We start from the raw sequence: 228744 nt of genomic DNA on the forward strand, positions 1-228744 counted from the left end.
CAAGTGGTTCTACGACGCCCGCGGCAGCGAGCTGTTCGAGGAGATCACCCGGCTGCCCGAGTACTACCCGACCCGTGCCGAGCGGGAGATCCTGATCGACCGGGCGGACGAGATCGCCGCCGCTTGTGGCGCCCGGACCCTGGTGGAACTGGGCTCGGGGTCCTCGGAGAAGACCCGGCATCTGCTGGACGCCCTGCCGGAGCTGCACACCTATGTGCCGGTCGACGTGAGCGAGAGCGCGCTGCGCGGGGCGGCCGAGGCGCTGCTGAGGGAGCGGCCCGGCCTGTCCGTGCACGCGCTCATCGCCGACTTCACCGGCGCACTGTCGCTGCCCGGGACCCCGGGGCCGCGGCTGGTCGCGTTCCTGGGCGGCACCATCGGCAATCTGCTGCCGCAGGAGCGGGCCGCCTTCCTGGCGTCGGTGCGGTCACTGCTCTCCCCCGGTGACAGCCTGCTGCTCGGCACGGATCTGGTGAAGGACGAGGAGGTGCTGGTGGCGGCGTACGACGACGCCGCGGGAGTGACGGCGGCGTTCAACCGGAACGTGCTGTCGGTCGTCGACCGGGAGCTGGGTGCGGACTTCGAGCCCGCCGACTTCGAGCACGTGGCCCGGTGGAATCCCGGGCGCGAGTGGATCGAGATGCGGCTACGGGCCCGCCGGGCGCTCACCGTGAAGATTCCGGAACTGGACCTGGTGGTGCCGTTCGAGGCCGGTGAGGAGCTGCGGACCGAGGTGTCCGCGAAGTTCCGCAAGGACGGTGTGCGGGACGAACTGGCCCGGGCCGGAATGCGGCTGACTCAGTGGTGGACCGATTCGGCGGGCAGGTTCGCGCTGTCGCTCGCTACGGTGGACTGAGCCAGCCGGGCCAGCGCACGGCGCCCGGACAGACCGTCCGCCGGGATCTGCGGCAGAACGCGGATCTCGGCGGTCAGCCCGGCCGCCGTCACCACCCGCCACAGCGAGGCCGTCAGCGGATCGTCGCCGACGAACGCGGCGGCGCCCGCCGGTCCACGGTTCTCCGGGGGGCCGCCGCGGTAGCGGATGCGCAGCGGCTGGACCGTGGCCCCGGCATCGATCGCGGCCTGGAACGCGGCGGGCCTGAACCTGCCGCCCGGACCGCGACCGCACCAGGTGCTGCCCTCCGGGAAGACCACCACCCGCGACCCGCTCCGCAGCGCCGAGGCGACGGCGCCCACGGTGGCGGGCAGCGCGCGCAGCCGCTCGCGCTCGACGAACAGGGTGCCGCCGAGGGCGGCCAGCGGGCCGAGCAGCGGCCAGTGCCGGATGTCGCTCTTGGCCAGCATCCGGCCCGGGCACACGGTCGCGACCAGCGGGATGTCCAGCCACGAGACATGGTTCGCGACGACGAGCACGCCCTGCGCGCCGCCGTCCCCGCCCCCGGGACGGCCGGGCGCACCCGGCACAGCACCCGGCACGGCCGGGAGCCCGTCACGGGCGGCCGGCGGGCCGACGACCCGGACCCGCACCCCGAAGGCCCGCACCACCGCGTACGCCCAGCACCGGATCAGCCGCTCCCGTAGGCCTCTGCCGGGCAGCACCAGCACCAGCGGGGCGAACAGCGCTCCGGTGAGGGTCAGGAAGCATCCGGCCAGCAGCAGGGCCGCTGCCGGGACCGGGTGCCGGGCCGGGCCCCCGGTCCCGGCGCAGCCGGCCGGGGTGCAGGAGGAGGTGGGCAGCCAGTGGCTCATTGCTGCGGGGCGAGCGAGAGGAAGTGGCGCAGATAGCGCGGGTCGGTGCCGCGCAGTGACAGCAGGACGTACAGATCGGCGACGTTGAAGTCGGGGTCGTGGGCGGGTGCCCCGCAGATCCGGGCACCGAGGCGCAGATAGCCGCGCAGCAGGGGCGGGAGGGCAAAGAGCCCGCCGGGGCCGCCCGGGAGCGCTGTCGGGGGCTGCCAGAGGCGGTGCGGGGAGACCCAGTAGTCCTCGGGTGCCAGGTGCTTGTTCCGTACGGTCTCCCAGGCGCGGGCCGCTGCCGCGCCGCCGTCGGAGAGGGGGATCGAGCAGCAGCCGGCCAGCCAGTTGTGTCCGCTGCGCTCCATGTAGCGGGCCAGACCGGCCCAGATCAGGGCGATGACCGCGCCGTCGCGGTGGGCCGGGTGGACGCAGGAGCGGCCGACCTCGACCAGGTCGTCGCGGATGGGGGCGAGCCGGGCGAGGTCGAACTCGCCCTCGGCGTAGAGGCGTCCGGCGATCCGGGCCCGGTCGGGCGGCAGAAGGCGGTAGGTGGCGACGATGTCGCCGGTGGCCACCTCCCGGACCAGGAGGTGGTCGCAGTACGCGTCGAACGCGTCGCTGTCCAGCCCTGGTTCGGGACCCTCCAGGCGGGCGCCGAACTCGGCGGCGAAGACCTGGTGGCGCAGGCGCTGGGCGGCGCGCACCTCGGCCTGGTCCACGGCGAGGGAGACCCGGTAGCGCGGCGGGGCGGCGGACCGTGCCGTCTGTTGCGCCGGAACGGGTGGGGCGGCTGCGAGGGGGACGGCGGGGGAGGCGGTGGGCAGCGCATGCATGACGGTCTCCGGGGACGGGTCGGCAAGGGCGGCTGCCGGGCCGCCGCAGCAGTGCGGCGGCCCGGCTCCTTACTTCTTCCGTGACCGGCTGGATTCGACGTGACCGCCATGGAGAGCCGGGATGTGCGACGGCTGAATCCCACGGTGCGCACCGGCCCGCGGCCCACCGGCCGGCCGCGCGGTCAGCTGCCCGCGAGCGCTGCCGTGATCTTCTCCGAGGCGGTCCTCGCCTCCTTCGCCGGGTCACCACCCTGCAGGACTGCCGTCATGTACAGCTTGATCGGGTTGTCGGCCTCCACCGCCGCCCACTGCGGCGAGTTGGGGGTGGCATGGCCCTCGGCGGCACCCTCGGCCATCGCGGCGGTGCTCTCCTCGCCCTCGATGACATGGGCCAGGGTGCTCTTGTTGGGCACGTAGCTCATGGTCTTGGCCAGCACCTCCTGCCACTTGGCGCCGGCCAGTTCCTTGATCACGTCGATACCGGTGCTCCGCTGGTGCGCCTTCTCCGGAACGATCAGATCGGATCCGCCGGTGAATACGGAACCGGGAGACTTCGCAGTCTTTCCCGGGATCGGGAAGTAGCCGAGTTTCCCCTTGAGTTCGGGATTCGCCTTCTCGATCAGCGTCGCGGTGCTGGGGGTGGAAATGATCTGTGCGACATTCCCCTCGGCGAACACATTGCCCTGCGGGGGCTTTTCCTCGTCCGCGTCCTTGGGCCCGTCGCCGAGCGCCTGGAGTTCCCGGTAGAACTCCATGCCCCTGAGGGCCGCGGAGGAGTTCAGGGCGCCCTGCCAGTCGCCGCCCTTCTCGTTCGCGAGTTCACCGCCCTCGTCCCAGATGAACCCGGCGAGTACGTACCAGTTCTGGCCCGGCAGATACATGCCCTGATTGCCGTCGTGGTTCAGCTTCTTGCTGTCGGCGATCCACTGCGCGCGCGTCTTGGGCGGGGAGGTGATACCCGCCTGCTCGAAGAGGTCCTTGTTGTAGATCACCACGCGGTTGGCCGCGTACCAGGGGATTCCGTACTGGACGCCTCCGATACTGCCCGGTTCGGCGAGACCGGGCAGCCAGTCCTCGCTGCCGAGGTCACGCATCGACTCCAGGGTGAGATCGCGCAGCCCACCGCTCTGCGCGTACTGGGCGACCTGGGTGTTCCCGACCTCGATGACGTCCGGGGTGTCCTTGCCACCCAGGGCGTCGATGACCTTCGGCCCGATGCCACTCCAGCTCTGGATCTTGAACTCCAGTTCGACCGACGAGTGCGCCTCTTCGTACGACTTCTTGAAACGGTCCAGGAAGTCGGGGCTCACACTGTCCTTCATCAGCCAGATGGTGACTTTCTTGCCGCCCGAGTCATCCGAACCGGTGATCACACCGCACCCACCCAGCGCGGCAACGGATATCAGGGCAACAGCTCCAACGAGCATGCGGTTCTTCACGGGGGTCACCTTCTGCGAAACGGCACGACAAAATCAGGACCCGGTGTGGGGGACTGCGGGCTGCGCTCGCACGGGCGTGGCTGGATTTTGGTATGGACCAATAGTTTGGTCAAGACCGGTTCCGGACAGGGGGCCGCCCCGCGAACTCTCGCGAACCCCGTCAAGGTGGGGCACCTTGGTAGAGGCGAGAGGAGACATAACATGTCAAACCATACGTATCGCGTCACAGAGATCGTAGGAACCTCCCATGAGGGCATCGATGCGGCAATCCGCAACGGGGTCGCAAAGGCTTCGGAAACGTTGCACAATCTCGACTGGTTCGAGATCACTCAGGTGCGCGGCCAGATCAAGGATGGCCAGATCGAGCACTACCAGGTCGGTCTGAAAGTCGGCTTCCGGCTCGACGACAAGGACTGACGGGGGGAACCTGCGACACGGACCGCGCGGTTTCCGGCCGAGTCAGGTCCGCCCTTCGCGTTGCTGCGCGTCCTTGAGCGCGGGCGACACCTGCGTCCAGCGGGCGCGCACCACGGTGAATCCGGCCAGCTCGGCCGCATCGCAGACGAGTTCGTCGTCGTCAACCAGCATCCGCACCTCACGCTCCCGGCCCAGCCGCTCAAGGATCTCCAGTTTGGTCCGGCGGGCCGGCCGGCGGTCGTCGTTGCGCCGCATGCGCAAGCGCCCCTCGGGCAGGCCGTGCCGGGCCAGCCAGGCCACGGTGTCCCTGCGGCAGCGTTCGGGCCGGCCGGTGAGGTAGGTGACCTCGCACTCCTCGGCGCTGCTCAGTGCCAGCCGTACGCCCTCGGCGAGCGGTGGATCGTCCACGGCGGCGGAGAAGAAGCCGGCCCAGTCGCGCCGCGGCCCCTCCAGGAAGTGCTGACGGTGGGCGGTGTCCGCGAGTGTGCCGTCCAGGTCGAATACGGCCAGCGGCCGGGCGTGGTCTCTCATGGGCCCAGCAAACCAAGCCGGCGCGGCCTTCGGCGCCCCGGCTCGGCACGGACCGCTGAGCCGATCGGCCTCGGAGCGCCCCGTCGGCTCACCGCCGCCTAGAATCGAACTGTTTGTCCCGGCCGGCCCGCCCCGAACCGTATGGAGTCCCCGCCCCATGCCCACCCCCCACGATCCGTACGTCAGGGTCCGCGGCGCCCGCGAGCACAACCTCAGGGACGTCCGGGTCGACATCCCGCGCGACACCCTCACCGTCTTCACCGGTGTCTCCGGCTCCGGAAAGTCCTCGCTGGCCTTCGGGACGATCTACGCGGAGGCCCAGCGCCGCTATTTCGAGTCCGTCGCCCCGTACGCCCGGCGGCTGATCCATCAGGTCGGCGCACCCGCGGTGGGTGAGATCACCGGGCTGCCGCCGGCCGTCTCGCTGGAGCAGCGCAGGTCGGCGCCGGGCGCCCGGTCGTCCGTGGGGACGGTGACCACGCTGTCCAACTCCCTGCGGATGCTGTTCTCCCGGGCCGGGACGTATCCGGAGGGCGCCGAGCGCCTGGACTCCGACGCGTTCTCGCCGAACACCGCCGCGGGCGCCTGTCCGCGGTGCCACGGGCTCGGCCGGGTCCACCGCACCACCGAGGAGTTGCTGGTCCCCGATCCCTCGCTGTCGATCCGGGACGGCGCGATCGCCGCCTGGCCGGGGGCGTGGCAGGGCAAGAACCTGCGGGATGTGCTGGACGCCCTGGGCCACGACGTCGACCGGCCGTGGCGTGAGCTCGACCGGGCCGACCGGGAGTGGATCCTGTTCACCGACGAGCAGCCGGTGGTGACCGTCCATCCCGTGCGCGATGCGGGCCGGATCCAACGGCCTTACCAGGGTACGTACATGAGTGCGCGTCGCTATGTGATGCACACGTTCGCCGACTCCAGGAGCCGCGCCCTGCGGGCGAAGGCCGAGCGCTTTTTGACCAGTGAGCCGTGCCCGGTCTGCGACGGCGGTCGGCTGCGGCCGGAGGCGATGGCCGTCACCTTCGCCGGCCGTACGATCGCGGAACTGGCGGGACTCCCGCTGACCGGGCTCGCCGAGGTGCTGGCGGCGGCCGGCGGCGACGACACCGCCCGGGTGCTGACGGCCGATCTGCTGGCCCGGATCGAGCCGGTCACCGAACTGGGTCTCGGCTACCTCAGCCTGGACCGCACGGCTCCGACGCTCTCCTCCGGCGAGCTGCAACGGCTGCGGCTGGCAACGCAGTTGCGTTCGGGGCTGTTCGGCGTCGTCTACGTCCTGGACGAGCCGTCCGCCGGTCTGCACCCGGCGGACACCGAGTCGCTGCTCGCGGTGCTCGGCCGGCTGAAGGAGGCCGGGAACACGGTCTTCGTCGTGGAGCACCAGATGGATGTGGTGCGGCAGGCCGACTGGCTGGTCGATGTGGGGCCGCTGGCCGGTGAGCACGGCGGGCGGGTGCTGCACAGCGGTCCGCCGGCCGGGCTCGCCGAGGTCGAGGAGTCGGCGACGCGGCGCTTCCTCTTCGACGACGCGCCCGTTCCGGTGCGCGAGGTGCGCACACCCTCCGGGTGGCTGCGGCTGCACGGTGTGGAGCGGCACAACGTGCGAGGCGTGGACGCCGCCTTCCCGCTCGGGGTGTTCACCGCCGTCACGGGGGTCTCGGGCTCGGGCAAGTCGACGCTGGTGGGGCAGGTCCTGGCGGACGCCCTGGCCGACCGGCGGGCCCCGGCCGAGGCGGAGCAGCCGCAGGAGCGGCCCGCGGCCGGGTGCGCCCGGGCCGAGGGGCTGGAGGCGGTGGACCGCCTCGTGCAGGTCGACCAGAAGCCCATCGGCCGCACTCCGCGTTCCAACCTGGCCACGTACACCGGGCTCTTCGACGTCGTGCGCAAGCTGTTCGCCGCTACCGGTACGGCAGTTGAGCGCGGCTACCGGGCCGGGCGGTTCTCCTTCAACGTGGCGGGCGGCCGGTGCGAGACCTGCCAGGGTGAGGGGTTCGTCTCCGTGGAGCTGCTCTTCCTGCCCAGTACGTACGCGCCCTGCCCGGACTGCCACGGCGCGCGGTACAACCCGGAGACACTCGAAGTCACCCTGAACGGGCTGAACATCGCCCAGGTGCTGGATCTCACCGTGGAGTCGGCGGCCGGCTTTTTCGCCGGCACGGCCACCGCCGAACGCAGTCTGCGGACCCTGCTCGACGTCGGGCTCGGCTATCTGCGGCTCGGGCAGCCGGCGACGGAGCTGTCCGGCGGTGAGGCACAGCGGATCAAGCTGGCCGCGGAGCTCCAGCGCGCCCGCCGGGGGCACACCCTCTATCTGCTCGACGAGCCGACGACGGGACTGCATCCGGCCGATGTCGAAGTGCTGATGCGGCAGTTTCAAGGGCTGGTCGACGCGGGCAGCAGCGTGGTGGTCGTCGAGCACGACATGGCCGTGGTCGCGGGCGCCGACTGGGTGATCGACCTCGGGCCGGGCGGCGGCGACCTGGGCGGCCGGATCGTGGCGACGGGACCGCCGGCGGAGGTGGCTCGGGCGGAGGGCAGCCGGACGGCGGCGTACCTCCGGGCCTCGCTCCACCTCGGCTGACCGTTCTTTTCTACCCAACTCCCCTATTTGCCCTGGCGGTTGCCGGTTCGGGCAAGCGAAGGGAAATGAAACAGTAAAGAACGTTGACAGTTACCTGGTCCAGACCAATTATGGGCATGCCTCACGGCCGCTCCTCGCCGTGCGGTACGTGACCCCCGGCCGGGAATCACAGGAACGGACCACGCCCTCGACGGGCGTGGCAGAGCCGTGCGATCCGCCCGTTGTCTCACTCCGCTGGGAGCTACCCCATGAGACGTCCAAGAACAGTCGCCGCCGTCCTGAGCGCTCTGGCCACAACCATCGCGTCCGCAGGCCTGGTCCTCGGATCAGGCGTCGGCGCACAGGCCGCCGCGACCGCCGCCACTCCCCTGCCCGCACATGTCTTCGCCCCGTACTTCGAGGCGTACAACGGAGACAGCCCGGCCGCTCTCTCGCAGGCGTCCGGTGCCAAGTACCTGACCATGGCCTTCGTCCAGACCGAGGCCAAGGGTTCCTGCACCCCGTACTGGAACGGCGATTCGAGCACCCCGATCGCCCAGTCCGAGTTCGGCGCCGACTTCACGACCATCCGGTCGCGCGGCGGCGATGTGATTCCGTCGTTCGGCGGGTACGCGGCCGACAACGGCGGCACCGAGATCGCCGACAGCTGTACGAGCGTCGACTCCATCGCCGCCGCGTACGAGAAGGTCATCACGACCTACGATGTGTCCCGCCTCGACATGGACATCGAGGACAACTCGCTCACCAACAAGGCCGGGATCGACCGCCGGAACCAGGCGATCAAGAAGGTCCAGGACTGGGCCGCCGCCAACGGCCGCTCGGTGCAGATCTCGTACACCCTGCCCACCACGACCAGCGGGCTGGCCGCCAGCGGGCTCGCCGTGCTGAAGAGCGCGGTGGCCAACGGGGCCCAGGTCGACGTCGTGAACCTCATGACGTTCGACTACTACGACGGCGCCTCGCACAACATGGCCCAGGACACCCAGACGGCCATCACCGGCCTGAAGGGCCAGCTGGCCAAGCTCTACCCGTCGAAGACCGACGCGCAGCTGTGGGGCATGACCGGCATCATCGAGATGCCGGGCATCGACGACTACGGCCCGGCCGAGACCTTCACCACGGCCGACGCCACCGCCGTCTACAACTGGGCCGTCTCCAAGGGCGTCAGCACCCTGTCGTTCTGGGCTCTGCAGCGCGACAACGGCGGCTGCCCCGGCACCGGGGGCAGCGACACCTGCTCCGGGATCGCGCAGGACACCTGGTACTTCAGCCACACCTTCGCGCCCTTCACCACCGGCGGCACCGGCCCGGTGACGGACGACTACTCGGTGGCCGTGGCACCCGGTTCGGCGACGGTCGCCCCCGGCGGGTCGGCCACGGCGACCGTGAGCACCGCGGTCACCTCCGGCAGCGCCAAGACCATCGCGCTGACGACGAGCGGGGCGCCGGCCGGTGTGACGGCCACGCTCAGCCCGACGTCGGTCACCGCGGGCGGGACGTCGGCGCTGAAGGTCACCGCCTCGGCGTCGGCGGCGCCCGGCACGTACAAGGTCAATGTGACCGGTGCGGCGGGCACGCTCAGCCACGCGGCGACCTTCACGCTGACCGTCTCCGGTCCCGGGGGCGGCACCGGATCGCTGGTGAACGGCGACTTCGAGACGGGCTCGCTCGGCCCCTGGACCTGTGAGCCCGGTGGCTCGGTCGTCTCCACCCCGGTGCACGGCGGCACGCACGCGCTTGCCGCCGCGGCCACCGCGTCGCAGACGGGCGAGTGCACGCAGACGCTCACCCTGTCCCCCAACACCAAGTACACGCTCAGCGGTTGGGTGCAGGGCAGCTACGGCTACCTCGGTGTCCGGGGCGGTGCCTCGGCGAACACCTGGGGCTCGTCCAGCGGTTACGCCAAGCAGTCGGTGGCCTTCACCACCGGGTCCAGCGGTGCGGTGACGGTCTATCTGCACGGCTGGTACGGACAGGGCACGGTCTACGGTGACGATCTCTCCGTAACGTCCTGACCCGCCGGTACAGCTGAGTCCCGGGACCCGGAGGCGGGCGGCCTCCGGGTCCCGGGACTCTCCGGCCGGCTCAGCGGTGGACCTTGCGGGTCGCCCGCAGCCACTCCTTGTTCATCGCGGAGATCGACGGCAGCGGGATGCCCTTCGGGCAGGCCGTGGCGCACTCCCCCGTGAGGGTGCAGCCGCCGAAGCCCTCACTGTCCATCTGCCCGACCATGTCCAGGACTCTGGTCTCGCGCTCGGGGGCGCCCTGCGGCAGGACGTTCAGGTGGTTGACCTTCGCCGAGGTGAACAGCATCGCCGAGCCGTTGGGGCAGGCCGCCACGCAGGCACCGCAGCCGATGCACTCAGCGTGCTCGAACGCGAAGTCGGCATCGGGCTTGGGCACGGGGGTGGCGTGCGCGTCCGGCGCCGTGCCGGTCGGGGCGGAGATGTAGCCGCCGGCCTGGATGATCCGGTCGAAGGCGGAGCGGTCCACGACCAGGTCCTTGACGACCGGGAAGGCCGAGGCCCGCCAGGGCTCGATGTCGATGGTGTCGCCGTCCTCGAAGGACCGCATGTGGAGCTGGCACGTGGTGGTGCGCTCCGGGCCGTGGGCGTCGCCGTTGATGACCAGGCTGCACGCACCGCAGATGCCCTCGCGGCAGTCGTGGTCGAAGGCGACGGGGTCGTCGCCGGCGAGGATGAGCTCCTCGTTGAGGGTGTCGAGCATCTCCAGGAACGACATGTCCTGCGAGATGCCCTCCACCCGGTAGGTGGACATGGCGCCGGGGGCGTCGGCGTTCTTCTGGCGCCAGACGCGCAGGGTGAGCTTCATGCGTAGCTCCGCTGAGTGGGGTGGACGTACTCGAAGACGAGGTCTTCCTTGTGCAGGACGGGAGCGTCGCCGGTGGCGCTGAACTCCCAGGCCGCGGCGTAGGAGAACTCCTCGTCGCGCCGGGCGGCCTCGCCGTCCGGGGTCTGCGACTCCTCGCGGAAGTGGCCCCCGCAGGACTCCGCCCGGTGCAGGGCGTCGAGACACATCAGCTCGGCGAGCTCCAGGTAGTCGACGATGCGGTTGGCCTTCTCCAGCGACTGGTTGAACTCCTCTCCGGTGCCGGGGACCTTGATGCGGCGCCAGAACTCCTCACGGATCTGCGGGAGCCGGTCGAGCGCCTTGCGCAGCCCCTCCTCGGTGCGGGCCATGCCGCAGTACTCCCACATGAGTTCGCCGATCTCCCGGTGGAAGGAGTCGGGAGTCCGGTCGCCGTCGACGGCCAGCAGCAGATTCAGCCGGTCCTCGGTCTCGGCGACGGCCTCCTGCACCTCGGGGTGCGAGGCGTCGACCGCCTCGTGGTGCGGGTTGCGGGCCAGGTAGTCGTTGATCGTCGACGGCAGGACGAAGTAGCCGTCGGCGAGTCCCTGCATCAGCGCGGAGGCGCCGAGCCGGTTGGCCCCGTGGTCGGAGAAGTTGGCCTCGCCGATCGCGAACAGGCCGGGGATCGTGGTCTGGAGGTCGTAGTCGACCCAGAGTCCGCCCATCGTGTAGTGCACAGCGGGGTAGATCCGCATCGGTGTCTCGTACGGGTTCTCCGCGGTGATCTGCGCGTACATGTCGAAGAGGTTGCCGTACTTCTCCTCGACCTTCGCGCGGCCCATCCGCTGGATGGCCTCGGCGAAGTCGAGGTAGACGCCCTGCCCGCCGGGACCGACACCGCGGCCCTCGTCGCAGACGTTCTTCGCGGCGCGGGAGGCGATGTCGCGGGGCACCAGGTTTCCGAACGCGGGATAGATGCGTTCCAGGTAGTAGTCGCGCTCGTCCTCGGGGATCTCGTTCGCGGGGCGGGTGTCCCCCTGGGCCTTCGGCACCCAGATGCGGCCGTCGTTGCGCAGCGACTCGCTCATCAGCGTCAGCTTGGACTGGTGCTCGCCGGTGCGCGGGATGCAGGTGGGGTGGATCTGGGTGAAGCAGGGGTTGGCGAAGTACGCGCCGCGCCGGTGGGCGCGCCAGATGGCGGTGGCGTTGGAGTTCATGGCGTTGGTCGACAGGTAGAAGACGTTGCCGTAGCCGCCGCTGGCCAGCACGACCGCGTCGGCGAAGTAGGTGTCGATCCGCCCCGTGACCAGGTCGCGGGCGACGATGCCGCGGGCCTTTCCGTCGACGATGACCAGGTCGAGCATCTCGGTACGGGGGTGCAGTTCGACGTTGCCCGCGGCGATCTGCCGGGACAGCGCCTGGTAGGCGCCCAGGAGCAGCTGCTGCCCCGTCTGACCGCGGGCGTAGAAGGTCCGGGAGACCTGGACGCCGCCGAAGGAGCGGTTGTCGAGGAGGCCGCCGTACTCGCGGGCGAAGGGGACGCCCTGGGCCACGCACTGGTCGATGATCTCCACGGAGATCTGGGCGAGCCGGTGCACGTTGGACTCGCGGGCGCGGAAGTCGCCGCCCTTGACGGTGTCGTAGAAGAGCCGGTGGACCGAGTCCCCGTCGTTGCGGTAGTTCTTCGCCGCGTTGATGCCGCCCTGGGCGGCGACCGAGTGGGCCCGGCGGGGCGAGTCCTGGAAGCAGAACTGGACGACGTGGTAGCCCTGTTCGGCCAGCGTGGCGCCGGCCGAGCCGCCGGCCAGGCCGGTGCCGACGACGATGACGGTGTGTTTGCGACGGTTGGCCGGGTTGACCAGTTTGGCCTCGAAGCGGCGGGTGTCCCAGCGTTCGGCGACGGGCCCCCCGGGAGCACGGGTGTCGGCGAGGGGCTCGCCGGTCACGTAGTGCGTGTAGTCGTTCATGTCAGCTCACCACTCCGGTCATGACGGCGACGGGTACGGAGATGAAGCCCACCGTCAGCACAGCCGCGAGCACATTGGCGATGGTCTTCAGGGCACGCTCGCGGGTCGCGCGGCCGGCGCCGAGGGTCTGCGCCGCGCTCCAGAACCCGTGCTGGACGTGCAGCCCCATGGCGAGCATGGCGACGATGTAGATGACGTTGCCGTACCAGGTCGAGAAGGTGTCGATGACGTTCTGGTACGGGTGTCCGGACTGGAAGCCACCGGAGTGCACGGTGCCGGTCGTCAGGTCCAGGATGTGCCAGACGATGAACAGCGCGAGGATGATGCCGCCGTAGCGCATGGTGTTGGTGGCATAACTGGCGCGCGGCTTCCTGTGCACGTACTTGCTGGGCCGTGCCCTGAGGTCGCGGCGGCTGAGCTGGTACGCGGAGACGGCGTGCAGCGCCACGGCGGCGACGAGCACCAGCCGGACGATCCACAGCGCCCACTCGTGGTGCAGGAACGGCTCGCCCATCACGCGCAGCCAGTGCGCGTAGCCGTTGAACTCGCCCGGCCCGAAGAAGATCTTCAGGTTGCCGACCATGTGGACGACCAGGTAGAGGAGCATGATCAGGCCGCTCACGGCCATGATCGTCTTCTTGCCGACGGACGAGTCCCAGAGCGTACGCGTCATGGACGGCCGTCGGTCCGTCCGTGTTGCCAATGCCATGGACACGACGCTAGAGCCGAAGGCCCCGATCAGTCCAAGACATGGAGCGGCTGATATCCATAGGCATCGACTATCGGACGAGCTACGGTGAGTGTATGCAGTTCCAGCAGCTCATGTATTTCGTGGCCGTCGCCGAGGCCCGGCACTTCACCCGCGCCGCGGAGAACGTACATGTGTCACAGCCCTCCCTCTCGCAGCAGATCAGGGCACTGGAGACCGAGCTGGGAGCCGAGCTGTTCAGCCGCGCCCGCGGGAACATCGCACTGACCGACGCGGGCGAGGCGCTGCTGCCGCTGGCCCGGCGCATCCTGGCCGATGCGGACACCGCCCGGCACGAGGTCCAGGAGCTGGCCCAGCTGCGCCGGGGCCGGGTCCGGCTCGGTGCGACGCCCAGCGTCTGCACGGGGCTGCTGCCCGACGTGCTGCGCGCCTTCCACGATCTGCACCCCGGCATCCAGCTGCTGCTGGAGGAGGGCGGTTCGCACGACCTGGTACGGGAGCTGGCGCGCGGCGCCCTGGATCTGGCCCTGGTGGTGCTTCCGCTTCCCGCGGCCTCCCCGGCCCTGACCACGGTCGAGCTGCTCCAGGAGGACCTGGTGGTGGTCTCGTCGGCGGCCGGGCCCCGGCCCGGCCGGGGCGGCAGCGTGCGGATCGCGGATCTGCAGGGCGAGCCGCTGGTGATGTTCCGGCACGGCTACGACCTGCGGGAGCTGACGGTGGCCGCCTGCCGGGCCGAGGGCTTCGAACCCTCGTTCACCGTGGAGGGGGGCGAGATGGACGCGGTGCTCGGCTTCGTACGGGCCGGTCTCGGCATCGCCGTGGTGCCGAGCATGGTGGCCACCCGGGCGGGCCACGACCTGCGAACGACGCCGCTGGCCAAGCCGGGGCTCCGTCGCACCATCGCGCTGGCGCACCGCAGCGACGTGGCTCCGCCGCGGGCGGCACGCGAATTGCAGCGAGTGCTGCTGGCGAGCCGGGCGGACGCCGGACGGGCGGAGAGATCAAGCCCGTCCGGCGCCTGAGGACAGGCTCACACCGCGTCGGCCAGCAGCAGCGAGTGGATCCGGTCCGGGGCCCCCGGCCGCGCGTAGTACCAGCCCTGGGCCGTGTCGCAGCCCAGCTCCCGCAGCTGCTCCGCCTGGGCCCCCGTCTCCACGCCCTCCACCGTCACCGCCAGGTCGAGGCTGTGCGCGAGCGACACGATCCCCTCGACGATCTTCAGGTCCACCGGATCGGCCGGATGGTGCTGCATCCCCTGGGTGAAGGAACGGTCCAGCTTCAGCACGCTCACCGGCAGCCGTCGGAGATTCGCCAGGTTCGAGTACCCCGTGCCGAAGTCGTCGAGCGCTATGCCGACGCCCATGTCGGCCAGTTGGCGCAGCGGCTTCAGCAGATCGTCATCGGCGCCGATGAGCGCCGACTCGGTGACCTCAAGACACAGTGCCGCCGGCTCCAGCCCCGACCGCTCCAGCACATCGACGGTCTCGCTGACCAGGCGCGGATGGTGCAGCTGGGCGGGCGAAAGGTTGACGTTGATCCGCAGCGGGCCCCCGTCGGTGTGCCGTTCCTGCCAGTAGTTGGCCTGCCGTACCGACTCCTCCAGCACCCAGCGGCCGAGCGGCACGATCAGCCCGGTGTGCTCGGCGAGCGCGATGAACCGGTCGGGACCCAGCACTCCGTGCTGCGGGTGACACCAGCGCACCAGCGCCTCCGCCCCGTGCACCGAGCCGTCCCCGAGGTGCACCAGCGGCTGGTACTCGATGAAGAACTCGCCACGCTCCAGCGCGGCCGGCAGCGCCGTGGTCAGGCCGTGCCGGGTGATGGCACGGGCGTCCGCCTCGGCGTCGGCCAGCTCGAAGCGGTTGCCGCCGGCGGACTTGGCCCGGTACATCGTGATGTCGGCGCTGCGCAGCACCTCGGCGGCGCTGCGTTCACCGGCCGGGCCCTCGACGACCCCGATGGACCCGCGGACGGTCAGCTCACGCCCGTCCAGCCGGATCGGAGTGGCGAGCACCCCGAGAATCCGGCAGGCGAGCTCGTCGACCTCCGACGCCGTGTCGGGCCCGGTGGTCAGGGCCACGAACTCGTCGCCGCCCAGCCGCGCCACCATCTCGCCCGGCGCGGTCGCACAGCTCTGCAGCCGGTCCGCGACCTCGACGAGCAGCCGGTCGCCCGAGGCATGGCCCAGGCTGTCGTTGATCGCCTTGAAGCCGTCCAGATCCAGATAGCAGAGGCCGAAACGGCTGCCGTCACCGCCCGAGAGCGCTTTCTCGAGACGCTCGAAAAACAGTGTCCGGTTCGGCAGGCCGGTGAGCGCGTCGTGCGTGGCCTCGTACCGCAGGCGCAGATTGAGCAGCCTGCGTTCGGTGGTGTCCTCCAACAACGCCAGCTGGTACTCCGGCCGGCCCTCGGAGTCGCGCAGCAGCGACACCGTCAGATTGGTCCACAGGACAGTTCCGTCGTTGCGGTAGAACGCCTTCTCGACCCGGTAGTGCTCGCGCTCTCCGCTCACCAGCTCGTTGTAGTACGTCCAGACTTTCGGGGAGTCCTCGGGGTGGACCCACTCGTTGACGCGGTGGCTGCGCACATGGTGTTCGAGCCCGCCGAACATCCGGGTGAGGGTGTCGTTGACCTCCAGCACATTGCCGTCGAGGTCGGCGATCCCGATGCCGATGGCGGCGTCCTTGAAGACGGCCCGGAACCGCGCCTCGGTCGCGTGCAGCGCCTGTTCGGCGTGGGAGCGCGCGGAGAGCGCCGAACGGGCGATGGCCTCCTGCTCGGCGAGGGTCCGCTCGCGCAGCGCCTGGGAGAACCCGCCCGCGACGGCGTGCTGGATCCGGGCACAGCGCGAGCGGCTGTCCTCGGTCGCCAGTGCCACCGGTCCGTTGCTTCCGCAGTAGAGGACGAGGTAGGAGTCGACGACGCCGAGCGTGGAGCTGAGCGCGTCCGGGTCCGTGCAGTGCGCCGCGACGAGCGCGGCGCCCACTCCGGTCGCCGATGCGGCGTCGAAGGGGCGGGCGTGCAGGGTGTCGCTGAGCATGCGGGCCAGCGGGAGCAGATGCTGTTCGAACTCCGGCCGGGTCAAGGAGGTGGCCGTCGACGGGAAGATGGCCCGGCTCCAGATCGTGGCGAATCGCCGGAGCCGGTCCTCGGGGCCGTCGGGCTCCGCATCCGGTGCTCCGGACGACTGGGCGGGAATGCTCACGCCTTGCGTCCCACTCCTGCGAAGCCCGAAAAGGCATATGGGTCTTCGTTGGCCTGCACGACCGGGGTGTCGGGGTGCCAGTGGGGCATGGGCACCAGGCCGGGCTCGACCATCTCGTACCCGTCGAAGAACCGGCCGACCTCATCGCGCGCGCGCATGACCAGCGGGTTTCGGATGTTCTTGTACACCCCGACCGCGCCGCCCGCCTCATCCTGCGTCAGCGGGACGCCCTCGTACGAGGCGTGGGTGATGATGATGAGGCTGCCGGGGGCCAGAATGTCGCGCAGTTCCGCGACAGCCATGTGCGGGTCGTCGGAGTCCTCGATGAAATGGAGTACGGCGACGAGCAGCAGTGCCACCGGCCGGTCGAAGTCGAGGAGTTTGGAGATTTCCGGATTGTCCCGGATCTCCTGCGGCCGGCGCAGATCGGCGGTGGCGATCACCGCTCCGGAATTGCCCTCGAGTACGGCCTGGCTGTGTGCGACCGCGACGGGATCGTGGTCGACGTACGCCACCCGGGCCTCCGGGTCGATCCCCTGAGCGACCTCGTGGACATTTCCGAAGGTCGGTATCCCGGAACCGATGTCCAGGAACTGGGAGATCCCCTCACCGAGTGCGTAGCGCACCGCCCGGCGCATAAAGGCGCGGTTCGCCTGCATGATCTTGGGAAGTCCCGGCATGAACTCCATGGCCTTGCGGGCCGCTTCCCGGTCCACCTCGAAATTGTGCGAGCCGCCCAGATAGAAGTCATACATTCGGGACACGCTCGGCACCGAAATGTCTATGCCTTGCGGTGCCCAGGCGGGACGCTCCATCGATGTCTCCAACAAGTCGCCACGGCGATCCGGCCATGTTCATGGTCAGTGTTGACCAGAGGCTACTGATCGGCCGCCAGGAGAGCGAGCCGAAACGGAAATTAGCGGTCCGTTATTGGTCACACCCGTGGCAACTGCAACCGTCTCGTCGCTGCGTGTGACATTCGGACGGCGGGAGGGCGGGAGAAGGTTCGCGATAGAACTATTTTGACGTATCAACCGACTCGGCATTGAGGGACACCGCGCGCCATGTCCCCCCGGCCGCCGTGCCGTTGGTGTTCCGGGCCTTGCGCACCGAGAGCCCGGCAGGAGCCGCGGGTTCAACTCCGGACGGGCCATCCGGCCTTCACCGCCGCCTTCCTGCCGGCCCGGCACTGCCGCGAACCGGCTTCCGCCCACGCCCTGTCCCCGGTCGCCGCTGGGCTCGGCGCCCTTGGCTTACCGGCACATCGGCCTTCCGCCAGGCTTGAGTTGCCGGCTGCCGTTACGGGGCGGGCGATCCTGCCGACGCGTGCGGCGTCGGCGCCCGGCGCGACCGTGACATCGCCGACGGGCACCGATGGCCGGGCTTTCGTGCGTCGCCTTCGCAATTCGGCCTCGGCGGGCTCGCGGCGTCCATGCCGAAGCGGTTGAGCGTGATCCACTGCTGCCGGTCAGCACCCAAGGGCTGCCCGTACTCCCTGGCGGGCGCGCGCCGCCGTCAGCGCCAACAGGGCCGGCGCAGCCGTGCGAGCGAGGCGTCCCCGCCAGATGTTCATGTCAACTCCCTTGGCTGTAACGCTGGTTGTGACGCGGCCCGTGCCGCTCATGACCGTGGGGACGTCCGCCGGGGTCCGCTTTGTTCAATGCGTTCGCAGAATTTCCCCCAGCCGTAAACGCCCAGTGCTTCAGGTCCCCACCATCAGGGGAATCCGGCAGGTGTGCGGCGTGCCGCCGCGCGGCCCGGAACATGCTCCCCGTCGTGTACGGATCACTCATCGGCCGGCTCACCGCAGCCGTCGCACTCATCTGGCTGTTGACCGCCCCGGCGCCCGCAGTGGCCGACAACTGTGGCTACGCCTCGATCGGCGACGACGGGGGCGGTTCGGCGGTCGCCAGCAGTGGTGACGGGAGCTGTCACGCGGGGCCGAGGCCCCAGCCCTCCCCACCACCCGCGCCGCCGCCCCCTGCTCCGCCCCCTCCTCCGCCGCCACCGCCACCACCTCCGCCTCCGCCGCCCCCTCCCCCACCACCCTCGCCCGCGCCGCCCGAACCCGAGCCGGCTCTTCCGCCCCCTCCCCCTCCGCCGCCTCCTCCCCCGTCCCCTTCTCCTTCTCCTTCGCCCTCCCCGTCCGTGCGCCCCACGCCCCGGCCGGTGGCTCTTCCCGCCTACCGCAGGCCGGTGCGAAAGGCCCTGGAACGCCATACCTCCCTGGTCACGCTCACCTTGATGATCACAGCCCCCGCGGTGTTCGCCGTCGCCGTGCTGCGGCCCCGTTCCCGATGACCTCCGGAGACCCACATGTCGGAATGGCTTGTTCTCACCTTCGCCATGGTCGCGGCCAGCGCCGTGGTGCTGACCATCGCCGTACTCAACAACCGCCGGCTCCCCGAGGACGACGACCCGTCCGAAACCCCTGACGTCATCGAGTACATGACGATGATGATCGGCGTGGTCTACGCGATCGTGCTGGGCCTCGCCATCGCGGGTGTCTGGGAGGGCCGCGGCGCCGCTCAGGAGTACGTACGCCAGGAGGCCCAGGCGCTCCACGAGGTCGACGCGCGCTCGTCCGTCTACCCGGCCGAGGTGCGCACCCGCATCCGTGCCGATGTCGACGCCTACGTCAGCTATGTGGTGCACGACGAGTGGCAGACCATGATCGACCACGGCACACTCGGTGACCGCGGTGCGGAGCTCCTGGACCGGGTGCGCGCGGATGTCACGGACTACAAGCCGAAGACGGACCACGAGGGGCAGGCGTATCAGCCACTGGTCGACCAGGTCGCCGCGGCCGACGACGCCCGCAGCGCGCGCGGGCAGAGCGCCGGAGCCACCATGCCGGGCGTCGTCTGGTTCGGGCTGATCATCGGCGCGCTGGTGACCGTGGGGCTGATCTTCACGCTGCAGATCCGCCGCACCTTCCGCGAACTCCTGCTGGCCGGCCTCTTCAGTGTCCTGATCGCCTTTCTCCTCTTTCTGATCTGGGACTTCGACTCACCCTTCGGCCGGGGCCTCTCGGCCACCGCCTCGCCGTTCCTCGATCTGTTCCCCCGCGCGTCGGGCGGTTAGGACCGGTCAGAATCCGGGGCGTGCGCCGCTCGGGGGACAACGGTGCCCCATTGGACGGATCCCGATCGCGGGCGAAATGCACCACTTCTAGCGTTGACGGCATCGAGGTGTATTTCTGACATTTTGTGGAAATCCGTTCCACAACTGATCCTCGGGGACCCGGAGGAATCACGATGCGCGCAATAGGTGTCGCTCCCGTCGCATTGCTCGGCGCCGCAGCACTCGCCCTGACCGCCCCGGCCGTGACCGCGTATGCCGCAGTGCCGGGCGGACCTTACAACAACGGGAGCCGGTACACCGTCACGCCGTCGGTGATCGCGCCGGGCGGCCAGGTGACGCTGGCCGCCAAGGGATGCTCGACGACGGCCACGGCGTCCTCCGGGGTGTTCGACACCGTCACCATCCCCAGGGACGGCACCGCCAGGGCGACGGTCGACTGGGATGCCAAGCCCGGCGCCGCCTACGAGGTGACGTTCACCTGCAACACATCGCCGAGCTTCACGGCCAAGGTGAATCTCACGGCCGGCGCGGCAACGAGCACGCCCGCCACCAGCTCCACGAGCACCACGGGTTCGACGGCCTCCCCGACCGGCTTGCAGGGTGGTCTGGGCGGCAGCATCGACAGCCCGAACACCGCGATGATCGTGGGCTGCACCGCGCTGGCGGTGGCCGCCGCGACCAGCACCGTCTTCGTGGCGCGGCGGCGCAAGGAGAACCGTTTGCACTGACCGGCAGCGCCGGCAGAAACGAAAGTCGCCCCGGGTCCTGCCCAAGGACTCGGGGCGACGTGATTCTCGGGCCGACGGGTATGCCTGCGAGGTCAGACCGCCCCACCGCTCATCCTCCGGCGGCGCATGACGTACACGTCGCCGCGTTGGCGGCCGTTCCCGTTGCCGTTGCCGTTGCCCGGGATGGATCGACGAGAGCGCCTCCACATGACGAACCCTCACCAGATCCTTGATCCACCTCATTTCGGCACTGCTCCACCCCGGTGATCCGACGCACCGTGTGCGCATCCGTGAAATTGACGGATTCACAGGTCACAGAGCGTCAGAACTTCAATCTGATCACTGATCCGATATGCCGCCGCCCACCTGAGCACCACCCGTTCGCCCTTCCCTGATCGCCGCCCGGCCGCGCCGCGCCTAGCGTTCCCCTCGTCGCGACGAAGGGAGAACCATGGGCCGGGACAACTGGCACCCCGAACGGATCAGGCACTCGCCCTGGGGCGCGCTCGCCCTGGTGATGCTCACCGGTCTCGCACTGATGCGGAACGGCGCGGACCTCTCGCCCGGACCGCCGCAGCCGGTCGCCGCCACCTCGGTCGACCATCAGAAGGACGCTCCCGCGACACCGGTGTCGGGGCCGATGGTGAAGCCGCTGGCGTACGCCCCCGTCGCCCGCGTCGCCATCCCATCGATCAAGGCCGACGCACCGGTCGTCGATGTGAACCTGGACCCGGACGGCTGGATCGAGGCACCGCCTCCGCAGGACCCCAATCTCGCGGGCTGGTACCGGAACGGCATCGCGCCGGGGCAGCTGGGCACCTCGGTCGTCGTCGGCCACGTGGACAACCTGGCGGGCCCGGCCGTCTTCCACAGCCTGGGTTCGCTCAAGAAGGGCGATCGAATCGAGATCTCCCGCAGCGACGACCGGGTCGCCGTGTTCGAGGTCTACCGTGTCCAGGTGTTCGCGAAGAACGACTTCCCCGGCGCCCGGGTGTACGGCGACACCGGCAAGGCGGAACTGCGGGTCATCACCTGCGGAGGCGGATCCACGAAGGCCAACGGCCACGACGGCAACGTCGTGGTCTTCGCCCGGCTGGTCGGTACACGCTGACAGCTGCTGCCGGGGGCGGGCCGGCCTGTCCCCCGGCAGCGTCCGCCGCCGGCTCAAAGCCGCTGCGGCACCGTGAGCCGGTACCCGTCGTCCAGCAGCTCCGGCAGATAGCGCCCCAGCGCGGCCACGCTCTGCGAGCGGTTGCCGCCCGCGTCGTGCGACAGCACCACGACGCCGGGTGCCGCGCCCTCCCTGACCCGGTCGACGATGCTGTCGGTGCCGGGAACCGTCCAGTCCAGCGTGTCCACCGTCCAGGCCATCGGCTCCATGCCCATCGCCGCGCCGATCTCGAAGGAGTTGCGGTTCCACGCCCCGTAGGGCGCCCGGTACCAGAGCGGCGGAGCACCGGTGATCTTCTCGATCACCTCGCTGGTACGGCCCAGTTCGTCGGTGATGCCCGCCCGGGAGAGCTTGGTGACCAGCGGGTGCGTCCACGAGTGGTTGCCCACCGTGTGTCCCTCGTCGGAGATCCTGCGCACCAGGTCCTGATTGTCGTTGGCCATCTCCCCGCAGAGGAAGAACATCGCCCGTACGTCGTGCTTGTACAGCGTGTCCAGGACGTGCGGGGTGTAGAGCGGGTCCGGGCCGTCGTCAAAGGTCAGCACCATCGCCCGCCCGATGTCGGGCAGGTGCTCGAACGGCCGGGTACGGACGGGGGGCGCCGCGGGACGGTAGCGAGGCGGAGTGTTCGCTGTCATGGGCCTCAGACGATAGGACAGCGGCTTGGTCCGGAGAGCCGCCTGCGGCCCAGCCGCGACGGTGGAGGGCGCCGCGGGGCGCCGGAAGGGAGTGCCTGCGGTGTCCGCGGCGATCAGGCGCACGACGGAGGCCGCGCCCAACCCGGCGGCCAGCCTCAGCAGCGTCCTGCGCATCGGCAGCCTCTGATCGTTTTTCATGACCAACTGCTCGCACGCCCACGCCCTCACCCCCCTCAACGACACCGGTTGCGCGGGGTTTTGCACCCAATGGGGGGAGCCCGTACGCGGCAACCGGCGTCTTCCCTCCGGGGCGGCCGGAAGCCCGGACGGGCGGCCCCCGCAGGAGCGGATAGCCTCACTGCCGTGACAGACCAGCAGCCTCACCAGTTCGAACGTGGCACAGACGGCCCCAAAGTGATCGTCGCGGGCCTCGACGGTTCGGGATCCTCCATGCGCGCCGCGGCCTACGCCGCCGGCCTCGCCCGTCGGCAGAGGGCCATGCTCGCCCTCGTCTATGTACAGCCCGTGCTGCCCGCGGGTGCCGCGCTCGGTGCGCCGGTCGGCGATACGACCGGAGAGGTCGCGGAGGGTCTGGTGAATGAGATCCGGGAGTCGACCGAGCGGATGAAGGACATATGGGATGTGCGCTGGGAGTTCCACACCTTCCGCGGTGATCCGTACAACGGGTTGGTGACAGCGGCGGACGAACTCAAGGCGGACGCCGTGGTGGTGGGTGCGTCGGAGTCGGCGGGGCACCGTTTCATCGGCTCGGTGGCCGTCCGTCTGGTCAAGGCGGGCCGCTGGCCCGTCACCGTCGTCCCCTAGCCCGGCTCTCCCCCGCCCCGCCCCCACGCTCACCGCCCGACCGCTCACCGCACCATTCGCCGCCCCGTGCGACCGCTCGTCGCACGGGGCGGCGTTTGTCCTGTTGCCCGGGGCCCGAATGCGTTCGTATACGCCAGTCAGCAGCGAGGCGGCAGGGACCTCCGCGGGGAAGGGCGTTCACCATGACCACGACGACGACCGATGAGCGGGCCCTCGCGGATCTGCAGCGTGAGCACGGCCCGGCCCTGTTCCACTTCCTGCTCGGCCTGACCTTCGGCGACCGGCAGCGGGCCGAGGATCTGGTCCAGGAGACCCTGGTGCGGGCGTGGCAGCACCCGGAGGCCTTCGACGGCCCGTACGAGTCGATGCGGCCCTGGCTGTTCACCGTGGGACGCCGACTGGCGATCGACGCCCGCAGGTCACGGCTGGCCCGGCCGGCCGAGGTGGGCGACGCGGTGCTGGAGAGCGCCCCGTGCGGGGAGGACACCGCCGAGTCCGCTGTCGCCGCGCTCGATGTGCGCGAGGCGGTGCGCACCCTGAGCCCGGAGCACCGGGCGGTGCTGGTGCAGATCTACTTCCGCGGGCTGAGTGTGGGCGAGACGGCTCAGGTGCTCGGGATTCCGGCCGGGACCGTCAAGTCCCGTTCCTACTACGCGCTGCGGCTGCTCTCCCGCAACCTGCCGGGCTACTCGAGCAGGTCCTCCTCGCTGAGCAGCGGCAGCAGGGCCGCGGCCTCCGCCACCGCCACGTAGTCGGCGGCGCAGCGGTCGCAGCTCTGCAGATGGCGGGAGACCTCCAGCGCCTCCGGAGCCGGGAGTGCGTCCAGCACGTAGGCGCCGAGCAGTTGCCTCATGTGCGGTCCCTCCCCGGGGTCGGCGGTCATCGCAACCTCATGTCTGTGACGGATCCGGTCCGACGGATCCTGTCCTTCTGGCCACGCGGGGCGCGCTCCCCCGGTTCAATGCTGCGTGTGGGGGCGTGCCGAGAACGGAATGAGGCGAGACGCGATGCGTCCGGAACGTCATGACGGATCCAGTGGCGGCGGGCTGCTGATCCCGATGGCCTGGATGTACGCGGAGTACATCGCCGACGAACTGCTGCGGACCGGCGAGTTGATGGAGCCCGCGACGCTGGAGTACCGGGCGGGGCGCGATGCGCTCGCCCTGACCGTCTTCCTCTCCGACGGTGCGGTGGCCGAGGCCCTCCCCGCCACCCGGGTGGACGAACTGCGGCTGCTGACGGCGTACGGGACCCCGTGGCGCGGCTGGGTCTGCGCACGGCTCGACGCGCTGGAGGCGGCGCCCGGTGACCCCGCCCCGGACCTCGCGCTGGCCCGGGCGGCCTGGCGGTGGCTGGAGGACACCGAACTGCTGGCGGCCGACCTCGACGCGATCGGCCCGCTCCCCTGGGAACCGGCCGACGGACCCCAGGACCCGGAGGCGGAGGGGGCGGCGGCCCAGGTGTGGACGCCGGCCTGGCAGCTGGGGCTGCCGCTGGGCCACCTCTCGATCCATCTGTACTGAGGGCCTGGTCACTGAGTGCCCGTGTATGGGGTGACTGTCCGCCGCGTCAGGAACCGTGCACTCCGGCGCGGTACTTCGGCAGCCGCACCGTGATGCGCATTCCGGCGCCGATGCCCGTCTCGATGACGAGCCCGTAGTCGTCCCCGTACACCTGGCGCAGTCGTTCGTCCACGTTGAGCAGGCCGACCCCGGTGGACTTGCCGCCCTCGCCGCGCAGGATGTGGCGCAGCCGTTCCGGGTCCATGCCGATGCCGTCGTCCTCGATGACGACCTCGGCCTCGGAGCCGGCGTCCAGGGCGCTGATGGTGATGCGGCTGGAGGTGACCGCTCCTTCGAGTCCGTGTTTGACGGCGTTCTCGACGAGGGGCTGGAGGCAGAGGAACGGCAGGGCGACGGGCAGCACCTCGGGGGCGACCTGGAGGGTGACGGAGAGCCGTTCGCCGAAGCGGGCCCGGACCAGGGCGAGGTACTGGTCGATGGAGTGCAGTTCGTCGGCGAGGGTGGTGAAGTCGCCGTGGCTGCGGAACGAGTAGCGGGTGAAGTCAGCAAATTCCAGGAGGAGTTCGCGGGCCTGCTCGGGGTCGGTGCGGACGAACGAGGCGATGGCGGCCAGTGAGTTGAAGATGAAGTGCGGGGAGATCTGCGCGCGCAGGGCCCTGATCTCGGCCTCGATGAGCTGGGTGCGGGAGCGGTCGAGCTCGGCGAGTTCCAGTTGTACGCAGACCCAGCGGGCGACCTCGCCGGCGGCCCTCGCCAGGACCGCCGACTCCCGCGGGGCATAGGCGATCAGGGCTCCGAGGACCCGGTGGTCGACGGTGAGCGGCACGGCGACGGCCCACCGCAGCGGGCAGTCCAGATCGTCGCAGTCGCTGCGGAAGGCGGTGTCGCGGCCGCTGGCGAGCAGGTCCGCCACCTGTTCCATGACGTGTTCGCCGTGGTGGCCGCCCTCGCCGTCCCAGACCAGGACCCGCTCACGGTCGGTGAGGCACAGCGCATCGGTACCGAGCAGTGAGCGCAGCCGGCGGGCGGACTTGCGGGCGCTGTCCTCGGTGAGTCCGGCGCGCAGCGGGGGCGCGGCCAGAGAGGCGGTGTGCAGGGTCTCGAAGGTGGCGTGCTCCACGGGGGTGCCGACGTCGCTGGTGCGCACGGGCCGGGCGGTGCGACGTCCGGCCAGCAGTCCGGCGCCGAACAACAGGACGCCGAGAAGCACGATGACCGCGTATCCGGCCCCGGTCACCGGTGCCTGCCCGAGCTGAGTGCTTCGGGCAGGTGGAAGCGGGTCATGGCGGCGTTGGTGCCGGCCGGTATCCGGTTCTGTGTGGCGAGCGAGACCAGGATCATGGCGAGGAAGCCGACGGGGACGGTCCAGACGGCGGGCCAGGCGAGCAGGGCGTGCGGCCAGCCGGGCGGGCGCACCGCGCCGCTGACGGTGATCGCGACGGAGAGCAGCGCGGAGCCGCCGCCGAGGAGGAGTCCGGCGACGGCACCGGGCGGGGTGAGCCGGCGCCACCAGATCCCGAGGACCAGCAGCGGGCAGAAGGAGGACGCCGACACCGCGAACGCCATCCCCACCGAGTCGGCGACCGGCACCCGGCTGACCAGCAGTGAACCGGCCAGCGGGACGGAGATGGCGAGGACCGTGGCCAGCCGGAAGTGCCGTACACCGCGCGAGGGCAGGACGTCCTGGGTGATGACTCCGGCGACGGCCATGGTCAGTCCGGAGGCGGTGGACAGGAACGCGGCGAAGGCCCCGCCCGCGATGAGCGCGCCGAGCAGGTCGCCGCCGAGCCCGCCGATGACCCGGCCGGGCAGCAGCAGCACGGCGGCGTCCGCGTCACCGCCCCGGATCAGCTCGGGGGCGTACAGCCTGCCGAGGGCTCCGTAGACGGGCGGCAGCAGATAGAAGACGCCGATCAGCGCGAGGACGGCGACGGTGGTGCGGCGGGCGTCGCGGCCGTTGGGGCTGGTGTAGAAGCGGACGACGACGTGCGGCAGACCCATGGTTCCGAGGAAGGTGGCGACGATGAGCCCGTAGGTGGCGTACAGCGGGTGGTCGGCGCGGAAGACGGAGAGCTGCTCGTCGAAGGTGACGCGGGGCCGCCCGTCGCCCTGCCAGGCCAGGACCAGGAAGATGGCGGGGACCAGCAGGGCGGTCAGTTTCAGCCAGTACTGGAAGACCTGGACGAAGGTGATGGAGCGCATCCCGCCCGCGGCGACGGCCAGGACGACCACGGAGGCGACGAGGACATCGCCGAGCCAGCCGGGCGCCCCGGTGAGGATCTTCAGGGTGAGCCCGGCGCCCTGGAGTTGCGGCACGAGGTAGAGCCACCCCGCTCCAACGACGAGCACGCTGACGAGCCGGCGCACCTGCCGGGATTCGAGCCGTCCCTCGGCGAAGTCGGGCAGCGTGTACGCCCCCGAGCGGCGCAGCGGCGCGGCGACGAAGACCAGCAGCACCAGATAGCCGGCGGTGTAGCCCACCGGGTACCAGAGCATGTCGGGCCCGTGCACGAGCACCAGTCCCGCGATGCCGAGGAAGGAGGCGGCGGAGAGGTACTCGCCGCTGATCGCGGCCGCGTTGAGGCGTGGCCGTACGGTGCGGGAGGCGACGTAGAAGTCGGAGGTGGTGCGGGAGATACGCAGCCCGAACCCACCGACGAGGACGGTGGCGGAGACGACCGCGGCGACCGCCACGACCGCGTACGTGCGGCTCACTGTGCGGGGCGGCCTTCCACGAGCCGGGCGAAGTCGTGCTCGTTGCGCTCGGCCCGGCGCACGTACCACCAGGCGATCAGGGTGAGCGGCGGATAGGCGGCGAAGCCGAGGACGGCCCAGACGACGGCGTCGCTGTGCAGCGCCGCGAAGACCAGCGGCAGGGTGCCCGCGACGACGGCGAGCACGGTGAAGGCGGTGAGCCCCGCGCGCAGTTGGCTGCGCATCAACGAGCGTACGTAGGCACCGCCCAGCGCGGTCTGTTCGTCGATCTCCGACTGGGTGCGGTAGCGCGGCAGCGGACGGACCCGCCGGGGCTCCCCCGTCACCACTTCACGCCGGGGCGTTGACTCTGCGGACATGGGGCCGGAGTGTACGCAGCACCCGGCCCCGCTGGGAAGGGATTCGAACGCGGGTAGCGGCTGGTCAGCGGCCGCCCTGCCGCATCAGCAGATCGCGCAGGGCGCGGGTGTGGCGACGGCTGACGGCGAGTTCCGCGGTGCCGATGCGCACGCTCATGCTGCCCGCGTCGAGCCGCAGTTCGTCGATCCGGCCGAGCGCCACGAGGTGGCGGCGGTGGATGCGTACGAAACCGCGGGTCCGCCAGCGTTCCTCCAGGGTGGTCAGGGGGACGCGGACCAGGTGGCTGCCGGTGGCGGTGTGCAGCCGCGCGTAGTCGCCCTGGGCCTCGGCGTACGCGATGTCGTCGATCGGGATGAAGCGGATGACGCCGCCCAGTTCGACCGGGATCTGGTCCTGCGCGGTGTCGTGGACGGGTGCGGAGCGGTCGCCGACCTGTTCGGCGACGCGGCGCACGGCTTCGGCGAGGCGCTCCCGGCGTACCGGTTTCAGGACGTAGTCGACGGCCTTGAGGTCGAAGGCCTGCACGGCGAAGTCCTCGTGGGCGGTGACGAAGACGATGAGCGGGGGCGCGGCGAACCCGGCCAGCAGCTGGGCGACGTCGAGCCCGGTGAGCCCGGCCATGTGGATGTCGAGGAAGACGACGTCGATGGCGGCGGCGTCCTCGGGCCCCGCCTCGACGGCGCCACCGATGCGGCGCAGCGCCTCGGTGGCCCCGGTGGCTCCTTCGGCGCTGCGGATGCGGGGATCGGCGCGCAGGAGGTAGAGGAGCTCCTCCAGGGCGGGTTCTTCGTCGTCGACGGCGAGTACGCGCAGCATGAGGCCGGAGTGTAGACCGGTCGGCCGGTGTGGACGGTGCGGGAGCTCAGTGGCCGGGCGGGCTACTTGAGCAGTTTGGAGAGCCTGCGGTCGGCCAGTGGTTTCCCGCCGGTCTGGCAGGTCGGGCAGTACTGGAGCGAGGAGTCGCTGAAGGAGACCTCGCGGACGGTGTCCCCGCAGACCGGGCAGGCCTCCCCGGTCCGTCCGTGGACCCGCATCCCGCTGCGCTTCTCGGCCTTGAGCTTTCCGGCCGCGAGTCCGCTGGAGCGGGCGACGGCGTCGTCCAGCGTGGTGCGCAGGGCCGTGTGCAGCCGGGTGATCTCGTCGTCGGTGAGATGCGCGGTGAGTTTGAAGGGGGACATCTTCGCGACGTGCAGGATCTCGTCGCTGTAGGCGTTGCCGATGCCGGCGATGAGCGACTGGTCGCGCAGTGCCCCCTTGATCTGACGGCGTTCCCCGTCGAGCAGGGCGGCGAAGGTGTCACGGTCGAAGGAGGGGTCCAGCGGGTCGGGCCCGAGGCGGGCCACGCCGGGCACCTCGGCCGGGTCGTGCACGAGGTGGACGGCGAGGCGTTTGGTGGTGCCGGCCTCCGTGAGGTCGAAGCCGTCGCCGCCGGTGAGTACGGTGCGCAGCGCCAGGGGCCCCTTGCCGGGGCGCGGAGGGGTGGCGGGGAAGGCGTCCTTCCACTGGAGCCAGCCGGCCCGTGCGAGATGGGTGACCAGGTGCAGGGGGCCGACGGCGATGTCCAGGAACTTGCCGTGCCGCCGGACGCCGGTGACCGTGCCGCCGTGCAGGACGGTGAGCGGCGGGTCGTACGTCTTCAGGACGCTGATGGCGAGCGGCAGTACGCGGTCGATCTCCCTGCCGACCAGGTGGTCGTCGAGGAAGATCCGCAGGGCTTCGACTTCCGGCAGTTCTGGCATGGCTCCCAGCCTGCCGCAGCCGCCGCCCCGGTGCCTACCGGAGGCCGTACACGCGCTCGGCGGTGGTGGCGAGGACGGCGTTGCGATCGTCGGGCCCGAGGCCGTCGACGAGGGTGCGGGCGGCCTCGACGACCTCGGTGTACGTGGCGGCGAGCCGGCACACCGGCCAGTCCGAGCCGAACATCAGCCGGGACGGCCCGAAGGCGTCGATGACGGTGTCGGCGTACGGGCGCAGGCCGGCGACGGTCCACGCACGCACATCGGCCTCGGTGACCAGGCCGGAGAGTTTGCACACCGTGTTGGGGAGGGCGGCGAGTGCCCGCAGATCGTCGGCCCAGGGGTGCAGTTCCCCGGTGGCGACCGGCGGTTTGCCCGCGTGGTCGAGCACGAAGGTGAGGCCGGGCAGCAGCGCGGCCGCCCTGACGGCGGCGGGCAGCTGGTGCGGCTGGACCACCAGGTCGTAGACGAGCCCGGCGTCGGCCACCGCGGCCAGGCCGCGCAGGACGTCGGCCCGCAGCAGCCATTCGGGGTCGGGTTCGCTCTGCACCTGGTGGCGCAGCGAGACGAGCCGGTCGCCGCCGGGCAGCTCGCGGAGGGCGGCCAGCGTGTCGGCGATGTCCGGCGCGGTGAGGTCGCTCCAGCCCACGACTCCGGCGACCAGATCGCTGCCGTCGGCGAGTGCGAGGAACTCGGGGGTCTCCTCCGCGACCGTGACGGTCTGTACGAGCACGGTGGCGCACACTCCGTTGGCACGGGCCTCCGGCTCCAGGTCGGCGAGGGTGAAGTCGCGGCGCAGGGGCGCCAGTTCCTCGCCGGTAATCCACTCCTGGTCGCGTACCGCGAGATCCCAGACGTGGTGGTGGGCGTCGACGATCCGTGGGCCGCCGGTCATCTCACAGCTCCCAGGCGACGGGGAGTCCGGCCTCGGCGCCGTCCGAGGAGTAGTCGTGCGTGACGTCGAGGAGTTCGTCCATCCTGGCCTGCCAGGCGACGTTGACGGGGAGCTCCTCCAGTTCGGCGAGGAGCCGGGCGTAGTCGTCGCACTCGATGACGTGGAACAGCTCGGTTCCGCTGCGCCAGATCGTCCAGGAGGTGGCGCCCGCCGCGCGGATCGCGCGGGTCAGCTCGGCCGGGACCTCGCGGTGCGCGGCCTCGTACTGAGCTATGCGGTCCGCGCGGACCTTGGTGTGCAGGGCGATACGCATGTCAGTTTCCGTTCTCGGTCAGCAGGCCCTCGTCGCGCAGCTCGTCCCAGAGGTCGTCGGGGACCGGCTTGCGCAGCAGCGCGGCGGCGTCACGCACCTCGTCCGGGGAGCGGGTGCCGACGAGCACGCCGGCGACGGCGGGGTGGGTGAGCGGGTAGTGCAGTGCGGCGGCGCGCAGCGGCACGCCGTGGCCCTCGGCGACCGCCTTCAGACGCAGGGCCCGGTCCAGGAGCTTCAGGGGCGCGGCGGCGTAGTCGTACGTCGCGCCGGGGCGCGGGTCGGCGAGGAGGCCGGAGTTGAAGACCCCGCCGACGACGACGCTGCGGCCGCGAGCCGCGGCGGCGGGCAGCAGATCGGTCAGGGCGGACTGGTCGAGGAGGGTGTAGCGGCCGGCACAGAGCACCACGTCGGCGTCGGTGTCGCGGACGAAGCGGGTGAGCATCGCGGTCTGGTTCATGCCGGCCCCGATGGCGCCGATCACGCCCTCCGCGCGCAGCTTCTCCAGTTCCGGATAGGCCTCGTGGAAGGCGGCTTCCGCGTGGTCGTCCGGGTCGTGCAGATAGGCGATGTCGATGCGGTCGAGGCCGAGCCGCTGCAGGCTGTCCTCGATGCTGCGACGGACACCGGCGGCGCTGAAGTCCCAGCGGCGGCGGTGGGTGGCCCGTACGGCGAAGCCCTCGGAGAGCCCCTCGGACTGCTCGGGACCGCCGTCGGGCAGCGGGTCGAGCACCCGGCCGACCTTGGTGGACAGGACGTACGAGTCGCGGGGGCGGGCCCGCAGCGCCTCGCCGAGCCGTCGCTCGGAGAGGCCTAGCCCGTAGTGCGGGGCGGTGTCGAAGTAGCGGATGCCCTCGTCCCAGGCGGCGTCGACGGCGGCCGCGGCCCGCTCCGGTTCGACGGCGCTGAAGAGATTGCCGATGGCGGCCGCCCCGAAGGACAGCTCGGTGACCTCGACCGCGCTGTTTCCCAGCCTGTTGCGCCGCATGCTTCTGCCGCCCTCCCCGATGATCGCTTCGTGCACTGAGCAATATTCATCGGATCACTTGGGCACGTCAACACCCAGGAGGCCATCAACTACGGCGATTGCTCGGGAATCTGTCCGATCTATGGCGCCGCTCCCCAGGTCCGGCAGCCAAATCCCGGACCGGGCCGGTCAGCCGGCGGGCAGAGTTGCGAGCAGCTCCGCCACCTCGTCCTCGGCGCAGCGCCCCAGCCGTTCCAGATCGGGCAGCGCCTTGCCGTCGGCCACCAGTCCGACCTGCACCTTGCCGCCGTACGTCGTGAGCGCCACGGCCAGCGATTGACCGCGGGCCAGTGGCGCCATCGGATACAGCGCGCGCAGCGGGCAGCCGCCGAGCGAAAGCGCCGAGCGCGGCAGCGGCACGCTGGTGACCAGGACGTCGAAGAGCATCCTGGCCGCACTCCCGGCGAGCGGGGCGCCGAAGCGGTGCGCCAGCGAAGGAAGTTGATCGGCGAGTACGGCGACCGCGCCGGCCCCGCGCAGCGGCCCGGCGGACTTGTTGCGGTCCATGGCTTCGCGCACCGCCCGCAGCCGTTCCCAGGGGTCGGGTTCGCAGACGGGGAGGCCGAGCAGGTAGGCGGACAGCCGGTTTCCGGTGGCAGCCCCACCCGGCCGGCGCCGGGAGACGGGGACCAGGGCACGCGGATCGGCGCCGGGCAGCGGCTCGCCGCGTTCCAGCATCCAGCGGCGCAGCGCTCCGGCGACGACCGCGAGCAGGACGTCATTGGCCGTGCCGCCCGCGGCCCGCCGGACGCGCTGCACGGCGTCGAGGTCCAGATCGGCGGTGGCCAGCCGCCGGGTGCCGCTGGAGCTGGCGCTGAGCGCCGTCGCGCCGCGCAGATCGAGACGGCTGGCCCGTACCAGCGAGGCACCGACGCCGAAGGCCCGGCCGAGGTCCTCGATCCGCCCGCGCGCGAGCCCGGCGACCTGGCGCGGGCCGGGCATCCAGGAGCGCGGGGGTACCGGCCGGGCCCGGCCGGACGCAGCTCCGGGGTGTCCGCGGCCCGCGAAGGAGGCGATCTCGTCGAAGATCCCGGCCCCGATGGCGACGGCGCGCATCCCGTCGGCGAGCGCGTGATGGAGCTTGACCAGGACGGCGAAGGGGCCGTCGGCGCCGCCGCCGATGACGTACATCTGCCAGGGCGGCAGGCCCCTTCGCAGCGGCTGCTCCATCAGCTCACCGGCGAGCCGGGTGGCCGCCGCCATGAAGGCGCCCTCCTCGCCCACCTCCGCCCCGGGCAGTTCCACGCGCTTGACGTGCCGGTGGACGTCGAAGTCCTTGTCCACCGACCAGGCCGCACCGCCGACCGGCAGCAGCACGTCCCGTACCCGCATCCGCAGCCGGGGGATCGCGGCGGCCCGGGTGCCGAGCAGCTCCAGCAGCGCGTCCGGGCCGGGAGACCGGCCCCCGTCCGGGGAGAAGACGGCCAGCGCACCGAGGTGCATGGGGTGGGCATCGGACTCGAGGTGCCAGAAAGCCAGATCGAGAGGTGCCAGTAGCTCAGTGCCCAACGGGTCCTCATGTCATCGAAGACAAAGACTGACGGAACCGCAGTCAATCTCTCTCGGTCGGTTACGGTCAAGTACAGTCATATTACGTACTGTTACTTTCCGATACCACGCATTGCCGCCGTTCGGCACCGTTCGTTCGGCAGGTCAGTCGCGTGGCGGAATGCTGAATTCGCACCAGACGCACTTGCCCGTGCCCCGGGACTCGACGCCCCAGGCGTCCGCCAGCTGGTCCACGAGCATCAGCCCCCGGCCCGACACCCCCGATTCACCGGCGTCCCGGCGGCGCGGCAGCGCGCTCGACCGGTCCTCCACATCGACCCGGAGCCACCGCCCGGTGCCGGTGAGCACCCGGATGGTGACGATCGCTCCGCCGTCGGTGTGCATCAGAGCGTTGGTGGTCAGCTCGTCGGCGGCCAGCTCGACCTCGTCGGCCCGGTCCTTCGCGCCCCAGGCCCGCACCGCCGCACGGATCATGTGGCGCGCCGAGCTCAGCGCCTCGGGGTCGTTCTGCGCCACGTGCTGCTGGAGCCGGCCGCCGGGCTGCGGGGCGTGGGCGGCCTTGCGCCGCAGCAGCAGCACCGCGACATCGTCCTCGCCACCGCGCTCGTCGACCGACTCGCAGAGCTGGTCGGCCAGTTGCTGGAGATCCTGCGGGCCGTTCCTGACCCTGTCGGCCAGCAGCTGCATCCCCTCGTCCAGGTCCGCGCCGGGCAGCTCCACCAGGCCGTCGGTGAACAGCACCATGGCCTGGCCGGAATCCAGCTCGACCGTGCTGACCGGGTATTCCAGCCGCCCGAACTCGGCGGAGAGCCCCAGCGGCAGCCCGCCCTCGACCGGCACCTTGCGACAGCTGCCGTCGACATCCCGCATCAGCGGGTCCACATGACCGGCCCGGACCATCTGCACGACTCCGGTGGTCAGGTCGGTCTCGGCATAGGTACAGGTCGCGAAGCGGTCGGTGTCGAGCTCGTGCAGGAAGACGGAGGCCCGGGCCATCACCGTCGCGGGGCTGTGGCCCTCGGCCGCGTAGGCCCGCAGCACGATGCGCAGCTGGCCCATGACGGCCGCGGCATGGATGTCGTGCCCCTGTACGTCACCGATGACGGCGCCCACCCGGCCGCCGGGCAGCGGGATGACGTCGTACCAGTCGCCGCCGATGTCGCGGCCCATCCGGGCCGGGCGGTACCGGACGGCGATCTGCGCACCGGGCACCTCGGGAATCCGACGCGGCAGCATGGCCTGCTGGAGCCCCTCGGCGAGGTCGTGCTCCTGCTCGTAGAGCATGGCGCGCTGCAGGCTCTGGGCGATGGAGCTGCCGAGGGCGACCAGGAGATTGCGTTCGTCACCGGTGAACCCGTCCTTGTCGCTGTAGAGCAGCCCGAGCGCGCCGATGGGGCGGGCCTGGGCGATCAGCGGCAGATAGGCCGCCGAGGTGATGCCGAGATGGCTGATGTGGGCCCACAGGATCGGGTACGAGGTGGCGAAGTCCTCGGCGGACTCGATGAAGCGCGGGGTGAGCGTGCGTACGACCTCGCTCATCGGGTACGGCTCGTCCGTCCGGGTGTAGCGGGTGCCCGGCACGAAGGAACCCTCGGGCCCGTCCGCCACCAGATGGATGCGCCCGGCCTCTATCAGCCCCATGACCAGGCTCGTCGCGCCCAGGAGCGCCAGCCCCTGGGAGTTCTTGAGCACGGCTGTGACGTCCCTGACGGTACGGGCGTGGGCCAGCGCGGCCGTGGTGCCCTCCACCAGGCTGGTCCGGCGCCGGCGCTCCCCGTCCAGCTCGCGGCGGGCGGTGAAGTCGGCCAGCTCCTGGGTGGCGTCCCGGACGATGCCGATGATCCGGCGGGGCCGCCCGGTCGCGTCGCGCCGGACGCAGCCCTGGGTGTGCGTCCAGCGCAGGGTCCCGTTGCGGCGCAGGGTGCGGAAGTACGCCCCGTAGTTGCTCCGCCCGCTCTTGAGCGCCTGCGCGACGAGGGCGTCCAGGCGGACGCGCTCGTCCGGCGGCACCCGCTTCGCGAGCGTCTCCGGCCGGTCGTCGTACTCGTCGGCCCGCAGGTCGAACACGTCGAGGGCGGGCTGGTCCATGTGCATGAGGCCGCTGTCGAGGTCCCAGTCGAAGCTGCCCATACGGTTCAGGGCGAGACTGAGGTCCGGGTGGGCGGGCCACTCGTCCGGGAGTGGCGGGGCACCCACTACCCGATCATCCATGTGGGTCACTCTGCCATCATTTGTCCGATTCTTCGAGTGAGCTGTCCACCAGGTGAACGTGTGATGGAACACACCGCGCGAGCCGGCCGGCGGGGCCGTATCCCAAGGGATCAGCGAAAGGCGCCCCGGCCAGGAGCGCCGGATACCGCCCCAGAACGCCGACCCGCCCCGAAACCGGACGGAGGCAGCGGCTACCGTGTGCGGAGGGCGAACTAAGTCAAGCCTTACCAAGTCCCGCCCTGTCCGTGTTCGTCCGTTCTAAGGAACAGCCCTCCATGACACGCCCCGTCCGCGTAGCCATCGTCGGAGCCGGTCCCGCCGGAATCTACGCAGCGGACGCGCTGCTCAAATCCGAGGCCGCCTCCGACCCGGGCGTGTCCATCGACCTGTTCGAGCGGATGCCCGCGCCCTTCGGTCTGATCCGTTACGGCGTGGCCCCGGACCACCCCCGGATCAAGGGCATCGTGCAGGCGCTGCACCAGGTCCTGGACAAGCCGCAGCTGCGGCTCTTCGGCAATGTCGACTACCCGAACGACATCGGCCTCGACGAGCTGCGGACGTTCTACGACGCCGTGATCTTCTCCACCGGCGCCGACGCGGACCGAGCTCTGGACATACCGGGCAGCGACCTGGACGGCTCGCACGGAGCCGCCGACTTCGTCTCCTGGTACGACGGCCACCCGGACGTGGCGCGCACCTGGCCCCTGGAGGCCGAGAAGGTCGCCGTCCTCGGTGTCGGCAACGTGGCCCTCGACGTGGCCCGGATGCTCGCCAAGACCGGCGACGAGCTGCTGTCGACGGAGATCCCCGCCAACGTCCACGAGGGCCTCAAGGCCAACAAGGCACTGGAGGTGCACGTCTTCGGGCGGCGCGGTCCGGCCCAGGCCAAGTTCAGCCCGATGGAGCTCCGCGAGCTGGACCACTCGCCGAACATCGAGGTCATCGTCAACCCCGAGGACATCGACTACGACCAGGGCTCGATCGACACCCGGCGCGGGAACAAGCAGGCCAACATGGTCGCCTCCACGCTGGAGAACTGGGCGATCCGCGATGTCGGCGACCGGCCGCACAAGCTCTTCCTGCACTTCTTCGAGTCCCCGGTCGAGATCCTCGGCGAGGACGGCCGGGTCGTCGGGCTGCGCACCGAGCGCACCGAGCTGGACGGCACCGGCAACGTGCGGGGCACCGGCCGCTTCAACGACTGGGACGTGCAGAGCGTCTACCGCGCGGTCGGCTACTACTCGCAGGAGCTGCCCAAGCTCCCCTTCGACGTCGCCTCCGGCACCGTTCCGCACGCCGCCGGACGGGTCCTCGCCGGTGAGGAGCCGATGGACTCGGTGTACGTCACCGGCTGGATCAAGCGCGGTCCGATCGGCCTGATCGGCCACACCAAGGGCGACGCCAACGAGACCGTCGCCTGCCTGCTGGAGGACCACACCGCCGGCCGGCTGCCCGCTCCGGCGCAGCCCGAGCGGGAGGCCGTCACCGAGTTCCTCCGGGCCCGCGGCGTCCGCTACACCACCCGCGAGGGCTGGTACCGCCTGGACGCTCACGAGCGCGCCCTCGGCGAGGAGCAGGGGCGCGAGCGGGTCAAGGTCGTGGAGCGCGACGCCATGCTGGACGCCTCGGAACCCGGCAACTGACACCACGGCCGACGGCCCCGGAAGGTCTCCGCGCAGGAGCCCTCCCGGGGCCGCCGGCCGTTGCCGGACCGGGCGGTCAGCCCCCTGCAGCCCCTTGATGTTGTGTCAAGGTTCCGTGTCCAGCGGTCCGGCCCCGATCTCACGCGACCTGGTCCGATTCGCTCGTCGTCTCAGTCGCTCTGGTCCGTGTGATGTGAGGGTGTTCCGTCCCGGCGGAGTTGACAGGGGCTCGTTGAACGGGCAGACCCGCGGATTCAGGCTCGGCACGGTTGGGGGTGAGGATTCAGGTGGTCTTGATCTGGCCGCCGTCAATGACGAACTCTGCGCCGGTGATGTTGGCGGCGCGCGGAGAGGCAAGGAAGGCGGAGAGTTCAGCTACTTCCTGGGGTTCGGTGATCCGTCCGGTGGAGATGCCCATCTGCTGGGGCACGACCTCGTCGAGGGTCTCCTTGGCGCTTTTGCCGGTGCCGGCTGCCGCGACGTCGGCGAAGCCGCCGGGGGCAGTCCAGAACGGGGTGCGGACCGGCCCGGGGGCGATGGCATTGACGCGTACGCCCTGTGGGGCGAACTCCTCCGACAGGGCTTTGGTGAGGTTGCTCAGCGCAGCCTTGGCCGCTGAGTAGTCGACCACCATGGGGAAGGGCAGGCGGGCGTTGACGGAGCTGATGTTGACGATTGCTCCGCCGTTGTCGGCGAGCAGATGGGGCAGCGCGGCACGGCTGGTACGGACCGCGCTGAAGAAGGTCAGATCGAAAACGCGCTGCCACTCGGCGTCGTCGACGTCCAGGAAGCTGGAGCGGGGACGGGTGACTCCGAGATTGTTGACCAGCACGTCCATCCGGCCGTGGCGCTCGGCAGCGGCATGAATCAGCAGGCCGGGGCCGCCGGCGTCACCTAGGACGTGTTTGAGATGTGGTCACAGCGTCTGCCGTATGAGGGTGAGCTGAACGGTCGACTCGTAGCGGACAGCGAGCTTGTCGTATCTGGTCGCGACGCCTCTCGCCTGCTTCAGAAGGCCGATCCGGCACTCGACTTTGTGCCTGCGTTTGTACATTTCGCGGTCGAAGCCGGGAGGACGGCCGCCGGCAGAACCGCGGCGGAGCCGGTGTCCGGCCTGGTCCCGCTTCTCCGGGATGGTGTGCGCGATCCCGCGTTTGCGCAGGTAGGAGCGAATCTGACGGGAGGAGTACGCCCGGTCGGCAAGCACATGTTCCGGCCGGGTGCGGGGGCGTCCACCGCTGACCCGGGGAACACGGATTCGCTCCATCACCTGCACGAAGGCGGGCGCGTCGCCCCGTTGGCCAGCAGTGATGACGGCTGCGAGGACGTGGAAAGAGGCATCGACGGCGAGGTGAATCTTGGTAGTCAGTCCGCCGCGCGAGCGTCCCAGGCCGTGGTCGTCCGGCTCGGCCGCGAGGCCATTCGGACGCGTCCGGCCTGGATCGTCAGCCCCCTTTTGCGGGCCCCGGCGGCGTGCTGGTGGGCCCGGCAGACGGTGGAGTCGACCGAGACTTCCCACTCGATGATCCCGTCTGCGTCTGCCTTGACCTGCAACTTCTTTAGGACGCGGGCCCATGTTTCGTCGATCTGCCATCGCCGGAACACCGCATACGCCGTCTCCCAGGGGCCGTATCGCTCGGGCAGGTCCCGCCAAGGCGAGCCGGTCCGGGCCCGCCACCAGATCCCGTCGAAGACCTGCCGCCGATCCCTCGGAGGTCGGCCCATCTTCGGTATCAGCGGCAACACCGCTTCCAGCCGCTCCCACTGTGCATCCGTCAGGTCGCCACGAGACATCTGAAGATCGTTTCACGACCTTGATCGACATCTCAAACACGTCCTAGATCGACGGGAACGAAAGCGACGTCGTACTTGTCGCACAGTGCAGCGAGCTCAGGGGTTTGGGTACGACTGCCGGCGACGAGGCGGGCGCCTTCGCGGCCGAGGGTCTCGACGATGGCCAAGCCGATGCCCTTGCTGGCACCGGTGACGACAGCGACCTTGTCGGTGAGCCCGAGGTTCATCAGCATGCACTCCCGTAACGCGAGTCGAGACCGAAAAATCCCCCCAGAAGTGCTCAGATCGACTTCAGTATCACGCACGGAAACCCCCACTGGGCCCATAGCCACGAGCCTGGTTCGGAGAATTCCCCCACCTACCCGCCCCGCCGCGGTAACTCGCGCTCCGCCCTGGGGCGCGGCGCGCGAGACTCTGGCGAGCTCGGGCCTGCCCCACCATCGGTCATGGCAGGAATCGCATCGAGAGGGTGAGCGTGGGGTGCTTCGATCAGATACGACGGGTGGCAGCCGACTTGTTTCTTGCCGAGGCCGAGCATCTCGATGCGGTGGCCGAGGTCATCGACCGGCACTCCGACCAGGACGCGTCCGGCAACGGGGCGGCTGCGGATGACGTGGTAGCCGCTGGGCGCTCTGCACGCCCGTTGACTCCGGCGTTCATTGCGATGGCCCACGTTGTGACCCGGTTGGAGTGCGTGGCCGCGCCTGCCGGTGCGGATGCGTGAACACTTGCTGTAACAGCGATCTCACGGAAGCGAGAACGGCATGGCAGCATTCGCGGTCCCCGGTTCACGGCGCCGAATACGTCGCGTACACATCATGGCGGCAGGGGCCGCCATGGCCCTGTGCACGGCCCTGGCGGCCCCTGCCGCCGCGGCGGACGGCACGACCACGACCAAACCCACCATCGTGCTGGTGCACGGGGCGTTCGCGGACGCTTCCAGCTGGAACGGGGTCGTCGAACGGCTCGAACGTCGTGGATACACCGTCATCGCCCCCGCCAATCCGCTGCGCGGGCTGTACAGCGATTCCACGTACATCGCCTCCCTGCTGGACAGCATCAAGGGCCCGATCGTGCTCGCGGGTCACTCATACGGCGGCGCCCTGATCAGCTCGGCTGCCGAGAGCAACCCCCGGGTGAAGTCGCTGGTGTACATATCGGCACTGATGCTCGACGTGGGCGAGAGCGGAATGTCCCTGGGCGCCAAGTTCCCCAGCGAACTCGACACTGCCACGAAGTCCGTTCCGTACCGGGTCGGCGGTGGCATCAGCGGGACCGACCTGTACCTCAAGCCCGACAAGCTTCATCAGGTCTTCGCCGCGGACCTGCCGGAGAGCACCACAAGGGTCATGGCGGTCACCCAACGACCTGCGGCAACAACCGCGTTCTCCGAGAAGGCCAAGGTGGCCGCCTGGAAGCACATTCCGTCGTGGTTCCTCGTCGCGAAGCAGGACAAGACCATCAACCCCGACCAGGAACGTTTCGAGGCGAAGCGCGCGGGTTCACACACGGTGGAGATCAACTCCTCCCACGTGGCCATGATCGCCCACCCCGAAGCGGTCACCGACCTCGTCCTGCAAGCCGCCACGGCGGCAGGTTCCGCCCGGCCTGCGCTGGCCACCTCCGGGTCCACCCACGACGCCCGGGCCGAGACCGCACTCACCGGCATCGCCGCCGCCTCGGTGATCGCAGGCGCGGGAGCCGTTCTCCTGGGCCGCCGCCTGAGGCGCCCCGCGCCCTGACGGCGCGCTCCGGGACGGCGTACCTTTCTGTGCGCCCGGCGCAGCACCCTGCACACCAGCAATTCGACCTCGTCCTGTTGCTCACGGACCAGGGGAATGCTCGTTCACGCCGCGAGTGAGCTTTTCCAACCAGGCTCGTGACGTACTGAGTTGGTGTGGGCGCCGGGTACGGGAAGGCGAGCACGGTCTGGATGTCGTCGCGGCGAACTTCGAGCGGCAGATGCCCTCGTGGCGGGCGATGCGGTTGCGGAACTTATGCAGCCGCTTGACCGGGTCTTCCACCGTGGCCAGGGCACGGTGGGGAGCGTGCGGAAAGGCGCCTGCCAGGTCAGGCCAGAGGCCTGGACGACGTCATCGCGGGCCTTGCCACGGAGCGGGACCGCCGTGTCGGCGTACCACTCCGTGGTCTCGAAGAACGCTACGGCGAGATCGCTGTTCCACCAGTACAGCGCGAGCGCGGCGCCGGCATCACCGCCTCACACGCCCAGGTAGGAGTTCTGAATCGCCCCGGCCCAGGACGGCCATCCGGTCGCAAGAACACCTGGCCCACACCACGCTACGACGTGCACACAGTCGGCAAACCGGGCCCCGCAGCTCGACGGACGAAGAAGCCAGCAACCCCGCGTCCACGCCGCACAGGTTAAAGATCAAGCTAAGGCTTGTCCCGCAACGCTCATGCGGGTGCCACGGGGAGCAAGAGTCCGAGGCTCTGACAGTGCTCGCTCGGCCCATTTCCTCGACGAGGCGTGCTACGAGCGGAATGTGAAGCATCAGGATTCGGGTTCGCCAACTATGCTGCTGTGTAGCGCTTTTGGGAGTCAGCGGTCAGTCGCTCACTTCTTCGCTCGACGGTGCGGTTCTCGGCATTCCGTACGGAGGGGGAGGGCATGCGGGGTGCATTGCTCGCGGGGCGCTACCGCCTGGGTAAACCCATCGGTTCCGGCGGCATGGGCACCGTGTGGCGTGCCACGGACACCTACCGCCAGCGCGGTGTCGCGGTGAAGATGGTGACTGGCCTGGCCGAGGGCATGACCTCGGAGACCGCCGGCAGGTTCCACCGCGAGGTCCAGGTCGCCTCCCGGCTGCACCACCCGCACATCGTGGAGATGCACGACGCCGGCGAGGCGGTCGTGGACGGGCGTCCGGTGCTGTACCTGGTCATGGAGGAGATTCCCGGAGAGCCACTGAGCCGGGTGCTCGACGTGCGAAGACCCTCGCTGGCCGAGATCGCCCGATGGGGTGGTGAGATCTGCGACGCGCTCGCTGCCATGCACGGCGAGGGAGTCGTGCACCGGGACCTGAAGCCGGCGAACGTGATGATCGGCCCCGACGGGCATGTGACCGTGCTGGACTTCGGCATCGCGCGGCTCGACGCCACCGGCATTGACCTGACGACACTCACCCGCACTGGCAGTGTCCTCGGCACCGTCGCCTTCATGTCTCCGGAACAGGCGGGGGGCGGGGGTGAGGTCGGCGCGCCCAGCGACCTCTACTCCCTGGGGTGCCTCCTGTACGCCACACTGGTAGGCGGGCCGCCGTTCTCCGAAGGGCCCTGGCAGCGCATTCTGCTGCAGCATCTCGACGAGGTCCCCGCCGCCCCTGGCCTGCGCCGCAGTGGGCTTCCGCCCGAGTGGGACACCCTGGTGCTGGAGCTCCTCGCCAAGCAGCCGGAGCACCGGCCGCCGACTGCGCTGGCGGTACGGGAGCGGCTGGCGGCCCTGCCCTTCCCACAGGCCGCGCCTGCCGAGGTTCTGTCGCGCATCTCCGTCCCGCCCGAGGCCGCATCCGTGACGGCTCCGGGTTCCGGTGCGACCCTTGTCGATCCCGACGGGGTGGCGACCGCTTCGGTGACGCCGGACGGGTCCGCTCCGCAGGGACCTGCGCCGGGCGCGGCGGCCGAGACGTCCGATGTGAGGGCCGCGGACACGGTGACGCACAACGAGGGGTCCGTGTCCGCGGTTCACCCGCCCACCGAGGTCTGGTCCGGCGCCCCGGAGCCGATCTCCTCGAATTCGGGGGACGTGATCTCCCGCAGCCTGACCTGGGGGCAGCTCCTGGCCTTCTTCGCTGGTGTCGTGGTGCTTCTTGTCGGGTTGGTGGCGGTCATCCTGATCATGTCGGGACGCGGGGCAGGACAGTCAGTGGGTACCTCCGGCCTGATCGTCGTAGGTGGCTTCGTCGCCTTCGTCCTGTTCGGTATCCTGCACGCCGTGTACATCGACGTCTGGCGACCGCGGCGGATCAAGCGGCAGGTCGGCAGGTGGTCGTGGTCGAACGAGCGGGTTGAAGCGTTCGCCGCCGTCGACCGGGCGATGCGAAAGGGCCGCCGGATCGAGGTCGTCTTCGAGCCCGAGGGGGGTGGGTGCGTGACCTACGTCATCTTTCCGAGCCGCTTCGTCGAGGCCGGGCTCGTGGGCTGGACGGAGTCGGGCGAGGAGGTCCTCTTCCCCGATGACCAACTGCTCACGGTCATGGCCGTCCAGGACGACGGCGGCGGCTGAAGAGCGGGCCTCGACTTCGTGTCGGCGCCTATCCGGGGCCGTCGGGGGAGGTTACCAACTCGTACGCATGCAGCTCCGCAAGAAGAACCCGATGCAGCCGGTCGAAGACCCCTGCCTTCTGCCACCGGTCCAGACGACGCCAACAGGCCTGCCCCGAACCGAACCCCAGCCCCAGCCCCAACGGCAGGAGTTGCCAGGCTATGTCGTTGTAGAGGACAAACAGGATCCCCTGAGGACAGAGCCGGTCGGACACTGGCCTCGGCCCCGGCGACCGCTCCGGCCACGGAGGCGGCAGCGGCTCGATCAGTGCCCACAAGTCGTCGTCCACGATCCACGGTCGAGTGCTCACACCCTCACGAACGGCCGAATCATCACACCGGTCACGGCCAACCAGGCTGTTTCAGCAAGATCGTGTTACGGGCTCTGGAGAAGCTGTTTGACGTTGTCACCGAAGGTCCAGCTCTTGGACCCGTCCCAGTTCAGCGACCAGTCCATCAGGCCCTTCAGGCTGCCGCCGTAGTGGTTCCAGGCCTGGGACACCAGCCCCGGCGCCATGTAGCCGCCACCCGCGCCCGACTGGGCGGGCAGCCCCGGGACCTGCTTTTCGTAGGGCACCTTGACCGTGGTGCCCTGGATGACGAGCCCCTTGGCCAGACAGTCCGTCTGCGCGGTGAAGCCCTTGACGGTGCCCGCGGAGTACGAGTCGCCCGAGCAGCCGTACATGCTGCCGTTGTAGTACTGCATGTTCAGCCACCAGAGCCGGCCATTGTCCGCGTACTTCTTCACGATGGGCAGGTACGCGCCCCAGATCGAGCCGTAGGTGATGCTGCCTCCGGTGACATAGGCCGTCTCCGGAGCCATCGTCAGGCCGAAGTTCGACGGCATCCCGGCGAGCACCCCGTCGATGATGCGGATGAGGTTGGCCTGCGAGGCCGACAACTGTTTGATGTTGCCGCTGCCGCTCAGGCCGGTCTCGATGTCGATGTCGATGCCGTCGAAGTTGTACTTCTTGAGGATCGGCACCACCGTGTCGACGAAGCGGTCGGCCACCGCGCGGGAGCTGAGGTCGATACCGGCCGCCGCGCCGCCGATCGACATCAGGGTGGTGAGCCCGGACGCCTTCGCCTGGCACATCTCGGCCGGGGTCGGGACCTTGACGGTCGAGTCCATCCCGTCCTCCCACAGGACGGTGCCGTCGGAGAGGATCACCGGGAAGGCCGCGTTGATCACGTTGTAGCCGTGCTGTGTGATGCGGCTGTCGGTGATGGGGATCCAGCCCAGCGGCGGGTGCACACCGTTGGACGCGCCGTCCCAGTTCTCCCAGTAGCCCTGGAGCACCTTGCCCGCGGGCTTCGACTTGACCGCGCAGGTGTCATCCTGCGCGGAGCTCGGCGTCGCCGCGACCAGCATCTGTACGACGCATGCCGCCGCGATGCCGGCCCCCAGCAGACGTGATGTCCGACCGAACATGCCCGGTTCCCTTCGTGGGGTGGAGACCAGAGAAGCCGAAAATGCCATGATCCTGACAAGTCAGAGGTCCCGGCAGCCCGGCCGTCACAACGCGGCACACGCTAAAGTGGTCCAGACCTTCCGTCAATAGGTCTGGACCATACGCACGGTGGCGCCGCCCCCCTCCCGCCCGCGGCGGCGACGGGGCGAAACACGAAGGCAACACCCCCGCCCCGCCGTCCGGCCTTCGCCGGGCTCACCCGGTGACGGACTCGGGAGCACCCCCGGTACCGTCCGGCCACGGCAGCTCGATGGCGGTCTGCGGCTCCTGCGTCATGGACGGCACCAGGTCCCCGGGAGGCTCGTCCGGCTCCGCCGGGGTACCGGTCGGCTCGCCGGGCGGAATCCCCGACGGCTCGTCGGTGGCGCCGTCCGAGGGCAGGCCCGTCGGACAGTCCGGGGGCGCGGCCAGGCCGCCGTCGGGGGCGCCCGGCGGATCGCCCGAAGGGGTCGCGGCGGCCTCCTCCCCGGGCGGCGTCGGGACGCCCGGTGTCGGGCAGTCGGTGGGCGCGGTGGTCCGCGAAGGGGTCGGTTCACCAGGCGGCACCCCGGGCAGCGGTCCGGTGATGTCGGTGCCCGGGCCGTACGGCGGCGGCACCTCGGGGGCGCGGTCCCGGGCGCCCTCGTCCCCGGCCGTCCGCTCGATCCAGGCGCTGTGCACGACGTCGACGATCACCAGGTCCGTGAGCTCGCGCGCGGTGGGCTCGACGACGACGACGCGCGCCGGGTCGTAGCCCTTCCACTTCTCCCCCCGGTCGGCCGACTCGCGCGCGCCGTTCGGCGCGGTCAGCGGGTTTCCGCAGGCACAGCGCACTCGTGGCATCCCGTGGCTGTCGACCATCACCGCGGTGCCGGCCTGGAGCACGGACTGGAACGTGGTCGCGGATCCCCCGCTGAAGCCGTGACCGGCCACCCGGGTGTCGGCGCGCAGCAGGACCGGGGTCAGCCCGCGCAGGAAGCCGGCGGCCCCGGCCGGGGCGATGCCCGCGGCATGCGCGAAGGCCTCCCTCCTGGCACGGTCGGCGGCCAGGAAGCGGATCTGCTTCCCGACATCGCAGGAGGCCACGGAGCGGGTGCCGCCGTAGAGGCCCGGGGTGGAGCCGGCGAGCCGGTGGACGGCCCGGCCGCCGGGGGCCGGGGTCTCACGGGGGCCGGTGCGCGACGGGGCCGGCGCCGCACCGGACGGCCTCACCGTCGAGCCGGTGAAGGGGTCGGGCCCCCGCGCCGCGGCAGACTGCAGGAGGACCTCCTGGGCGTCGGCCGTCCCCTTGGTGCCGTTGCCGCCGAGGGGGGCGTCCCGCGCGCAGCCCGCGGCGAGCAGGATCCCGGCGGACAGCGTGGCGCCCGCGGCGCGGCGCAGGCGTATGGGTGAGCGCACGAACGGTCTCCTGCCGGTTCACCGGTCCCGAGTGGTCCCCCTATGTCTGCCGCAGTTGACCCTTCCCCGCAAGCCGAGGGCACACGACGGGCGCGGGAGGCCGGACGGGGTCGGCAGCAACACCTTGAACACGTTCAAGAAAGGCCCTAGAGTCAGCACCGATATCACTTGAACATGTTCAAGACGGGGGTGGGCCATGTCGGTCCTGGTCGGTCTGACCGTGATGCTCGGCATGCTGGTGATCGTGCCGGCCGGGCTGCTGCTGACGGACGTACCGGAGCTCGGCCGGATACGGCGGCTGTGGCCGGCCTTCGCCGTACCGGGAGCCGTCTCCCTCTGGCTGCCGCGCGGCCTGCCCGCCACCCTCCTCGCCCTCTGCTACGCCCTCGGGGCCGCTCTCCTCGCACTGCACGCCCTGCACCGGCTCGCCCGCCACCCCGCGGCACTGCGCTCCTCGCGGACCGCGCCCGCCGAGGTCGCGCTGCTCACCGCCCTGGTGACCCCCTCGATCGCCGCGGCCGCACTGGTCGCCGAGCGCTCGGGGCACTCGCTGTTCGGCTTCGGCCTCGGCATCCTGGCGCTGACCGTGCCGCACTTCCACTTCGCCGGATTCGCCGCCGCCCTGGTCTCCGGACTGGTCTGCCGGCTCGTCGACAGCACCGCGGGCAGGTTCGCGGCGCTGAGCGTTCCGCTGGGTACCCTGCTCGTCCTGATCGGCTATTTCGTCGGCGACCGGACCGAGTTGGCCGGGGCGGTCGTACTGACGGCGGGGATGTGGACCGTCGCCCTGCTGACCTGGCGGACGGTCCGGCCGGCCGGTCGCGACCGGGCCACCCGGCTGCTGCTCGCCACCTCGGCCGCAGCGCTCGCGGTGACCATGGTGCTCGCGCTGAGCTGGGCGCTGGGCGAGGCCACCGGACTGCCCCATCCCACCCTGACCTGGATGGCCGCCACCCACGGCGTCGGCAACGCGCTGGGCTTCGCGCTCTGCTCGGTGCTCGCCTGGAGGCGGCTCCGCGAACCCGCCGACCACGAAGGACGCACCGAATGAGCACCCTGACGTACCCGGAAGTGGGCGCCACCCGTCTCGGCCCGCTCCCCGACGGCTACCACCACCTGCACCACCGCAACCGGATCGGCCACGGCCGCGCGGACTTCGAGGCCGCCGGCGCCGCGGTCACCGAATTCCGTATGCACCGCGTCGCCGGAGCCCGGGTCGTCGCGTCGGCGCGACGCGCCGAGCCCGGAGCGGCCGTTCGGGTGGCACTGGGGGCGGGCCCGTTCCGGTTCACCGCGCCCTGCCGGGTCATCTGGACCGAGTACGCCGCGCAGCGCATCGGATTCGGCTACGGAACGCTGACCCGGCACCCCGAGTGCGGCGAGGAGTCCTTCGTGGTCGACCTGGCCGACGACGGGACGGTGTCGTTCACCGTCATGGCGTTCAGCCGGCCCGCCCGCTGGTACGCCCGGCTCGCCGGTCCGCTCGTACCGGTGGCCCAGCTCTGGTACGCGCGCAGGCTCGGCAGCACCCTGCGCCGGATCGTCACGGAGGCGCGCCAGAAGCGGAACTGAGGCGCCGGGAGGCGCCGCGGGGCCGATAATGGAGGCAATGGAATGGTTCACCGCAGACGGGTACTGGCTCAGCCGGCTGATCTTTCAGCGAGCGCTCGCTGCCATCTATCTGACCGCCTTCCTCACCGCCGCGCTCCAGTTCCGGGCGCTGATCGGTGAACGCGGCATGCTGCCCGCTCCCGGACTCCTGCGGCGCACGGACTGGCGCACCGCTCCCGGGCTCTTCCGCCTCCACTACTCCGACCGCTTCTTCGCCCTGGTCGCGTGGACCGGCTGTGCGCTCTCCGTCGCGCTGATCGCCGGCCTGGACAGTCATCTGCCCCTGTGGGCGGCGATGCTGCTGTGGGCCCTGCCCTGGGCGCTGTACCTGTCGATCGTCCAGGTCGGCGACACCTGGTACGGCTTCGGCTGGGAGTCGCTGCTGCTGGAGACCGGATTCCTCGCCGTCTTCCTCGGCAACGCGGGCACCGCCCCGCCGGTGCTGGTGCTGTGGCTGCTGCGCTGGGTGCTGTTCCGGGTGGAGTTCGGCGCCGGGCTGATCAAGATCCGCGGCGACGCGTGCTGGCGCAGGCTGACGTGTTTGTACTTCCACCACGAGACCCAGCCGATGCCCGGCCCGCTGAGCTGGTTCTTCCACCGGCTGCCCCGGCCCCTGCACCGGGCCGAGGTGGCGGCCAACCATGTGACCCAGCTCCTGGTCCCGGTGCTGCTCTTCACCCCGCAGCCGGTGGCGGGCGCGGCGGCGGCCCTGATGGTCCTGACCCAGCTGTGGCTGGTGCTGTCGGGGAACTTCGCGTGGCTCAACTGGCTGACGATCGCGCTCGCCCTGTCGGCCGTCGACTGGTCCCCGGTCGCCGAGCCGCCCGCGCAGTCCGCCGCGCCCCTCTGGTACGAGGTGGTGGTCATCGCCGTCACCGCCCTGGTGCTGGCTCTGAGCTACCGCCCGGCCCGCAATCTGGTCTCGCGCCGCCAGGTGATGAACCGCTCGTTCGACCCTCTGCACCTGGTCAATACGTACGGCGCGTTCGGCAGCATCAGCCGGGTCCGGCTGGAGGTGGTGGTCGAGGGCACGGATGAGCGGGTCGTGCATCCGGGCACGGTCTGGCGGGAGTACGGGTTCCGCGGGAAGCCGGGAGATCCGCGGCGGCTGCCGCGCCAGTTCGCCCCGTACCACCTGCGGCTCGACTGGATGATGTGGTTCGCCGCTCTCTCACCCGCCTATGCCCGCCCCTGGTTCGGCCCGTTCGTGCAGCGGCTGCTGGAGAACGACCGGGACACGCTGCGGCTGCTGCGGCACAACCCGTTCCCCGGCGCCCCGCCCGCGCACGTCCGCGCCAGGGTGTACCGCTACCGGTACACGACCTGGCGCGAACTGCGGGCCACCGGGCGCTGGTGGCACCGCACCTACGTGCGGGACTTCATGCGGCCGGTGCCGCCGGGTCCCGCACCGGTCAGCCCGACCAGGCGATCTTGAACACCCAGGCGTGCTCGCCGGTCCTGCGGGCCGCCGCCGGTACGTCGACCACCAGCGAGTCGCCGGTGGTGCGCCAGCTCAGCGGCCGGTCGTACCCGAGCAGCGTGATCCGGTCGCCGCCGCGGACCGGCACCGGGGCCCCGACCGTCAGGGTCGCGCCGGGCCGGGCCAGCGAGTGGATGTAGAACGCCTTGTCCGGCCGGACGGTGAACCGCAGATCCTCGCCCAGCTGCGGCATCCGCGACCAGTACGTGGTGTCGTAGATCGCCTCTCCGTTGGTCTTCAGCCACTGCCCCGTCTCGCGCAGCCTGCGCTGCATGATGTCGGGGATCGTGCCGTCGGCCTTCGGTCCGATGTCGAGCAGGAAGTTCCCGTTCTTGGAGACGATGTCGACGAGCGAGTGCACGATCTCCTCGGCCGTCATGTACTTCTCGTCCGGGGTCTGCGCGTTGTAGCCGTAGCTGTAGGGGTCGAGGCCCCGGCTGGACTCCCATTTGGCGGTGACGATCTGGTCGTACGTCGTGTACTCGGGCGTCGTGAAGTCGTGCGACCCGATTCCCGAGCGGTCGTTGACCGTGACGTCCACCGGACGGGCCCGGTTCTTGGCCTGGTTGAAGTACTCGGCGAGCACCCGGTGGCTGTCGTTGTCGCCACCGATGTCACACCAGATGATCTCGGGGTCGTACCCCTCGATCAGCTCCAGCATCTGCGGGCCCTGGAACTCGGTGACGTAGTCCTTGCCCGCCGAGTGGCCGGTGTACGGGACGGGCTCCAGGGTGTACGGATTGCGCGGGGCGTGGCCCATCCACGGGTGGTCCGGGTTGAACCACTCGGGCATCGAGAAGTACAAGCCGCGGTGGAGTTCGGGGGCGTAGCGCCGTGAGGCGTCGAAGAGTTCCCTGATCACATCGCGCTTGGGGCCCATCTTCACGGAGTTGCGGTCGGAGAGTTTGGTGTCCCAGAGTGCGAAGCCCTCGTGGTGCTTCGAGGTGAGCACGTGGTACTGCGCGCCGGCGTCCCGGAACAGCTCGACCCAGGAGCGGGGGTCGAAGTGTTCGGCGCGGAACCGCGGGATGAAGTCGTCGTAGGCGAACGACTCGCCGTAGGTGTCGCGGTGATGGGCGTAGGTGGGGTTGTTCGGGTCCTGCATCTGGTTCCAGTACCACTCGGCGTACTGCGTGCCGACCGGCGCCCAGGCCGGGACCGAGTAGACGCCCCAGTGGATGAAGATCCCGAACTTCGCGTCCTGGAACCAGTACGGCGCCTGGTGGGTGGAGAGGGACGCGTCCGTGGGGGTGTAGTCGGGGACCCCGAGGGTGAGCGAGCGCCGGACCGTTGCCGCCTGCTGTCCCCGGCCGCGAGCCACCACGCCGCCGTCCCGGGCGGTGCCGGGCGCGGTACCCGGTCTGTTGCGGATGCCGATGCGCACGCGGGCCTGGTCGCCGGGGGCGAGCCGGGTGACGCGGGCGGGTGCGACGGTACGCGCCCCGGGTACGTCCACCGAGAGGGTGAGGCCGTCGGCGGCGAGGATGCCGACCGTGCCCGCGTTGACGACCGTGGCCTCGACGCTCTGTGCTCCGTGTTCCAGCAGCGAGGTGGTGGAGCGGGCGTCGCGTACGGCCAGGGCCCGTCCCTCGGCCGCCGGTTGCAGGGAGAGCGCGAAGATGTGCAGGGCGGACTTGTCGGCCTCGGCGGGCTGGGTGGTGGGAAGGGTCAGCGCGACGGCCTGCCTTGTCGGGTCGAGCGGGATCTCGGACACGGCGATGGAGACCGGGTGCGGGTCCTTCGTCCCGTCGGGGGCGTAGCGGTAGGCGGAGGTCAGGTCGCCGCTGCCGGAGTACCAGTCGGGTCCGGCGAGGGCCGGGGCCGATGTGGTGCCGTCGGCGTAGTGCACCGTGGCCTTGCCCGACGCGGCTCCGTAGCTGCACGCGGTGAGGAGGAGGCCGGACAGGTAGCGGCCCGGCGGGAGGTCGATGCGCTGGCCGAGGGCGACGATGTTGTTCTTCGCCCCCGCCCCGGCGGCCGGGAAGCGGAAGGTGGTACCGGCTATCTCCCGCTCCCCTGCGGGGAGTTCCTCGCCGGGGAAGGTGTAGCCGGAGCCGTCGAAACTGCCGCCGCGGGCCTCGGCGGTGTCGATGCCGTCGTTGTCGAACCAGTCGTCGAGGGGGACGGGGACGGCCGGGGGCACGGTCCCCCAGTCACCGCCGTGAACGGTCTCGGGCGCGGTCCCGGTTCGCGGGGCCGCTTCGGCGGTGGCGGGGGTGAGCAGGGCGGCGCCGACTGCCGCCCCTGCCGTCATTCCGAGTACATGGCGCCTGGGAAGTTCGGTCATGACGTCCGATGATTGGAGCACGACGTGAACCTGTCAATGCAATCTTCCAGACAGAACGAAACTTCTCCCCCACATCCATCGGATGACTCGGGGGAGAAAGCGGGGTGGGCCGGGCATGTGACGACCGGCCCACCCCCCGTCGGCTACTTCTCGTGCTCGCGGGCCCGCAGCAGGGTGCTGATCTGCTTGACGAGTTCGTCGTCGCTGGTCACGGGCTTGCCGGAGACCAGCGCACCGAGGCGCTCGGCGGTCTGGAAGTCGTACGCCCGCTCTGCCTCCGCGCCGGGAACGCTGTCGTACTCCTCCTTGGCACGGAACCCGACGGTCAGCTCCACGGCCTTGGCGATGAGCCAGGTCAGGATGAACGAGAAGGCGATCACGGCGACGATGGCGACAAGCTGCTTGCCCAGCAGCCCCCAGCCGCCTCCGTAGAACAGTCCCTTCTTGCCGCTGATGCGTGCGGTGGCGAACAGGCCGACCATGATCAGGCCGATCAGCCCGCCGACACCGTGCACGCCCACCACGTCGAGGGTGTCGTCCACGTTGAAACGGAACTTCAGCGTGATCGCGAAGGCGCAGACCGCGCCGACGACGAGGCCGGTGATGACCGCGCCGAGCGTGTTGATCTCGCCGCAGGCCGGGGTGATGGCGACCATGCCCGCGACGGCGGACGAGACGACCCCCATCGTGGTGACTCTGCCGGTGCGCCACTTCTCCACCAGCGGCCAGGTGACCATCGCGCCCGCGGCCCCGAGCTGAGTGTTGATGAAGGCCGCGGCTGCGGTGCCCTGGTCGCTCAGTGCCGAACCGGAGTTGAAGCCGAACCAGCCGAACCAGAGCAGCCCGACCCCGATGACCACAAGGGGAATGTTGTTGGGGCGCTCCTCACGGCGGGCGAAGTCGCGCGGTGCCCGCAGGACGAGCGCGACGGCGAGGCCCGCGACACCGGAGTTGAGCTCCACCGGGAGACCGCCGGCGAAGTCGAGGGCGCCGAGGTGCCTGACGATCCAGCCGTCCGAGTCGAACACCCAGTGCGCGAGGGGGATGTAGACGATGAGCAGCCACAGCACGACGAAGACGAGCCAGCCCTTCATCGTGGCGCGGTCGGCGATCGAACCGCTGATCAGCGCCACCGTGATAATGGCGAAGCCCATCTGGAAGGTGCTGTAGACGTAGGTGGGGATCGATCCGGTCAGCGTGGTCAGGTCGATGCCGCGCATGAACACATGGTTGAGATTGCCGATGACTCCGGCTCCTCCGACATCCGGTCCGAACGCGAGCGTGTATCCGATGACCCACCAGACGAGGGTGCCGAACGCGAGCGCGGCGAAGCTCATCTTGATCATCATCAACACGTGTTTGGTGCGCACCATGCCGCCGTAGAAGAACGCGAGACCGGGCGTCATCAGCAGCACCATGGCGGTGGAGGCGAGCAGCCAGGCGGTGTCACCGGAGTCGTACGCGGGCGGCATCGGCGCGGGAGCGGTGTTCATCGGCGGGCACCTCGTTGGTTCGTGGGGGCGGAGGGGCTACGGCTTGCGCAGATCGGGGGCGGGATGGCCGGTGAGCAGCCGGCGCACGGACTGCCAGGCCGCCTGATGGGCCGCGGCGACCCGGATCGGGCTGTCGTCCAGCAGCCGCATCCAGGCGCCGCAGTCCCGGGGCAGGACGCTCACGCCGTACAGGACGCCGAGTGGGGCCAGCGCCTCGTGCAGGGTGTCGGCGAGTTCGGCGGCCGGGGTGCGGTCGGTCACGACGAAGAGCGAGGCGACATGGTCGTGCCCGGCGAACACACCGGGTCCCAGGTCTCCCCCGCCGTCCGGCCCCGGGGCGAGGCGCAGGGTGTCGACGGCAAGCAGGGTGCCGTCGGGCCTGCGGATACACAGGTCGGTGGCGAGCACCCGGTAGGCGTGGCGTTCACCGCGGGCGAGCCGTCCGGCCGTGAGGGTGTCGCCGACGACGACGGTGGCGCCGCTTGCGACCGTGACCTCGGTGCGCTGGTAGAAACGCGCGTCCTTGAACGGGATCAGCGGGTCCGGCAGGTACTCGACGTAGCTCCCGGCCTCCGCCGTCAGGTGCACCCGCTGGCTCGCGTAGTCGTGCTCCATGCGGAAGATCTTGGTGGCGGCCTGGGTGGTCAGATGGACCTGGGTGTCCGGTCCGCAGCGGAAGTCCATCCGGTAGCGGTCGGCCTGGGCGACGCCGCCGCCGGTCGCCATCAGGTAGACGTAGCTCATGCCGGGCAGCGCGGGGTCGATCCACAGCGGCCGCATGATCTGCAGCGGTGTCTTCTGGTAGCGCTCGACGAGTTCGGTACGCCCGCCCCGCACGGCGAAGGCCAGGTCGAGGATGCCGACCTTGGCCGGGGACCCGGGCGCGAGCGTGTCGGGCACGGAGGCCAGGGCCGCCACGTCCGGGGGGACCCGGACCGCCGTGTAGTACTCCTCGGCGAGCCGGTCGGCCGGGGGCCGGTGCGGGGCGAGCGTCATCTCAGATCAGCACCTTGCGGCGCGATTCGAGGTAGACCGCGATCTCGTCGATGCCGACGCCGGTCAGGCAGTCGGTGAGGACGACGGGGCGGTTGTCCCGGACCCGGTGGGCGTCGGACTCCATGACGTTGATGTCCGTGCGGACGTACTGCGCGATATCGATCTTGTTGATGACGAGGAGATCGGACTCGGTGATGCCGGGGCCGCGCTTGCGGGGCATCTTCTCGCCCTCCGCGGTGTCCAGCACGAAGAGGAAGAGGTCCACGAGGGCCGGGCTGAAGGTCAGGGTGAGGTTGTCGCCACCGGACTCGTAGAGCAGTGTGTCCGTGTCCGGGAAGCGCTCCAGCATCTCGGCGCCGGCCGCCAGGTTCATCGTGGGGTCGTCGCGTACGGCGGTGTGCGGGCAGGCGCCTGTCTCGACCCCGACTACGCGCTCCGGTTCGAGGACTCCGGCCAGGGTGCGGCGGATGTGCTGGGCGTCCTCCTGGGTGTAGATGTCGTTGGTGATGACGGAGGGGCGGTGTCCGCGCTCGATCAGAATCGGCACCAGCGCCTCGATGAGCGCGGTCTTGCCGGATCCGACCGGTCCGCCGACGCCGACCCGCAGTACGTTGTCGTCCATGGTGCTCCCTGAAGTGTGACGGGGTGGATTTCAGCTGGCGAAGAGCCGGGCCTCGGCGCGTTCATGACGGCCCGACATGATGTCCGAGGCGAAGACGGTGGCGCCGACGTCATCGAGTTCGCGCCGCAGCGCCGCCTCGACGGCCTCTTCGATGACGGGTGCGGCACCCCGCAGGAGAGTCTGCGCCGAGCGGTGGTCGGTCAGCCGGAGCCGCAGGGCCGCACCCGCGAAGCTGACGCAGAAGGCGAACAGGTCCGAGGCGACGGCCTGCCGGAGCGGGACCCCGGTCGCGGCGTAGATGACACCTGCGGCCACCGCCTGGGTACCGGGGGCCTCCCGGCGTACCACGCGGTCGAAGTAGTCGCCGATCTCCGGGCGGTCGAAGACCTCGTGGCCCAGGTCGAGCAGCTGCCGGCCGGTCCGGGTGGCGGCCTGGCGCATCTCGCGGCCCAGCTTGGTCGCGAAGAGGTGCTCGTCGATCCGGACGACGGCCGCCGGGTCGCCCGCCGCGGTCGCGCGGTGGGCGAGGGCGAGCGCCGTGGCATCGGCGGGACCGACGCCGTGCAGCAGCAGGTCCCGGAGCAGCAGCGGCACGGCGGCGGGGCCGACGGCCCCGGCCTGGGCGAAGCCCTCCAGGCTGTGCGACAGCGTGTAGAAGCCGCTCGGGAACGCGGAGTCGGTCAGCTGGAGGCTGACCAGCAGCGGTCCCAGATCCGTGCCGGCCGCGGTCATGGCCGGCACGGACTCGCCCGCGGTGTCGCCCTCGTTGCGGTACACCGGCCTAGACCAGGAAGTACAGGTGATTGAGGGGCAGCTTCTCGGCCGGGTCGATGGTGGCGACCTTGCCGTTGAGCGTGACCTTGAACGTCTCCGGGTCGACCTGGATGTCCGGCAGGGCGTCGTTGCGGACCATGTTGTGCTTGCCGATGGTGCGGGTGCGGCTCACCGGCAGGATCATGCGGTCCAGGCCCAGCTCGGCCGGGACCCCGGCAGCGATGCCGGCCTGGGACATGAAGGTGGCATGCGTCGTCGGCAGGGCCTTGCCGTACTGCCCGAACATCGGGCGGTAGGTGACGGGCTGCGGGGTCGGCAGTGAGGCGTTGGGGTCGCCCATCTGCGCCCACGAGATGATGCCGCCCTTGATCACCATCTTCGGCTTGGCACCGAAGGAGTGGATCGGCCAGAGCACGATGTCGGCGAGCTTCCCCTTCTCGATCGAACCCACGTGATCCGAGATACCGGTGGCGATGGCGGGGTTGATGGTGACCTTCGCCAGGTAGCGCAGCACCCGCTGGTTGTCGTTGCGAGCGGAGTCGCCCTCCATCGTGCCGAGCTTGTCCTTGCAGTGGTGGGCGATCTGGAAGGTCCGGGTGACGGACTCCCCGACCCGGCCCATCGCCTGGGAGTCGGAGGAGATCATGCTGATCACACCGAGGTCGTGCAGGACCGACTCGGCGGCGATCGTCTCGGCCCGGACCCGGCTGTCGGCGAAGGAGACGTCCTCGGGGATGTCGTGGCTGAGGTGGTGACAGACCATGACCATGTCGAGCAGCTCGTCCACCGAGTTCTTGGTGTAAGGCAGCGTCGGGTTGGTGGAGGACGGCAGCACGTTCGGCTCGCCGGCCACCCGCATGATGTCAGGGGCGTGCCCGCCGCCCGCGCCCTCGCTGTGGAAGGTGTGGATGGTGCGGCCGTCGAACGCGGAGCGGGTGTCTTCGAAGTAGCCGCTCTCGTTGAGGCTGTCGGTGTGGATGGCCACCTGGACGTCGTACTGGTCGGCTACGTTCAACGCGTTGTCGATCACGGCGGGGGTGGCGCCCCAGTCCTCGTGGACCTTCAGGGCGCAGGCACCGGCGACGATCTGCTCGTTGAGCGCCTCGGGCAGGCTGCCGTTGCCCTTGCCCATGATGCCGAGGTTGACCGGGAAGGCCTCGGCCGCCTGCAGGAACCGGGCGATGTTGTACGGTCCCGGCGTGCAGGTGGTGCCGTTCGTGCCGTCGCTCGGCCCGGTACCACCGCCGATGAGCGTGGTGATGCCGTTGGTGAGTGCCTGCTCGGCCTGTTGCGGTGCGATCAGGTGGACGTGGCTGTCGATCGCTCCCGCGGTGGCGATGAGGTGTTCACCGGCGATGGCCTCGGTGCCCGCCCCGATGACCAGGTTCGGGTGCACGTTGTTCTGGGTCTGTGGATTGCCCGACTTGCCGATGCCGGCGATGAAGCCGTCCTTGATGCCGATGTCGCACTTGACGACACCGACGATGGGGTCGATGAGCACGACGTTGGTGATGACGGTGTCGAGAGCGCCCTGGGCGGCGGTGACCTGCGGATCGGAGCCCATGCCGTCACGCATGGTCTTGCCGCCGCCGTAGAGGATCTCGTCCCCGTACTGGCCCTCGCTGAAGTCCTTCTCGACCTCGACGACGAGGTTGGTGTCGGCGAGGTGGAAGCGGTCGCCGACCGTCGGGCCGAACATGTCGGTGTACTGCTTGCGGGGCAGGATGGGCATCAGCGCGAACCCTTCTTCTTTTCCTTGGTGGCGGGCTTGGTGGGCTTGGCGGCGGGCTTGGCTGCCTTGGCGGCAGGCTTGGTGGCCTTGGCACTCTTGGCGGCGGGGGTGTTCTGCGCGCCCTGGAAGCCCTGCTCAATGGCCTTGCGGACGGCTTCGACGCGTGCGGGGTGGGAGGCGAGGCTGCCGTTGAGCAGCCCGCTGAAGCCGACCAGCCGACCGGTTCCGCCGTACGCGCACAGTTCGACCTCGCGCGAGCCGCCGGGCTCGAAGCGCACGGAGGTGCCAGCGGCGATGTTGAGGTGCATGCCGAGCGTCTCCTGGCGGTCGAACAGCAGCGCCGAGTTGACCTCGAAGAAGTGGTAGTGGGAGCCGATCTGTACCGCACGGTCGCCGGTGTTGCTCACGGTGACCTTCAGCGTGCGGCGGCCCGCGTTGATCTCGATGGGGTCCTTGCCGTAAATGTACTTCTGACGGAACGTCATGCGATGCTCCTGATGACTTGGCCCGCTCCATCGGCGGACGGGTGCTGATGCGGGTGCGTATGGCCTGGGCCGTGCTCGTGCTGGTGGCCAGGACCGTGGCCGTGGTCGTGGCCCTCGCCCGGTGGGTGGGCGTGGGAGTAGCCGTGGTTCTCGGCCGCGGTCAGCCCGGGCGCGATGCCGTCGTCGCCGTGCTCGCGGCGGCGCCGCCGGGCGTCGGCCACCCTCTCGGCCAGCACCCGTCGCAGCGCGGACGCGGACACGAGCGGACCCGCGCGGTCCACCGGAAGCCCGGCCGCACCGCCCACCTCGGGCGCCTCCGGCGGCGCGAACCCGGCCGACAGCAGCGTCACGCGCTCCGCGCCGAGCAGCCGGCAGCGCCGGACGCCCTCGGCCGGGTCCGGGTCCCCGCCGGTGAACGCGACCTCGACCAGGGCGTGCCGCCCGTAGCGGCGCACGAGTGCGGCGATCCGGTACAGCTCCGCGTCCTCGAACGGGTCGCCGGACGGGGCCGTGACCAGCAGGGCGGACGCCTCCGGCACGCGTCCCGCCGCCGCGCGCAGCCAGCCGACGAGGTGCTGGGCGGTGCCGAACGGCTCGGCGAGCACGGTCGCCGCCCGTTCGCCGCCGGGAACGGCACGCAGGGTCCGGGCGGTGTCCGCGACGAGTCCGGGGTCCCGGCCGAGCGTCATCGGGACGACCACGGTCTCCTCGCCCCGGCGCAGGTTCGCGCAGACGCTCCGGAACAGCTCGCGCCCGCTCGGCACGACGCTCACCCCGGGGTCCACGAGTCCCTCCAGCGCACGCCCGTACGCCGCTTCGTGGCCGCACACGGCGATGACCGCGCAGCGCTCGGCCACCGGGGTCAGCCCCCGATCGGGTCGTGGCAGGACACCAGCTTCGTACCGTCCACGAAGGACGCCTCGACCTGGAGCAGGCCGAGCATCTCCCGTACGCCGGGCATGGTGTCCGGCTCGCCCACGACTTGGCGGCCCAGTTCCATGCAGTCCGCGACGCTCTTGCCGTCGCGCGCGGCTTCGAGGATCGCCTCGGTGATCAGCGCGACCGACTCGCTGTAGTTGAGCTTGAGGCCGCGTCCCTGGCGTTTGCGGGCCAGGTCGGCCACCACGTACACCAGCAGCTTGTCGATCTCGCGGGGGGCGAGGTTCATCGTCTGTACCTTCCTCGGGTTGTACGGGCAGAGGGCAAGGGAGCCCGGGGGCCGGGGCGGTCAGCCGCTCCGGCGAAGGCGGGGCAGCAGCGGCACGGCGGCCATCAGCGCCCAGGTGGTGAGAATGAAGGGCCAGGTGAAGGTGTGGCCGCCGAAGGGCTTGAAGAAGGACGTCAGCGACGCCGTCAGTCCGGTGCTGGCCGCGGCGCCGAACAGCGCGTACACACCGGTCCACACCGTGTTCGCCATGAAGACCGCGCCGATGGCGATGGCCACGAGCACCGCGTTGTATCCGTAGATGCCGTTGGCGATCAGCGCCGTCGGTGCGCCCAGCAGCCACGCGGCGACGATGCCGATCACGCTGCCGGCCGCCGCGTAGAGCACGACGCGCAGACCGGCCAGGGCGAGGCCGACGAGCATGATCAGTCCGACGTACCAGCTGTCGATCAGGAAGACCTGCGAGACGTTGTTGAAGAACGCGTGCCACAGCACGCTCCAGGACATCGCGGTATCGCCGGTGGTGGTGCTGGCCACGGAGGCCGGGGCGCCGTGCCAGACCCGCTCGAACGAGGGGGCGCCCACCACCATCACTCCGGAGACCAGACAGAAGGGCGCGGTCAGCGGGGTGAGCCCGTAGGGGGTGAGGAAGGTGCCCAGGGCGGCCATCAGGAGGGTGCACATGATGGCGCCGACGACGGTCAGCACATAGGTGGCGAGATGGTTCCCCAGCGAGGAGACGAGGGCGATGCCCGTCAGGCAGCCCGCATATCCCTGGAGGCCGAGCGCGATCCCCGACCGGTCGACGGCGAGGGCGTAGGCGGTCGCGGTGGCGAGCAGGGTGCCGAGCGTGGCGAAGAGGCCGTTCTGCCAGCCCGACACCCACAGCGCGACGAGGATCGCCACTCCGGTCAGCAGGCCGGCCTGGAGGTCGACCTGTCCGAACCCCCGCAGGGAGGCCAGAACGTACGCGGACGGCTGACGGCGCTCCATCCGCCGGACGATTTCCGGCTCGGCGATGGGCAAGGCTCACTCCAGCGGCTCGACGGCGGAGGCTCCCGGTCCACAGGCCGGAAGAGCGCATATCTACACATGCCATCAAGACACAAAGTGATCAGATAATCGCGCTGCGTGGATTCCGGCTAGCCCAACCGGGTACGGGATCCGGCAGGCCAGCGCGCTCGGCCCCGGCCGCCCCGGCCCACTCCCTAGATTCGCGGAATGTCCCCCAGGATGCGCCTGAACCTCCATAGCCACCCCGACCATCACCCCGGGGTGCAGCTGTCGGTCGTGGGCGCCGTCGCGGTCGGCGGCGCCGCCGGAGCCGTCGCCCGGTACGGCGCCGAACGCCTCTGGCCGACCGGCGCCACCGCTTTCCCGTGGACGGTTCTGCTGATCAACACGGTGGGCTGTTTCCTGATGGGCGTCCTGATGGTCACCGTGAAGCTGCGCTTCCCCGGTGCTCCCCGGCTGATCAGTCCGCTGCTCGGCACCGGTGTGCTCGGCGGATTCACCACGTTCTCGCACTACACGGACGACGTCCGGCAGCTGTTCGAGAACCACCAGCCGGGGTACGCGGTCGGCTGCCTGGTACTGACCGTGGTGGCCGCGCTGACCGCCGTGACGGCGGGTGCCTTCGTCACCCACTTCGCCTTCGGGCGTTCCTACGTCACGGAGAACGGCGCGTCATGACCGACTGGCTGCTCGTCATCGCCGGCGGACTCGTGGGCGCACCGCTGCGCTACTGCCTCGGGGTCGACGCGAAGTTCCGCCTGCACAGCGTCTTCCCGTGGGGCACGTTCGCCGCCAACGCCGGCGCGGCCCTGTTCCTCGGCTTCATCACCGAGGCGGTGACCGACGGCGACCTGGGGGCCAAGCTCAATCTGCTGCTCGCCACCGGGTTCTGCGGCGCCCTGTCCACCTGGTCGACGTTCTCCTACGAACTGCTGACCCTGAACTCCGCCCGTCGGCTGACCCTGGCGGCGGGCTATCTGCTGCTCACCGTGTGCGCGGGGGTCGGTCTCTCGTTCGCCGGGGCTGCCGTGGCCAGCGCGGCCTTCTGAGCGGGGTCACCCGCCGCACGGCCGAGCTCCGGCCCCCGCCCCTGTTCGGGGTGCGGACCGGAGCTCGGTGGTGAAGCACTCAGTCGATGCCGGGCAGGATGTGCGGCTCGGCGAGGTCGTCCTCGTAGCCGGCCAGCCGGATCGGTGCGGACCTGGCCCAGACCTCGATGTTCCGGAGCTTCTCGGGCCTGCGGGCCCGCTCTCCGTGCTGTTCGGCCGGTCGCTTCTCGTACTTCGTCAGTTCCGGTGTCGTCACCGCGCACTCCTTTGTGTCGCGTAACCCCGGGCGTCGCCGACGCTCCGGCTTCAATACCGGCACATCGACCGCCCGTGAGGGCAGGGGCAGGATCAGCTTCGGTCGCGGTGGCGCCGGGTACGGGGCGGGACGGCGGCCTGGTTGACAGGCCTGTCCCAGGACGGCCGAGGAACCTTCGTGGATCCCTTGGTGGCGTCCGTTCCCCTCAGAGTAACCAAATGAGCGCGTCCACGCTCGATGGAACGTGTGCTCTGGGTCACTTTCAGCCACAGAATACGAGAAAGACCCGGCCAGGAGAGTTCCCGGGCCGGGTCCGCGACTGCGTGGAGGGGTGCTTTTCCGGACTGCTACCAGTTCGCGGGGGCGTAGTCCTTGAGGAAGCAGCCGTACATCGTCTCGCCCGCTTCACCGCGGACGATCGGGTCGTAGACGCGGGCGGCCCCGTCGACCAGGTCGAGCGGGGCGTGGAAGCCCTCCTCGGCCAGCCGGATCTTGTCGGGGTGCGGCCGCTCGTCGGTGATCCAGCCGGTGTCGACGGCGGTCATCAGGATGCCGTCCTTCTCGAACATCTCCTGGGCGCTGGTGCGCGTCAGCATGTTCAGCGCGGCCTTGGCCATGTTGGTGTGCGGGTGGCCTGCGCCCTTGTAGCCGCGGCCGAACACGCCCTCCATCGCGGAGACGTTGACCACGTAGGAGTGCTTGGCGGCCGTCGCCGCCATCGCCGGGCGGAGCCGGCTGATCAGGATGAACGGCGCGGTCGAGTTGCACAGCTGGACTTCCAGCAGCTCGATCGGCTCGACCTCGTCGACTGTCTGGATCCAGCTGTTGGTGTGGTGCAGGTCGGGGACGAGCCCGCCCGCGTCGATGGCAGTGCCGGCAGCGATGCGCTCCAGCGACGCGGATCCGGTGACCAGCGCGAGTTCGGTGACGTCCTGCGCGCTCAGCCCTTCCTTGCGGGCGGCGGGCAGCGCGGCGACGCGGTCGACGGTGCCGCTGCCGAAGGTGCCGATCACCTCGGCGGCGGGCAGTTCGCCCGCGGGCAGCGGGGCGGACTCGGCACCGAGCAGCTCGCTGTAGGCCTGCGGCGAGCGGCGCACCGTCTGCGCGGCGTTGTTGATCAGGATGTCCAGCGGCCCCTCGGCGGCGACCGAGTCGGCGAGCGCGACGACCTGGGCGGGGTCGCGCAGATCGATGCCGACGATCTTCAGCCGGTGGATCCACTCGTCGCTGTCCGGCATCGCCTTGAAGCGGCGGATCGCGTCATTGGGGAAACGGGTGGTGATCGTGGTGTGCGCACCGTCACGCAGCAGCCGCAGCGCGATATACATACCGATCTTGGCGCGGCCGCCGGTGAGCAGCGCCCGGCGCCCGGTCAGGTCGGTGCGCGCGTCACGGCGGGAGCGGTTCTGCCGGGCGCACGACTGGCAGAGCTGGTGGTAGAACGCGTCCACCTCGACGTACCGCGTCTTGCAGATGTAGCAGGACCGGGGGCGCTGGAGAACGCCCGCGATCTCCGCGGCGGCGGAGGAGGACGGCAGGACGCCCTGCGTCTCGTCGTCGATGCGCTCGGCCGAACCGGTCGCGGTGGCCTCGGTGACGGCCTTGTCGTGCGCGGTCTTGGCGGCCCGGCGCTCCTGGCGGCGGCGCTGCTTCACGGTCCGGTAGACACCGGCGGTGGCGCGGCGCACCGCGATGGCGTCCGGGTGGTCGACCTCGATGGCGTCGAGCTCGTCGAGCACACTCAGGCAGACGGCCAGCCGCTGCGGGTCGATACCGGGACCGAACTCCTCGATACCGGGCGCGAGCTCCGGGCTGTCCTCTGTCACCGTCATTGCCGTTCCTCTGTTGCTTGTGCCGCCGGATTCTCTCGGCGGACCGTGGCACGCCGCCGAGCCGGACTCACGAGGACTCGCATCCACGGGACTGAAGGTCCGGCCGCGGGCTTCTGCGCAAAGCCGCCGCACTGCGGGCCGAACGCCCCCGTCAAGTTTGCCATGCTCCGGCAGCTGCTCCATTCGAGTGCCCCGGGCGGTCCGCGCGGGGCGGCGGAGACCGGTGGCGCGCGGTGATCCGGGCCACTGAAAAAGATTTCATCGATTCGGCATGACCTCGGAATTGCGGGGCACACGAGGCCTGACGCACTTGGCAAGCAGGAGGGGCGAGAACATGGCGGCCACGACGGAGCAGACCGGCGGAGCCCTTGGCGCAGCGCGCTCGCTTTCGGAGCAGTCCGGCACCTACACGGATGCCGGCACTTCGGAGCTGCCGTGGATCGAGGACACCGGAAAGGTGGCTCCGAAGGACGCCCGCGCCCTGTCGAAGCTGTTCCTCGACCGGCTCCAGGTCCTCGAGGAAGGCACCCGCGAGTACCAGTACGCGCGCAACACCCTCATCGAGATGAACCTCTCGCTGGTGCGGTACGCCGCCTCGCGGTTCCGCAACCGCGGTGGCGACGACACCGAGGACATCATCCAGGTGGGCACCATCGGGCTGATCAAGGCGATCGACCGGTTCGACCTCTCGCGTGAGGTCGAGTTCGCCACCTTCGCGGTCCCGTACATCGTCGGGGAGATCAAGCGCTTCTTCCGGGACACGACGTGGGCGGTGCACGTGCCGCGGCGGCTCCAGGAACTGCGTGTCGATCTGGCGAAGGCGAAGGAGCAGCTGTCGGCGAAGCTCGACCGCGACCCGACCGTCAAGGAGCTCGCCGAACTCATCGACCTGCCCGAGGAAGAGATCATCGAGGGGCTCGTCGCGGCCAACGGCTATTCGGCGGGGTCCCTGGACTCCCCCTCGGCCGAGACCGATTCCGGGAGCGACCAGCGGTCGTTCGCCGAGACGATCGGCGAGGCCGATCCGGGGATGGAGACCGTCGAGAACCTCCACACCCTGGCGCCGCTGCTGGAACAGCTCGACGACCGCGAGCGCAGGATCGTGCAGATGCGCTTCGGCCAGGAGATGACGCAGTCCCAGATCGGTGCCGAGCTCGGCGTCTCGCAGATGCACGTCTCCCGGCTGCTCGCCCGCATCGTCAAGCAGTTGCGCGCCGGGATGTCCGTCGAGGCGTGACCTCCGCCACATGAGAGCATCCCGCCCATGGATCTCTCTCCCCTGGAACTGGCCGTACACCGGCGGCGGGACGCCGACGCCGCGGCCGACGCCGCCCGCGCGGACGTAGAACTGGAAGCGGTTCTCGCCGTACGCGCGGGCGCGGACGTCGACGCGGTGTCGGGTCTCTCCGGCATCACCCCGCATGATCTGCTCAGGCTGGAGAAATTCACCGGCGAAATCCGCCCGAGTTGAACCAGCGGGGCCCGTATCGCTTCCGAGCGGCACAATGACGTCTGCCCGCACAGGGGCGGGCGTCATTCACATATGCTGCGTGGCGACGGCGGGCGGCCCGCTCGATCGAAACGAGAGGGTGAGGCGTGGCTGAGATGCGTACTGACTCCCACGCTCAGCATCCGCTCAGCACAGCTCTCCCGGTACAGGCCGGGTCGCAGTCGCCGGACGGCCGGCCCTCCGTGTGGGACGTCAACGCCTCCATCCTCCTGGTCGAGGACGACGCGGGCGACGCCCTCCTCGTCGAGGAGATGCTCGCCGACGGCGAGCTGGACTCCGCTCTCACCTGGTGCAAGACCCTGACCGAGGCCCTGACTTTTCTGCGCGGGCACCGGACACCCGTCTGTGTCCTGCTGGACCTGCACCTTCCCGATGTGCACGGGCTGAGTGCCGTCACCCAGATCGTGGAGACCACCCCGGACGCCGCCATCGTGGTGCTGACCGGCCTCTCCGAGGCCGAGGCCGGGCTCGACGCGGTGGCCACCGGCGCGCAGGACTACCTGGTCAAGGGACGGCTCGACCCGCAGGCGCTGTCCCGTGCCGTCCGCTACGCCCTCCAGCGCAAGCAGGTCGAACGGGCTGCGGCGGCCCTGCGCGCCAACCAGCAGATGGCCCAGGAGAACGCCCGCCTCGAACGGGGGCTGCTGCCCGTACCACTCCTGAACGACGACAGTTTCGAGGCGGTCGCCCGCTACGAGCCCGGCCGCGCCCACGGCCTGCTCAGCGGTGACTTCTACGATGTGGTCCAGACCGCCGACGGCACGGTTCACGCCGTGATCGGCGATGTGTCGGGGCACGGTGCGGCGGAGGCCGCGCTGGGGGTGTGCCTGCGGGTGGCCTGGCGCACGGCGGTGCTGTGCCGCACCGACCAGTTGGAACAGCTCGCGCTGCTCGAGGAGATCCTCGTCGCCGAGCGGTCCGACCCGCATGTCTTCGCGACCGTCACCTCACTCGTCTTTCCGCCCGGCGGGGACCACGTCCGGATCGTGCGGGCGGGGCACCCGGGGCTCCTGCTGCGCCACGGCACGGGCATCGAGTGGGTGGAACCCGAGGGTGGCATCGCTCTCGGCCTGCTGCCCGGTCACGGCCAGTGGATCTCCACCGACCTGACGCTGGCGCCCGGCGCCGGTCTCGTACTCTTCAGCGACGGCCTGTTCGAGGGGCGCACCGGACCGGACACCCGGCTGGGTGAGGACGGGCTGCTCGCCATGGCCCGGAGCCGGGCCGGTCTGCCCGCCCGGCCGTTCATCGACGCACTGGTCGCCGGCGCCTCCGACGCGGCCGCTCCCCACGGCGGCCTCGCTGACGACGTCGCCGTGCTGCACCTCGCCTGGAACAGGACACCTCATGACCAGTGACTCACCGGCAGACCCCCCGATGCGGCCGGGGCGGCTGGCACGGCTGTCGGTCCAGAACTGGGTCCATCTGATCCTGGCCTGTTTCGTCCTGGTCGTGTGCGGCTGCCTGGTCGTCGGCGGACTCGTGCTGGCCCGGATATCCGACCGGACCACCGAACTGGTGGACCGCATCCAGCCCGCCCGCTCCGCCTCCTTCCAGCTGCAGAACGCGCTGCTCGACCAGGAGACCGGGGTCCGTGGCTACGCCCTCAGCGGCGACCCCTCCTTCCTCCAGCCCTACGCGACGGGCAAGCGCGACGAACAGCTGCGGCTGGCGCGGGTCCGCTCGGCGATGGGCGACGCCGAACCGTACGCCCGCGATCTGGACCGGATCGCCGCGGCCTCCGCGCAGTGGCGCGCGGAGCATGCCGAACCGTTGATCGCCGCTGTCCGCCGCGACGGCCAAGAGAGCCGGTTGTCCGCCAGGATCGCCGGGAGCAAGACCGCCTTCGACGCTCTGCGGCGGCTCTACAGCACACAGCAGTCCCATCTCGACACCGCCCGGGACCACGCGCGCGCCCAGCTCAACGACGCACGTGTCACACGCGACCGGACGCTGATCGCGCTCGTGGCCTGCTTCGTGGTGTGTGTGATCGCCCTCAGCCTGCTGCTGCACCGGGTGGTGGGACGGCCGCTCCACGCGCTGGCCGAGGCCTCCCGCGAGGTGCAGTCCGGCGCCTTCCGCCGCCGGATCGAGGTGCACGGGCCGTCCGACGTACGGGCGGTGGCCGGCGCCGTCGAGGACATGCGGTGCCGGCTGGTCGAGGAGCTCGACGCCTCCCAGGAGCGGGAGGACCTGCTGGCCCAGCAGACGGAGGAGCTCCGCCGCTCCAACTCCGAGCTGGAGCAGTTCGCGTATGTCGCCTCGCACGACCTCCAGGAGCCGCTGCGGAAGGTCGCGTCCTTCTGCCAGCTCCTGGAGAAGCGCTACGGGACGGAGCTGGACGCGCGCGGCAAGCAGTACATCGACTTCGCGGTCGACGGTGCCAAGCGCATGCAGGTGCTCATCAACGACCTGCTCACCTTCTCCCGGGTGGGCCGGGTCCACGACAGCTGGAGCACCGTCGACCTCGACCGCTCGCTGGACCGGGCGCTGGCCAATCTGGCACTGGTCATCGAGGAGTCCGGCACCACGGTCGTGCGCGAGGACACGCTGCCCGAGGTGAACGGCGACGGAACGACCCTGGCCATGATCTGGCAGAACCTGATCGGGAACGCGGTGAAGTTCCGCCGCGCGGACGAGCCGTGCGTGATCACGGTCGGCTGCGTACGGGAGGACGACGTCTGGCACTTCACCGTGACGGACAACGGGATCGGGATCGCCCCCGAGTTCGCCGAGAAGGTCTTCGTCATCTTCCAGCGTCTGCACGCCCGCGACGAGTACGACGGCACGGGAATCGGACTCGCTCTCTGCCGCAAGATCATCGAGTTCCACGGCGGCCGGATCTGGCTGGATCCCGAACCCCGCCAGGGCGCCCGTATCCACTTCAGCCTGCCCGCCGAGGACGGCGGGTCCCCGGCCGGGGACCCGGCCGAACCCGCCCGACCCGCCGAGATCTCCGGAGATACCGCGTGACCCATCCCGCACAGCCCATCGAGGTCCTTCTCGTCGAGGACGACCCCGGTGACGAGCTGATGACGCGTGAGGCGTTCGAGGACAACAAGATCCGCAACACCCTCCATGTGGTCCGCGACGGACAGGAGGCGCTCGACTTCCTCTACCGCCGCGGCGAGCACGGCGAGGCCCCGCGCCCCGACCTGATCCTGCTCGACCTGAACCTGCCCAAGTACGACGGGCGTCAGGTGCTGGAGCAGATCAAGCAGGACCCGGAACTCTCCCTCATTCCCGTGGTCGTGCTGACGACGTCCTCCGCCGAGGAGGACATCCTGCGCAGCTACAAACTGCACGCCAACGCCTACGTCACGAAGCCGGTCGACCTCGATCAGTTCATCGCGGCGGTGCGCCAGATCGACGAGTTCTTCGTGACCGTGGTCCGGCTTCCCGGACGTGCGTAAGATCTGCTGACACAGGCCGGGAGTGGGATCTCCCGGCGCGGGTACACGAGCAGCGAGAAGAGAGGCCCATGGCCTCCCCCCGTTGCGCCCTGGCTGGAGCACATGAACGAACAGGCCGTCTCCCGGCCGGACGACTCCCCGAGGATCTGTCCGCCCACGGAGATACTGCACGCCGCCGAGGTGTTCGACGGCGAGCCGGGGTGCATCTCCCAGGCGCGGGGCCTGGCCGACCGCTTTCTCGCGCGGCTCGTCTCCGAGTGGATGGCCGTGCTCGGCACCCACACCCGCAATGATCTGATGCTGGCCGTGAGCGAGTTGGTCACCAATGCCGACCGTTACAGTCACGGCCCCTATCTGCTGGAGCTGGAGGGCACGGCGGAGCGGATCAGCGTCACCGTGTACGACAGCAGCAGCGCGCTCCCGGTCTTCTACTCCCCCGACCCGAGCCGGCTGGGCGGTCACGGCATGGAGATCGTGGTGGCCCTGTGCGACCGGCTGACGGCCGAGCGGGTTCCCGTCGGCAAGCGCATCCGCGCCGAGTTCATGCTCAGCAGCTGACCCGGGCCGCCCCCGGCGGTGTCGGGCTCCGCGGCGGTCAGCCGGCGCTCCCCTGTCTGCCGAACCAGTCGATGCAGACGACCAGCGCGTCGTCGAGCGGGTCCGCGTCGCGGTAGTCCGCCAGTTCACGCAGGACGGCGCCCGGCACCGAAGCCGCGGGCAGCAGCCGCGTCGCGAGGACCGCCCTGGCGAGGCCCCGCTCCACATAGGCCTCGCCGAGTGGCGAGACGGTGTCGTACACCCCGTCGCTGACGAGCAGCAGCCGGTCGCCGGGGATCAGCTGGAGGCACTGGACGTCGTACTGCGACTCCTCGAACATGCCGAGCGGCAGCTGCGCGTCCAGCTCGACGCGGGCGACCGTTCTGCCGCGCAGCCGCCACAGCTGCGGGGAGCCGGCGTCCACCGCGCCGACCGTTCCCGTGGCGAGGTCGAAGCGGAGCAGCAGCGTCGACACATGGACGCTGCCGCGGTGCTGGTCGTAGAGCGCCTGGTCGGCGAGTGCGGCCTGGTCCGCGATACCGATCCCGGCCCTTCGGGCGTTGCGCAGCGCGTTCACGGCGAGGTTGGTGAGCAGAGAGGCCTGGATGCCCTCGCCCATGCCGTTGGTCACGGAGACGGTCAGCTGGTCGCCGTCCGCGGCCCAGTCGAAGTTGTCGCCGTGGATGGCGTACGCCGGTTCCAGCTGGGCACCGATGGCGTACTCGGCCGCGGTGAACGCCCGGGCCGGGAGCAGTTGCCACTGCATCTCGGCGGCGAGGGTGAGCCGGGCGATGCGGCGGGCCCCCTGGTACAGATCGGTGTCCCGTTCGGCGACGACGATCTCGTGGCCCAGCAGGTCGGCCACATCGGACAGCTCGTTCACGGTCTGCGCGGTGGAGCCTCCGGCCGGGAGGCGGACGGTGAGGATGCCGAGGCGCTCGCCGCGTACGGTCACGGGAAGGTGATGGTCTACGGCTCCGTCCCGTCCGGCCGGCTCCTCGTACGGGCGCTGGCTGCCGAACGCCCGGCCCTGCGGGCTGTTGTGCATCGACAGGGCGCGTTCGCGCCCCGGAGCCGAGCCGACCGGGTTGAGCACGGTCATTCCGTAGTCCGCCAGCAGCAGCTCCACGGACCGGGCGTCGTACGCGGCGGCAAGTGCGCCGCGCACCGCCTCCACCAGGGCGTACGGTGCGGCCGCACGTACGGCTCTTTCGATTTCGGGACGGGCGTTCACGGTCTTCCGCTCATTCTTCGTCGGGTCACGGGGCCGGGGCCGGGCTGACAGGAGGACGTTCCGGATGACAGAGTGGACGGATGCGCCACCGCACCGATCTTCCTCATGGCCGCCTTGAGCGGGTCTCCGAGGACGTCTGTGCCGCATCGGAGCTGCTGGAAGTGCTGTGGGGCCGCGGCCAGGAGGCCGCGCCTCCGGGCACGGTGTCGCCCTCGCAGCTGCGGGCCCTGCTCGTCATCGAGAAGCAGGAGGGCAGCAACCTCCGCTCGCTCGGTGAGGCGCTCGGCTCGCGGGCTCCGTCGGTGAGCCGGCTCTGCGACCGGATGGAGGCCATGGGCCTCGTCCAGCGGGACCCCAGCCCGACGAGCCGCCGCGAGGTCGAGCTGCGGCTGACCGGGCGGGGCCACGCCCTGCTGGAGGAGTACCGGGCGATCCGCACGCGTGAGCTCTCCGCCGTGCTGGAGCGGATGCAGCCATCCGACGTGGCGGCGCTCACCGAAGGGCTGGCCGCTTTCCGTTCGGCCGCGTCGCAGCGGCTCACCGCCGGCCGGCTCCGTGACGACATCGCGGACAGCGCCTAGCTTCATCGAGCCCCTGCTTCCGCATTTCTGAGGCACTCCCCGAGGGGATGCGTCCATTGATCGTTCGGGTACAGATTGTTGCCCCATGGAGAATGTTGTCAAATGGCAACTATTGCTTCTATCGTGGCCTTCACCCGCCGCGAGCAGGGACGGACTCGCACCGGACCGTCCGCATCAACCGGCGTTCTCCCCCGCCATCCAGTGCATCATGAGGTGACCGTGCTCCCATCCCCCAGCGCCGGCAGAGCCATGAGAATCGTCCCACGCCAGGAGCGGGGAGCGCTGGTGCTCGCCGTGACCGGTGACCTCGACATTGACAACGTCACCCCGCTCGGCGCAGCGCTGGAGAGCGCGGCCGCGGACGGTGACGGCCCCGTCGTCGTCAACCTCTCGGACGTGAGCTTCGCGGACTCGACGACGGTGAACGTGCTTCTTCAGGGGCAGACCCTGCTGGGTCCCCGGCTGCGGCTCGCCGAGCCGTCCCCCTTCGTGGAGCGGCTCATCGGTGTGCTGGGCCTCGACAGCGTGCTGCCGGTCTTCCCGACCGTCACCGAGGCGATCGCCGCCCCGCTCCGCCGCTGAGCCCCGAACACCGCGTGCCCTTCCCCCGCACGGCGGGGAAAGGGCACGCGGTGTGTCGTGGATCGCCCGGTCAGCCGAGCGCAGGCGGAGCGTCCTCGGGCGCGGTGCCCCAGGCCGACGGCTCGCTGCCCACCGTGAAGGAGAGCGAGCGGGCCGAACGGACGTCGTCCGTGGTGAGGTAGGTGCGCGACTGCTGCGCACCGTCGAGCCGGGCCGACTGGATGTAGCGGTCGGTGTCCGATGCCCCGGGAGCGCTCACCGTGAGCGAGCCGCGCGGGTAGTACCGGCGGTCGAGCTTGATGTCGACGCGCTCGAACGCGGGCGTGGAGAGTCCCCAGGTGTCGGTGCCCGGCTGGACCGGGAAGACGCCGATCGAGGAAAGCACCATCCAGGCGGACATGGTGCCCAGGTCGTCATTGCCCGTCATCCCGGTCGGGCCGTTGGTGAAGAGCGTCAGGGCCGCATGGACCACATCGGTCGTCTTCCACGGCTGGCCGGTGGAGAGATAGGTGTACGGGGCGATGAGGTCGGGCTCGTTCTGCGGGTTGTACTTGTCGGCGTTGTAGTACGCGTACGGGCCGTTGACCCAGACCTCTCGGGCGGTCTTCGCGGGGTCGGCCAGCAGCTTGTCGTACGCGAAGAAGGAGTCGAGCCGCTGGTTGGCGGCGTCCTTGCCGCCGATCAGGTCGACCATGCCGGGGATGTCCTGCGGCACCATCCACTGGTACTGCCAGGACGTGCCCTCGTGGAAGCCCTCGCTCTCGGCCGGGTCGGCGGGGCCGGTGAAGGCGCCGGAGGCGTCGCGGGCGCGGAAGAAGCCGGTCGAGGGGTCGAAGATCTTCCGGTAGTTCTGGGCGCGGGCGTCGTAGCGTGCGGCGTCGGCGTCGTGGCCGAGGTCGCGGGCCATCTCGGCGAGCATTCCGTCGGAGAGGGCGTACTCCAGGGTGGCGGAGGCGCCGTGGTCGTAGTCCGAGTCACCGGGCTTGGCGTGCTGACGGTCCTTGATGTACGGGGCGAAGCCGTCCTTCAGGTACTCGACGTTGGCTTCCCGGCCGACCGGGGCCGAGTCCGCGGCCGGCACACCGTCCGCGTTCTTCCTGAGGGCGCGGTACGCCTGCTCCTCGTACCCCTTCAGCAGGCCCTGCTGGTAGGCGTTGGTGAGGAAGGGGGTGACCGGGTCGCCGGTCATGATGTTCGTCTCGACCGTGCCGTAGCCCCACTTGGGCAGCCAGCCGCTCTCGGCGTCGATCCGCAGGACGGATATCGCCATGTCGCGGGACTCGCGCGGGGCGAGCAGCGAGAGGAGCTGGGCCTGGGTGCGGTAGGTGTCCCAGAGCGACCAGTTCTGGTAGTACGTGAAGTTCTTGGCGCGGTGCTTCTTCTGGTCCCAGCCGGTGTAGCGGCCGTCCACGTCGCTGCCGACGTTGGGCGCGAGGAAGGACCGGTAGAGGGAGGAGTAGAAGGTACGGCGGAGTTCGTCACTGCCGCCCTGGGCCTTCACGCCTTCGAGGCGGTCCTCCCAGCTGCGCTGCGCGGCACGCTCGACACGGTCGAAGCTGCGGCCGCCCTCGGCGCGGAGGTTGAGCGCGGCGCCCTTGGCGTCGACGTAGCTCAGTGCCGTGGTGGCCTCGACGGTCCGGTCCTTTCTGGTGTCGAAGCGCAGCCAGGCGCCGTTGCGGGCGTCGGTGGCCGAGGACTTCCTGGACCCCTCCGTGACGGTGGCGCCCTTCCAGGTGCCGGAGGTGGTGAACGGCCGGTCGAAGTGGGTGACCGTGTAGACCGTGTACGGCTTGGTGTCCTGGCAGAAGCCGCTGCCGGTGATCGCGGTCCGCACGGTGCGGCTGTCCAGGATCTCGACCTCGGAGGAGAGCGTCTTGTGCAGCGACTGACCCGCGTTGAGCAGGACGTTGGCCTTGTCGGTGGCCGGGAAGGTGTAGCGCTGCACACCGGTGCGCTGCGTCGCGGTCAGCTCCGCGCCGATGCCGGTCTTGAGCCCGACCTTGTAGGAGCCGGGGCTCGCCTTCTCGTCGTCGTGGCTGAACTCGGCCGCGTACTTCGCGTAGTCGGTCTCGGTGACGTCGCCGGTGGTGGGCAGGGTCGGCAGGTCGCCGCCCAGACCGCAGCCGACGCCTGAGAGATGGACCGCGGAGAAGCCGCGGATGTGGTTCTCGCCGTAGTCGTAGCCGGTGTTGTGACCGGTGTCCGGGGAGAGCTGCACCATGCCGAAGGGCACGGAGGCGCCGGGGTAGGTGTTGCCCTCGTTCTGGGTGCCGATGAACGGGTTGACCAGATCGGTCAGCCGGCCGTCGGTCCGGGGCGTGGCCTGGGCCGTGGCCCCGGGGTAAAGGACACCGCCCAGGAGCGCGGCGGCGGCGAGTGCGGCCGCCGGGCCGCGCAGTCGCGGCCGTGGGGTCCGGTGCATGGGGATACTCCTTCGGACAACGTTGTCAGAGCGCGATCATTCTTGATTCCCCGTTGACCCGCGTCAAGGGGTCGGGCGGTGCCGCTCCGGCCCGCCCGCACACGGGACGGGCCGGAGCGGCACCAGCGATCAGGCCGCGGGGCAGCCCGCGACGACCGGCTGCGACGCGTCGCGGATCAGCGCCTTCTGGGCGTCGTGGACCCTCTTCACATCGGGTTTGACGACCCTGCGGTCGTAGGTGAGCAGTCCGTTCAACTCGCCCTCCACGTCTGATATCTGCGTGTACACCGCGCCGTTGCCTCCCTTGCAGGCGAGTGCGTGCACCTCGTCGAGCTTGGCGAGGTAGTCGTCCGTGTAGGTGGCCGGGTCGACCGCGATGTACGACTGCTGCACGGCCCAGGCGTGGCCCGGTACCGCGAGACCCAGTCCGCCGTACTCACCGCTGATCAGGGCCCGTCGACCGTCCGGCTTGGGCAGGGCGGGACTCGGGTAGCCGTGCTCGTCGATGATGTCCCCGGTGCCTCCGTCGACGCCGAGGTTGATCCCGGACATGCTGTTGACCAGGCGTGTCGGGTCCCAGGACTTGGCCTGGTCGGCGATGCGGACCTCGTCGTACTGGCCCCAGCCCTCGTTGAAGGTGACCCACATGACGACGGACGGGTGGCTGGAGTGTTCGTCGATCATCTCCTTCATCTCGTGCTCGTACTGCGCGCGGGCGGCGGCCGACGGGTTGACGGTGTTCATCGCCGGCATGTCCTGCCAGACCATCAGGCCGAGCTTGTCCGCCCAGTAGAACCAGCGGTCGGGTTCGACCTTGATGTGCTTGCGGACCGAGTTGAAGCCCATCGCCTTGTGCATCTTCAGGTCGTACGCGAGTGCCTCGTCGGTGGGCGCGGTGTGCAGCCCGTCCGGCCAGAACCCCTGGTCGAGGGTGGCCATCAGGAAGACCGGCTTGCCGTTGAGGACGGTACGGGGGGTGCCGTTCACCTTCTCGACGGCGATGGACCGCATCCCGAAGTAGCTGCCGACCCGGTCGGCTCCGACGGTGACCTCCAGCTGGTAGAGATGCGGATCGTCCGCGGCCCACAGGTGCGGGTGCGGGACGGGTACCTTCAGCGCCGATCCGGTCCGGCCGGTGGCGGTGCCCACCTTGCGCTTGCCGTCGTACGCGGTCGCCGTGACCGGGACCCCGTCCCGCACACCGCGCGCCTCGACGGTGACGCTCGCCCCCGGGACGTCCGGGGTGAGCTTCAGCGAGTCCGCGTGGTCGGCGGCGACCGGTTCCATCCACACCGTCTGCCAGATGCCGGAGGACGGGGTGTACCAGATGCCGCTCGGGTCGAGGCGCTGCTTGCCCATCGGCGGGTTCTCGCCGTCCCTGGCGTCGGTCGGGTCGTAGACGCCGACGATCAGCTCCTGGGTGCGGCCGGGCACCAGCGCGTCGGTGACATCCGCGCTGAACTTGTCGTAGCCGCCCTTGTGTTCGGCGACGCGCTTGCCGTTGACGTACACCTCGGCCTGCCAGTCCACGGCACCGAAGTTCAGCTGGAGCCGTTTGCCCGAGCCGACCTTCCAGTTCTTGGGGACGGTGAACGTGCGGCGGTACCACATGCGGTCCTCGTGCCGTTCGATCCCGGAGAGCTGGGACTCGACCGGGTACGGGACGAGGATCTTCTCGCCGAGCTTCCTGCCAACCGGGGGCTGCTCCCCCGCCTTCGCCGCGGCGAACTCCCAGGAGCCGTTGAGGTTCTGCCAGTTGTCGCGGGTGAGCTGGGGGCGCGGGTACTCGGGGAGCGCGTTCTTCGGCCCCACCTCGTCGGCCCACTTCGTGCTCAGCTCGTGGGTGGAGTGGTTCGGCCCGCTGGACCAGAAGGCGCCGACCGGCTTGCCGTCCTGGCCGGCCAGTGCGCCGTCGCCGTCGTAACGGATGTCGGCCAGGCCGGTGGCGTTCCCGGCCTTGTTCCCGACGACCGGTTCCTTGAGGGCGACGGTCAGACTGCGCGGGTCCTTCGGGTCGGCCTTGACCGCGCCGAGCGGCCACTCGGCCCCGCCGATCACGGCGTCGAGGTGGTTCACCAGGCCGGCCGGCAGCCGCCCGAGCTTCTGTGCGAAGTCCAGCTTGAGGGTGCGTCCGTCGGCGAGCACGGTGGCGGCGATGGCCCCGTCGTACGCGAAGTCGTCGGGCAGCCGGAAGGCGGACTGCGGCACCGGGACCTTCGTGCCGCCGGGTTCGGTCCACCTGAGGTGGAGGTTGGAACCGCCCTCGTGCTCGAAGTACTCGACCTTGAAGTCGTAGGCGGTCCCCGCGGTCAGCTCGACCGGCTGGGAGGTCTGCTCCTTCTCCCAGTCGTCGACCCAGTGGTCGATGACCGGCTTCCCGTCGATCCAGAGGCGGAAGCCGTTGTCCCCGATCATGGAGAAGGTGTGGGCGCCGGACTTCTCCGGCACGATCTTTCCGGTCCACCGGATGCTGGCGTCGTCGGACTGCCCGGTGGCCGAGGCCAGCCGCGACTCCAGGGTCGGGAAGTCGATGCCCGGGTCGAATCCGGTGGCCTTGAGCTCCCCGAAGTCGAAGGCGCCCGGGGCGGACTGGGTGTAGTACTCCCCCTTCAGCCCGTGCACGTCGGCCGAGCCCCCGGGGTCGTGATCGGCCGCCGAAGCGGCGGGAACGGCGGACAGTCCCGCGGCGCCGACGACGGCGGCGAGGAGCAGGACCAACTTCTTTCTGATGCGCACGGATCCTCCTTGTGAGGAAGGGTGGCGGCTCGTTGCAACAGGATGTACAACGTTGGAAGGAATGGCAGTTGGCATGACAGCACGACGGATGCGGCGCTGTCCAGGTGCATGACAATCCCCCGTTCGGAGGAAGCAACACCCGGAGAACCCGAGGCACAGCGGCGTGGAACGGGGTACGGCGCGACCCCGCCGCGCCGCGCTTCAACACGCCCTCGACAGGCCCGCCGTAAGCCCAGGAGCACCCTCGCGGCGCTGGTCTCAGGCCCTGCCGGGGAGATCGACGTCCTGGGCGCTCGCCGGCGTTCCGGGCGCGCTGTCGAAGACGCAGTCACCGCACAGGCCGCCGCCCGGACCGCGGTAGTAGAGGCAGCAGGTGCGCCGGCGGAAACCCGGGCCGTGCGGGGCGCCGGTGTCGCGCAGACCGGGGTGGTCGAAGAGTTCGGCCGCCAGGGCGCGGGCGCGCGCGGCGACGTCCGGCCGGCCGTGGGCGCGCGCCCAGCCGATCAGCTGGCGTACGGCTCCGGCCAGCGCGGATCCGGCGTTGCCCCACAGGAGCCGGGCCGAGACGGCCGTGTCGCGGCGGACCGCCGCGACGAGCGGTTCGAGATGGCCGTACTGGACGACGTCCCTGATCCGGTCGGCGGTGCCCGGCAGCAGCCCGGCGGACTCCGTCCACAGGTCGTCGGGCGCCTGCTGACGGGGGTCCCAGTGCAGGTTCTCCGCCCGCAGGTCGGGGAAGCGGCCCGAGAGCGCCGCCGGCCCCAGCGCGGTGGCCCACAGCCGCGCGGCCAGCCCCAGCTGCGCGACAGAGGCGGCGACCCGGCGCTCGGACGTGCCGAGCCGCTCGGCGACGGTGTCGATCCGGAAGGTGAGCGATGCGGCGTCGCCCTCGTAGACCCGGGCCAGCGCCCGGTGCCCGTCGTCCGGCGGCGGGGTCGCCCGCAGCGTGAAGAACGCGCCCACCGAGGCCGCTTCCGGCTCGTCCATCGTGCTGCCGCCTTTGCTCCCCGGCCACCTGTCGTGACGCCGCGGACACCAGGGGTGCCACGGCTCGCGGTTCACCGTATCCGTACGGGATGATCGTTCTGACGTCGGCGGCAGGGGGGACTACCGTCAGGAGGAGGACACCGTAACCACTGCCGTACTACCAAAGCAGTACGCCGGATCGCCGCCTCAAGGACGACGACGCGGCGGCTTTGAAGGGCCATCGTGGTGTACATGAGTTCCCTCGCGCTGTCCGTGCTGCTGTCGCTGGTCTCCGCGGTCGCCTATGCGGCCGGCGCGATCGTCCAGGAGCGCGTCGCCACGGCCTCCGACGGTCGCTCACTCGCTCCGCTGCGCGACCGTGTCTGGTGGGCCGCGGTGGCGCTGAACGGCGTGGGAGCGCTTCTGCACGTGGTGGCGCTGGCCTACGGTCCGCTCAGCCTCGTGCAGCCGCTGGGCGCCCTGACCATCGTCTTCGCCCTGCCGATGGCTGCTCTCTTCGTCCGCCGCAGGGCCGGGGCGACGGCCTGGCGCGGCGCGATCATGGCGGCCGTGGGCCTGGCCGGTCTGCTCGCCCTCACCGGAAGCTCCGACGCGCACACCCTGGGCGGCCCGCAGCAGCTGATGCTCGGCACGGTGACGTGCGGCGCGGTGGCGGCGCTCATCCTGATCTCCAAGGCGATGCGCCGGCCGGTGATGCGCAGCGTGGTCCTGGCCGGGGGCGCCGGTGTGGCGTTCGGTATCGCCTCCGTGTTCACCAAGACCGTGGCCATGGAGTGGACCTCTGGCTCGCTGGGTACCGGGCTGCCGACCCTGCTGGTGATCGCGGCCCTCGCCGCCACCGGCCTGCTGCTGTCCCAGGCCGCGTACCGGGGCGCGGGTCTGACCGCCCCGCTCGCCACGGTGACCGTGGTGAACCCGGTGGTCGCTGCGGTCGTCGGCATCACGCTGTTCGGTGAGACGTTCCGGCACGGCACCGCGGGCACGCTGCTCGCCCTGGCCTGCGGGGTCGTCGCGGCCGGCGGGCTGATCCTGCTCACCACGGAACGGATGGGCGCGGAGCGCCGGCAGACGCAGGAGGTGGCGGGCGGCACGGAGCGGCAGACCGGGGAGAGCGAGGACGCGGGGCCCGGGACCTCCGTCCCAGCTGCCCCGCCCGTGTCCGGTGCCTTTCCGGTCCCCGGCGCGGAGGCCGGGGATTTCGGCGGGCCCGCCGGCTCGCCGGACCCGGTGGGCGCTCGGCGGCAGCCGGCAGGGGCGGCATCGGCCGTGGTGGCGTTTCCCGAGCCCGCGGGGCCGGAGCCCTCAGCACCGGAAACGTTTCCCGGCCCGCTGTCGCTGCCTGTACGGCCAGCGCCGGAGCGCCGGTTGGGGCAGGTCGGGTTCGGCCCGGCCCCGCGGCCGCACACTCGCACCGCACGACGCGGCGGATTGCCCGGCGGGTCCACCGCCTTGCCCGCCGCTGCCGACGCGACAGCCGTGCCGGCCGATGACACCGGGCAGGGCGGGACTCTTCAGACCTTGACGCCACCCGCCCTGAGGTAGGCCAGCGGGTCGACGTCGGAGCCGTACTCGGGGCCGGTGCGGACCTCGAAGTGCAGATGCGGACCCGTCACATTTCCGGTAGCGCCGGAGCGGGCGATGCGCTGGCCTGCGCCGACATGCTGTCCGGCGCGCACGTGGAGGGCCGACAGGTGGGCGTACTGGCTGTACTTGCCGTCGCTGTGCCGGATGACGATCTGGTATCCGTACGCCCCGCCCCAGCCGGCCGTGACGACCGTGCCCGAGGCCATCGCCTTGACCGAGGTGCCGGTGGGAACCGGGAAGTCGACGCCGGTGTGGTAACCGCTCGACCAGGAGCCGGGCTGACGGTACTGGGTGCCGGTGCGGGCCTCGATCGGGGCGGTGATCCCGGTGTGCTTCGCGGTGTGCCCGGCCTTGTGGGTCTCCGCCTTCTTCGGCTTGGCCTGCTGCTTCGGCTGAGCCGCCTGCTTCGGGTGCGCCGGCCGCTTCGGCTCGGGCTGCGCTGCCCGCTTCGGCGCGGCCTGCCGGGCCGCGGGCTTCGGGTCCGCCTTCGGGGCGGTCTTGGTGCTCGCCCTCGAGGTCCCGGCCAGGTCGAGGCTCAGCCGCTGGCCGGGGAAGATCAGATCCGGGTCGTCACCGACGACCTTGCGGTTCGCCGAGTAGAGCCGCTGCCAGCCGCCGAGGTCGCGGTCGGCCGCGATCCCGGAGAGCGAGTCGCCGCTCGCCACGGTGTACGAGTCGCGCTTGCCCGGCACCGTCGTCGGTGTGGTGGCTGCCGGGGTCTGCCTCGCCTGGACCTTCCTGGGCGCCGGGGTCCTGCCATCGGCGGCCGCCCGCTTCGGCGTCGCGGGACTGGTCGTCCGCCCGGTCTGCGGGCTGATGTCGGGAGAGTCGCCGCCCCGCGCCAGTCCGGCCCGCGCGGAGCAGACCGGCCAGGCGCCCGGCCCCTGCCCCTTCAGGACCTTCTCCGCGATGGCGATCTGCTGGTCCCTGCTGGCCAGGTCAGCGCGTGGCGCGTAGTCCGCGCCGCCGTACGCCGCCCAGGTGGACCGGGTGAACTGCAGCCCGCCGAAGTAGCCGTTGCCTGAATTTATGTGCCAGTTGCCGGTGGACTCGCACGCGGCCACCTTCTCCCACACACTTCCTGACGCGGCACCCGCCGATGCGGCGGTGATCAGCGGGAGGGCTAGTCCCGCACCACCCGCAGTGACCAGCATCGAGGCACGGTTGATGCGGCTCGGCTGGTATCTGCGGTGCCGTCCGTTCGCGGCCATGACTTGGCTCCCCCACTGACAGTAGGACACGTCGCAAGCGGTCAACTTATGTGCTGACAACGGGTGATGACAAGAGCGCGCGCGGTTGCCCGCATCAACGCCCGTGCAACCGTTCCCCATTGACACGACCCAGTCGGCCAGCGACGCTGAGCCGGGCACGTTGGGAGAGCGCTCTCCGGGCGGAGGGCGCTGGGTTGAAGGGGCATGGCCGTCATGACGGACGAAGAGATCGATCCGCTGCTGGAGAAGCTCGACGCGGCGCAGAAGGTACGCCTGCTGACCGGCGGGAGCACCTGGCGCACGTACTCCGAACCGGCTGTCGGACTGCGCCCCCTCACCCTCTCCGACGGACCGGCCGGGGTGCGCGGCGAGACGTGGGACGAGCGCGAGACCTCGCTCGTGCTCCCCTCCCCGACCGCACTGGCGGCCTCCTGGGACGAGCGGCTGCTCACGGATCTCGGCGCGCTGCTCGCCGCCGAGGCCCGCCGCAAGGGCGTGGACGTGCTCCTCGCGCCGACCCTGAATCTGCACCGTTCGCCGCTGGGCGGGCGGCACTTCGAGTGCTTCTCCGAGGACCCGCTGCTCACCGGGCGGACCGGGGCGGCACTCATCAGGGGCATCCAGTCCGGCGGGGTCGCGGCCACCGCCAAGCACTTCGTCGCCAACGACGCCGAGACGGACCGGCTGAGCGTCGATGTCCGCATGGACGAGCAGACCCTCCACGAGGTCTACCTCGCCCCCTTCGAGGCCGCGGTGGAGGCCGGGGTCTGGGCCGTCATGTCCGCGTACAACAAGGTCGGCGGCGCCACCATGTCCGCCTCCCCCCTGCTGGAGAGCCCGCTCAAGAGCGACTGGGGGTTCGACGGAACCGTCGTCTCGGACTGGGGAGGTGTGCGCACCCTCCTGGACACCGCGCGCTCCGCACAGGACCTGGCGATGCCCGGCCCCGAGGGCCCCTGGTCGACGGGCCTGCTCGCCGCTCTGGAGCAGGGACTGGTCTCCGCCGAGGTGGTCGACGACAAGGTGCGGCGGCTGCTGCGGCTGGCGCGGCGGGTGGGTGCGCTCGGCTCGCCCCGGCCGGTGTGGCGGCCCTCGGTGGCCTCCGCCGCCCAGCGGGCGCTGCTGCGCCGCGCCGTCGCCGCCGGTTCGGTACTGCTCCGCAACGACGGGCAGCTCCTCCCGCTCGATCCGGCGGGGCTGCGTTCGGTCGCGGTCATCGGCCCGCACGCCACTGCGGTACGCATTCAGGGCGGCGGCAGCGCGGAGGTCTTTCCCGACTCGGTGGTGACTCCGCTGGCAGGGATCCAGGGGGCGCTGGGCGGGGGCGCGAGGGTGACCTACCGGCCGGGACTGCCGTTGCCGTCCCGGCCCCGCCCCCTCGGCCGGGACTGGTCGCGCGATCCCCGGTCCGGGGAACCGGGCGTGCTCGTACGGCTGCTCGACGCGAGCGGGGCCGAACTCCACGCCGAGCACCGGCTGTCCGGCCGGATCGTGGAGCCCTCCGTCGCGGTCGACGGTGCCGCGTCCGTGGAAATCCGGGCCCTGGTCCGGCCACCCGTCGGCGGGGTGTGGACCTGGGCGGTGGGCGGCTGGGGCGCGATCTCGCTGTCCGTCGGCGGCCGTGAGGTGCTGGCCGGGACCTTCCCGCTGGACAGCGACGATCCGACCCGGGTCCACGTCGCTCCGCCCGAGCACTGCGCGCGGGCCGAACTCGCCGCGGGCGACGAGGTGGAGGTGGTGGCACGGCGCTCGCTCGCGCCGGGTTCCGGAGTCGCGACGATCCTCGCCGCCGCCCCACCCGCCGGGGACGCCTCCGCCGCACTCGCCGAGGCCGTGGCCGCCGCGCGGGCAGCGGAAGTCGCGGTGGTGGTCGTGGGCACGACCGAGCAGAGCGAGTCGGAGGGGCACGACCGCGAGAGCCTCGACCTGCCGGAGGGGCAGGACGCGCTCGTCCGGGCCGTGGTGCGGGCCAATCCGCGCACGGTGGTCGTGGTGAACGCCGGCGGCCCGGTCGCCCTGCCCTGGCACACCCGGGTGCCGGCGCTGCTGCTCGCCTGGTTCCCCGGGCAGGAGGCCGGGGACGGGCTGGCGGACGTGCTGTTCGGCCGGGCCGAGGCGGGCGGCCGGCTGCCGACCACCTGGGGCGCCGCCCAGGAGGACGTACCGGTGCTCGACACCCTGCCCGCCCCCAACGGGCGGCTCCACTACGAGGAGGGCCCGCACATCGGCTATCGCGCCTGGCTGCGCTCCGGGTCCGTGCCCGCCTACTGGTTCGGCCACGGGCTGGGCTACACGGACTGGGAGTACGAGGAGCTGACGGCCCCGGCGAGCGTACGGGCCGGGGAACCCTTCGACGTACGGGTACGGGTGCGCAACTCGGGGCGGCGGCACGGCCGCGAGGTGGTCCAGGTCTATCTGGCCAGGAGCGGGTCGGCGGTCGAGCGGCCGGTGCGCAGGCTGATCGGATACGCGGCTGTCGAGGCGGGGCCCAGGGAGAGCGTGGTCGCGGTGGTGCGGGTGTCCGGGCGGGCCCTGGCGCACTGGTCGGCCGAGCGGCACGGCTGGGAGACGGAGGCCGGCGGGTTCACGCTGCTGGGCGGCCGCTCGGCGGGCGAACTGCCGCTCACCGCGGCGCTGACGGCGGCCGGGGCGCCGCCTTTGGCCGGTCCCGGCGTTCCGGAGGTGGCAGATCGCGATGGAGAGCGCTCTCCGTCGGTGCTATAAATGCGCTCATGACGGATGATCTGCGCTCGGCCGGTACACCCACCCTGGAGGACGTGGCGAGGGCGGCCGGGGTCTCCCGCGCCACCGTCTCCCGGGTGATCAACGGAGTACGCAATGTCGATCCGGTGATCCAGGAGGCCGTGCGCCGGGCGGTCGCCCGCACCGGATACGCGCCCAACCGCGCGGCACGCTCCCTGGTGACCCGGCGCACCGACGCCATCGCACTGGTGGTCTCGGGCGCCGGGGTCGAGTCCGGGCCCGCGGACAGCGCACGGGCCCCCGGAGCCGAGCCCGCGGAGGCGGGCGAGCCCGACAGCGGCTCCGCCTTCACCGCGCAGGTCTTCGCCGACCCGTTCTTCGGCCGGGTGGTGACCGGGGTGGTCAACTACCTGCGGCCGCGCGGAATGCACCCGGTGCTGATGTTCGCCGAGACGTCACGGGCCCGGGAGGACGTGGTCTCGTTCCTCCGCCAGGGCAGTGCCGACGGCGCCCTCGTCGTCTCGACGCACGCGGAGGACCCGCTGCCCGGTCTGCTGACGGACGCGGGACTGCCCGCGGTGCTGTACGCACGGCCCGCGCGCCCGGTCCGGATCAGCTATGTCGACCTCGCCCACCAGGACGGTGCGCGGCTGGCGGCCGAGCATCTGCTGGCGCGGGGCTGCCGCCGCATCGCGACCATCAGCGGGCCGCTCGACGTACCGGCCGGGCAGGAGCGACTGGCCGGTTTCCGCGACACGATGACGCGGCTCGGGCATCCGTACATCCCGATCGCCGAGGGACAGTTCACCCAGGAGAGCGGCGAGGCCGCGATGGAACGGCTGCTGGTCGAACATCCCGACCTGGACGCGGTGTTCGCGGCCAACGACCTGATGGCGGTGGGCGCCTGCCACGTCCTGCGGGAACACGGGAAACGAGTGCCCGAGGACGTCGCGGTGATCGGGTTCGACGACAGCAGCGCGGCGTCCGCCTGCCGTCCGCCGCTGACCACGATCCGTCAGCCGGTCGAGGCGATGGCCGCGGAGATGGCCCGGCTGCTGATCGAACGGCTGGCGAAGCCGGACGGGGCCGCGACCTCCGTGATCTTCGAACCGGCTCTGGTGGTGCGGGACTCGGCGTAGACCGGCGCAGAGCCTGGGCCGTGTCCGCGAAGTCCCGTTGGGGTTGCACCGCACCGGCTGCGGAAAGGATCGGGTGGTCGCCGCGCTACCTGATCGGGGTTCCCCTGTGAGTCTGACCGACCGGATACTTCCCCTCGCGGGTGTCGCTCTCGGGGCGCTCATGTCGTACGTGATGAGCACCCTGAACGAGCGGACGAGGTGGCGCAGGCAGCAGGCCGTGCGGTGGGACGAACACCGGCTGACGGCCTATGCCGAGTACGCGCACGCCGTCAAGGAGCTGGCGGCCCGCTACCGGACGCTCGCCGTCGCCCGCGGTCTGACGTCGGGGCCGATGTCTCCGGAGACCACGCCCGAGGTGCTCGCGGAGCTCGGCCGGCTGGAGTCCCGGCGGTCGGCGCTGTCCGAGACGCTCGCGCTGCTCGGCGACACCGAGGCGAACACCGCCTCCAAGACGCTGGACCACTGCGTGTGGCGGCTGGAGTGCCTGGCCCGCGGTATCCCCACCGAGGCCGAACAGGACTGGGACCAGGCGTACCTGGAGTTCCGTCAGGCACGGGACCGCTACGTCACGCGTGCGCGGGCCGACCTCGGCGTCCCGGGGGCCGTCGCCCGGGACGTGGCCTGGCCGCCCGCGTGGCGCCCCGCGAGCCGGTCCTCGCCCTCGCCGTGAGATGTGTGTGGCGCCCGCCCGTACGCCTGCGGAACGGCACGCCCCACCCCGTCCAGCGCCGCCTCAGCCCGGCGCGTCCGAGGCAGTCCGCGGGCGCTCCCTCTTCCGCACGGCGTCCGCGGCGGTCCGGAACCCCGGCGCCGGGTTGCTGGGCGGGGGCTCGGGGGCCGGGCGGCTGCCGCCCCTGGCGAGGAAGTCGGCCAGCGGGAGCGTCGCGGCGCCGACCGTGACCGCGTCGGGGCCCAGCCGGCCCATCTCGATGGTGGTACGGGCCGCGGCGTGCCGGAGCGCGTACTCCTGCGCGTAGCGGCGGATGTCGGGCAGCAGGTGCGGTCCGATCAGCAGGCCCGCCCAACCCCCGAGCAGAATGCGTTCGGGCAGGAAGAGGTTGATCAGGTCGCCGAGGGCCGCGCCCAGGCATTCGGCCGTCTCGTCGAGCAGCGAGACCGCCAGTGGGTCGGGCTCACCGCCGGGACCGGGGTAGGCCGCGGCCAGCAGCGCGGCGAGCGCGGTCTCGTCGTCGGCGTCGGCGTCGAGCGGGCCTCCCGCCTCGTGCCAGCGCTCGCGCATCGCCTCGGCGCCCGCGTACGCCTCCAGGCAGCCGATCGAGCCGCACCGGCAGCGGCGTCCGCGCAGCTGGACAGTGGTGTGGCCCCATTCGAGGGCCATGCTGCTGCGGTCCTCGTCGAGCAGGTCGCCGTGGTTCACACAGGCGCCGACGCCGGAGCCGATGAGCGCGATGGCCGAGGCTCCCGCGCCGCGGCCGCCGCCGAACCACATCTCGGCCTGGCCGAGCGTCTTGGCACCGTTGTCGATGAAGAACGGCACCTCGGGCGGGACCCGGACGGCGTCGCGGAGCAGCTGCTCGAAGGGGACGGCGCTCCAGTCGATCGTCTGGCCGTGGACGACGGAGCCCACGTCGCCGATGGCGCCGTCCGGGGCGTCCCGCTCGATGATCCCCGGAACGCCGATCCCGATGCCGAGCAGCCGGCGCGGGTCGGCCCCGGCGTCCCGCAGCACATCGGCGACCCCGCTGCGGACATGGCCGACGATACGGCTGACGTCGTAGCCGTGCTGGGCCAGCAGCCTTTCGGTGCGGGCGAGTTCGGTGAGGGAGAGGTCGAAGAGCTCCACCCTGATCCTGGTCTCGCCGATGTCGATGCCGATGAGGAGCCCGCCCCCGGGCGCGACGCGCAGCAGCGTACGGGGACGGCCGCCGTCGGAGTCGACGACACCGGCCTCCTCCAGGAGGCTCTCGGCGGCGAGTTCCGCGACGACGTTGCTGATGGAACCTGAACTCAGCCCCGTGGCGGGACCGAGCTCCTGGCGGCTCAGCGGGCCGTCGAAATACAACCGTTGCAATACCCTCGCCCGGTTGCCCCGTCGCAGGTCACGCACGGTCCGTCTGTTGCGCTCAGCCATGTGGCTCCTTCCCTTCCCGCAACATACCGTGACCGCGGGACTTGACGCGACCTTCTCTCACCTCTTAAATCACGTCATAAATTAAGGCCTGAAGACCGTTCGGTTCCCGAACACGGCCTTCCTCCCCGGAAAGGGGCCACCCAGCATGCGCACCATCAGAGCCGCAGCAGCCGTCACCCTCGCGATCTCCATCGCCGCCGGCGTCACCGGCTGCGGAGGCGGTTCGTCCGCCAAGGGCGGCAGCAACGATTCGCCGAAGACCCTCACCTACTGGGCGTCCAACCAGGGCCCCAGCATCGAGGCCGACAAGAAGATCCTCACCCCCGAGCTGAAGAAGTTCGAGGAGCAGACCGGCATCAAGGTCAAGCTGGAGGTCGTGCCCTGGGCCGACCTGCTCAACCGGATCCTCGCCGCCACCACGTCCGGCCAGGGCCCGGACGTGCTGAACATCGGCAACACCTGGTCGGCATCGCTTCAGGCGACGGGCGCGCTGCTCCCCTGGAACAAGGCCAACTTCGACGCGATCGGCGGCCGGGACCGCTTCGTCGACTCGGCGGTCGCCTCAGCCGGCGCGGAGGGCAAGGACCCCTCCGCGGTGCCGCTGTACTCGCTCGCGTACGCCCTGTACTACAACAAGAAGAGCTTCGCCGAGGCAGGCATCAGCAAGCCGCCGGCCACCTGGGACGAGCTGGTCGCGGACGGCAAGAAGCTCTCCAAGGACGGCAAGTGGGGGCTGGGTGCCGAGGGCTCCAACCTCTCCAACAACATCCACCAGACCTTCGTCCTGGGCCAGCAGCACGGTGCGGACTTCTTCGACGCCGACGGCAAGGCGACCTTCACCTCCGACGGCGCCGTGGCGGCGGTGAAGCAGTACATCGACTTCATGGCCAAGGACAAGATCATCGCTCCGGGCAACGCGGAGTACGCCCAGAACCAGTCCCTGACGGACTTCGCCAAGGGCAAGACCGCGATGGTGCTCTGGCAGGCCGCGGCCTCCACCTTCGCCTCCCAGGGCATGAAGCCCGAGGACTGGGGAGCGGCCCCGGTCCCCGTCGGGTCCGGCACCCCGGGCACCGGCAAGAGCACCAACTCCATGGTCGCCGGCATCAACATGGCGGTGTTCAAGAACACCAAGAACATCGACGGCGCCAAGAAGTTCGTGAAGTTCATGACCAGCGACGCCGAGCAGAAGCTGCTCAACAAGACCTACGGATCGATCCCGCCGGTCAAGACCGCCCAGGCCGACGAGGCGTTCTCCGCCCCCGACCTGAAGGTCCTGCGCGACACCCTGTCCACCAGCGCCGCCCCGCTGCCGCAGGTGCCGAACGAGTCGCAGTTCGAGACGGCCGTGGGTACGGCGGTCAAGGAGCTGTGGGCCGATGCCGCAGCCGGACACCCCGTGACCACCGAATCCGTCAAGGCGCGCCTCGAAAAGGCCCAGCAGACGATGCAGCAGTAAGGCTCCCTCATGACCGCCACCGTGACCACCGACAGCCGGACGGAACAGTCGGACAGGGTGACGAGCCGGGGCACCGGGGGTGCGCGCAGGAGACTGCCGCGCATCCCCGACCGGATCCGCCAGGGCGGACTGCCCTATCTCCTGCTCCTGCCGGCCGTCCTGCTCGAACTCCTCGTCCACGTGATTCCGATGATCATCGGAATCGTGATGAGCTTCCGCGAGCTCACGCAGTTCTACATCAACAACTGGGGCGGAGCGCCCTGGAGCGGCTTCGACAACTACAAGATCGCCGTTGACGTCAACGCCCCGATCGGTGAAGCGCTGCTCCACTCGTTCTTCGTCACCTGTGTCTTCACGTTCTTCGCCGTCGGCCTGGCCTGGCTGTTCGGGGTCGCGGCGGCGATCATGCTGCAGGAGAACTTCCGCGGCCGGGGCTTCCTCCGGGCGATCTTCCTCGTCCCGTACGCCCTGCCGGTTTACGCGGCCGTCATCACCTGGGCGTTCATGTTCCAGCGGGACAACGGCCTGGTCAACCACGTGCTCCACGACCAGCTCGGGCTGACCGACCAGCCGTCCTTCTGGCTGATCGGTGACAACAGCATCTACGCGCTGATCGTCGTCTCGGTCTGGAAGGGCTGGCCGTTCGCCTTCCTCATCGTGATGGCGGGGCTGCAGAACATCCCGCGCGAGCTGTACGAGGCCTCCGCGATCGACGGGGCCGGCATCTGGCAGCAGATCCGCAAGATCACCCTGCCGGCGCTCCGCCCGGTCAACCAGGTCCTGGTGCTCGTCCTGTTCCTGTGGACGTTCAACGACTTCAACACCCCGTACGTCCTCTTCGGGAAGGCGGCACCTTCGAGCGCGGACCTGATCTCGATCCACATCTACCAGTCGTCGTTCGTCACCTGGAACTTCGGCACCGGATCCGCCATGTCCGTACTGCTGCTGCTCTTCCTGCTGGTCGTGACGGCCGTCTACCTGCTCATCACCTCACGCGGAAGGAAGGGCTCCGATGCCTAGCCATGCCCAGCCGGCCGCGCTGCCGGGAGCGCCGAGGTCCCGGGCCCGGAGGCGGTCCCCGATGGCCGCGCCGCAGTCCTTCCTCTGGACCCGCCGCGTCATCCTGACCTTCCTGGCCGCCTTCGCCCTGCTCCCCGTCTATGTGATGGTCAGCAGCTCGCTCAAACCGCTCCAGGACGTGTCGGGGAAGTTCCACTGGATACCGTCCGGGCTGACCGTCCAGCCGTACTTCGACATCTGGAAGACCGTCCCGCTCGCCCGGTACTTCGTCAACTCGCTGGTCGTGGCGGGTTCGGCGACGGTCCTCTCGGTGATCATCGCGGTGTTCTCCGCGTACGCCGTGAGCCGCTACAAGTTCCGCGGCAAGCGCGTCTTCACCGTCACGGTGCTCTCCACCCAGATGTTCCCCGGCATCCTCTTCCTGCTCCCGCTGTTCCTGATCTTCGTCAACATCGGGAACAGCACCGGCATCGCGCTGTACGGCTCGCGCGGCGGACTGATCCTCACGTATCTGACGTTCTCGCTGCCGTTCTCCATCTGGATGCTCATCGGCTACTTCGACTCGATCCCGAAAGATCTGGACGAGGCCGCCCTGGTGGACGGCTGCGGACCGCTCGGCGCCCTGTTCCGGGTCGTCGTGCCGGCCGCCGTGCCGGGCATCGTCGCCGTCGCCGTGTACGCGTTCATGACGGCCTGGGGCGAGGTGCTCTTCGCCTCCGTCATGACCAACGACACCACCCGCACCCTGGCCGTCGGCCTCCAGGGTTACGCCACCCAGAACGACGTGTACTGGAACCAGGTGATGGCCGCCTCGCTCGTCGTCAGTGTCCCGATCGTCGCCGGGTTTCTGCTGCTTCAGCGCTACCTCGTCGCGGGCCTCACCGCGGGAGCCGTCAAGTGACCACTTCGGAAAGGAAGTCCGTGAACGACCTCAGCGCCCTACCGGCCGACTTCGCCTGGGGCGTCGCCACCGCCGCGTACCAGATCGAGGGGGCCGTGGCGCAGGACGGCCGGGCCCCGTCGATCTGGGACACGTTCTCCCACATCCCCGGCAACGTGGCCGGCAACGACACCGGCGACGTGGCCTGCGACCACTACCACCGGGTTCCCGAGGACATCGCCCTGATCAAGGAGGTGGGGGCGGGCGCCTACCGCTTCTCACTCGCCTGGCCGCGGATCGTCCCGGGCGGCGACGGCCCGGTCAACAAGGCCGGGCTCGACTTCTACGACCGGCTGGTCGACGGCCTCCTCGACGCCGGGATCACCCCGTTCGCCACGCTCTACCACTGGGACCTCCCGCAGGCGCTCCAGGACCGCGGCGGCTGGACGGTCCGGGAGACGGCCGAGCACTTCGCCGCGTACACCTCGGTCGTCGTGGAGCGCCTCGGTGACCGGGTGAAGGACTGGGCGACCCTCAACGAACCGCTCTGCTCGGCCTGGATCGGCCATCTGGAGGGCACGATGGCACCGGGTCTCACCGACCTGACCGCCGCCGTCCGGGCCTCGTACCACCTGCACCTCGGGCACGGTCTCGCCGTGCAGGCGATCCGGGCCGCGTCCCCGGACGCCCGCGTCGGCATCGTCAACAACCTCAGCCCGGTGGAGGCCGCCACCGACCGCGAGGCGGACCGGGCCGCGGCGGTGCGCGGCGACGGCCACACCAACCGCTGGTGGCTCGACCCGATCCTCGGGCGCGGCTACCCGCAGGACATGGTCGACCTGTACGGGGTCGAACTTCCGGTGCGGCCCGGCGACATGGAGATCATCGCGGCGCCACTCGACTGGCTGGGCGTGAACTACTACTTCCGCCAGGTCGTCACCGCCGACGCGACCGGTCCCGTCCCGCACGCCAAGCAGGTCTACCTGCCGGGCTCCCGCCACACCCACATGGACTGGGAGGTGCACGCCGAGGGCCTGGAGCAGCTGCTGCTGCGCCTGACCGAGGAGTACGGCGTGCAGCGCATCTACGTCACCGAGAACGGCTCGGCGTACCAGGACGTCGTCCTGGCCGACGGTTCGGTGCACGACCCGGAGCGCACCCGGTACCTGGAGGAGCATCTCGCCGCCTGCGCGCGGGCCGTCCGCAAGGGTGCGCCGCTCGCCGGGTACTTCGCCTGGTCGCTGCTGGACAACTTCGAGTGGGCGTACGGCTACGACAAGCGGTTCGGCCTGGTCCACGTCGACTACCCGACACAGCGCCGCACCGTCAAGAGCAGCGGCCGCCGCTACGCCGAGCTGATCCGTGAGGCAGCGGAGGGCCGCTCGGGCAAGGCCGCCTGAACCACCGGACCGGCCCCTGAGGGCCGGCCTTCCTCCGGCCGCGGCGGACGACCGCCGCGGCCGGAGGTTTCGTGTTTCCGCGGGCCGTCGCCCGCCGCGTCCGTCCCGGCCTGCCGGGCACCGGGGGCGTTCACGGCGCCCGGCCCCTCACGCGACGAGTCCGCGGTGGTCACGGATTTCCGTGACCACCGCGGACTTCCGCAGCGCACCGACAGCGGGGATGGGACGGTGCGGGCGGTCCTACGGGATCAGCAGCCCGGAACGGGCGCCGGACTCGATTGAGAGAGCGCTCTCCGAACCATGGTCAGTGTTGCGCCGCCGCTCGGGAAGTGTCAAGAGTCGGCGAACAGCGCCCCCGTTCGGGCCGGTTGGCGTTCATACCGCGAGGGCGAGGCGCAGGCCGGCACGCTCACGAGCTCCGGGCGGTGCAGCGGCAGCGGCCTGAGGGCCGGCGCCGGCCTTGATCGCGCGGGGCGCGGGACAGCGGGCCGCGCTCGCGACAGGGTAGCGGCGCGCACCCGGCTCCGCCGCTGAACAGGCCGTCCCCCGGTCCCCTATCCATACTGGACATCGCGGCATCTCAACGTCCCGGCGTCCCGGCGTCCCCCAACAGATTGCAGGAGCACCCAGATGAGCGACACTGCGCAGATCGGCGTCACCGGACTCGCGGTGATGGGCCGCAACCTGGCCCGCAACTTCGCCCGCAACGGCTTCACGGTCGCGGTGCACAACCGTACGACCGCGAAGACCGATGCCCTGGTCAAGGAGTTCGGCGACGAGGGGGCCTTCATCGCCGCTCACACACCGCAGGAGTTCGTCGCGGCGCTGGAGCGGCCCCGCCGCCTCGTCGTCATGGTGAAGGCGGGCGAGCCGACGGACGCGGTGATCCAGGAGTTCGCGCCCCTGCTGGACGAGGGCGATGTCGTCATCGACGGCGGCAACGCCCACTTCGAGGACACCCGGCGCCGGGAGAAGGAACTGCGCGAGCGCGGTATCCATTTCGTCGGCGCCGGCATCTCGGGCGGCGAGGAGGGCGCGCTGAACGGGCCGAGCATCATGCCGGGCGGTTCGGCCGAATCGTACGAATCGCTGGGGCCGATGCTGGAGAAGATCTCCGCGAAGGCCAAGGACGGGGCTCCGTGTGTCACGCATGTCGGCCCCGACGGTGCCGGACATTTCGTGAAGATGACGCACAACGGCATCGAGTACGCGGACATGCAGCTCATCGGCGAGGCCTACCAGCTGCTCCGCGACGTCGCGGGATACTCCGCCACACAGATCGCGGACATCTTCCGCACCTGGAACACCGGCCGTCTGGACTCCTACCTCATCGAGATCACCGCGGAGGTGCTCTCCCAGGTCGACGCGGCGACCGGCAAGCCCTTCGTGGACGTGGTGCTCGACCAGGCGGAGCAGAAGGGCACCGGCCGCTGGACCGTGCAGATCGCTCTCGACCTGGGCGTTCCCGTCTCCGGCATCGCCGAGGCCGTCTTCGCCCGCTCCGTCTCCGGCCACGCCGCGCTCCGCGAAGCCTCACGCCACCTCGTCGGACCGACCGCCCGCACGCTCGGCGCGGACGAGGCGGCAGCATTCGCCGACCAGGTCGAGCAGGCGCTGTACGCGTCGAAGATCGTCTCCTACACCCAGGGCTTCCACGAGATTGCGGCCGGCAGCGAAAAGTACGACTGGAACATCGACCTCGGCAAGGTCGCCGCGATCTGGCGCGGCGGTTGCATCATCCGGGCCGCGTTCCTCGACAGGATCACCAGCGCCTACGAAGCCCGGGCTCAGCTGCCGAGCCTCCTGGCCGACAAGAGCTTCGCCGAAGAGATCGCCGCCGCACAGGACGACTGGCGCGCCGTCGCAGCCACCGCCATCACCCAGGGCGTTCCGACTCCCGCCTTCACGTCCACGCTCGCCTACTACGACTCCCTGCGCGCCGAACGCCTCCCGGCCGCTCTCACTCAGGGCCAGCGCGACTACTTCGGCGCACACACCTACCGCCGCGTCGACCGCGACGGCGTCTTCCACACCCTCTGGGGTGGCGACAAGACCGAAGTCGAAAGCTGACCGGCTCAGTTGCCGGCTTGTGAAGCGCCCAAGGACCGGGCGAAGTCAGTCTTCCAGTGAACTCCGTCGGGGCGCTCCCGGAACAAGCCATCACCGAAGTCGACGAACGGCAGTTCGGGAAGGCCGAGCACCGGGGCGATCCACCGGTTGGCATCGGCCATCCAGGTGGTGGCCCAGCACAGCTCGTAGTCGAGTCGGAGCAGGTCTCGTCCGTGCTCCGGGCTGAGCCAGACCCGCAGGGGCCGCCGACGGAGCAAGCGTTCGCTGTTTTCCTCCGGCGCCCCGCCTCCACGGGGACCCCTGAGCGTGGTGTAGCCCTCGGGACGCCTCTCACGCTTCGCCGCATATGGGTTGAGGGGACCGTCCACGTCGAGGAACAGCAGCGGTCGGCCCGGCATCGATCCGCACGGTCCGTGCCGCAGAAGAACCGTGTCGGGGCACGTGCCGGAAATTCCGGCCGGAGGAACTGTTATCCGAGCCGCCTGCGGCGGTCTCCCAGTCATCGGGCATCATCAGCGGCCTACAGGACAGGGATCTACTTACATGAGCACTCAGCACACGGTGGACCCGGTGCCACTGGTGATCGCCGCGCGCAACGGGGACGCGGGGGCGCAGGACGCACTGGCGAGTGCGTACCTTCCGCTCGTCTACAACATCGTGGGCCGGGCGCTGAACGGTTCGGCGGACGTGGACGACGTGGTGCAGGACACCATGCTCCGTGCGCTGGACGGCCTCGGCGGTCTGCGGACCCCGGAGAGTTTCCGCTCCTGGCTGGTGGCGATCGCGATGAACCAGGTCCGCGCGCACTGGCGGGACCGCAATATCGCGCCCGGCACGTTGGAGGAGGCCGGGGAGATCGCCGATCCCGGGGCCGACTTCGTCGATCTGACGATGATGCGCCTGCAGCTGTCCGGACAGCGTCAGGAGACGGCGCGCGCGACGCGGTGGCTGGAGCCGGACGACCGGGGTCTGCTGTCGCTGTGGTGGCTGGAGTGCGCGGGGGAGCTCACCCGGGCCGAGGTCGCCGAGGCACTGGAGCTCTCGCCGCAGTACGCGGCGGTCCGGGTGCAGCGGATGAAGGCGCAACTGGAGACGGCTCGCGTCGTCGTGCGGGCACTCGGCGCGCAGCCGCCGTGCGAGGAACTCCGCGGCGTCCTCACCGCATGGGACGGCCGCCCCTCGGCGTTGTGGCGCAAGCGCATAGCCCGGCACGCCCGTGACTGCCTCCGGTGTGCCGGACTGTGGAGCGGCCTGATGCCCGCCGAGGGCCTGCTGGCGGGGCTGGCGCTGATCCCCGTGCCTGCGGCGCTCCTCGTACTGTGGCCCGCCCGGGACGGGATGGCACCCGTCGCGGTCGCACACGCGCTCGACGCGGCGGCGGGCGACGGCGGGATGGCCACCCGGCCCGGTCGGCACCGTTCCCCGGGCGGGCGGAACGCGGACGGCCGAGCCACCTCCCGCGCCGCCGCGCGCCGACGCCGGCGGTTCCAGCGCCGGGCGGTCGGCGGCGCGGTGGTGGCGGCGTGCATGGCCGGTGGGGGCCTGTGGTACGTGTCCCTCGGGCCCGGAACCGGAGCCGAGGGCGACAGCGCGTCGCGCACGTCGGCGGCGCCCATCGCCGATCTCGCGGCGCCCGAAACCCCGGCCACCACCTCATCGCCTCCCGCGGCGTCCGCGTCGCCCTCGCCGTCCGCGAAGAAGAGCGCCTCCCCGGCCCCGAGCCGGAAACCGCAGAAGAGCGTCACCCCGGCGCCGAAGAAGACGGCCGTACCGCGTGCGTCGAGCACCCCGGCCCCGCAACCCGCACCTGTGGGGAACACGGCCCAGGTCGTCGCTCTGGCCAACAAGGAGCGGGCGGCAGCCGGATGCGGGCCGCTCAAGGAGGACGCGCAGCTCACGGACGCGGCGCAGCGCCACTCCGACGACATGTCGGCCCGTGACTTCTTCGAGCACACCAACCCCGACGGCGCCGACCCCGGACGGCGCATCACCGACGCCGGGTACCGATGGTCGACGTACGGCGAGAACATAGCCCGGGGGCAGCAGACCCCCGAATCGGTGATGGAGTCCTGGATGAACAGCCCGGGCCACCGCGCCAACATCCTCAACTGCTCCTTCAAGGACCTCGGCATCGGCATCCACAAGGGTCCCGGCGGACCGTGGTGGACGCAGGACTTCGGCGCGAAGCAGTGAGCCCGGCCGGCATACCGGCCTGACCCCAACACCCCACCCGCATCAACAGGCTCGGCCTTCCACCGGAACGGAAGGAACAGGCCCACGAGGCAGGCGCTCACCCGTCGGGTCAGGGAAGCGGGCCCGGCATTGGGTCGAGTGCGGCGCCAACCGGCTGAAGCGCAACCGGGCGGTGGCCACCAGATTCGGCCATCTCGCCGTTCACTTCGCGGCGACCGTCCGCGTCGCGGCGATCAACGAGTGGCAGCGACCGGCTGAAGGCGTCGGCTCCTGATGCCGTGCTGATGGTGGTCGGGTCCGCAGGGTGAAGGGCAGTCAGGGATGCCGGGGCGGCACGCTACCGCGCCGACAGCGTGGAACCCGGCGCCGACGTGGGGCGGGCAGCGAGACCGTGAAGTCGTGCCGCCCGGCGGGATCCCGCGGGAGATACTGAGCGCGAAGAACGCGTCCGGCAGGACTTCTTCAGGTCACAGACAGACCAACCGGCGGGTCGACCGCGACGGCTCCTCCACATCCTCCGGGGCGGGGACCGGTCGGCAGCCGACGCGGGCTGGCCCGACGGCTCAGGCGAGTTTCTTGAGCAGCTCGCCCGCGAGCGGGGCGGCGGAGGCCGGGTTCTGGCCGGTGACCAGATTGCGGTCGACGACCACGTACGGGGCCCACGGCTCGCCCTCCTGGAAGTCGGTGCCGATCTCCACAAGGCGGTCCTGGAGCAGCCACTTGGCCTTGTCGGCGAAGCCGGCCTGGCTCTCCTCCGTGTTGGTGAAGCCGGTGAGCCGGTAGCCGGCGAAGGCGTTGGTGCCGTCGTCCTTCGTGGCCGCCAGCAGGGCGGCCGGGGCGTGGCAGACGATGCCGAGGGGCAGGCCCGACTCCAGGGCCCGGGTGAGCAGCCTCCCGGAGTCGGCGTTCACCGCCAGGTCCTCCATCGGGCCGTGGCCGCCGGGGTAGAACACCGCCGCGTAGTCCGCCAGGGCAACGTCCGCCAGCTTCAGCGGTTGCTGGAGTTCGGTCATCGAGGCGAGGACGTTCGCCACCCGGTCGGCGTTCTCCTGACCGTCGTTGAACTCCGGCGCCAGGCTCCCCCGGTCCACGGTCGGCACCACGCCGCCGGGGGTGGCGACGACGATCTCGTACCCGGCGGCCTTGAACCTCTCGTACGGCGCGACGGCCTCCTCCGCCCAGAAGCCGGTCGGGTGCACGGTCCCGTCGGCGAGGGTCCAGTGGTCGGAGCCGGTCATCACGAAAAGGATCTTTGCCATGTCACATCTTCCGCAGGGCCCTGGCGTCATCCGCCCGGGACGCTTTCGCGCGATGTCGCCCCGGATCCGGCCGGAGGGGCATCGCGCCTACGAGCCCGACCGTACGGCTGTGCACCCGCCCGGGCCCGGCAGGGGCGCCGCGGTGAGGTGCAGGAAAGCCAATGGGATGACGTGAGTGAAGCAGACGGCGGGCGTCCCCCGGCCCGCCGGAGCGACCGCCACCCGCACTCGGCCGGATCAGGCCGGGGTGCGGGCCCGAAGAGCGCGGCCGGACCAGTCCAGGGCGGAGGCTGACGGAGCCGGGACCGGCCGGCCGTTGATCACGGCGAGCAATTGGCGGTAGCGCTCCCTGCGGGGGTCCTTCGCGCTGTCGACACGGGCCGGCAGCCGCTGGCGGAGGCCATCATCATCCGCACCGCCGGAGAGGCGCGCGCAGTGTGCCGTCACCCGGAGCTGCACCGCGAGCGCCTCGGCGTGCGCGGCCGCGACCTCGGGCAGCGGGGTCTTGCGTTCCACCACTTCGCGGAACGCGGACAGCCCGGTTCCGAGCTCACGCAGTGTCCGCACGCGTTGGAGCCTGGCCACGGCCTCGGGGCCTCAGCGGCGGAATCCCGGACTCGACGGCGTCGGCGGTGCCCAGGGCCGTACGAGGGCGGCCGGTACGGTGGGCATCGCGCCGCCGCAACCGTCGCATCGCCCGGCACGGCGGAGCCACGGCGCTTCCCTTCCGGGGGCCGGCTGCCCGGAAGGTCCAAGGGCATCGGAGGCTTTGTGGCAATCGACATCAGCGAACCGTTCGGCCAGAACTGGACGCACGCGGCGCAGTTCGGCATCGCATTCGGTCTCTCCTGTGCGATCGGGATCGAACGCGAGATCCGCCAGAAGGCGGCCGGCCTGCGCACGTACACGATCGTCGGGCTCGGGGCCGCCCTCTTCACCCTGGTCAGCAAGTTCGGCTTCTCGGACGTGCTGGTCACCGGGCAGGTCGAGCTGGACCCGTCCCGGGTGGCGGCGCAGATCGTCTCCGGCCTCGGGTTCATCGGCGGTGGCGTCATCTTCGTCCACCGCGGTTCGGTCAAGGGGCTGACCACGGCCGCGTCGATCTGGCTGACCGCAGCGGTCGGCTGCGCGGCCGGAGCGGGTCTGCCCGTCCTGGCCACGCTCGCCACTCTCGCCTACTTCCTGGTGTCGTACGGCGTCCGCCCGCTGGCCCACCGGCTCCCGGCGCTGCGCAACGCCTCGATCGGCTACCGGATCACCTACACCGAGGGCGTGGGCGCGCTGCGGGAGCTGGTCAGACACTGCACGGAGGCCGGGTTCGCGATCTCCGAGCTGACCACCCTCGCCGACGACGGCGAGGGGATGTTCCGGCGCCGTCGCCGGTCGGAGACCGTGCCCCCGCCCGAGCGGACCGTCGAGATCGCGCTCAACGTGCTGGGCAGGGGCGATCCGGACGCGCTGATGGCCCGGCTGTCGAGCACCACGGGGGTGCTGGCGTGCAGCCGGAGTGATCTCGCGGACGAGTGAGTGCAGCACCCTGCGGGTGGGCCGGGCATCGCCGGCAGCGTGGGCGCAGGACCGGGTAGGCGTCGCCCGGTCGGATGCCCCGGGGTGCGGCAGCCCTCCGGGTGTGGGTAAGTGGCAGCGGGCCCGCTGCTCCGACGTACGCGGGTTCCGCCGTGCCGCCTTGTCGCCCAAGCCACTTCATGGAGCCGCCGCATGCCCGAGAGCACCGAGGAAGTGGCCGCGGCGCAGCCCGTCGTCGCGCCGCTGACCAGCGCGGCCCTGATCCTGGTCGCCACGATCGAGCCCGGTGGTGAGCCCGCTGTGCGTGAGGTGCTGCCGGATCTGGCGGCCATCGCCCGCTCCATCGGGTTCCGCTTTCCCGGCACCGGTCTGGTCTGCGTGACCGGGTTCGGTTCCGATGCCTGGAGCCGGCTGTTCGCGGGTCCGCGGCCTGCCTCGCTCCATCCCTTCCAGGAACTGCACGGGGCCCGCCACCATGCCCCCGCCACCCCGGGCGATCTGCTGTTCCACATCCGGGCCGAGCGGATGGACGTGTGCTACGAGTGGGCCTCCCAGCTGCTCGACCGGCTCGGCGGTGCGGTGAAGGTCGTCGACGAGACGCACGGGTTCCGCTACTTCGACCACCGGGATCTGCTGGGCTTCGTCGACGGCACCGAGAACCCCGTGGGTGAGGACGCGCGGTCGGCGGCGCTGGTCGGTCCCGAGGACCCGGATTTCGCGGGCGGCAGCTACGTCGTGGTGCAGAAGTACCTGCACGATCTGGCGTCGTGGAACACGTTGAGCACCGAGGAGCAGGAGCGGGTGATCGGGCGGACGAAGTTCACGGACATCGAGTTCGCCGACGACGTGAAGCCCGCCGACTCCCATGTCGCGCTGAACACCATCACGGACCCGGACGGCACGGAGCGCGACATCCTGCGTGCGAACATGCCGTTCGGCAGCTTCGCGCAGGGCGAGTTCGGTACGTACTTCATCGGATACGCGGCCGATCCCGGCGTCACCGAGGAGATGCTCCGCAACATGTTCCTCGGCAGCCCTCCCGGCACCCACGACCGCATCCTCGACTTCTCGACCGCGGTCACCGGCACGCTCTTCCACGCCCCGAGCGCCGACTTCCTCGACGCCCCGCCGCCGTCACCCGCATCCGCCGGGGCCGGGACACTGCCGGAACCGGCGCCCGCGCCGACGGCGCAGGCCCTGATCCCGGCGGATGCCCGTGACGGTTCGCTGCACATCGGCAGCCTGCAAGAAAGCGCCCAGTGATGAACAACCTCCACCGCGCACTCGCCCCTGTCACCCAAGCCGCCTGGGACCAGATCGAAGAGGAGGCCCGGCGCACCTTCAGCCGTCATCTGGCGGGCCGCCGTGTCGTCGACGTCCGAGGGCCCGAGGGCCCGCAGCTGGCGGCCATCGGCGACGGCCACCTGCGGGAGATCGATCCGCCCACCCCCGACGTCCTGGCCCGCGCCCGCACATCGGTGCCGGTCATCGAGTGGCGGGTGCCGTTCACGGTGACCCGGGCGGCGCTGGACGACGTCGAGCGCGGCTCCGACGACAGTGACTGGCAGCCCGTCAAGGACGCCGCCCGGACCTGCGCGTTCGCCGAGGACATGGCACTCATCGACGGGTACGCGGCGGCCGGGATCACCGGTCTGCGGGACGGTTCCTCGCACACCGCGCTGCCGCTTCCGGCGGATGCCCGGGACTATCCGGCCACGGTCAGCCAGGCGCTGACCCAGCTGCGGCTGGCCGGTGTCGACGGACCGTACCGGCTGCTGCTGGGCGCGGACGCGTTCACGGAGGCGACCGAGACGTCCGACCACGGATACCCGGTCTCCACCCATCTGGCCCGGCTGCTGGACGACCCGATCCTCTGGGCGCCCGCGGTGGCGGGCGGGGTGCTGCTGTCCACCCGCGGCGGCGACTTCGAACTGTGTCTCGGCGAGGATCTGTCGATCGGCTATCAGGAGCACGACGCGACGACCGTCACTCTGTACTTCCACCAGTCCTTCACTTTCCGGATGCTGACGCCGGAGGCCGTGGTCCCGATCATCGCCTGAATTCGACGCCTCATCCCGGCGCCTCGTTCCGGCGCCTCGTTCCGGTGCAACAGACCGTACGGCCGCGTCGTCGCCCGATACGAGCGGCAGTCCCTCGGCCGGCCGGGAGACTGCCGCTCGTATGCTCGGCTCCCATGACGAGCCGTACGCCCATCCCACCGGAGCCTGCGGTCGCGCTGCGCGAGATCCTGGCCTTCGACGACAGCGGGACGCTGCGGCTGCTGCTGGCCCCGGGCGGCCAGGACGTCGGCGTGCGGGCCGTGGCGGTCGGGGACGAGGGGCCCGCGCAGCCGCTCGACGGGTGCCTGGTGCTGGTGGTGGGTGTGCCCGCCGCATCGGCCGGGGCGGCGGGGCCGGTGCGCGAGGCCGCCCGGCGCGGCGCTTGCGGCGTGGTGCTGCGCGACGCGGAGGGAACAGCCGCCGCACCGGAGGTACTGGCCGCCGCAGAGGAGTCGGGCATCGCCCTGCTCACCCGGGCGGAGTGGGCCGACTGGACGGACACCGCGGCTCTGCTGCGCTCCGCACTGGCCTGTGCGCGGGCGGGCCGGGGCGAGGAGGAAGCCGCGGTACCGGACGGCGGCGCGGAGAGTCTGGCCGCCCTCGCCGCGGCCATCGCCGAGTACACCGGGGGCTCGATCACCATCGAGGACACCCGGTTCCGGGTCCTGGCCCACTCCGCGACCGGGCCGGAGGCCGACGGGCTGCGCCGGTCCACCATCCTGGGCGGCCGGGTGCCCGACTGGCGCGTGGCGGAACTGCGCCGCAGCGGGATGCTGCGCGCCCTGTGGACGTCCCGGGACGTGATCCACCGAGCCGCGGACGCCGACGGTCCGGAGCGCCTGGTCGTCGCGGTCCGCAGCGGCCCCGAGGTCCTCGGCTCCATCTGGGCGGCGGCGGACGGGCGCGGTCTGTCCCCGCGGGCGGCGGACGCGCTGCGCCGGGGCGCCGAGGCCGCCGCACCCCATCTGGTGCGGCACCGGCTGCGCGAGAGCGGAGCCGCGGGCCGCAGTGAACTCGCGCTGCGGGGGCTGCTGTACGGGGAGGGGGACGCCCGTACGCATGCCTGGTCACTGGGTCTTTCGCCCGACGCCGCCTGTGCGGTCGTGGTGGCCGAACGCGACTTCGGGGCACCTGCGGGCGACCGCACGCTCGATGTCCTCGCGCTCCAGGCCGTGTCGTACCGCCCGTCGGTGCGGGTGCTGCGCGACGGCGACCGGCTGCTGGTGCTGCTGCCGGTGGACACCGGCCAGGAACGTGACGTGCTGGGGCTGGCCCGGGAGCTGGCCGCTCTGGCCCTGTCCCTGCCGACCGGGGTTCCGGTCCGGGCAGGCGCGGGCCCGGTGGCAGCCACAGCGCTGCGGGCCCGGTCCTCCTGCGAGGAGGCCGCGCTGATCGTGCGGGTCCTGCGCGAACGTGCGGACCGGGGCGGCGAGACGGGCGGGGACGGCGAAGCGCGCCGGGGCGGCGAGACGGACCGGCACGGCCGGGCGGACAGGGCGCGGTACGCGGACGCCGCGGGCGTCGGCCCCTCGCTCGACGTCGTACGGGTCCTGGATGCCGTACGGCCGGTGTGGGAGTCGGGCAGCGGGCCGGTGCACGACCTCGTGCGGGCCGATCTCGCGGCCGGCGGCGAACTGGTCCGCTCGCTTGCCGCGTATCTGGAAGCGTCGGGCGACGTCGCCCGCGCGGCGGCCCGGCTCATGGTTCACCCGAACACACTCCGGTACCGGCTGCGACGCGCCCGGGAGCGGTTCGGCGTGGACCTGGACGACCCCGACACCAGGCTGCTCATCACCCTCGCCGTCCGTCTCACCGGATAGGTTTGCCCCTGTTCGTACGGTCGTTGGCCGCCCGGCCAAGGACCTGTGCCGATGTTGTCCTGCTCGACAGAGATCTGCGGGGCCCCCATCACCGACTCTCGCTCCATGAGCCTTCCCTCCACGCCCGCCCCCTCCGCGCGTGTCGCGGCCGCGGTCCGGCACGCCGTAGCCACCGGTCTGCTCGGCGAGTCCTGCCCGGTCGCCGGTTTCGTCGACACGGACGGGGTACGCGATACGGTCGCCGCCCTCCACGACGCGTTCTCCGGCCTGGCCGGAGCACCGGGAGCGCCCGGAGCGCCCCGGGTGCTGCACACCTTCGCCGCCAAGGCAGCGTCGCTCGTGCCCGTGCTGCGGCTGCTCGCCGAGTGCGGCATGGGCTGCGAGGTCGCGAGCCCCGGTGAGCTGCGGATCGCGCTCGACGCCGGCTTCGCGCCCTCGAAGATCGTCCTGGACTCCCCCGCCAAGACGCGGGAGGAGATCCGCCGGGCCCTCGCGCTCGGTGTGGCGCTCAACGCCGACAGCCTCGACGAGGTGGACCGCATCGCCGCGCTGCGGCCCGCCAATTCGGTGTCCGCCATCGGGCTCCGGGTCAACCCCCAGGTCGGCGGCGGATCCATCGGGGCGATGAGCACGGCCACCGCGACCTCCAAATTCGGCGTGGCACTGCGCGACCCCGGCGCGCGCGAGCGGATCGTGGCGGCCTTCGCCGCGCACCCCTGGCTGACCCGGCTGCACGCCCATGTCGGTTCGCAGGGCTGCCCGCTGGAGCTGATCGCGGACGGGATCGCGCAGACGTACCGGCTGGCCGAGGAGATCAACGACCTGCTCGGCACCCGGCAGGTCACCGGTCTCGACATCGGCGGCGGCCTGCCGGTCAACTTCGCCGACGACTCGGTACGGCCCACCTTCGCCGCGTACGTGGCGGCGCTGCGCGAGGCGGTTCCCGGGCTCTTCGACGGCCGGTATGCGCTGATCACCGAGTTCGGCCGGTCCCTGATGGCCAAGAACGGCTTCATCGGCGCGCTGGTCGAGTACACGAAGGATGCCGGCGGCCGCCGTATCGCGCTCACCCACGCAGGCGCCCAGACCGCCACCCGGACCGTCTTCATGCCGGACGCCTGGCCGCTGCGGGTCGGCGCGTTCGATGCCGAGGGCCGCCCGAAGGACGGGCCGTCGCTCGTCCAGGACATCGCGGGACCGTGCTGCTTCGCCGGTGACGTCGTCGCCCATGCCCGGGAGCTGCCGGAGCTGCGGGCGGGCGACTACGTGGTGCTGTACGACACCGGTGCGTACTACTTCTCCACCCCGTGGTCCTACAACAGCCTGCCGCGGCCGGCGGTATACGGATTCGGGACGTCCGGGGAAACCGGGCAGGACGGCCGCGCGGTCCGCTTCGCAGCGGTGCGCGACGCCCAGTCACTGGAGTCGATCTCGGCGGAGAGCGGCCTGGCGCACGCCGACGCCCTGCTGGACCTGCACCCCTGAGCCCCTCGACACTGCTGGCATCCCTGCTGGATGCGGCAGTTGGGACTGCGGCCGAGCCGGCGCGGGCTCGCGGACCACACCGGGCTCGAACCCCTCTGCATGTCGAAACCGGCACGCGGTCTGGAGGCCGCCGGGCTCGTCGGGCGCGCCGGCGACCCCTCGGACACCAGGGCGGTCCAGCTGTCGCTGACGGACGAGGGACACCCGGTGACGGGCCGGGCGGTCGAGGTGGTGCACCGGCTCGTCAACGGGACGCTCGCACCGCTGGGTGCCCTGGACGGCCCGGACGCGGAGGCGTTCACCCAGATGCTGACGGCGCTGCTCGACGTACCGGTCCCCGCGGTGACCGAACCTTCCATGAAGGAGTAGCCATGTCCGCCGGACCGACCGTCAACGGCCAGGTCATCGGCCAGGCCCACTACGCCACGCGCGCCGTCCTGGAACGGCTGCCGGCAGGTGTCGGCACCGCTGAGATCACCGCCCGGCCGCACGCGGACCTACCGGCCGAGGACCTGGCCGCGGCGGGCCGGGTGCCGGCCGTGTCACCGCGCGGGCCGGCGCCGTACTGGCCGGGGGCTGAGGCGGGAGCGGCGGCCGGTCAGCCGACCGGCGAGGGCTCCGGCTCCGGCGGCGGCACCGGCTCGGGATTCGGCGCGGGCGGCTGCGGGATCGGATCGGGCGAGGGGCCCGGCGGGGTGGGAACGGGCGGTGTCGGCCCCGGACCCGGCGGCACGGGCGTCGGCTCCGGCAGCGGCCGGGGCGGCCCCGGAACCGGCCCCGGGGTGGGCGCGGGCGGAACGGGGTCGGGGAACGGATGGGTCATCTCGGGCCTCCGAACGGTCGGGGTGGATCTCCTCCACCGTCTCCCGGAGCGGCTGCCCGCGCCCGGCGAGTCCATACGTACGGGCTACGAAAGATCCGCCCGGCCTGCCGAACCGGCCGCGGCCGCCGCGGCGGCCAGCCCCGGACGCGGGCTGGACAGGACCGGGATCCGGGTGGCCGTGCGAGTGACGGCATCGGCCATCGAGGCCTGGGCCAGCACGATCACGTCGGCGTCCGTCACCGCGTCGGCCGCGGCGGCCACCAGATCCAGATACCCCTCACGCTCGCCCGCCTCGAACCGCTCCCAGGCGCCCTCGACCAGGACGGTGCGCACCTTGGCCGGACGCCCGCCCGCCCTGTCCGCCTCCTCGGCGAGCAGCGCGAGGGTCGGCGGCAGGGTGGCGGCGAGTGCCGCGATGACGGTCACCCGCTCCGCACGGGCGGCGTCCGCCGCCATCGGGCGGTCGACCCGCAGCACCGGGACGCCGAGCGCCACCCCGACCGACTCGGCGACCCCACCGATCGTCGAGCAGGTACAGAGCACAGCGGTGGCTCCCCCGGCGACCGCATCGGAAAGCAGCGCCTGGATCTCGCCCGTCACCGCTTCCGGCCCCATCGCTCCGGCCCGGTCTAGCAGTTCCTTGTGCACGAGGTGGCGCAGGACGAGCCCGGGATGGCCGGCGTCGCGCAGGGCGTCGAAGACCGGGACATGGACCGGAGAGGTGTGCAGCAGAGCGAGGGTCACGGGCGAAACGCTACCGGCCCCGCCGGCCGGCACCAGGAGTCAGTACAGCTCGGGACGGGACCTGAGCTGCTCCTTCGCCCGCTCCACCAGACCACCCGGAGCCTCCGGCGCCTCGTCGGGGTGGCGCGACGCCCACTTCGCGGCGTACGGGCAGAGCGGGACTACAGGCACTCCCCCGCGACCCGCCATGGCGTAGAACTCCCTGACCAGGGAGCCTGCGATGCCCTTGCCCTCGTGCCCCGGCTCGACGACCGTGTGCACGGCGACGAGCGCGGCGGGCGCTCCCTCCATGACGAAGTACACGACGACCCCGGCAGCCGCGCCGTTCTCGTACGCGAGCAGCTTGCCGGCTGCCCGGTCGTCACGGATGTCGAGCCCGGTCCGTCCGGTCTGGTCCGCCATGGCGGGTGCCCCCTCGGTGGGTCGGTCGCTTCAGCGCGCCGCGGGCACGGCGTGCGGGCCGCGCGCGGTGTCGGTGCCCGGGACAGGCGCTGAGGCATCGGCGCCGAGCGCGACGATCCGGTTTCCCGCGTCGACATGGACGATACGCGGAACCAGGCGGCGCGCCTCGGCGTCGTCGACCTGCGCGTAGCTGATCAGGATGACCAGGTCGCCAGGGTGCACGAGGTGGGCGGCCGCGCCGTTGATTCCGATGACCCCGGAGCCACGTTCGCCCTCGATCACGTACGTCTCCAGCCGGGCACCGTTGTCGATGTCCACGATGTGCACGAGCTCGCCGGGCAGCAGATCCGCGGCCTCCATCAGCTCGGCGTCGACGGTGACGGAACCGACGTAGTGCAGGTCGGCCTGGGTCACGGTGGCCCGGTGGATTTTCGACTTGAACATCGTGCGCAGCATTGAGGTACTCCTGAATCTAGGCTCCCTGCCTGCGTTTTTGCAGGTCAAGGGCAGTTCCTCAACCCTACAACGAGGCGCATGTCCGGGCAGCTTTCCCCAGGTTTTTCAGGACTCCCGCTGACCACTTGCTGACTTCCCTGACCATCGACGCACCCTGCACGTCGGCTGCCGCTGGTGCGACCGCCCACCGACGCGCACGGCGGGGCAGCGGATGCAGGCTTCTCCGAACTTCGGAGCCGTGCCCTCCCGAAGCCTCCGATCTACAGCTCTCGGAGACCGAACTGGTGACGGCGGAGGGAACAGCGAGATGTTCCGGGGGGCGAGAGCCGCTCCACCTGCCGCCTCGGTACTGTGACTTCGTATGACCGACACCGAGATCGAGATCACCGCAGACCTGGTCCGCGACCTGCTGCAGGAGCAACATCCAGACCTTGCGGGGCTGGCCATCCGTGAGGTGGCGGGCGGCTGGGGCAACCAAATGTGGCGTCTCGGGGACGAGTTGGCCGTGCGAATGCAGCGCATGGACCCCACCCCGGAGCTCCAGCTCAATGAGCGGCGATGGCTACCTGTGCTGGCCCCGCTTCTGCCACTCCCGGTGCCGACCCCGGTGCGGTTCGGCGAACCGTCCGAGCGCTTCCCCAAGCACTGGACCGTGATGACGTGGGTTCCCGGCGAGCCGCTTGACCACGGCTCGATCAGCCGCGGTGCCCACGCCGCCGACACTCTGGCGGGTTTCCTCCAGGCGCTCCATGTGGAGGCGCCCGCCGAGGCGCCGATCGCTACGGGCCGCGGTGCCCATCCCAGGAACTGTACGGACGCCTTCGAGAACTTCTTCCAGGCCGTTGCCCCCGACGACATCGCTGCCGACGTCCGGGCCGTCTGGGACGACGCCGTTGCGGCCCAGGCGTGGGAGGGCCCGCCGGTGTGGGTGCACGGCGACCTCCATCCCGCGAACGTCGTCGTCTCGGACGGAACACTCTCGGGCATCGTCGACTTCGGTGACATGTTCGCCGGCGATCCAGCGTGGGACCTCGCCGCCGCATGGGTGCTGCTACCCGCGGGCACGGCCTCACGGTTCTTCGACATGTACGCGCATGCGGACGAGGCGGCGATCCGGCGCGCCCGCGGGCTGGCCGCTATGAAGAGCCTCTTCCTGATGCTCATGGGGCAGAACGGAGATCGGGGTCTTCCCGGCGGCAAGCCTCACTGGGGACCTGCAGGTCGGGCGGCACTTGATCGTGTTCTGAAGGGTGTTTGAAGCACGCTTCGTCGGACCTGTTGTCGATCTTGTTTGAGGGCCACGCGGCAGCCCACGTTCGCGGGTTCATCGATCACCACGCGTGGTGGGGATGCCACGGTCCACGGCCGCACGCTGCCCGTGGCCCCGATCGAGCCGGCGGAGTTCCTCCTCAGCGCCGGCCAGGCTGACCTTCAGGCCTTCGGCCTCGCCGAGCCAGCCTTCGCGCTCGGCCTCAGCGATCCACCGCGCTGTGGACCTGGGCGTCACCTTGATCGGTACCGCCGAGAACTACGGCCCTTACCATCTGCGTCCCGCACCGCCGGCTCCCCGACCAAGGTCGTCAGCCGGGGGTCGTCCGGGTATTTTGCCGCCGCCATCCGCAATTGCGCGACGGCGGTACGCGCGACATTTTCCCGGTCGGCGCAGAGGGTGCGCATCGCCGGATCGGTGAAAAGACCTCACACGTAATTGCGGTGCTTTTCCGGGACGGCGGAGAAGTCAGTGATCAGTGCTGCCGCGAGCGGCTTCCAGGCGATGACGTCCATTCGGAGGCCCCTCACGATCGCCGGGGTGGAGGTGAGGTCGTCAAGGACCCGGCGCAGCTGAGGCTGCACCTTCTGCGGGGCCCGGCGCCGCGGTTTCGCGGACTCCTTCCCCGCCAGACCGAGCAGGTGGCGCCGCTGGTCGTCATCCAGGTGGGGCGCCTGCGCGACCGTCTCCAGGGCAGGGGCTGACGCGGGCATGCGGCCCTGCTCCAGCCGGGTGCAGTAGTCCGTGGAGATCACCGCGCGCCGGGCGGCCTCCTCCCTGCGCAGGCCGGTCACCCGACGCGGCCCCCCGCCGTCGGGCAGCCCCACGGCGCGCGGGCTCAGCCCGGCCCGGCGGGCCTTCAGGAACTCGCCGAGCTCATCGAGATGCGGTGTCGGACTCATGCCTCCCAGCGTGACAGCGAGCGCCCCTTGTGTGAGGGGGAGGAGTCTCTCCCGGGAGTTTCCCTCCCAGGAGGAAACTCTCCTCTTTGCGGCCCACTCACCCCGTGCCAACCTGGGAGATGGCAGATGAAGAAACGAAAACCCAACCGGCCAACCATTTCCCTGGCACGAGAGAGGAACAGCGCGACATGGAATTCGTCAAGCAGCAGGCGACCGGCAAGGGCCCGGAGAACTGGTTCAGTGGGGACGTGTGGTTCGACGCCCTTTACGCCGGCACCGAGCCCTCCCGCATGCGGGCCAACATGGTCCGCTTCGCACCCGGTGCCCGCACCGCCTGGCACCACCACGCCGTCGGCCAGACACTCCACGTCGTCGCCGGCATCGCCCTGATCGGGACCCGCGACGGCACGGTCTGCGCCGCCCACCCCGGCGAGACGGTCACCTGCCCGCCCGGCGAGGAGCACTGGCACGGCGCCACCGAGGACCGCTTCATGCAGCACCTCGCCCTCTGGGAAGCCCCTGCCCCCGAGGACGGCCGGCCCGAGACCACCTGGCTGGAACACATCACCGACGCGCAGTACAGCGGGCCGCGCACCCGCAGCAGCTGACCCAACTGACGCGCAAAGGAGGGCATTTCATGTCCGCGATCATGGCCGCTCCGTTCCGCGGCCACGGCCCCGACCGGACACCCCTCTCCTGCCGCCGCCTGCGCCTGCGCGGAGTGTCCTGTGGCTTCACCCGGCCCGCGGAGCTCGGCAGCGTGATCGCCACAGCCGGCCAGGTGCTGCTGCCCGCGGTCGCAGACGGCCGGGTGCGACCCCTGATCGACACCCCCTGGCCTTCGATACCGCCGCCCGGGCCGCCGAGCGGCTCCGCTTGCACCGGGCCCAAGGAAAGACCGTCCTCACCGTTTCCTGACTCCCGGCGCCGCCCGGCGCCCGGCGCTGCTGAGCCGCTCCGGCCATGGCGGCCAGGTATCAAATCCCACGCGATGAGAAAGCGAGTTGTCCCCATGCGGGCCACCTTCCTGTACGAAGCCGGCGACGTCCGTGTCCAGGACGCCCCCGACCCGGTCATCGAGCAGTCCACCGACGCGGTCGTGCGCGTCCTGCGCTCCTGCGTGTGCGGCAGCGACCTGCACCCGTACCACACGTTGACGGCCGCCGATGGGCCCGTGCCCATGGGCCACGAGTTCCTCGGCACCATCGAGGAGACCGGCTCCGACGTATCGGGCCTCAGGCGTGGCGACCTGGTCGTGGCACCGTTCGCGTTCGCCGACAACACCTGCGAGTTCTGCCGCGAGGGCCTGCACACCTCCTGCCCCAACGGTGGCTTCTTCGCCGCCGGTGTCGGCGGCGCCCAGGCCCAGGCAGTCCGTGTCCCGCAGGCCCGGGGCACCCTCGTCAAGCTGCCGACGGACGTCGACCCGGAGCTGCTGCCCTCCCTCCTCACCCTCGCCGACGTCTACGGCACCGGCTACCACGCCGCCCACCAGGCCCGGGTACGTCCCGGCGACTCGGTCACCGTCATCGGCGACGGCGCCGTCGGACTCCTCGCCGTCCTCTCCGCCAAGCAGCTCGGGGCCGAACGCATCATCCTCATGGGCCGCCACAAGGACCGCACCGACCTCGGACGCTTCTTCGGCGCCACCGACGTCATCGCCGAACGCGGCGAGGAAGGCATCGCCAAGGTCCGCGAACTGACCGGCGGCCACGGCACCCGCGCCGTCCTCGAAGCCGTCGGCCACATGCCCGCCTACGAAATGGCTGTCGGAGCCGTCCGTCCCGGCGGTGTCATCAGCCGCGTCGGCGTCCCCCAGTACGAAGACGCCCCCGTCGGCTTCGGCAGCCTCTTCGGCCCCAACGTCACCCTCACCGGCGGCCCGGCCCCCGTGCGCGCCTACATCGAGGGGCTCCTCCCCGCCGTCCTGGACGGAACCGTCGACCCCGGACGTGTCTTCGACCGCACTCTGCCCCTGGAAGACACCGCGGAGGGCTACCGCGCCATGGACCGGCGCGAGGCCCTCAAGGTCCTCATCACTCCCTGAGCGAAGACGAGGCTCAGGCACTTCTCCGCCCCCGGACTACTCCGCCCGCCGGCTGGGTGTCGGCTCGGGGCAATCACAGCCGGGCTCAGTGCCGGTCGTTCACGGTGGGTTCGGTCGGCGTGAACCGGACCGGGGCCTGGAAGCGGGCGCGTCGCGCCGCGCGGCGGAACGTCGTCAGTACCGCGGGGCCGGCCAGCACGATGCAGACGAAGTTGGTGACTGCGCGGCCGGTGTCCCAGCCGAGGGAGGTGGCGAGGTCGAAGGCGAGGTAGCGGTGCCACTGCTCCGTGAACGGCAGACCGGGAAGGTAGGCGATGGAGCTGTTGGGGTCGAGTGAGAACGGCCAGAAGGAGAGGTTGAGAAGAAAGCCGAAGAGGTAGCCGGAGACCGATCCGTAGGCGGCGAGCATCAGAACCTCACGGCGGCCGGTCGCGCGGGGCAGGAATCCGGCGAGCATGCCGACGAAGGCGCAGCCGAACATCTGGTACGGCATCCAGGGACCGACCCCGCCTGTGATGAGCGCGGAGGTGAACAGTGAGGTGCAGCCGAGGGTGAATCCGAAGCCGGGGCCGTAGACGCGTCCGGCGAGCACCAGGATGAAGAAGACGGTCTCGATGCCCGCCGTGCCGGCGCCCAGCGGGCGCAGGGCGGCGTTGACGGCGGACAGGACGCCGAGCATCGCCAGCGCCTTGGAGCTGATCCCGCCTTCGGCTATCTCGGAGAGCACCACACAGAGCACGAGGACGAGCAGAACCCCGAAGATCAGTGGCGGAGCGTAGTTCGAGCCGAACTTTCCCGGGGCGACGACGAAGGGCCAGAAGAACGCCACGATGCCGAGGAATGCCGCCAGGGCGATGACGAGGGAGACACGAGGGGTGAGCCGGATGGCTGTCGCGTTGTTCATGCGCCGTTCTCGCCGTCCTGGGTCGGGATGCTGCTCCCGGTGAGCGCCGAGGCCACCTGGTCGACAGTGAGGAAGGGCAGCGGGGCGAGGATCTTGGCGCTCTGGGGTGCGAATACCGGTGAGGCGACGATGACTTCGGTCGTGGGTCCGTCGGCGACGATGTCGCCTTCCGCCATGACGACGACGCGGTCTGCGGTACGTGCGACGAATTCGACATCGTGCGTGGAGATGACGACGGCGCGCCCCTCGTCGGCGAGTGCGGCCACGATCCGGGTCAGTTCCGCCTTGGCCCGGTAGTCGAGCCCGCGTGTCGGTTCGTCCAGGAGCAGGACCCGGGGTGTGGCGGTCAGCTGGACTGCCAGGACGAGGGCCAGTTTCTGTCCCTCGGACAGGTCCCGGGGGTGGGTGGCGTCGTCGATTCCCGGAGCGAGGCGGTCAAGGATCGTACGGGCGCTGTCTCCCCCGCTTTGCGCCGCGGACTCGCTGTCGGCCTGGTCCAGCTCCTGCTTGACGCTTTCGAGATAGAGGAGGTCGGCGGGCGTCTGGGGGACCAGCCCGACGGCACGGCGCGCGTCGGTGGCTGCCATGGTGTGCGGGTCCCCCGGCTGCCCTGTCCGTGGGTCGGTGGTGTGCACGCTCCCGGCGCTGCGCGGACCGGAGCCCTGGAGGGCCCAGAGCAGGGAGGACTTTCCGGAGCCGTTGCGGCCCATGAGCGCCGTGATCTCGCCGCTGCGCAGGTCCAGGTCGACGTCGCGGACCGCGGGAACCCGGTGATAGCTGACAGTGATACCGCGGGCGGTCAGCAGCGCGGGGCGGCCTGCCACCGGGGCCGGGCGTACCGGCACCGGCTCGGCACCGGCCAGCTGGGCGCGGAGCGGGGCGGCGGCGCGGCGGGCATCGCGGACGGACAGCGGCAGCGGGCGCCAGTCGGCCGCACGGGCCAGTTCCACGATCGGCGGGGCTATGGAGGACGTGCGGAGGATGTCGGCGGGGGCGCCGTGGACCACGCGTCCGCTGCCCGGCAGGTGGACCACGCGGTCGGCGTACTGAACGACTCTCTCCAGCCGGTGCTCGGCCATCAGTACGGTCACGCCGAGGTCGTGGACGAGCCGGGTGACGGCTGCGAGCACCTCGTCGGCGGCGGTCGGATCGAGTGCGGAGGTGGGTTCGTCGAGTACGAGGACGCGGGGGTGGGCGGTGAGGACGGAGCCGATGGCAACGCGCTGCTGTTGGCCGCCGGACAGTTCGTGGAGCGCGCGGTGGCGCAGGTCGGCGAGGCCCAGCAGGTCGAGGGTCTCCTCGACCCGCTTGCGCATGACATGCGGAGGGATGGCCAACTGCTCCATCACGTAGGCGAGTTCTTCCTCGACCGTGTCGGTGACGAAGCCGTCGAGCGGGTCCTGTCCGACCACCCCGACCACATCCGCGAGTTCACGGGGCGGGTGGGTGGCGGTGTCCCGGCCGTCGACGGTGACGCGGCCGTAGAGGGTGCCGCCGGTGAAGTGGGGAACGAGCCCGTTGACGGCGCCCAGCAGGGTGGACTTGCCGACGCCGGTGTGGCCGACGACGAGGCAGAGTTCGCCCTCCTCGACGGTGAGGTCCACCTCGCGCAGGGCGGGTTCGGCGGCGTCGTCGTAGTGGACGGTGACCTGGTCGAAGGTGATCACGTGGCTTCGGCTTTCTCGGTGCGCTGCGTGGGGAGGACCAGGTGCGGTGGGGCAACCGGCGGTGCGAGGAACCCGGCGGTCCCGGCGAGCAGGATCGCGAAGGTCGGCACCAGCGGCAGAGTGGGCCAGCTGAGCGGGTAGATGGACGGGTTGAGTTCGGCGGCGTCGAAACCGGCGTTGCTGAAGAGCAGGACCGCGGAGAGTACGCCCGCTGCGGCGACGGCCCACTCGGGCGGGCGCCAGGGGTCGGGCCGGTAGGTGGTGCGCGTGACCCGGCGTCCGCCCAGTCGCAACCCCGCGACGCACAGCACGGCTCCCGCTGCCATGGCCGGCAGGCCGAGCAGGGTGGGTGCGGTGGCGTCGAGGAGTCCGTAGGCCCCGGCACACAGACCGCACATCCCGAGGAGCATGAGTGCCCCGGTGGCGCGGCGGGAGCGGCGGGTGGCTGTGCCGGAGCGTCCGTAGCCGCGCGAGTCCATGGCGGCGGCGAGCCGCAGACTGCGTTCGAGGGCGTCCTCCAGGACGGGTACGACGATGCCGCGAAGTGCTTTGAGTCCCTTGCTGCGTCCTGCCCGGAGGCGGCGGGCGCGGGCGACCCGCTGCACGCTCTGGACGAGTTGAGGGGCGACGCTGATGGCGACGGTGACGGCGACGCCGAGTTCGTGGAGGGCGCCGGGCAGGACGCGAAGGGCGCGTTTGGGGTTGGCGAGGGTGTTGGCGGCGCCGATGCAGCACAGCATGCAGGCCAGACGGAGTCCGTCGGTGGCGGCCGAGAGCAGGGCCTCCAGGGAGACGGGGCCGCCGAGCTGGATGCCGGCGTACCAGTCGGGGGTGGGGATGTGCGGGAGGGAGAAGAGGAAGTGGTCGTGGGGGGTGATTCCGGTGGCGAAGACGGCGCGGAAGGTCACGCGGATCGCGACGACGGTGAGGGCGAGGCAGAGGTAGTACTTGAAGCCGCGTGCCCAGGGTGCTTCGGTGCGGCGCGCGGTGACGACGTAGCCGAGTACCGCGAGCACGAGGAAGAGCAGGAGCGGGTTGTTGGTGCGGCTCACGGCGGTGGCGAGGGCGAGTGCCCAGATCCACCAGGCCACCGGATGAAGTGTTCTGGGCAGCCGACGGCCGCCGGTGTCCGGCGTGCGGCCGGACACCGGCGTCATCGATGAGGGCAGGGTGCGCGACACGCGGCTACTCCGTGCGGCGTCGGCGTTTGGCGACGAACACCGCAGCCCCGCCGACGAGCACGATCAGCGAGCCACCGATCACCGCAGGCAGGAGGGAACCGGCGTCATGTTTCGCATCGGCGGCTGGGGCGGCGTCGAGCACCGGGGGCTGAGCGGCCGCCTTCTCGTCCTTCGGCGTGCCGCTGGGGCTCGCGGACGGGCTGGATGACGCGGACTCCGACGGACTGGGCGACGCCGGGCGGGACGGCTTCGCCGCGGCGGAACGAGACTTCGACGGCGTGGGTCTAGGCGTCTCCGGGGCAGGGCCGGTGTCGGTCCCGGGCGGGAGCGCGGGCGCCCGCTCGGTCGACGCGGGCTTCCCGGGGTTCCCCGTCGCCTTGGTGTTGTGAGCGCGCAGTTGGTCGGGCGTGAACTGCGGGAGCCCCTTCGTTCCGCCGATGTCCGTACCGCCGAAGATCCACAGGTCGACGCTGCCGGGCTTCGGCTTGTAGAGCATGGCGCCGAGCTGGCTGTACTCCCAGGTGTTCGCGCCCGGGTCGGCGTGCCAGTACGACCAGTAGGCGGACGCGGGAGGTGTCAGCACGCAGTCGTCCTGCTGCGGCGTCGGGTACTGCTTGCCGCCCTGCTGACCGCTGTAGCCGATCCGGCAGATGAAGGCGGGCCCGTCATGGCCGGTACCGGTGGTGCGCCAGCCGCCCTGGTTGAGCAGCTCGTAACCGGTGGTGGGAGTGGAGCCGCAGGAGCGGTAGACCGGACCGCCCCAATGGCTGAAGTCGACCGCGAGTACGACTCCGGACGTGGTGGTGCACCGGCCCATCGGCTGCGGGGCCGCCGCAGCCGACGGTGCGGTCACGGTCAGCGCCGCCGTCGACAGCACGAGGGCGGCCGCCGCCTGTACGGCTCTGCGCCACACGGAGGTGCTCATATGCGGCCCCCTGCGGCGGCCCTGCGCCGGGCGACAACGACTGTGCGCCGGCCGGCGGCGACGAGCAGGGCGGCGGACCCGACGAGGGCGCCGATCTGCGCGCCGGTCGAGGCGAGCGCTCCCCCACCGGAACCATCGGTAGCGGTGTCAATGACGCCGCCGGTGTTGCCGCCGGGGGTGACGATCAGCGGAGAGGAAGCGCTGGGCGTGGGCTGGGGGCTCGTGCCGGTCAGGCTGCGCTCCAGGGTGCCGAACGAAACGCCGGTCGCCCCACTCACGGCCTGGGTGGAGGCACGCAGATCGGAGCCGCTCTGTCCTTCCTTCGCGACCCTGAAGCCGCCGTCGGTGTTCTGCTGGGAAGCCAGGAACTTACGGGCCTTGGCGATCTCGGTGCGGTACTCCTTGGAGTCCAGCGACAGCCCCTGGACCGCCAGCGCTGCCGAGTTGACGGAGTTGCCGGCCGCGCCGGGGAAGCCCCCGTCGGCCAACTGCCTGCCCGCAAGCCACTTCAGCGCCTTGTCGACGGCCTTGTCTGCCTTCTCGCCACCCGCCAGGTCGAGCGTCATGGCCGCCATGGCGGTGGAGTCGACCTCCGAGTCGCCCGTGGCCGGGATCAGGCTGGGCCAGGCACCGGTGTCGTGCTGAAGGCTTTCGAGATAGGCGATCGGTTCCTGCGCCGCTTCCTTCTCGTCCGCCCGCAGCTGGGCCATGACCGCCAGGGACTGGGAGAACACGGAAGGGGCGTTGGTGTAGGAGCCCTTGGCGGCGCAGCTGCGGTCCGGAGCTGCGCTCGGCCCGGTGCACACCGCCTTGTCCAACGCGGCGATGAGGTCATGGCCGCCGAAGGAGCGCGGATCGCGCCCGACGGCCTCGGCCAGCAGTGCCGCCTTGCCGATGGACCCGCCGAGCGCGTACTTCGTCCCGGTCAGGGTCCAGTCCTGAAGGGTCCGTCCGTCGCCGTCCTTACCGCCCTTGTCGAGGAAGTCGATGATGCCGCGCAGCTTGTCGTTGTCCAGGCCGGTGGCCGCGAGTGCGTACGCCCCGTCGATGGTGAGGCCGAAATCCGCGCGAGGTGATGCGGCGCCGGAGACGTAGTACTGGCCCTGCTTGAGGTTGGACGAACGGGTGAGGTAGGCGACCCCCTTCTTCAGGTCCGGGCCTTCGCCGGCCGGGAGCGTCGGGTCGCTCGTGGGCGGCTGTGTGGTGGGCGGCTCTGTCGTCGGCGGGTCGGTGGGCTCCGTCTTCTTCGTCGTCAGCTGGAAGAGATCGGTGCCCGCGCCGGCCAGCATCGCGGGCGCGGTCGGGTAGAGGGCCGCGTCCGTGGCCCCCTCTTCGAACCCGAAGCCGCCACCGTCCAGTTGCTGACGGGAGAGCCAGGAGACGGCGGCGTCGGCCTGCACGGTGTCATCGAGGCTGCGAAGGGCCTGCGCCGCGTAGCCCGTGGCGTAGATGCTGCCGGTCGTGGCGCCGGTGTAGCCGGGGAACGAACCGTCCTCGCGCTGTGCCTTCTTCAGGTAGACGCGGGCGTTGCCCACCGCGGTGTCCCGGCCACCCGCCTGCTGCAGGGCGAGGGCAACGAGGCCGGTCGTGGCGGGGTCCCCGTCGCAGTTTTCGCCGGGCCTGATCAGGATGCTGGTGATCCCGCCGTCGTCGCACTGGAGTTGGGTCAGCCGCTCGACGGTCGCGGCCGGGGGTACGGCGCCGGCGCGCAGCACGGCGAGTACGGCGAGGGCCTGGCCGTCGGCGTACGCGGCGTTACGGAAGTCGCCCTTGGCGGTGCAGCCGGGCGTGGGGCTGCCCGAGTCGGGGCCCGCGGCGCAGACGTTGTCGACGAGGTCGGCGATCAGGTCGTGGCCGCCGAAGTGGTGCGGGTCGGCCTCCGTGGCCTCGGCCAGCAGGGCTAGGCGGGCGGCAGCCGTCGCGTCGGGAGCCTGGTCCTTGCCCGCCGGATACGCGTAGTCGTCGGTGTGGGCGGCGAGAAACGCGGTGACCTTGTCGAGCGTGACGCTGTCGCTGTCCGCGGCGGCCAAGGCGTAGGCGGCCTCGGTGGTCAGCAGGTAGTTGGCGGTGTCGGCGCCGTCGTCCACGACGCGTTCACCGTCTGTGAGTGCGCCCTCGACCCAGGCCGCTGCGGCGGGCACGTTGATCTCGCCTGCCGGGACCGTCGGTGTGCCGCCGGGGTCGGGGCTCTCGGTGCCGCCGCCTCCGGCGCGTACCTCGTCGGGGGTGAAGGCCGGCTTGCCGGTGGTGCCCCCGATGTCCGTGCCGCCGTACACCCAGGCGTCGACGTCGCCGTCCTTGGGCTTGCGGTCCATGGCCCCGTACTGGCTGTAGGTCCACTTGTTCTGGCCCGGCGAGGCGAGCCAGTACGACCAGTAGGCCGTGGCCGGCGGGGTCAGCACGCAGGACTCGGTGTCCGTGGTCGGGTACTGGGTGCCCGAGCCGAGACCGATACGGCAGATGAAGGCCGGGCCGTCGTGCTGGGTGCCCTCCGTGGTGAAACCCGCCTCGTGCAGGAGTTCGTACCCTGTGGTGGGTGTCGCGTCGCAGCCACGCTCGACCCCGCCCCCGAACGGGCCGAAGTCGACAGCGACGATCGCGCCCTTGGAAGGCGTGCAGGCGTCGAGGGGATCAGCCTGCGCCGGGGTCACCGCGACAAACGTCATAGACATGGCAAGCAACAGGAACGCTACGGACATCAAGGACAGAAGCGTTCTGGCCCCCGCCTGCCGCTCTCTTCGCTGTGCGGTCTTCACCACGGCCCCCTCGTTCGGTGTCCGAAGGGACAGGAACGTGGCTGTGGAGCCGTCACCGCGCACGACGTACCGTGGGGCGGCAGGCTGGTCGACCACGCCGTAGTCCGCGACGGCGTTTCTCGCTGAAGATCAAGCTCCAGGCATTCCGGCTCGCCCGGCAGTGCCGGGCCTACGGTTGCGGGTCAGCGCCGGAATCAGACCGGCTTCCCCTGGAACTCAGTGCGTATCAGCCGGATTGCAGCACGCATGTACACGACCCGTCAAGACATGGCCACGGGTGAAGAAGAGCGCTTCACGGGGTGTCTGGCGGGAGCAGACCGACTGGGGTAGCGTCCTGGGCTGCCAGATGGGGGAACCCGGTGAGACTCCGGGGCTGACGCGCAGCGGTAATGGAACGGCTGAGGGCCGTTCCGAGCCCGAATGCCCATACGGCGATGCACCACAGGAAGCCGGTCCACGCGTTCGGGCGGCGGCCCTGCCCGCTGCTGCCCGCCGACCGGTCGGGGCGTGGGTACGGTCTGCGCGCCCCTCATCCCAGGAGCAGGCCATGTCCCGTCACTTGATCCCACGCCGCCTCGCGTTCACGGCGGCCGCCTCCATCGGGGCCTTCTGCCTCAGCGTGCTGCCCGCGGCGGCAACGGCCACGCCCGCGCAGATCGCCACCTCGAAGACCAACGGCGTCACCTACCTCAAGTCCCTCCAGGCCGCCGACGGTTCCTACGCGGGAGCCGGGCTGTCGAACGAGTGGGCGTTCAGCGCGCTCGCCGCCGCGGGCACCGCTGTCGTCGATGTCACACCGGGAGGCGATGCCACGAAGAACGCGAGATCCGTGTACCGCACCCTTCTCTCCACAACGAGTTGGCCTTCCACGACACCCGTGGTCACGGACTACGAGCGGGCGGCTCTCAACGCCTACGCGGCCGGCATCGACCCCTCCCGGGTCTCCGCGTCCCGCAACCTCATCGGTGACATCTACAGCTATTGGCAGACATCCGAGCCGGGCTACTTCGGACCCTCGGCCAACTTCAACGGCACCGTGTTCGCCGCACTCGCCCTCGGCGGCGCCAAGACACAGGCAGGGGCCCAGCGCATACCCCAGGCCCTGCGCGATTCCCTGATCACGCGCGTCCGCGCCAACCAGCACAACGACGGCGGCTGGAACTACAGCAAGGCGGAAGGCGACCCGAGTCAGCTCGGCGCGACCAGCGACATCGACATGACCGGGGCCGCCATGGCCGCGCTCTGCGTCTCCGGGGTACCGAACACCGACACGGACATCGCCCAGGCCAAGGCGTTCCTCAAGAGCAAGCTGGTGCCCGGCAGCGGTGCGTTCAATGCCATGTTCGGCGTCAACACCGATTCCAACGGCTGGGCCGTCTCGGGCCTCAACGCCTGCGGCATCAACGCGCAGACCGGCGACTTCCTCACCTCCGCGGGCAAGACGCCGGTGGACTTTCTCATCGCCCAGCAGTTCAACCCCGGCGGCGGCTTCAAGTACCTGCCCAGCGACACAGCCCCCGCGGCCTATGCATCGATCGACGGCCTGCGCGCTGTCGCCGGCGGCGGCTTCACCTCCACTCCCCCGGTGCCGACGACCAGCGGCGCCACACAGTGGGTAGCGCAGGGAACGCTCACCTCGGGCACGGCCACGAAGCTCGCCCTGACCGTGGACGACGGCGCGGGGAACCTGAAGGTCTGCTCCGTCGCCCTCACACCCACGGGAACCACGACCACCCTCGGGACAGTCCTGGACGCGGCCACCGGCGCGGCCACCCCGTCCGGCTGCGTGACCGCCGTGACCCCGTCGTCGGGCACCGGCACGATCACCACTGTCAACGGCAAGGCCAACAGCGGGTCCAACACCTGGAAGGCCAGCGTCGACGGCTCCGCGTTCGCCTCCGCCAGCCGGAGCAAGGTGATCAACGCGGGCGACACCATCGCCCTGCGCTGGGGCGCCTGAGCCTCCGGCGCGACGGCGACCTGAGCTACCTGCAGTTCACCGACGAGGGACGCGAACTGCTGGCGAAGGTGCTCCCCGGCCATGTCGCGGTCGTCCAGAAGGGCATGTTCGACGCACTGGACGAGCCCCGGACCGAGGCGCTGGCCGATGCCCTCGGCGCCGTCCGTGACCGGCTCCGCACGCTGACGCCGTCCTCCGCCGAACGCCGCCGCAGCCGCGGCTGAACCACCCGCCCGCGGGCGCCACCGTGTCCGCCCCCGCCGGCCGCCGCCCCTGGGCGCCGGGCGGGTGCAAGGCCGTCAGGCGTCGGCGTGCGGCAGCCAACGGCCATCGGTCGTCAGGCGTTCGGCCTGTTCGGGGCCGCTGCCGCCCGGTTCGTACGGCAGAGGAGCCGTGCCGGGGTCGAGGATGTCGCCGACGATGCGCCAGCTCTCCTCGACGAGGTCCATCCGGGTGAAACGGCGGGGATCCCCGGCGAGGGCGTCGGCGAGGACGTACTCGTAGGCGGTCACGTTGTCGCCGCTCAGGCCGGTGAAGTCCACGGCCGCGGTGACCGGCTCCACCTGGGAGGGGTCGCCGGGGCGCTGGACGAACAGGTGGAAGGAGGCGCCGGGGCGGGGGCTGATCCTCAGGCGTACCAGGTCGGGAGTCGCGTCCTGGGTGCAGGCCGTGTGGTAGTAGCGCGGGGTCGGCCGGTGGAACTCGACAACGATCTCGGTCGCCGTCCTGGCAAGGGCCTTGCCCGTCCGGATGGTGAACGGAACGCCGGCCCAGCGGTCCGTGTCGACCCAGGTCCGCAACGCGGCATAGGTCTCGGTCCGCGACTGCGGCCGCACCCCCGGCACGTCCAGGTATCCCGCGTACTGGCCGAGTACGCAGTCCTCGGGGAGCACGGTGCGCACGGCCTTCAGCGCCCGTACCCGCTCGTTGAGGATGTCCTGGGCGGAGCCCGTGCGCGGTGCCTCCATCACGAAGTACGCCAGCATCTGCAGCAGATGGTTCTGCACGACGTCGCGCAGGGCGCCGGTGCTGTCGTAGAAGCCGCCGCGGTCCTCGACGCCGAAGTCCTCGGCCAGGGTGATCTGCACACTGCGCATCAGCGGACGCTGGAGTACCCCGCTGAGCATCGTGTTGGCGAAGCGGAACGCGAGCAGGTTCTCCACCGCGTCCTTCCCCAGGAAGTGGTCGACCCGCAGCAGCCGCTCGTCGGGAAAGTGCCGGGTCAGGTCCGCCTGAAGGGCGCGTGCGGAGGCCAGGTCCTGACCGAAGGGCTTCTCCACAGCCAGCCGTGCTTCACCGTTCAGTCCCGCCTGGGCCAGGCGTTCGGCAGCACGCGCGTACAGGTTGGGCGGGATGGCCAGGTAGTGGACCAGGATGCGGCAGCCGTCGGCCTGTTCCGCGATGGACCGGAAGCTCCCGGGGTCGTCGTAGTCGATGGTGGCAAGCCGCAGCGCACCGGCGAAGCGGGCGAAGTCGCCCTCGTCGAAGGGACCGTGGTCGGCGACGCTGTCGTGGGCGTGCGCGCGCAGTCGCTCCAGCGTCCAGCCGCCGTGGGTGACACCGACGACCCGCTCGGGGAGGAAGCCCCGGAGCGAGAGCCGGAAGAGGGCGGGCAGCAGCATCTTCTTGGCCAGGTCGCCGGTGATCCCGAACAGGACCAGTGCGTCACCGCGTCCCGGTGTGGTGCTGGTCATGGCGTGTTGCCTCCGCGTTCCGGGGGGCCTCGCCTGCCGCAATCCGCCCGCGCGGCGGCAGGCCCCGGCTGGCTGTCCCGGCTCCCAGTGTGGTCAAGGGGGAAGGGACTGTCGCGCGGTGCGCGTCGGCGTTGCGCCATCCGTGACGCGTGGGCCCTCAGTGCGAGGGGCGGCCGTCTGCCGCTCGACAGTGGTTCCGCCCGCCTCGCGGGGCCGCGTTCATCGACACGCCGGACTGTAATCTGTTGCAGACTGGAAACATATTGCCTTGGCCCAGCGCAGGGCGCGGACGCCAAGGTGCGCGAGGAGTTCGGCGAGGTGGCCGCAGGCGGCGGGGCTGCTCAGGGTCTTCTTGTCGCTGGGCCACGGGTCGAGCGGGAGGGCGTCCAGGTCGCCCGACGGCGCGACTGCGTGCGGCGCGTACGGGGCCGCCGGTGTCACGTTCGATGACGTACGGGCCGGTCGACAGTCTGAGAGTCTCCGACCGGTGCGGCTGCAGCCCGAACGCCTGCCAGATCCGTGACCCCGACGACTGCGACAGGCCTCGCCTCCTTCGCCATCACCCAGGTCGATCAGTGTGTGTTGCACTCGCCGGGGTGGGCTCCAACGTCTTCGTGACCGCCGGGGCGACTTGCTCGTCCGTCACCGTCCCCGGCCCACCAGGACGCGGCATGTCGCCCAGGCCGGCAATCCGGCACTGGACGAACCGAGACCGGCAACGGCCCACCGCCTGAGGTGTGGAACCGAGCCGGGCCGCCACATCCTTGTTCGAGGCGCCCTCGGTACAAGCCAGGATGATCCGGCATCACAAACCCCACGCCTGCATCGTGGAACGACGCCGCACCCACCCCTACAGCGCAGCCCGTTCCGCATCCGACGGTCTTGACTCGGCCTTCGGCCGACCGGGCGGCGCCATGGGGCCAGCCCGTACGTCTGAACAGAACCCCTGGCTCACAACGAGACGCGAGCCCGCGCACGGGCAAGCAGAGCGGCCGGGTCCGGGTCCGCCTGCAGGGACTTCAGTATCAGCAGCCACCACTGGTCCAACTGCTCCCTCCAGCCCCGCCCGCCCGGCAGATCATCGGTCAGCACACAGAGACCGAAGAACGCGCACACGAGCGTCACAGCCGCGGCCGACGGCTCGACCCCTGCCGCGAGTTCACCTCTCATGCGGGCCTGAGTCAGGAGCCTGGTGGCAGCCGACGCCCAGGTATTGAACGGCGTGGGCAGGGCGGCCTCGATGCCGTGGCGTTCCGCCCACAGCCGCGCGCCCGCGCGGGCCACGACGTCCTCACTGAGGGACCGTGCGACACCGAAGCTGAGGACGACCAGTTTCTCAAGCGGAGGAATACCGGGCGTGGCATAGAGGGCGGCGAGTTGCGGCCAGGTGGCGAACTGCTCGCGCACCACCGCCAGCGCAAGCTTCTCCTTGCTGTAGTAATGGAAATAGATGGCCCCACTGGTCTTTCCCGAGTGATCACTTATGTCATTGACACTCGTTCCCGCATATCCCCGTTCGACAAATAGATGTGCTGCTGATTCCAGCAGCACTCTGCGGGTCGCACGCGCCCTTTCCTGCACTTCAGTTCCACCTTCGCTCAAATGTACTAGCGCCACGACAGGAGAGTTCAAACCCTCCCCACGGAGGGCACAGTCGCATCGCGCGAAGATCTTATTATTCGTCGCCTGCGCGCGGGCGGGGGAATATTCACACAATCCATCACCCCGCAGAGCGGGATCGTTCGCCAGGGCGTGGCAAATCCGCCCCGAACAACACTGCCGCAGCACCTCCTGCCAGGCATGTTGATGGCCTCACGGGTGCTACGGCCTCACTCGTCACCCCGCACGCGGACGCCGGTCACCTTCGGCCGGGACGCTTCCGTCCACTCGAATTGGTGATTGCGGAAATCAGCAAGGCCGAATTAACGTAACGGCCACGATGTTTTCGGCTTCAGCCGAAAGCGACGACGCGCGTCCTCCATAGCGCGCCCGGTCATAGCCCCACGGCCGCAACAGCCGTGCGACATCGCCCGTTCCCTCTCATTTCATCGAGTGGACCACGCATCATCCCGGCACCCTCGTGTGTCCTGCCTGCGCCCGCGCAACGAACCGGCCGGTGCAGCCTCCGAGATCGGCAATGACATGACAGCTCGAAACATCCTTTTGTGGTCGCCGTCCGCCATCGTCTTCGACTGCGACGGAACCCTGATGGACACGGAACAGCACTGGCAGGAGGCCCGGAACATCACCTTCCGGCTGTTCGGCCTCAAACCGCCGACCGGGTTCGCCGACCGCGCCAAGGGCGTGCACTACAGCGAGTGCGGCGCGCTCATGGCCGAGGAGACCGGAAAGCCCAACCTCGGCGACGACCTGGCCGACACACTCCTCACCACCTTCACCGCACTGGTCGACCAGAACCCCGTGACCATGCCGGGCGCCGCCGCGCTGGTCCGGCTGACCGCTCGCCACCTCCCCCTCGCGGTAGCGAGCAACTGCCCTCGGGAGATGGTGGAATCGTGCCTCCACCGGGCCGGACTCCTCAGCTCCTTCAGCCATGTCGTGGTGGCCGGCGAAGACATCCGGCCGAAGCCCGAGCCCGACGTGTACAGAGTCGCCGCCCGCCTCTGCGGTGTACCGCCCGAGGAGGCTCTGGCCGTGGAGGACTCGTTCACCGGCATGGAATCGGCCCGCCGGGCGGGCCTGCGGGTCATCGGCATCGGGCCGCGCCCAGAGGCGCCGGAGGCGAAGCACGCCGATCTGTGGGTCCCGAGCCTTGCCGACCAAGAGCTGGTGAGGTGGGCCGGTAGCTGGATCGACGCGTAGACCTGCCATGGGCGGGCGCAATGTCAGCCGGATGTCAGATGGGGTTCCAGGCCGTGTACGGCCCCGGCGGCGGCAAAGGCATTTTGTATCCGGTCCCCGCGTTGCTGTGCGCGGCCGTCTCGGCGGTGCTGACCGGGGCCCGCTCCTTGATCGCGATCAGCGAGTGGATCACGGATGCCCCGCAGCATGTGCGGGGCATCCGTGGCTTCGCTGCCGATCCTCTTACCGGTCTGCGGCCGGTGCCGCACGCCGCAACCGCACGCCGCCTGCCGCAGCGTGTGGACGGCGATGCGCTGGACGCGGGGTGTCGGCTCACCCAACGGTCATCGCCCTGATGTCCTTCCACCCGGGCTCCACGACGGCTTCGGGTGATCTCCACCAAGCGTTCGGCGCGGTTTCACGGGGAACGGACCCAGGGGCCCTACGGTCAGGATCGCGATTCGCGGGAGTCCGTCCGGCTACCGGCCACTCCCCCTGACGAGGCGGACCGGGCCGCAGCGGGACGATGGGACGGTATGGAAGCAACGTTTTCGCTGATCCTGCTGGCACTGTTCTTGTGGGGCCTGTGTTCGCAGCGGGTGGCAAAGGCAGAGCTCACAGCGCCAGTCGTCTTCGTACTGCTCGGCCTGGTGATGCACGAGGGAATCGGTTCGGTGAACCTGACGCCCGCCCCGCAGACCGTCAAGGCACTGGCTGAGATCACGCTCACCTGGGTGCTCTTCACCGACGCAGCGCGCCTGTCAATCCCTTCGGTGCAGGCAGACCTGCGTCTGTACGCCCGTCTGCTGGCGGTCGGCCTGCCGCTGTGCATCGGCCTTGGGATGTTGACGGCCGACATCCTGCTCCCGGGCGTCTCCGGTTGGGCCGCACTCTACGTCGGCGCCGCGCTGGCGCCGACGGACGCGGCGCTGGGCGCCTCGATGATGTCGAATCCGGTGGTACCAGGGCGGATTCGCAGGGCGATCAACGTGGAGAGCGGCCTCAACGACGGCATCGCCACCCCCATCGTGGTGCTGTCCCTTGCCGGCATCGCCGCCGCGGAGGGCGGAGGCGGCCATGGAGGGGCGGGCGGCGCGCTGGTGGAACTGCTGATCGGCCTGGCGTACGGCGGCGCCCTGGGGCTGGTCGCGGGTCGACTGCTGAACTGGGCGCTGCACCGGGGCTGGGCGGCCGAGGACTTCGCCGGTGCGGCCGTGCTCGCGCTGGCCCTGCTCAGCTATACGTCGGCTATCGAGTTCGGCGGAAACGGATTCGTGGCCGCGTTCGTCAGCGGCCTGGCGTTCGGAGCGGCGTACAGGCAGGGGGCGCCGCAATGGCAGCTTGCCTTCGCCGAACAGTCCGCTTCCGTGCTGTCGCTGCTGGTGTGGCTCTTGTTCGGTGCTGTCGTGCTGCCCGAGGCCTTCCACCTTTTGTCCTGGCAGGTGTGGCTGTACGCGGTGGTGAGCCTGACAGTGGTCAGGATGGTGCCGGTGGCCCTGGCCCTGACGGGCAGCGGCCTGGATCGCTCCACCGTGCTGTTTGTCGGCTGGTTCGGTCCCCGAGGGCTGGCCTCGGTCATCTTCGCCCTGCTGGCAGTCGAGGAACTGGCCCCGCCCGTCGCTCGCGGGGTCGTGCCCGTCGTGGTCTGCACGGTGCTGCTCAGTGTCGTGGCGCACGGCGTCAGTTCCGCCCCTCTCGCGCAGCGCTACGGGCGGTGCTCGCAAGGAGAGAAGCATCAGGAACAGGGGTACGAGTTCGGGGACCTGCCCGTCAGAGGGCTGACGTCAAAAGGGGCCCTGCCGAAACAGGTCGGCGGCCCTGCCGCACCTGACGACAAGTAGTGGACAGAGTGCGTGATATCCGGGACTCACTGCGCATCGGGTGCCACCCCAGAACATTCCCCTCAACTCCTGCGATGCCCCTCTCTCGGGAGCGGGGGCGGGGGCGGGACCGCACCCGGACAGGGTGATTCCCGGACAGCGCCGGCCTGACGTCTCCCCGAATGGCTTCGGGATCCGGCGGGATCAAGACTGTGGCCGTACCCGGCACAGCCGCTGACCGGCGGGGCTACCGCGCCGGGGATGCCGAAGACGTCTGCCTGGGTGAATCTGATCCCACAGGCGCCGTGCCCACCGGCCGGCCGAGGAGATGGGGACGGGAACGATGGAGCAGCAGGCCTCGGAGCCCACCGAGACACGCGAACTCAGCCAAGTGCTGCGGGATTCGGGATATCGAAAGCTGCTGGTGCTGGCGACGCTGTTGGGGGTGCCTCTGTCGCTGCTGGCGTTCGGCTTCCTGACGTTGGAACACGCCGCACAGAACGGGTTGTGGGAGCACCTGCCGCACCAGCTGGGTTATGCCGACCCTCCCTGGTGGTGGCCGCTCCCGCTGCTGGCTGTCGCCGGGCCGGCGGTGGCCTGGGTGGTTACCCGTCTGCCGGGCAACGGGGGCCACATCCCCGCGCAGGGCATGGTGGCTGGACCGCCTGCTCCCTTGGCAGTGCCGGGGATCATCGTGGCCGGTCTGGCCAGCTTGGCGCTGGGCGCGGTCCTGGGCCCGGAGGCTCCGCTCACGGCGATGGGGGCCGGACTCGCGCTCATGACCGTCCGCTCCGCCCGGCGGGCTGATTCCCCGCAACTGGTCGCCGTGCTCGCTGCCACCGGTTCGGCAGCAGCGGTTGCCACTGTCTTCGGTAGCCCAATCGTCGCCGCCGTTCTGATCATCGAACTGGCCGGGCTCGGCGGACCCAGCCTCTTCGCGCTGATCCTGCCGTGCCTACTGGCCGCCGGCGTCGGCGCCCTGGTCTTCACAGGTTTCGGGGCCCTGACCGGCCTGGAAACGGGCGGACTGGCGCTGCCCTCGGTACCGCCGAGCGAGACGCCAGGGGTGGGGGACTTCCTGTGGGGGGTGCCCCTGGCCGCGGTGATCGCCTGCGTCGTGGTCGCCGCCATGACGTTCGGAAGCAAACTGGCCGACTGGGTCATGCGCCGTACGGCGATGCGGATTGTCCTCTGCGCAGTCGTGGTGGGAGTGCTGCTGGCCTCGTACGGGCTGGTGACGGGCCGCAGTCCGGGAGAGGCCGCTCTGTCGGGTCAGGCCACGCTGGCCGAGCTGGCCGCCGATCCGCACGCGTGGCCTGTTTCGGCGCTGATCTGGCTGTTCCTCTTCAAGGGACTGGCCTGGGCGGTCTCACTGGCGGCGCTGCGTGGCGGTGCGGTATTCCCGGCCCTGCTGCTGGGCTCGGCACTGGCCACAGCCTGTTCCGGCTTCCCAGGTTTCGGCGTGACGTCGGGGCTGGCAGTCGGGCTCGCCGCCGCAACCGCAGCGGTGATGCGGCTTCCCGTCACAGGGACGATTCTGGCGGTCCTGCTGCTGGGCACGGAGGCCCCTGGTCAAGTCGCGCTGATCATCGTCAGTTCCGTGGTGTCCTTCATCGTCGGAGAACTGGTGCGCTCCGGATGGAGTGCCGCGGCGTCAGAATCTGCGGAGCCGCCGACCCACCCGACCCCGGCAACCGCCTGAAGCCCTTCCGCTCGACGCGTCCCACGCCGGCTGGTTCGTGCTGGGTTTCGTCGTGTTCGCGGCGGTGGCCGGATGGCAGGTGTACGCGATCACTCGCTCGGCCCACTCGCGTCCGCGGGCGATCGAGGCCTTCGGCATCAACCGCACGTTCCCACACGCGGACTCGCGACGGGAGCCCTGAATCCGCAGTACCGCACATCTCGATCGAGCGTGCCGCAAGCCCTGCTTGGCGAGTGCTGCAGCGCCTCACTCTGCCTGGGCACTTACCCGGCCCGCCCTGACCGAGTCGAGCAATGCCTGGTGGTCGCGTTCGTTCTGGTCGGCGTAGCTCTCGGCGAACCGCGCCACAGCTTGGTCGAAGACATCGGCGCGACCGAGGTAGGCGGCGATGGCGATCCGGTCACCGGACCGGGCATGAGCCCTGGCGAGCGTCGCACCGCAAACCTCGCCGAATGCCTCCATCGTGCGCGGCCCCTGGCGCGAGGGGTCGGCGATGCCCTTCCAGTCACGCAGCTGCCGGACGTAGAAGTCCCGTTCCTGACCGTCGGGTGCATGGAGATGCTCCCAACCGAGAAAGATGTCACTGGCCGCTTGCATCAGCCGCTGTCCCGCGACGACCCGCTGCCCCTGGGTGGGGTATTCGCTCGCGCCGGCGTACGCGGCAAGTACCGACTCATCGGCCTCTTTGGCCTGCAGGAACAGCGGATCCTCGCCGTCCCGACCGAGCAGCAGGATGATCCAGCAGCGTGTGCCGACACTCCCGACACCGACCACTTTGCGTGCCATGTCGACCATGGTGAACTGCCGCAGCAAATGCTCCCGGTCGGCAGAAAGGCTTCTCCCGTACCGGTCCACCAGATCGCGGAACATGTCCTCCATCTGGGTTCGTTCGAGATCAGGCAGCAGGTCGGCGGCCCGCTCGACGGTGGGTGGTGAGGAGGCGATCCGCCGTTTCCCGTCGACGACCTCGGTCAGCTTCTCGAACGCCTGGAGGTTGTCGCGTGTGCGCGCCTTGGCCATGGCGGCGGACACCCGCTTGCTTTCCCGCCGCGGCAGGCGGTCGGATGCCAGGGCCCGCAGTTGTTCAAAATCGACCTTCGCGTACCACACGTCGAGGTTGTGCATGCCGGCGAGGCCGCGCATCCGCTCACGGTAGGACCGCACGGCGGACCGGACGATCGTTGTGCGCTCGGCGTCGGTGAAGCCGTTCTCCCGTCCGGCGATGGCCAGGCTGGTGGCCAGCCGCTTGAGGTCCCACTCCCAAGGTCCGGGCAGGGTTTCGTCGAAGTCGTTGATGTCGAAGAGCAGGCTGCGTTCGGGTGATGCCAGCAGCCGGAAGTTGAGCATGTGCGCGTCGCCGCACAGTTGGACCCGCAGGCCCGCATCCGGAGTGGTGGCCAGGTCACCGGCCATGATCGCGGCGGCACCGCGGTAGAAGCGGAACGGAGACTCTGACATCCGTCCGTAGCGGATCGGAACCAGTTCCTTGAGCCGGGTGGCCGACTGCTTCTCGATGGTGTCCACCGGGTTTGCTCGCAGCTCGGACGGCGCGTAGTCACCGTGGCTGGAGCGTGGTGTGCGGGTCCGCGCCGCCTTGCCGCGGGCGGCGCGTTCTTGTGGGGACAGTTGCTGCTCCGGTGTGCTCGCTGTACGCCCGGTCATGGCACAACCTCCTCACAAGCCGCCCGGGCCCTGCCCGGCGGCATACCATCGATCATCACAGCCGCCGGAACCGTACGCATCTCACGCACGGGGTGACTCCTGGCGCTGGTGGCTCGGGCATCCGCCTGGTGCGCGCCCCCGCTCAGCGGCGATTCACCGGAGGGGGGCCCGTGCATGGCACAGCCGGCGGTCCGCCTCGTTCCGGCCCGTGTGAAGAAATTCGCGGAATGGTGAGCCGGCAGGACGACGGCAGCGACGGCAAGGATCAGCGCACCCCATCACAGGGACGGACGGCTTCTGCCTGGCACCGTTCCAGATCTTCGACCTGCAGCCGCTGTTCCTCCAGTTCACGCTCCGCGTCGCAATGGGCGCAGATCGGGGCTGTCGGTTTCACCGGCCATGCTGCGCTTCACTGCGTGGCTGGAAGCCGCCGAACGAATCCGTCCGCTTCCAGCGGGGCGCCGTTCGTTCTGCCCAGATCGGCTGACCCAAACGAGTGAAGCAGGGGAGGGCACAGGCCTTGGTTCGGCCGGGTCATCTGCCGGTCGATGACTGTTCCGGGCGGGCCGCATAAGCAGCGGCGGCAGGAGCAGGGCCGGGGTCACAGTCGAACCCGATCCCCATGCGGTTCATGAAGGCTGCCTCCCTGCTCGCGAGAACCCAGCGAAGTCCGCGCGCGTCCTCGTAGAGCGTGGACGCGCGGTCCCCGACGGAGTCGTCATGCTCGTGTCCTGTCATGCCTGACCAACGATCGGCCGCAGCCGGCCGAACTGCGCCAGATGGACGAACCGCGGACACCGTCGTGGGTACCGAGCCGGCCAGCTAGTCCAGGCCAGCCAATCATGCCTCTGACCTGCACATATGACCAAGCATTAGGCCTTCGGCCTGAACCTGGTGCGCATCGTTGGAGCACTCCCGGATCCAACGGCCGTCTCGCAATCCCGGGCGGGTGGCAGTGCTTGCTCGGGAGCGTCCCTGGTGGCAGTGTCCGTTCCCGTGCTGGTCGTGGCAGCCCAGGCCGATTCGGGTTACCGGGGCTGTGAGTCCTGCGGAGCGGAGGAGTGACATCGACATGCCGGATCCGGTCTCCAGGCCGACGGCTGCCACGTCGGCTGATGTGGCGCGAGCTCGGGCCGAGATTGCGCTGAGCCTGCCGGCTCCGCTGGTCGCGCTGTGGAACGTGACGGACGGCCTGCTGACTGATGCCGGTGTGAGCGTCTACTCGGCCGGGTGCATCGGCGAGCGCAACACCACCTACGAAGTCGCGCAGTACGCACCGGGTTTCGTCCTCATCGGCGACAACAGTGGGGGCCGCGGTTTTCTCCTGCGCGCAGACGATCCGGGCTCCGCCGTGCTCTCCTCGGACCTGGGCGATCTGGGTCCTGAAAGCTTCGAAGTCGAGTCCGAGGACTTCGCGTCCTGGATCGAATCACTCTGACCCTCACGCCGACACCTCGGTTGACCCACAGGCCGAGGTGGCAACATCCGTGGCTGTTGGACGCGCCACCATCCCGCGGGTGCTGGACCGCAAGGTCTCGGCGGCAGAAGTCGCAGCGGTCCACGCCGATGCCCCCTCCCCCGCACAGGTCCACGCGCGGGTGAAGCTCAACGAACTCATCGACGACGAAGACTTCCACCGGCCGTGCACGACGCGGCACGCAAGTACTCCCTCGACCTCAACCTCAACCTCATTGTGTGGGAAGGCTTGCCCGACGGCGAAAACGTGCGCGACTACTTGGAGGACAACAGACTGGCCTTCCTCGACACGGCCCGCACGGTCATGGGACAGCCGCTGTGAGTGTCGAAGGCCATGTGCGCGACAGCCCTTGCGGCAGCGGGCACACCTTCGCACCGTGGCTCGGACCGGCGTGGACGGCGGACTGCGGCGCGTGAACAAGCCGGGGCAGTGACCCGTTCTGACTCCGCACGCCCTGCCGGTGACCACGGCCCGCGGCCATGATGAGCGGACGGCAAGTGATCCAAGCGGCTCCGCCCGCCTGCCCCTCAGCAGGCGGGCCTGCGGTGGAAGGAATCCACATTGTTGCTTCTCATCTCCCCGGACGGCGTCGAGGAGGCCCTCGACTGCGCGAAGGCGGCGGAGCACCTCGACATCGTCGATGTAAAGAAGCCCGATGAGGGATCACTCGGCGCGAACTTCCCGTGGGTCATCCGGGAGATCCGCGACGCGGTGCCGGCGGACAAACCGGTGTCCGCCACCGTGGGCGACGTACCGTACAAGCCCGGCACGGTGGCCCAGGCGGCACTCGGTGCGGCTGTCTCCGGAGCCACGTACATCAAGGTCGGCCTCTACGGATGCACGACACCCGAGCAGGCAGTGGACGTCATGCGAGGGGTCGTCCGGGCGGTGAAGGACTATCGGCCGGACGCGTTCGTCGTCGCCTCCGGGTATGCCGACGCCCACCGGGTCGGCTGCGTCAACCCGCTCGCGCTGCCCGACATCGCCCGCCGCTCCGGCTCCGACGCGGCCATGCTCGACACCGCGGTCAAGGACGGGACACGGCTGTTCGACCACCTTCCGCCAGACGTCTGCGCGGAGTTCGTCCGGCTGGCCCACGAGGCCGGTCTGCTCGCCGCCCTCGCGGGCAGCGTCAAGGCGGTGGACCTCGGCGCGCTGACCCGTATCGGCACCGACATCGTGGGGGTGCGCGGGGCGGTCTGCGAGGGAGGCGACCGCAACACCGGAAGGATTCGGCCGCAGCTGGTGGCCGCCTTCCGGGCAGAGATGGACCGCCATGCCCGGGAGCCCGCCGCTGCCACGACGACGAGCTGACCGCCGGGATGCCGAATTGTCAGCCCCGTCGCGCGCCCGGTATCCGCGGCGGGCGCTTCGCCGTCGTCGATCCGGCAACGGGCGAGGCGTTCGACGACTCCCCCGACCAGCAGCCGGACGAGTTGGACGGCGTCGTCGGACGAGCCCACGAGGCCTGGCGAAGCTGGCGGGCCGACCCCGTCGCGCGCGCCACCGCACTGCTCGCGGCAGCCGACGCCGTGGAGGCCGCCGGGGCCGGAATCGCTCCGCTGCTCACCCGTGAACAGGGCAAGCCCCTGGCCGAGTCGTACGCGGAGATCGCCCGCACGGCGGCCCGTCTGCGCTACTTCGCCGAGCCGGCCCCCGGGCCCCGGCCGATCACGGACGGCCGGCCGGTACGCAGCGAGATCCGCTGGCGTCCCCTCGGGCCGGTCGCCGCTATCGTCCCGTGGAACTTTCCCCTCCAACTCGCGTCGGCGAAGTTCGCGCCCGCGCTCGCCGCAGGCAACACGGTGGTGCTCAAGCCGTCCCCGTTCACGCCCCTCGCCACCCGGCTGCTGGCATCCGTCGTCTCCAGCGCCCTCCCCGAGGGCGTACTGACCATCGTCACCGGTCGCGAACCCCTCGGCGCCCGCCTCGCGTCCCATCCGGGAATCCGCCATGTGACCTTCACGGGTTCGATTCCCACTGGGCGGGCCGTCGCCGAGGGCGCGGCGGCCTCGCTCGCCCGGGTCACGCTGGAACTGGGCGGCAACGACGCCGCGATCCTGCTGGACGACGTGGATGTGGAACGGATCGCGGAACGGCTGTTCTGGGCGGCGTTCCGCAACTGCGGGCAGGTCTGCATGGCGGTCAAGCGCGTCTACGCCCCGGCCCGGCTCTACTCCCGCGTGGTCGAGGCCCTCGCGCAGCACGCGAAGACCGTCGTCGTGGGGGCCGGACTCGCCCCGGACACACAGCTGGGACCGGTCAACAACGCCCCCCAACTGGCCCGGGTCGAGCGCTGCACGGCCCAGGCCCTGGCGGACGGCGGCCGAGCCGTCTCCGGCGGCCACCGGCTGGACCGGCCCGGCTACTTCTTCGCCCCGACGGTCCTGTCCGATGTCCCGCCCGACAGCCCGGTGGTGACGGAGGAGCAGTTCGGTCCGGTCCTGCCGGTGCTCCCGTACACAAGCCTCGACGAAGCCGTCGAGGCGGCCAACGACACCGGGTTCGGGCTGGGCGGGTCGGTATGGGGGACCGACCTCGACCGGGCCGAGGCGGTGGCCGACCGGCTGGAGTGCGGGACGGCGTGGATCAACCACCACGCCGAACTGTCCCTCGCCCAGCCCTTCGCGGGCATCAAGGAGAGCGGGGTCGGCGTCGCGGGCGGGCCGTGGGGGCTCTACGGAAACCTCAGGCCGTTCGTCGTGCATCGTCCGCAGGAGGCGTGACGATGCGGTTCGACGCGGCGGTACTGCGCTCGTACGAGAGCCCGTTCGCAGTCGAGGAGGTGATCCTGAACGCCGGCCCGGCCGAGGGCGAGATCCTGGTCAGGATCGCGGGCTGCGGAATGTGCCGGACCGATCTCGCGGTCCGGCACTCAGCGGGTCGCTCACCGCTGCCGGCGGTGCTCGGCCACGAGGGTGCCGGGGTGGTGGTGGAGACGGGCGGCCCTGACACCGGCCTGAGCATCGGCGACCATGTCGTGCTGGGCTTCGACTCCTGCGGACACTGCCGGACCTGCATGGGTGCGGCCCCCGCCTACTGCGACTCATTCGCCTCGCTCAACCTCTTCGGAGGGCGTACGGAGCACGCGGCGCGGTTCAGGGACGCGGCCGGGGGCGAACTGGCCCCGCGGTGGTTCGGCCAGTCGTCGTTCGCCGAGTACGCGATGGTCGCGGCCCGCAATGCCGTACGGGTCGACCCCTCGCTGCCCCTCGAACTGCTCGGACCACTCGGCTGCGGCTTCCTCACCGGCGCCGGAGCAGTCCTCAACTCCTTCGGTGTCGGTCCCGGCGACACCCTCGCGGTCTTCGGTGCGGGAGCGGTGGGTCTGGCCGCGGTGATGGCGGCCACCGCCGCCGGGGCGGTGACCGTGGCCGTCGACCGGTTCCCCGAACGGCTGGCCCTCGCCGAGTGCTTCGGCGCGATCCCGCTGCGCGCCGGATCGGCCGGGCTGGCCGACCGCATCCAGGTCCGGACCGACGGCGGCGCACAGTACGCGCTGGACACCACGGGCTCCGCCCCGCTGATCAACGAAGCACTCCGGGCCCTGCGCCCGACCGGCCATCTCGGGTTGGTGGCACGGCTCCGCACCGCACTGCCGATCGAACCGGGGGCACTCGACCGGGGCCGGAGGATTTCCCACATCTGCGAGGGGGACGCGGTGCCGCGACTGTTGATCCCGAGGCTGACCGGGCTGTGGCAGGCCGGACGGTTCCCCTTCGATCAACTGATCCGGAGGTACCCGCTCGTCGACATCAACGAGGCCGAGCGAGACTGCGACGCGGGCCGTGTGGTCAAACCGGTCCTGGTTCCTTAGGGGAAGGGTCCAGGAGGCGCACCGGGGCGCCTGAGGGCGGGGTTACAGCCGGGGCTTGTTCGCGAACACCCACCGATTGCCCGCCAGGGCGTCGTTCTGCTCGGGCAGTGGGCCGCGTCCGTGGTGGCGAGTGAAGTCGAAGGGGGTGTGGACCTTGGTGGACCAGCCCTTGCCCGCCAGATCGCCGGCGGAGTCGGGCCGTGGCTCTCTGTCGAACAGCGCGAGCAGGTCGATGCCGATCTGCTGTGTCGTCGAGGTGTAAAGCGGGCTGTCGCGGTATTCCAGCAAGTCCTTGTCGAGTTTGACCTCGAACGTCAGAGTGCTTCCTCCCGCACTCAACCGGTCCACCGTGTCGATGAGGTAGGTCTCGGCAGTGTTGGGCAAGTAGAACAGCAGCCCCTCGGCCAGCCAGACACTCGGTGCGGCCGTGTCGAAGCCGGCGTCGGTCAGCGCTCCGACCCAGTCGGCGCGCAGATCGACCGGGATCGGTACGCGCGCCGCTTTCGGGGCGGCCGACAGCCCGTCGAGCACCTCGTGCTTGAACGCCAGCACGCCTTCCCTGTCGATCTCGAAGATCACGCAGTCCGGAGGCCAGTCGAGTCGGAACGCCCTCGCATCCAACCCGGCCCCGAGCAGTACCACTTGGCGGGCGTCCTCGCGCACCGACCGCAGGAGGAAGTCGTCGAAGACCCTCGTCCGCAGGCCGAAGTAGCGTGCGAATCGCCCCCACAGCGGGTTCGCCTCCCCGTCCGGAACCTGTTGCATGCGGACCGGCCAGCCCGCGGACGCCGGTGCGGCGAGCACGAAGTGCTCCGCGTAGACGTCCCGTGCGAGGGGGTCGTGGCGGTTGGTCTCGATCGCCCGTGCCGCGGCGACCAGGAGAGCGGTCAGGCCGACGCCCCCGTCCACGCCTTCCACCCCGGTGTTCCGATGCGCCGCGCCGGCCACATGCCCTCCTTGAGACGAGTTGAGACCAGGAACAGCGAGAAATGCGAATGCCAGGTCCTGAGGAGCCGATTCCGGACGAGTGCGGTGCGGTGATCCACCGGACTCCTCTGACTGAGGGGCCCGCGTTTCAGACTGTCGCGCTCCCCACGAGGTGGTCACCGGGAATACCCACCTTATCCGGGCTGTAGTAGTCCTTGATTCCGACGACCCAGGTCGTCACCTCGATCCGATCGGATTCCGAGGGTTCGAAGGCGTCGAACAGAGCGTCGATGTTCGGGCGCCCGAAACCGATCGCTGTCATCAGTGCCATGAAGAGGGGCCGCTCGATGAGTCCGTCCCCGTCCGGGTCGCCAAGCGCGGCGAGCGACTCGGCGAAGTCGCTGATCGTCAGGTCGAAGCGCTCGGGTGACAGTACGCAGGCGGCGTACTCGTCGAAGGTGATCCTGCCGTCGCCGTCGGTGTCCAGTTCAGCGTCCAAGGTCGACCAGTACCGCCGGAAGGCGGCCAGCATCGCGTTCTTCGCGGCGTCATCGGAATCGGGTGCCGCCTCGACGACACGGCTTGCCATGATTTCGAAGTCGTCGGCTTCGATAGCGCCATTGCCATTGGCGTCGAACAGGGAGAAGACAAGCCTGACCCGATTGGTCGCCTCTGCACGCACAGTCCCGCCGCCTTTCTTTTGGCCACACCTTGCCGGGTGACACAACAGGAATTGATGAATGATCGGTCACCGCATTTACCGGCCCGATCCGAACTCGGGACTCCGGCCACCCCTGTACTATCCGGCCGACAATCAGCCCTGCACGAAAGAACCATCAGGATTCACCTGAACGGGTGCATTTCGCCCCCGTGAAGTGTGCCGCGAGCTTTCAGGCCTTCGGCGCGTGAAGAAATCACCCCCTCCCCGGCCACCGATTCGCCCACCCGGGCACCCGGCCATCCGGCCACCCCGGCCACCCCGGGCGCCCGGCCACCCTTACGGCCGGGCGGAGTTGCGGCCGTGGCACTGTCGCACCGTGGAGAGACCCGTGGAGAGACCGTACGGATTTCCTGCGCGGGGGTAGGCCCTCGCCTCCTCTTGCTATACCTTCCGTCTAACAGCTTGCTAGACGTGACGTCTAACAAGCGAGGGCGGCGTTCGGCAGCCATCTGTCTCATCGAGTGGGCACGGGATGAGACACCGGCCGGGCGGCGTCGGGTCGATCTCTCTCGATTCAAGGAGCCGCAGCATGGCAAGCAGCACTGTTCGGCCGGAGGACCGGAACCAGGAGCGGCCAGCCGGGCAGGACGTCGCCCGGCGTCTGCTCGACTCGGCCGCGAAGCTGTCGTACGACCCGGCCACCGAGGTGGACTGGAACACCCCCCTGAACACGGACCACCACGGCGCCAGTCCCGAGTGGAGCACGCTCTACGGGACCGCGTACTGGCAGGAGTTGACCGAAGCCCAGCGCAAGGCGCTGACCCGCCAGGAGGCCGCGTCCGTCGCCGGCACGGGCATCTGGTTCGAGATGATCCTGCAGCAGATGGTGCTGCGCGACATGTACGCCAAGGACCCGACCGATCCTCGGTTCCAGTGGGCGCTCACGGAGGTCGCCGACGAGTGCCGGCACTCCATCATGTTCGCCCGGGGCGCCGCGAAACTCGGCGCCCCGGCCTACCGGCCGCACCGTGCTGTGGTCGAACTGGGCAGGGCCTTCAAGACCCTTGCCTTCGGCGAGGCCGCGTACGCCGCGATCCTCGTCGCCGAGGAGGTGCTCGACGTGATGCAGCGCGACTGGATGCGGGACGAGCGGGTCGCGCCGTTCGTCCGCACCATCAACAACATCCATGTGGTCGAGGAGTCACGGCACATGAAGTTCGCCCGTGACGAGACCCGCAGGCGCCTGCGGGACGCGGGTCCGGTACGCCGGCACATCAACTCCCTCGTGGTCGCGATCGCCTCGTACTACATCGTCACCAGCATGGTGAACCGGGACGTCTACGCGAACGCCGGGCTGGACGGCGAGCGTGCCCGCGCCGAGGCCGGGACCAACGAGCACCACAAGTCCCTCATGCGGTCCAGCTGTTCGGGCCTGATGGAGTTCCTCGCCTCGGCCAGGCTCCTCACCAAACCGGCCCTGTTCTTCTACAAGCGTGCCTCACTGATCTGACCCGAGCCCACCGACGCGAGCTGACGAGATGACCTACGCCATCACCCAGACCTGCTGCGGCGACGCCACCTGTGTCGCCGTGTGCCCCGTCAACTGCATTCACCCGACGCCCGGGGAACGGGCCTTCGGCAGCACCGAGATGCTCTACGTCGACCCGGCGACCTGTATCGACTGCGGCGCCTGCGCGGATGCCTGCCCGGTCGACGCGGTCTTCCCGGTCGACAGCCTCTTCGGGGCGCAGAGGGAGTACGCCGCGATCAACGCCGCCTACTTCGAGGGCCGGGAGCCGGAGCCGGTCGCCGGACCGAACTTCCACGCCTGGGACGAGCCCTCGTTCCCGCGCAGCCTGCCGTCCGGCTTCGCGCCGATCCGGGTGGCGGTCGTCGGCACCGGACCCGCCGGGATGTACGCCGCCGAGGACCTGCTGCTGCACACCAACGCCGAGGTGACACTGGTCGACCGGCTGCCGGTGGCCGGCGGCCTCGTCCGGTACGGCGTCGCGCCCGACCACCCCGCCACGAAAAAGGCCGGCGAGGCGTTCGCACGCTTCCACTCGCATCCTCGGGTGCGGATGGCCCTGGGCGTCGAGGTGGGCAGGGACCTCACCGCGCAGGAGCTCGCCGCACACCATGACGCGGTGATCTACGCGGTCGGCGCCCGCGCCGACCGGCGGCTCGGCGTACCGGGCGAGGACCTGCCGGCCAGCATCTCGGCCACCTCGTTCGTGTCCTGGTACAACGCGCACCCCGAAGCCCCGCCGGAGACCGTCGCCCTGACCGCGGAGCGGGTGGTCGTCGCGGGGAACGGCAACGTCGCTCTCGACGTCGCACGCATCCTCGTCACCGATCCGGCCGCGCTGGCGGACACGGACATCGCCGATCACGCGCTGACGGCCCTGCGGGACTCGAAGGTGCGCGAGGTCGTGCTGCTGGGACGGCGCGGACCCGGGCACTTGGCCTGCACCGCCTCCGAACTGCTCGCCCTCACACATCTGCCGGGCGTGGACCTGGTCGTCGACGACCACGACCCGAGGACCGGTACGACGATCGACGGTGCGGCACCGGGCGAGAAGGCCGCGCTGCTGCGGGACACGCCCCGGGAGGCGGTCGACTGGTCGCTGCCTCCGGCCGCGGGACGGCGCATCGTCTTCCGCTTCCACTCGGCCCCGGTGGAGGTGCTCGGCCACGACCACGTCGAAGCCGTGCGGGTGACGGCCGGCGAGGGCGAGCAGGAGATACCGGCGGGTCTGTTCCTGCGGGCGATCGGATACCGCGGCCTGCCGGTGCCGGGGCTGCCCTTCGACGCGTCGACCGGAACCGTCCCGCACGAGGGCGGCCGGGTGACGGGCCTGTCGGCGACGTACGTCGCCGGCTGGATCAAGCGTGGCCCGTCGGGCGGCATCGGGGCCAACCGCACCTGCGCCGCCGAGACCGTCGGCACGCTCCTGGACGACGCGGTCGCGGGCGTGCTGCCCTCCCCCGCGCCCCCGCCCAAGGCATTCCACCGCCTCGCCCGGAGCCGCGGCCGCGACGTCGTCGATGCCCGGGGGCTGGCGGCCATCGACCGGGCCGAACTGGCCGGGGGCCGCGAGCAGGGTCGCCCGCGGGTCAAACTCGCCACGGTACCCGCGCTGGTCGCGGCGGCGAAGGGCGGCCGCTGGAGATCGCGAAGCTGACCGAGCCGGCCGACGGGGGATCCCGCCGGATCAGGATTCGCCGGGATCCGAGACCTGCCCCTTGGCCCGCTTACCGACGACGGCAGCGGCCGCCACCGCACCGCCCGCGAAGGCCAGAGCCACCGTCCAGGGCTGGTTGAACGCGTGGCAGGTGGCGTGGTCGACGGAGTAGCGGCCGGGGCCGGTCAGTCCGATCGCGGCAGCGGTGAAGCCGAGGAAGGCCGGATACTCGTAGCCGCCGCCCTGTGCGAAGAATCCGGCGGGCGCGTGGACGGCCACGGCTCCCGCCATGGCGCCGGCCGCCGCCGCGCCGGCCGCCGGCGTGGCGAGGCCCAGGGCCAGCAGCAGGCCACCGCCGGCCTCGCCGAGTCCGGCCGCGACCGCGCTGTGCTTCGGCGGACGGAAGCCCATGGCCTCCATCGCGCGGGCGGTGCCCTCGATGCCTCCGCCGCCGAACCAGCCGGCCAGTTTCTGAGTGCCGTGCGCGGCCAGCACCGCGCCGGTGCCGACACGCAGGAGAAGCAGGCCGAGGTCACGACGGTTCACGATGCCCATGGGGTCTCCGGAAGGTTTCGGGGCCCGCTGCGAACGAAGGGCCTGGGGTGCGGTGCGCTACGTGTCCACTCTCCGCGCCGCCGCGTTCCGGCGGGTCACGTTGTTACGCCGTCCGGGCTTGGCCGGGCAGGGCGTGACGCGTGGCACAGTGCGACGTACGCCATTGTGCAACTTGTTGCATAATGGCGTTTCGGTGGTCTAGAACTGGCTCAACGACACTGCGCGAGGAGCCGCCGCATGAGCCCGTACCCGCATCTGCTGAGCCCGCTCGACCTCGGGTTCACCACCCTCCCGAACCGGGTCCTGATGGGATCGATGCACATCGGCCTGGAGGAGGTCGAGCACGGCTTCGAGCGCATGGCCGCGTTCTACGCCGCCCGCGCCCGGGGCGGCGTGGGACTCATGGTCACCGGCGGCATCTCCCCGAACGAACGCGGCTGCACGTTCCCCGGCGGCGCCAAGATGACCACCGAGGCGGAGGCGGCACAGCATGCGCAGGTCACCTCGGCCGTACACGCGGCCGGTGGCCGGATCGCCATGCAGATACTGCATTTCGGGCGCTACGCCCATCACCCCGGCCTGGTGGCGCCGAGCGCGGTCCAGGCTCCGATCAGCGCGTTCACCCCGCACGCGCTCAGCGACGACGAGGTCGAGTCGACCATCGAGGACTTCGTGGCGGCGGCCGCGCTGGCGCAGCTCGCCGGGTACGACGGCGTCGAGATCATGGGCTCCGAGGGCTACTTGATCAATGAGTTCATCGCCGCGGCGACCAACCTCCGCGACGACCGCTGGGGCGGCTCGTACGAGAACCGCATCCGCTTCCCCGTCGAGATCGTGCGCCGGGTCCGGGAGCGGGTCGGCAGCGACTTCATTCTGATCTACCGGCTCTCGATGCTGGACCTGGTGCCCGGCGGATCGTCGCTGGAGGAGGTCGTGCGGCTCGCCCGGGAGATCGAGGCGGCCGGGGCGACGATCATCAATACCGGCATCGGCTGGCACGAGGCCCGTATCCCCACGATCGCGACGTCGGTGCCGCGAGGCGCCTTCACCTGGGTCACCGAGAAGGTGCGCGGCGCCGTCTCCGTACCGCTGGTGACGAGCAACCGGATCAATACCCCGGAGGTCGCCGAGGAGATCCTGGCGGCGGGGCGCGCGGACATGGTGTCGATGGCCCGGCCGTTCCTCGCCGACCCGGACTTCGTCGTGAAGGCGAGCGAGGGCCGCTCGGATGCCATCAACACGTGCATCGGCTGCAACCAGGCCTGCCTGGACCACATCTTCAGCGGGCAGGTCACCTCCTGTCTGGTCAATCCGCGGGCCTGCCACGAGACGGAGCTCACGCTGTCACCGACGAGGACCCGCAAGCGGGTCGCGGTCGTCGGCGCCGGTCCCGCCGGGCTCGCCTGTGCGGTGACGGCGGCCGAGCGCGGTCACGAGGTGACGCTCTTCGACGCGGCCGACGAGATCGGCGGGCAGCTCAATGTGGCGCGCCGGGTGCCCGGCAAGGAGGAGTTCAACGAGACGCTGCGCTACTTCCGCACCCGGCTGGCGGAGGAGAAGGTCGGGCTCCGGCTCGGCGCCCCGGCCACCGCGGGGCAGCTCGACGGCTTCGACGAGATCGTCCTGGCCACCGGGGTCACCCCCCGCACCCCCGCGATCCCGGGCATCGGCCACCCCAGTGTGGTCAGCTACCTCGACGTACTGCGCCACGGGGCGCCGGTCGGCGACCGGGTCGCCCTCGTCGGGGCGGGCGGGATCGGTTTCGACGTGGCCGAGTACCTGACCGACGGCGGGGACGGCGCGAGCCTGGACCCCGAGGCGTTCTTCCGGCAGTGGGGCGTCGACACCGAGTACCGGGAGCGGGGCGGGCTGGGCACCGCCGAGCGCCCGGAGTCACCGCGCACGGTCCACCTGCTCCAGCGCAAGGCGAGCAAGGTCGGCGCGGGGCTCGGCAGGACGACGGGATGGATCCACCGCACCGAACTCCGGCACCGCGGCGTCACGATGCTGGCGGGCGTGGGTTACGACCTGATCGACGACGACGGCTTGCATGTCACGGTCGACGGCGAGCAGCATCTGCTGCCGGTGGACACCGTGGTGCTCTGCGCGGGTCAGGAACCCCGACGGGACCTCTACGAGGAGCTGCTCGCCGCGGGCCGTCCCGCACATCTGATCGGCGGCGCGGACGTCGCGGCCGAGCTGGACGCCAAGAGGGCGATCCGCCAGGGCACGGAACTCGCCGCCTCGCTCTGACCGGGCGCCCCTCGGCGGTGCGGGCCCGCGGCCCGCGGCCCGCGGCCCGAGTCGTGGGGCCGCCCGGCCGGGCCGTCCTTAGGTCCTGTTTCTCGGATCATGTACGGAGCCAGATCATGAGTGCTGCGAGTGTGACGGTGCCGAGGTAGATGTAGGCGCGTTTCTCGTAGCGGGTCGCGACGGCGCGGAAGCCTTTGAGGCGGTTGATGGTGCGTTCGACGGTGTTGCGCTTCTTGTAGAGCTCGCTGTCGAAACCGGTAGGCCGACCGCCGCGTGAACCTCGGTTCTTGCGGTGTCTCTGCTGGTCGAGACGTTCGGGGATGGTGTGCCGGATTCCGCGTCGTCGCAGGTAGCGGCGGTTCTTCCGGGACGTGTAGGCCTTGTCCGCCAAGACATGGTCGGGCCGGGTGCGTGGCCGGCCGACTCCGGCTCGCGGCACCAGAACCTGTTCCAGCACCCGCTCGAGCTGGGGTCCGTCTCCGTAGTGTCCGGGTGTCAGGACGAAGGCGAGGGGCCGGCATCGTCCCTCGGCAACGAGGTGGATCTTGGTGGTGAATCCTCCGCGGGAACGTCCCAGACATTCGCCGACCTGACCACCTCCTCCAGGCGGATGGTCAGTCTCCGCAGTACCGGATCGACCTGGTTCGTCCCCCACTTGGCCCCCCTTTGAGGGACGGCGGCCGGGGGCGCTTTCCTCGCACCGGCGGCGTGCTGGTGGGCTCGCACGGCTGTCGAGTCCACCGACACGTCCCAGTCGATGCCGCCCTCGGCGTCCTCGGCTACCTGGATGCGAGACAGCAGCATCTGCCAGGTTCCATCGGCTGACCAGCGACGATGTCGTTTATAGACCGTCTCCCATGGCCCGAATCGCTCCGGCAGATCCCGCCACTGCACGCCGGTCCGCACCCGGTAGAGAACCCCGTTGATCACCCGGCGGTGATCGCTCCACCGACCTCCACGCGTACCACCAGGAGGTAGGAACGACTCCAGCCGATCCCACTCCGCATTCGTCAGATCCCCACGGCCCATGAACCCAGCCTGGCCCCAACACCCCTCGCAGGTCAGGAGATCCGAGAAACAGGACCTAGGATGCAACCCATGTCACTCCCGCACGCGATCCTCACCGCCCTGCTCGAAAAGCCTTCGTCGGGGCTGGAGCTGACCCGCAGGTTCGACCGGTCGATCGGCTACTTCTGGTCGGCCACGCACCAGCAGATCTACCGCGAGCTGGGAAAGCTGGAGCAGGCCGGGCAGATCAGGGCCCTCGTGCCGGCGCAGCCCGCCCGGGGGCAGAAGAAGGAGTACGAGGTACTGCCGGCGGGCCGCGAGGCGCTGTCCGTCTGGGTGGCCCGACCGGAGGACCCGAAACAGGTCCGTGACCCGCTGCTGCTGCGGATGCGGGCGGCGGCGGTCGTCGGCGCACCCGGCCTGGACACCGAGCTGCGCCGGCATCTGGCGCTGCACCGACGGCAGCTCGCGGAGTATCTGGCGATCGAGGAGCAGGACTTTCCGCCGGAGCGCACCGCGGCGCAGGACCGGCTGCGGCATCTGGTACTGCGGGGCGGCATCGATCTGGAGAACTTCTGGATCGGCTGGCTGACCCGCGCGCTGGCCGATGACGCCGTCCCGGAGGCGCCCGAGCCGGAGTAGGCCGGGCAGGCGGAGCAGGAGTTGTTCCTGGGATTGCGGCGTGGACGGCAGTCCTGGAACGGCCGAGGCGCATCGGCCTCCCGCTGGCCCGCCCACCACCGGCAGCCCCGGGCAGGCCTTGCGGCGCCCGCGGCGCAGGCGGCAAGTCACCTACCCGCCAGGCGCGTTGACTCGCCGTCCGCCGTACGCGAACGCATCGGGCCACTCGCACAACGCGTGGCTGGGCGCAGCGTCCGGCCGTCCGGGCGCACTGGTCCGAAACCCTGGGCGGGCCACGGGACATGGGCTGGCTGCAAGGGGCGGCGGATCATGGAGGTACCGTGTCCGGACTTGAGTTCGAGCTGGCTGTGGCGGCCGCACGAGGGGACAAAACAATGAATGAGAACACGCTGTCCGCACCGCACCCCGCGAACGCGCATCCAGCGCGTGTGTACAACGTCTGGCTGGGCGGGAAGGACCACTATCCGGTGGATCAGGAGGCGGCAGAGCTGGCCGCCCGGGCGAACCCGACGATCGTCCCGTCGGTCCGGGCCAACCGCGCCTTCCTCGGCCGCGCCGTACGTCACCTGGCGGGGGTCGGGGTCCGTCAGTTCCTCGACATCGGTACGGGGATTCCCGCCGCGGCGAACACCCACGAGGTGGCGCAACAGGCCGCCCCCGAATCCCGTGTCGTCTACGTCGACAACGACCCGATCGTGCTCTCCCACGCGCGGGCGCTCCTGGTCAGCGGTCCCGAGGGGCAGACCGACTACGTGCAGGCCGATGTGCGGGACGTGGACACGATCCTCGAAGCGGCCTCCCGGAACCTGGATCTCGACCAGCCGGTCGGTCTCATGCTCGTGGCGGTCCTTCAGTACATCAAGGACGCCGAGGACCCCTGGGACATCACTCGCCGGCTGCTGGACCGCCTTGCCCCGGGCAGTCACCTCGTGCTGTCGCATCCGGCCGCCGACGTCACCGCTCCCGAGGTTGCGGAATCGATGCGGATCTACAACGAGCGCGCCGCCAACCACGCCTCGGCCACGCCGCGCACCCATGCGGAGGTGCATCGCTTCTGCGATGGCCTGGAAATCCTGGAACCGGGGGTGGTCACGCTGACTCGCTGGCGTCCGGGCCCGTCCGACACCCCGGACGACACCCTGCCCATGTGGTGCGCCGTAGCCCGCAAGGCGTAACCGGTAGCTTTCCTGCCACCAAATGCGGTGCTTTTGCGCGTGAGTTGGGCCGGTCCGCCAGAGCTCCCCGTAGCTCGGCGGCCTCGGCCCAACTCGGGGCCGGCGTCGGCGCCCCGTTCAGAGCACTCCCACTGCGCATCCGTCGGATCTCCGCGAGCCAGTCAAAGATCGTTCCTCGCCTCCGGCCTGCCCGCCTGGAGCGCGGTCCTGCTGATCCGCCTCGGATTGGGCGTCCACACCGTCGGTGAACTCCTGCGCGCAGCAGGCTCGTTCGAGCTGCGTTGCAACCTGGCCCCCGCGCACGCCCAGGGCCAGTACTCGCCATCAGGAGCCGGCCGGGTGTGCCCACGCCGAGGCAGGACCAGGCCGGCGGGGAGGGCGCGGCGACGCTTGTCATCAGGTATCGCCGACCGCAGGTGAGCCAGGGCGGCAGGGCCCGACAGCCAGCAGGCAGACGCCGCCACCGCGTCCGGCCTGTGGCGCCGACGACGGCACCGACCAGAACCTCCATGACCTGCCGGCGCAGCAGGTCATGGGCGTTCTGCCCTCACTTTCGGCAAGTGCAACGGGTCAGCCGACGGCACCGAGGATCGGCGCCCAGGTGGGACCGGCGAGTGCGGCCACCGCCTGCTTCTGGGAGAGCGGGGGGGCGTCACGGGTCGGCTTCGGCCTGTTTCCGCTACCGAGGTCGCCGGCGGTGTTCCACTGCACCATCTGAAGCTGGGCGCCGGTCGACTTCAGGGTCACCGTCGTCGTCCAGCGGTAGGCGATGTCGGAGTCGGGGACGGGGTCGGCACCAATCGGCTGCCTCTCCGCGATCTTCTCCGACATCACCAGGGCTCCGCCGGGAAGCGCCGCGCTGCTCGGCAGCTCGCTCAGCTCGCAGGTGTCGCCGGCCTCAGCACGCCCGGCCGTATAGTCGCAGTTCAGCCCTTCGCCGTCCCTGAGCGGCAGCTTGAGCCGCAGGGCCGAGACACCGACGTTGGCGGCGCCGTGCCCGTCGTTGAGGTCCACTCCGCCGTTGGCGACCCACCCGCCGGACGGATTCGAGGGGTCGTTGCTCTGTCCGTCCTCCTTGCCGAACCGGCTCCCGGGGAACGTCTTCTTCACAGCGTCGATCATCTGGGTGCCGGTGATCGAAGAACGGGGCACCGCCAGCGCCACCGTTTCCATGTCGGATCCTGCGGAGCGAGTCCCAGCGAGCACGCCGGGGAGCACCAGGCCGGCAGCCGCGATCGCGGCGCAGGCTCCGACCCCGGCGATGAGGCCGGTGCTGCGCCGACGTCGGCTGCGGCTCCGCCCGCGCTCGACGGCTCCGCTCGTGAGCGCGGTGAGATCGGGGTCGAGGGAGTCGGTCGTGCGATCCAGGGCGTGTGCGAGGTCTGCTTCGAACGGCATGCTGGCGTCACCTTTTCTGTCGCTGATGGGGATTCTGCGGTGAGTTCGACCTGTGTGCACCGGCGTTCAGTGTGGAACCAGGTCGGACAGGCTGTCGCCGAGCAGCGCGCGCACCCTGTTGAGTGCCCGGGTGCCCTGGGATCGGACCGCGCTGCTGCTCAGCTTGAGCATCTGGGCGGTCTCCTCGATGCTGCGGTCCTCCCAGTAGCGCAGCAGCAGCACCGCCCTGTCCCGGGGCGGCAGTTGGCCGAGCGCGTCCAGCAGGGTGAGCCGCAGTGCGGCGTCCGGGCCGGCCGCCGCGCTGTCGGGCATGTTCCCGATGGGACGCTCGCCGGTGCTTCGCCGACGCCGCAGGGTGAGGGAGGTGCGGACCAGAACCGTCTGGGCGTAGGCCGCCGGACTGTCCGCTCTGGCCACCCGCTTCCAGTGCACGTACACCCGGCTGAGGGTCTCCTGGACCAGGTCCTCGGCAAGATGCGTGTCGCCCGCCGCGAGGACGTACGCCGAGCGGTACAGCGCCTTCGCCCTCGCGGCCACGAACTCCAGGTACTGATCCTCCTGTGCTGATTTCACTCGGCCCCCGCCTGTTCTCTTGTTCCGTGATCGCCGTGCATACCCCTCTTGACTACGTGAGACGGCAGGATGTCGCGCGGCAGGAGCACCTTCTCTTCCACCGCTGCCGCGTCAGCGGTGTTCCGCGGGCGTCGGAGGCACGACGCCCGGCCCGTCGGGGGCCGAGCGGGGCCCGGCTCCACACCTCCGCCGGTGATCGGCACCCCGAACTCCTCGGTCTCAACTCGACGTGAGATCGACTTCACCTCTCACCCCACCCCGGCACCCACATGATCCGCCGGCCATGTCAGTGGACTGATCAACACTCAGGAGCCGACCGGTTCGACTGATCGGTTCGGCCGGCGATCCACCGGATCGCCGGTCACTTCCAGCGGGTCTCACTCACATCCGCTGTGAGCGGAGAGCGGGGCCGAAGTCCGCGGACCGCGCATCGGCTTCACCGCCGAGCGCACCAGCAAGCAGCTCCGTCGAGCCGGGAATCCCCCGGCCTTCCGCAACCCGCTTCAGGACCGGCCGGCCCTGATCCTGCGGAGGTGTCCGTGTTCCGGGCGGAGCGCGCGCGGAGTCCTGATGACCACCCGCGACGGTACGGGGGGAGCGGGTGCGGGCCCGGCCACAGCGGCAACCTTGACGCCGGGCGCCGTCTCGGCCTGCGCGCGGCTGAGCAGGAACACTCCGCGTACCGCGGCGGCCGCGCCCAGCAGCGCCGCGACCAGGCTGATCGTCCCGCCCTGCAGGCGCTCCCCCAGCAGGGCCAGGCCGATGGCCGCCGCGGCGACCGGGTTGGCGAGGGTGACGACGGCCAGCGGTGCGCCGAGGCCGCCGCGGTAGGCGGTCTGGGAGAGCAGCAGCCCGCCGATCGCGAACGCCGAGACGAGCAGCGCGACGACCACCAGACGCCAGCTGAACAGGGGGCCCGTGGTGTGGTCGGTGACGGCGACGGTCAGTGTCTGGGTGAGCGCGGAGGCGACACCGGAGGTGATACCGGAGGCCGCCGCGTGCCGAAGCCCCGGGCGACTGCCCGGGCGGCTGAGGCCTGCGACGACTGCGATGGTTCCGGCACCCACGGCCAGCGCCTCGACCAGGCTGAGGGTCTCGTGCGGGGCGGAACCTCCCGCGGTCGTCAGCAGGGCCCCGAGGCCGAGCAGGGTGAGGAGGGTGCCGCGCCACTCGGTCGTGGAGACGCGGCGTCCGGCCGCACGGGCGCCCAGCGGGACGGCGGCGACCAGGGTGAGTGCACCGAGCGGCTGGACGAGGGTGAGCGGGCCGTAGTTCAACGCGGCGACGTGGAGCAGTGCGCCGCCGGCGTTCAGCCCGACGGCCCACCACCACGCCCCGCGCCCGAGCAGCCGGAGCATCCCGGTGCCGGGTGCGGTGCGCCCGGCGAGCCGCGCCTGCGCCACCGCGGCCGACGCGTACGCGGCGGCGGAGACCAGGGACAGCGCGACGGCGATCAGGGTGGCGTTCACCGTCCGGCTCCGGACGGGACGTAGGACGAGGAGCGACGGTTGGCCTGCGCGGGGGTGGCGTACGAACCGGTGGCATGGGCGCCGGTGGCGGCGGCCGGCCAGGGGATGTGCGCCCTGACCGGTTCCGTGCGCTGCAGGCGCAGGGCCGCGAGGGCCACCGAGAGCAGTGCGGCCACCACGATCGAGTCGAGCCAGTAGTGGTTGGCGGTGCCGACTATCACGAACAGGGTGATCGCCGGGTGCAGCAGCCACAGCCAGCGCCACCGGGAGCGGGTCGCGACGACCAGGCCGACACCCACCATGACCGCCCAGCCGAAGTGCAGTGAGGGCATCGCCGCGAACTGGTTCGCCATCGAGTCGGTGGCGGGCGCCGCTCCGTACACCGTCGGCCCGTACACCTGCCCGGTGTCCACCAGCCCGGTCTCGGCGAGCAGCCGCGGCGGGGCGAGCGGGAAGACCAGGTGCAGCGCGAGTGCGGAGGCGGTGAGTACGGCGAGGATGCGCCGCGACCAGACGTAGTGGCTCGGGCGGCGCCAGTACAGCCAGCCGAGGAAGAGCAGGGTGGCCGGGAAGTGCACGGTCGCGTAGTAGGCGTTCGCCAGGTGGATCAGCGTCTCGTTGTGGAGCAGCAGCCCCTGCACGGCTCCCTCGCCTGGCAGGTGCACGGCGCGTTCGAGGTCCCAGACCCGTCCGGCGTTGTGGAACGCCTCATCGACGTGACCGTTGGCCGCCTGGCGGCCGAACTTGTAGATCACGAAGAGTCCTACGACGAGAAGAAGCTCGCGGACGAGGGGCGGTCGGGCAGAACTGTCCGGCTCCTGATCTGCGGGCCTGCTACCGGCGAGCATCACCCGGTGCCCCTTTGCTGACGAAGCGGTGTGAGTGGCATGGACCGGTCCATGCCGTATCGATACGCCAGTGTACCGATACGCGAACGTATCGGAACACTCGCGTATCGGTACACTGGCGTATCGATGGACCTCGTCGCAGAGTCGCAGAGAGGGAACGCGCATGTCGTCGCAGGAAACCGAGCAGGAGACGGCGCCCGCGCCACGCCGCTCGAAGATCACGCCGGAGCGGGCACAGGAGCTCTACACGGCCGTCCTCGACATGCTCAGGGAGAGCGGCTACGAGTCACTCACCATGGAGGGCGTCGCCTCCCGGTCCCGCTGTGGCAAGTCCACGCTCTACCGCCAGTGGGGCTCCAAACCGGAGCTGGTCGTCGCCGCCCTGCACGGCACCCGGCGCGGGCTGCTGCCGAGGATCGACACGGGCACACTGGCGGGTGACCTGCGCGAGGCGGCGAAGGCCATCGGCGAGGGCTCCGGACGCGACACCCCGCTGATGCTGGCCCTCAGTCATGCCGCGCTCCAGAGCCCCGAGCTACTGTGCGCGCTGCGCGAAGCGCTGATTCTGCCGGAACTGGCGGCGCTCGACGCCATGGTCAGGCGCGGCGTGGAGCGTGGCGAAGTGGCGGCGGACAACCCCGCCACGGAGTTCGTCTCCGCGCAGCTGCTGGGCGTGATGCGTGCCCGGCCCCTGCTGGAGGGGACCTACGCGGATGAGACCTTCCTCGTCCGCTTCGTGGAAGGCGCCATCCTTCCCGCACTCGGCCTGGACGCCCCGGCGTCCGGGTCCTGACAGACGTGGGCCGTCGCCCCAGCGGATGACGACGGCCCACCCGCGCCGCACCGTGGGGACGGGGGCGGCGCACCATCCGGGCGGCCGGTGACTTCTTCGGAAGTCACCGGCCGCCCGTTTTCGTGCGCCGCCTTCGGCCGGCACTCGCCGGCAACGCGAGCGACTCCCCCTTCTCGTCCCCTTGACGATATGGAGCGGTCCCCTTTATCGTCTCAACGACGAAAACAAGGGGGTCCTCTCATGGCCGACATCACCAGGCGCTTCGGCTGGCGCCATCTGCGCTCCGCGCCCACGGCTCACATCCGCCACCACAAGCGCGGCGTGCTCGCCCACGACGGCGCGGGGCTGAGCTTCTGGTACCGGTCGCTCAGCGCCGCACTCTCCGAAGTACCGGTCAACGACCGCGAACTGGCCATGGCGTTCCACGCCCGCACGGCCGACTTCCAGGACGTCACGGTGCAGGCCACCGTGACGTACCGCATCAGCGATCCGGCCGAGGCCGCCGCGCGCCTGGACTTCTCCGTCGACCCGGACTCCGGTGTCTGGCGCGGTGCACCGCTGGAGCAGATCGCGACGCTGCTCACCGAGACGGCCCAGCAGCACACCCTGGACGTACTGGCCCGCACCCCGCTGTCCGGTGCACTGGTCGACGGCGTCGCCACCGTGCGCGAACGGGTCGCCGCGGGCCTGGCCGACGAGCCCCGGCTGCCCGCCACCGGGATCGAGGTGGTGGCGGTACGCGTCGTCGCCATCCGGCCCGAGGCCGAGGTGGAGCGGGCCCTGCGCACCCCCGCCCGCGAGCAGATCCAGCAGGAGGCCGACCGGGCGACGTACGAACGGCGGGCCGTGGCCGTCGAGCGCGAGCGGACCATCGCCGAGAACGAGCTCGCCAGTCAGATCGAACTCGCCCGCCGGGAGGAGCAACTGGTCGAGCAGCGCGGCACCAACACCCGGCGCGAGGCCGAGGAGAACGCGGCGGCCGACGGCGTGCGCGCCGAGGCCGAGGCGGCGCGCAAGGTGCGCCTCGCCCGCGCCGAGGCCGAAGCGGCACGTGAGGTCGGCGCGGCCCGTGCCGAGTCCCAGGCGGCCTGGCTTCGGGTGCACGGAGAGGTGGAGGCCGCGACCCTGCACGCGCTGGCCGCCACCCGGCTCGCCGAGAACCTGCCGCGCATCGACAGCCTCACCCTCTCGCCCGACGTCCTCACCGGCCTGCTCACCAAGCTCGGCAGGCCCGCTCCGGAGACCCGGGCATGAGCCTGGCCCCGAGAGCGGTTCTGGTCCACCGCACCACCGAGTACGAGGAGTTGCTCGCCCGGCACGGCACCCACGGCCAGGCGGCGTTCTTCCTGACGAGCCGGGGCCGGCCCATCGAGGAGGTCGCCCGGCGGCACGAACGCAGCAGGCAGGCGCTGGCCGATGTGGCGGCGGCCGTTCCGCTGCAGTGGCGCCAGTCCCGGGTGGAGCGCCAGGATCTGGACCGGTTCCTGTTCGCACCCGAGGACGTGGTGGTCGTCGTCGGCCAGGACGGCCTGGTCGCCAACGCCGCCAAGTACCTCTCCGGCCAGCCGGTGATCGGCATCGACACCGATCCCGGACGCAATCCGGGGGTCCTGGTCCGCCACCGGCCCGCCGACGCGGCCGCGCTGCTGCGCGCCGCCGTGACGCCGGGCGGCGCGGCGGACGAGCTCACCATGGTCGAGGCGGTGGCCGACGACACCCAGCGGCTGCTGGCCCTCAACGAGATCTACCTCGGTCCGCCGGGGCACCAGACGGCTCGCTACCGGCTCGGCCCGGACGCTGCGGACTCCCCCGCCGAACCGCAGGCCTCCTCCGGCGTCCTGGTCGGCACCGGCACCGGCGCCACCGGCTGGCTGCGCTCCGTATGGCAGGAACGCCGCAGCCCGCTCACCCTGCCGGGCCCCACCGACTCCCGGCTGCTCTGGTTCGTCCGGGAGGCCTGGCCGTCGCCGGTCACCGGCACCTCGCTGGTCGCGGGCGAGCTGGGCCGCGGGCAGGGGCTGCGGCTGACCGTGGAGTCCGACCGGGTGGTGGTCTTCGGTGACGGCATGGAGGCGGACGCACTGGAGCTGACGTGGGGGCAGACCGTACGGCTCGGCATCTCGCCCACGTCGCTGCGGCTGACCGTGTGACCACCCCGCCCGGGGCAGCGCCCGGGAAAGGTCCGGCGGCGCCCTCCGCGCCCCGCCCGTAGGCTCGACGCCTCGTAGCGGTCACCGATCGCCGACACTCCGAGGAGCAGACATGGACAGCGACGCGGCGATGATCCCGGCCCGCAACTCCCGGCCGCCACTGGCCCAGGCCGCACTGGGCGTGGGCGTGATCGTGCAGGACACGCAGGGGCGCATCCTGCTCGGCCGGCACCACAGCGGCACCTGGGAGCTGCCCGGCGGGAAGGTCGATCCGACGCACGAGTCCATCGCGGCGGCGGCGGTGCGGGAGCTCCGCGAGGAGACGGGCCTGGAGGTCGCCGAGCGCGACATGGCCGTCTTCGCGATGCTGCACGACGCGGTCGGCGGCATCAACCGGGTGACGATGGCCGCCCTGGTCAGGGTGGAGTCGGGCAGCCCGCAGGTGACCGAACCCCATCTCATCAGCGCCTGGCAGTGGACCCGCCCCGAGGCGCTGCCGACGCCGTTGTTCGACCCCTCGGCCCAGATCCTCGCGGCCTGGCGCCCCGGTCTCGGCATCGAGCACCCGCCCGCCCACCGGCTCTCCGTACTGCCCGAGGATGCGCAGGTGAAATCCTAAATCATTTATTCATTTGCCTAGGGGTCATAGGCAGAGTTAGCTTCGGTTACATGAAGGCCGTGACCGAGCAGGACATCCGCATGTCGTTCATCAATTGCTCCAAGGGGGAAGCCAAGCGTCTGCCGCTCCCCCGTGATTTCGAGGAACTGCCGTGGGAGGATCTGGACTTCCTCGGCTGGCGTGACCTCTCCGCTCCCGGGCGCAGCTACATCGTCACCGAGCACGACGGCCGGCTGGCGGGCATCACGCTCCGCTTCCCCTCCCAGCAGCGCGGCTTTCTGCACCGGAGCATGTGCTCGCTCTGCCTGACCACGCACCCGGGCAGCGGGGTCTCGCTGATGACCGCCCGCAAGGCCGGACCGGCGGGGCGCGAGGGCAACTCGGTCGGCCTGTACATGTGCACCGACCTCGACTGCTCGCTCTACGTACGGGGGAAGAAGGCCGTGCCCTCGGGCGCCCGCTTCAAGGAGTCGCTGACGATGGAGGAGCAGATCGCCCGCACCACGGCCAATCTCTCCGGCTTCGTGGCCAAGCTCTTCGGCTGAGCCAGAGGTGCGCGGGCATGACAAGACCGGGGCGGCGGCGCGGTGCTCGCGGAGGACGGCAGCCGGGATGCGAGGGACAGCACGAGACCGCGGCCAGGCCGACGACGACCGCTCGCTGTCGCGGGACGCGCGGGCGCCTTCACAGCCGGCGGGGACAGTTCGCCATGAACGCCCTTTCGCTGGTGTACTCATGGTGCGGTTCATCGGTGCGCGGGGCCGGCTGCACCGGCCCCGCGCAGAGGTGGCCCCACGCGCCGGCAGGGCGTCCCGGCTAGCGCATCCGGCCCGCGGCCTGCGCGAGGAAGGCGTCGAGCACGCCGTCACCCACCTTGGGCTGGACGCTGCCCCAGGAATTGCGCGGCGGGTCGACCCGCACCGCGCGCGCCTGCTCCTGCAGTCGCCCCGATTCGGCGAGCAGTCGCGCGGCCGTGTCCTTGTCGCCCGAGCTCCAGGCGTCGAGGGCGTCCAGCATCGTCACCGTGGCGCGGCCCCACAGTGCGGTGGCGTCGAGCCAGGGCCCGGCGTCGGTGACGAACCCGGGCTGGACGGCGCCGCCGCGGATGACCTCGGGCGCGTTCCGCACGGCCGTGGCGTACGGGCGCAGCGCCCGGAGCGCGCCGGTCCGGTCGCCGGAGTCCCACGAGGTCCAGAACTCAGCGGTCCGGAGGGCCAGTTCGGGAGCCTGCGGCTGCCAGGGGGTGTCCCCGAAGGTGGGCGCCATGTGTTCCAGGTCGCCGAACACCAGCAGGGCGTCGGTCGCCGCGCGGTCGCCGCCCGCGAGATAGGCCATGGCGCGCCGTCCGTTGGCGGATGCGTCGTAGGCCGTGTCGTTCCAGGCGAAGTCGGCCGCGCCGAAGACGGCGGCCTTGCTGGCGTACGGCTGGTTCATGGGGTTGGCCACGATGCCGGTGAGGTGGGCGGACAGGCCTGCCTCACGCTTGTCGTACGGAGCGAGGAGCAGCCGTCCGGCGGTGTTCCCGAAGTCGTTGACGGGATAGTTGTCCCACACGAACACCTTGCGTCCGAACAGCTTCGCCGCGCCTTCGGCCTGCTCGTTGGTGATGGTGGGCGGCACGACGTCGGTGCCGGTCCACATGACCTCGATCGCGGGGTCCAGCGTGGCGCGCAGGATCTGCTTGTAGGCGGTGTCCGTCAGGTCACCGTATTCGGTCGGCACCATCTGCAGCGGCTGCGCGCCCGGGTGGGTGGCGATGAAGGTGTGCTGTACGTCGTTGAGGAGGTCGACCTGCGCCTTGGCGGCCGCTTCGCGCCCTGGTTCGCCGTACGCCGCTCTGTCGCCCTCGCAGTTCCAGCGGGTGTAGCTGATGTCGTCCAGCGGAATGGAGAACGCCCGCGTGCCGAGGTCGTACATCGCCTGGAGCTTGGCTTCGAGGTCCTTGCGGTGGGCCGGGTCGGAGTAGCAGACCGACCCGCCCGGGGAGACCGCGAAGGTGAACCGGACGTGGTTGGCGGTGGCCCGCTTCACCAGCTCGCCCAGTTCGGTGAGCTTGTCGGCCGGGTAGGGGTCGCGCCACTTGCTGCGGTGGTACGGGTCGTCCTTGGGCGCGTAGATGTAGGTGTTGGCCTTCACATCGCCGTAGAAGTCCATCTGGTCGAGCCGTTCGGCCTGTGTCCACGGCTCTCCGTAGAAGCCCTCGATGGTGCCGCGCAGCGGCATGGAGGGGAAGTCGGCGGCCTGCGCGCCCGCGACCTTCCAGGAGTGGCCGGCGCGCAGGAACAGCTGGCGCAGCGTCTGCACGGCATAGAACTGTCCGGTGGCGTCGGTACCTCCGAGGGCTACCTCCCGACCCGGGCCGTGCGCCGAGACCCGCAGGGCGTAGCCCTCCGCGTGGTCGGGGGCGGCCGTGCTGCCGAGTTGGCGGGCGATGTCCGCGCGGGTGGCGGGTCCGAGCCGCACGGTGAGCAGGCCGGCGGCGGCACGGGGCACATGACCGGGTGCCACGACGTCCACCCGGTGGGCGCCGTGCGCCTTGAGTTCCGCCACGAGACGGGTGAGCGCCGCGGCGTCGGTCCGGTCGTCGGCGACGACGATCGCGCGGCCGGTGACGGTGGCATCGGATCCGGTGCGGCTGATGGACTGCGGATTGGGTGAGACCGGCGGGAGGGCGGCCGCGCCGGGCGGACCGGCCGGGCGGGCGGCGCTGGAGGGCGATGCCAGGCACATCACGGCGGTCGCCGTGGCCAGCAGGCATGCGAGTGATGTCATGTCACGACGTCTCACAGAGTCTCCAAGTGGTCTAAACCAGCGAAGTGTTCAGGAGAATTCCGCAACCGGGGCGGGCAGTCAAGGACTTTCGTTCGATCCTGTTTGGTCTAGACGTTTACTAATGTTGGATACCGCGGGCAGCACGACCGGCCGCGGCGGCTTCCGCTGCGCGCTCCCCGGCTGACCCGCCGGCACGGACGGATCCCCCGTACGGACAGATCGCCGTCGCCCCACCGCGGGCCGGCGCCCCCGCCGCACGGGCCTGAGCACGGGCCCGGCTATCCTGACCGCCGAACCGGACACGGGGTGCCCCGCACGAGGGCTGAGAACACACCCGTCGAACCTGAACCAGTTAGCACTGGCGGAGGGATGTCTTCATGTCATTGCCGTATGCCCAGGACGAGCGCGCCGCCGCCCCGCGGCCCGCGTTCGGCGGGCGGATGCCCACCGCCCCCGGCGATCTGCGCATCGAGGCGCACGGGATAGCCCCCGTTCCCGAGGACCGTCGCTACGGCGGGCCCGGCCGGCTGTTCACCGTCTGGTTCGCCCCCAACCTGACCATGACCGGCGTCTTCACCGGCACCGTCGGCATCGCGCTGGGCCTGGACTTCGCCACGGCGCTCACCGCCGTCGTGCTCGGCACGCTCGTGGGCGCCGCACCCACCGCGTATCTGGGAACCTGGGGCAGCCGGACCGGCGCCGGACAACTCCCGCTCGCGCGGCTGGCGTTCGGCCGTGGCGTGGTACTCCCGGGCGCACTTCAGTGGCTGTCGTCCATCGCCTGGGACGCGCTGATCGGTCTGTTCGGCGGGGACGCGCTGGCCCAGCTGTGCGGCTGGCCGTTCTGGCTGGGGGTGCTGGTCATGATGACCGCACAGGGCGCGCTCGGCGTACTGGGGTACGAGGTGATCCACCGGCTCCAGACCGTGATGACCTTCGTTCTCGCGGCCGCCTTCGCGGTGCTCGCCGCGAAACTCCTGCACGGTGTCCACCCCGCCACCACCGGCTCCGTGCACGGCGCCGACCGGGCGGGCGCGTTCGTCCTGACGTGCACCATCGCCCTGAGCCTGGCGCTGTCGTGGGCGCCGTACGCCAGCGACTTCAGCCGCTATCTGCCGCGCACCGCGTCCCGGCCGCGCATGTTCTGGTGCACGCTGCTCGGCATCAGCGTCTCGTTCGTGGCGGTCCAGACCCTCGGCCTGTGGGGTGCGTCCGTCTTCACCGACCAGACCGCCCGCGGCATCGACTCCCTGCTGGGCGGGGGCGCCCTCGGAGCGTTCGGACTGCTCGCCGTGGCTCTCGCGGCACTGTGCAGCAACGCCATGAACGACTACAGCGGATCGCTCGCTCTGCAGACCATGGGGGTCCGCCTGCCGCGCCCCGTCGCCGCGGCGCTCGCCGCCGCTCTCGGATTCCCGCTCGTGCTGTGGATGCACGCGGCCGACACCACGGCACGCTTCCAGAACGTGCTGCTTCTCGTCGGCTACTGGATCCCCGGGTTCGTCGCGATCGTGGCCGTCGACTGGATCGTCCGGGCGAGGGCCCGCGGCGGCTCCCCCATCGACCTGGCCGCCGAGAGCTCCCGCCCCCAGCCGTGGTGGCCGGCGCTCACCGCCTTCGCCGTCGCGTTCGCCGCAGCGGTGCCCTTCATGAACACCAGCCTGTACGTGGGCCCGGTGGCAAAGGCGCTGCACGGAGCGGATCTCGCCTACGGGGTGGCGTTCCTCGCCGCCCTGGCCGTCTACACCCCGCTGCGGCTGCGCCGCCGCCCCTGACGCTCCCCGGCCGGCGGCGTTCCGCACGGTTCACGCCTTCGCCGTCGCCCTCTCGCCGTGGACGTAGCGGCCTCCGCGGAGCAGCGAGACGACCGCGGCCACCAGGCACGCCACGATGGCGAAGTCGAAGGCGACGGAGAGTCCCTGCTCGAACGGTTCGGAGATCAGCGTCGGGAAGAACGCCCGTCCGGTGAGGTAGTCGGCGTGACTGGCGGGCAACTGCGCCAGGGTCTCCGGGCCGAGCAGGCTGCGCACCGGGTTGTATCCCAGGAGCGCCGCGAACAGCACGCCGACGGGCGGCAGGGCCGCGACGCGCGCCGCGTCGGCGGACGGCACGCCCTGTTCGGTGAGGCCGTGGGCGAGCGTGTCCGGCAGCGAACTCGCCAGCCCGGCGATCATCAGCGAGAAGAAGATGCCGATGGACAGCACGGTGGCCGAGTTCTGGAAGGTGGTGCTGATTCCCGCGCCCACACCACGCTGGTCCGGCGGCAGACTGTTCATGATCGCCGCCCGGTTGGGCGAGGCGAACAGTCCCATGGCCAGCCCGTTGACGAGCAGGATCAGGGCGAAGAGAGGGTAGTCGAAATCGACCGGCAGCTCTTTGAGGGCCACGAAGGTGGCGGCAGCCAGGAGCATCCCGCCAGTGGTGAAGATCCGGGCGCCGAGGCGGTCGGAGGCCCATCCGGAGAAGGGGCCCGCGATCAGGAATCCGACCGTCAGGGGCAGCATGTAGATGCCGGCCCACAGCGGGGTCTGCTCGAAGCCGTAGCCGTGCCGGGGCAGCCAGATTCCCTGGAGCCAGATGATCAGGATGAACATGAGGCCGCCACGCCCCAGGGACGCCAGGAGACTCGCGACGTTGCCCGCCGTGAAGGCCCGGATCCGGAACAGCCCCAGATGGAACATCGGCTGGCCGACCCGGGTCTCGATCACGCAGAAGAGACCCAGCACGGCCAGCCCGCCGGCGATCGCGGTGATCACCCAGGGATTGGTCCATCCCATGGTGTTGCCGCCGTAGGGCTGGATGCCGTACGTGATGCCGGACAGTACGGCGATCAGACCGACCGCGAAGGTCAGATTGCCCCACCGGTCGATCCGGGCCGGGGTGCGGACCCCGGTGTCGTACAGCTTCAGATAGGCCCAGACCGTTCCGAACAGCCCGATCGGGACGGAGACCAGGAACACCAGGTGCCAGTTGAAGGGACCGAGCAGCCCGCCGAGCACGAGTCCCATGAACGACCCCGCGATCGCCGCGACCTGGTTGAGTCCCAGCGCGAGACCACGCTGGCGGGGCGGGAAGGCGTCGGTGAGGATGGCGTTCGAGTTCGCCATCAGCATCGCTCCGCCCACGCCCTGGAGTACGCGCATCCCGATCAGCCACAGGGCGCCGGCGGTGCCGTGCATCCAGGTCACCGAGAGCAGTACGGAGAACGCCGTGAAGACCGCGAACCCCAGGTTGTACATCCGGACCCGGCCGTACATGTCACCCAGCCGGCCGAAGCTCACCACCAGGACCGCGGTGACGACCATGTAACTCATGATCAGCCAGAGCAGCAGACTCGTGTTGCCCGGCTCCAGGGGGTCCACTCCGATGCCGCGGAAGATGTCCGGCAGCGCGATGAGGATGATCGACAGGTTGATCGTCGCGATCAGCACACCCAGCGTGGTGTTCGACAGGGCGATCCACTTGTAGCCCGGACCCTGTGGATCCTCGGCTCCGCCGGGGCGTACGGCTGTGCTCTGCATGGAACCGTCCCGCCCGTCGGAGGTGCCTCGGCCGCGTACGGGAGCCAAGCTATTCCCGGACCCCGTGGCCGGCCAGTTCGTATGCTCCGGTGACGCGGCCGTTCACCCGCTTGAGGTGGTGGCCGCGGAAATCTCGTTGCGGGTGCGGGCGCGTGCCTGGCACGGTGCGGGTTTCCGTCACCTACGCGAGGCAGCCATGACGATCTACTTCTACGGCGCCGACGAAGTCCCTCACGGTTGCTTCTCGAACTTCTCCGATCACGGCCTGGACCTCGACGGGCGCTGGTGGCCGACCTCGGAGCACTACTTCCAGGCGCAGAAGTTCATCGGCACCCGACACGCGGATCTCATCCGTCGTGCTCGCACCCCGCTGCGCGCCGCAGAGCTGGGCCGTGACCCGTCCAAACCGATGCGGCGGGACTGGGAACGGGCCAAGGACGACGTGATGCGCCGTGCGATGGCGGCCAAGTTCCTTACGCACGCGGACATCCGCGGCATTCTGCTGTCCACCGGTGACGAAGAGATCGTTGAGGACACCACTGCCGATCACTACTGGGGCCGGGGCAGGACCGGATCCGGCAAGAACATGCTCGGGCGGATCCTGATGCGTACTCGCGGCCGGCTCCGCGCGGAATTCGACGAAGCCTCCGAGGCCCGCAGCGACAGCGGACGCCCGGGGCGGTAACCGGGGAAAGCACCGCGTCGAGTCCCACGCCCGGGTTCCCGGGGTCAGGTGCCGGGCAGTACGCCGACGGAGCCGATGTACTCCTGGGCCTCCGCGTCCGGAAGCCGTACGGACTGCGCCCAGTAGTAGATCAGCAGGCTGAACGCGGCGACGACCGCCATGTCCCACCACAGGGGAAGGGCACCGGTCGCGCCGCAGGAGACCGTCGAGGCGGGCCCCGTGCTGCAGTAGCCGCCCTGCCAGGAGATCAGGCCCAGGCCCAGGAGATACACCGGCAGCCACTGCGCGGAGCGCCAGTCCGGGTGCGGGAGTCTCGGGTTGACGCGGGACAGTGCCGAGGCCCCCAGCAGCAGATAGCCGAGCACGATAGCGACGCCGAGCCGCCACAGGGTGTCCCACCCGGCCCAGTAGATGATCAGGTTGGACACGATGAAGGCGACGGGGGCCCAGAACATGCCGCCCCGCAGACGGTACGGACGGTACCGTTCCGGGTCCTGTTTACGCAGAGATCCGAGGGCGAGCGGAGCGCCCGCGTACATCAGCACGCTGGCGGAGGTGACAAAGCCGATCATTTTCTGCCAGGTGGGGAACGGCAGAAAGATGATCAGACCGACGGCGAAGGCGAAGAGCAGGCCGAACCAGGGCACTCCGCGTGCGGTGGTGCGTTCGAAGACCGCGGGCACATAGCCGTTGCGGGAGAGGCCGTAGGAGACCCGGGAGGCGGCGGCGGTGTAGATCAGGCCCGTGCCGGTGGGCGAGACGACCGCGTCGATGTAGATCAGGGCGGCGAGCCAGCCGAGCCCGGCCGACAGGGCCAGACCCGCGAACGGGCCCGCTTTGTCGGTGAAGGCCAGATCGGACCAGCCGTGGGCGAAGGCGCTCTGCGGCAGGGCCCCGATGAAGGCTGCCTGGAGCGCCAGATAGATGAGGGCACCGATGAGGATCGAGCCGATGACCGCTCGCGGAATGTCCCGTGCCGGGTTGCGGCTCTCGCCGGCCAGTTGGTCGGCCTGTTCGAAGCCGAGTAGGGCGAAGATGATGCCGCCGCTGCTGACGGCGGAGAGGACTCCCTGGGCGCCGAAGGGGGCGAAGCCCTGGTGGCCGAAGTTGCCGCCCTCGAAGGTGGTCGCCGCCAGGACGACGACGGTGACGACCGGGACGGCGACCTTCCACCAGGTGGCCACGGTGTTGGTGCGGGCGAGCCAGCGGACGCCGAAGAAGTTGACGACGACGAAGAAGGCCATGAAGGCGACGGCCAGACCGTAACCGGCGGCGGTGAGGCGGTTCTCTTCCGTCTGGACCCAGTCGGCGTGGACGCTGAGGTAGTTCAGCGACGCCATCACCTCGATCGGCGCCGTGGCGACCGCCTGGAGCCAGGAGAACCAGCCGAAGGACGCCCCGGCGACCCCGCCGAAGGCGTAGTGCGGAAAGCGCGCCGTGCCGCCCGCGACCGGATACATGGCGCCCAGTTCCGCGTGGACGAACGCCAGGACGGTGATCGCGAGGGCCCCGATGCCCCAGGAGACGAGGGAGGCCGTCCCTGCGGCCTGCGCCGCGAACAGGGCGCCGAACAGCCAGCCGGAGCCGATGATGGATCCGACAGAGGTCCAGATGAGGCCGATCAGTCCGATGTCCCGTCGTAGGCCCGGGTTGCCGAACTTCTCTACGGGTGGTCTCGACATCTGCGGACGCCCTCGCTCCGGTGGGGGACGCGGCGGGGAGCATGCCCGACGCGTCTGCGGCTTGTCCTTCCCTTGTCCCGGCGGTGCCCGGGCCACTACGGCACGGCGGGAATGCACCCCGAATGGAGCGCACCCACGAGGCCCAAGCCGCACGCGCAGGGGCCGGTCGGCGGGCTCCCGCCGGAGGGCGAGGACGATCTCCGCGATGCCGAACATCAGCAGCACCTGGGCCAGGGCGACCGCCCGCGCCCCTTGGGTGGCCGATGCCGTTCGTACGGTCGCGTACAACGGTCCCCCCCTCGCGTCGGGCGAAGGCGGCCACGATGGTCAACGACGGGTCTCCAGCCGTTTCCGGTTGAGCCATTTCGGCAGGCCCGGGGCCTCCAGGAAGCCTTCGGCGCGAGCGCTCGCGATCCCGATGCGCAGCAGATCGGCATTCTTCTCGAAGAGGAGGAAGCGCGGTTCCCAGGCGGGGCGGTACTTGGCGTTGGCGCGGTAGAGCGATTCGATCTGCCACCAGCGGGAGCAGAAGGTCAGCAGCGAGCGCCACAGCCGCAGGACCGGCCCGGCGCCGAGCCGGGATCCGCGCTCGAAGACGGAGCGGAACATCGCGAAGTTCAGCGAGATCTGATGGAGCCGCAGATCCGGTGCGCGCTGGATCAGCTCCAGGATCATGAATTCGAACAGACCGTTGTCGGAGCTCCGGTCGCGCCGCATGAGATCCAGCGAGAGCCCTTCGGCGCCCCAGGGGACGAAGCTCAGCAGGGCGCGCGGCCGTCCGTCGGCGTCGTGGCACTCCAGCATCACACAGCGGCCGTCGCCCGGGTCGCCGAGCCGGCCCAGCGCCATGGAGAAGCCGCGCTCGGTCGCCCCGTCGCGCCAGTCGTCGGCCAGGCCGACCAACTGGGCCATCTCCTGGGGCGGGACGTCTTCGTGGCGTCTGACGCGTACGGAGTATCCGGCGCGCCGGACGCGGTGGTGGGCTTGGCGGACGTTGCGCATGGCACGGCCGTCGAGAGTGAACTCGCGGGTGTCGACGACGGCTTCGTCGCCCAGCTCCAGGGCGTTCAGATCGTGCCGGGTGTAGACGGTGCCGCCCGCCTCGCTCGCTCCGATCACCGCCGGGGTCCAGCCGTGTTCGCGGGCCTGGGTCAGCCAGCGGTCGATCGCTCCCGGCCAGGCCTCGGGGTCGCCGATCGGGTCGCCGGAGGCGAGCGAGACGCCGCCGGTGACCCGGTAGGTGACGGCGGACTTGCCCGTCGGCGACCAGATGACGCTCTTGTCGCGGCGCAGGGCGAAGTAGCCGAGGGAGTCGCGGGCGCCGTGCTTCTCCAGCAGGGCACGCAGCCGTTCCTCGTCATCCTCGGTGAGCGGGTCGACGGCGCGGCGCGATCTGAACGCCGCGTGCAGCACCAGCAGGATCAGTGCCGTGCTCATCAGGTTGATGAGCACATTGGCCCAGCCGGGGGTGATGATGCCCTCGAAGTGGATGTCCTCGGCGCTGAGCGAGAACATGCGCAGGACGCCGTAGTGCCAGCGGTCCAGGAAGCCGGAGCGCCCCGGGTCCGGGTCGGTGTTGGTCACGGAGACCATGGCGGCGGCGAGCAGCGAGCCCACGGCCAGCCCGGTCACGCCGACCGTCGCCGCCAGTCTCGGATTGGAGCGGTCGCCCTTCGCGTAGAACTCGCGCCGTCCGGTGAGCAGGGCGGCGACGAAGAGCGCGGTCGCCAGGAACGCGATCCAGTTCTGCGCGTGCTGCTGGTAGACCGGCAGGCTCAGACGCAGGGCGGTCAGTGCCAGCGTCAGACCGCTCAGCACGAGATTGAGCATCCACGCGATCCGTTTGCGCCGCCGCATGGTGACCGCCAGGAACAACGACAGAGCGCCGGAGAAGAAGCCGGCGGTCAGCAGATAGGGCGTCACGTACTCGTCCTCGTGCCGCCGGATGTCGTTCCCGAGAGTCACCCACACGGCGGCCAGGAAGTTGAGGAAGGCAACGACGCGCAGATACCAGACCGCGAAGGCGTAAGAGCGCCGTGGCCATGCGGTGGGATCGCCACCCGCCTGCGGACTTGGTCGGACACGCCCCATGGGGGCAAGCCTAGAAGGCGCGGACGGCGAAGGCGCTCACCGGCGGCGCGGTGAACGAGTGAGCTTGCCGTCCGGGCGGACGCGCCGGACGGCGCTCGAGCGCATCGGAGTCCAGCGCCGACCGGGTGCCCCGTGCGGTGTGCCGGTCGATCCGGTCGTCCCGCCGGACGATGCTCCTGCCGATGTGGCCGCGTGACGCAGGGAGGACCTTCGGATCACGCATACCGGGTCACACCAAGTCGTCACCAGCGCCGGCGACGCCGACAGGCCCACCTCCAACGTCGCGCAGCATCAGGACCCGGCCGGACCCGAAGATCTCTGTTCCGGCAGTCGGCCCATCGGCCGGCTGCCGTATGCTCCGGACTCGTGAGCCGCGGCCTCAGGGTGCACTGTGGAAGACATGGACCTCGGACAACGCCTTGCCGCTGTGAGGCAGCCATGGCAACGGAACCACGCGCTGCTCGCGATACCCGTGGTCCTCATCCTGGTGATCATGGTCGTCGACATCCTGGCCCCCAGCGACGTTCACCTGGGGCCGTTGCTGGTGATCGCGCCCGCGCTCACCGCGTCTTTCGCCGGCCCCCGGACGACGGCGCTGATCGGTGTGCTGGCCATCGCCGCCCAGGCGTACATCGGGCTGCATTTCGGGGCGCTGTTCTCCCGGGCCGTGGTGGTGCAGTTGATCGCCCTCGCCGTGCTCTCGTGTCTGATCGTGGTGTTCTGCGCCGTGCGCGAGCGAAAAGGCAGAGAGCTGGCCCAGGTGCGGTCGGTGTCCGAGGCCGCCCAGCACGTCCTGCTCTGGCCGCTCCCGGACCGGATCGGCCCCCTGCAGACGGCGTGCCTGTACCTGGCAGCGGAGGACGAGGCTCAGATCGGCGGCGACCTGTACGCGGCCACCCGCACCGAGAGCGGGGCCCGCGTGATAATCGGCGACGTGCGGGGCAAGGGACTGGCCGCCGTCGGCGAGGCCGCCCTGCTGCTCGGCGCCTTCCGCGAGTCCGCCCACCAGCACACCACCCTGCCCGCCCTGGCCGCCGCCCTGGAACGCAGCGCCCGCCGCTACCTGCCCGACTTCGCGCCACAGGGCGAAGCCGGAGAATCCTTCGTCACCGCCCTGCTGCTGGATATCCCGGACCAGGGCCACCTCGCGCGGATGACCAGCTGCGGGCACCCGGCTCCCCTGCTGCTCGGCCCTGGCCACACCGTCACCCTCCCCGACCTGCACCCCGCTCCCCCGCTCGGCGTCGGAGCGGGAGGGGCAACGCCGGACGACTACACCCTCGACGAGGTGCCGTTCGAGCCCGGCAGCACCCTTCTCCTCTACACCGACGGCGTCATCGAGGCCCGCGACCGCACCGGCGGCTTCTACCCCTTCGCGCGACGCGCCGCCCAGTGGACCGACAGCACTCCCGAGGTCCTGCTCCACCACATCCGGCGCGACCTCCTCGCCCACGTCGGCGGGCGCATGGGCGACGACGCCGCCCTCATCGCCCTCCACCGCGCACCCACGCGCTGACCACGCAAGAACCATCCCCCGCTGACCGACCGCCCGTGAGACCAAACGGTGCCACAGGCCGCCGCGGAAAATCCCGGTGTGAGACCGGCCTGCCGGACGTGATGCGGTCAGGCTCCCGGGTACTTCGCACATGCCGGCCGCTACGAAACCCAGGGCAGCTCAGGCCTGCGATGTGGTCAGGAAAAGTTCAGGCGGGGGCTGACAGCGTGCGGTTCCATGACAACCGACATGTACGCGTCCGGTGCGCGCTCCAGGCAGCGGCAGATGCTGAACAAGGTTCCGGAGGTGACGCTCTACTTCTGGGTGATCAAGGTGTTGTGCACCACCGTCGGCGAGACCGCGGCGGACCTGCTCAATGACAACCTGGGCATGGGGCTGACCAACACCTCCTACCTCATGGGGGCCCTGCTGGTGGTGTCCCTGGTCTTCCAGTTCAGGGCGCGGGCGTACGTGCCCGGCGTGTACTGGCTGTCCGTGGTTCTGATCAGCGTGGTCGGCACCCTGATCAGTGACAATCTCACGGACAATCTGGCTGTTCCGCTGGAGACGACCACGGCGGTCTTCGGCGTGGCCCTCGCCGGCACGTTCATCGTCTGGTACGCCAGTGAGCGGACTCTGTCGATCCACTCGATCCTCAGCACGCGCCGTGAGGCGTTCTACTGGCTGGCGATCCTGTTCACGTTCGCGCTCGGTACGGCGGCGGGAGACCTGGCGGCGGAGAAGCTGAATCTGGGCTACTGGCTCTCCGCGGTGGTGTTCGCGGCGCTGATCGCGGCCGTGGCCGTCGCGCACCGGACGCTGGACTTCGACGCGGTGTGGTCGTTCTGGATCGCGTACGTCCTGACTCGGCCGCTGGGTGCTTCGCTGGGTGACTATCTGTCGCAGCCATTGGCGGACGGCGGTCTGGGGCTGGGCACGGTCGGGACCAGCGTGCTGTTTCTCCTGGTCATCCTCGGCCTCGTCGTCTTCCTCACCCGTACCCGACGCGACGTGACGCAGGAGGCTGCCGTCAGCCCGCAGGAAGGGTGACCTCGAAGCGGGCACCGGGCGCTTCGGTATCGAGTGCGATGTCCCCGCCGGCAGCGCGGGCCAGGCGACGGGCCAGGGCCAGGCCCAGGCCCGCGCCGTCGTGTCCGTCCTGGGGGTGGGCGCGGCGGCCGGGTTCGAAGAGCGAGGCGGCGAACGTCTCGGGTACGCCCGGGCCGTCATCGTCGACGTACACCGTGACTGCTCCTTCCCGTCGGGTACAGCCGAGGGTGATCGACCGGGCGGCGTAGCGGCGGGCGTTGTCCAGCAGCGGTACCAGAATGCGCTCGGCGACCTCCTGAGAGACACCGATGTCGATGTGCGAGCCCGCACCATCGGCGAGGGGACGGTCTGTCACGACGGTCACCTCGGGGGCTCCGGCGGGACCCTGTGAGGCGCTGAGCCAGGCGAGGTGGTGGCCGAGTTCCGGGAAGCGGCAGCGGCCTGGCGTCTGCGCGTTGCGGGTCCTGACCTCGGAGAGCAGTGAGTCGCAGATCTGCTGCATCCTGGCAGCGGCCCTGGCGATGGCCTCCAGCGAATCTGCCGATTCCTGCTCGCTGCGCGGCCGGGAGGTGAGCCAGTCCGTCTCCGCGGTGATCCTGGACAGCGGGGTACGCAGCTCGTGGGAGAGTTCGGCTGCCTGCTGCTGTTCGTGGCGCAGCACCGCGGCCAGGCGGTCGAGGAGCGCGTCGAGACTGGTGGCGAACGCGGCGAGTTCCGTGGGTCTGGCCTCGGAGCCGAAGCGTTCCGGTGCGCCCGCCGCGCTCCACCGCGTTGCCTGGTCGCTCATCGCGGCGACGGGACGGAGAGCACGCCGCACCGCGAGACGAGTCAGCAGGTAGAACGTCGCCAGCAGCAGTACAGCCAGGGCAATGGATCCGACCAGTGCGGTCTCGGCGGTGTCGCGGTACGGATCGAGGCTCAGAGCGCTCACCACGGTGCCGGCCTGCGTGGACGCGTGGCCCTGAGCGGCGGAAGCGTGGAGGGGGAAGGCGTACAGCCGCCAGGGCCCAGGGCTCTGGGCGTCGGCGAACGCCTTTCGGCTGCCCGCCAGGTGCTGTGCCTGGGCGTCGAGGGCGGCCGGTGCACCTGGGGGCTCCTCGATCACCCTGTCGCCCCGGAAGATCCAGACCCCGGCGTCCAGGGCCGCGTCCTCGGTGGGCTCACGAACGACGAGCCGGCCGTCGGAGCGTACGTCCACAGTGGCCGCCACCGCCTCCGCCCGCGTGCGCAGGACATCGTCCGCCTGCGCGTGCAGCCGCTGGTCCAGAGCCAGATTGAACACGGTGGTCAGGACCCCGATCCACAGCGCGCTGGTGGCGAGGGCCATCAGAGCGAGGCGTCCGCGCAGCGTGCGGGGGCCCCGGAGTGCCGGGTACATGCGAGCGACCTTCATCCGAAGCGGTAGCCGACACCGCGGGCCGTGCTGATGGTGCTCGGGCTGTCCGCCTCGCGCAGCTTGCGCCGCAGCCGGGCCAGATACTGGTCCAGGGTGTTGTCGCTGACCTGGGCGCCCTCGGGCCAGGCGGCCCGGACCAGGGTGCCACGCCGTACCACCGCACCGGGATCGGCCAGGAGACGTGCCAACAGCCGGAACTCGGTGGGCGTGAGCGCGACGGGCCGCTCCCGCACGGTAAATTCGTGGCGTACCGGGTCCAGCAGCACCGTACCGGCGTGGTCGCTGAGTGTCTGGGTGTGGCCGGCGCGGTGCAGCACCGCGCGTACGCGGGCGGCCAGTTCGCTCAGATGGAAAGGCTTGACGAGATAGTCGTCGCCTCCGGAGGCGAAACCCGAAAGCCGGTCGGTGAGGTTACCGTGCGCGGTCAGGAAGATCACGGGCACGGCGATGCCGGCCCCGCGCATTGCCTGGCACACGTCGCGTCCATCGGAATCCGGAAGTCCGATGTCGAGGACGACCGCGTGGACGGTTTCGTCGGCTGCCTTGAGCGCCGAGGTGCCGTCGGTGGCGGTCACGACATCGAAGTTCTCGTCGCGCAGTCCCCGGGCCAGGACATCGCGTAGTCCGTGGTCGTCCTCGACGACGAGAATGCGGGCAGCGGTCATCGGCCCAGTATGGCCGGGTTCGCACGTCGGTTCCGGTGGCAGGCGGGGCGGCGGACGGCGGTGTTCAGGTTGTGTTCAGGTGACGGGATTGCTCGCGAAGGTCCAGCAGCGACGAGAACGAGGTGGTCGTGAGCTTCGCCGCACTTCACCGAGGGACCCTGACACCGCTGCTCAGGCACGGGTTCCGGTGGCTCGTCCTCGACGGCTGAAACATGACGCCGAGGGCTGCGGCGCATACCTGGTCGTACTCAAGAGCTGCTCCGAGTGAATTCTTTGATCCAGATCACCGTGGTGAAATTCACGTCCAATGAGAAGGTCGTGACGCTATGCGGTTTGTTGTGTCGGCTCCCTGCGCCTGGCCGGATCGGTGGTCTCGTCGCTGTTCACCAGTTCCCGTACCGCAGCCCGTTCTTCGGCCGGGCCGAGGGCTGGACCTGCGGCGAGCGGGGCCTGCGCGGTGCGGGAGCCGCGGGCGGCGGTAGCGGGCGGCCCGTGACCCGCTGGTCATCAGGCGGCACGCGGTCGTGATGCCCAGCTGGCCCTCGACGCCGGTGAACGCGTTCACCTTCCGGGTCGGCAGGAGGTCCCGACCTCGTGGCGACCCGCCCGAGTCGTGGCGCAATCCATGGCGCCGGGCGAATGCGGCCGCCTGCGCCTACGCGGCTTGTGTCCTTGAAGGGGCATCTGGTCCGGTGGTGGAAGACTCTAGACGCATTAGCCATCTTCTTCGCATATCGACCGACGAGGAGCCAGCAGTGGAGAGTGACCCCTTCTCCGCGCAGGTCACCATCAGCCTGAGCGTCAACGGGAACGAAGAGCATTTCCACGGCGATGCGCGGACGACCGTGCTCGACCTGCTGCGCGAGGTGTTCGGGCTCACCGGAACCAAGAAGGGGTGCAACCGCGGCGAGTGCGGGGCCTGCACCCTTCTGGTCGACGGCGCGCGGGTCAACGCCTGCATGATGCTGGCCGCCAGTGCTGACGGACGAGTCGTCACCACCATCGAGGGACTCGCCACAGGCGACGAACTCCACCCCGTGCAGCGGGCTTTCATCGATCACGACGCCTTCCAGTGCGGATTCTGCACCGCGGGGCAGATCATGTCCGCGGTGGGTTGCATCCGGGAGGGCCGCACCACGTCCGACGAAGAGATCCGGGAGTGGATGAGTGGCAACATCTGCCGCTGTTCTGCCTACCCGCAGATCGCCGCCGCGGTGGCGGCAGCGGCGAAGGAGACGGTCTGACGTGCGGTCCTTCTCGTACGGTCGCGCCCGCTCTCTCGAAGAGGCCCTGACACTCGCTCAGCGAACGGATGTGACCCTGCTTGCCGGCGGTACCGAACTGCTCAACTGGGCCCGGATCGGTATTCACCGGCCGGAACGCGTCCTGGACATCAGCCGGGTCCCGGGCCTCACCGGTATCACCGCGCTGGAATCCGGCGGGTTGCGCATCGGCGCGCTGACGAGCCTCAATGCGGTCGCTCTGCACGCGGAGGTACGGGAACGCTATCCCGTGCTCTCCCAGGCCATTGTGCAGTCCGCCTCGGCGCAGCTGCGGAACCTCGCGACCATCGGCGGAAATCCCGTGCAGCGTACCCGGTGCGCCTACTTTCGTTCCGATCTCCCGGTGCCGTGCAACAAAAGAGAGCCCGGCTCCGGATGCGCGGCGCTGAACGGTATCAACGCCCGCCACGCGATCTTCGGCTGGACCGAGCAGTGCGTAGCCACGCATCCGTCCGATCCCGCGGTCGCGCTCAGCTGTCTGGACGCTGTCTACGTCACCGAGCACGTCGAGGGTGGACGGCGCCTGCCGGCAAAGGACTTCCACGTTCTGCCCGCCGAGGACCCCTGTGCGCACAACGTACTGCGGCACGGTGAGGTGATCACGGCGATCGAGGTGGGGCCGTCCGCGCCCCGGTCCGCCTACGTGAAGGTCAGGGAGCGCCAGAGCTACGAGTTCGCGCTGACTTCGGCCGCCGCGGTGGCGGAAGTCCGGGACGAAGTGATCACCCGGGCGCGCATCGCTCTGGGCGGAGTAGCGATGCGGCCCTGGCGCCTGGAGCAGGCGGAGGTATCGCTGGTGGGTCTGACCGTCGGTTCCGCCCAGGTCAAAGTCGCCATCACGAGTGCCTTCGATGACGCCCGGGCCCTGTCGTCCAACGCGTTCAAGATCCCGCTGTCGCGCAACACGGCACTGCGCGCCTTCCAATTGGCGGCGAGAGTCCGATGAATTCAAGCACGTCCGTTCCCCGCCTCGACGGTCCCGCGAAGGTCACTGGCGCGGCCCGGTACACGGCTGACCACAACGAGCCGGATCAGCTGCACGGCGTCCTTGTCGGCGCACCCGTGCCGGCGGGCCATGTCCTCGACATCGGCAGTGCCGACGCGCTGCGGCAGCCCGGCGTCCGTCATGTACTGAGCGCCGCGGACATGCCGACCGCGCACGCGGATCTGGCTGCCGCGAGCAGCCCGCCGCTCGCCTCGCTCTTCCTGCCCATGCAGGGTCCCGAGATCCATTACAGCGGGCAGCCGGTCGCGATCGTACTGGCGGAAACCCTCGAAGCCGCCGAGGGCGCGGCCTCCCTCGTGCAGGTGCGGTGCCGCACCGATGAGTTCACGGTTCCCGACAGCGCACCCGCCACCACCCCCTCACCCGAGAGCGGCTACAACGCGATCGGCATGGTGCGATTCCGCAAGGGTGACGCCGAGGCCGCCGTCGCCGCCTCTCCGGTCCAGGCCGGCGGTGAATACCTTCAGCCGGCCCGCCACGCCAACCCCATGGAGCCGTCGGCCGTTCTGGCCGTCTGGAACGACGACCGGCTGACCGTCCACGACGCCGCACAGCACGTCTACGCGGTGCGGTCGAACCTGGCCGCCGCCTTCGGTATCGATCCCGGCAAGGTCCGCGTGCACTGCCGTCACACCGGGGGCGGCTTCGGCGCCAAGGCGTACGTCTGGCAGCACGAGATTCTCGCCGCCATGGCGGCCAAGGTCGTCGGACGACCGGTGAAACTCGTGCTGACCCGCTCGGAGATGTACACGATCGTCGGCTACCAGGCACGCATGCGACAGAACGTCAGACTCGGCGCGGCAGAAGACGGCCGTCTCACCGGCGTGGTCCACGAGGTCGACAACACCACCGCGGTGACGGACGACTACATCGAGTTCGGCAGCGCACCCTCCGGATCGCTCTACGCGACCCCCGCCATCCTGCTCGATCAGAAGGTGCGCCGGGGAAACGTGAATCTGCCGACTTTCATGCGCTCACCCATCGACGGCCCCGGCACCTGGGCTCTGGGCTCGGCGATGGACGAGCTGGCGCGGGCACTGGACATGGATCCACTCGATCTGCGCCTGATCAACCATGCCGATGCCGATCCGTCGGACGGCCGTCCGTGGTCGTCGAAGAAGCTCAAGGAAGCCTACGCAGAGGGAGCGAGGCGATTCGGCTGGCGAAAGCGCGGGCGCGGCGGGACCCGCGACGGGGACTGGCTGCTCGGCTGGGGCATGGCCGACAGCACACAAGGCCAGTTCCGGTTCCCGTCAGAGGCACGGGTACGCCTCGCCGCGGATGCCACCGCGCGGCTCGAAGCGGGATACACCGACATCGGAGCGGGGTCCGCCACCATCTTCCCGCAGATCGCCGCGTCCGTCCTCGGCCTGCCACCCACGGCGGTGCGTGCGGCCTCGGGAGACAGCGATCTGCCGTTCGCGGGACCGACGTTCGGTTCCGGGACCACGATCGGGATGGGTGCGGCCGTCCAGGACGCCGCCCAGAAGATCATCAAGCAGCTCGCCGACCTGGCGGGCTGGCCGGCCGAGGAAGTGCACACGCAGGACGGGCACCTGATCCACGGCACGCGCTCCCGCTCGCTCACGGACGTCATGAGGGACGCCCGAGTGGACGAACTGATCGGCGACGGCGCTTTCAGCCTGCCGGGCGGGGCGCCCGCCGATGCCGGTGATGCCGAACGGGCGACGCGCACCTTCGGCGCCGTGTTCGTAGAGGTGGGCGTCGACCCGGATCTGGGACTGCTGAGGCTGCGGCGAGCGACCGGGGTCTACAGCGTAGGCCGCGTGATCAACCCGCGAACCGCCCGGTCCCAGATGATCGGCGGTGTCGTCTGGGGGTGGGGCATGGCGGCCATGGAAGCCAGCCTGTACGAGCCGAACCTGGGCCGGTGGCTCTCCACCGACCTCGCCGGCGTACCGCTGCCGGTCAACGCCGACATCCCGCCCGCCATCGACATCGCTTTCATCGATGAGTTCGACGAGTACGCCGGCCCTCTCGGGGCCAAGGGCATCGGCGAGCTGGGAGCCACAGGTGTCGCCGCCGCTGTCGCCAACGCCGTCTATGACGCCATCGGGAAACGCGTCCGCGACCTGCCCATCACACCGGAGAAGCTGATTGACCTGACGATGTAGGGCGTGGGGACCGGGGAGGGCAGCGCCCGGGCGAGGTTCTGTCCGGCGGATCACGACGCCATAGGCTTCACTGCGCGCACGGCAGTGACCGTGCAGATCGGTGCCTCTTGCGAGCTGGCCCCCCGCGCCAGCCGGTCCGCCTTGCCGCCGTCGTTCAGATCACCGGCTCCGGCCATCGAGTCGTACACGGCCCAGCCCCGGCCGAGCTTGACCCATGTCTCAAGCATCCCCTCGCCGGGCATGCCGTGTCCTCCGTACTCCCGAAGGACGGCATCGCAGAACAGGCACTGAACCGCGCGGCCGCGGGCAGTGGTCATACCGGCTGTCCGCGGCCGCGCTGCCGGCTCAGCGGACGTTCACCGTCACCACGTCAGAGGCGTGCAAGCGCACGGGATTCTGGTCGTGAGTGCTGGTCAAGCCGTACAGCACGGCACGGAACTTCAGGTTGCCGCGGCGCGCGGACGTGCCGTGTGCGGTGACCCGCGCATCGCCCTTGACCGCAGCACTGCAGTTCTCCTGGTGCCACCCCTCGCCGAAGCCGTTCTCCTCAAGGCACAGCTGATGCAGGTAGCCGGCGCTGTCGTCGCCGCCGTGCGCCTTGACCGTGATGGTCTTGCCGACATGGGCCGTGTGCGGCGCCGTGATGTCCACAGCGCCCTTGGCGAGCGCCGGCGCTGCGGCCAGAGTCACTGAGGCCAGACCCAGCGCACCGATCACAGCCACACGGCGGCCCCGCGCCTTCATCCCGGTCTTCTTCGTCCTGGTCATGGGCTTTCCTCCCGCAGGTCCCCCCACGTGGTGAGACCCACCCTTCACGAAGGCGCCCGGTGCGCCTCGCTGATCACCCACACGAGCCGGCCACCCCGCCCGGTTGCACTTCGCCCGGCGGTGTTACGAATCAATGACAAAACCCGCCGACTATACCCAATCCCACCAACAGCCGCCAAATCACTTCTCGGAAGCGGCAGCCCGCCGACCTACGCGGTCCGATATCGCAATCAGGCACTCAACTTGATCTTTAACCCCGGGGTCCGGACGAGTCCTCGTCCTTGATCACCCGGACCGGTAACTGCCGTACACGCAGGTGGCCTTCGGCTGAACATGTGATCCGGCCACCAGGCTCGGCTACGAGCACCTGCGCCGCCACGACCTCCGGCACACCGGACTGACCTGGTTCGCCGACGCAGCCGTCCAGGTCCATGTCCTGCGCCGGATTGCCGGCCACGGTTCGCTGACCACCACCCAGCACTACCTGCACCCGGAGTACACGAGAGCACGGCAGCCGGAGCAGCGCTCTCCGCGCACCTCAGTGTGCTCCGCGCGCCGCGTTCGCTGCCGAGCCCGATCACCCCACCCGCTGACACAGGTCAAGGACACCGGTCCCCACCTGGTCCCCAGAAACGATCAAGGGCCGGTATCGAATTTCTCCGATACCGGCCCTGATCTGCGACTCTTTCGAGTCGGGACGACAGGATTTGAACCTGCGACCCCTTGACCCCCAGTCAAGTGCGCTACCAAGCTGCGCCACGTCCCGCTGCGATTCCCCCCGGTGTTCCCGGGCGGCTGCGCAGGACAAACATTACCTCACTCGGTGGACCGGATCGACGCCCGTGCCTGCTGGGCGCGAGTCGCCAGGGATTCCGCGCCGCAGGCCGTGGCCAGCTTGTGCGCCCGCGCGAGTTCCCTCGGGGAGCGGGTCGCGATGCCGTGCTCGACGAGGGCGAGTGCGAACTCGTAGCCGGACGGCGACGCCTCCAGATGACGGACCGCCTCGCCCAGCAGGCGTTCGGCCTCCTCCGGACGGGCGAAGAGCGCGACGCAGCGCAGTGCCTCGCCGATCGCGGTATCCGTTCCGAACCGCTCGGCGTGCACCCGGGCCGAGTTGGCGATCCGGGCGGCGCGACCCGGGTCCTCGTCGGCCAGTGCGCGTGCCAGGTCGCCGGCCCAGGGGCCCCAGATACCGTTGAACCTGCCGCGCGGTTCGAGGGCCTGACCGGCGGCTTCCAGTTCGGTGACGGCTTCCTTGATACGGCCTTCGGCGAGCAGCAGGCGGCCCCGGACGCACGGTGCGTCGGGGAGCACCATGGCGCTGGGGTAGGGCAGGCCGAAGTCGTACTGGTCGGCGATCTTGCGCGCCTCGGTGACGCGGCCTCGGGCCAGCAGTGTGTCGATGAGCAGACAAGCGGCGTCCCAGTGGACGGGCAGTCCGCTGCCGACACGGTCGGCGAGACGGAGACCCTCGCGCAGGAAGCCCTCCGCCTCGGCGAGGCGGCCGCGACGGCGGTTCACCAGGCCGAGGAGCGTATGGGCGAAGGCGAGGTGGGCGCCGCTCCAGCCGGAGATCTCGAAAGCGCGCACCGCTTCGCCGAAGAGTTCCTCGGCACGGTCGAGGCGGTCGGTGAAGGCGTACGTGATGCCGAGCAGGGTGGGGAGTTCGAAGCCCCATTCCGTGTCGGTCCAGCCGAGACCGCGGGCGGGATGGCCGTTGACCAGGGCGCGTTCGCAGAGGTCGACGATCAGCTGGGAGTTCTCGCCGCGCAGCATGGCGTCGAAGGCGCGCAGGGTGAGCAGCGCCCGCTCGGCGTTGTCCCGGCCGGTGAGGTGGTCGGCGTTCGCGGCGAGCCTGCGCGAGCGGCCCGCACCGTCCTCCTCGGTCGCCTGCATGCCCTCCCAGAGGAAGTGCGCGGCCTGCAGCCGCATCAGACCGGGGCCGGGCGCGGTGCGCTCGGCCTCGGCCGCGAGGGCGAGCGCCGCCTCCTTCAGCTGGTTGTTGTGCGACAGCGCGGCGGCGAGCCGGAAGGTGGCGTCGACCCGCAGGTCGTCGGCGAGACCGGGAAGGTCGAGCGCGGCCCGTAAATGCTGCACGGTGGTGGGCGGCGAGCTGAGCAGCGTGGCACAGCCCAGTTCGTAGAGCAGGGTGGCGCGCACATCGTGGCGCGGCGGTTCCTGAAGAGCCCGTTCCAGACAGCGGCGGGCCGCCTCGGGTGCACCGACCGCGAGGTGCTGGCCGGCGGCTGCCCGGAGTTGCTCGACCAGCTCGTGGTCGTCGTCCGGATGGACTTCGAGCAGATGCCGGGAGGCCGCGGCGGGGCCGAGACCGGCCCGGGTGATCGCCCAGGCCGCCCTGCCGTGCATGGCGGTGCGCGTGGCCGGCGGGATCGAGCGGTACACGGCGGTGGCGATCAGCGGGTGCACGAACTCCAGCGGGTCGAAGCCGCTGACGATACGGGCCTCGCGCAGCCGGGCCGTGCAGTCCGCCGCCTCCGCCGGGCTCATTCCGGCCAGGGTCGCGGCGAGGTCCTGGGAGATGTCGGTGCCGAGCACTGCCGCGGCCCAGGCGAACCGGTTGGCGTTGGTGCCGAGCCGTTCGAGCCGGGCGACGAGTCCGCTGCCGCGGGCCGAGGCACCGAGTTCGCGCAGCAGCCCGGCGGACTCCTCCAGCGGCGCCAGCTGGCGGTCCTGGACCTTGGCGACGAGTTCGACCGCCTCGTACGGGTTGCCGCCGGTGACGGCCCAGACCTCGCGGCAGAACGGGTCGTCGGCGTGCTCGCCGAGGCCCGCGCGGACCAGTTCCGCGGTGGCGTCCGGAGTGAGGGCCCGCAGGGCGACCCGCACCTGCGCGGGATGACCGCCCGCAGCGGTGCGCGCCGCTTCCCGGGCGGCGAGCTCCTCCGGGCGGTGCGCCTGGACGACGAGGACCCGCAGCTCACCGAGCCGGGCGGTGAACGAGGCCAGCCAGGCGAGGGATTCGCCGTCGGCCCAGTGCGCGTCGTCGATGAGGAGCAGCAGCGGGCGGTGGCTCAGCCGGGAGGCGAGCCGTGAGACGACCCAGTCGAGGCCGTCGCGCACACCCTGCGGATCGGGCTGCGGACCGGTCGGTTCGACGAGTCCCAGGGCGGGTGCGGCGATCTCGTACCAGGCCCCGAACAGTGCGCGTACGTCGTCGGTGGGGAGCTGTTCCAGTGCGGGCTGCAGCAGTTGGCGTACGACGTGGAACGGTACGGAGGTGACGGTCTCGCCGCCTCGTGCGGACCAGACGGTGCACCGGTCGGCTGCCATGGCCTGGATCTCGGCCAGCAGCGCTGTCTTGCCGATGCCTGCTTCACCGCTGAAGATCAGCAGCCCGCCGGACGCCTGAGCGCCGCACAGTGCGTCGACGGCTTGCGCGGCGGCGGCGAGTTCCGGTTCGCGCTCGTACAGCGGCCGGGACGGTTTCATGCCTACCCTCCCCCAAAGTGGTACGGACAACTGTCGAGAATAGTCGTGCGCGGGGGCCCACCAACAGTGGTTCGGGGAGTTCTCCGCAGGTGCGGGGCACAATCGAGGGGTGGACGAGACTCGCAGGGACCGCGACACCGAAGGCCGGGCGCACAACGCGCGCCCCCGCGACGGGCTGGGGCGCCCCTTGCCCTACGGCTCGCCGGGGGTGGAGCGGCAGCCCGAGGGTGTGGTCCGTTCCCCGGAGGAGACCGTCCGGGAGGCACAGCGGCTGCTGGACGCCGGGATGCCGTTCCACGCCCATGAGGTCTTCGAGGACGCGTGGAAGTCGGGCCCCGTGGCGGAACGGGAGTTGTGGCGCGGGCTGGCCCAGCTGGCTGTCGGCCTGACCCATGCCGCCCGCGGCAATGTGACGGGCGGGGCGCGGCTGCTGCGGCGGGGCGCGGCGGCGCTCGCGGAGTTCGGCGAGCACGGCGGTACGGGCGCATCCGGCGTCCCCGGCCCGCCCGAGGACGCCGCTTCCGGCGACTCCCCCGGCTCCTCGGCGCACGGGATCGGTGTCCGTGCGCTGATCGGCTGGGCGCGGGAGCTGGCCGGGCGGGTGGAGGAGCCGGGCGCGGGGCCCGTCGACGCCGCTGTCGAGGCGCCGCGCCTGCGGGCCGGCCGCCGGTAGTCCGGACGGTGGCGGGCGCCGGACACGCGTCCTTTCCCTCTCTTTGACCGAGAGCGGCGAACAGGGCAGCGCGAAGCTATTACCATCCCGCGTCATGAGCACTTCTGACCAGGACCAGGCCGTGGACACCCCGATAGCCGCCCCCGACGCCGAGGAACGTCGCCTGACGCCACGTCAGGCGAGACGGCTGCGCATCGTCCTGTCCTCCGTCGGCATGGCCGCGATGGCGGTCGTCCTGGGGCTGCGGATCGCGAGCCGGTCCTCCGTCCTGGTGGTCGGGGTGTACGGGCTGGCGCTGATCCTGTGCGGGATCGTGATCGAGCTGAGCCGCAATGGCCGTACCCGGCTCGGCAGTTGGCTGCTGGGCATCGGGCTGGTGGCGGCGATCGGTGCGGACTGGCTGCTGATTCCGTGATCCGCTGCCGCCCTGCCCCGGCCGGTTGAACGGCAGGCTCCCGGGCGCTGCCGTCCTGCCGCCGGGCCGGCGCTCGCAGACCCTGACCGCCGCCTCCCTCGCGCGGTCAGCGCACGGAGATCCGTACGGTGTCGCCGTGTGAATCCGCCCGGTCCAGCCAGTCGGCGGACAGGTGGACGGGGAGGCCGGGCCGGGCGGGCAGCAGCAGCCGTTGCCGGTGCAGCAGCCGCCCGTTCTGACGGACCTCCAGCAGCGGGGCGGTCAGCCGCCGCTCGGTGCGCAGGACGAAGCGGTTGTTCAGCGGCCGGTCGCCGCCGGGGCCGAGGAGATTGGGCGCGATCCAGGCCAGCGGGGCCGCGACCGTGAGCGCCGTACGGCCGGCGGGCCAGGACCCGGTGGCGAGGTGGCGCAGTACGGGGGCGGCGACGGCCCGCCCCTCGGCCGCCGCGGTGCCCGCGCTCTCCACGGCGTGCAGCAGATTCCCGACGGCGAAGACGCCCTGCTCGCCGGTACGGTACGAGGCGTCGTGGGCGGGGCCGCGGGTGCCGGGGTCCAGGGCGACCGCGCCGCGCCGGGCCAGTTCGTGGTCGGGGATCCAGTCGCCCGTGAAGACCACGGTGTCGCAGCGGAGCGTCGTGGTCCGGCCGTCGTGGTGGCGCACCGTGACGCCGGTGAGCCGCCCGCGCCCGGTCAGGCCGGTCACGGTGGTGCGGCTGAGCACCGGGGCGCCGGGGCGCCGGCGCATCGCGGCGAGGGGTTCCGGCGGCTGGCCGGTCACCAGGGCGGCCACCTCGACTCCGGCGACGCGCAGGGTGCCGGCCGCCGCATGGGCCACGGGTTCGTCGCCGACGACCACCGCGCGCGTACCGATGTACTGGTGGTGGAGGTGGACGGCCTGCTGGAGTTCCCCGGTCGTGTAGACGCCGGCGGGGCGGGTGCCGGGGACGAGCCGGGCGCTGCGGGGGCGTTCCCGGGCGCCGGTGGCGAGGAGGACGGCGTGGGCGGTGATCCGTTCCAGTCCGCCCGGTCCGGTGGCGTCGAGGGTGCGGGGTCCGGCCCAGCCCGTGACGGTGATGCCGGTGCGCAGGACGGCGCCGGCCCGTTCGGCGGCGGCTGTGCAGCGCAGGGCGTACTCGGGCCCGCTCACGCCGCCGGTGGTCCGGCGACTGCCGAAGCCCCCGTGGTGGCAGTGGCGCGGGATTCCGCCGGTGCTCTGTTCGCGCTCCAGCACCTCCACCCGTGCGCCGGACGCGGCGAGTTCGGCCGCCGCGCCGAGTCCGGCGGGGCCCGCGCCGACGACCAGCACATCGACCGTCCGCTCGCGACGGGTCATGTTCGCGCCCCCTCGATCAGTGCACGGAGCCCGGCCCCGCAGTAGAAGCCCTGGCAGCGCCCGTTGCCCGCCCGCGTCCTGCGCGCCAGCCCTTGTGCCGAGCGCGGCGGCAGCACGGAATCCAGTGCGTCGCGGACCTCGCCCGCGGTGACGCGTTCGCAGTGGCAGACCACGGTGCCGTAGGCGGGGTCCCCGGCGATGAGTCCGGCGTCCAGGTAGGGGCGGTCGGCCGCCTCGCCGAGGTCCGGCATGGTGACGGGCGGCAGTCCGGCCGGTGCGCCGAGGTCGAGGCCGGTCCGGGCGAGGAGGGCGGTGACGTGTGCGGCGATGGCCATGGAGGCGGTCAGCCCGGTGGACCGGATGCCGCCCACGGCGATGTAGCGCCGGTCCGGGTACTCCTTGATCCGGTAGTCCTCGTGGCCGGTGGCCGCGCGCAGCCCCGCGTAGACGGCGGTGACCTCCTCGTCGATCAGCCGCGGCAGGATCCTGCGGCCCTTCTCCCGCAGCAGCGCGATGGCGTCCTCGGTCGACTCGGTGGCTGCCTTGTCGTCGAGGTCCTCGGCGGTCGGGCCGAGCAGTACGTTGCCGAAGACGGTCGGTGCCACCAGGACGCCCTTGCCCGCCGCGGTGGGAACGGGCAGCAGGATGTGACGGACGAGATCGCGCGCGAGCTTGTCGAAGACGATGAGCTGTCCGCGGCGCGGGGTGACGGTGAAGGCGTCGTGCCCGAACAGCCGGTCGATCTCGTCGGCGTGCAGTCCCGCCGCGTTGATCAGCTGACGGGTGCGGACCGGGCCGCGGGTGGTGGTCAGGGTGTGGATGCCGGTGCTGGACTCGATGCCCGTGACGCGGCAGTCCAGGTGCAGATGGACGCCGGCCAGGACTGCCTGGGTGGCGAAGGCGAGCGGGGTGGTCCAGGGGCAGATGACGGACTCGTCGGGAATCTCCAGTGCGCCCAGCGCGCCCGGCCCCAGGTGCGGTTCGAGCTCGGCGAGCCGGCCCGCGTCCAGCAGTCGTGCAGCGTGGTAGCCGTTTCGCTCGGCCTTCGCCAACAGGTCGGGAAGCGCTTCGAGTTGTTCCTCGTCCCAGGCCACGAGGAGAGCGCCGACACGTTCGACGGGGATGCCCGTCTCGGCGGCGTACGCGGCGAGTCTGCGCTGCCCCTCGCGTACCAGCCGGGCCTCCAGCGAACCGGGCACGGCGTCGAACCCGGTGTGCAGGATCGCGGTGTTGGCCTTGGACGTGCCGTTGCCGATGTCGTCCGAGGCCTCGACGAGGGCGGTACGGACGCGGTGACGGGCCAGCTCACGGGCGATCGCGGTGCCGACCACGCCGGCTCCGATGACCGTGACGTCGTAGGGCGGGCCGTCGGGCAGCGGCTGCCCGGCCGTCGTGACGGTGCGGTTCATCGGCCGGTCCGGGCCGTTGTCACGACCGCTCCAGGAGCGTGTCGACGGCCGCGCGGAATCCGGCGAGGCGCTCGGCCGCCTCGGCGGGGCCGATCCTCGGCTCGTACACCGCGGCCGGTTCCCAGTCGGGCACGGCCTGCCGCAGGGAGAGCCCCGGATCGAGGCCGAGCCGGGCCACGGCCCCCACGCCGAGCGCGGTGACGTCGGGCAGCGCGGACACCTCGACGGGCCGTTGCAGCAGGTCGGCCTGGGTCTGCATGAGCAGCGCGGAGCGGGTCAGCCCGCCGTCGACGCGCAGCACCCCGGGCCGCGCCCCCAGATCCGCCGCCACCGCTTCGGCCAGCTCGGCCACCTGTGCGGCGATGCCCTCGCACAGGGCCCGCACCAGATGGCCCGCGGTGGTGTCCAGGCTCAGCCCGGTCACCGAACCTCGCAGGTCGCCGCGCCACCAGGGGGCGGCGAGCCCGGCGAGCGCCGGTACGAAGGTGACGCCCCCGGAGTCGGGGACGGAGCCGCCGACCGGGTCGAGGTCTGCGGCGCCGGAGATCACCTTGAGGTCGGTGAGCCAGCGCACCGCGGAGGCCGCCGTGTAGACCTGTCCGTCCAGGCAGTAGCTGGTCTGCCCGCCGAGCCGCCAGGCCACGCAGCTGACCAGTCCGGTAGAGCTGCGGCGCGGCGCCGGGCCCGTCTGGGCCAGCAGGAACGCACCGGTTCCGTAGGTGCACTTGGCGGTGCCCGGCTCCAGCGCGCTCTGTGCCAGCAGGGCGGCCTGCTGGTCGACGAGGAGTCCGGTCAGCGGGAGCTCGCCGCCGAACGCGGTCGTCGTTCCGAACACTCCGGCGGCGTCGACCACCGACGGCAGCCGTTCGCCGCCCAGGCCGAAGATGTCCAGGGCGGCGGGTGACCAGCCGACCCGGTCGAGATCGAGCAGCTGGGTGCGCCCGGCCGTCGCGGCGTCGGTGACGAACGCACCGGTGAGCCGGTGGACCAGCCAGGAGTCGCTGGTGGTGACGACTCCCTCGCGGGTCAGCTCGCGGCGGATCCAGGCCATCTTCGGGGCAGCGAAATAGGGGTCGAGGGGCAGCCCGGTGAGTTCTTTCAACTCTTCTTCATGCACGACGAGTTCGCCACACAGCCCGGCGGCCCGGCGGTCCTGCCAGACGATTGCGTCGGTGAGCGGCCTTCCGGTGTCCGGATCCCAGGCGAGCACGGTCTCGCCCTGATTGGCGAGCCCGACGGCGGCCACCGGTTCACCCGCTTCGGCCAGGGCCCGCATTCCGGCATCGACGACCGAGCCGTACAGCTCGGCGGGGTCGGCCTCGACCACTCCGCCGGAGCCGAACCGGGGGCGCACCGGAGCCGAACCGGAACCGATCACGCCCCGCTCCGGGCAGATCACCAGCGCCTTGGTGCCGGAGGTCCCCTGGTCCACAGCGAGTACCGGACCTGTCATCGGCTCTCCAGTGGTACGCAAGCTCCGGCGCTTGAACGGAATCGTGATCTTCGGTTGCGGGAACCCAGAGTGGTGCAGCCCGGCGGTTCCGTCAAGCACCAGTAAAGCCCATGTCCGGAACCCTCTTCAACGCTCAACCTCCGGTTGACCCAGGCGACTTGAATAAGATCCACGAATCATTCGGGAGTTCGACGCAACGGGCTCTACACTCACCGCCGAGCAACAACCGGACGCTTTACAGCAGTTCATATTTCAACAGCTGCATCACCCCCCACGTCCTAGAGGATCGATGAGACCGACACCACGCCCAGAGCGCATCCATGGCCAACAGTGATTTCCGGCCGGTTTACCACCCGGCCGGCCACGACAATGAACTCCGTTCCGCGTTACAGGATTTACGGACCGGCCGCTGGCTCTCCATGCGCAATCTGCTGGAGAGCACGCCGGACTGGACCCTGTGGACCCAGCGCACCCAGGTGCTCGGAGCGGTTGCCGCGGGGTCGGACGCGGTACAGGCCTGGCTGACCGAGGAGCCCCGGAGCGTCGCGGCCGCCGTGATGCACGCCCGAGTCGTCGTGGAGCGGGCCGTCCGGGCCCACCGCGAGGGGCACCGCCGCGCGCAGGAGCTGTGGCAGCAGGCCTGGGAGGCGTGCCGCTCGGCCGCCCACGCCTCGCCCGCGGACCCGGTGCCCTGGGTGTGCCTGTTGGCCCTCTCCCAGCTGGACGAACGCCAGCGGCTGGAGGAGCACCGGCTGCATCCGCCGGGGCCCATGCTCTTTCCGGGGCCGTGGGGTCTGCTGGCGGAGGCGGACAAGCGCGATCCGTTCAACCGCGAGGCCTATCACCGGATGCTGCAGTTCGTCTATGCGCGCAAGGCCGGTGGCGCCCTGTCCGAAGCGGTCAACTTCGTTCAGTGGGCGGCCTCCTCGGCACCCGACGGGTCCGCTCTGCACGTGCTTCCGCTGTACGTGCGGGTCGAGCGCTACCGTCGCGAACGCGGCCATGAGAAGGCGCTGGACCTGCACTGGGTCACCGAGGACGCGGAGCGCGACGCCGTCCGCGCTCTGGACATCTGGTTCCTGCGCACGTCCGCGCCCAGCCGCACCCTGCTCGACCTCAACTATCTGGCGCACGCCCTGTGGGGCGCGCTCCAGTTCGCCGACGCGGCGCCGGTGTTCAGGGAGCTCGGCCCCTATTTCACCTCGCTGCCCTGGGCGTACCGCACCCGTACGCCCAAGGACCCCGGCGGCGCCGAGGAAGTGTTCCTGCGCGCCCGCGGCCGCGCCCTGGCCGCGGCCCGCGACCCGGGCAGGGGACCGCACGGCTGAGCCGGAGCCCGCATCGCCCCGCGCCCTCTTCCTGTCACCCGCACCGTCTCTCCCAGTCCCCGCAACGTCACCGCTCACGGAGGTCCCCCATGTCCCTATCCACCTCGCCCCACACGGGTTCCGAGGCCCACGCACCCAAGGACGAGGAACAGCGGCTGCGCGAGCTCGGCTACCAGCCGGTGCTCGCGCGGCGGATGGGCGGCTTCGGCAACTTCGCCATCAGCTTCTCCGTCATCTCGATCCTGTCCGGCTGCATGACCCTGTACGGCTTCGGCATGTCGACCGGCGGGCCCGCGGTGATGCTGTGGGGCTGGGCCGGGGTCGGTCTGTTCGTGCTCTGCGTGGGCATGGCGCTCGCCGAGGTCACCAGCGCGTACCCGACGTCCGGGGCGCTCTACTACATGGCGGACCGGCTCGGCGGCCGCAAGTGGGGCTGGTACACCGGCTGGCTGAATCTGCTCGGGCTGCTCGGCGCGATCGCCGGTATCGACTACGGTGCCGCGCTGTTCACCGGTGCGCTGATGAATCTGCAGTGGGGCTTCACTCCCACTCCGGGCAAGACAATGATCATCTTCCTCTGCATCCTGCTGCTGCACGCCGTGCTGAACCTCTTCGGTGTCCGGCTCGTCAGCGTGCTCAACTCCATAAGTGTGTGGTGGCACCTGGCCGGCGTCGCGGTGATCGTCTCCGTGCTGGCGATCGTCCCCTCGCACCACCAGTCGCCGTCGTTCGTCTTCACCGAGTTCGTCAATGACACCGGCTGGGAGAACCCGCTCTACGTGGCCGCGATCGGTCTGCTGCTGGCCCAGTACACCTTCTGCGGCTACGACGCCTCCGCCCACCTGTCCGAGGAGACCTCGGACGCCTCGGTCTCGGCGCCCCGCGGCATCGTCCGTTCGATCTGGGTCTCGTGGCTGGCCGGCTTCGTGCTGCTCGCCGGGCTGACGTTCGCGATCCAGGACTACGCGGGCACCCAGGAGAGCGCCACCGGAGTGCCGCCGGCCCAGATCCTGATCGACGCGCTGGGCACCTCGGGCGCCACGGCCATGCTGCTGATCGTGATCGCGGCGCAGCTGTTCTGCGGCAACGCCGAGGTCGCAGCCGCCAGCCGGATGGTGTTCGCCTTCAGCCGGGACAACGCGCTGCCGGGCTCCGCGCTGTGGCGCAAGGTGAGCGCCCGCACGCAGACGCCGGTGAACGCGGTGTGGCTGTCGGTCGTCGTCGCCGGACTGCTCGCCGTTCCTTCGCTGTACTCCGCGACCGCGTACGGTGCGGTGACCGCGATCAACGTCATCGGCATCACGCCCGCCTACGCGATCCCGATCTTCCTGAAGCTGCGTGCGGGTGACCGTTTCGAGCGCGGGCCGTGGCACCTGGGCCGCTGGTCGAAGCCGGTCGGCTGGATCGCCGTGGTGTGGGTCTCCCTCGTGACCGTGCTGTTCCTGCTGCCGCAGTCGTCGCCGGTGACGATCGACTCGATGAACTACGCGTCGATCGCGCTGGTCGCCGTTCTGGTGCTGGCCACCGTGTGGTGGTTCGTCGCTCGGGGTTCGTACAGCACGCCGTCGGCTTACGGCAGCGCCCGTGAGCAGGCGGAGATCGAGGAAGGCATCATCTGATCCGCCGGGCAGCCGACTGCCGGCCCTTCCGGATCCTCGCGATCCGGGAGGGCCGCCGTCAGGTCAGCAGCAGTTGGAGGCCGCCCAGCACGGTTGCCCCGATGACGAGACGTTCGAAGAGTGTCTGGTTGATCCGGTCCACGCACTTGCGGCCGATCCAGGCGCCGGGGAGCACGAACAGCAGCATGCAGGCGTCGAGCAGCAGCGACTGGGCGTCGATCAGTCCGAGGCCCACGCTGAACGGCACCTTTGAGGTGTTGACGATCAGGAAGAACCACGCCGAGGTGCCGAGGAAGCCGAGCTTGCGAAACCCGGCGGAGAGCAGATAGAGCGACATGACGGGGCCGCCCGCGTTGGCGACCATGGTGGTGAAGCCGCCGAGCACCCCGTACGAGCGGGCCTTGAGCCGCTCGGCCGCGGCCGGCGGGCCCGCGTCCGCCGACGGCTCCCCGCTCCCGGCCGCGGTGCGGCGGCGCCAGATCGTGACTCCCGCCATGAAGACGAGGATCGCGCCGATCGAGGTCCGCACGGCGGCGTCGCCGGCCCACATCATGAACAGCGTGCCCGCCACCACGCCGACGGCGACGGCGGGGAAGAGCCGCAGCAGCGTCGGCCAGTGCGCGTGGCGGCGGTAGGTGAGTACGGCGAGCACATCACCGGCGATGAGGATCGGGAGCAGCACTCCGGTGGACTCGCGGGCGGGGAGCACCGCCGCGAAGACCGCGAGACTGATCGTATTGGCACCGCTGACGGCCGTCTTGGAGAAGCCGACGAGCGCGGATGCCGCGGCCAGCGCCGCCAGTTGCCAGAGGGTGAGTGTGTCCATGCCAGGAACAGATCGTAATCTGCCATGATCTTCGGCCGCCACCCAGCCGGGGAACCGGCATGGCTATGCTGCGCTCCAAGCGCTCACACGAAGCGTTCAAACGCACAAAGCGCAGCGGTACGGCGAGGGGGCCAGCAGCATGCGGGAGCCGGTTGAACTCAGGCGTCAGCGGATCATGGCGGTGGTGGAGTCGCGCGGCGCGGTCAAGGTCAGCGTGCTCGCCGCCGAACTGGACGTCTCCGTGGTCACGGTGCGGCGGGATGTCGAGGAGCTGACCCGGGCCGGGCGGCTGCGGCGCGGTCACGGCGTGGCCAGGCCGTTGCGGGAACCGGCGGGAGCCGCGGTCGTGCCGGCTGCGCGGGGAGGCGAGCCGGCCGGTGAGGGCGGCGCTGTCGCCCTGGTCGTGCCGGAGCGGCATTCGTACCTGTACGAGACGCTGCACGGCGCCCGGAGCGTGCTGGAGGAGGCCGGTATCCGGATCGCGCTGCACATCGCACCGCAGTCGGCCGGTGCCGAACGGCCGCTGGTGGAGCGGGCGCTGGCGGACGGAGCGCGCGGGCTGCTGATCGCCCCGCGATGGCGCAACGCGCTCTCCGAGGAACAGGACTACGGCTGGCTGGCGGACGTGCAGGTGCCGACCGTGCTGATGGAGCGGCGGCCCCGGCCGGGCAGCGCCCTGCACGCCCTGGACTCCGTCTGTTCGGATCACTGGTACGGGACGCACCTCGCCGTGGAGCATCTGGTGGCGCTGGGCCATCGCCGGATCGTGCTGGCCGCCCGCGACGACAGCCCGACGGCACGCACCGTACGTGCCGCGTTCGCCCAGATCGCGGCCGGCCGCCCCGAGGTGGAGGACTGGACGGTGGTGCTGAGTTCGCCGAACGCGGTGCCAGGACCGGGCCCGGACGGGTCGGGACCGGCGCGGGTGGTCTCCCCGGGCAGCGGCCACGCGCCCGATCTCGCCGCGCTGCTGCGCGAGCGCGGCGCCACGGCGGCCGTGCTGCACGGCGACGTGGACGCGCTGATGCTGGTGCAACGCCTGGCCGAGAGCGGTGTGCAGGTGCCCCGGGACTGCTCGGTGGTGGCGTACGACGATGTGGTCGCGGCCCTCGGCAGCACGCCGCTGACCGCGGTGGCGCCACCCAAGGCGGAGATCGGCAGGGCGGCTGCCGAGCTGCTGCTCCACCGGCTTTCCGGAGCGGCCGGGGCGGCCGGCCCGGTGCGCCGGACGGAGTTGCTGCCGGAGTTGAAGGTCCGCGGATCGGCACAGACGATCACCCTCGCCATGGATTGATCGTTTGACCGCTTCAATTTTCTTCTGAGCGATCTATTGACCACTACCGATCAGCCGAACAGGATTCCCCGTGTCCTCAATCAGGAGCCGCGGGAGGCGCCCATGCCCGGTCGACATAGCCGTCGATCCATGCTCGCCACGATGGCCGCAGTACCGCTGGCGGGCGCACTGAGCGCTTGCAGCGGTGGCACATCGGGGTCCGACAGCACGAGCAGGACCGGTGACGCCGGCAACAGGACCGGCCGCAACGCCACGCACGTCACCTTCTGGTCCGCCCTGCGCGGGAGCCAGGAGGTGGTGGACGCGTTCAACCGGACGCACCGCACGATCCAGGTCGACTTCCAGCAGATCCCCTCGGGGCCCCAGGGCGGGTACGCGAAGCTCAGCAACGCCTCCCGGGCGGGGAACGCCCCGGACGTCGCGACGATCGAGTACCCCCAGGTCCCGGGCTTCGCCATCGACGGAGTCGCCCTGGAGCTCACGGACCTGCTGAGCGACGGCCTGCGGGCCAAGCTGCTGCCGCAGGCGCTGGGGCTCACCACGTTCGAGAAGCGGGTCTTCAGCCTGCCGCTCGACGTCGAGCCGATGGTGATGCACTACCGCAGCGACCTCTTCGCCGAGTACGGCATCGAGGTCCCGCGCACCTGGGACGCGTTCGAGGAAGCGTCCCGTACCGTGCGCGCCAAGGCGCCCGGCCGGCGGCTGTCGGCCTTCGCCACGGACGGCGGGTCGCAGTTCGCCGCGTTCGCCTGGCAGGCCGGTGCCCAGTGGTTCGACACCCGCGGCGGCGCCTGGAACGTGTCGCTCGCCGACGAGCCGACCCGCCGCGTGGCGGCGTACTGGCAGCGGATGATCGACGAGGACCTGGTCGTCATGAGCCCGGTGGACAGCAGGGCCTACGACGCACAGCTCAGCTCGGGCGAGGTCCTGGTCCGGCTCAGCGGCGCCTGGGACGCGGGGGCGCAGATGAAGGCCCGGCCCGGCCAGAAGGGCAAGTGGGCCGTCGCCCCGCTCCCCCAGTGGGGCGCGTCCGACCCGGCGCTCGGCACCCACGGCGGATCGACCTTCGCGGTCACCAGCAGCAGCGACCACCCGGAGGCCGCACTGGAGTTCATCGAGTGGCAGGTCTCGCACCCCGACGCGCTGCTGGCCCGGCTCTCCAGCGGAGCCAGCAGCCAGTACCCGGCCGCCCCCGGCCTCGTCGCAGTCGGCCGCAAGGCCTTCGACCGTGGCTACTACAGCGGCCAGGACATCTACACGCTGTTCGACCAGGAGGCCCACAAGATCCGGGACGGCTGGACGTGGGGACCGCGGATGACCGCCACGCAGAAGGTCATGCAGGACGGATTCGCCCGGGTGGGCGGCGGCCAGGGCTCGGTGCTGGAGTCGGTGCGCGCGGCCCAGCGGGGCACCATGCCCGACCTCAGGGCGCTGGGTCTGTCCGCCACCGAGCACAGCAGCTGATGCACAGCCCGTACCCGTCCGCGGCAGCTGATCCACAGCCCGCACCCCTTCCCGGCAGCTGATCCGCAGTGCGTCCCCCTTCCCAGCAGCAGAGAGGCAGGTGACACCGATGACCAGCCCGCTCACCACACCGGCTTCCGCCCCCGTGGAGGCGACCGGTTCCGCCGCGTCGCCGAAACCCACCACGCCCCCGGGCACCCCCCGCAAGTCCGCCAGACGTCGTGAACTCGGCGCGGCCGGCGCCCTGATGACCCCCTTCTTCATCCTCCTGGTGACGGTCTTCCTGATACCGGTCGCGACCGCCGTCTGGCTCAGCTTCTTCAGCGACGACCAGCCGGGGCTCGGCTTCGGCCCGGAGCGCACGGTCTTCGTCGGGCTGCGCAGCTACACCGCCGTGCTGAGCGACCCGACGTTCCTCAGCGGCCTGGGCACCGTCGTCCTGTACTGCCTGATCTACATCCCGGCGATGGTGATCGGCGCGCTCGCGCTGGCCCTGCTGCTGGACTCCGGAGTGGTGCGGCTGCGCTCCTGGGCGCAGCTCGGGCTCTTCCTGCCGCACGCCGTGCCCGGCATCATCGCCGCCGTCATCTGGCTCTACCTCTACACACCTGGGCTGAGCCCGGTCATCGACCTGCTCGGCAAGGCGGACATCACGATCGACTTCCTCGGCGTGCACACGGTGGTGCCGTCGATCGTGAACATCGCCCTGTGGAGCAATCTCGGTTACAACATGGTGGTCTTCTACGCTGCCCTGCAGGCCGTGCCGCGCGAGGTCATCGAGGCGTCCGTAGTCGACGGTGCCGGACCGGTCCGGACCGCGCTCCAGGTCAAGACGCCACTCGTGCGCTCCTCGGTCGTGATGGTCGCGATGTTCACCCTGATCTTCGCGCTCCAGCTCTTCACCGAGCCGATGCTGCTGAGCCAGTCGACACCGATGATCAGCTCGCGGTTCTCGCCCAGCATGTACATCTACGACGCCGCGTTCACCCGTAACAACTACGGCCTGGCCGCCGCGGCCTCGGTTGTCCTGCTGGTCCTCACGATCGCGCTCTCCTACGGCGTGACCCGCTGGACCAACCGCTCCAACGCCCCCGAGGAGGACGCCCGATGAGCGCGACGAGTCCCGGCCGCACGGCCGCCGCCCTGCGTCCCCGCCTGCTGGGCCGCTCCGTCGTCAACCTGGTCGTCGGCATCTGCGTGCTGTACACGCTGCTGCCGGTGCTGTGGCTGGTGCTCGCCTCGTCGAAGGACCGCGACGCCCTGTTCGGCAGCGACGTCCTCTCGCTCGACCACTTCTCCTTCGCGCAGAACCTCAAGGACCTCTTCGCGATGGACGGCGGTGTGTACGGGCGCTGGTACGGCAACAGCCTGCTGTACGCGGTCCTCGGCGCGGCACTCGGCGCACTGATCAGCATCGCCTGCGGGTACGCCTTCGACAAGTACCGCTTCGCGCACAAGGAGAAGCTGTTCGGCCTGGTCCTCGCCGCGGTGATGGTGCCGCAGACCGTGCTGGCGCTGCCGCTGTACCTGATGGCGTCCGGCACCGGACTGGTCAACACCTTCTGGTCGGTGTTCATCCCGGTGCTCTTCAACCCGTTCGGGGTGTACCTGGGCCGGATATTCAGCCAGGGCTACGTGCCCGACGAGGTGCTCGAAGCGGCCCGGGTGGACGGTGCCGGGGAACTGACCACGTACTTCCGGGTCGCGCTGCGGATGCTCGGGCCGGGTCTGGTCACCGTGTTCCTGTTCCAGCTCACCGCGATCTGGAACAACTTCTTCCTGCCCATGGTGATGCTCTCCGACCAGGACCTGTATCCCGTCAGCCTCGGTCTGTACATCTGGAACAGCTCCGCCACGGTCTCACCCGAGTACTACCCCGTGGTGATCATGGGTTCGCTGCTCGCGGTCCTGCCGCTGATCCTCGCCTTCGCGCTGCTCCAGCGCTTCTGGAAGTCGGGGCTCACCGCGGGCGCCGTCAAGTAGCCGTACCGCCTCCACCCCATCCCCGTACCAGGAGAAAGATGCCCACCACCACCCCTGCCGCGCGGCGCCGGCCGCGTGCCGCCGTCGCGATGAAGCCGGATGCCGCGGCCGCCCTGCTGGACGCCCGGTCGCTGGACGCACTCTCGGAGGTGTGCGACCTCGCGCCACTGCCCGTGCTCGACGATTTCACCACCGACCGGGCCCGCGCCGTGCTCGCGGACACCGAACTGCTGGTCACCGGCTGGGGCTGTCCGCCCCTCGACGAGGCGGCACTGACCGCGGCGCCCCGGCTGCGCGCCGTCGTGCACACGGCCGGAAGCGTTCGCGGGCACATCACCGAGGCCTGCTGGAAACGCGGCATCGAGGTGTCGTCGGCCGCCGCCGCCAACGCCCTGCCGGTCGCCGAGTACACCGTCGCGATGATCCTGCTCTCCGGGAAGCGGACCCTGGAACGGGCCCGTGACTACCGGGTCGAGCGCCACCGGGGCAACTGGCTGGCCACCTCCCCGCAGGTCGGCAACTACGGCCGGACCGTGGGCATCCTGTCCGCCTCGCTCATCGGCCGGCGGGTCATCGAACTGCTGCGGCCCTACGACCTCCGGGTACTGCTGCACGACCCGTACGTCTCCGACGCCGAAGCGGCCGCGCTCGGCGTCCGGCCGGTGGGGCTCGGTGAACTGTTCGCGCTGAGCGACGTGGTGAGCGTCCACACCCCGCTGCTGCCCGCCACCCACCGGCTCGTCAGCCGTGAGCTGCTGATGTCGATGCGCCCGGACGGTGTGCTCCTCAACACCTCGCGCGGCGCCGTCGTCGACCAGGACGCGCTGACCGACGTCCTGCTGCAGAACCGTATCCGGGCGGTCCTCGACGTCACCGAGCCCGACACCCTGCCGGCCGGCCACCCCCTGTGGGACTGCGAGAACGCCCTGATCACCCCGCATCTCGCGGGCTCCCAGGGCAACGAGTGGCGGCGGCTGGTCGATCTGGCCGTGGGCGAGACCGAACGCTGGGCCGCGGGCGACGGATTCGCCCATCCCGTACGACGCGAAAGGCTGGCATTCCTCGCATGAACCGACCGCACCCGAACTCCCCGGTGGAGCTCCCCGCCGACGACCGGTCGACGAGCCCGGTCACCGGATACACCCGCGCGCACTGGGAGGCGGCGGCGGACGGACTGCTGAAGGCGGCCTGGCAGTGGGCCACCCCCGGCAGCGCGCTGCTCGACCTGCCGGGACGCCCCTCCGCGTCCGGGGTCCGCTCCGACGGCCTCGAAGGCTACGCGCGCACCTTCCTCGCCGCCGCCTTCCGGGTCGCGGGCGCGGGCGGCAAGGACCCGCACGGCTGGCTCGACCGGTACGCGGACGGGCTCGCGGCCGGAACCCGTACGCCCGGCCGGGACGACACCGAGTCATGGCCGCTGATCCGCGACCACTCCGTGTTCGGCCAGCCCATGGTGGAGTCCGCCTCGGTCGCCATCGGGCTGCGGCTCACCCGGCCATGGCTCTGGGACCGGCTGGACCCGGCGGTGCAGGACCGCGCCGAGGAGTGGCTGCGCGGCGCCCTGCGGCACACCCCCGCGCCGAACAACTGGTACCTGTTTCCCTACTCGGTGGCCGGCTTCCTGGAGTCGGTGGGCCGCGGCGACGCGGAGACGGCCCGTGCGCGGGAGCGGGCACTCGACCTGCTGGAGAGCTGGTACCGCGGTCAGGGCTGGTACGCGGACGGCGACGGCCGTGCCTTCGACCACTACAACGGCTGGGCGCTGCACCTCTACCCGGTGCTGGACGCCCATCTGTCGGGTGACTCCGAGCTGTCCGCGCACTACGGGGCACGGCTGCGCGAGCACCTGGAGAGCTTCTCGCTGCTGTTCGGCGGGGACGGTGCGCCGATCCACTTCGGCCGTTCGCTGTCCTACCGGTTCGCGGCCGGTTCGGCTGTCGGACTCGGCGCGCTGACCGGGCACACCCCGCTCGCTCCGGGCACGTCGCGGCGGGTGATCAGCGGGGCGCTGCGCTACTTCCTGGACCGCGGCGCGACCGGCACCGACGGGCTGCTGAGCCTGGGCTGGCACGGGACGCACGACGCGACGCTCCAGCCCTACTCGGGTCCGGCCTCACCCTACTGGGCGTCCAAGGCCTTCGTCTCGCTGCTCGCCCCGGCGGACCACCCGCTGTGGACGGCCACCGAGGAGCCGGCCCCGAGCGAGGGGCCCGACCGGGTGCTCGCACTGCCCGCGCCGGGACTGCTCGTCCAGTCGACGCGGGCGGACGGGATCGTCCGGCTGCACAACCACGGAAGCGACCATGTCCCACCGCACGAGGGCGAGTCGGCGGTGCAGGACGATCCGCTGTACAGCCGGCAGTCGTACTCGACGGTCACCGGCCCGACGGCGCGCGGGAACGCTGCCGACAACCATCTCGCCGTCGTCGTCGACGGGGCCCGCAGCGGCCGCCGTGCCATCCGCCCGCTGGGCGCGGGCGGCGGCGACGGCTGGGGCTGGGCCGCCTCCTGGCACCGCCCGGTGTTCGCCGGCGGTGCGCCGATGGTGCCGGGGCTGCGGGTGGAGAGCGTGACCGTGGTCCGCGGCCGGTACGAACTGCGGGTGCACCGAGTGCTGGGTGCCCCGCCCGGCGCCCGGGTGGAGCAGACGGGCTGGGCGACCGGTCCAGGGTCCGCGGTGACGTCGGCCCTGCACGGTCTGCACGGCTGGGAGTCACAGGACGAGGTACGGGCTCCGCAGGGCACGGCGTACACGCCCTGGGCGGTGCTGCCCCGGCTGGGGGCGGAGGCGGAGGGCACGGTGCTCCTGGTCGCGCTCGCCTCGCTCACCGCGGAGCCCGGCGCGGCCGTGCTCGACGCGGTGGTGAGCGGGGTGAACGCCGACGGGGACACGGTCGAGGTGTACTGGGCCGAGGACGCGGCGACGACCCGCATCGGATTCGGGCCGGTGGAGGTGACGGTCGAACACGGCTGAGGACGGAACGGGGGCGGAACGGGGACGGAACGGGGGCGCGCGGTGGCGCACCCCCGCCTCCTCATACGTCCGTGCGGATCACGACGGCCAGGGTGCGGGGGCCGTGTACGCCCTCCACCCGTTCCAGTTCGATGTCGGAGGTGGCCGACGGTCCGCTGATCAGCGTCGTCGGCCGCTCGGGCACCAGCTCGGCCACCGCCTCCGGAACGCCCACCCGCACGGTCGACAGATCGACGACACAGACATGGAGATCGGGCACCAGGGACAGCGCGCGACGCCCCTGGTCGGGCGATCCGTCCAGGAAGATGGTGCCGGTCTCGGCGCAGCTGACGGCCGAGGCCGTGACGACGCCGTCGAGGGCGTCCAGCCGCGGCGGAGGAATATCGGCGGAGTCCTGCCGCACCTCGCCGTCGTAGGCGGTGAGCCATTGCGGGTCGAGTCCGGCGGGCACCCCGATCCTTCGGGCGCCCCGCTCCCGCAGCACCTCGGCGACGACCTCGGCGGTCCGGTCGGCGGTGCAGGGGTGGACCTGGGCCTTGTAGTCGACGAGCCGGTCGGTGAACAGGGCCAGGCGCTCCGCGTCGGGGAGGGTACGGCCGGTGCGGTAGGCGCGCGGGACCGGGGTGTCGGCGGCGGGCGCGAGGGCCAGGGCGTCCCGGACGCGGCCGAGCACCGTTTCGCGAGCGGTCGTCACTTCTCCTCCTCCTGCTGCTGGTTGCGCGTGTGTTCGTCGGCGGCCGCCCGCATCGTCGCCGCGCCCTCGGCCGAGGAGAGCCAGGAGCGGAAGGTCTGCTTGGGCGGGGCCGGGGTGTCCCGGCTGTCGCTCCAGCCGTTGAACGGCGGCGGCAGGTGGGAGATCTTCTGGTCCCGTCCGGCGATGACGCGGCCGATCCCCGATGCCTTCTGCGCGGCGGTGAAGAGCTTCGGCCTCCTCATCACTCCGGCCGCGGCCTTCATGGCGAGTTTCTCGGCCGTGGTGCCGGACTGCTCGGTGTGCTGGTGGCGCAGCTCGACCAGCAGCGACGGGATGTCGATCTTGACCGGGCAGGCGTCGAAACAGGCCCCGCAGAGGCTGGAGGCGTACGGCAGCGAGCTGTTGGGATCGTCCTTGGCGGCGTGCATTCCGGCGAGCTGCGGGGTGAGGACGGCGCCGATCGGCCCGGGGTACGTCGATCCGTAGGCGTGGCCGCCGGCGCGTTCGTACACCGGGCAGACGTTGAGACAGGCCGAGCAGCGGATGCAGTTGAGCGCCTCGCGGCCGATCCGGTCCGCGAGCGCGGCGGTGCGTCCGTTGTCGAGGAGCACCAGGTGGAAGGTCTGCGGCCCGTCGCCGGGGGTGACTCCGGTCCACATCGACGTGTACGGGTTCATCCGCTCGCCGGTGGAGGAGCGCGGCAGCAGTTGCAGGAAGACTTCCAGGTCCTGGTAGCGCGGCAGCACCTTCTCGATGCCCATGACGGTGATCAGGGTGTCGGGCAGGGTCAGGCACATCCGCCCGTTGCCCTCCGACTCGACGACGGACAGGGTGCCGGTCTCGGCGATGCCGAAGTTGGCTCCCGACACGGCGACCTTCGTCGTCATGAACTTCTCGCGCAGATAGGCGCGGGCGGCGGCGGCGAGATGCGCGGGAACGTTGTCCAGCGACGGGTCGACGCCTGGGATCTCCTTGAGGAAGATCTCCCGGATCTCGTCCCGGTTGCGGTGGATCGCGGGCACCAGGATGTGCGAGGGCTTGTCGTGGGCGAGCTGCACGATGAGCTCGGCGAGGTCCGTCTCGTACGGGGTGATGCCGATGGATTCGAGGTGCTCGTTGAGACCGATCTCCTGGGTGGCCATCGACTTGACCTTGATGACCTCCTGGCTCCCGGTCTCCTTGACCAGCCGCGCCACGATCTCGTTGGCCTCGGCGCCGTCCCGTGCCCAGTGGACCGTGCCGCCGCGTTCGGTGACCTTGCGCTCCAGCTCCTCGAGGAGCTCGGGGAGCCGGTTCATGGTGTCGGTCTTGATGGCCGATCCCGCGTCGCGCAGCTCCTCCCAGTCGGGCAGCTCGCCGGTGACGTTGAGGCGCTTGGCGCGGATGGTGTGGGTGGCCCGGCCGAGGTTGCGGCGCAGCTGTTCGTTGCCCAGGTCGTCGTGGGCCGCCGCGGGGAACGTCCGGTCGCCGCGCAGATTGCCCGTTCCGTACGGGGAGCGGGGCGGCGTAGCGGGCATGCCGAGAAAGGTGCTGCTCATCGGGCGGCCTCCATCGGGAGATGCGGCGAGGTGCGGGTGGCGGAGAGGATCTGCGCCAGGTGCAGGGTGCGGGTGCCGGAGCTGATCCGGGAGAGCCCGCCGCCGATGTGCATCAGACAGGACGAGTCGCCGGCGGTGCACACATCGGCCCCGGTGGTGGCGATGTTGCGCATCTTGTCCTGGAGCATCGCGGTCGACGTGTCGGCGTTCTTGAGAGCGAAGGTGCCGCCGAATCCGCAGCAGGCGTCGGCCTCGGGCAGCTCGACCAGGTCGATCGAGTCGACGGCCCGCAGCAGCCGCAGTGGCTTCTCACCGACTCTGAGCATGCGCAGGGAGTGGCAGGTGGGGTGGTACGTCACCCGGTGCGGGAAGTACGCGCCGACATCGGTGGCGTCCAGCACGTCGACGAGGAACTCCGAGAGCTCGTACGTCTTCGCCCTGACGGTGGCGACACCCGCGCGCAGCGCCGCGTCGCCGTACCGTTCGGCGATGAGCTCGTGCTGGTGGCGGACCGAGCCGGCGCACGATCCCGACGGCATGACGACGGCCTCGATGGAGGCGTCACCGAACTGCTCGGCGAAATTGCGCACCAGCGGAACGGGTTCGCGCTGGTAGCCGGTGTTGACATGCATCTGGCCGCAGCAGGTCTGCCCCGGCGGGAACACCACGTCGTGTCCCAGGCGGGCCAGCAGCACCGCGGTGGATTTCACCGCCTCGGGGAAGAGCGTGTCTCCCAGACAGGTGGCGAAGAGTCCGATGCGCATGGGTCTCCCCGATCATTTCTCTGCGTGATGTTCGGCGCTTTTTATGGTCCGACCATACTATCCTCAAGCCGGAACCGGGAAGAGGCCGACGCGCGCGGCGGACGGCTGACCCCCGCTCGCGCCACTCCACGCAAAAGCCGCCGCGGCGCCCGGGGCAGCGGGCATCACGACGGCTCGGGTCAGGCGTCAGGCGGTGGACGTCAGGCGGTGGGCTTCTCGTCGACCAGCGTGCCGTGCAGCCCACGGATGTGCGCCTCGACGGCATCGGCCGCCCGCAGCCCCTCGCCCGCGCGCACCAGGCGCAGCAGCTCGATGTGGTCGGCGTTGAGCGCGGCGGCCGTGGCCGGCCAGTCCTCCGCCGCCTCCAGGGCGCGCAGGATCAGCGGCCGGACCGACTCCCGCACCGCGGAGGTGAGGGTGGAGGTCAGCTCGTTGCCGGAGCTGCGGGCGATCCTGACATGGAACCGGGTGTCCAGGTCGTTGAACTCCGGCACCTCGACATCCGGCTCCCCCATCCGTACGACCAGTGCCTCGGCCTCGTCCAGATCGGCCGCGGAGGCGTGCCGTGCGGCGGCCTCGAAGCTGGACCGCTCCAGGGCCACGCGCGCTTCCAGCACGTCCTGAAGGCTGTAGCTGCCCAGGGCGAAGTGGAGTCGGAGCAGTCGGCCGAGGGCGCCTTCGGGGTTACGGACGATCCGCGCCCCGGCGTCCGGACCCCGGCCCGGCTGGGCCACCAGGACGCCGATGGTCTCCAGCACCCGCAGCGCCTCGCGCAGCGCCGACCGGCTCACGCCGAGGACCGGGGCGAGCTCCCGTTCGGGCGGCAGCCGGTCGCCGGCCTTGAGCTCGCCGGCGAACACCCGCTGCTCGATGCTCTGGAGCACCAGCTCATGCGTGCGCGACTGCCGTACCGGCTGCCATTCGACGGGCATCCGTCACCCCCTGCCGCGGCCGGAGCCGTCCCCGGGCCGGCCGCTCTTGTCCGAATCTCCAACTATGTCACACATGACATGTGGTCGGACCAGAACAAATGCCGCCCCCTGTGGGCGTCCCTCAGTACGTCACGACGATGCGCCGGGCCACACCGTCCACCCGCACCTGGCCGCCGTAGGGAATGATCAGCTGAGGGTCCGTGTGGCCCAGGTCGACATCGAGGACGGCCATGGTTCCGGGGGCGTACTCCGCCAACGCCCGCAGCACCGACTGCCGTTGCAGCACCCGGTACTCCTCCCCCGCCTCGGCTCCCAGCGGACTGTCGAAGGACCAGTTCTTCGCCCGCGCCATCAGCAGCGCCGGAAACTGCTTCAGGAGTCCCCGCTCCCCCATGTTCCGCAGGATCTGGTACACCACGTCGGCACCGGGCATCTCCTCCGACGTTTCGAGGAACAGCACCCGGCCCGCGTACGCGGCCGCGGGCAGTATCTCCCGGTCCGCCATCAGCAGCCAGGACAGGATCTCCAGATTCCCGCCCCAGCTCGCCCCCTGGACCACCCGGCCGGCGTTGTGCCAGATCCAGTCGTCGGCGGGCAGCATGGCGGGTTCGCGGTCGAAGGTCCGCGGGTCCTCCCAGCGGTCATTCACGCTGCCGGTCTCCTTCGCCGGGGTGAGCTCGCGGGCATCGTGGGTGAAGAGCGCCGCCCGCAGCGAGTCGGCCGTCAGGGGGTGCATCGCGCCCGGGCGTCCCAGCTCGACCATCACCGATCCGCCGTGGTAGCCGACGATGCCCAGATTCCCGAGGAACACCAGCAGATTGGTGCAGTCGCTGTAGCCGAAGAACGGCTTGGGGTTGGCCCGCAGCAGCTCCCGGTCCAGGTACGGCAGCACGGTGATCTGGTCGTCTCCGCCGATGCTGGAGATGACGGCCTTGATCCCGCGGTCGGCGAAGGCCGCGTGGATGTCGGCGGCCCGCTCCTGGGGCGATGAGCCCATCTTCCGGGTGCTCGGGTACTCCACCGGTTCCAGCCCGTACTCCTCACGGAGTCTGCGCAGTCCCAGCTCGAACGGGAGCGGGAGGATGCCGGGGAGCCCGGATGAGGGGGACAGCACGGCGACGCGGTCACCGGGCCGGGGCTTGGCGGGATAGCTGGGGGTCGTCATTCCAGGAGCCTAAGGGCTGATCCGCCGGGAATTGCGGGACAGCCCTTAGACGGCACGCCGCCGGCCGGCCGCGGAATACCCGTGTGGCTAAAGGGCGTTGACCGGTTTGCCCTGGTGGAAGTAAAGCCGCCGGCGCGAATCCGTCCGCCGCCAGATCGAATTGCGCCGCACTCCAAGGCCGTTGCTCTCCGTCGTGAACGTCAGGTGGACGAGGCCGGGGGTCAGCAGCGCGCCGGACATGCCGGTGGCGGTGATCGGGGCGGGGGCCTCCTCGCCGCCGACGGAGGTGACGACGAGGACCGACGCTCTGTCATAGCGCCGCCCGGACGCACCGAACTCGGTGAACTCCTGGTCGAGGAGTTCGGTCACCGCGTCGGGCGAGGCCCGCACCTGCGGATCGAGCAGCCACAGCTCCCCCTCGACGGCGGCCCGCACGGACCGCTCCTGCTCATCGTTTCCACTCATGCGGAAACCCTGAAGCCCTTCGTCCGGATCGCCGTGGGCCCGTACGGCGTTTCCGGTGCGGTCAGGCCAGGACCAGCAGGTCCATCCAGCTGACGGCCGGCCGGTCCGGCTCCTGCTCCGCGGCCCGCCGCAGCCGCCGCATCCCGCACGCGAACTCCTCATCGGTGAGGGCCCGGAGCTTCGCATCGGTGTCCCGCCGGATCCGGTCGGCGAAGCCGGACAGGCTCGGCGCACTCTCCTGCGGCACCGCGTGCAGCGCGACCCGGGTGAAACCGGCGGCGCCGAACGCCGCGCAGGTCTGCTCGACGGTCGGATAGCCGTCGACGATGCGCGCGGTCCCGGGGAAGAACCGCACCCGCAGGTCCCGCGTGCACCGGCCGGGAAACGAGTTGCGGATCAGCACCGGCGCCCCCGGCTTCAGCGCCCTGCGTATCTCCCGTGCCGCGGCGGGCAGATCGTCGATGTGGTGGACGACCGAGCCGAGCCAGGCGGCGTCCGCGCATCCGTCCGGCACCGGCAGCGCCTCGGCCCGGCCGTCCAGCACCTCGATGTCCGCGGTCCGCGGGATCAGCGCGCGCATGGCGGCGGCCGGCTCCACCGCCAGCACCCGCACCCCGAACCAGTCGGCGAACGCGGCCGAGAAGGCCCCCGTACCGGCCCCGACATCCAGAACGACCGCCCCCGGCGCCAGCGGCACCTCGGCCGCGACGGCCGCACGCCAGGCGGTGAGCCCGTCGCGCGGTATCTCCCGGGCGATCCGGTACTCCTCGGCGAACCGACGGTCTGGAGCAGTCGCTTCCATGTGCCCTCAATCCTGCCGTGGCCGACGGACCGGGCGAACCGCTGCCGCAGGACCACCGCGCTCCGTCGCGGATGCTAGCGAGCTTCGTCATCAATTGTCTAGACCAGAATCAGGTCCGGAGCAGGGCCGGAACCGCTCATCCAGCTCATCCGGTTCATCGGATTCTCACGCAACCCGGCTACGGTGGCTGCCGTGACGCAGACGAGCCCGCCCGGCTGGCATCCAGACCCCGGGTACACAGGATTTGGACCCATCCAGGAACGCTGGTGGGACGGCAGTCAGTGGACCGATCACCTCCGCGTGCCACCGGCGACCGCGCGCAGCCGCCGGATACGCATCGGTGCCGGCATAACCGCCGGTGTGGTGCTGCTCGCCGCCATCGGCGGTGGCGTGTACCTGCTGGCCGACGACTCCGGCAAGAAGACGGACACGGCCACCGCACCGTCCGCCTCGCCCTCCCCTGCGCCCAGTCGTCAGCCCGGCGCACCGGGCGGCAGCGGTGGCGATGGCGGCGGGAACGAGAGCCCCGAGCAGCAGCCGCAGACCGAGGACGGTTACGCGACGGACCTGGCGAGCGGAATCAGCATCCCGGTCCCTGACGGCTGGAAGGGCGAGTCGGGCATGGGCGCGGGGGTGACCACAGGTTCGTACGCCTGCCCCGGGGACACCAAGCAGAAGTGTGTCCGCGGCGGAGTGTTCTCCGTCCCGGCCAAGGCGCTGAAGCTGAACACCACGACCGCGAGGGCCACGGCCGAGAAGGACATCGCCGCCAACGCGAAGGACTCGTACGGCGAGCAGATCTACGGCGGCATCACCTCGCACCAGGAGCTGAAGTCCGAGCCGGTCACCGTCGCCGGCCAGAAGGGCTACCGGGTGCGCTGGAAGGTCGTGACGAAGAACGGCGACGACGGGTACGTCGAGTCGCTGGCCTTCCCCGCCCCCCGGGCCGAGAACATGCTGGTCGTCGTCCGTTCGGGCTTCGACATCAACACCAAGGCACCGGCCCTGTCCGTCCTGGACGACATCACCAAGGGCATCAAGGCCGCCTCGGGCACGGGTTCCGGCCCCGGCACCACGGCATAGCCACTGCCGCGGGGGCGCCGGGGCGGCCCGGGTGAGTACCCGGGCCGCCCCGGACTGAGTACGCCGCCCGATCCCGCACCGGTCCGTCGCTGCTCGAATGGGACCATGGCTCCCGACGCACCGCGCCCCCGCATGCAGCACGTCACCAGTGCCGGCACCACGCTGGCCGTCACACTGGCTCCGCTGGTGATCGGGGTCCTGCTGGCCCGGACGATGGCCCTGGACCCCCATACGCCCGTGAACGCACTGATCACCCGGGGTGGCCGGGGCGCGGGCATCTCGCCCGCCGAGTGGCGCGGCTGCGGCCGGAACGCGCTCCGGCGGTGCCGCCGGACATGGCAGCCCCGCACCGGCCGCAGCCGGCCCGGGGGGGCCTCCCGCGGCCGTACTCAGCCGATCCGGTAGACGAACGTGGGCCACGGCTCCCCCGTCGCCCGCTGCCAGGCCTGCCGGATTCCTTCCGGTTCCCGGGCGCGCGCACGGGCGAACGCGGTGACGCAGGCCGCGTGCACGTCACTGCGTCCGGTGCGCCAGGTGAGCCGGTGGATACGGTCCAGAGCCGCTGCGGCCTCGGTCGCGCGGCCCGCGTCGAGGTGGACGTCGACCGCCGCGCCCAGAGCGGCGGCGAGCCCTGACAGCGCGGCGTCCAGACCTGCCGCGTACCGCTCGCGGCCTCCCGTCTCCATGAGCGCCCGCAGAATGGTCTCGGCCTCCGTGAAGCAGGCCTCCGCCTCCTCTTCGTCCCCGGTGCGGAGCAGGGCCCGGCCCAGGAGCCGCAGCCGCTGGGCGATCCGTGACCGGTGCTCCTGACCGTCGGGTTCCGCCGAACGCCGCGTGATCTCCAGCGCCTCGTGGGCGGCGGCCACCGAGCCGTCGCCTGAGTCCGTACGAGACAGATGGGTACTGAGTGCGCCCAGCGTCCGGGCCAACTCCGGCTCGTGGGCGGCGGGATCACGTTCGGCGGCACGCCGGTACAACGCCACACTGCGCTCGGCGGCTGCCACGGACTCACTGAACTCTCCGTCCCGCGCATGGCACAGGGCGAGACCGTCGAGGGCCTCGGCGAGCGCCGGCTCGTAGACATCCGGGCTGGAGATGGCCAACTGGAAGCAGAGTGCGGCGAGTTCGCACAGTGCGACCCGTTCCTCGTCGTGCGCCTCCAGCCTGTCGAGGTGGTGGGCGAGGCACCGAAGGGCGATCACGAGCCGCGGCTGACCGGCCGCGGGGTCGTACACGATCATGGTGCGGCAGGCCGCCACCGCCTCCGTGGCCGTCTCGCGCGCCCGGTCGACTTCACCGGTGGAGCCCAGGCACCAGGCCAGGTCGCTGAGCAACCGGGCGTTCAGGGTCAGGCCTTCCGGGTTGAGCCGGGGCAGCACCACGCCGGTGCGCTCCCGTGCCTCCTCGCCCGCCTCGATCGCCTCGTCGAACCGGGCGAGCGTGCGCAGCACGCCGGTCAGCTCTACCAGCGTCCGCGTGTACAGCAGTTCCACGGGGAGTCGCCGCCACGGGGACAACTCCCTTATCAGGGCGACACATTGCCGGAAGACATCGGCGGACTCCGCCGGCCGTCCGGCCCACTCCAGCACGCATGCGTATGCGCGCAGCGCCTGGGCCCGGATGCCCGACGAGCGGCCGACCGGACCCGTCGCGACGTCCCCGTACGCATCCGCATGTTCACGGGCGACCACCAGCGCCTCGTCGAGTCTGCCGACCCCCGCAAGCGCGAAGGTGAGCGTCAACCGGCGGTCGACGGCCGGCGTCCTGAGCGCGCGGGCCTCGGGAACGGCCAGGGACTCCTCCACCGCGGCGAGCGCCTCCGCGTACCGCCCCGCCGCACAGAGCAGTTCGCCCTGCAGCGCGAGGGATCGGGCCAGCCGGCCCCGGTGGCGGCCGGCGGAACGCCGGCCGGTGGCCGGGGCACGGAACAGGGCGACCGCTTCCCCGCTCCACTCCAGTCGACTCGCCAACGGCTGCGGAGGGGTGAGCAACGTGCGGGGCGACGAACAGCGCCGGAGTGCGGCCCCGAGTAACACGGGGCCCGGCCGGAGCCCGGCCCCGGCCGCAAGACGCAGTACCGGCAACAGCGCCCGGACGACCCCCATGGACTCGCCTCCGTCTCTGTGTGAATGGCGTAGCGAACGTCATGGAGAACGTAGTAATGACAGCTGGGGACGCCTCTTGGTTCCCTTCGCCATGACACGGATCCGTTCCCGGACGGCTACGGCCGGGCGACGGCATCGGCCTCCCCGGGAAAACCGGTTCCCTCCCCCGTACCCGCTTCCCTAGACTCGCCACGAACTCGCGCGCCGCCATCACGTCATGGCGCGCACCGTGACCAGTGAGGGGAGACCTGCCGTGCGCTATCGCACCGCTGTCGTCGTTCCCCTGTCGCGGTACGAGGTGATCCTGGTGTCTACCTCCGCCCGGCGCCGGCTGCGCGGCCGGCCCCGGCCACCCGTGACGAACAGCTGAGCCCTGTCCGTTCATTGATGGACCGCCATCGCCGCGGCGCCCTGTACGGCGCACCGCTGCCAAGGGTTCCGCGGGCCTGGACACAGGCCTCCTCGTCCGGGGATCGCGCCGTCTTCTTCCGGATCACCCCGAAAGGCCACGGACCGTGCGTACCGAACTGCACCGTCATCTCACCAGCGCACTGACCGGCGTTCGCAACCTGGGCATCCTCGCCCATGTCGATGCCGGCAAGACCACCGTCACCGAACGGATCCTCTACGCCACCGGCACCACCCACAAGCGCGGCGAAGTCCACGACGGGACGACCATCACCGACTTCGACCCGCAGGAGCGCGACCGGGGCATCACCATCTTCGCCGCTGCGGTGAGTTGTACGTGGGCGGACCACCGGATCAATCTGATCGACACTCCGGGGCACGTCGACTTCGCCGACGAGGTCGAGCGTTCGCTGCGGGTGCTCGACGGTGCGATCGCGGTGTTCGACGCGGTCGCGGGCGTGGAGCCGCAGAGCGAGTCGGTGTGGCGCCAGGCCGACCGGCACGCCGTGCCGCGCATCGCGTTCGTCAACAAGCTCGACCGCGTCGGCGCCGACCTCGACGCGGTGGTCGCGTCGATCCGGGAGCGGCTGCACACGGTCCCGTTGGTGGTCCAGCTTCCGGTCGGGGACGAGGAGCGGTTCACCGGAGTGGTGGATCTGCTGCGCATGCGGGCACTGCTCTGGACCGACGGCTGTGACACGTACGAGGAGGGGGAGGTCCCCGAAGCGCTGCGGGAGGAAGCGCAACGGCGCCGACGGCTGCTGGAGGAGACGGTGGCGGAGCTCCACCCGGTCGCCCTGGAGGAGTTCTGCGCGCGGTCCACGCTCTGCGCGCGGACGCTGGCCGAGGCGTTGCGCGATCTGACCCGTACCGGTGAAGGGGTCGTCGTGCTGTGCGGTTCGGCCTACCGCAACCGCGGTATCGAGCCGCTGCTGGAGGCCGTCGTGGCCTATCTGCCCTCCCCGCTGGACGTGCCACCGGTGCGCGGCACACTCGGCGACGAAGTGCAGGAGCGGGCCGCCGATCCGGCGGCTCCGCTCGCCGCACTGGCCTTCAAGGTGACCGCGACTGCGACGGGCCGGCTGACCTATCTGCGGGTGTATTCGGGCACGCTCAGGAAGGGGGAGACGGTGCTGGACGCGGGCGCCCGGCGCAGCGAGCGTGTCGGCCGCATCCTGCGGGTCCAGGCGGACCGGCACGTCGATGTGGACGAGGCGGTGGCCGGGGACATCGTCGCGGTGATCGGTCTCAAGGCCGCCCGGGCCGGCGCCACTCTGTGCGCGCCGGGCGCCCCGTTGGTCCTCGAACCGCCCACCGTGGCGGATCCGGTCGTGTCGGTCGCGGTCGAGGCCGGCCGGAGCACCGACACGGAGCGGCTGATGTCCGCACTGGCGCGGCTGGCCGAGGAGGACCCGTCGCTGACGGTGCGGACGGACCCCGAGACGGGTCAGACGGTGCTCTCGGGCATGGGCGAACTCCATCTGGAGGTGGCGGCGGAGAAGATCCGCCGCGCCCACGGGCTGGAGGTCCGGGTCGGCCGGCCGCAGGTCGCCTTCCGGGAGACGGTCGTGCGCGGTGTGTCCGCTCTGGTGTACCGGCACGTCAAGCAGGACGGAGGGGCCGGGCAGTTCGCCCATGTCGTTCTCGACGTCGAGCCGTTGGAGTCCACCGACGGTCAAGGTGGTGCGGTCGGGGCGGAGTTCGTGTTCCGCTCGGCCGTCGTCGGCGGCCGGGTGCCGCAGGAGTACGTCCGGGCGGTGGCGGCCGGCTGCCGGGACGCCCTGGTCGAGGGTCCCGTCGGCGGGCATCCGGTGACCGGGGTGCGGGTGACGCTGACCGACGGCGCCACCCATCCCAAGGACTCCTCGGAGATGGCGTTCCGCACCGCCGGGCGGTTCGCGCTCCGGGAGGCGCTGCGCGCCTGCGCGATGGTGCTGCTGGAACCGGTGGCCGAGGTCACGGTCACCGTGCCCGACGACGCCGTCGGCGGGGTGCTCGGTGACCTGGCCGCACGGCGTGGCCAGGTGTCCGGTTCCACCGCGCGGCCCGGTACGGCGGTGATCACGGCGACCGTGCCGCTGGCCGAACTGTTCGGCTACGCGACCCGGCTGCGCAGCCGGACCCAGGGCCGGGGGACGTTCACCACCCGGGCCACGGGCTATGCCCCGGCACCGAACGCGGTGTCGGGCCCGGCACCGGCCCGGTAGTCCTCGGTACCGGTCCCGTGTGCGGGCAGCCTCCGGGCTGCCCGCACACGGGGTGGGACGGCGGGTCAGAGCACGGGGACGGGGAAGGTCGGGTACTCCACCCCGGAGACGTGCTGGACGACCCGGACGACCTGGCAGGAGTAGCCGAACTCGTTGTCGTACCAGAGGTAGAGGATCGCGTTGTCGCCGTCGACCTGGGTGGGGCCGGCGTCGACGATGGAGGCGTGGCGCGAGCCGATGAAGTCGCTGGAGACCGCGTCCGGGGCTGTGGTGAAGTCGATCTGGCGCTTGAGCGGCGACGTGAGCGACACCTCGCGGAGGTGGTCGAGGACCTCGGTGCGGGTGGTCTCGCGCCCGAGCTTCAGGCTGAGGATCGCGATCGAGACGTCCGGTACCGGTACCCGGATCGAGCTGCCGGTGATCGTCGCGTCGAGGTCGGGCAGCGCCTTGGCCACGGCGGACGCCGCACCGGTCTCGGTGATGACCATGTTGAGCGGCGCCGAGCGGCCGCGGCGGTCGGAGCTGTGGTAGTTGTCCAGCAGGTTCTGGTCGTTGGTGAACGAGTGGATCGTCTCCACGTGACCGCGCAGGACGCCGTACTCGTCCGCCATCGCCTTCAGCGGCGGGACGATCGCGTTGGTGGTGCAGGAGGCACAGGAGATGATCTGCTCGTCCGGCTTGATCATGTCGTGGTTGACGCCATGGACGACATTGGGGACGTCGCCCTTGCCCGGCGCGGTGAGCACGACCTTGGCGACGCCGGGGCGCAGGTGCTGCGACAGGCCCTCGCGGTCGCGCCACCGGCCGGTGTTGTCGATGAGGACGGCGTCCTTGATCCCGTATGCCGTGTAGTCCACCGTCGTCGGGTCGTCGGAGTAGATCACCTTGATCTCGTTGCCGTTGGCGATGATCTTGTTGTTCGCCTCGTCGACGGTGATCGTGCCCTGGAACTGACCGTGGATCGAGTCGCGGCGCAGCAGTGAGGCGCGCTTGACGATGTCCTGGCCCGCAGCCTTGCGGACGACGATGGCACGCAGCCGCAGGCCGTTGCCGGAGCCCGCCTTCTCGATGAGCAGCCGGGCGAGGAGGCGGCCGATGCGGCCGAATCCGTAGAGGACGACATCGCGCGGCTCGCGGCACTCGATCTTGTCGGCCCCCGTGGCCCCGGCGACGGCCCCGGCGGTGAACTCCGCCATGGACAGACCGCGGTCGTCGGTCCGGTACATCGCGGCGAGCATCCCGATGTCGATCTGGGAAGGGCCGAGATCAAGGGTGGTGAGAGCCTTCAGGAACGGCAGCGTCTCGGTGACCGAGAGTTCCTCACCGGCGATCTGCCGGGCGAACCGGTGGGTCTTGAGGATGCTGACCACCGACTTGTTCACCAGGGAGCGGCTGTGCAGCAGGACGGTGACGTCCCGCTCCCGGTGCAGCTTCCCGATGATCGGGATCATCGACTCCGCGATCTCCTCGCGGTTCTTCCAGTTGGTGAACGAGTCGTCATTGACAGTCACAGGTTTATCTTTCGAGCTAGGAGGCGCTCATATGGTAACCCGCTGCTGTTTTGATCATTCAAACGGTGTCGCCCCGGGGCCACGCCCCGGCCGCAGACGGCCTCAGCCGCGTACATACGGCAGACATGAACTCGTCACACACAAGGTGGAATGCTCGCCCAACTCACCTGGTTCTGACATGACATGACTGTTGGAGTAGCAATCAGCCCGACCGGCGCCGACAACCAGATCGACGCCACCGTGCGCCTCGCCCAGGAGGCCGCGGCCGCGGGACTGCGGTCCACCTGGTTCGGGCAGACCTTCGGGGCGGACTCTCCCCAGCTCGCTGCGATCGTCGGGCGGGAAGTGCCGGGCATCGACGTGGGCACGTCCGCGATCCCCGTCTTCGGCCGCCACCCACTGCTCGTCTCCAGCCAGGCCCAGACCGCGCAGGCGGCCACGCACGGCCGCTACCACCTCGGACTCGCGCTCGGCACCAAGCTGCTGACCGAGGCGGGCTTCGGCATCCCCTTCGAGCGGCCCATCGCCCGGCTGCGGGAGTTCCTCACCGCTCTGAGGCAGCTCACCGAGACCGGCAGCGCCGACTTCCACGGCGAGCTCCTCACCGCGACCACACCGGTCCCCGCGCGTGTGCCCGGAGCGGAGGCGGGCGTGCCGCTGCTCGTCGCCGCGATGGGCCCGCAGGCGCTGCGCGTGAGCGGCGAGCTGGCCGACGGGATCCTGCCCTATCTCGCCGGGCCCCGGGCCCTGGCCGAGCACATCGTCCCGGCGGTCACCGCGGCCGCGCGGAACGCGGGCCGTCCCGTGCCCCGGATCGTGGCGCTCGTGCACGGCGTGGTCACCAGTGATCCCGACGCCGCACGCGAGACGGCCACCGGACAACTCGCGTTCTACGAACAGATCCCCTCCTACGCACGGGTCGTGGAACTGTCCGGCGGCCGGCGCGCCGCCGATGTGGCCGTGATCGGCGACGAGCGGACGGTCGCCGCCGAGGTGCAGCGATACCGGGACGCCGGGGCAACGGAGGTGGTGTTCTCGGGGACGGACCTGGCCGGGGACGCCGACCGGCGCCGGACCTGGGAGCTCCTGGGGGAGCTGGCCGGCTGACGGCACCAGCGGGGCGGGGCCGTGGTGCGACCGGCGTCGAAGCGGCACTGGAACCGATACATTGTTATGACATATACACGTACAGAGCTTGAGTCGAATGTGCTGCATACTGACTCCCTGGCACAACGTCTTGAGGAGCCCGACATGGAGTCGATCACCAGGCTGATCACCATCGACCGGAGCAGCCCGGTGCCGCTGTACTTTCAGGTCGCACAGCAGCTTCAACAACTCATCGAGTCCGGCACGTTGGCACCGGGAACGCGGCTGGAGAACGAGATCGCCCTGGCGGACCAGTTCGGGCTCTCCCGCCCCACCATGCGCCAGGCCATGCAGCATCTGGTGGACAAGGGGCTGCTCGCACGCAAGCGGGGAGTGGGCACCCAGGTCGTCAACAACCGGGTACGCAGGCAGATCGAGCTGACCAGCCTGTTCGAGGACCTCAAACGCGACGGACGGCGGCCGCGCACCGCGTTGCTGTCCATGCAGACCGTGCCCGCCTCCGCCGAGGTCGCGGCCGCCCTCAAGCTCGAACCCGGCACGGACACCCTGGCCCTGCGCAGGCTGCGTTACGCGGACGACGAGCCCATAGCGGTCATGGAGAACCATCTGCCGACGGGCCTCCTGGGGCTGACCGAGGAGGAGCTCACCGGGCACGGCCTCTACGAATTGCTCAGGCGGGCCGGAGTCTCCCTGCGGACCGCCGACCAGACCATCGGGGCGCGCCGGGCCACCGCGGCGGAGTCCCGGCTGCTGAACGAGTCCCGGGGCGGCACCCTGCTCACCATGGAGCGCACGGTCCTCGGCGACGCGGGGCGCCCGGTGGAGTTCGGCTCACACCTGTACCGGGCGTCCCGGTACTCGTTCGAGATGACGCTGACCGCGCGCTGATCCGCGCAGCCGGGCGGCCCGCCGGGCATCGGGGGCCGCCCTCGCCCGGCCACTCGCGTCAACGGCTGGAGCGGCGGGCGTTGAGCCGGGCGGCCTGGCGCGTCAGGTGGTCGCGCTCGGCGAGGTCGGGTGCCTTCCGCGCCGCCTCGGCGTACAGCCGTGCCGCCCTCACATGGTCGCCGTCGCGCTCGTGGAGGTACGCGGCCACCGCGGCGTACCGGGGCAGCGAGTCGTCCAGCGCTGCGAGCGCCGCCAGGCCTGCCCCCGGTCCGTCGGCCTGGCCGACGGCCACCGCACGGTTGAGCCGGACGACCGGGCTGTCGGTCAGGCGCGCGAGCTCGTCGTACCACTCGACGATCTGCACCCAGTCGGTCTCCTCGGCGGTGGGCGCGTCGGCGTGGAGTGCCGCGACGGCGGCCTGGGCCTGGAACTCGCCCAACCGGTCACGGGCGAGGGCTGCCTGCAGGATCTCGACACCCTCGGCGATCAACTCGGTGTCCCACCGGCCGCGGTCCTGCACGGCGAGCGGCACCAGACCGCCGCCCGGCGCGACCCGGGCGGCACGCCGGGCATGGTGGAGCAGCATGAGGGCGAGCAGCCCCGCCACCTCGGGGTGGTCGATCGCGGCCGCGAGCTGCCGGGTGAGCCGGATGGCCTCGGCAGCGAGGTCGACGTCACCGGAATAGCCCTCGTTGAAGACCAGGTAGAGGACGCGCAGCACGGTGGCGACATCACCGGGCCGGTCGAACCGCACGCCGGAGACAGTGCGCTTGGCCCGGCTGATGCGCTGCGCCATGGTCGCCTCGGGCACCAGGTAGGCCTGGGCGATCTGGCGGGTGGTCAGCCCCCCGACGGCGCGCAGCGTGAGCGCGACAGCGGACGACGGCGTCAGCGACGGATGCGCGCACAGGAAGTAGAGCTGGAGCGTGTCGTCCACCGCGGACGCGGGTCCGGGCACGGGCTCCTCGTCGACGAGGTCCTCGCGCCGGCGGCGGGCGGTGTCCGCCCGGGCCGCGTCGAGGAACCGGCGCCAGGCCACGGTGACCAGCCAGCCCTTCGGGTCCCGGGGCCGGTCGCCCGGCCAGACGCGGACGGCCTCGGCCAGCGCGTCCTGCACGGCGTCCTCGGCCGCCGCGAAGTCGGCTCCGCGGCGGACGAGGATCCCGAGCACGCTCGGTGTGAGGCTCCGGAGCAGGACCTCGTTCACCTGGGAGGTCACTCCGTGATGGTGTGCGACGCGGTCAGGAACGGGCGCAGCTCCAGCCACTCGTGGATCGGCTTCCCGCCCGCCCCGGGGGCGGCCGACAGCTCCCCGGCCAGCTCGACGGCGCGCTCGTAGCTGTCGACGTCGATCACCATCCAGCCGGCGATGAGGTCCTTGGTCTCGGCGAACGGCCCGTCGGTGACCGGCGGGCGGCCCTCGCCGTCGTACTGGACGAACGTCCCCCCGGGTGCGAGCGCCTGGCTGTCGACGAACTCGCCGGTCCGCTCCAGCCGGTCCGCGAAGTCGTTCATGTACTGCACGTGGGCCGAGATCTCCTCCGGCGTCCACCGGTCCATCGGCACGTCGTTGACCGGGGCCGGGGCGCCGCGGTAGTGCTTGAGAAGCAGGTACTTGGCCATGGTGTTCTCCTCGGCGCTGGTGCGAACCATTCTGGTCGCGTTCACTGCAGGGACGGAGCCGGTCACGGGTTCTCGACATGGCCGGCCGAGTTTTTTCTGGCTCTCATGGAGAGATCACCAGCGACCAGCCACCTGAATCATGAGGAGGCCCGGCTCGAAGCCCTCCCACCTCGCCCGGATGACAGGATTTGAACCGCGCCCCCTGGCAGCCAGGAGCGCGGGCTGTCCAGACTATCTGGACAAATGGCAGATTCTGCGGGCCCGGGGAGAACGGGGAACCCGCTCGGCGATCGGCAGACCGCCCGCGGCGGTTCCGTCCGGCGCGAGGCCTCGGGGCCCACTGGTAAAATGGGGCGACGCTTGCGGCATCGCCGGGGCCCGTGCCGAGGGGTACGGGCCTCTGCGCGTTACGGAGGCCCCACCCTGAGGAAGGTTCCCCATGAACGCGAAGCCGCCCGTCTCCGAGCACTCCGGTGCCCGCAGGAACCAGCGGGCCGAATCCGCGCGGGACGCGCTCGGCACGTCCACGGCGGCGGATACGGGGCTGCCGCCTGCCGGGACATTCGCCGAGCTGGGACTGCCCGACGAACTGCTGACGGCGATGGCCGATCTCCAGGTCACCGAGCCCTTCCCGATTCAGGCGGCGACGCTGCCCGATGCGCTGGCCGGCCGGGACGTGCTGGGGCGGGCGCAGACCGGGTCGGGCAAGACCCTGGCCTTCGGGCTGGCCCTGCTCGTCCGGACCGCCGGGCGGCGCGCGGAGGCGAAGCGGCCGCTGGCGCTGGTGCTCGTCCCGACACGGGAGCTCGCCCAGCAGGTGGGCGATGCGCTCGCGCCGTACGCGCGGGTGCTGGGGCTGCGGATGACGGCGGTGGTCGGCGGGCTGTCGATGGGACCGCAGGCGGCCGCGCTGAAGGCCGGCACCGAGGTGCTCATCGCGACCCCGGGGCGGCTCAGCGATTTGATCGCGCGTCGGCACTGCCATCTGGACCGGGTGGGGATCACCGTGCTCGACGAGGCGGACCAGATGTGCGACATGGGCTTCCTGCCGCAGGTCGCGGAGATCCTGGACCAGGTCCGCCCCGACGGCCAGCGGCTGCTCTTCTCGGCCACGCTCGACCGGAACGTCGACCAGTTGGTGGAGCGCTACCTCGACGAACCGGTGCTCGCCTCGGTGGACCGGGCCCGGGCCGCGGTGACCACGATGGAGCACCACGTCCTGAACGTCCACGCCGCCGACAAGTACGCGGCGGCGACCGAGATCGCCGCCCGCGAGGGGCGGGTGCTGATGTTCCTGGACACCAAGGCGGCGGTGGACGCCTTCACCCGCCACCTGAAGAGCAGCGGAATCCTGGCGGCCGCCCTGCACAGCGGGAAGTCGCAGCCGCAGCGCACGCACACGCTGGACCAGTTCAAGCGCGGCGACATCACCGTCCTCGTGGCCACGAACGTGGCGGCCCGCGGCATCCACATCGACGCGCTCGACCTGGTGGTGAACGTGGACGCGCCCGCGGACCCGAAGGACTACCTGCACCGGAGCGGCCGCACGGCGCGGGCCGGCAATGCGGGCAAGGCCGTCACACTCGTCACCCCGGGCCAGCGGCGGGACGTGAACAAGATGATGTCCGAGGCCGGGGTCCGGCCGACAGTCACTCAGGTACGGTCCGGCGAGGCCGAGTTGACACGGATCACAGGCGCGCAGCGGCCACCGGCGGCCAAGCCCGTACAGACCGGCAAGCGGCCCTTCCGGGGCATGGGGACCCAGGCCCCGAAGGAGAACCGCCGCGCCGCCCAGGCCCGCCAGGCCGCGGAGGCCCGCAAGGCGGCCCAGGTACGCAAGAGCCGATGAGGGCCGCGGCCTCCGGAGGCGGAGGCGGCAGGCGGTCGGCCGAGCTGGAGACCGTGGTCCCCCATCCGTCGAAGGTGCTGTGCGCCGGCCTCAACTACACGAGCCACATCCAGGAGATGGGCAGAGACCTTCCGTCGTACCCCACCCTATTCGCGAAGTTCGCCGACACCTTGACCGGCCCCACCGACTTCGTGGCGGCCGTGCCAGAGGATCCCGAGATGGACTGGGAGGGCGAACTGGGCGTCGTCATCGGACGGACCGCGTACAAGGTGAGCGAGGACGAAGCGGGGGACTGCATAGCAGGCTTCACGGTCGCCAACGACATCTCGATGCGGGGTTGGCAGTACCGCACGACGGAGTGGCTGCAGGGCAAGATCTGGGCGCGCTCGACCCCGGTGGGACCGTTTCTTGTCACGCCGGATGAATTCGATCCCGCAACTGCGTTCCTGCGCACCACGGTCAACGGCGCGCCCGTCCAGGAACACGGGATCGCGGATCTCCTGTTCACCCCCGCTCACCTGGTCGCGTATGTTTCCACCATCCTGCCGCTCCACCCCGGCGACCTGATTCTCACCGGAACGCCCGGCGGAGTGGGTCGGGCTCGCACACCTCGTGTGTATCTGACGGCTGGAGACGTGGTCGCGGTGACAATCGACGGAATCGGTGGCTTGACCACGCCGATCGTCTGAATGCCGTGTGGCTTGTCCGCGACCGCGGGCGAGCCACTTCACGTCCTCTTGTCAGGTGTTGGGGCAGCCGGGCCGAAGACCTCCGGTGTGGTGCGTTCCCGGCCAGTGGCTCGTCTCAGTTTCCTGGGGCGGTAATTGATCCTGCGCCCGTTGCGCGGCAGGCTGTTTCCTCAGCCTGATCGTGGAGGTGGTTGCGGGGCGTCGTCCGGGAGGGCCGGGTGGTCTGCGTGGACGAGTTCGGTCCACTGAACCTGATGCCCGGCAAGGGCAAGGCATGGCGGCCGCGGAAATTCCCGCGCCGGCTCGGGCCACCTGGCCCCTGGCCAGGTCTCCTGCCGTCCACCCGGTCTACGCCTGCCGCGACGTGCGGCAGGCGTAGGCGATGGCCCTCGTTCCTGCGGCACGGCGCAGGCGAATTTCCGAACCATGCAGCAAGCCCGGGCAGTGCGTTGCCGCACACCCTGCACCATGGAAGGCGCCCCTGCGTCACACCCCGGCATGCAGGTGCGGGGGTCCTCCGTACCCGGCGGGCTTGCTGCCTCAGGCCACGGTCGGTCCCGCCGCTTCGGCGGCGCACCGGTATTCGGCGTGGATGCGCTGGGCTTCTTCGAGCTGGTCTTCGAGGATGACGATGCGGCAGGCGGCCTCGATGGGGGTGCCTTGGTCGACGAGTTCGCGGGCGCGGGCGGCGATGCGCAGCTGGTAACGGGAGTAGCGGCGGTGGCCGCCCTCGGAGCGCAGCGGGGTGATCAGGCGGGCTTCGCCGATGGCGCGGAGGAAGCCCTGCGTGGTGCCGAGCATCTCGGCCGCCCGGCCCATGGTGTAGGCGGGGTAGTCGTCGTCATCGAGACGTCCGAACGAGTCGTCTGCTGTCACTTGCACCTCTCTGGAACGCGTGGAGGGGCCCTGGTGCCACATGGCACCAGGGCCCCGAAGGAACTGCTACACCATCTGCCGACCCTATTACTGCGTCGGCCTCCTGTTTCCGCTGACCCGACCGAGATGCGGTCGGGGATACGGGGATCGCGGTTGCTTGACCGGAGACCACCTCACTATCGATGTCCTGCGGTACCCGGGCCCAGTGATTACCGCCCGGGCGATCCTGATGGCGCTCAAGTCCTCCGTTCTTTCCCTCGGATCTTGCTGAACTGGAACTGCGTACTGCTGGTACTGCCTACCTCTGATACTGCGAACTGCTGGTGACCCTGAACAGCGCCACTCTTCGGCAGCCAGCCCCGTCGCCCCTCCTGCATCTGCTCTGGCTTGGAACCCCACTGCCGAACTTCCCGATACGCGCGCCCGCAGCCGACGCCTTTACCGAGGTGCTACTGACAAAACGCACTGCTATTCCTGCGAACTGCACTTGCTGTACCGCTCACGGCGTCCCCTGATCACTGCGGGCCACCCGGTCCGGTCGTCAGCCCCGTCGCCTTCCTGCAACCGCTCTGGCTTCGGGACTCCACCACCGCACCGCCATGCAAACTACCTGTACTACTGCCCGGCAGTTCGTCTCTGCCGGGCCTCGCTCGATCTCGGCTACGAGAGAAACCATAACCACACCGCCACCCAATGTCTACTCTGGCCGACACAGATTTTCAGGGGTCAGGATGAGAGATGGTCAGCCGTAGCCGGAGCAGAGGTGCGCGACATCCCCATTTCAACCGGGGCACCCCGTCCGAGCAGCACCGATACGCAGAGTCGATGCCGCGAAGACCACAGCTTCCCGGCGGCGACAGGCCGAGGAACACCTGCAGAAGGCGGCCGGGCAGATCGCTCATGAGGACATCGCCCAGCAGCGCGGCCCACGATGACACTGCCGCCTAAGGGCGTGCCGGTAGACAACTTGCTGTCGAACACCCTGCTTGAGCAGCGGTGTCAAGGGCTACAACACGCAAGTTAATGCTCTGCACGCCCTTAGCTGGCCGTCCGTGACTCCATTCACGGCTTCACCGCTCACAACGCCGACGAGGTGGCCATCGGCTGCCGACTGGATCGAACAGGTGCTGGAACGCAGCAGGGCGTGGCTGCACGGCACTCGCCGGCCCGCCTGGCTCCAACCACGCCAGGCAGCGGAGGTCGCTTGGTCCCAACTCCTCATCCGGCTGCGGGCCGCCGCGGAACCGTTCTCGGCCGACGCATGGATGCTTCACCAGTGGCTGCTGGCTGGCCCCCTGCACAGCGTCGCCCATGTGCCGCTACTGGTGGTTTTGGGGGTGAGGTCGAGGATGAGGAGCTGCCCGAAGGGGGCGTTGTTGGTGTACTCGGCTTCCTGAGTCCGAGGACAAGTCGGTCAGCGGCCGCGCCGCGGGGACGGTGGCCGGCTAAGGGCTGTCCCGCATCACCGGCGCGTGGGTCTGGAGGGTACGACCTTCGGATCCCCGGTGCCCGAGCCATTCGGCGATGCCCGTGACAGGCACACGCCTGGCAGGTGGGCGGGTGGAGTCGCAAATCCGGCACCCGCAGAGGAGTCACACATACTCGGACCGCACGGCGCTCCGACCGCATCGTGCGGGCCAGCGCGTTCGATCGCCGTCACCCGCTGACGTCGGTCAAGGACGCCGGTCCCCACCTGGGACAGTTGGGAGTCGGTGAGCCTGCGTATGGTGCAGCCACCACACTTGCTGCACCGGTCGAAGTCGGTGCGGGCGGAGACAGGTCCTGAACACTGACCGGAGTTACGCCGCCAACTTCCCTGCGAGGACGAGCACGATTGGGCTCGGGGACGTGCCGGCCTGGCGGTTCGGCTCGGGCGTTCAGCAAGCGGTTGGCCGTGGACGAGGTCGGTGCTGAAAGCATGGAACTGCCAGAGCGGGCGCAGGCACGCCATTGGCCGCCGATTGGCCCTTACCCGGGCTCGGCGCACCTGAGAGGCTGGATGCCCGGACGCCATACTCAGGGAGTTGTGATGCAGGTAGCCGTGGTCACCTTCGACGGGTTCAACGAGCTCGACAGTTTCATCGCCTCAGCGCTGATCAACCGGTGCCGCAAAGACGGTCTGGAAGCCTTCATCACGACACCTATGCCCGTGGTCACGTCGATGAACGGAGTCGAGGTGACCGGGCAGCGTCCGATGGAGTTCGTCACCGAGGCCGATGTCGTGCTGATCGGCAGCGGGGTGAAGACGCGCGACGTGGTCGCCGATGACCGGATGCTCGCCATGCTGCCGCTCGACCCTGCGCGGCAGCTGATCGGTTCGCAGTGCTCCGGCGCGCTGGTGCTCGCACGGCTCGGGTTGCTGGGCAGAATGCCGGCCTGCACGGATATGACGAGCCGGCCATATGTCGAGGCTTGCGACGTCACTGTGCTGGACGCGCCGTTCTACGCCGAGGGGAACATCGCCACGGCGGGCGGCTGCCTGGCCTCGCAGTACCTTGCCGCGTGGGTGATCACCCGGATGCTCGGGGAGGATGCCGCGCGCGCTGCTATCGGCTACGCGGCTCCGGTCGGCGAAGTCCAGGAGACTGTCGAGCGCGTGATGGGTACCGTCCACGCAGGCGAGGTCTCACTGCGCTGACACCCGCGATCAGCTCTCTGGGGCACTGGCGGTTACCGCGACGAGAGCGATCGCGCGTTGAGGTTGCGGCTGTCGCAGGGCCGCGCGATCAAGACCACCTGTCCCTGCAGGACATTGCCGAACGGGACGGGACCGCCTTCGCCGCTGTCCACCTGGCTCTCCCGAAGAACGGCACCCAGCTCCGTCCCGCCGGGTCCTACCCAGGCCGTCCGAGAAGAAGACGACTGCGGCGACCCTGCCGACCAGCCCGTGGCCATCTGTCCTTCATGCGGCCACGTACCTGAGGCGCAGCTCGATCAGTGTTGCCCGGCATGCCGCCGGATCCCCCGCGTTCGCGCCCACTCCCGCCGTGCGACGCGGGCCAAGACAGGCGTACCGGGCACGTGGGGTGCGGATAGGTGATTCGGTGGTGATTATGTTCGACGCGCGGCCCGAGTGGACGACGACGCCCGGATTCCTCCGCCTCTACGTCGAGACGCCGGTGCGGTGCATCGGCAGGCCGTGGCGGCCGACGGAACGTCCGTCACGGAGGTGACCCACCTGTTCTTCGGTGACCGGGTCGGCCGGGTGCGCGACCCGCTGGGCACTCTCTACTGGATCCAGAGCCGCGTGGAGGATGTGACACTTCAGGAGATGGGACGCCGCCTCGATGACCCGGAGTTCACGAAGTCGATGGAGTACGTCCAGACGCCGACTTCCTCCCAGGCCGAGCCTCCCGCTGGGACTGAGCAGCCGCCTCAGCGGCCCACCGCAGACAAGGGCGCGGAATCGGGGCGGCGGTCAGGCGGCCTGGAGCAGTGCGTGCAGCCCTGCGGTGTCGATGACGTGGGCGCGGGTGGGGAACACCTTGTCGAGCAGGACGCGGTGGACCTCGGGGTCACGGTCTGCGACTCCGTCCGACAGGACGTAGACGCTGTAGTCGCGGTCGGCGACGTCCATGAGCGTGGACAGGACGACGCCGCTGGTGCTGATTCCGGTCAGGATCAGGGTGTGAATGCCGCGGTCGGCGAGCTGTTCGTGCAGGTCTCTTGTCGAGGTGGCGCCGTAGCGAATCTTGCGGACGACGATGTCCTCGTCCCTCGGGGCGATTGCCTCGTGGATCTGTGTGGTGGCGTCCTCGTGATGCATTGCCTTCGCCGCCGCCACGGCGCTGAAGGACATGTTGCGGTCGGGTACGGCTTCCCAGTCGTCGAGGGTGAAGGCCACGCGGACGTGGCCGATGGTGCCGCCGACGGCGCGGACGGCCGTGATCGCGTCCTGTACGCGGGCGAGGAGGGCCTCGGGTTCGGGGGCGAGCGGGACGATGGCGTTCTGGAAGTCCATGGCCGGCAGCGCGGTCCGTGCGGGGGTGATCGTGGGGATGGCGGGCGTCGCCATGCGGGCGGCTCATAGACGCCGAGCAGGGTGAGCGCCTGGCGCAGGTACGTGCGGGCCAGGGCGCCGTTGGAGGCCAGTCCGTGCAGGTCGAAGAACGGCGCCGTGCGGCTCAGCTCCCACCGGGCGGTGAAGGTCGCAGCCACGAGGAAGACGACGAGGGCGGGCCACGTGATGCGGGGCAGGGACATCAGGAAGACGACCAGGGCGATCACGGTGGCCGGGATGTTGATGAGGAAGGCCCAGCGCCATCCGGCCGCGCCGACGAGAAGGCCGCCGATGGGGGGGGCCGATCGCGGCGGTGGCCGTGCCGGCGATGGCGAGCCCGCCGAGCACTCCACCGGGCGGCTGGTCCAGCCCGGCCTGTTGGGCACGGCGCCGGATCATGACCATGGCGCAGGGGAACGCGGCCGATGTGCCGAGCCCGATCAGGACCCGCGCGACGGTGAGCACCGCCAGGTTCTGTCCCAGGCTGCCGAGTACTCCGCCGAGCAGCACGAACACGATGCCAGCGAGGAAGACGCGCCGGGCGCCGAGGACCTCGGCGAGTTTTCCGGCCGTCGGCTGGGCCACGGCACTGGCGAGGTAGAGGGTTCGGGAGCAGGTGGAGGAGGGTCACGATGTCCAGATTCCGGAGCTGCCACGCCGGTGCGAGCCCAGCAGGTGGGTATCGACGATGCCGATCGCCTCCATGAGCGCATACATGGTGGTCGGGCCGACGAAGGCGAAGCCGCATCGGCGCAATTCCTTCGACAACGCGATGGACTCGGCGGACTTCGTGGGGATCTCGGCAAACGTCCGGGGGCGTGGGGTGCTTGCGGGTTGGAAGGACCACACCAGCCCGGCCAGCCCCATCTCCTCACGCAGCCTGATGGTGGCGCGGGCATTGGTAATGGTCGCCTGGACCTTCTGCCGGTTGCGCACGATGCCGGCGTCGGCCATCAGCCGCTCGACGTCGGTCTCGGTGTATGCCGCGATCACGTCCGGGTCGAAGTGGTCGAACGCCGCCCGGAACGCGGGTCTTTTGCGCAGGATCGTCGCCCAGGACAGACCTGCTTGAAAGCCTTCGAGGCTGACGCGCTCGTAGACGCCGCGTTCGTCCTTGACCGGCATGCCCCACTCGGTGTCGTAGTAGTCACGCAACAGGGGGGCGACGGCTGCCCATGCGGGCCGGGCGAGTCCGTCGTCCCCGACGACGACGCCGGGGTCGGGAGCGAGGCCGGCGGTGGTGGTGCTGGGTTGCTGTGTCATGCGGTCACCCGTCGAGCCCGGTCATGCGCATCGTGATGTTGATCCGGCCGCGGCTGATGCCGCATCCCTCCGGGGCGGTGTCCTGGTGCACCTTGGTGACACCGTGGTAGGCGAGGCGGGCGGGTCCGCCGAAGACGAAGAGGTCACCGGAAGCCAGCAGCAGGTCCGTATAGGGCTTTCCGCGGCTTTCGGTGTTACCGAAGCGGAACGTGCAGGTGTCGCCGATGGACAGCGACACGACCGGGGCCCGGGATTCCTCGTCCTTGTCCTGGTGCATTCCCAGGCGGGCCTTCGCGTCGTAGTAGTTCAACAGCGCGGTGTCGGGCATGTACGAGCCGATCGTGGCCGTGTCGTGCCCGGTGGCCTGAAGGGCGTAGCGTCCCAGACGGATCATCCAGTCGGGGAACGGAAGGACACGGGCGCCGTTCACGTCGGTGGCCTTTCTCGTGTACTGGTACGGCTGCCAGTGCCAGCCCAGGCATACGGTGCGCACGGACATCTGGTGTCCGCGGACCGTTGCTGCGCGCAGGGGGACGGGGCCTCTCGCCCACTCGTGGAACCGGTCCGCGATCCGCTCCTGCTGTTCCAGAGTCAGCCAGTTCGGGACGTGGGTGGCGCCCGGGGTGATCTCTCCCGCGTCGCGCTCAGGGAGCTGCGGAGTGAACAGCGCTGTCATCGCCTGTCCTCCGTGTGGATGGGGTGCATGAGTGAGTCGTCCGCGACGAGCCAGGAAGCGCCGTCTGCGGTTGCGCCGGCCAGGCCGTCCAGGTTGGGCAGTCCGACGAGGGCGAGCGTGCGCGGGTCGCCGATTGCGGCAGTCGCGAGGGTGCGGGCAGGGCTCCAGGGAGTCGACCACAACAGCCGCCGGGTCATCTGCGCCCAGCCGGTTGCCGGCCCGACCATCACCCAGAGGTCGGGGTTGGCGACGGCGAACCGTGACGCGTGGCGCAGCCAGGAGGCTCCGGTCTCGGGCCATGTGATCGTGTCGAGGGTTGCGCCTCCTGCGCGGTCCCAGGCCGATTCGATCAGGCGTGAGGTCTCGCGTGCGCGTGGGGTGCGGCCGGAGCCGATCACGATGGTGCGGGCTCGACGGTCGCGAGCCAGTTGGACGATGGCCGCGACCTCGGCGTCCGTGGCCGTCAGGTCTGCGTCGTAGCTCGCCGGCCTCTTCAACAGGGGGCTGGTCAGGGGGTCCATGGTCGGCCGTTCTCTCGGGCGGTCTTCCACCGCTGATAGCGGTCCTTGCAGCAGGTGCCGCAGGGGCGGATTCCGGCGGCGACCGCCGTGGCCTCGTCGGCGAGGAAGACCCGGTGCCTCACGTAGCCGCCGTGCGCGATGGCGCTCAGTGCTGCGGGGCGGTCGAGCCGTCCGTAGATCTTCGAGCTGCGGTGGCCGCCCCACTCGTCTTTGGTCTCAGACCGGTAGGGGCGGCCGTTGGCCCCAAGGAGGATGCATGTCTTCATGGCGTCGTTCACGCGGCGTCGTGGAAGACGAGGGCGAGGGTGTGACGTTCGCCGGACCGGATGGCGGACACACCGTGGCGAACCGGCGCGGCGGACCATCCGCGGGCGGACCTGACGGGCCGGTCGCGGGTGGTGAACAGGTATCCGTGGCCGTGCGGCAGCAGCGTGGACGTGCCCCGGGACTGGGCGCGTGGGCGCTGTTCCAGGAGCAGGAACTCGCCGCCCGTGTGATCCACATCGGGCACGTTGAGGTTGATCACGACCTGCAGCGGGAACACGAGGTCGCCGTACAGGTCGCGGTGCAGAGCGTTCCAGTCCTTCTCCCTGTAGCGGAGCAGGATCGCCGTGGACTTCGTCTGGCCGGCGTCGTGGCAGATCTGCAGCCACTCGTCGAACGAGTCCGGCCACGGCGCGGGCCGGCCGAGCTTGGTCCACCAGTCGCGGGCGATGGGCAGCAGCCTCGGGTACAGCGCCTGCTTGAGCCGTTCGACCGGTTCTGGGTACGGCGCGTTGAAGTACCGGTACTGGCCCTCACCGAAGCGGTGTCGGTCCATGTCGACGGTGCTGCGGAACAGGCCGTCCTGCTCGTACAGCTCCCTGATCTCCACGGTCTCCTCCGGGGCCAGCAGCTGCGGAAGGAGTGCGCCGCCGTATTCGTTGACCTCCGCGGTGATCGTGTTCCAGTCGCCGGCTTCGACGCGCCGGTGCCACCGGTCCGTCTTCTTCCTGATGGTCTTCGTGGTGCTCATGCTGCGGCCTCCAGGTCCAGCAGCGTGGTCTTGGCCTCGATTCCGCCGACGTAGCCTCCGAGCGTGCCGTCGGTGCGCAGCACGCGGTGGCACGGGACGACGATCGGCAGCGGGTTGGTGGCACAGGCGGTGCCTACCGCTCGGACGGCCTTGGGGTTGCCGACGAGCTCGGCCATGTCCCGGTAGCTGCGGGTCTGGCCGTACTCGATCTCGGGCAGATGTGTCTGCACGAGGCGCCGGAAGCCGCGTGACAAGGACAGGTCCAGCGTCAGGTCGAAGACCCGGCGGCGCCTGGCGAAGTACTCGTCGATCTCGTGAGCCGCCGCGTCCAGTAGCTTCGGGGCGCGCAGGATCCGCGGGCTGATCCTCTGGCCGAGGACTTCGAGTACCCGGTCGTGGTCCTCGGCCGCGAACGCCACGCGGACCAGCCCCTTCGGGGTGGCGGCGAGCAACAGCTTGCCCACGGGCGAGTCGATGGTCGTGTAAGCGACATCGACGAGATCGGCCTGCTCTGCGGCCTGCTCCAGACGGCGGTGCAGCCGGCTGAGGGTGTCAGTGTCCACGGGCGTCGACAGCAGGACGGCCATGTCATCATCGTTGCGCATGTCGCTCATGACGATTCTCCTTTCTTGATCGCGCCCGGATAGGTGTTTCTGAGATTCTTGAGCCCGTCCGCGGCGGCTCTTCGGGCCGCGTCGACGGTGCCGCCGAGGATCTCCGCGATCTCGGCGTATGCCAGCCCCGCCACATACCGGTAGGCGATGGCCTGACGCTGTTTGTTCGGGAGCTCTTTCACCGCGGCCCACAGGCCGGCGTCCTCGGAGTCCGGGATGCCCTGCGCTGCCGGTCCTTCCGGTACCTCGTCGACGGGCAGGGGGCTCCTCTTCGCGGCACGCAGCACGTCGATCGCCTTGCGGTGCGCGATCGTCACGAGCCATGCCTCCACGTTCGCCGTCTCCGGCAGATCGGGATAGGCGCGCATGGCGGAGAGGAAAGTCTCCGACCACGCGTCGTCCGCATCGTGCGGGCCGAGGACGACCCGGCAGACGCGCAGCACGGTTGCGCCGTGCTGCGCGACCACACTCTCGAACGGTTGTTTCATGTCCATCCCATTGAAGACGTACGTGCGTGGCAAACGTGAGGTTCCCGGTCAGAACAACCGTCCGGCATCACCCGCGAGCGGCTCCTCAAGCTCCAGCAGCGCCTGCTTGCGCCTCAGCCCGCCGGCGTACCCGGTCAGGGCCCCGTTGGAACCGACGACGCGATGACACGGCACGAAGATGCACAGCGGATTCGCACCCACGGCCTGTCCGACCTTCTGCGCGAGACCGCGGCCACCGACCTGATCGGCGATACGGCCGTAGGTGACCGTGCCACCGCACTGAATGCTCTTCACAATGTCCCAGACAGCGCGCTGGAAAGAGTCGCCCTCGGCCTCAAGTGGAAGATCGAACTGCCTACGCCGCCCCGCCAGGTAATCGCCCAGCTGGCAGGCCGCTTCTCTCAGCAACGCGTCCGTCGAGTCGCTGATCTCGGGTCCGAACGTCTCCTGCGGGGGCCGACGGACGTGGTGCCTGAAGTAAAGGCCGGCGATCGCCTCGCCCTTGGCGACGATCGTGATCGGCCCAAGGTACGTCTCGATCACGACATGTCGAGTACTCATCTGCGCCTCCCCTCTCCTGACCGGTAGACGCGTGCCACCCGCAGAACGTGAGATCTCGCTTTGGAGCGGCCGCAGACCGCCGTGCCGGAGCATGTGGCGCAGGCGTTCCAGGCAGGTTCACGTGCATCTGCGCACGGGACCACGCCCGCAGTCGCCGCAGCGTACGCGTGTCGGGGGCGGGGCCGCAGAGACTTCAGGGTGCACAGCGTGCGGTGCCGCGTATGCCGTGCAGGTGCGCGGACACCGCCTGGTCCCCAACTGGTCCCCACGGGGGATGTCCGTGACTGGCGCATCCAGGGGCCGCTGCCGGGTCAAGAGGCCGGATCGCCAGAGCCCGTCACGGCGTGGGACCTCTCGGTTTTGCGACTGAGTTCGCGGATGGTGCCCTGCCATTGCCAGGAATCGCTGCCGCACCACCGTTGCTCGTCAACCGGCTGCCAGACCGCCAGTTCCGCCAGGCGGGTGACCACCGTGGAGATGTCGGTGTCCGGGGTTCCGCTCGTGCCGCAGAGTGGCCGTTTGATGCCGTGCAAGCGGTGCGCCGCACGGTAGTAGGACAGTTGGGAGTCGGTGAGCCCGCGTATGGCGCGGCCACCACACTTGCTGCACCAGTCGAAGTCGGTGCGGGCGGAGACAGGTCCTGAACACTGACCGGAGTTACGCCGCCAACTTCCTTACCCCTCCCATGAACGAACCCACTTGCCACAGCGACTTCGTGTCGCACCATCTCGGAAGTGCCTTGTCGATTGTGCGTGCTGGAAGCGTGAAGAACTCCCGACATCACAGGCCACAAAGCACTTCATTGTTTCCGGAAGAAGTATCCACAGACATCAAGCCGGTGGATCCGGGCTCAGACCACCCCCACCACACCAACTTATGCACACCGAAATCACAAGGCAGACACACTGGTCACGAGGAGGAAGGATACGAGAGCAGAGAAGGCGGACAGCATCGCGCTTTCTGCCGCTCCGGGCGATCTTCCCAGCAGCCTCGTGAGAGCAATGAACACCAGCAAAGGCCAGGATGTGTAGGCCACAACCCACATCACGCGAAATTCGGAACCGGCCAAGCCGCCGAGAAGCGATCCGATCAAACCGCCACCTACTACCATGCTCGCCGGGAACCATCGGATCTCAAGCGGCTTGCGGGTGCGTCCCTGAGGGGAACCCTTTCGTAGCATACGCTCGCGAACCACTGCCGCGAGTTGCAGAATGGCTGCCAGGAGCCAGGGCAATATGTAGACATACGTGTGCGATCGCATTTCAATCCGTTCTTGGATACGTCTGCTGTACCGCCTGCGAGAGTCTTCGCTGGTGCGGCCCCCCATTGCAGCTGTTCCCGGCCGGAGGCAAGTACGGGCCCCGGCCGGGAACAGCGTTGATCACGCTGGGTCACTGGTGAGTTACCGAGATTTTCCCGTAGAAATAGATCGAGATCATGACGCCGCGATTCGGGAAGGACGAGAGAACCCGTTGGATGTTACTCGACAGCCAAATGACGATGCCGGCGAGGATTCCTACTACGGCTGACAGGACGGGGCCGCCCGCCAGGCCGAGCAGGACTGAGGCGGCACCCCACGCCGTGGCCCCTGCGATAAAGCGTGGTCGCCGCAAGGTCGCCGGAGGCCCCGACGACGTTACGGCTCAGCGCCCCCGTGGCGGTGTCCTCCACGATCCAGCGGGTTGTCGCCGTCGCCGGCAAGAGTGGTTGAGCTTGGACGCGGTCTGCGTCCACGTCGAGCGGCTGCCCGTCTCCACCTTCCACGAGCGGAACCGCAGGGCCGCGTCAAGCTGCCAGGTCTGGCGCTTTCCGTCGGAGATCTGCTGGTACGCCAGGTCGTTGGCGTAGTAGCCCACGGTGCTGCCCGGCAGGGCAGTCGTACGGCTGAACGCGTCGTAGGTGTATCCGGAGTTCACCAGCCGATCGCCGCTGTCGTACGTGGAGTTGGTGGCGGCGCCTCCAGTTGTGGGGCAGTCGGTGCCGGGCGTGGCCGTGGCCAGGGACTTGCGGTTGCTGCGTGCGTCGAAGGCGTAACTGCGGCGCGTGCAGACCGTCTCGGTGGTGTCCTCGACCATGGTGAGGCGGCCCGTGGCGTCGTAGCCGTAGTTCTGGTCGGACCAGCCGGCACGGCTGGTGACCTGGCTGTGGACGGACTCGGTCACGGTGTCCGAGTAGACGATGGTGCCGTCACTGTCACGGGTGGTACGTACGGTCGGCGGCGGAGCCCGTGGGGTCGTTCGTCTGCTTGACCGTGTAGCCGCCGGGCAGCTTCTCGGTCACCACGGCTCCGGCCGCGTCATAGGTGGCCTGGAAGGTGCCCGCGATCGAGTCGGCTGCCTTGGTGGCCGGACCGCGCGGCTCGATGGCCGTGTCGTAGGTGTACGTGACCGTCGAAGGCACCGTGTCCGTCGAATTGACCGGCCGGTCGAGCAGGCCGTGCCCGTCGCGCCGGGCAGGAGCTGCTTGGCGGTACGGCCTTGGTCGTCGTACTCCGTGGTCTCGGTGATCGCCAGACCGCCGGGGTCCTTGATCGTCTTGGTCGGCAGGCCCTTGACCCAGTCGTAGACGGGCTGATCGACCCGGTTCTCGCCCTGGACGGAGGGGTGTTCGCGCACCTGGGCGCCGACGGTGACCTTGGTGATCTGGTCCATGACCGTGGCGGTGCCGTCCGTGGGCCGGCCCGCGTCGTACTCGTTGACCGTCCACGTTCGGGCCGCGACCGAGGCGCCCGCCGAGGCCAGCGTGGTGGTGCCCGGCTCGGTGGCCCACAGGCGGATGGACTTGACCCGGCCCACCGCATCACCGAACTCGGTGTCCGTGGCGGTGGTGGTCAGCGGGTACAGGTACTCCAGGACCCGGCAGCCCTTGGTGGCCGGATCTGCGGTGCACGCGGCAGCCGTCGCGGCCGACGTGGGCGAGATGCCCTCGACCCGATCCCGCCCGAGAGGTTGAGCATCCCCCGTCCAGTCTTCGGCAAGTGGCATTGATCGATCCGAATTCGACGCCGTCTTCGCCGCCGAGCCCGGCACCCGCAGGTACTCCGGGTGCCGGGCTCGGTGGCGAGGCCGTGACGCAGCAGGACGGTGATGTCGAGCCGGGCCAGCTCGTCGTCCGTACGGTCCGGCGGGTTCGATGACGGTCTTGTCCGCCATGCCCTTCGCTCCCGTGCTCGCGTTCTCCCCGGCCGACCCGTGGCATCGGCGTGCCGGCACCCACGACACGAAGAGACTGCCCGAGGGGCGCGCGTGCCTCTGATCAGCGGTCTGCCAATGCCCGCACCAGTGACATCACTTTTCGATCATCTCGGACTTGACGAAGGGCATAGAGGCCACCGCGCGAAGGACCTGACATGCCATTGGCTGGAGCAATGGTCGGCCTGAAGCGTTGCAGGGAAGCAGGATGGACGTCTTGCCCACATCATGTGCCAGGAGTCGCGCGTGTACAGCCTGTTTGAGTGCAGCCGCCAGGACAACGTCCGCATGCAGGCCCCCACGGCGGCTTCGTCCTCCGACTGGGCAGCGTCCGCGCTCGCGCCGCTCGCTCTGCGACGGAGTGAGCAGTGAGGTGGCCGGGCAACCCTGGGGCGGCGAGTGGCTGGGCAGCGCCGCCCGGCGGTGGGGGCCCGCAGGTGCCGCCCGCGCCCACGTGGATGCGGTGGCTGCCCGCCTTCTATGTCGCGGGCATCCTGGTGCTCGAACCCGTTACGCCCGTGCAGTGGCCGGTGAGCTTCCTGCTCATCGCCCTCCCCGTGATCACAGCCTTCGCCCACGGCCCCGCTGCCGTCGCCGGCGTCACCGTGTTCGCGATCGCCTTCGAAGGAGTCCTGGCCGGCACCCCTTGCTGCGCGGGCCGCCCGGTGAGCTACGTGTGGGAGCGCCACTACGTGGCCACCTACCTGAGCACCGCTGTGGTCGGCGTCCTCGGAGCATTCCTGGCTGCCCACCGCGCGCGCCGGGAACGTACCCTCGCCAACGTGCGCTTCGTGGCCGAGGTCGCGCAGCATGTCCTGCTGAGCCCGGTCCCGCACCGCATCGGCCCACTTCTGGTTGAAGCCCTCTACCTGTCCGCCGCCGCCGAAGCACGCATCGGCGGTGACCTGTACGAGGCCCTCCCCACCACGCACGGACTCCGCATTGTCATCGGCGACGTCCGCGGCAAGGGACTCCCCGCCGTAGAGACGGCCGCCACCCTCCTCGGCGTCTTCCGCGAGGCCGCCCACGACGAACCCGACCTCGCCGCCGTTGCCCGCCGGGCGGAGACGAGCATGAATCGCAGAGCCGCCCGCCTGGCCGGAAACGACGTGGGCGAGCGCTTTGTCACCGCTGTCTTCGCGGAGATCCCCCGCCGTCACGTGGTCCGCATCGTCAACTGCGGCCACCCCCCACCCCTCCTCATCCGCTCCGACGGGGTCACCGAACTGGAGACGGCCGACCCCGCACCGCCCCTCAACCTGGGCATGCACCTCACGGATGCCTACAGGATCGATGAGTACCCCTTCGGTCCCGGCGACCAGTTGCTGCTCTACACCGACGGCGTCACCGAAGCACGCGACCGCACCGGGGCCTTCTACCCCCTCCGCCGACGTGTCGCCTCCTGGGGCCCTCTCCAGCCCCGGGAACTGCTCGACCGCCTCCACCACGATCTCCTCATCTACAGCAACAATCACCTCCACGACGACACCGCGGCCCTCGCCATCTACCACCTGCCCGAATAGAAGTGCCCTGAAGATCTTGAAATCGCGCCCGCCTTGCATCGGTCCATACCAGCGGGCTTTCCGGTGATCCGGCCCGAATCTGACAGCGAGAGCGAGATCATCAGCGGTCCCCGCAGCCTCCCGATCCCGCAGATGACGCACCGTTGGGGCACTCGCTGCACGCCAAGGGGCAAGGTGATCCGGGCGGGTCAGGACGGCACGACCTGGTAGCAGGGTCCGGCCTGCTGCGGCTACGCCTGCCGACGGGCCGGGGCACGGCGAGAACAGCACGGAGCCGCTGGACCCGCATGTCCTCGGACAGAACGGTTCCGCGCTCCCCGGAGAGGGATGGGCGACCCACCGGTTCGCATACTCAAATGACCCAGACATATGGGATGTGACACAAGCATCCTGATGCTCAGTCACCTGGCCGGACGGGCAGAGATGGGTGACGAGCGTGGATGAGCGAATCGACCGGTACGTCGTGAGGAGTCGAATCCGCTGCCTGTCCCAGGACGTACCCCCACAGGGACCGGAACGCACGTGACCGGTATTCACCTGCGCGATGCCAGCGGCGCCGCCGCGTGGGCGCACGTTCCGCAGGCCCGGCAGGCGCATAAGGCACTCGGCCGCCCGGGCCGGTTCTGTGGGCCGTCGGTGGCACAGTGTGCCGCACCCGCTTGCGCCTGCCGTCATGCTCGCGCACAACGCTGAACAATCGCCCTGGTCGAGATGCACGGATCCATCTCAGTGGACTGAAGGGAACAGCACCGATGGGCGGATCAGAACGTCCCGATCGCAGAACGCTGCTCGCCGGCGGACTCGTGGTCGCCTCGGCCGCGCTCACGGGGTGCTCATCGACGAGCGCCGCACCGCTGGCGGCCGGCACATCGCCAAACGCGCGGCCGAGCACGCCCACCGAGGCGTTCGCGAGACTGATGGACGGCAATAAACGCTGGGTGAGCGGAGACCTTCGGCATCCCGACCGGGATCCGAACCAGCGCGAGTTCGTGGCCCAGAAGCAGGAACCCTTCGGGGCGATCCTCTCGTGCATCGACTCCCGGGTGCCGCCGGAACTCCTCTTCGACACCGGACTGGGTGACCTCTACGTGATGCGCACGGGAGGGGAGGCGGTCGGTCCGGTGGTCACGGGGTCGGTGGAGTACGGGCCCATGACGAGCGGCACTCCGCTCATCGTGGTCCTCGGGCATCAGCGTTGCGGCGCCGTCGCGGCAGCCTACAAGTCCATCCGTGAAGGCAAGCCCCTTCCCGGCAACCTGAATGCGATCGCCAGGGCTCTGCGGCCGGCCTACGAGCAAGCGGTCCGGGAGGGCGGCTCCGATCCGGTCGAGACCATGGCCCGCGCGCAGGTCAAGCTGACCGCGGCCGACCTGCGTTCCAACCAGGACCTGGCCCCGCTCGTGGCGAAGGGCACCCTTGCCGTGGCCGGCGCCTACTACTCGCTCGACACAGGCAAGGTGGAAGTCCTGGCCGGCGCGCCTACCAGGCCGTAGACCCCGCGGACGGACCGGATCGACGCGCCTGGGGCACTGACTCAGGTCGTACGATGCCGCCTGGCGGCTGGCCAGGGTCATCCGGCAGCACGACGGACGGCCGGCGGCGCCCGTGGCGCAGGCTGCACGCTTTCCCCATCCACTGCGCAGCCCCGTCCATGCCGGTAGCCTTCACCGGCGGAACCGGCCGCAAGGAACCGCGCCGGCTGGCGAGAGTCCGGGGAGTACGCACGGCACTACCCGCCAGGTCACTCCCCCGCACCCCTCCATGCTGGTCAGGGCTTCGCAACCACCCATCGGGCTGGTTGGTCCCCTCCGGGACAACTGACCGGCACTCCAGTCGACCGCCCACCGCACGAAAACCGATGCAAAGGCAATCAAGATCCGGACCATCCCCGGGCCGACAGAAATGCGTGGTCACCAAGCTCGGCTACGAGCATCTGCGCCGCCATGACCTGCGGCACAC

The 228744-nt window shown here is 70.6% G+C and carries 197 protein-coding genes, 1 tRNA gene, 6 pseudogenes and 3 riboswitches (2 of these 207 only partly in view); of the genes and pseudogenes, 97 read left to right on the top strand and 107 right to left on the bottom strand.

Annotated elements, in window-relative coordinates:
- A protein-coding gene (egtD, locus tag OG322_RS01550; RefSeq protein WP_123464953.1) for an L-histidine N(alpha)-methyltransferase crosses the window boundary here: on the top strand, positions 1-856 show its 3' portion. It extends 107 nt beyond the left edge of the window; only the last 856 of its 963 coding nucleotides appear in the window; its start codon lies off the left edge, out of view; the stop codon is at positions 854-856.
- Here egtD and OG322_RS01555 read toward each other — a convergent pair.
- From OG322_RS01555 to OG322_RS01565, 3 genes are all read right to left on the bottom strand, one after another.
- A complete protein-coding gene (locus tag OG322_RS01555) occupies positions 799-1710 on the bottom strand; it encodes a lysophospholipid acyltransferase family protein (protein ID WP_329305931.1) in 912 nt (303 codons plus the stop codon). The genes egtD and OG322_RS01555 overlap by 58 nt on opposite strands.
- Positions 1707-2531: a GNAT family N-acetyltransferase gene (locus OG322_RS01560; protein WP_123464949.1), complete on the bottom strand. Its 825-nt coding sequence runs from the start codon at positions 2529-2531 to the stop codon at positions 1707-1709. The genes OG322_RS01555 and OG322_RS01560 overlap by 4 nt, the downstream gene beginning before the upstream one ends.
- A 182-nt stretch (positions 2532-2713) precedes the next feature.
- The gene (locus OG322_RS01565) at positions 2714-3970 is read right to left on the bottom strand and encodes an extracellular solute-binding protein (protein WP_329305932.1); all 1257 of its coding nucleotides are present in this window, start codon (positions 3968-3970) and stop codon (positions 2714-2716) included.
- 201 nt (positions 3971-4171) lie between these two features.
- Here OG322_RS01565 and OG322_RS01570 point away from each other — a divergent pair, with 201 nt between their 5' ends.
- Entirely contained in the window at positions 4172-4387 is a 216-nt protein-coding gene (locus OG322_RS01570; protein ID WP_123464946.1) for a dodecin, read from the top strand.
- Positions 4388-4429: 42 nt separating this feature from the next.
- Here the strand turns inward: OG322_RS01570 and OG322_RS01575 are convergent, their stop codons facing one another.
- Positions 4430-4918: a phosphatase domain-containing protein gene (locus OG322_RS01575; protein WP_329305933.1), complete on the bottom strand. Its 489-nt coding sequence runs from the start codon at positions 4916-4918 to the stop codon at positions 4430-4432.
- A gap of 157 nt (positions 4919-5075) precedes the next feature.
- Here OG322_RS01575 and OG322_RS01580 point away from each other — a divergent pair, with 157 nt between their 5' ends.
- Together OG322_RS01580 and OG322_RS01585 are read left to right on the top strand one after the other, a co-directional pair.
- On the top strand, positions 5076-7499 hold the full coding sequence (locus OG322_RS01580; protein WP_329305934.1) for an excinuclease ABC subunit UvrA: 2424 nt from the start codon (positions 5076-5078) through the stop codon (positions 7497-7499).
- A 248-nt stretch (positions 7500-7747) separates the two neighbouring features.
- The gene (locus OG322_RS01585; protein ID WP_164494486.1) at positions 7748-9514 is read left to right on the top strand and encodes a glycosyl hydrolase family 18 protein; all 1767 of its coding nucleotides are present in this window, start codon (positions 7748-7750) and stop codon (positions 9512-9514) included.
- Between the two features lie 70 nt (positions 9515-9584).
- On the opposite strand, the gene OG322_RS01590 is transcribed toward OG322_RS01585, so the two are convergent.
- The 3 genes from OG322_RS01590 to OG322_RS01600 are packed head-to-tail and all read right to left on the bottom strand — an operon-like array spanning position 9585 to position 12986.
- A complete protein-coding gene (locus OG322_RS01590; RefSeq protein ID WP_123464940.1) occupies positions 9585-10331 on the bottom strand; it encodes a succinate dehydrogenase/fumarate reductase iron-sulfur subunit in 747 nt (248 codons plus the stop codon).
- Positions 10328-12277, bottom strand: a complete 1950-nt coding sequence (locus OG322_RS01595) for a fumarate reductase/succinate dehydrogenase flavoprotein subunit (protein ID WP_329305935.1) — start codon at positions 12275-12277, stop codon at positions 10328-10330. Before OG322_RS01595 ends, OG322_RS01590 begins: the two co-directional genes overlap by 4 nt.
- Position 12278: 1 nt before the next feature.
- Positions 12279-12986, bottom strand: coding sequence for a succinate dehydrogenase (locus tag OG322_RS01600; protein WP_123464936.1), 708 nt, complete (start codon positions 12984-12986; stop codon positions 12279-12281).
- Between the two features lie 95 nt (positions 12987-13081).
- Here OG322_RS01600 and OG322_RS01605 point away from each other — a divergent pair, with 95 nt between their 5' ends.
- A complete protein-coding gene (locus OG322_RS01605) occupies positions 13082-14008 on the top strand; it encodes a LysR family transcriptional regulator (protein ID WP_123464934.1) in 927 nt (308 codons plus the stop codon).
- A gap of 8 nt (positions 14009-14016) precedes the next feature.
- Here OG322_RS01605 and OG322_RS01610 read toward each other — a convergent pair whose 3' ends face one another.
- Positions 14017-16191, bottom strand: coding sequence for a putative bifunctional diguanylate cyclase/phosphodiesterase (locus tag OG322_RS01610; RefSeq protein ID WP_123464932.1), 2175 nt, complete (start codon positions 16189-16191; stop codon positions 14017-14019).
- Positions 16188-17006 carry an SAM-dependent methyltransferase gene (locus OG322_RS01615; RefSeq protein WP_123464929.1) on the bottom strand — a complete coding sequence of 273 codons (819 nt, stop codon included), beginning with the start codon at positions 17004-17006 and terminating at the stop codon, positions 16188-16190. The genes OG322_RS01610 and OG322_RS01615 overlap by 4 nt, the downstream gene beginning before the upstream one ends.
- 1501 nt (positions 17007-18507) lie before the next feature.
- On the opposite strand from OG322_RS01615, the gene OG322_RS01620 reads away from it, so the two are divergent.
- The 3 genes from OG322_RS01620 (at position 18508) to OG322_RS01630 (ending at position 21114) form a co-directional block, all read left to right on the top strand.
- The gene (locus OG322_RS01620; protein ID WP_123464925.1) at positions 18508-19275 is read left to right on the top strand and encodes a bestrophin-like domain; all 768 of its coding nucleotides are present in this window, start codon (positions 18508-18510) and stop codon (positions 19273-19275) included.
- A gap of 173 nt (positions 19276-19448) precedes the next feature.
- Positions 19449-20003 (top strand): hypothetical protein, encoded by a 555-nt coding sequence (locus OG322_RS01625; RefSeq protein ID WP_329305936.1) that lies wholly within the window; start codon positions 19449-19451, stop codon positions 20001-20003.
- A 451-nt stretch (positions 20004-20454) separates the two neighbouring features.
- Positions 20455-21114: a class F sortase gene (locus tag OG322_RS01630; protein ID WP_123464921.1), complete on the top strand. Its 660-nt coding sequence runs from the start codon at positions 20455-20457 to the stop codon at positions 21112-21114.
- Between the two features lie 53 nt (positions 21115-21167).
- Here OG322_RS01630 and OG322_RS01635 read toward each other — a convergent pair whose 3' ends face one another.
- Positions 21168-22010, bottom strand: a complete 843-nt coding sequence (locus OG322_RS01635; RefSeq protein WP_123464919.1) for a polysaccharide deacetylase family protein — start codon at positions 22008-22010, stop codon at positions 21168-21170.
- Positions 22011-22175: 165 nt separating this feature from the next.
- Here OG322_RS01635 and OG322_RS01640 point away from each other — a divergent pair, with 165 nt between their 5' ends.
- Complete coding sequence (locus OG322_RS01640) at positions 22176-22637, top strand: universal stress protein (protein ID WP_123464917.1); 462 nt, start codon at positions 22176-22178, stop codon at positions 22635-22637.
- A gap of 182 nt (positions 22638-22819) precedes the next feature.
- Complete coding sequence (locus OG322_RS01645) at positions 22820-23389, top strand: sigma-70 family RNA polymerase sigma factor (protein WP_123464915.1); 570 nt, start codon at positions 22820-22822, stop codon at positions 23387-23389.
- On the opposite strand, the gene OG322_RS01650 is transcribed toward OG322_RS01645, so the two are convergent.
- Positions 23323-23520, bottom strand: coding sequence for a zf-HC2 domain-containing protein (locus OG322_RS01650; protein WP_123464913.1), 198 nt, complete (start codon positions 23518-23520; stop codon positions 23323-23325). The two genes, OG322_RS01645 and OG322_RS01650, sit on opposite strands and share 67 nt — an antisense overlap.
- A 124-nt stretch (positions 23521-23644) precedes the next feature.
- On the opposite strand from OG322_RS01650, the gene OG322_RS01655 reads away from it, so the two are divergent.
- Positions 23645-24160, top strand: a complete 516-nt coding sequence (locus OG322_RS01655; protein WP_123464911.1) for a hypothetical protein — start codon at positions 23645-23647, stop codon at positions 24158-24160.
- A gap of 46 nt (positions 24161-24206) precedes the next feature.
- Here OG322_RS01655 and OG322_RS01660 read toward each other — a convergent pair whose 3' ends face one another.
- The 10 genes from OG322_RS01660 to OG322_RS01705 form a co-directional block, all read right to left on the bottom strand.
- On the bottom strand, positions 24207-25397 hold the full coding sequence (locus OG322_RS01660) for a sensor histidine kinase (RefSeq protein ID WP_123464909.1): 1191 nt from the start codon (positions 25395-25397) through the stop codon (positions 24207-24209).
- Positions 25394-26875, bottom strand: coding sequence for a sodium/solute symporter (locus tag OG322_RS01665; protein ID WP_123464907.1), 1482 nt, complete (start codon positions 26873-26875; stop codon positions 25394-25396). The genes OG322_RS01660 and OG322_RS01665 overlap by 4 nt, the downstream gene beginning before the upstream one ends.
- Positions 26872-27234 carry a hypothetical protein gene (locus OG322_RS01670; protein WP_123464906.1) on the bottom strand — a complete coding sequence of 121 codons (363 nt, stop codon included), beginning with the start codon at positions 27232-27234 and terminating at the stop codon, positions 26872-26874. The genes OG322_RS01665 and OG322_RS01670 overlap by 4 nt, the downstream gene beginning before the upstream one ends.
- Positions 27235-27298: 64 nt before the next feature.
- A complete protein-coding gene (locus tag OG322_RS01675; RefSeq protein ID WP_123464904.1) occupies positions 27299-28051 on the bottom strand; it encodes a LytR/AlgR family response regulator transcription factor in 753 nt (250 codons plus the stop codon).
- Positions 28052-28113: 62 nt separating this feature from the next.
- On the bottom strand, positions 28114-28974 hold the full coding sequence (locus OG322_RS01680; protein WP_124285797.1) for an Fpg/Nei family DNA glycosylase: 861 nt from the start codon (positions 28972-28974) through the stop codon (positions 28114-28116).
- A 34-nt stretch (positions 28975-29008) separates the two neighbouring features.
- Positions 29009-29866 carry an amidohydrolase family protein gene (locus OG322_RS01685; RefSeq protein WP_124285796.1) on the bottom strand — a complete coding sequence of 286 codons (858 nt, stop codon included), beginning with the start codon at positions 29864-29866 and terminating at the stop codon, positions 29009-29011.
- Position 29867: 1 nt separating this feature from the next.
- A complete protein-coding gene (locus tag OG322_RS01690; RefSeq protein ID WP_123464898.1) occupies positions 29868-30179 on the bottom strand; it encodes an L-rhamnose mutarotase in 312 nt (103 codons plus the stop codon).
- Position 30180: 1 nt separating this feature from the next.
- Positions 30181-31164, bottom strand: coding sequence for an aldo/keto reductase (locus tag OG322_RS01695; protein ID WP_124285795.1), 984 nt, complete (start codon positions 31162-31164; stop codon positions 30181-30183).
- Positions 31165-31332: 168 nt separating this feature from the next.
- A complete protein-coding gene (locus OG322_RS01700; RefSeq protein WP_124285794.1) occupies positions 31333-32712 on the bottom strand; it encodes a wax ester/triacylglycerol synthase family O-acyltransferase in 1380 nt (459 codons plus the stop codon).
- Between the two features lie 144 nt (positions 32713-32856).
- Positions 32857-34923, bottom strand: coding sequence for a SpoIIE family protein phosphatase (locus tag OG322_RS01705; RefSeq protein ID WP_329305937.1), 2067 nt, complete (start codon positions 34921-34923; stop codon positions 32857-32859).
- 275 nt (positions 34924-35198) lie between these two features.
- Between OG322_RS01705 and OG322_RS01710 the strand changes: the two genes are divergently transcribed.
- On the top strand, positions 35199-36566 hold the full coding sequence (locus tag OG322_RS01710) for an FAD-dependent oxidoreductase (RefSeq protein ID WP_123464892.1): 1368 nt from the start codon (positions 35199-35201) through the stop codon (positions 36564-36566).
- A 283-nt stretch (positions 36567-36849) separates the two neighbouring features.
- Here OG322_RS01710 and OG322_RS01715 read toward each other — a convergent pair whose 3' ends face one another.
- The 3 genes from OG322_RS01715 to OG322_RS01725 all read right to left on the bottom strand — a co-directional run bounded on the left by OG322_RS01715 (position 36850) and on the right by OG322_RS01725 (position 38593).
- Entirely contained in the window at positions 36850-37440 is a 591-nt protein-coding gene (locus OG322_RS01715) for an SDR family NAD(P)-dependent oxidoreductase (protein WP_329307693.1), read from the bottom strand.
- Positions 37441-37482: 42 nt separating this feature from the next.
- Positions 37483-38360 (bottom strand): IS5 family transposase gene (locus tag OG322_RS01720; RefSeq protein WP_370375188.1). Its coding sequence is split into 2 segments (ribosomal slippage): positions 37483-38015 and positions 38015-38360, totalling 879 coding nucleotides; the frame shifts between segments, so codons are not numbered across the junction.
- A 32-nt stretch (positions 38361-38392) separates the two neighbouring features.
- A complete protein-coding gene (locus tag OG322_RS01725) occupies positions 38393-38593 on the bottom strand; it encodes an SDR family NAD(P)-dependent oxidoreductase (protein ID WP_443066518.1) in 201 nt (66 codons plus the stop codon).
- 269 nt (positions 38594-38862) lie between these two features.
- Here OG322_RS01725 and OG322_RS01730 point away from each other — a divergent pair, with 269 nt between their 5' ends.
- The 3 genes from OG322_RS01730 to OG322_RS01740 all read left to right on the top strand — a co-directional run bounded on the left by OG322_RS01730 (position 38863) and on the right by OG322_RS01740 (position 42603).
- Complete coding sequence (locus OG322_RS01730) at positions 38863-39084, top strand: hypothetical protein (RefSeq protein WP_124285793.1); 222 nt, start codon at positions 38863-38865, stop codon at positions 39082-39084.
- A 94-nt stretch (positions 39085-39178) separates the two neighbouring features.
- Positions 39179-40102: an alpha/beta fold hydrolase gene (locus OG322_RS01735; protein ID WP_241200322.1), complete on the top strand. Its 924-nt coding sequence runs from the start codon at positions 39179-39181 to the stop codon at positions 40100-40102.
- A gap of 887 nt (positions 40103-40989) precedes the next feature.
- Positions 40990-42603, top strand: a complete 1614-nt coding sequence (locus tag OG322_RS01740; RefSeq protein ID WP_123464886.1) for a serine/threonine-protein kinase — start codon at positions 40990-40992, stop codon at positions 42601-42603.
- 70 nt (positions 42604-42673) lie between these two features.
- Here the strand turns inward: OG322_RS01740 and OG322_RS01745 are convergent.
- From OG322_RS01745 to OG322_RS01755, 3 genes and pseudogenes are all read right to left on the bottom strand, one after another.
- Positions 42674-42934, bottom strand: a pseudogene (locus OG322_RS01745) (transposase); the annotation flags it as partial.
- Positions 42935-43017: 83 nt separating this feature from the next.
- On the bottom strand, positions 43018-44073 hold the full coding sequence (locus OG322_RS01750; protein WP_329305938.1) for a chitinase: 1056 nt from the start codon (positions 44071-44073) through the stop codon (positions 43018-43020).
- A 235-nt stretch (positions 44074-44308) separates the two neighbouring features.
- A complete protein-coding gene (locus OG322_RS01755; RefSeq protein ID WP_124285792.1) occupies positions 44309-45490 on the bottom strand; it encodes a DUF6777 domain-containing protein in 1182 nt (393 codons plus the stop codon).
- A gap of 196 nt (positions 45491-45686) precedes the next feature.
- Between OG322_RS01755 and OG322_RS01760 the strand changes: the two genes are divergently transcribed.
- The 3 genes from OG322_RS01760 to OG322_RS01770 are packed head-to-tail and all read left to right on the top strand — an operon-like array spanning position 45687 to position 48536.
- The gene (locus OG322_RS01760; RefSeq protein WP_124285791.1) at positions 45687-46541 is read left to right on the top strand and encodes a YndJ family protein; all 855 of its coding nucleotides are present in this window, start codon (positions 45687-45689) and stop codon (positions 46539-46541) included.
- Positions 46538-47062, top strand: coding sequence for a DUF1990 family protein (locus OG322_RS01765; protein ID WP_123464876.1), 525 nt, complete (start codon positions 46538-46540; stop codon positions 47060-47062). Before OG322_RS01760 ends, OG322_RS01765 begins: the two co-directional genes overlap by 4 nt.
- A 37-nt stretch (positions 47063-47099) precedes the next feature.
- Positions 47100-48536: a lipase maturation factor family protein gene (locus OG322_RS01770; RefSeq protein WP_123464874.1), complete on the top strand. Its 1437-nt coding sequence runs from the start codon at positions 47100-47102 to the stop codon at positions 48534-48536.
- Here the strand turns inward: OG322_RS01770 and OG322_RS01775 are convergent.
- From OG322_RS01775 to OG322_RS01820, 10 genes are all read right to left on the bottom strand, one after another.
- On the bottom strand, positions 48514-50868 hold the full coding sequence (locus OG322_RS01775) for an alpha-L-fucosidase (protein ID WP_124285790.1): 2355 nt from the start codon (positions 50866-50868) through the stop codon (positions 48514-48516). The two genes, OG322_RS01770 and OG322_RS01775, sit on opposite strands and share 23 nt — an antisense overlap.
- Before the next feature lie 143 nt (positions 50869-51011).
- Complete coding sequence (locus OG322_RS01780; RefSeq protein WP_123464870.1) at positions 51012-52361, bottom strand: ammonium transporter; 1350 nt, start codon at positions 52359-52361, stop codon at positions 51012-51014.
- A 36-nt stretch (positions 52362-52397) separates the two neighbouring features.
- Entirely contained in the window at positions 52398-53357 is a 960-nt protein-coding gene (locus tag OG322_RS01785) for an urease accessory protein UreD (RefSeq protein WP_124285789.1), read from the bottom strand.
- Position 53358: 1 nt separating this feature from the next.
- A complete protein-coding gene (gene ureG, locus OG322_RS01790) occupies positions 53359-53979 on the bottom strand; it encodes an urease accessory protein UreG (protein ID WP_124285788.1) in 621 nt (206 codons plus the stop codon).
- Between the two features lie 30 nt (positions 53980-54009).
- Positions 54010-54756, bottom strand: coding sequence for an urease accessory protein UreF (locus OG322_RS01795; protein ID WP_123464864.1), 747 nt, complete (start codon positions 54754-54756; stop codon positions 54010-54012).
- A gap of 4 nt (positions 54757-54760) precedes the next feature.
- The gene (gene ureC, locus OG322_RS01800) at positions 54761-56485 is read right to left on the bottom strand and encodes an urease subunit alpha (RefSeq protein WP_123464862.1); all 1725 of its coding nucleotides are present in this window, start codon (positions 56483-56485) and stop codon (positions 54761-54763) included.
- On the bottom strand, positions 56485-56970 hold the full coding sequence (locus tag OG322_RS01805) for an urease subunit beta (protein WP_123464860.1): 486 nt from the start codon (positions 56968-56970) through the stop codon (positions 56485-56487). The genes ureC and OG322_RS01805 overlap by 1 nt, the downstream gene beginning before the upstream one ends.
- Positions 56967-57827 carry a sirohydrochlorin chelatase gene (locus OG322_RS01810; protein ID WP_329305939.1) on the bottom strand — a complete coding sequence of 287 codons (861 nt, stop codon included), beginning with the start codon at positions 57825-57827 and terminating at the stop codon, positions 56967-56969. Before OG322_RS01810 ends, OG322_RS01805 begins: the two co-directional genes overlap by 4 nt.
- A 5-nt stretch (positions 57828-57832) precedes the next feature.
- Positions 57833-58138, bottom strand: coding sequence for an urease subunit gamma (locus OG322_RS01815; RefSeq protein WP_123464856.1), 306 nt, complete (start codon positions 58136-58138; stop codon positions 57833-57835).
- 60 nt (positions 58139-58198) lie between these two features.
- Positions 58199-59161 carry an urea transporter gene (locus OG322_RS01820; protein WP_123464854.1) on the bottom strand — a complete coding sequence of 321 codons (963 nt, stop codon included), beginning with the start codon at positions 59159-59161 and terminating at the stop codon, positions 58199-58201.
- Positions 59162-59356: 195 nt separating this feature from the next.
- On the opposite strand from OG322_RS01820, the gene OG322_RS01825 reads away from it, so the two are divergent.
- Together OG322_RS01825 and OG322_RS01830 are read left to right on the top strand one after the other, a co-directional pair.
- Entirely contained in the window at positions 59357-59827 is a 471-nt protein-coding gene (locus tag OG322_RS01825) for a fluoride efflux transporter FluC (protein WP_123464851.1), read from the top strand.
- On the top strand, positions 59824-60198 hold the full coding sequence (locus OG322_RS01830) for a fluoride efflux transporter FluC (RefSeq protein ID WP_123464849.1): 375 nt from the start codon (positions 59824-59826) through the stop codon (positions 60196-60198). The genes OG322_RS01825 and OG322_RS01830 overlap by 4 nt, the downstream gene beginning before the upstream one ends.
- A 79-nt stretch (positions 60199-60277) precedes the next feature.
- Here the strand turns inward: OG322_RS01830 and OG322_RS01835 are convergent, their stop codons facing one another.
- Positions 60278-60454 (bottom strand): hypothetical protein, encoded by a 177-nt coding sequence (locus tag OG322_RS01835; RefSeq protein WP_164494483.1) that lies wholly within the window; start codon positions 60452-60454, stop codon positions 60278-60280.
- Between the two features lie 347 nt (positions 60455-60801).
- Complete coding sequence (locus OG322_RS01840; RefSeq protein ID WP_123464847.1) at positions 60802-62286, bottom strand: SDR family NAD(P)-dependent oxidoreductase; 1485 nt, start codon at positions 62284-62286, stop codon at positions 60802-60804.
- A gap of 334 nt (positions 62287-62620) precedes the next feature.
- On the opposite strand from OG322_RS01840, the gene OG322_RS01845 reads away from it, so the two are divergent.
- The 6 genes from OG322_RS01845 to OG322_RS01870 all read left to right on the top strand — a co-directional run bounded on the left by OG322_RS01845 (position 62621) and on the right by OG322_RS01870 (position 67767).
- Complete coding sequence (locus OG322_RS01845; protein ID WP_123464845.1) at positions 62621-63523, top strand: RNA polymerase sigma factor SigF; 903 nt, start codon at positions 62621-62623, stop codon at positions 63521-63523.
- A 27-nt stretch (positions 63524-63550) separates the two neighbouring features.
- Entirely contained in the window at positions 63551-63757 is a 207-nt protein-coding gene (locus tag OG322_RS01850; RefSeq protein WP_123464843.1) for a hypothetical protein, read from the top strand.
- A 134-nt stretch (positions 63758-63891) separates the two neighbouring features.
- Positions 63892-65154 (top strand): PP2C family protein-serine/threonine phosphatase, encoded by a 1263-nt coding sequence (locus tag OG322_RS01855; RefSeq protein WP_123464841.1) that lies wholly within the window; start codon positions 63892-63894, stop codon positions 65152-65154.
- A complete protein-coding gene (locus tag OG322_RS01860; RefSeq protein ID WP_124285786.1) occupies positions 65144-66769 on the top strand; it encodes a sensor histidine kinase in 1626 nt (541 codons plus the stop codon). The genes OG322_RS01855 and OG322_RS01860 overlap by 11 nt, the downstream gene beginning before the upstream one ends.
- On the top strand, positions 66766-67209 hold the full coding sequence (locus tag OG322_RS01865; RefSeq protein ID WP_024492202.1) for a response regulator: 444 nt from the start codon (positions 66766-66768) through the stop codon (positions 67207-67209). The genes OG322_RS01860 and OG322_RS01865 overlap by 4 nt, the downstream gene beginning before the upstream one ends.
- Positions 67210-67311: 102 nt before the next feature.
- Positions 67312-67767 (top strand): ATP-binding protein, encoded by a 456-nt coding sequence (locus OG322_RS01870; protein ID WP_124285785.1) that lies wholly within the window; start codon positions 67312-67314, stop codon positions 67765-67767.
- Between the two features lie 37 nt (positions 67768-67804).
- Here the strand turns inward: OG322_RS01870 and OG322_RS01875 are convergent, their stop codons facing one another.
- On the bottom strand, positions 67805-68980 hold the full coding sequence (locus OG322_RS01875; protein WP_185095509.1) for a PP2C family protein-serine/threonine phosphatase: 1176 nt from the start codon (positions 68978-68980) through the stop codon (positions 67805-67807).
- An 80-nt stretch (positions 68981-69060) separates the two neighbouring features.
- Here OG322_RS01875 and OG322_RS01880 point away from each other — a divergent pair, with 80 nt between their 5' ends.
- A complete protein-coding gene (locus OG322_RS01880) occupies positions 69061-69561 on the top strand; it encodes a MarR family winged helix-turn-helix transcriptional regulator (protein WP_123464834.1) in 501 nt (166 codons plus the stop codon).
- 249 nt (positions 69562-69810) lie between these two features.
- Entirely contained in the window at positions 69811-70143 is a 333-nt protein-coding gene (locus tag OG322_RS01885) for an STAS domain-containing protein (RefSeq protein WP_124285784.1), read from the top strand.
- Positions 70144-70213: 70 nt separating this feature from the next.
- Here the strand turns inward: OG322_RS01885 and OG322_RS01890 are convergent, their stop codons facing one another.
- From OG322_RS01890 to OG322_RS01900, 3 genes are all read right to left on the bottom strand, one after another.
- Positions 70214-72565 carry a GH92 family glycosyl hydrolase gene (locus tag OG322_RS01890; RefSeq protein WP_123464830.1) on the bottom strand — a complete coding sequence of 784 codons (2352 nt, stop codon included), beginning with the start codon at positions 72563-72565 and terminating at the stop codon, positions 70214-70216.
- Positions 72566-72694: 129 nt separating this feature from the next.
- A complete protein-coding gene (locus OG322_RS01895) occupies positions 72695-75376 on the bottom strand; it encodes a PA14 domain-containing protein (RefSeq protein WP_124285783.1) in 2682 nt (893 codons plus the stop codon).
- A gap of 183 nt (positions 75377-75559) precedes the next feature.
- Positions 75560-76288 carry a (2Fe-2S)-binding protein gene (locus tag OG322_RS01900; protein WP_124285782.1) on the bottom strand — a complete coding sequence of 243 codons (729 nt, stop codon included), beginning with the start codon at positions 76286-76288 and terminating at the stop codon, positions 75560-75562.
- A 222-nt stretch (positions 76289-76510) separates the two neighbouring features.
- Here OG322_RS01900 and OG322_RS01905 point away from each other — a divergent pair, with 222 nt between their 5' ends.
- A complete protein-coding gene (locus OG322_RS01905) occupies positions 76511-77830 on the top strand; it encodes a DMT family transporter (protein ID WP_329305940.1) in 1320 nt (439 codons plus the stop codon).
- Here OG322_RS01905 and OG322_RS01910 read toward each other — a convergent pair.
- Positions 77800-79083, bottom strand: coding sequence for a transglycosylase family protein (locus tag OG322_RS01910; RefSeq protein WP_329305941.1), 1284 nt, complete (start codon positions 79081-79083; stop codon positions 77800-77802). The two genes, OG322_RS01905 and OG322_RS01910, sit on opposite strands and share 31 nt — an antisense overlap.
- A 204-nt stretch (positions 79084-79287) precedes the next feature.
- Here OG322_RS01910 and OG322_RS01915 point away from each other — a divergent pair, with 204 nt between their 5' ends.
- The 3 genes from OG322_RS01915 (at position 79288) to OG322_RS01925 (ending at position 83595) form a co-directional block, all read left to right on the top strand.
- The gene (locus tag OG322_RS01915) at positions 79288-81807 is read left to right on the top strand and encodes a glycoside hydrolase family 3 C-terminal domain-containing protein (RefSeq protein WP_329305942.1); all 2520 of its coding nucleotides are present in this window, start codon (positions 79288-79290) and stop codon (positions 81805-81807) included.
- Between the two features lie 8 nt (positions 81808-81815).
- Complete coding sequence (locus OG322_RS01920; RefSeq protein WP_123464818.1) at positions 81816-82925, top strand: LacI family DNA-binding transcriptional regulator; 1110 nt, start codon at positions 81816-81818, stop codon at positions 82923-82925.
- A 106-nt stretch (positions 82926-83031) separates the two neighbouring features.
- On the top strand, positions 83032-83595 hold the full coding sequence (locus tag OG322_RS01925; protein ID WP_123464816.1) for a hypothetical protein: 564 nt from the start codon (positions 83032-83034) through the stop codon (positions 83593-83595).
- 63 nt (positions 83596-83658) lie between these two features.
- On the opposite strand, the gene OG322_RS01930 is transcribed toward OG322_RS01925, so the two are convergent.
- On the bottom strand, positions 83659-85017 hold the full coding sequence (locus OG322_RS01930) for an ROK family transcriptional regulator (RefSeq protein ID WP_329305943.1): 1359 nt from the start codon (positions 85015-85017) through the stop codon (positions 83659-83661).
- 145 nt (positions 85018-85162) lie between these two features.
- Between OG322_RS01930 and OG322_RS01935 the strand changes: the two genes are divergently transcribed.
- From OG322_RS01935 to gndA, 5 genes are all read left to right on the top strand, one after another.
- Positions 85163-86476 (top strand): ABC transporter substrate-binding protein, encoded by a 1314-nt coding sequence (locus tag OG322_RS01935; protein WP_329305944.1) that lies wholly within the window; start codon positions 85163-85165, stop codon positions 86474-86476.
- A 9-nt stretch (positions 86477-86485) separates the two neighbouring features.
- A complete protein-coding gene (locus OG322_RS01940; RefSeq protein ID WP_123464810.1) occupies positions 86486-87496 on the top strand; it encodes a carbohydrate ABC transporter permease in 1011 nt (336 codons plus the stop codon).
- Positions 87489-88397 carry a carbohydrate ABC transporter permease gene (locus OG322_RS01945; RefSeq protein WP_123464808.1) on the top strand — a complete coding sequence of 303 codons (909 nt, stop codon included), beginning with the start codon at positions 87489-87491 and terminating at the stop codon, positions 88395-88397. The genes OG322_RS01940 and OG322_RS01945 overlap by 8 nt, the downstream gene beginning before the upstream one ends.
- Positions 88398-88417: 20 nt before the next feature.
- Positions 88418-89776: a GH1 family beta-glucosidase gene (locus OG322_RS01950; protein ID WP_123464806.1), complete on the top strand. Its 1359-nt coding sequence runs from the start codon at positions 88418-88420 to the stop codon at positions 89774-89776.
- Positions 89777-90406: 630 nt separating this feature from the next.
- On the top strand, positions 90407-91846 hold the full coding sequence (gndA, locus tag OG322_RS01955; protein WP_123464804.1) for an NADP-dependent phosphogluconate dehydrogenase: 1440 nt from the start codon (positions 90407-90409) through the stop codon (positions 91844-91846).
- Between the two features lie 47 nt (positions 91847-91893).
- Here gndA and OG322_RS01960 read toward each other — a convergent pair.
- A pseudogene (locus OG322_RS01960) lies at positions 91894-92244 on the bottom strand (hypothetical protein); the annotation flags it as partial.
- A 145-nt stretch (positions 92245-92389) separates the two neighbouring features.
- On the opposite strand from OG322_RS01960, the gene OG322_RS01965 reads away from it, so the two are divergent.
- Positions 92390-94039, top strand: coding sequence for a sigma-70 family RNA polymerase sigma factor (locus OG322_RS01965; RefSeq protein ID WP_124285780.1), 1650 nt, complete (start codon positions 92390-92392; stop codon positions 94037-94039).
- Positions 94040-94602: 563 nt separating this feature from the next.
- On the opposite strand, the gene OG322_RS01970 is transcribed toward OG322_RS01965, so the two are convergent.
- Positions 94603-95298 carry a type 1 glutamine amidotransferase domain-containing protein gene (locus OG322_RS01970; protein WP_329305945.1) on the bottom strand — a complete coding sequence of 232 codons (696 nt, stop codon included), beginning with the start codon at positions 95296-95298 and terminating at the stop codon, positions 94603-94605.
- Positions 95299-95535: 237 nt separating this feature from the next.
- Complete coding sequence (locus OG322_RS01975) at positions 95536-95865, bottom strand: hypothetical protein (protein ID WP_123464798.1); 330 nt, start codon at positions 95863-95865, stop codon at positions 95536-95538.
- A 204-nt stretch (positions 95866-96069) separates the two neighbouring features.
- Here OG322_RS01975 and OG322_RS01980 point away from each other — a divergent pair, with 204 nt between their 5' ends.
- From OG322_RS01980 to OG322_RS02005, 6 genes are all read left to right on the top strand, one after another.
- Complete coding sequence (locus OG322_RS01980) at positions 96070-96825, top strand: MgtC/SapB family protein (RefSeq protein WP_123464796.1); 756 nt, start codon at positions 96070-96072, stop codon at positions 96823-96825.
- Between the two features lie 192 nt (positions 96826-97017).
- Positions 97018-98088, top strand: a complete 1071-nt coding sequence (locus OG322_RS01985; RefSeq protein ID WP_123464794.1) for a Dyp-type peroxidase — start codon at positions 97018-97020, stop codon at positions 98086-98088.
- Entirely contained in the window at positions 98088-98885 is a 798-nt protein-coding gene (locus tag OG322_RS01990) for a family 1 encapsulin nanocompartment shell protein (RefSeq protein ID WP_123464792.1), read from the top strand. Before OG322_RS01985 ends, OG322_RS01990 begins: the two co-directional genes overlap by 1 nt.
- A 134-nt stretch (positions 98886-99019) precedes the next feature.
- Positions 99020-100705 carry a PucR family transcriptional regulator gene (locus OG322_RS01995; RefSeq protein ID WP_329305946.1) on the top strand — a complete coding sequence of 562 codons (1686 nt, stop codon included), beginning with the start codon at positions 99020-99022 and terminating at the stop codon, positions 100703-100705.
- Between the two features lie 105 nt (positions 100706-100810).
- Positions 100811-102190 (top strand): diaminopimelate decarboxylase, encoded by a 1380-nt coding sequence (locus tag OG322_RS02000; protein WP_123464788.1) that lies wholly within the window; start codon positions 100811-100813, stop codon positions 102188-102190.
- Between the two features lie 99 nt (positions 102191-102289).
- Positions 102290-102559 (top strand): MarR family winged helix-turn-helix transcriptional regulator, encoded by a 270-nt coding sequence (locus tag OG322_RS02005; protein WP_242644226.1) that lies wholly within the window; start codon positions 102290-102292, stop codon positions 102557-102559.
- Positions 102560-103097: 538 nt separating this feature from the next.
- Here OG322_RS02005 and OG322_RS02010 read toward each other — a convergent pair.
- From OG322_RS02010 to panD, 3 genes are read right to left on the bottom strand one after another with little or no spacing between them, the layout of a single operon-like run.
- A complete protein-coding gene (locus OG322_RS02010) occupies positions 103098-103757 on the bottom strand; it encodes an arylsulfatase (RefSeq protein ID WP_124285777.1) in 660 nt (219 codons plus the stop codon).
- Between the two features lie 39 nt (positions 103758-103796).
- The gene (locus tag OG322_RS02015; protein WP_207315917.1) at positions 103797-104159 is read right to left on the bottom strand and encodes a GNAT family N-acetyltransferase; all 363 of its coding nucleotides are present in this window, start codon (positions 104157-104159) and stop codon (positions 103797-103799) included.
- 30 nt (positions 104160-104189) lie between these two features.
- Positions 104190-104615: an aspartate 1-decarboxylase gene (panD, locus tag OG322_RS02020; protein ID WP_124285775.1), complete on the bottom strand. Its 426-nt coding sequence runs from the start codon at positions 104613-104615 to the stop codon at positions 104190-104192.
- 361 nt (positions 104616-104976) lie between these two features.
- Here panD and OG322_RS02025 point away from each other — a divergent pair, with 361 nt between their 5' ends.
- Entirely contained in the window at positions 104977-105873 is an 897-nt protein-coding gene (locus OG322_RS02025; protein ID WP_123464776.1) for a phosphotransferase, read from the top strand.
- 284 nt (positions 105874-106157) lie between these two features.
- On the opposite strand, the pseudogene OG322_RS02030 reads toward OG322_RS02025, so the two are convergent.
- Positions 106158-106787: pseudogene (locus OG322_RS02030) on the bottom strand (MmyB family transcriptional regulator); the annotation flags it as partial.
- A 188-nt stretch (positions 106788-106975) separates the two neighbouring features.
- Between OG322_RS02030 and OG322_RS02035 the strand changes: the two are divergent.
- On the top strand, positions 106976-107395 hold the full coding sequence (locus OG322_RS02035; protein WP_123464772.1) for a (R)-mandelonitrile lyase: 420 nt from the start codon (positions 106976-106978) through the stop codon (positions 107393-107395).
- Between the two features lie 404 nt (positions 107396-107799).
- A complete protein-coding gene (locus tag OG322_RS02040) occupies positions 107800-108834 on the top strand; it encodes an alcohol dehydrogenase catalytic domain-containing protein (RefSeq protein ID WP_329307694.1) in 1035 nt (344 codons plus the stop codon).
- Positions 108835-108919: 85 nt separating this feature from the next.
- Here the strand turns inward: OG322_RS02040 and OG322_RS02045 are convergent, their stop codons facing one another.
- The 5 genes from OG322_RS02045 to OG322_RS02065 are packed head-to-tail and all read right to left on the bottom strand — an operon-like array spanning position 108920 to position 116210.
- Positions 108920-109738 carry an ECF transporter S component gene (locus tag OG322_RS02045; protein ID WP_123464768.1) on the bottom strand — a complete coding sequence of 273 codons (819 nt, stop codon included), beginning with the start codon at positions 109736-109738 and terminating at the stop codon, positions 108920-108922.
- A complete protein-coding gene (locus tag OG322_RS02050; protein WP_329305947.1) occupies positions 109735-111405 on the bottom strand; it encodes an ABC transporter ATP-binding protein in 1671 nt (556 codons plus the stop codon). Before OG322_RS02050 ends, OG322_RS02045 begins: the two co-directional genes overlap by 4 nt.
- Positions 111402-112562: an energy-coupling factor transporter transmembrane component T gene (locus OG322_RS02055; protein ID WP_124286140.1), complete on the bottom strand. Its 1161-nt coding sequence runs from the start codon at positions 112560-112562 to the stop codon at positions 111402-111404. The genes OG322_RS02050 and OG322_RS02055 overlap by 4 nt, the downstream gene beginning before the upstream one ends.
- A gap of 28 nt (positions 112563-112590) precedes the next feature.
- Complete coding sequence (locus OG322_RS02060; protein ID WP_329305948.1) at positions 112591-113511, bottom strand: hypothetical protein; 921 nt, start codon at positions 113509-113511, stop codon at positions 112591-112593.
- Positions 113508-116210: a prenyltransferase/squalene oxidase repeat-containing protein gene (locus OG322_RS02065; RefSeq protein ID WP_405698919.1), complete on the bottom strand. Its 2703-nt coding sequence runs from the start codon at positions 116208-116210 to the stop codon at positions 113508-113510. The genes OG322_RS02060 and OG322_RS02065 overlap by 4 nt, the downstream gene beginning before the upstream one ends.
- A gap of 196 nt (positions 116211-116406) precedes the next feature.
- Positions 116407-116476, bottom strand: a riboswitch (cobalamin riboswitch).
- A gap of 103 nt (positions 116477-116579) precedes the next feature.
- A riboswitch (cobalamin riboswitch) is annotated at positions 116580-116707 on the top strand.
- A gap of 107 nt (positions 116708-116814) precedes the next feature.
- Between OG322_RS02065 and OG322_RS02070 the strand changes: the two genes are divergently transcribed.
- Both OG322_RS02070 and OG322_RS02075 read left to right on the top strand, forming a co-directional pair.
- A complete protein-coding gene (locus OG322_RS02070) occupies positions 116815-118227 on the top strand; it encodes a hypothetical protein (protein WP_329305949.1) in 1413 nt (470 codons plus the stop codon).
- A 68-nt stretch (positions 118228-118295) separates the two neighbouring features.
- A complete protein-coding gene (locus OG322_RS02075) occupies positions 118296-118451 on the top strand; it encodes a hypothetical protein (protein WP_329305950.1) in 156 nt (51 codons plus the stop codon).
- 75 nt (positions 118452-118526) lie between these two features.
- Here the strand turns inward: OG322_RS02075 and zwf are convergent, their stop codons facing one another.
- From zwf to OG322_RS02090, 3 genes are all read right to left on the bottom strand, one after another.
- Entirely contained in the window at positions 118527-119921 is a 1395-nt protein-coding gene (gene zwf / locus OG322_RS02080) for a glucose-6-phosphate dehydrogenase (RefSeq protein WP_329305951.1), read from the bottom strand.
- 559 nt (positions 119922-120480) lie between these two features.
- On the bottom strand, positions 120481-120720 hold the full coding sequence (locus OG322_RS02085; protein ID WP_323179871.1) for a helix-turn-helix domain-containing protein: 240 nt from the start codon (positions 120718-120720) through the stop codon (positions 120481-120483).
- A gap of 152 nt (positions 120721-120872) precedes the next feature.
- Positions 120873-121502, bottom strand: coding sequence for a ScbR family autoregulator-binding transcription factor (locus OG322_RS02090; protein WP_241200319.1), 630 nt, complete (start codon positions 121500-121502; stop codon positions 120873-120875).
- A 561-nt stretch (positions 121503-122063) separates the two neighbouring features.
- On the opposite strand from OG322_RS02090, the gene OG322_RS02095 reads away from it, so the two are divergent.
- The 4 genes from OG322_RS02095 (at position 122064) to OG322_RS02110 (ending at position 126245) form a co-directional block, all read left to right on the top strand.
- Positions 122064-122744, top strand: a complete 681-nt coding sequence (locus OG322_RS02095; protein WP_123466384.1) for an HAD family hydrolase — start codon at positions 122064-122066, stop codon at positions 122742-122744.
- A 38-nt stretch (positions 122745-122782) separates the two neighbouring features.
- Positions 122783-123079, top strand: a complete 297-nt coding sequence (locus tag OG322_RS02100) for a transposase family protein (RefSeq protein WP_260146935.1) — start codon at positions 122783-122785, stop codon at positions 123077-123079.
- 180 nt (positions 123080-123259) lie between these two features.
- Positions 123260-124564, top strand: a complete 1305-nt coding sequence (locus OG322_RS02105) for a cation:proton antiporter (RefSeq protein WP_123464752.1) — start codon at positions 123260-123262, stop codon at positions 124562-124564.
- A 322-nt stretch (positions 124565-124886) separates the two neighbouring features.
- Positions 124887-126245 carry a chloride channel protein gene (locus OG322_RS02110; RefSeq protein ID WP_329305952.1) on the top strand — a complete coding sequence of 453 codons (1359 nt, stop codon included), beginning with the start codon at positions 124887-124889 and terminating at the stop codon, positions 126243-126245.
- Between the two features lie 246 nt (positions 126246-126491).
- On the opposite strand, the gene OG322_RS02115 is transcribed toward OG322_RS02110, so the two are convergent.
- The gene (locus OG322_RS02115) at positions 126492-127907 is read right to left on the bottom strand and encodes a DUF2252 domain-containing protein (RefSeq protein ID WP_329305953.1); all 1416 of its coding nucleotides are present in this window, start codon (positions 127905-127907) and stop codon (positions 126492-126494) included.
- Positions 127908-128979: 1072 nt separating this feature from the next.
- Here OG322_RS02115 and OG322_RS02120 point away from each other — a divergent pair.
- The 5 genes from OG322_RS02120 to OG322_RS02140 all read left to right on the top strand — a co-directional run bounded on the left by OG322_RS02120 (position 128980) and on the right by OG322_RS02140 (position 133201).
- A complete protein-coding gene (locus OG322_RS02120; RefSeq protein ID WP_241200316.1) occupies positions 128980-129345 on the top strand; it encodes an SMI1/KNR4 family protein in 366 nt (121 codons plus the stop codon).
- 204 nt (positions 129346-129549) lie between these two features.
- Positions 129550-129705 carry a hypothetical protein gene (locus tag OG322_RS02125; protein WP_443066519.1) on the top strand — a complete coding sequence of 52 codons (156 nt, stop codon included), beginning with the start codon at positions 129550-129552 and terminating at the stop codon, positions 129703-129705.
- A gap of 240 nt (positions 129706-129945) precedes the next feature.
- Complete coding sequence (locus tag OG322_RS02130; RefSeq protein WP_124285769.1) at positions 129946-130698, top strand: (5-formylfuran-3-yl)methyl phosphate synthase; 753 nt, start codon at positions 129946-129948, stop codon at positions 130696-130698.
- A gap of 8 nt (positions 130699-130706) precedes the next feature.
- A complete protein-coding gene (locus OG322_RS02135; RefSeq protein WP_124285768.1) occupies positions 130707-132110 on the top strand; it encodes an aldehyde dehydrogenase family protein in 1404 nt (467 codons plus the stop codon).
- A 2-nt stretch (positions 132111-132112) separates the two neighbouring features.
- Positions 132113-133201 (top strand): alcohol dehydrogenase catalytic domain-containing protein, encoded by a 1089-nt coding sequence (locus OG322_RS02140; protein ID WP_123464742.1) that lies wholly within the window; start codon positions 132113-132115, stop codon positions 133199-133201.
- Between the two features lie 42 nt (positions 133202-133243).
- Here the strand turns inward: OG322_RS02140 and OG322_RS02145 are convergent, their stop codons facing one another.
- Positions 133244-134149, bottom strand: a complete 906-nt coding sequence (locus OG322_RS02145; RefSeq protein WP_123464740.1) for a class I SAM-dependent methyltransferase — start codon at positions 134147-134149, stop codon at positions 133244-133246.
- A gap of 127 nt (positions 134150-134276) precedes the next feature.
- Positions 134277-134810 (bottom strand): EF-hand domain-containing protein, encoded by a 534-nt coding sequence (locus tag OG322_RS02150; RefSeq protein ID WP_329305954.1) that lies wholly within the window; start codon positions 134808-134810, stop codon positions 134277-134279.
- Positions 134811-135378: 568 nt separating this feature from the next.
- On the opposite strand from OG322_RS02150, the gene OG322_RS02155 reads away from it, so the two are divergent.
- Both OG322_RS02155 and OG322_RS02160 read left to right on the top strand, forming a co-directional pair.
- Complete coding sequence (locus OG322_RS02155) at positions 135379-136299, top strand: AurF N-oxygenase family protein (protein ID WP_123464736.1); 921 nt, start codon at positions 135379-135381, stop codon at positions 136297-136299.
- Positions 136300-136327: 28 nt separating this feature from the next.
- Entirely contained in the window at positions 136328-137974 is a 1647-nt protein-coding gene (locus OG322_RS02160) for an FAD-dependent oxidoreductase (RefSeq protein ID WP_329305955.1), read from the top strand.
- A 30-nt stretch (positions 137975-138004) separates the two neighbouring features.
- Here OG322_RS02160 and OG322_RS02165 read toward each other — a convergent pair whose 3' ends face one another.
- On the bottom strand, positions 138005-138529 hold the full coding sequence (locus OG322_RS02165) for a DoxX family protein (RefSeq protein ID WP_123464732.1): 525 nt from the start codon (positions 138527-138529) through the stop codon (positions 138005-138007).
- A gap of 237 nt (positions 138530-138766) precedes the next feature.
- Here OG322_RS02165 and OG322_RS02170 point away from each other — a divergent pair, with 237 nt between their 5' ends.
- Positions 138767-140782, top strand: coding sequence for an NADPH-dependent 2,4-dienoyl-CoA reductase (locus OG322_RS02170; protein WP_329305956.1), 2016 nt, complete (start codon positions 138767-138769; stop codon positions 140780-140782).
- A 97-nt stretch (positions 140783-140879) separates the two neighbouring features.
- Here the strand turns inward: OG322_RS02170 and OG322_RS02175 are convergent.
- Positions 140880-141811, bottom strand: a protein-coding gene (locus OG322_RS02175) for an IS5 family transposase (RefSeq protein WP_266411293.1) whose coding sequence is annotated in 2 segments (ribosomal slippage) — positions 140880-141461 and positions 141464-141811 — 930 coding nt in all. Because the reading frame shifts where the segments join, the coding sequence is not laid out codon by codon here.
- Between the two features lie 69 nt (positions 141812-141880).
- On the opposite strand from OG322_RS02175, the gene OG322_RS02180 reads away from it, so the two are divergent.
- Both OG322_RS02180 and OG322_RS02185 read left to right on the top strand, forming a co-directional pair.
- Positions 141881-142432 carry a PadR family transcriptional regulator gene (locus OG322_RS02180; protein WP_329305957.1) on the top strand — a complete coding sequence of 184 codons (552 nt, stop codon included), beginning with the start codon at positions 141881-141883 and terminating at the stop codon, positions 142430-142432.
- Between the two features lie 374 nt (positions 142433-142806).
- Complete coding sequence (locus tag OG322_RS02185; protein WP_123464726.1) at positions 142807-143607, top strand: SAM-dependent methyltransferase; 801 nt, start codon at positions 142807-142809, stop codon at positions 143605-143607.
- A 570-nt stretch (positions 143608-144177) separates the two neighbouring features.
- On the opposite strand, the gene OG322_RS02190 is transcribed toward OG322_RS02185, so the two are convergent.
- From OG322_RS02190 to OG322_RS02205, 4 genes are all read right to left on the bottom strand, one after another.
- A complete protein-coding gene (locus tag OG322_RS02190) occupies positions 144178-145005 on the bottom strand; it encodes a hypothetical protein (protein WP_329305958.1) in 828 nt (275 codons plus the stop codon).
- Between the two features lie 66 nt (positions 145006-145071).
- Positions 145072-145578, bottom strand: a complete 507-nt coding sequence (locus tag OG322_RS02195) for a SigE family RNA polymerase sigma factor (RefSeq protein ID WP_123464722.1) — start codon at positions 145576-145578, stop codon at positions 145072-145074.
- 503 nt (positions 145579-146081) lie between these two features.
- Positions 146082-147047 (bottom strand): hypothetical protein, encoded by a 966-nt coding sequence (locus OG322_RS02200; protein WP_123464720.1) that lies wholly within the window; start codon positions 147045-147047, stop codon positions 146082-146084.
- Entirely contained in the window at positions 147044-147895 is an 852-nt protein-coding gene (locus OG322_RS02205; protein WP_443066520.1) for a phosphatase PAP2 family protein, read from the bottom strand. The genes OG322_RS02200 and OG322_RS02205 overlap by 4 nt, the downstream gene beginning before the upstream one ends.
- A 163-nt stretch (positions 147896-148058) precedes the next feature.
- Between OG322_RS02205 and OG322_RS02210 the strand changes: the two genes are divergently transcribed.
- From OG322_RS02210 to OG322_RS02230, 5 genes are all read left to right on the top strand, one after another.
- Positions 148059-148688 (top strand): TetR/AcrR family transcriptional regulator, encoded by a 630-nt coding sequence (locus OG322_RS02210; RefSeq protein WP_123464715.1) that lies wholly within the window; start codon positions 148059-148061, stop codon positions 148686-148688.
- 240 nt (positions 148689-148928) lie between these two features.
- Entirely contained in the window at positions 148929-149942 is a 1014-nt protein-coding gene (locus OG322_RS02215; protein WP_123464713.1) for an SPFH domain-containing protein, read from the top strand.
- Complete coding sequence (locus OG322_RS02220; RefSeq protein ID WP_123464711.1) at positions 149939-150838, top strand: NAD(+)/NADH kinase; 900 nt, start codon at positions 149939-149941, stop codon at positions 150836-150838. Before OG322_RS02215 ends, OG322_RS02220 begins: the two co-directional genes overlap by 4 nt.
- Positions 150839-150950: 112 nt before the next feature.
- Complete coding sequence (locus OG322_RS02225; RefSeq protein ID WP_123464709.1) at positions 150951-151457, top strand: nucleotide triphosphate diphosphatase NUDT15; 507 nt, start codon at positions 150951-150953, stop codon at positions 151455-151457.
- Between the two features lie 50 nt (positions 151458-151507).
- Positions 151508-152002, top strand: a complete 495-nt coding sequence (locus OG322_RS02230) for an FBP domain-containing protein (RefSeq protein WP_124285762.1) — start codon at positions 151508-151510, stop codon at positions 152000-152002.
- A gap of 271 nt (positions 152003-152273) precedes the next feature.
- Here the strand turns inward: OG322_RS02230 and OG322_RS02235 are convergent, their stop codons facing one another.
- Complete coding sequence (locus OG322_RS02235) at positions 152274-154229, bottom strand: beta-N-acetylhexosaminidase family protein (RefSeq protein ID WP_266410452.1); 1956 nt, start codon at positions 154227-154229, stop codon at positions 152274-152276.
- Positions 154230-154521: 292 nt separating this feature from the next.
- Positions 154522-154616: riboswitch (TPP riboswitch) on the top strand.
- Between OG322_RS02235 and OG322_RS02240 the strand changes: the two genes are divergently transcribed.
- Positions 154607-156004: a purine-cytosine permease family protein gene (locus OG322_RS02240; protein WP_329305960.1), complete on the top strand. Its 1398-nt coding sequence runs from the start codon at positions 154607-154609 to the stop codon at positions 156002-156004. Its footprint overlaps the riboswitch before it by 10 nt.
- 30 nt (positions 156005-156034) lie before the next feature.
- Here the strand turns inward: OG322_RS02240 and OG322_RS02245 are convergent, their stop codons facing one another.
- Entirely contained in the window at positions 156035-157750 is a 1716-nt protein-coding gene (locus OG322_RS02245; RefSeq protein WP_266410454.1) for an MFS transporter, read from the bottom strand.
- Positions 157751-157814: 64 nt separating this feature from the next.
- Here OG322_RS02245 and OG322_RS02250 point away from each other — a divergent pair, with 64 nt between their 5' ends.
- Positions 157815-158435, top strand: a complete 621-nt coding sequence (locus tag OG322_RS02250) for an NADAR family protein (protein ID WP_329305961.1) — start codon at positions 157815-157817, stop codon at positions 158433-158435.
- Between the two features lie 44 nt (positions 158436-158479).
- Here OG322_RS02250 and OG322_RS02255 read toward each other — a convergent pair whose 3' ends face one another.
- The 3 genes from OG322_RS02255 to OG322_RS02265 all read right to left on the bottom strand — a co-directional run bounded on the left by OG322_RS02255 (position 158480) and on the right by OG322_RS02265 (position 162431).
- Positions 158480-160117 (bottom strand): APC family permease, encoded by a 1638-nt coding sequence (locus tag OG322_RS02255; RefSeq protein ID WP_329305962.1) that lies wholly within the window; start codon positions 160115-160117, stop codon positions 158480-158482.
- A 327-nt stretch (positions 160118-160444) separates the two neighbouring features.
- On the bottom strand, positions 160445-162208 hold the full coding sequence (locus OG322_RS02260; RefSeq protein WP_124285758.1) for a phosphatidylglycerol lysyltransferase domain-containing protein: 1764 nt from the start codon (positions 162206-162208) through the stop codon (positions 160445-160447).
- A 10-nt stretch (positions 162209-162218) separates the two neighbouring features.
- Positions 162219-162431: a hypothetical protein gene (locus OG322_RS02265; protein ID WP_123464693.1), complete on the bottom strand. Its 213-nt coding sequence runs from the start codon at positions 162429-162431 to the stop codon at positions 162219-162221.
- A 177-nt stretch (positions 162432-162608) separates the two neighbouring features.
- Between OG322_RS02265 and OG322_RS02270 the strand changes: the two genes are divergently transcribed.
- Together OG322_RS02270 and OG322_RS02275 are read left to right on the top strand one after the other, a co-directional pair.
- Complete coding sequence (locus OG322_RS02270) at positions 162609-163724, top strand: PP2C family protein-serine/threonine phosphatase (RefSeq protein WP_123464692.1); 1116 nt, start codon at positions 162609-162611, stop codon at positions 163722-163724.
- A gap of 216 nt (positions 163725-163940) precedes the next feature.
- Positions 163941-164753: a COG4705 family protein gene (locus OG322_RS02275; protein ID WP_206432430.1), complete on the top strand. Its 813-nt coding sequence runs from the start codon at positions 163941-163943 to the stop codon at positions 164751-164753.
- Here OG322_RS02275 and OG322_RS02280 read toward each other — a convergent pair.
- Entirely contained in the window at positions 164734-166131 is a 1398-nt protein-coding gene (locus OG322_RS02280) for an ATP-binding protein (RefSeq protein ID WP_329305963.1), read from the bottom strand. The genes OG322_RS02275 and OG322_RS02280 overlap by 20 nt on opposite strands.
- An 11-nt stretch (positions 166132-166142) precedes the next feature.
- Complete coding sequence (locus OG322_RS02285; protein ID WP_123464687.1) at positions 166143-166814, bottom strand: response regulator transcription factor; 672 nt, start codon at positions 166812-166814, stop codon at positions 166143-166145.
- 755 nt (positions 166815-167569) lie between these two features.
- On the opposite strand from OG322_RS02285, the gene OG322_RS02290 reads away from it, so the two are divergent.
- From OG322_RS02290 to OG322_RS02300, 3 genes are read left to right on the top strand one after another with little or no spacing between them, the layout of a single operon-like run.
- Positions 167570-168058 carry a (2Fe-2S)-binding protein gene (locus OG322_RS02290; protein WP_443066521.1) on the top strand — a complete coding sequence of 163 codons (489 nt, stop codon included), beginning with the start codon at positions 167570-167572 and terminating at the stop codon, positions 168056-168058.
- Position 168059: 1 nt separating this feature from the next.
- Positions 168060-169043 carry an FAD binding domain-containing protein gene (locus OG322_RS02295; RefSeq protein ID WP_123464685.1) on the top strand — a complete coding sequence of 328 codons (984 nt, stop codon included), beginning with the start codon at positions 168060-168062 and terminating at the stop codon, positions 169041-169043.
- The gene (locus OG322_RS02300; RefSeq protein WP_329305964.1) at positions 169040-171238 is read left to right on the top strand and encodes a xanthine dehydrogenase family protein molybdopterin-binding subunit; all 2199 of its coding nucleotides are present in this window, start codon (positions 169040-169042) and stop codon (positions 171236-171238) included. Before OG322_RS02295 ends, OG322_RS02300 begins: the two co-directional genes overlap by 4 nt.
- Positions 171239-171288: 50 nt before the next feature.
- On the opposite strand, the gene OG322_RS02305 is transcribed toward OG322_RS02300, so the two are convergent.
- Together OG322_RS02305 and OG322_RS02310 are read right to left on the bottom strand one after the other, a co-directional pair.
- Entirely contained in the window at positions 171289-171555 is a 267-nt protein-coding gene (locus OG322_RS02305; protein WP_329305965.1) for a hypothetical protein, read from the bottom strand.
- A 28-nt stretch (positions 171556-171583) separates the two neighbouring features.
- On the bottom strand, positions 171584-172006 hold the full coding sequence (locus tag OG322_RS02310; RefSeq protein ID WP_123464680.1) for a hypothetical protein: 423 nt from the start codon (positions 172004-172006) through the stop codon (positions 171584-171586).
- Between the two features lie 337 nt (positions 172007-172343).
- On the opposite strand from OG322_RS02310, the pseudogene OG322_RS02315 reads away from it, so the two are divergent.
- Positions 172344-172585 (top strand): annotated as a pseudogene (locus OG322_RS02315) (tyrosine-type recombinase/integrase); the annotation flags it as partial.
- Between the two features lie 113 nt (positions 172586-172698).
- Here the strand turns inward: OG322_RS02315 and OG322_RS02320 are convergent.
- Both OG322_RS02320 and OG322_RS02325 read right to left on the bottom strand, forming a co-directional pair.
- A tRNA-Pro gene (locus OG322_RS02320) sits at positions 172699-172772 on the bottom strand.
- 50 nt (positions 172773-172822) lie between these two features.
- Complete coding sequence (locus tag OG322_RS02325) at positions 172823-175456, bottom strand: ATP-binding protein (protein ID WP_124285754.1); 2634 nt, start codon at positions 175454-175456, stop codon at positions 172823-172825.
- Between the two features lie 109 nt (positions 175457-175565).
- On the opposite strand from OG322_RS02325, the gene OG322_RS02330 reads away from it, so the two are divergent.
- Positions 175566-176129, top strand: a complete 564-nt coding sequence (locus OG322_RS02330; protein ID WP_123464676.1) for a DUF309 domain-containing protein — start codon at positions 175566-175568, stop codon at positions 176127-176129.
- Between the two features lie 43 nt (positions 176130-176172).
- Positions 176173-176544 (top strand): hypothetical protein, encoded by a 372-nt coding sequence (locus tag OG322_RS02335; protein ID WP_398912164.1) that lies wholly within the window; start codon positions 176173-176175, stop codon positions 176542-176544.
- Positions 176545-176650: 106 nt separating this feature from the next.
- Here the strand turns inward: OG322_RS02335 and OG322_RS02340 are convergent, their stop codons facing one another.
- From OG322_RS02340 to OG322_RS02350, 3 genes are read right to left on the bottom strand one after another with little or no spacing between them, the layout of a single operon-like run.
- Positions 176651-177877 carry an FAD-dependent oxidoreductase gene (locus tag OG322_RS02340; RefSeq protein ID WP_329305966.1) on the bottom strand — a complete coding sequence of 409 codons (1227 nt, stop codon included), beginning with the start codon at positions 177875-177877 and terminating at the stop codon, positions 176651-176653.
- Positions 177874-179286, bottom strand: coding sequence for an NAD(P)/FAD-dependent oxidoreductase (locus tag OG322_RS02345; RefSeq protein ID WP_329305967.1), 1413 nt, complete (start codon positions 179284-179286; stop codon positions 177874-177876). The genes OG322_RS02340 and OG322_RS02345 overlap by 4 nt, the downstream gene beginning before the upstream one ends.
- Before the next feature lie 19 nt (positions 179287-179305).
- On the bottom strand, positions 179306-180739 hold the full coding sequence (locus OG322_RS02350; RefSeq protein ID WP_329305968.1) for an FGGY family carbohydrate kinase: 1434 nt from the start codon (positions 180737-180739) through the stop codon (positions 179306-179308).
- Between the two features lie 320 nt (positions 180740-181059).
- Between OG322_RS02350 and OG322_RS02355 the strand changes: the two genes are divergently transcribed.
- Together OG322_RS02355 and OG322_RS02360 are read left to right on the top strand one after the other, a co-directional pair.
- Positions 181060-182067: a hypothetical protein gene (locus tag OG322_RS02355; protein ID WP_329305969.1), complete on the top strand. Its 1008-nt coding sequence runs from the start codon at positions 181060-181062 to the stop codon at positions 182065-182067.
- A gap of 89 nt (positions 182068-182156) precedes the next feature.
- Positions 182157-183686 carry an amino acid permease gene (locus tag OG322_RS02360; RefSeq protein ID WP_329305970.1) on the top strand — a complete coding sequence of 510 codons (1530 nt, stop codon included), beginning with the start codon at positions 182157-182159 and terminating at the stop codon, positions 183684-183686.
- 58 nt (positions 183687-183744) lie between these two features.
- On the opposite strand, the gene OG322_RS02365 is transcribed toward OG322_RS02360, so the two are convergent.
- On the bottom strand, positions 183745-184512 hold the full coding sequence (locus OG322_RS02365) for a sulfite exporter TauE/SafE family protein (protein ID WP_124285749.1): 768 nt from the start codon (positions 184510-184512) through the stop codon (positions 183745-183747).
- 139 nt (positions 184513-184651) lie between these two features.
- Here OG322_RS02365 and OG322_RS02370 point away from each other — a divergent pair, with 139 nt between their 5' ends.
- From OG322_RS02370 to OG322_RS02395, 6 genes are all read left to right on the top strand, one after another.
- Positions 184652-185806, top strand: a complete 1155-nt coding sequence (locus OG322_RS02370; protein WP_123464660.1) for a substrate-binding domain-containing protein — start codon at positions 184652-184654, stop codon at positions 185804-185806.
- Between the two features lie 102 nt (positions 185807-185908).
- Positions 185909-187270: an ABC transporter substrate-binding protein gene (locus tag OG322_RS02375; RefSeq protein WP_124285748.1), complete on the top strand. Its 1362-nt coding sequence runs from the start codon at positions 185909-185911 to the stop codon at positions 187268-187270.
- A 109-nt stretch (positions 187271-187379) separates the two neighbouring features.
- Positions 187380-188381 (top strand): carbohydrate ABC transporter permease, encoded by a 1002-nt coding sequence (locus OG322_RS02380; RefSeq protein WP_329305971.1) that lies wholly within the window; start codon positions 187380-187382, stop codon positions 188379-188381.
- Entirely contained in the window at positions 188378-189253 is an 876-nt protein-coding gene (locus OG322_RS02385; protein WP_124285747.1) for a carbohydrate ABC transporter permease, read from the top strand. Before OG322_RS02380 ends, OG322_RS02385 begins: the two co-directional genes overlap by 4 nt.
- A gap of 38 nt (positions 189254-189291) precedes the next feature.
- Positions 189292-190323, top strand: coding sequence for a hydroxyacid dehydrogenase (locus OG322_RS02390; RefSeq protein WP_123464652.1), 1032 nt, complete (start codon positions 189292-189294; stop codon positions 190321-190323).
- Positions 190320-192227, top strand: coding sequence for a DUF2264 domain-containing protein (locus tag OG322_RS02395; protein WP_123464650.1), 1908 nt, complete (start codon positions 190320-190322; stop codon positions 192225-192227). Before OG322_RS02390 ends, OG322_RS02395 begins: the two co-directional genes overlap by 4 nt.
- A 61-nt stretch (positions 192228-192288) precedes the next feature.
- On the opposite strand, the gene OG322_RS02400 is transcribed toward OG322_RS02395, so the two are convergent.
- From OG322_RS02400 to OG322_RS02430, 7 genes are all read right to left on the bottom strand, one after another.
- Complete coding sequence (locus OG322_RS02400; RefSeq protein WP_123464648.1) at positions 192289-192921, bottom strand: LutC/YkgG family protein; 633 nt, start codon at positions 192919-192921, stop codon at positions 192289-192291.
- Entirely contained in the window at positions 192918-194459 is a 1542-nt protein-coding gene (locus OG322_RS02405; RefSeq protein ID WP_329305972.1) for a LutB/LldF family L-lactate oxidation iron-sulfur protein, read from the bottom strand. Before OG322_RS02405 ends, OG322_RS02400 begins: the two co-directional genes overlap by 4 nt.
- Entirely contained in the window at positions 194456-195223 is a 768-nt protein-coding gene (locus OG322_RS02410) for a (Fe-S)-binding protein (protein ID WP_123464644.1), read from the bottom strand. The genes OG322_RS02405 and OG322_RS02410 overlap by 4 nt, the downstream gene beginning before the upstream one ends.
- 200 nt (positions 195224-195423) lie before the next feature.
- Entirely contained in the window at positions 195424-196155 is a 732-nt protein-coding gene (locus tag OG322_RS02415; RefSeq protein WP_123464642.1) for a FadR/GntR family transcriptional regulator, read from the bottom strand.
- Positions 196156-196276: 121 nt separating this feature from the next.
- On the bottom strand, positions 196277-197320 hold the full coding sequence (locus OG322_RS02420) for a S66 family peptidase (protein ID WP_329305973.1): 1044 nt from the start codon (positions 197318-197320) through the stop codon (positions 196277-196279).
- A gap of 87 nt (positions 197321-197407) precedes the next feature.
- Complete coding sequence (locus OG322_RS02425; protein WP_329305974.1) at positions 197408-197785, bottom strand: nuclear transport factor 2 family protein; 378 nt, start codon at positions 197783-197785, stop codon at positions 197408-197410.
- Positions 197786-197846: 61 nt separating this feature from the next.
- Complete coding sequence (locus OG322_RS02430) at positions 197847-198587, bottom strand: class I SAM-dependent methyltransferase (protein WP_123464636.1); 741 nt, start codon at positions 198585-198587, stop codon at positions 197847-197849.
- A gap of 192 nt (positions 198588-198779) precedes the next feature.
- On the opposite strand from OG322_RS02430, the gene OG322_RS02435 reads away from it, so the two are divergent.
- Positions 198780-199670 (top strand): DUF2510 domain-containing protein, encoded by an 891-nt coding sequence (locus OG322_RS02435; RefSeq protein WP_329305975.1) that lies wholly within the window; start codon positions 198780-198782, stop codon positions 199668-199670.
- 105 nt (positions 199671-199775) lie between these two features.
- Entirely contained in the window at positions 199776-200075 is a 300-nt protein-coding gene (locus tag OG322_RS02440; RefSeq protein ID WP_123464632.1) for a hypothetical protein, read from the top strand.
- Here the strand turns inward: OG322_RS02440 and OG322_RS02445 are convergent.
- Positions 200060-201640, bottom strand: coding sequence for a hypothetical protein (locus tag OG322_RS02445; protein WP_329305976.1), 1581 nt, complete (start codon positions 201638-201640; stop codon positions 200060-200062). The genes OG322_RS02440 and OG322_RS02445 overlap by 16 nt on opposite strands.
- A 650-nt stretch (positions 201641-202290) precedes the next feature.
- On the opposite strand from OG322_RS02445, the gene fusA reads away from it, so the two are divergent.
- Positions 202291-204390: an elongation factor G gene (gene fusA, locus OG322_RS02450; protein WP_329305977.1), complete on the top strand. Its 2100-nt coding sequence runs from the start codon at positions 202291-202293 to the stop codon at positions 204388-204390.
- A gap of 65 nt (positions 204391-204455) precedes the next feature.
- Here the strand turns inward: fusA and OG322_RS02455 are convergent, their stop codons facing one another.
- Complete coding sequence (locus OG322_RS02455) at positions 204456-205901, bottom strand: glyceraldehyde-3-phosphate dehydrogenase (RefSeq protein ID WP_123464627.1); 1446 nt, start codon at positions 205899-205901, stop codon at positions 204456-204458.
- Between the two features lie 183 nt (positions 205902-206084).
- On the opposite strand from OG322_RS02455, the gene OG322_RS02460 reads away from it, so the two are divergent.
- On the top strand, positions 206085-207008 hold the full coding sequence (locus tag OG322_RS02460) for an LLM class F420-dependent oxidoreductase (RefSeq protein WP_329305978.1): 924 nt from the start codon (positions 206085-206087) through the stop codon (positions 207006-207008).
- A 144-nt stretch (positions 207009-207152) separates the two neighbouring features.
- Positions 207153-207896: a GntR family transcriptional regulator gene (locus tag OG322_RS02465; RefSeq protein ID WP_329305979.1), complete on the top strand. Its 744-nt coding sequence runs from the start codon at positions 207153-207155 to the stop codon at positions 207894-207896.
- A 58-nt stretch (positions 207897-207954) separates the two neighbouring features.
- On the opposite strand, the gene OG322_RS02470 is transcribed toward OG322_RS02465, so the two are convergent.
- Entirely contained in the window at positions 207955-209103 is a 1149-nt protein-coding gene (locus OG322_RS02470) for an RNA polymerase sigma factor (protein ID WP_329307697.1), read from the bottom strand.
- An 8-nt stretch (positions 209104-209111) separates the two neighbouring features.
- On the bottom strand, positions 209112-209519 hold the full coding sequence (locus tag OG322_RS02475; RefSeq protein ID WP_124286136.1) for a YciI family protein: 408 nt from the start codon (positions 209517-209519) through the stop codon (positions 209112-209114).
- A gap of 439 nt (positions 209520-209958) precedes the next feature.
- Here OG322_RS02475 and OG322_RS02480 point away from each other — a divergent pair, with 439 nt between their 5' ends.
- Both OG322_RS02480 and OG322_RS02485 read left to right on the top strand, forming a co-directional pair.
- A complete protein-coding gene (locus tag OG322_RS02480) occupies positions 209959-211368 on the top strand; it encodes a DEAD/DEAH box helicase (RefSeq protein ID WP_329305980.1) in 1410 nt (469 codons plus the stop codon).
- A 53-nt stretch (positions 211369-211421) separates the two neighbouring features.
- Complete coding sequence (locus OG322_RS02485) at positions 211422-212057, top strand: fumarylacetoacetate hydrolase family protein (RefSeq protein ID WP_329305981.1); 636 nt, start codon at positions 211422-211424, stop codon at positions 212055-212057.
- A gap of 540 nt (positions 212058-212597) precedes the next feature.
- Here the strand turns inward: OG322_RS02485 and OG322_RS02490 are convergent.
- Positions 212598-212933 (bottom strand): MerR family transcriptional regulator, encoded by a 336-nt coding sequence (locus OG322_RS02490; RefSeq protein WP_123464614.1) that lies wholly within the window; start codon positions 212931-212933, stop codon positions 212598-212600.
- A gap of 2029 nt (positions 212934-214962) precedes the next feature.
- Here OG322_RS02490 and OG322_RS02495 point away from each other — a divergent pair.
- Positions 214963-215571: a DJ-1/PfpI family protein gene (locus tag OG322_RS02495; RefSeq protein WP_123464608.1), complete on the top strand. Its 609-nt coding sequence runs from the start codon at positions 214963-214965 to the stop codon at positions 215569-215571.
- A 780-nt stretch (positions 215572-216351) separates the two neighbouring features.
- Here OG322_RS02495 and OG322_RS02500 read toward each other — a convergent pair.
- The 11 genes and pseudogenes from OG322_RS02500 to OG322_RS02550 all read right to left on the bottom strand — a co-directional run.
- Positions 216352-216948 (bottom strand): cysteine hydrolase family protein, encoded by a 597-nt coding sequence (locus OG322_RS02500; RefSeq protein ID WP_329305982.1) that lies wholly within the window; start codon positions 216946-216948, stop codon positions 216352-216354.
- A 9-nt stretch (positions 216949-216957) separates the two neighbouring features.
- Complete coding sequence (locus OG322_RS02505; RefSeq protein WP_329305983.1) at positions 216958-217518, bottom strand: MFS transporter; 561 nt, start codon at positions 217516-217518, stop codon at positions 216958-216960.
- 42 nt (positions 217519-217560) lie between these two features.
- Positions 217561-218196, bottom strand: a complete 636-nt coding sequence (locus tag OG322_RS02510; protein WP_123464604.1) for a DNA-3-methyladenine glycosylase I — start codon at positions 218194-218196, stop codon at positions 217561-217563.
- Between the two features lie 4 nt (positions 218197-218200).
- The gene (locus OG322_RS02515) at positions 218201-218872 is read right to left on the bottom strand and encodes an alpha-ketoglutarate-dependent dioxygenase AlkB family protein (protein WP_123464602.1); all 672 of its coding nucleotides are present in this window, start codon (positions 218870-218872) and stop codon (positions 218201-218203) included.
- Positions 218869-219393 (bottom strand): hypothetical protein, encoded by a 525-nt coding sequence (locus OG322_RS02520; RefSeq protein ID WP_206432429.1) that lies wholly within the window; start codon positions 219391-219393, stop codon positions 218869-218871. Before OG322_RS02520 ends, OG322_RS02515 begins: the two co-directional genes overlap by 4 nt.
- Entirely contained in the window at positions 219381-219659 is a 279-nt protein-coding gene (locus OG322_RS02525; protein ID WP_124285738.1) for a metal-binding protein, read from the bottom strand. Before OG322_RS02525 ends, OG322_RS02520 begins: the two co-directional genes overlap by 13 nt.
- Positions 219660-219667: 8 nt before the next feature.
- The gene (locus tag OG322_RS02530) at positions 219668-220408 is read right to left on the bottom strand and encodes a 2OG-Fe(II) oxygenase (protein WP_124285737.1); all 741 of its coding nucleotides are present in this window, start codon (positions 220406-220408) and stop codon (positions 219668-219670) included.
- Positions 220405-221022 carry a methylated-DNA--[protein]-cysteine S-methyltransferase gene (locus tag OG322_RS02535; protein ID WP_329305984.1) on the bottom strand — a complete coding sequence of 206 codons (618 nt, stop codon included), beginning with the start codon at positions 221020-221022 and terminating at the stop codon, positions 220405-220407. The genes OG322_RS02530 and OG322_RS02535 overlap by 4 nt, the downstream gene beginning before the upstream one ends.
- Positions 221019-221510 (bottom strand): RNA polymerase sigma factor, encoded by a 492-nt coding sequence (locus OG322_RS02540; RefSeq protein ID WP_123466371.1) that lies wholly within the window; start codon positions 221508-221510, stop codon positions 221019-221021. The genes OG322_RS02535 and OG322_RS02540 overlap by 4 nt, the downstream gene beginning before the upstream one ends.
- Positions 221511-221558: 48 nt before the next feature.
- On the bottom strand, positions 221559-222053 hold the full coding sequence (locus tag OG322_RS02545; RefSeq protein ID WP_329305985.1) for a methylated-DNA--[protein]-cysteine S-methyltransferase: 495 nt from the start codon (positions 222051-222053) through the stop codon (positions 221559-221561).
- A gap of 1617 nt (positions 222054-223670) precedes the next feature.
- A pseudogene (locus OG322_RS02550) lies at positions 223671-224890 on the bottom strand (sugar-binding protein); the annotation flags it as partial.
- A gap of 809 nt (positions 224891-225699) precedes the next feature.
- On the opposite strand from OG322_RS02550, the gene OG322_RS02555 reads away from it, so the two are divergent.
- The 3 genes and pseudogenes from OG322_RS02555 to OG322_RS02565 all read left to right on the top strand — a co-directional run.
- The gene (locus OG322_RS02555) at positions 225700-226785 is read left to right on the top strand and encodes a PP2C family protein-serine/threonine phosphatase (RefSeq protein WP_241200310.1); all 1086 of its coding nucleotides are present in this window, start codon (positions 225700-225702) and stop codon (positions 226783-226785) included.
- Positions 226786-227537: 752 nt separating this feature from the next.
- Complete coding sequence (locus OG322_RS02560) at positions 227538-228278, top strand: carbonic anhydrase (protein WP_185095505.1); 741 nt, start codon at positions 227538-227540, stop codon at positions 228276-228278.
- A 413-nt stretch (positions 228279-228691) separates the two neighbouring features.
- A pseudogene (locus OG322_RS02565) lies at positions 228692-228744 on the top strand (tyrosine-type recombinase/integrase) (its annotated part continues 202 nt past the right edge of the window); the annotation flags it as partial.

Origin of the sequence: Streptomyces sp. NBC_01260, from assembly GCF_036226405.1 — a bacterium.
GTDB lineage: Bacteria > Actinomycetota > Actinomycetes > Streptomycetales > Streptomycetaceae > Streptomyces > Streptomyces laculatispora.

Excerpts from the sequence above, each read along its gene's own strand:
- OG322_RS02005 (WP_242644226.1), top strand. The coding sequence starts at position 102,290 with ATGTCGAAACCGGCACGCGGTCTGGAGGCCGCCGGGCTCGTCGGGCGC.
- OG322_RS01605 (WP_123464934.1), top strand. The coding sequence starts at position 13,082 with ATGCAGTTCCAGCAGCTCATGTATTTCGTGGCCGTCGCCGAGGCCCGG.
- OG322_RS02395 (WP_123464650.1), top strand. The coding sequence starts at position 190,320 with ATGAACCGACCGCACCCGAACTCCCCGGTGGAGCTCCCCGCCGACGAC.
- OG322_RS01780 (WP_123464870.1), bottom strand. The coding sequence starts at position 52,361 with ATGAACACCGCTCCCGCGCCGATGCCGCCCGCGTACGACTCCGGTGAC.
- OG322_RS02500 (WP_329305982.1), bottom strand. The coding sequence starts at position 216,948 with ATGGCGACGCCCGCCATCCCCACGATCACCCCCGCACGGACCGCGCTG.
- OG322_RS02285 (WP_123464687.1), bottom strand. The coding sequence starts at position 166,814 with ATGACCGCTGCCCGCATTCTCGTCGTCGAGGACGACCACGGACTACGC.
- OG322_RS02535 (WP_329305984.1), bottom strand. The coding sequence starts at position 221,022 with ATGAGCGACATGCGCAACGATGATGACATGGCCGTCCTGCTGTCGACG.
- OG322_RS02100 (WP_260146935.1), top strand. The coding sequence starts at position 122,783 with ATGGGGTTCCAGGCCGTGTACGGCCCCGGCGGCGGCAAAGGCATTTTG.
- OG322_RS01805 (WP_123464860.1), bottom strand. The coding sequence starts at position 56,970 with ATGACGTTCCGTCAGAAGTACATTTACGGCAAGGACCCCATCGAGATC.
- OG322_RS02115 (WP_329305953.1), bottom strand. The coding sequence starts at position 127,907 with ATGACCGGGCGTACAGCGAGCACACCGGAGCAGCAACTGTCCCCACAA.
- OG322_RS02440 (WP_123464632.1), top strand. The coding sequence starts at position 199,776 with ATGGCTCCCGACGCACCGCGCCCCCGCATGCAGCACGTCACCAGTGCC.
- OG322_RS02185 (WP_123464726.1), top strand. The coding sequence starts at position 142,807 with ATGAATGAGAACACGCTGTCCGCACCGCACCCCGCGAACGCGCATCCA.
- OG322_RS02305 (WP_329305965.1), bottom strand. The coding sequence starts at position 171,555 with ATGACCACTGCCCGCGGCCGCGCGGTTCAGTGCCTGTTCTGCGATGCC.
- OG322_RS01915 (WP_329305942.1), top strand. The coding sequence starts at position 79,288 with ATGGCCGTCATGACGGACGAAGAGATCGATCCGCTGCTGGAGAAGCTC.
- OG322_RS01635 (WP_123464919.1), bottom strand. The coding sequence starts at position 22,010 with ATGAAAAACGATCAGAGGCTGCCGATGCGCAGGACGCTGCTGAGGCTG.
- gndA (WP_123464804.1), top strand. The coding sequence starts at position 90,407 with ATGAGCGACACTGCGCAGATCGGCGTCACCGGACTCGCGGTGATGGGC.
- OG322_RS02270 (WP_123464692.1), top strand. The coding sequence starts at position 162,609 with ATGGACCTCGGACAACGCCTTGCCGCTGTGAGGCAGCCATGGCAACGG.
- OG322_RS02060 (WP_329305948.1), bottom strand. The coding sequence starts at position 113,511 with ATGAGCACCTCCGTGTGGCGCAGAGCCGTACAGGCGGCGGCCGCCCTC.
- OG322_RS01900 (WP_124285782.1), bottom strand. The coding sequence starts at position 76,288 with ATGGACGAGCCGGAAGCGGCCTCGGTGGGCGCGTTCTTCACGCTGCGG.
- OG322_RS02560 (WP_185095505.1), top strand. The coding sequence starts at position 227,538 with ATGGGCGGATCAGAACGTCCCGATCGCAGAACGCTGCTCGCCGGCGGA.
- OG322_RS01560 (WP_123464949.1), bottom strand. The coding sequence starts at position 2,531 with ATGCATGCGCTGCCCACCGCCTCCCCCGCCGTCCCCCTCGCAGCCGCC.
- OG322_RS01785 (WP_124285789.1), bottom strand. The coding sequence starts at position 53,357 with ATGACGCTCGCCCCGCACCGGCCCCCGGCCGACCGGCTCGCCGAGGAG.
- OG322_RS01870 (WP_124285785.1), top strand. The coding sequence starts at position 67,312 with ATGAACGAACAGGCCGTCTCCCGGCCGGACGACTCCCCGAGGATCTGT.
- OG322_RS02110 (WP_329305952.1), top strand. The coding sequence starts at position 124,887 with ATGGAGCAGCAGGCCTCGGAGCCCACCGAGACACGCGAACTCAGCCAA.
- OG322_RS02425 (WP_329305974.1), bottom strand. The coding sequence starts at position 197,785 with ATGAGTGGAAACGATGAGCAGGAGCGGTCCGTGCGGGCCGCCGTCGAG.
- OG322_RS01855 (WP_123464841.1), top strand. The coding sequence starts at position 63,892 with ATGCGTACTGACTCCCACGCTCAGCATCCGCTCAGCACAGCTCTCCCG.
- OG322_RS01995 (WP_329305946.1), top strand. The coding sequence starts at position 99,020 with ATGACGAGCCGTACGCCCATCCCACCGGAGCCTGCGGTCGCGCTGCGC.
- OG322_RS01725 (WP_443066518.1), bottom strand. The coding sequence starts at position 38,593 with ATGCTGATGAACCTCGGGCTCACCGACAAGGTCGCTGTCGTCACCGGT.
- OG322_RS01750 (WP_329305938.1), bottom strand. The coding sequence starts at position 44,073 with ATGTTCGGTCGGACATCACGTCTGCTGGGGGCCGGCATCGCGGCGGCA.
- OG322_RS02255 (WP_329305962.1), bottom strand. The coding sequence starts at position 160,117 with ATGTCGAGACCACCCGTAGAGAAGTTCGGCAACCCGGGCCTACGACGG.
- OG322_RS02520 (WP_206432429.1), bottom strand. The coding sequence starts at position 219,393 with ATGGACCCCCTGACCAGCCCCCTGTTGAAGAGGCCGGCGAGCTACGAC.
- OG322_RS01620 (WP_123464925.1), top strand. The coding sequence starts at position 18,508 with ATGTCGGAATGGCTTGTTCTCACCTTCGCCATGGTCGCGGCCAGCGCC.
- OG322_RS02375 (WP_124285748.1), top strand. The coding sequence starts at position 185,909 with ATGCCCGGTCGACATAGCCGTCGATCCATGCTCGCCACGATGGCCGCA.
- OG322_RS01630 (WP_123464921.1), top strand. The coding sequence starts at position 20,455 with ATGGGCCGGGACAACTGGCACCCCGAACGGATCAGGCACTCGCCCTGG.
- OG322_RS01655 (WP_123464911.1), top strand. The coding sequence starts at position 23,645 with ATGCGTCCGGAACGTCATGACGGATCCAGTGGCGGCGGGCTGCTGATC.
- OG322_RS02275 (WP_206432430.1), top strand. The coding sequence starts at position 163,941 with ATGACAACCGACATGTACGCGTCCGGTGCGCGCTCCAGGCAGCGGCAG.
- OG322_RS01775 (WP_124285790.1), bottom strand. The coding sequence starts at position 50,868 with ATGACCGAACTTCCCAGGCGCCATGTACTCGGAATGACGGCAGGGGCG.
- OG322_RS02465 (WP_329305979.1), top strand. The coding sequence starts at position 207,153 with ATGGAGTCGATCACCAGGCTGATCACCATCGACCGGAGCAGCCCGGTG.
- OG322_RS02350 (WP_329305968.1), bottom strand. The coding sequence starts at position 180,739 with ATGACAGGTCCGGTACTCGCTGTGGACCAGGGGACCTCCGGCACCAAG.
- OG322_RS02480 (WP_329305980.1), top strand. The coding sequence starts at position 209,959 with ATGAACGCGAAGCCGCCCGTCTCCGAGCACTCCGGTGCCCGCAGGAAC.
- OG322_RS01600 (WP_123464936.1), bottom strand. The coding sequence starts at position 12,986 with ATGGCATTGGCAACACGGACGGACCGACGGCCGTCCATGACGCGTACG.
- OG322_RS01765 (WP_123464876.1), top strand. The coding sequence starts at position 46,538 with ATGAGCACCCTGACGTACCCGGAAGTGGGCGCCACCCGTCTCGGCCCG.
- OG322_RS01675 (WP_123464904.1), bottom strand. The coding sequence starts at position 28,051 with ATGCTGCGCGTACTCGCCGTCGACGACGAAGAACCCGCCCTGGAGGAG.
- OG322_RS01990 (WP_123464792.1), top strand. The coding sequence starts at position 98,088 with ATGAACAACCTCCACCGCGCACTCGCCCCTGTCACCCAAGCCGCCTGG.
- ureG (WP_124285788.1), bottom strand. The coding sequence starts at position 53,979 with ATGGACGACAACGTACTGCGGGTCGGCGTCGGCGGACCGGTCGGATCC.
- OG322_RS01850 (WP_123464843.1), top strand. The coding sequence starts at position 63,551 with ATGGATCTCTCTCCCCTGGAACTGGCCGTACACCGGCGGCGGGACGCC.
- OG322_RS01690 (WP_123464898.1), bottom strand. The coding sequence starts at position 30,179 with ATGCGTATCGCCCTGCACACCAAGGTCCGCGCGGACCGCATAGCTCAG.
- OG322_RS01585 (WP_164494486.1), top strand. The coding sequence starts at position 7,748 with ATGAGACGTCCAAGAACAGTCGCCGCCGTCCTGAGCGCTCTGGCCACA.
- OG322_RS02000 (WP_123464788.1), top strand. The coding sequence starts at position 100,811 with ATGAGCCTTCCCTCCACGCCCGCCCCCTCCGCGCGTGTCGCGGCCGCG.
- OG322_RS02225 (WP_123464709.1), top strand. The coding sequence starts at position 150,951 with ATGGACAGCGACGCGGCGATGATCCCGGCCCGCAACTCCCGGCCGCCA.
- OG322_RS01970 (WP_329305945.1), bottom strand. The coding sequence starts at position 95,298 with ATGGCAAAGATCCTTTTCGTGATGACCGGCTCCGACCACTGGACCCTC.
- OG322_RS01570 (WP_123464946.1), top strand. The coding sequence starts at position 4,172 with ATGTCAAACCATACGTATCGCGTCACAGAGATCGTAGGAACCTCCCAT.
- OG322_RS02530 (WP_124285737.1), bottom strand. The coding sequence starts at position 220,408 with ATGAGCACCACGAAGACCATCAGGAAGAAGACGGACCGGTGGCACCGG.
- OG322_RS02370 (WP_123464660.1), top strand. The coding sequence starts at position 184,652 with ATGCGGGAGCCGGTTGAACTCAGGCGTCAGCGGATCATGGCGGTGGTG.
- OG322_RS01965 (WP_124285780.1), top strand. The coding sequence starts at position 92,390 with ATGAGCACTCAGCACACGGTGGACCCGGTGCCACTGGTGATCGCCGCG.
- OG322_RS02035 (WP_123464772.1), top strand. The coding sequence starts at position 106,976 with ATGGAATTCGTCAAGCAGCAGGCGACCGGCAAGGGCCCGGAGAACTGG.
- OG322_RS02325 (WP_124285754.1), bottom strand. The coding sequence starts at position 175,456 with ATGAAACCGTCCCGGCCGCTGTACGAGCGCGAACCGGAACTCGCCGCC.
- OG322_RS02120 (WP_241200316.1), top strand. The coding sequence starts at position 128,980 with ATGCCGGATCCGGTCTCCAGGCCGACGGCTGCCACGTCGGCTGATGTG.
- OG322_RS02245 (WP_266410454.1), bottom strand. The coding sequence starts at position 157,750 with ATGCAGAGCACAGCCGTACGCCCCGGCGGAGCCGAGGATCCACAGGGT.
- OG322_RS02525 (WP_124285738.1), bottom strand. The coding sequence starts at position 219,659 with ATGAAGACATGCATCCTCCTTGGGGCCAACGGCCGCCCCTACCGGTCT.
- OG322_RS02385 (WP_124285747.1), top strand. The coding sequence starts at position 188,378 with ATGAGCGCGACGAGTCCCGGCCGCACGGCCGCCGCCCTGCGTCCCCGC.
- OG322_RS01575 (WP_329305933.1), bottom strand. The coding sequence starts at position 4,918 with ATGAGAGACCACGCCCGGCCGCTGGCCGTATTCGACCTGGACGGCACA.
- OG322_RS01845 (WP_123464845.1), top strand. The coding sequence starts at position 62,621 with ATGGCGGCCACGACGGAGCAGACCGGCGGAGCCCTTGGCGCAGCGCGC.
- OG322_RS02160 (WP_329305955.1), top strand. The coding sequence starts at position 136,328 with ATGACCTACGCCATCACCCAGACCTGCTGCGGCGACGCCACCTGTGTC.
- OG322_RS01615 (WP_123464929.1), bottom strand. The coding sequence starts at position 17,006 with ATGGAGCGTCCCGCCTGGGCACCGCAAGGCATAGACATTTCGGTGCCG.
- OG322_RS01885 (WP_124285784.1), top strand. The coding sequence starts at position 69,811 with ATGAGAATCGTCCCACGCCAGGAGCGGGGAGCGCTGGTGCTCGCCGTG.
- OG322_RS02065 (WP_405698919.1), bottom strand. The coding sequence starts at position 116,210 with ATGTCCGTAGCGTTCCTGTTGCTTGCCATGTCTATGACGTTTGTCGCG.
- OG322_RS02410 (WP_123464644.1), bottom strand. The coding sequence starts at position 195,223 with ATGCGCATCGGACTCTTCGCCACCTGTCTGGGAGACACGCTCTTCCCC.
- OG322_RS02170 (WP_329305956.1), top strand. The coding sequence starts at position 138,767 with ATGAGCCCGTACCCGCATCTGCTGAGCCCGCTCGACCTCGGGTTCACC.
- OG322_RS02460 (WP_329305978.1), top strand. The coding sequence starts at position 206,085 with ATGACTGTTGGAGTAGCAATCAGCCCGACCGGCGCCGACAACCAGATC.
- OG322_RS01740 (WP_123464886.1), top strand. The coding sequence starts at position 40,990 with ATGCGGGGTGCATTGCTCGCGGGGCGCTACCGCCTGGGTAAACCCATC.
- OG322_RS01985 (WP_123464794.1), top strand. The coding sequence starts at position 97,018 with ATGCCCGAGAGCACCGAGGAAGTGGCCGCGGCGCAGCCCGTCGTCGCG.
- OG322_RS02430 (WP_123464636.1), bottom strand. The coding sequence starts at position 198,587 with ATGGAAGCGACTGCTCCAGACCGTCGGTTCGCCGAGGAGTACCGGATC.
- OG322_RS02165 (WP_123464732.1), bottom strand. The coding sequence starts at position 138,529 with ATGGGCATCGTGAACCGTCGTGACCTCGGCCTGCTTCTCCTGCGTGTC.
- OG322_RS02155 (WP_123464736.1), top strand. The coding sequence starts at position 135,379 with ATGGCAAGCAGCACTGTTCGGCCGGAGGACCGGAACCAGGAGCGGCCA.
- OG322_RS01685 (WP_124285796.1), bottom strand. The coding sequence starts at position 29,866 with ATGACCGGCGGCCCACGGATCGTCGACGCCCACCACCACGTCTGGGAT.
- OG322_RS02240 (WP_329305960.1), top strand. The coding sequence starts at position 154,607 with ATGTCATTGCCGTATGCCCAGGACGAGCGCGCCGCCGCCCCGCGGCCC.
- OG322_RS01760 (WP_124285791.1), top strand. The coding sequence starts at position 45,687 with ATGTCGGTCCTGGTCGGTCTGACCGTGATGCTCGGCATGCTGGTGATC.
- OG322_RS02140 (WP_123464742.1), top strand. The coding sequence starts at position 132,113 with ATGCGGTTCGACGCGGCGGTACTGCGCTCGTACGAGAGCCCGTTCGCA.
- OG322_RS02390 (WP_123464652.1), top strand. The coding sequence starts at position 189,292 with ATGCCCACCACCACCCCTGCCGCGCGGCGCCGGCCGCGTGCCGCCGTC.
- OG322_RS02070 (WP_329305949.1), top strand. The coding sequence starts at position 116,815 with ATGTCCCGTCACTTGATCCCACGCCGCCTCGCGTTCACGGCGGCCGCC.
- OG322_RS01910 (WP_329305941.1), bottom strand. The coding sequence starts at position 79,083 with ATGGCCGCGAACGGACGGCACCGCAGATACCAGCCGAGCCGCATCAAC.
- OG322_RS01625 (WP_329305936.1), top strand. The coding sequence starts at position 19,449 with ATGCGCGCAATAGGTGTCGCTCCCGTCGCATTGCTCGGCGCCGCAGCA.
- OG322_RS01705 (WP_329305937.1), bottom strand. The coding sequence starts at position 34,923 with ATGGATGATCGGGTAGTGGGTGCCCCGCCACTCCCGGACGAGTGGCCC.
- OG322_RS01930 (WP_329305943.1), bottom strand. The coding sequence starts at position 85,017 with ATGGCTGAGCGCAACAGACGGACCGTGCGTGACCTGCGACGGGGCAAC.
- OG322_RS02230 (WP_124285762.1), top strand. The coding sequence starts at position 151,508 with ATGAAGGCCGTGACCGAGCAGGACATCCGCATGTCGTTCATCAATTGC.
- OG322_RS01815 (WP_123464856.1), bottom strand. The coding sequence starts at position 58,138 with ATGAACCTCGCCCCCCGCGAGATCGACAAGCTGCTGGTGTACGTGGTG.
- OG322_RS02365 (WP_124285749.1), bottom strand. The coding sequence starts at position 184,512 with ATGGACACACTCACCCTCTGGCAACTGGCGGCGCTGGCCGCGGCATCC.
- OG322_RS02280 (WP_329305963.1), bottom strand. The coding sequence starts at position 166,131 with ATGTACCCGGCACTCCGGGGCCCCCGCACGCTGCGCGGACGCCTCGCT.
- OG322_RS02345 (WP_329305967.1), bottom strand. The coding sequence starts at position 179,286 with ATGAACCGCACCGTCACGACGGCCGGGCAGCCGCTGCCCGACGGCCCG.
- OG322_RS02040 (WP_329307694.1), top strand. The coding sequence starts at position 107,800 with ATGCGGGCCACCTTCCTGTACGAAGCCGGCGACGTCCGTGTCCAGGAC.
- OG322_RS01945 (WP_123464808.1), top strand. The coding sequence starts at position 87,489 with ATGCCTAGCCATGCCCAGCCGGCCGCGCTGCCGGGAGCGCCGAGGTCC.
- OG322_RS02265 (WP_123464693.1), bottom strand. The coding sequence starts at position 162,431 with ATGCGTGATCCGAAGGTCCTCCCTGCGTCACGCGGCCACATCGGCAGG.
- OG322_RS02210 (WP_123464715.1), top strand. The coding sequence starts at position 148,059 with ATGTCGTCGCAGGAAACCGAGCAGGAGACGGCGCCCGCGCCACGCCGC.
- OG322_RS02475 (WP_124286136.1), bottom strand. The coding sequence starts at position 209,519 with ATGGCCAAGTACCTGCTTCTCAAGCACTACCGCGGCGCCCCGGCCCCG.
- OG322_RS02105 (WP_123464752.1), top strand. The coding sequence starts at position 123,260 with ATGGAAGCAACGTTTTCGCTGATCCTGCTGGCACTGTTCTTGTGGGGC.
- OG322_RS01830 (WP_123464849.1), top strand. The coding sequence starts at position 59,824 with ATGACCGACTGGCTGCTCGTCATCGCCGGCGGACTCGTGGGCGCACCG.
- OG322_RS02340 (WP_329305966.1), bottom strand. The coding sequence starts at position 177,877 with ATGACCCGTCGCGAGCGGACGGTCGATGTGCTGGTCGTCGGCGCGGGC.
- OG322_RS01595 (WP_329305935.1), bottom strand. The coding sequence starts at position 12,277 with ATGAACGACTACACGCACTACGTGACCGGCGAGCCCCTCGCCGACACC.
- OG322_RS02135 (WP_124285768.1), top strand. The coding sequence starts at position 130,707 with ATGCCGAATTGTCAGCCCCGTCGCGCGCCCGGTATCCGCGGCGGGCGC.
- OG322_RS01935 (WP_329305944.1), top strand. The coding sequence starts at position 85,163 with ATGCGCACCATCAGAGCCGCAGCAGCCGTCACCCTCGCGATCTCCATC.
- OG322_RS01680 (WP_124285797.1), bottom strand. The coding sequence starts at position 28,974 with ATGCCAGAACTGCCGGAAGTCGAAGCCCTGCGGATCTTCCTCGACGAC.
- OG322_RS02260 (WP_124285758.1), bottom strand. The coding sequence starts at position 162,208 with ATGGGGCGTGTCCGACCAAGTCCGCAGGCGGGTGGCGATCCCACCGCA.
- OG322_RS01860 (WP_124285786.1), top strand. The coding sequence starts at position 65,144 with ATGACCAGTGACTCACCGGCAGACCCCCCGATGCGGCCGGGGCGGCTG.
- OG322_RS02510 (WP_123464604.1), bottom strand. The coding sequence starts at position 218,196 with ATGACACAGCAACCCAGCACCACCACCGCCGGCCTCGCTCCCGACCCC.
- OG322_RS02360 (WP_329305970.1), top strand. The coding sequence starts at position 182,157 with ATGTCCCTATCCACCTCGCCCCACACGGGTTCCGAGGCCCACGCACCC.
- OG322_RS01695 (WP_124285795.1), bottom strand. The coding sequence starts at position 31,164 with ATGCGGCGCAACAGGCTGGGAAACAGCGCGGTCGAGGTCACCGAGCTG.
- OG322_RS02015 (WP_207315917.1), bottom strand. The coding sequence starts at position 104,159 with ATGGCGGACCAGACCGGACGGACCGGGCTCGACATCCGTGACGACCGG.
- OG322_RS02025 (WP_123464776.1), top strand. The coding sequence starts at position 104,977 with ATGACCGACACCGAGATCGAGATCACCGCAGACCTGGTCCGCGACCTG.
- OG322_RS02190 (WP_329305958.1), bottom strand. The coding sequence starts at position 145,005 with ATGCCGTTCGAAGCAGACCTCGCACACGCCCTGGATCGCACGACCGAC.
- OG322_RS01590 (WP_123464940.1), bottom strand. The coding sequence starts at position 10,331 with ATGAAGCTCACCCTGCGCGTCTGGCGCCAGAAGAACGCCGACGCCCCC.
- OG322_RS01710 (WP_123464892.1), top strand. The coding sequence starts at position 35,199 with ATGACACGCCCCGTCCGCGTAGCCATCGTCGGAGCCGGTCCCGCCGGA.
- OG322_RS02355 (WP_329305969.1), top strand. The coding sequence starts at position 181,060 with ATGGCCAACAGTGATTTCCGGCCGGTTTACCACCCGGCCGGCCACGAC.
- OG322_RS02515 (WP_123464602.1), bottom strand. The coding sequence starts at position 218,872 with ATGACAGCGCTGTTCACTCCGCAGCTCCCTGAGCGCGACGCGGGAGAG.
- OG322_RS01735 (WP_241200322.1), top strand. The coding sequence starts at position 39,179 with ATGGCGGCAGGGGCCGCCATGGCCCTGTGCACGGCCCTGGCGGCCCCT.
- OG322_RS02310 (WP_123464680.1), bottom strand. The coding sequence starts at position 172,006 with ATGACCAGGACGAAGAAGACCGGGATGAAGGCGCGGGGCCGCCGTGTG.
- zwf (WP_329305951.1), bottom strand. The coding sequence starts at position 119,921 with ATGACCAGCACCACACCGGGACGCGGTGACGCACTGGTCCTGTTCGGG.
- OG322_RS02215 (WP_123464713.1), top strand. The coding sequence starts at position 148,929 with ATGGCCGACATCACCAGGCGCTTCGGCTGGCGCCATCTGCGCTCCGCG.
- OG322_RS01895 (WP_124285783.1), bottom strand. The coding sequence starts at position 75,376 with ATGCCAACTGCCATTCCTTCCAACGTTGTACATCCTGTTGCAACGAGC.
- OG322_RS02205 (WP_443066520.1), bottom strand. The coding sequence starts at position 147,895 with ATGCTCGCCGGTAGCAGGCCCGCAGATCAGGAGCCGGACAGTTCTGCC.
- OG322_RS02180 (WP_329305957.1), top strand. The coding sequence starts at position 141,881 with ATGTCACTCCCGCACGCGATCCTCACCGCCCTGCTCGAAAAGCCTTCG.
- OG322_RS02055 (WP_124286140.1), bottom strand. The coding sequence starts at position 112,562 with ATGACGCCGGTGTCCGGCCGCACGCCGGACACCGGCGGCCGTCGGCTG.
- OG322_RS02495 (WP_123464608.1), top strand. The coding sequence starts at position 214,963 with ATGCAGGTAGCCGTGGTCACCTTCGACGGGTTCAACGAGCTCGACAGT.
- ureC (WP_123464862.1), bottom strand. The coding sequence starts at position 56,485 with ATGCCCATCCTGCCCCGCAAGCAGTACACCGACATGTTCGGCCCGACG.
- OG322_RS01645 (WP_123464915.1), top strand. The coding sequence starts at position 22,820 with ATGACCACGACGACGACCGATGAGCGGGCCCTCGCGGATCTGCAGCGT.
- OG322_RS01580 (WP_329305934.1), top strand. The coding sequence starts at position 5,076 with ATGCCCACCCCCCACGATCCGTACGTCAGGGTCCGCGGCGCCCGCGAG.
- OG322_RS02220 (WP_123464711.1), top strand. The coding sequence starts at position 149,939 with ATGAGCCTGGCCCCGAGAGCGGTTCTGGTCCACCGCACCACCGAGTAC.
- OG322_RS02405 (WP_329305972.1), bottom strand. The coding sequence starts at position 194,459 with ATGAGCAGCACCTTTCTCGGCATGCCCGCTACGCCGCCCCGCTCCCCG.
- OG322_RS02420 (WP_329305973.1), bottom strand. The coding sequence starts at position 197,320 with ATGACGACCCCCAGCTATCCCGCCAAGCCCCGGCCCGGTGACCGCGTC.
- OG322_RS01920 (WP_123464818.1), top strand. The coding sequence starts at position 81,816 with ATGACGGATGATCTGCGCTCGGCCGGTACACCCACCCTGGAGGACGTG.
- OG322_RS01650 (WP_123464913.1), bottom strand. The coding sequence starts at position 23,520 with ATGACCGCCGACCCCGGGGAGGGACCGCACATGAGGCAACTGCTCGGC.
- OG322_RS01555 (WP_329305931.1), bottom strand. The coding sequence starts at position 1,710 with ATGAGCCACTGGCTGCCCACCTCCTCCTGCACCCCGGCCGGCTGCGCC.
- OG322_RS02415 (WP_123464642.1), bottom strand. The coding sequence starts at position 196,155 with ATGCCCGTCGAATGGCAGCCGGTACGGCAGTCGCGCACGCATGAGCTG.
- OG322_RS01770 (WP_123464874.1), top strand. The coding sequence starts at position 47,100 with ATGGAATGGTTCACCGCAGACGGGTACTGGCTCAGCCGGCTGATCTTT.
- OG322_RS02540 (WP_123466371.1), bottom strand. The coding sequence starts at position 221,510 with ATGAAACAACCGTTCGAGAGTGTGGTCGCGCAGCACGGCGCAACCGTG.
- OG322_RS01890 (WP_123464830.1), bottom strand. The coding sequence starts at position 72,565 with ATGCACCGGACCCCACGGCCGCGACTGCGCGGCCCGGCGGCCGCACTC.
- OG322_RS01940 (WP_123464810.1), top strand. The coding sequence starts at position 86,486 with ATGACCGCCACCGTGACCACCGACAGCCGGACGGAACAGTCGGACAGG.
- OG322_RS01670 (WP_123464906.1), bottom strand. The coding sequence starts at position 27,234 with ATGTCCGCAGAGTCAACGCCCCGGCGTGAAGTGGTGACGGGGGAGCCC.
- OG322_RS01880 (WP_123464834.1), top strand. The coding sequence starts at position 69,061 with ATGCGCCACCGCACCGATCTTCCTCATGGCCGCCTTGAGCGGGTCTCC.
- OG322_RS02095 (WP_123466384.1), top strand. The coding sequence starts at position 122,064 with ATGACAGCTCGAAACATCCTTTTGTGGTCGCCGTCCGCCATCGTCTTC.
- OG322_RS02235 (WP_266410452.1), bottom strand. The coding sequence starts at position 154,229 with ATGACATCACTCGCATGCCTGCTGGCCACGGCGACCGCCGTGATGTGC.
- OG322_RS01825 (WP_123464851.1), top strand. The coding sequence starts at position 59,357 with ATGTCCCCCAGGATGCGCCTGAACCTCCATAGCCACCCCGACCATCAC.
- panD (WP_124285775.1), bottom strand. The coding sequence starts at position 104,615 with ATGCTGCGCACGATGTTCAAGTCGAAAATCCACCGGGCCACCGTGACC.
- OG322_RS02045 (WP_123464768.1), bottom strand. The coding sequence starts at position 109,738 with ATGAACAACGCGACAGCCATCCGGCTCACCCCTCGTGTCTCCCTCGTC.
- OG322_RS01840 (WP_123464847.1), bottom strand. The coding sequence starts at position 62,286 with ATGACGGTGACAGAGGACAGCCCGGAGCTCGCGCCCGGTATCGAGGAG.
- OG322_RS02380 (WP_329305971.1), top strand. The coding sequence starts at position 187,380 with ATGACCAGCCCGCTCACCACACCGGCTTCCGCCCCCGTGGAGGCGACC.
- OG322_RS02300 (WP_329305964.1), top strand. The coding sequence starts at position 169,040 with ATGAATTCAAGCACGTCCGTTCCCCGCCTCGACGGTCCCGCGAAGGTC.